197 protein-coding genes, 2 tRNA genes and 2 pseudogenes (1 of these 201 cut by a window edge) are annotated in these 226,757 nt (G+C 64.0%); 131 read left to right on the top strand and 70 right to left on the bottom strand.

All coding sequences use genetic code 11. The features are described 5' to 3' along the window. Positions 1-125: 125 nt before the first annotated feature. From AC2CQI_RS11340 to rssC, 3 genes are all read left to right on the top strand, one after another. A complete protein-coding gene (locus AC2CQI_RS11340) occupies positions 126-830 on the top strand; it encodes an MlaA family lipoprotein (RefSeq protein ID WP_075803089.1) in 705 nt (234 codons plus the stop codon). A gap of 468 nt (positions 831-1,298) precedes the next feature. Next, a complete protein-coding gene (gene rssB / locus AC2CQI_RS11335) occupies positions 1,299-2,483 on the top strand; it encodes a two-component system response regulator RssB (protein ID WP_484580215.1) in 1,185 nt (394 codons plus the stop codon). Then, the gene (gene rssC / locus AC2CQI_RS11330) at positions 2,480-2,962 is read left to right on the top strand and encodes an anti-sigma factor antagonist RssC (RefSeq protein WP_075803091.1); all 483 of its coding nucleotides are present in this window, start codon (positions 2,480-2,482) and stop codon (positions 2,960-2,962) included. The genes rssB and rssC overlap by 4 nt, the downstream gene beginning before the upstream one ends. Positions 2,963-3,064: 102 nt before the next feature. Here rssC and AC2CQI_RS11325 read toward each other — a convergent pair whose 3' ends face one another. The 3 genes from AC2CQI_RS11325 to dusA form a co-directional block, all read right to left on the bottom strand. Then, positions 3,065-4,960 carry an alkaline phosphatase D family protein gene (locus AC2CQI_RS11325; RefSeq protein WP_484580214.1) on the bottom strand — a complete coding sequence of 632 codons (1,896 nt, stop codon included), beginning with the start codon at positions 4,958-4,960 and terminating at the stop codon, positions 3,065-3,067. Between the two features lie 84 nt (positions 4,961-5,044). Then, a complete protein-coding gene (gene tal, locus AC2CQI_RS11320; protein ID WP_484580213.1) occupies positions 5,045-5,971 on the bottom strand; it encodes a transaldolase in 927 nt (308 codons plus the stop codon). 118 nt (positions 5,972-6,089) lie between these two features. Then, a complete protein-coding gene (gene dusA / locus AC2CQI_RS11315) occupies positions 6,090-7,064 on the bottom strand; it encodes a tRNA dihydrouridine(20/20a) synthase DusA (RefSeq protein WP_484580212.1) in 975 nt (324 codons plus the stop codon). A 136-nt stretch (positions 7,065-7,200) separates the two neighbouring features. Between dusA and AC2CQI_RS11310 the strand changes: the two genes are divergently transcribed. Next, positions 7,201-8,349 carry a site-specific integrase gene (locus AC2CQI_RS11310; RefSeq protein ID WP_484580211.1) on the top strand — a complete coding sequence of 383 codons (1,149 nt, stop codon included), beginning with the start codon at positions 7,201-7,203 and terminating at the stop codon, positions 8,347-8,349. Here the strand turns inward: AC2CQI_RS11310 and AC2CQI_RS11305 are convergent. Beyond that, positions 8,318-8,599 (bottom strand): pyocin activator PrtN family protein, encoded by a 282-nt coding sequence (locus AC2CQI_RS11305; protein ID WP_484580210.1) that lies wholly within the window; start codon positions 8,597-8,599, stop codon positions 8,318-8,320. The genes AC2CQI_RS11310 and AC2CQI_RS11305 overlap by 32 nt on opposite strands. Before the next feature lie 192 nt (positions 8,600-8,791). On the opposite strand from AC2CQI_RS11305, the gene AC2CQI_RS11300 reads away from it, so the two are divergent. Continuing rightward, positions 8,792-9,007: a hypothetical protein gene (locus AC2CQI_RS11300; protein ID WP_484580209.1), complete on the top strand. Its 216-nt coding sequence runs from the start codon at positions 8,792-8,794 to the stop codon at positions 9,005-9,007. A gap of 13 nt (positions 9,008-9,020) precedes the next feature. Here AC2CQI_RS11300 and AC2CQI_RS11295 read toward each other — a convergent pair whose 3' ends face one another. The 3 genes from AC2CQI_RS11295 to AC2CQI_RS11285 form a co-directional block, all read right to left on the bottom strand. Further along, positions 9,021-9,359: a DUF3077 domain-containing protein gene (locus AC2CQI_RS11295; protein WP_484580208.1), complete on the bottom strand. Its 339-nt coding sequence runs from the start codon at positions 9,357-9,359 to the stop codon at positions 9,021-9,023. A 164-nt stretch (positions 9,360-9,523) separates the two neighbouring features. Next, a complete protein-coding gene (locus AC2CQI_RS11290) occupies positions 9,524-9,805 on the bottom strand; it encodes a hypothetical protein (RefSeq protein WP_484580207.1) in 282 nt (93 codons plus the stop codon). 35 nt (positions 9,806-9,840) lie between these two features. After that, complete coding sequence (locus tag AC2CQI_RS11285; RefSeq protein WP_484580206.1) at positions 9,841-10,410, bottom strand: hypothetical protein; 570 nt, start codon at positions 10,408-10,410, stop codon at positions 9,841-9,843. A 133-nt stretch (positions 10,411-10,543) separates the two neighbouring features. Here AC2CQI_RS11285 and AC2CQI_RS11280 point away from each other — a divergent pair, with 133 nt between their 5' ends. Further along, positions 10,544-10,948 (top strand): hypothetical protein, encoded by a 405-nt coding sequence (locus tag AC2CQI_RS11280; protein WP_484580205.1) that lies wholly within the window; start codon positions 10,544-10,546, stop codon positions 10,946-10,948. Positions 10,949-11,272: 324 nt separating this feature from the next. Here AC2CQI_RS11280 and AC2CQI_RS11275 read toward each other — a convergent pair whose 3' ends face one another. Next, positions 11,273-11,899 (bottom strand): helix-turn-helix domain-containing protein, encoded by a 627-nt coding sequence (locus AC2CQI_RS11275; protein WP_484580204.1) that lies wholly within the window; start codon positions 11,897-11,899, stop codon positions 11,273-11,275. Positions 11,900-12,003: 104 nt separating this feature from the next. On the opposite strand from AC2CQI_RS11275, the gene AC2CQI_RS11270 reads away from it, so the two are divergent. The 39 genes and pseudogenes from AC2CQI_RS11270 to AC2CQI_RS11080 all read left to right on the top strand — a co-directional run bounded on the left by AC2CQI_RS11270 (position 12,004) and on the right by AC2CQI_RS11080 (position 47,822). Continuing rightward, on the top strand, positions 12,004-12,216 hold the full coding sequence (locus AC2CQI_RS11270) for a Cro/CI family transcriptional regulator (protein WP_484580203.1): 213 nt from the start codon (positions 12,004-12,006) through the stop codon (positions 12,214-12,216). Positions 12,217-12,218: 2 nt separating this feature from the next. Next, complete coding sequence (locus tag AC2CQI_RS11265) at positions 12,219-12,530, top strand: transposase family protein (RefSeq protein ID WP_484580202.1); 312 nt, start codon at positions 12,219-12,221, stop codon at positions 12,528-12,530. A gap of 2 nt (positions 12,531-12,532) precedes the next feature. Continuing rightward, a complete protein-coding gene (locus AC2CQI_RS11260) occupies positions 12,533-12,775 on the top strand; it encodes a hypothetical protein (protein ID WP_484580201.1) in 243 nt (80 codons plus the stop codon). Next, complete coding sequence (locus AC2CQI_RS11255; RefSeq protein ID WP_484580200.1) at positions 12,762-13,775, top strand: DUF1376 domain-containing protein; 1,014 nt, start codon at positions 12,762-12,764, stop codon at positions 13,773-13,775. The genes AC2CQI_RS11260 and AC2CQI_RS11255 overlap by 14 nt, the downstream gene beginning before the upstream one ends. Continuing rightward, complete coding sequence (locus AC2CQI_RS11250) at positions 13,768-15,198, top strand: replicative DNA helicase (protein WP_484580199.1); 1,431 nt, start codon at positions 13,768-13,770, stop codon at positions 15,196-15,198. Before AC2CQI_RS11255 ends, AC2CQI_RS11250 begins: the two co-directional genes overlap by 8 nt. Next, positions 15,195-15,638 carry a RusA family crossover junction endodeoxyribonuclease gene (locus tag AC2CQI_RS11245; RefSeq protein WP_484580198.1) on the top strand — a complete coding sequence of 148 codons (444 nt, stop codon included), beginning with the start codon at positions 15,195-15,197 and terminating at the stop codon, positions 15,636-15,638. The genes AC2CQI_RS11250 and AC2CQI_RS11245 overlap by 4 nt, the downstream gene beginning before the upstream one ends. 198 nt (positions 15,639-15,836) lie before the next feature. After that, positions 15,837-16,220, top strand: a complete 384-nt coding sequence (locus tag AC2CQI_RS11240; protein WP_484580197.1) for a hypothetical protein — start codon at positions 15,837-15,839, stop codon at positions 16,218-16,220. A 125-nt stretch (positions 16,221-16,345) separates the two neighbouring features. After that, entirely contained in the window at positions 16,346-16,594 is a 249-nt protein-coding gene (locus AC2CQI_RS11235; protein WP_484580196.1) for a holin, read from the top strand. Next, positions 16,591-17,061, top strand: coding sequence for a lysozyme (locus AC2CQI_RS11230; RefSeq protein ID WP_484580195.1), 471 nt, complete (start codon positions 16,591-16,593; stop codon positions 17,059-17,061). The genes AC2CQI_RS11235 and AC2CQI_RS11230 overlap by 4 nt, the downstream gene beginning before the upstream one ends. Next, positions 17,058-17,510 (top strand): lysis system i-spanin subunit Rz, encoded by a 453-nt coding sequence (locus AC2CQI_RS11225; protein ID WP_484580194.1) that lies wholly within the window; start codon positions 17,058-17,060, stop codon positions 17,508-17,510. Before AC2CQI_RS11230 ends, AC2CQI_RS11225 begins: the two co-directional genes overlap by 4 nt. 68 nt (positions 17,511-17,578) lie before the next feature. Further along, positions 17,579-17,989: a hypothetical protein gene (locus tag AC2CQI_RS11220; protein ID WP_484580193.1), complete on the top strand. Its 411-nt coding sequence runs from the start codon at positions 17,579-17,581 to the stop codon at positions 17,987-17,989. Between the two features lie 5 nt (positions 17,990-17,994). Then, positions 17,995-18,198, top strand: a complete 204-nt coding sequence (locus tag AC2CQI_RS11215; RefSeq protein WP_484580192.1) for a hypothetical protein — start codon at positions 17,995-17,997, stop codon at positions 18,196-18,198. Continuing rightward, positions 18,195-19,811, top strand: coding sequence for a portal protein (locus AC2CQI_RS11210; protein WP_484580191.1), 1,617 nt, complete (start codon positions 18,195-18,197; stop codon positions 19,809-19,811). Before AC2CQI_RS11215 ends, AC2CQI_RS11210 begins: the two co-directional genes overlap by 4 nt. Further along, positions 19,808-20,050: a Bbp19 family protein gene (locus tag AC2CQI_RS11205; RefSeq protein WP_484580190.1), complete on the top strand. Its 243-nt coding sequence runs from the start codon at positions 19,808-19,810 to the stop codon at positions 20,048-20,050. Before AC2CQI_RS11210 ends, AC2CQI_RS11205 begins: the two co-directional genes overlap by 4 nt. Before the next feature lie 2 nt (positions 20,051-20,052). Further along, positions 20,053-20,415 carry a crAss001_48 related protein gene (locus tag AC2CQI_RS11200; protein WP_484580189.1) on the top strand — a complete coding sequence of 121 codons (363 nt, stop codon included), beginning with the start codon at positions 20,053-20,055 and terminating at the stop codon, positions 20,413-20,415. After that, positions 20,412-21,254 (top strand): hypothetical protein, encoded by an 843-nt coding sequence (locus AC2CQI_RS11195; protein ID WP_484580188.1) that lies wholly within the window; start codon positions 20,412-20,414, stop codon positions 21,252-21,254. The genes AC2CQI_RS11200 and AC2CQI_RS11195 overlap by 4 nt, the downstream gene beginning before the upstream one ends. A 200-nt stretch (positions 21,255-21,454) precedes the next feature. After that, the gene (locus AC2CQI_RS11190) at positions 21,455-22,324 is read left to right on the top strand and encodes a phage capsid protein (protein ID WP_484580187.1); all 870 of its coding nucleotides are present in this window, start codon (positions 21,455-21,457) and stop codon (positions 22,322-22,324) included. A 45-nt stretch (positions 22,325-22,369) separates the two neighbouring features. After that, positions 22,370-22,834: a hypothetical protein gene (locus tag AC2CQI_RS11185; protein WP_484580186.1), complete on the top strand. Its 465-nt coding sequence runs from the start codon at positions 22,370-22,372 to the stop codon at positions 22,832-22,834. Between the two features lie 75 nt (positions 22,835-22,909). Next, entirely contained in the window at positions 22,910-23,506 is a 597-nt protein-coding gene (locus AC2CQI_RS11180; protein ID WP_484580185.1) for a phage connector family protein, read from the top strand. Further along, complete coding sequence (locus AC2CQI_RS11175; protein ID WP_484580184.1) at positions 23,506-25,656, top strand: phage tail protein; 2,151 nt, start codon at positions 23,506-23,508, stop codon at positions 25,654-25,656. The genes AC2CQI_RS11180 and AC2CQI_RS11175 overlap by 1 nt, the downstream gene beginning before the upstream one ends. Positions 25,657-25,666: 10 nt before the next feature. Further along, entirely contained in the window at positions 25,667-26,110 is a 444-nt protein-coding gene (locus AC2CQI_RS11170; protein WP_484580183.1) for a GNAT family N-acetyltransferase, read from the top strand. A gap of 2 nt (positions 26,111-26,112) precedes the next feature. Further along, positions 26,113-26,562 (top strand): GNAT family N-acetyltransferase, encoded by a 450-nt coding sequence (locus tag AC2CQI_RS11165; RefSeq protein WP_484580182.1) that lies wholly within the window; start codon positions 26,113-26,115, stop codon positions 26,560-26,562. Continuing rightward, positions 26,559-26,996, top strand: coding sequence for a hypothetical protein (locus AC2CQI_RS11160; RefSeq protein ID WP_484580181.1), 438 nt, complete (start codon positions 26,559-26,561; stop codon positions 26,994-26,996). Before AC2CQI_RS11165 ends, AC2CQI_RS11160 begins: the two co-directional genes overlap by 4 nt. 2 nt (positions 26,997-26,998) lie before the next feature. Further along, complete coding sequence (locus AC2CQI_RS11155; RefSeq protein WP_484580180.1) at positions 26,999-27,511, top strand: hypothetical protein; 513 nt, start codon at positions 26,999-27,001, stop codon at positions 27,509-27,511. Continuing rightward, positions 27,511-29,589 carry a transglycosylase SLT domain-containing protein gene (locus AC2CQI_RS11150; RefSeq protein ID WP_484580179.1) on the top strand — a complete coding sequence of 693 codons (2,079 nt, stop codon included), beginning with the start codon at positions 27,511-27,513 and terminating at the stop codon, positions 29,587-29,589. Before AC2CQI_RS11155 ends, AC2CQI_RS11150 begins: the two co-directional genes overlap by 1 nt. After that, positions 29,586-35,723, top strand: coding sequence for a hypothetical protein (locus AC2CQI_RS11145; protein ID WP_484580178.1), 6,138 nt, complete (start codon positions 29,586-29,588; stop codon positions 35,721-35,723). Before AC2CQI_RS11150 ends, AC2CQI_RS11145 begins: the two co-directional genes overlap by 4 nt. Before the next feature lie 5 nt (positions 35,724-35,728). After that, the gene (locus AC2CQI_RS11140; protein WP_484580177.1) at positions 35,729-35,983 is read left to right on the top strand and encodes a hypothetical protein; all 255 of its coding nucleotides are present in this window, start codon (positions 35,729-35,731) and stop codon (positions 35,981-35,983) included. A gap of 459 nt (positions 35,984-36,442) precedes the next feature. Continuing rightward, positions 36,443-36,820: a hypothetical protein gene (locus AC2CQI_RS11135; RefSeq protein ID WP_484580176.1), complete on the top strand. Its 378-nt coding sequence runs from the start codon at positions 36,443-36,445 to the stop codon at positions 36,818-36,820. Further along, complete coding sequence (locus AC2CQI_RS11130) at positions 36,817-37,584, top strand: type II toxin-antitoxin system MqsA family antitoxin (protein ID WP_484580175.1); 768 nt, start codon at positions 36,817-36,819, stop codon at positions 37,582-37,584. The genes AC2CQI_RS11135 and AC2CQI_RS11130 overlap by 4 nt, the downstream gene beginning before the upstream one ends. Continuing rightward, entirely contained in the window at positions 37,577-38,071 is a 495-nt protein-coding gene (locus tag AC2CQI_RS11125) for a hypothetical protein (RefSeq protein ID WP_484580689.1), read from the top strand. Before AC2CQI_RS11130 ends, AC2CQI_RS11125 begins: the two co-directional genes overlap by 8 nt. 208 nt (positions 38,072-38,279) lie before the next feature. After that, on the top strand, positions 38,280-38,768 hold the full coding sequence (locus AC2CQI_RS11120; RefSeq protein WP_484580174.1) for an HNH endonuclease: 489 nt from the start codon (positions 38,280-38,282) through the stop codon (positions 38,766-38,768). A 9-nt stretch (positions 38,769-38,777) separates the two neighbouring features. Beyond that, a complete protein-coding gene (locus AC2CQI_RS11115) occupies positions 38,778-39,107 on the top strand; it encodes a hypothetical protein (protein ID WP_484580173.1) in 330 nt (109 codons plus the stop codon). Further along, positions 39,034-40,725 (top strand): phage terminase large subunit, encoded by a 1,692-nt coding sequence (terL, locus tag AC2CQI_RS11110; protein WP_484580172.1) that lies wholly within the window; start codon positions 39,034-39,036, stop codon positions 40,723-40,725. The genes AC2CQI_RS11115 and terL overlap by 74 nt, the downstream gene beginning before the upstream one ends. A 23-nt stretch (positions 40,726-40,748) precedes the next feature. After that, complete coding sequence (locus AC2CQI_RS11105) at positions 40,749-43,508, top strand: hypothetical protein (protein WP_484580171.1); 2,760 nt, start codon at positions 40,749-40,751, stop codon at positions 43,506-43,508. A 12-nt stretch (positions 43,509-43,520) separates the two neighbouring features. After that, a complete protein-coding gene (locus AC2CQI_RS11100; RefSeq protein WP_484580170.1) occupies positions 43,521-43,784 on the top strand; it encodes a hypothetical protein in 264 nt (87 codons plus the stop codon). Next, positions 43,781-44,152: a hypothetical protein gene (locus tag AC2CQI_RS11095; RefSeq protein WP_484580169.1), complete on the top strand. Its 372-nt coding sequence runs from the start codon at positions 43,781-43,783 to the stop codon at positions 44,150-44,152. The genes AC2CQI_RS11100 and AC2CQI_RS11095 overlap by 4 nt, the downstream gene beginning before the upstream one ends. A 270-nt stretch (positions 44,153-44,422) precedes the next feature. Next, positions 44,423-44,614: pseudogene (locus AC2CQI_RS11090) on the top strand (site-specific integrase); the annotation flags it as partial. 118 nt (positions 44,615-44,732) lie between these two features. Continuing rightward, the gene (locus AC2CQI_RS11085; protein ID WP_484580168.1) at positions 44,733-45,887 is read left to right on the top strand and encodes an acyltransferase family protein; all 1,155 of its coding nucleotides are present in this window, start codon (positions 44,733-44,735) and stop codon (positions 45,885-45,887) included. A 246-nt stretch (positions 45,888-46,133) separates the two neighbouring features. After that, positions 46,134-47,822, top strand: coding sequence for a diguanylate cyclase (locus AC2CQI_RS11080; RefSeq protein WP_484580167.1), 1,689 nt, complete (start codon positions 46,134-46,136; stop codon positions 47,820-47,822). On the opposite strand, the gene AC2CQI_RS11075 is transcribed toward AC2CQI_RS11080, so the two are convergent. After that, on the bottom strand, positions 47,808-48,695 hold the full coding sequence (locus AC2CQI_RS11075) for a LysR substrate-binding domain-containing protein (RefSeq protein WP_075806749.1): 888 nt from the start codon (positions 48,693-48,695) through the stop codon (positions 47,808-47,810). The genes AC2CQI_RS11080 and AC2CQI_RS11075 overlap by 15 nt on opposite strands. Positions 48,696-48,802: 107 nt before the next feature. Between AC2CQI_RS11075 and AC2CQI_RS11070 the strand changes: the two genes are divergently transcribed. After that, on the top strand, positions 48,803-49,759 hold the full coding sequence (locus AC2CQI_RS11070) for a DMT family transporter (protein ID WP_484580166.1): 957 nt from the start codon (positions 48,803-48,805) through the stop codon (positions 49,757-49,759). A 103-nt stretch (positions 49,760-49,862) separates the two neighbouring features. Here AC2CQI_RS11070 and AC2CQI_RS11065 read toward each other — a convergent pair whose 3' ends face one another. Then, the gene (locus AC2CQI_RS11065) at positions 49,863-51,452 is read right to left on the bottom strand and encodes a sensor domain-containing diguanylate cyclase (protein ID WP_484580165.1); all 1,590 of its coding nucleotides are present in this window, start codon (positions 51,450-51,452) and stop codon (positions 49,863-49,865) included. A gap of 240 nt (positions 51,453-51,692) precedes the next feature. Between AC2CQI_RS11065 and AC2CQI_RS11060 the strand changes: the two genes are divergently transcribed. Then, positions 51,693-54,284, top strand: coding sequence for a sensor domain-containing protein (locus tag AC2CQI_RS11060; RefSeq protein ID WP_484580164.1), 2,592 nt, complete (start codon positions 51,693-51,695; stop codon positions 54,282-54,284). Positions 54,285-54,381: 97 nt separating this feature from the next. Here AC2CQI_RS11060 and AC2CQI_RS11055 read toward each other — a convergent pair whose 3' ends face one another. From AC2CQI_RS11055 to AC2CQI_RS11040, 4 genes are all read right to left on the bottom strand, one after another. Continuing rightward, positions 54,382-55,626 carry an OprD family porin gene (locus AC2CQI_RS11055; protein WP_484580163.1) on the bottom strand — a complete coding sequence of 415 codons (1,245 nt, stop codon included), beginning with the start codon at positions 55,624-55,626 and terminating at the stop codon, positions 54,382-54,384. A gap of 29 nt (positions 55,627-55,655) precedes the next feature. Next, on the bottom strand, positions 55,656-57,314 hold the full coding sequence (locus AC2CQI_RS11050; RefSeq protein WP_075806754.1) for a cation acetate symporter: 1,659 nt from the start codon (positions 57,312-57,314) through the stop codon (positions 55,656-55,658). Then, positions 57,311-57,637, bottom strand: a complete 327-nt coding sequence (locus AC2CQI_RS11045) for a DUF485 domain-containing protein (RefSeq protein ID WP_075806755.1) — start codon at positions 57,635-57,637, stop codon at positions 57,311-57,313. Before AC2CQI_RS11045 ends, AC2CQI_RS11050 begins: the two co-directional genes overlap by 4 nt. 405 nt (positions 57,638-58,042) lie before the next feature. Further along, on the bottom strand, positions 58,043-58,957 hold the full coding sequence (locus AC2CQI_RS11040; RefSeq protein WP_064303161.1) for a LysR family transcriptional regulator: 915 nt from the start codon (positions 58,955-58,957) through the stop codon (positions 58,043-58,045). Between the two features lie 130 nt (positions 58,958-59,087). Between AC2CQI_RS11040 and lysA the strand changes: the two genes are divergently transcribed. Next, entirely contained in the window at positions 59,088-60,305 is a 1,218-nt protein-coding gene (lysA, locus tag AC2CQI_RS11035; RefSeq protein ID WP_484580162.1) for a diaminopimelate decarboxylase, read from the top strand. Between the two features lie 142 nt (positions 60,306-60,447). Here the strand turns inward: lysA and AC2CQI_RS11030 are convergent, their stop codons facing one another. Beyond that, complete coding sequence (locus AC2CQI_RS11030; RefSeq protein WP_484580161.1) at positions 60,448-60,966, bottom strand: cysteine hydrolase family protein; 519 nt, start codon at positions 60,964-60,966, stop codon at positions 60,448-60,450. A 213-nt stretch (positions 60,967-61,179) separates the two neighbouring features. Then, positions 61,180-61,611: an MAPEG family protein gene (locus AC2CQI_RS11025; protein WP_484580160.1), complete on the bottom strand. Its 432-nt coding sequence runs from the start codon at positions 61,609-61,611 to the stop codon at positions 61,180-61,182. Positions 61,612-61,840: 229 nt separating this feature from the next. Here AC2CQI_RS11025 and AC2CQI_RS11020 point away from each other — a divergent pair, with 229 nt between their 5' ends. Then, the gene (locus AC2CQI_RS11020) at positions 61,841-62,506 is read left to right on the top strand and encodes a hypothetical protein (RefSeq protein ID WP_484580159.1); all 666 of its coding nucleotides are present in this window, start codon (positions 61,841-61,843) and stop codon (positions 62,504-62,506) included. A gap of 227 nt (positions 62,507-62,733) precedes the next feature. Here AC2CQI_RS11020 and AC2CQI_RS11015 read toward each other — a convergent pair whose 3' ends face one another. Beyond that, positions 62,734-63,450 carry a hypothetical protein gene (locus AC2CQI_RS11015; RefSeq protein ID WP_484580158.1) on the bottom strand — a complete coding sequence of 239 codons (717 nt, stop codon included), beginning with the start codon at positions 63,448-63,450 and terminating at the stop codon, positions 62,734-62,736. Positions 63,451-63,837: 387 nt separating this feature from the next. Here AC2CQI_RS11015 and AC2CQI_RS11010 point away from each other — a divergent pair, with 387 nt between their 5' ends. Beyond that, complete coding sequence (locus AC2CQI_RS11010) at positions 63,838-64,614, top strand: hypothetical protein (RefSeq protein ID WP_484580157.1); 777 nt, start codon at positions 63,838-63,840, stop codon at positions 64,612-64,614. 267 nt (positions 64,615-64,881) lie between these two features. Here AC2CQI_RS11010 and AC2CQI_RS11005 read toward each other — a convergent pair whose 3' ends face one another. After that, the gene (locus AC2CQI_RS11005; protein WP_484580156.1) at positions 64,882-65,760 is read right to left on the bottom strand and encodes a LysR substrate-binding domain-containing protein; all 879 of its coding nucleotides are present in this window, start codon (positions 65,758-65,760) and stop codon (positions 64,882-64,884) included. Positions 65,761-65,891: 131 nt separating this feature from the next. Between AC2CQI_RS11005 and AC2CQI_RS11000 the strand changes: the two genes are divergently transcribed. The 7 genes from AC2CQI_RS11000 (at position 65,892) to AC2CQI_RS10970 (ending at position 71,716) form a co-directional block, all read left to right on the top strand. Beyond that, positions 65,892-66,506, top strand: coding sequence for a DUF998 domain-containing protein (locus tag AC2CQI_RS11000; protein ID WP_484580155.1), 615 nt, complete (start codon positions 65,892-65,894; stop codon positions 66,504-66,506). 78 nt (positions 66,507-66,584) lie between these two features. Then, positions 66,585-67,733, top strand: coding sequence for an acetyltransferase domain-containing protein (locus tag AC2CQI_RS10995; protein ID WP_484580154.1), 1,149 nt, complete (start codon positions 66,585-66,587; stop codon positions 67,731-67,733). A gap of 466 nt (positions 67,734-68,199) precedes the next feature. Further along, positions 68,200-68,490 (top strand): hypothetical protein, encoded by a 291-nt coding sequence (locus tag AC2CQI_RS10990; protein ID WP_484580153.1) that lies wholly within the window; start codon positions 68,200-68,202, stop codon positions 68,488-68,490. Between the two features lie 65 nt (positions 68,491-68,555). Then, positions 68,556-68,753, top strand: coding sequence for a hypothetical protein (locus AC2CQI_RS10985; protein ID WP_484580152.1), 198 nt, complete (start codon positions 68,556-68,558; stop codon positions 68,751-68,753). Positions 68,754-69,302: 549 nt separating this feature from the next. Next, entirely contained in the window at positions 69,303-69,587 is a 285-nt protein-coding gene (locus AC2CQI_RS10980; RefSeq protein ID WP_484580151.1) for a hypothetical protein, read from the top strand. A gap of 292 nt (positions 69,588-69,879) precedes the next feature. Continuing rightward, the gene (locus tag AC2CQI_RS10975) at positions 69,880-71,319 is read left to right on the top strand and encodes a PAAR domain-containing protein (RefSeq protein ID WP_484580150.1); all 1,440 of its coding nucleotides are present in this window, start codon (positions 69,880-69,882) and stop codon (positions 71,317-71,319) included. Further along, positions 71,312-71,716: a hypothetical protein gene (locus AC2CQI_RS10970; RefSeq protein WP_484580149.1), complete on the top strand. Its 405-nt coding sequence runs from the start codon at positions 71,312-71,314 to the stop codon at positions 71,714-71,716. The genes AC2CQI_RS10975 and AC2CQI_RS10970 overlap by 8 nt, the downstream gene beginning before the upstream one ends. A 730-nt stretch (positions 71,717-72,446) precedes the next feature. Here AC2CQI_RS10970 and AC2CQI_RS10965 read toward each other — a convergent pair. Further along, positions 72,447-73,232, bottom strand: a complete 786-nt coding sequence (locus AC2CQI_RS10965) for a sulfite exporter TauE/SafE family protein (RefSeq protein WP_484580148.1) — start codon at positions 73,230-73,232, stop codon at positions 72,447-72,449. A 377-nt stretch (positions 73,233-73,609) separates the two neighbouring features. Between AC2CQI_RS10965 and kdpF the strand changes: the two genes are divergently transcribed. Genes kdpF through AC2CQI_RS10935 form a run of 6 tightly spaced genes read left to right on the top strand, consistent with a single transcriptional unit; the run spans position 73,610 to position 81,411 of the window. Then, positions 73,610-73,699, top strand: a complete 90-nt coding sequence (kdpF, locus tag AC2CQI_RS10960) for a K(+)-transporting ATPase subunit F (RefSeq protein ID WP_075806771.1) — start codon at positions 73,610-73,612, stop codon at positions 73,697-73,699. Positions 73,700-73,708: 9 nt separating this feature from the next. Beyond that, positions 73,709-75,418 carry a potassium-transporting ATPase subunit KdpA gene (gene kdpA, locus AC2CQI_RS10955; protein ID WP_484580147.1) on the top strand — a complete coding sequence of 570 codons (1,710 nt, stop codon included), beginning with the start codon at positions 73,709-73,711 and terminating at the stop codon, positions 75,416-75,418. After that, entirely contained in the window at positions 75,415-77,469 is a 2,055-nt protein-coding gene (gene kdpB / locus AC2CQI_RS10950; protein ID WP_484580146.1) for a potassium-transporting ATPase subunit KdpB, read from the top strand. Before kdpA ends, kdpB begins: the two co-directional genes overlap by 4 nt. A gap of 16 nt (positions 77,470-77,485) precedes the next feature. Further along, the gene (kdpC, locus tag AC2CQI_RS10945; RefSeq protein ID WP_484580145.1) at positions 77,486-78,046 is read left to right on the top strand and encodes a potassium-transporting ATPase subunit KdpC; all 561 of its coding nucleotides are present in this window, start codon (positions 77,486-77,488) and stop codon (positions 78,044-78,046) included. Between the two features lie 15 nt (positions 78,047-78,061). Continuing rightward, the gene (locus AC2CQI_RS10940) at positions 78,062-80,716 is read left to right on the top strand and encodes a DUF4118 domain-containing protein (protein ID WP_484580144.1); all 2,655 of its coding nucleotides are present in this window, start codon (positions 78,062-78,064) and stop codon (positions 80,714-80,716) included. Beyond that, the gene (locus tag AC2CQI_RS10935) at positions 80,713-81,411 is read left to right on the top strand and encodes a response regulator (protein WP_075806776.1); all 699 of its coding nucleotides are present in this window, start codon (positions 80,713-80,715) and stop codon (positions 81,409-81,411) included. The genes AC2CQI_RS10940 and AC2CQI_RS10935 overlap by 4 nt, the downstream gene beginning before the upstream one ends. 118 nt (positions 81,412-81,529) lie before the next feature. Here AC2CQI_RS10935 and AC2CQI_RS10930 read toward each other — a convergent pair whose 3' ends face one another. Beyond that, a complete protein-coding gene (locus AC2CQI_RS10930; protein WP_075806777.1) occupies positions 81,530-82,582 on the bottom strand; it encodes a patatin-like phospholipase family protein in 1,053 nt (350 codons plus the stop codon). A gap of 155 nt (positions 82,583-82,737) precedes the next feature. Here AC2CQI_RS10930 and AC2CQI_RS10925 point away from each other — a divergent pair, with 155 nt between their 5' ends. The 3 genes from AC2CQI_RS10925 to AC2CQI_RS10915 all read left to right on the top strand — a co-directional run bounded on the left by AC2CQI_RS10925 (position 82,738) and on the right by AC2CQI_RS10915 (position 84,686). Continuing rightward, positions 82,738-83,016 carry a hypothetical protein gene (locus tag AC2CQI_RS10925; protein WP_075806778.1) on the top strand — a complete coding sequence of 93 codons (279 nt, stop codon included), beginning with the start codon at positions 82,738-82,740 and terminating at the stop codon, positions 83,014-83,016. Between the two features lie 19 nt (positions 83,017-83,035). Next, positions 83,036-83,803, top strand: a complete 768-nt coding sequence (locus tag AC2CQI_RS10920; RefSeq protein WP_484580143.1) for a CHAD domain-containing protein — start codon at positions 83,036-83,038, stop codon at positions 83,801-83,803. Positions 83,804-83,888: 85 nt separating this feature from the next. Then, the gene (locus AC2CQI_RS10915) at positions 83,889-84,686 is read left to right on the top strand and encodes an acyl-CoA thioesterase (protein ID WP_075806780.1); all 798 of its coding nucleotides are present in this window, start codon (positions 83,889-83,891) and stop codon (positions 84,684-84,686) included. A 12-nt stretch (positions 84,687-84,698) separates the two neighbouring features. On the opposite strand, the pseudogene AC2CQI_RS10910 reads toward AC2CQI_RS10915, so the two are convergent. From AC2CQI_RS10910 to AC2CQI_RS10900, 3 genes and pseudogenes are all read right to left on the bottom strand, one after another. Continuing rightward, positions 84,699-84,869 (bottom strand): annotated as a pseudogene (locus AC2CQI_RS10910) (terminase); the annotation flags it as partial. Between the two features lie 223 nt (positions 84,870-85,092). Continuing rightward, entirely contained in the window at positions 85,093-86,571 is a 1,479-nt protein-coding gene (locus AC2CQI_RS10905) for a methyl-accepting chemotaxis protein (RefSeq protein ID WP_075806781.1), read from the bottom strand. Positions 86,572-86,666: 95 nt separating this feature from the next. Continuing rightward, entirely contained in the window at positions 86,667-87,473 is an 807-nt protein-coding gene (locus AC2CQI_RS10900) for a TatD family hydrolase (RefSeq protein ID WP_075806782.1), read from the bottom strand. Positions 87,474-87,638: 165 nt separating this feature from the next. Between AC2CQI_RS10900 and AC2CQI_RS10895 the strand changes: the two genes are divergently transcribed. From AC2CQI_RS10895 to AC2CQI_RS10885, 3 genes are all read left to right on the top strand, one after another. Next, the gene (locus tag AC2CQI_RS10895; RefSeq protein ID WP_075806783.1) at positions 87,639-89,066 is read left to right on the top strand and encodes an MltF family protein; all 1,428 of its coding nucleotides are present in this window, start codon (positions 87,639-87,641) and stop codon (positions 89,064-89,066) included. 105 nt (positions 89,067-89,171) lie between these two features. Beyond that, positions 89,172-89,606, top strand: coding sequence for a DoxX family protein (locus tag AC2CQI_RS10890; protein ID WP_075806784.1), 435 nt, complete (start codon positions 89,172-89,174; stop codon positions 89,604-89,606). A 215-nt stretch (positions 89,607-89,821) separates the two neighbouring features. Beyond that, positions 89,822-90,130, top strand: coding sequence for a hypothetical protein (locus tag AC2CQI_RS10885; protein WP_009394472.1), 309 nt, complete (start codon positions 89,822-89,824; stop codon positions 90,128-90,130). 109 nt (positions 90,131-90,239) lie between these two features. Here the strand turns inward: AC2CQI_RS10885 and greB are convergent, their stop codons facing one another. The 3 genes from greB to AC2CQI_RS10870 form a co-directional block, all read right to left on the bottom strand. After that, positions 90,240-90,713 carry a transcription elongation factor GreB gene (gene greB, locus AC2CQI_RS10880; RefSeq protein WP_075806785.1) on the bottom strand — a complete coding sequence of 158 codons (474 nt, stop codon included), beginning with the start codon at positions 90,711-90,713 and terminating at the stop codon, positions 90,240-90,242. A gap of 84 nt (positions 90,714-90,797) precedes the next feature. Continuing rightward, a complete protein-coding gene (locus AC2CQI_RS10875) occupies positions 90,798-93,305 on the bottom strand; it encodes an ABC transporter permease (protein ID WP_484580142.1) in 2,508 nt (835 codons plus the stop codon). Continuing rightward, complete coding sequence (locus tag AC2CQI_RS10870; RefSeq protein ID WP_484580141.1) at positions 93,306-93,989, bottom strand: ABC transporter ATP-binding protein; 684 nt, start codon at positions 93,987-93,989, stop codon at positions 93,306-93,308. A 10-nt stretch (positions 93,990-93,999) separates the two neighbouring features. Here AC2CQI_RS10870 and AC2CQI_RS10865 point away from each other — a divergent pair, with 10 nt between their 5' ends. The 3 genes from AC2CQI_RS10865 (at position 94,000) to AC2CQI_RS10855 (ending at position 96,017) form a co-directional block, all read left to right on the top strand. Beyond that, positions 94,000-94,605: an arylesterase gene (locus AC2CQI_RS10865; protein ID WP_484580140.1), complete on the top strand. Its 606-nt coding sequence runs from the start codon at positions 94,000-94,002 to the stop codon at positions 94,603-94,605. Between the two features lie 56 nt (positions 94,606-94,661). Continuing rightward, entirely contained in the window at positions 94,662-94,943 is a 282-nt protein-coding gene (locus tag AC2CQI_RS10860) for a hypothetical protein (protein WP_484580139.1), read from the top strand. Positions 94,944-95,039: 96 nt separating this feature from the next. Next, a complete protein-coding gene (locus tag AC2CQI_RS10855) occupies positions 95,040-96,017 on the top strand; it encodes a L,D-transpeptidase family protein (RefSeq protein ID WP_075806790.1) in 978 nt (325 codons plus the stop codon). Between the two features lie 224 nt (positions 96,018-96,241). On the opposite strand, the gene oprI is transcribed toward AC2CQI_RS10855, so the two are convergent. Next, positions 96,242-96,493, bottom strand: a complete 252-nt coding sequence (oprI, locus tag AC2CQI_RS10850) for an outer membrane lipoprotei OprI (RefSeq protein WP_037058464.1) — start codon at positions 96,491-96,493, stop codon at positions 96,242-96,244. 511 nt (positions 96,494-97,004) lie between these two features. On the opposite strand from oprI, the gene AC2CQI_RS10845 reads away from it, so the two are divergent. Continuing rightward, on the top strand, positions 97,005-97,286 hold the full coding sequence (locus tag AC2CQI_RS10845) for a GNAT family N-acetyltransferase (protein WP_075806791.1): 282 nt from the start codon (positions 97,005-97,007) through the stop codon (positions 97,284-97,286). A gap of 66 nt (positions 97,287-97,352) precedes the next feature. Here AC2CQI_RS10845 and AC2CQI_RS10840 read toward each other — a convergent pair whose 3' ends face one another. Next, a complete protein-coding gene (locus AC2CQI_RS10840) occupies positions 97,353-98,426 on the bottom strand; it encodes a 3-deoxy-7-phosphoheptulonate synthase (RefSeq protein WP_075806899.1) in 1,074 nt (357 codons plus the stop codon). 315 nt (positions 98,427-98,741) lie between these two features. Between AC2CQI_RS10840 and AC2CQI_RS10835 the strand changes: the two genes are divergently transcribed. The 3 genes from AC2CQI_RS10835 to cysB all read left to right on the top strand — a co-directional run bounded on the left by AC2CQI_RS10835 (position 98,742) and on the right by cysB (position 101,328). Further along, positions 98,742-99,650, top strand: a complete 909-nt coding sequence (locus tag AC2CQI_RS10835) for a 5'-nucleotidase (RefSeq protein WP_484580138.1) — start codon at positions 98,742-98,744, stop codon at positions 99,648-99,650. 83 nt (positions 99,651-99,733) lie between these two features. Next, positions 99,734-100,231: a universal stress protein gene (locus tag AC2CQI_RS10830; RefSeq protein WP_075806793.1), complete on the top strand. Its 498-nt coding sequence runs from the start codon at positions 99,734-99,736 to the stop codon at positions 100,229-100,231. Between the two features lie 122 nt (positions 100,232-100,353). Then, entirely contained in the window at positions 100,354-101,328 is a 975-nt protein-coding gene (gene cysB / locus AC2CQI_RS10825; protein WP_009394496.1) for an HTH-type transcriptional regulator CysB, read from the top strand. Between the two features lie 187 nt (positions 101,329-101,515). Here the strand turns inward: cysB and AC2CQI_RS10820 are convergent, their stop codons facing one another. Beyond that, entirely contained in the window at positions 101,516-102,250 is a 735-nt protein-coding gene (locus AC2CQI_RS10820) for a phosphoadenylyl-sulfate reductase (protein WP_484580137.1), read from the bottom strand. A gap of 136 nt (positions 102,251-102,386) precedes the next feature. Here AC2CQI_RS10820 and thrH point away from each other — a divergent pair, with 136 nt between their 5' ends. Further along, entirely contained in the window at positions 102,387-103,004 is a 618-nt protein-coding gene (thrH, locus tag AC2CQI_RS10815) for a bifunctional phosphoserine phosphatase/homoserine phosphotransferase ThrH (protein ID WP_484580136.1), read from the top strand. 104 nt (positions 103,005-103,108) lie between these two features. Here the strand turns inward: thrH and pabB are convergent, their stop codons facing one another. The 4 genes from pabB to rloA all read right to left on the bottom strand — a co-directional run bounded on the left by pabB (position 103,109) and on the right by rloA (position 107,613). Continuing rightward, positions 103,109-104,455: an aminodeoxychorismate synthase component I gene (gene pabB / locus AC2CQI_RS10810; RefSeq protein WP_484580135.1), complete on the bottom strand. Its 1,347-nt coding sequence runs from the start codon at positions 104,453-104,455 to the stop codon at positions 103,109-103,111. A gap of 100 nt (positions 104,456-104,555) precedes the next feature. Further along, on the bottom strand, positions 104,556-105,539 hold the full coding sequence (locus AC2CQI_RS10805; protein WP_484580134.1) for an alpha-L-glutamate ligase-like protein: 984 nt from the start codon (positions 105,537-105,539) through the stop codon (positions 104,556-104,558). Continuing rightward, on the bottom strand, positions 105,539-107,071 hold the full coding sequence (rloB, locus tag AC2CQI_RS10800; protein ID WP_075806798.1) for an osmotic stress tolerance membrane protein RloB: 1,533 nt from the start codon (positions 107,069-107,071) through the stop codon (positions 105,539-105,541). Before rloB ends, AC2CQI_RS10805 begins: the two co-directional genes overlap by 1 nt. A gap of 5 nt (positions 107,072-107,076) precedes the next feature. Next, positions 107,077-107,613, bottom strand: coding sequence for a retropepsin-like aspartic peptidase RloA (gene rloA, locus AC2CQI_RS10795; protein WP_484580133.1), 537 nt, complete (start codon positions 107,611-107,613; stop codon positions 107,077-107,079). A gap of 290 nt (positions 107,614-107,903) precedes the next feature. Here rloA and AC2CQI_RS10790 point away from each other — a divergent pair, with 290 nt between their 5' ends. The 5 genes from AC2CQI_RS10790 to prpF all read left to right on the top strand — a co-directional run bounded on the left by AC2CQI_RS10790 (position 107,904) and on the right by prpF (position 114,770). Continuing rightward, entirely contained in the window at positions 107,904-108,614 is a 711-nt protein-coding gene (locus tag AC2CQI_RS10790) for a GntR family transcriptional regulator (protein ID WP_075806800.1), read from the top strand. After that, the gene (gene prpB, locus AC2CQI_RS10785; protein WP_075806801.1) at positions 108,611-109,501 is read left to right on the top strand and encodes a methylisocitrate lyase; all 891 of its coding nucleotides are present in this window, start codon (positions 108,611-108,613) and stop codon (positions 109,499-109,501) included. The genes AC2CQI_RS10790 and prpB overlap by 4 nt, the downstream gene beginning before the upstream one ends. Positions 109,502-109,561: 60 nt before the next feature. After that, positions 109,562-110,689 (top strand): bifunctional 2-methylcitrate synthase/citrate synthase, encoded by a 1,128-nt coding sequence (prpC, locus tag AC2CQI_RS10780; protein ID WP_484580132.1) that lies wholly within the window; start codon positions 109,562-109,564, stop codon positions 110,687-110,689. A 182-nt stretch (positions 110,690-110,871) separates the two neighbouring features. Next, entirely contained in the window at positions 110,872-113,457 is a 2,586-nt protein-coding gene (gene acnD / locus AC2CQI_RS10775; RefSeq protein ID WP_484580131.1) for a Fe/S-dependent 2-methylisocitrate dehydratase AcnD, read from the top strand. 122 nt (positions 113,458-113,579) lie between these two features. After that, positions 113,580-114,770 carry a 2-methylaconitate cis-trans isomerase PrpF gene (gene prpF / locus AC2CQI_RS10770; RefSeq protein ID WP_484580130.1) on the top strand — a complete coding sequence of 397 codons (1,191 nt, stop codon included), beginning with the start codon at positions 113,580-113,582 and terminating at the stop codon, positions 114,768-114,770. A 221-nt stretch (positions 114,771-114,991) separates the two neighbouring features. Here the strand turns inward: prpF and acnB are convergent, their stop codons facing one another. Beyond that, complete coding sequence (acnB, locus tag AC2CQI_RS10765; RefSeq protein WP_075806805.1) at positions 114,992-117,592, bottom strand: bifunctional aconitate hydratase 2/2-methylisocitrate dehydratase; 2,601 nt, start codon at positions 117,590-117,592, stop codon at positions 114,992-114,994. A 404-nt stretch (positions 117,593-117,996) separates the two neighbouring features. Here acnB and AC2CQI_RS10760 point away from each other — a divergent pair, with 404 nt between their 5' ends. Beyond that, complete coding sequence (locus tag AC2CQI_RS10760; RefSeq protein WP_484580129.1) at positions 117,997-118,464, top strand: DUF1289 domain-containing protein; 468 nt, start codon at positions 117,997-117,999, stop codon at positions 118,462-118,464. A gap of 120 nt (positions 118,465-118,584) precedes the next feature. Here the strand turns inward: AC2CQI_RS10760 and AC2CQI_RS10755 are convergent, their stop codons facing one another. After that, positions 118,585-119,448, bottom strand: coding sequence for a universal stress protein (locus AC2CQI_RS10755; RefSeq protein WP_075806807.1), 864 nt, complete (start codon positions 119,446-119,448; stop codon positions 118,585-118,587). Positions 119,449-119,602: 154 nt separating this feature from the next. Here AC2CQI_RS10755 and AC2CQI_RS10750 point away from each other — a divergent pair, with 154 nt between their 5' ends. The 5 genes from AC2CQI_RS10750 (at position 119,603) to AC2CQI_RS10730 (ending at position 125,143) form a co-directional block, all read left to right on the top strand. Beyond that, positions 119,603-120,208, top strand: a complete 606-nt coding sequence (locus tag AC2CQI_RS10750; protein WP_075806808.1) for a MiaE family protein — start codon at positions 119,603-119,605, stop codon at positions 120,206-120,208. A gap of 268 nt (positions 120,209-120,476) precedes the next feature. Further along, positions 120,477-120,950, top strand: coding sequence for a MarR family winged helix-turn-helix transcriptional regulator (locus tag AC2CQI_RS10745; RefSeq protein WP_075806809.1), 474 nt, complete (start codon positions 120,477-120,479; stop codon positions 120,948-120,950). Next, on the top strand, positions 120,947-122,413 hold the full coding sequence (locus tag AC2CQI_RS10740; protein WP_484580128.1) for an efflux transporter outer membrane subunit: 1,467 nt from the start codon (positions 120,947-120,949) through the stop codon (positions 122,411-122,413). Before AC2CQI_RS10745 ends, AC2CQI_RS10740 begins: the two co-directional genes overlap by 4 nt. Positions 122,414-122,423: 10 nt before the next feature. Continuing rightward, positions 122,424-123,617, top strand: coding sequence for an EmrA/EmrK family multidrug efflux transporter periplasmic adaptor subunit (locus tag AC2CQI_RS10735; protein ID WP_484580127.1), 1,194 nt, complete (start codon positions 122,424-122,426; stop codon positions 123,615-123,617). Next, the gene (locus AC2CQI_RS10730; RefSeq protein WP_484580126.1) at positions 123,614-125,143 is read left to right on the top strand and encodes a DHA2 family efflux MFS transporter permease subunit; all 1,530 of its coding nucleotides are present in this window, start codon (positions 123,614-123,616) and stop codon (positions 125,141-125,143) included. Before AC2CQI_RS10735 ends, AC2CQI_RS10730 begins: the two co-directional genes overlap by 4 nt. 54 nt (positions 125,144-125,197) lie before the next feature. Here the strand turns inward: AC2CQI_RS10730 and AC2CQI_RS10725 are convergent, their stop codons facing one another. The 3 genes from AC2CQI_RS10725 to AC2CQI_RS10715 form a co-directional block, all read right to left on the bottom strand. Then, the gene (locus AC2CQI_RS10725; protein WP_075806813.1) at positions 125,198-125,470 is read right to left on the bottom strand and encodes a hypothetical protein; all 273 of its coding nucleotides are present in this window, start codon (positions 125,468-125,470) and stop codon (positions 125,198-125,200) included. Between the two features lie 422 nt (positions 125,471-125,892). Further along, the gene (locus tag AC2CQI_RS10720) at positions 125,893-126,618 is read right to left on the bottom strand and encodes a UDP-2,3-diacylglucosamine diphosphatase (protein ID WP_484580125.1); all 726 of its coding nucleotides are present in this window, start codon (positions 126,616-126,618) and stop codon (positions 125,893-125,895) included. Continuing rightward, the gene (locus AC2CQI_RS10715; RefSeq protein WP_075806815.1) at positions 126,615-127,115 is read right to left on the bottom strand and encodes a peptidylprolyl isomerase; all 501 of its coding nucleotides are present in this window, start codon (positions 127,113-127,115) and stop codon (positions 126,615-126,617) included. The genes AC2CQI_RS10720 and AC2CQI_RS10715 overlap by 4 nt, the downstream gene beginning before the upstream one ends. 236 nt (positions 127,116-127,351) lie before the next feature. Here AC2CQI_RS10715 and AC2CQI_RS10710 point away from each other — a divergent pair, with 236 nt between their 5' ends. Both AC2CQI_RS10710 and cysS read left to right on the top strand, forming a co-directional pair. Next, entirely contained in the window at positions 127,352-129,049 is a 1,698-nt protein-coding gene (locus AC2CQI_RS10710; protein ID WP_484580124.1) for a glutamine--tRNA ligase/YqeY domain fusion protein, read from the top strand. A 9-nt stretch (positions 129,050-129,058) separates the two neighbouring features. Then, positions 129,059-130,441, top strand: coding sequence for a cysteine--tRNA ligase (cysS, locus tag AC2CQI_RS10705; protein WP_484580123.1), 1,383 nt, complete (start codon positions 129,059-129,061; stop codon positions 130,439-130,441). A gap of 123 nt (positions 130,442-130,564) precedes the next feature. On the opposite strand, the gene AC2CQI_RS10700 is transcribed toward cysS, so the two are convergent. The 3 genes from AC2CQI_RS10700 to AC2CQI_RS10690 form a co-directional block, all read right to left on the bottom strand. Further along, on the bottom strand, positions 130,565-131,947 hold the full coding sequence (locus tag AC2CQI_RS10700; RefSeq protein WP_075806818.1) for a sensor histidine kinase: 1,383 nt from the start codon (positions 131,945-131,947) through the stop codon (positions 130,565-130,567). After that, on the bottom strand, positions 131,925-132,605 hold the full coding sequence (locus AC2CQI_RS10695) for a response regulator transcription factor (RefSeq protein ID WP_075806819.1): 681 nt from the start codon (positions 132,603-132,605) through the stop codon (positions 131,925-131,927). The genes AC2CQI_RS10700 and AC2CQI_RS10695 overlap by 23 nt, the downstream gene beginning before the upstream one ends. A 174-nt stretch (positions 132,606-132,779) precedes the next feature. Beyond that, positions 132,780-133,802 carry a branched-chain amino acid aminotransferase gene (locus tag AC2CQI_RS10690; RefSeq protein ID WP_075806900.1) on the bottom strand — a complete coding sequence of 341 codons (1,023 nt, stop codon included), beginning with the start codon at positions 133,800-133,802 and terminating at the stop codon, positions 132,780-132,782. A 301-nt stretch (positions 133,803-134,103) separates the two neighbouring features. Here AC2CQI_RS10690 and AC2CQI_RS10685 point away from each other — a divergent pair, with 301 nt between their 5' ends. From AC2CQI_RS10685 to AC2CQI_RS10670, 4 genes are all read left to right on the top strand, one after another. After that, entirely contained in the window at positions 134,104-139,509 is a 5,406-nt protein-coding gene (locus tag AC2CQI_RS10685; protein WP_484580122.1) for an NEL-type E3 ubiquitin ligase domain-containing protein, read from the top strand. 195 nt (positions 139,510-139,704) lie between these two features. Beyond that, positions 139,705-145,086, top strand: coding sequence for a dermonecrotic toxin domain-containing protein (locus AC2CQI_RS10680; protein ID WP_484580121.1), 5,382 nt, complete (start codon positions 139,705-139,707; stop codon positions 145,084-145,086). 137 nt (positions 145,087-145,223) lie between these two features. Continuing rightward, a complete protein-coding gene (locus AC2CQI_RS10675) occupies positions 145,224-150,632 on the top strand; it encodes an NEL-type E3 ubiquitin ligase domain-containing protein (protein WP_484580120.1) in 5,409 nt (1,802 codons plus the stop codon). A gap of 178 nt (positions 150,633-150,810) precedes the next feature. Beyond that, positions 150,811-156,327 (top strand): NEL-type E3 ubiquitin ligase domain-containing protein, encoded by a 5,517-nt coding sequence (locus AC2CQI_RS10670; protein WP_484580119.1) that lies wholly within the window; start codon positions 150,811-150,813, stop codon positions 156,325-156,327. 18 nt (positions 156,328-156,345) lie between these two features. On the opposite strand, the gene AC2CQI_RS10665 is transcribed toward AC2CQI_RS10670, so the two are convergent. Next, entirely contained in the window at positions 156,346-157,350 is a 1,005-nt protein-coding gene (locus AC2CQI_RS10665; protein WP_484580118.1) for an ABC transporter substrate-binding protein, read from the bottom strand. Between the two features lie 204 nt (positions 157,351-157,554). Between AC2CQI_RS10665 and AC2CQI_RS10660 the strand changes: the two genes are divergently transcribed. The 5 genes from AC2CQI_RS10660 to AC2CQI_RS10640 all read left to right on the top strand — a co-directional run bounded on the left by AC2CQI_RS10660 (position 157,555) and on the right by AC2CQI_RS10640 (position 162,992). Then, on the top strand, positions 157,555-158,418 hold the full coding sequence (locus AC2CQI_RS10660; protein WP_484580117.1) for a hypothetical protein: 864 nt from the start codon (positions 157,555-157,557) through the stop codon (positions 158,416-158,418). 17 nt (positions 158,419-158,435) lie between these two features. Continuing rightward, positions 158,436-159,767, top strand: coding sequence for an endonuclease/exonuclease/phosphatase family protein (locus tag AC2CQI_RS10655; protein WP_484580116.1), 1,332 nt, complete (start codon positions 158,436-158,438; stop codon positions 159,765-159,767). A gap of 155 nt (positions 159,768-159,922) precedes the next feature. Beyond that, entirely contained in the window at positions 159,923-161,224 is a 1,302-nt protein-coding gene (locus AC2CQI_RS10650) for a transposase (protein WP_484578524.1), read from the top strand. Between the two features lie 134 nt (positions 161,225-161,358). Then, positions 161,359-161,910 carry a hydrolase gene (locus AC2CQI_RS10645; protein WP_484580115.1) on the top strand — a complete coding sequence of 184 codons (552 nt, stop codon included), beginning with the start codon at positions 161,359-161,361 and terminating at the stop codon, positions 161,908-161,910. Further along, entirely contained in the window at positions 161,907-162,992 is a 1,086-nt protein-coding gene (locus AC2CQI_RS10640; protein ID WP_484580605.1) for a DUF1615 domain-containing protein, read from the top strand. Before AC2CQI_RS10645 ends, AC2CQI_RS10640 begins: the two co-directional genes overlap by 4 nt. Before the next feature lie 136 nt (positions 162,993-163,128). On the opposite strand, the gene AC2CQI_RS10635 is transcribed toward AC2CQI_RS10640, so the two are convergent. From AC2CQI_RS10635 to pvdM, 11 genes are all read right to left on the bottom strand, one after another. Then, positions 163,129-164,049 (bottom strand): metal ABC transporter solute-binding protein, Zn/Mn family, encoded by a 921-nt coding sequence (locus tag AC2CQI_RS10635; protein ID WP_075806829.1) that lies wholly within the window; start codon positions 164,047-164,049, stop codon positions 163,129-163,131. Next, on the bottom strand, positions 164,046-164,945 hold the full coding sequence (locus tag AC2CQI_RS10630; protein WP_484580114.1) for a metal ABC transporter permease: 900 nt from the start codon (positions 164,943-164,945) through the stop codon (positions 164,046-164,048). The genes AC2CQI_RS10635 and AC2CQI_RS10630 overlap by 4 nt, the downstream gene beginning before the upstream one ends. After that, a complete protein-coding gene (locus AC2CQI_RS10625; protein WP_484580113.1) occupies positions 164,945-165,694 on the bottom strand; it encodes a metal ABC transporter ATP-binding protein in 750 nt (249 codons plus the stop codon). Before AC2CQI_RS10625 ends, AC2CQI_RS10630 begins: the two co-directional genes overlap by 1 nt. Continuing rightward, complete coding sequence (locus tag AC2CQI_RS10620; protein WP_484580112.1) at positions 165,691-166,611, bottom strand: metal ABC transporter solute-binding protein, Zn/Mn family; 921 nt, start codon at positions 166,609-166,611, stop codon at positions 165,691-165,693. Before AC2CQI_RS10620 ends, AC2CQI_RS10625 begins: the two co-directional genes overlap by 4 nt. 10 nt (positions 166,612-166,621) lie before the next feature. Further along, positions 166,622-167,188: a DUF6162 family protein gene (locus AC2CQI_RS10615; protein ID WP_484580111.1), complete on the bottom strand. Its 567-nt coding sequence runs from the start codon at positions 167,186-167,188 to the stop codon at positions 166,622-166,624. Beyond that, the gene (locus AC2CQI_RS10610) at positions 167,185-167,508 is read right to left on the bottom strand and encodes a hypothetical protein (RefSeq protein ID WP_075806834.1); all 324 of its coding nucleotides are present in this window, start codon (positions 167,506-167,508) and stop codon (positions 167,185-167,187) included. Before AC2CQI_RS10610 ends, AC2CQI_RS10615 begins: the two co-directional genes overlap by 4 nt. Beyond that, positions 167,505-168,050 (bottom strand): thiamine pyrophosphate-binding protein, encoded by a 546-nt coding sequence (locus AC2CQI_RS10605; RefSeq protein ID WP_484580110.1) that lies wholly within the window; start codon positions 168,048-168,050, stop codon positions 167,505-167,507. The genes AC2CQI_RS10610 and AC2CQI_RS10605 overlap by 4 nt, the downstream gene beginning before the upstream one ends. After that, positions 168,047-169,249 carry a PepSY-associated TM helix domain-containing protein gene (locus tag AC2CQI_RS10600; RefSeq protein ID WP_484580109.1) on the bottom strand — a complete coding sequence of 401 codons (1,203 nt, stop codon included), beginning with the start codon at positions 169,247-169,249 and terminating at the stop codon, positions 168,047-168,049. Before AC2CQI_RS10600 ends, AC2CQI_RS10605 begins: the two co-directional genes overlap by 4 nt. Before the next feature lie 297 nt (positions 169,250-169,546). Then, positions 169,547-170,407 carry a dihydropyoverdine dehydrogenase gene (gene pvdO, locus AC2CQI_RS10595; protein WP_075806837.1) on the bottom strand — a complete coding sequence of 287 codons (861 nt, stop codon included), beginning with the start codon at positions 170,405-170,407 and terminating at the stop codon, positions 169,547-169,549. 14 nt (positions 170,408-170,421) lie between these two features. Beyond that, positions 170,422-171,708, bottom strand: a complete 1,287-nt coding sequence (pvdN, locus tag AC2CQI_RS10590; protein ID WP_484580108.1) for a pyoverdine-tailoring periplasmic protein PvdN — start codon at positions 171,706-171,708, stop codon at positions 170,422-170,424. A 16-nt stretch (positions 171,709-171,724) separates the two neighbouring features. After that, positions 171,725-173,077 carry a pyoverdine-tailoring dipeptidase-like protein PvdM gene (pvdM, locus tag AC2CQI_RS10585; protein ID WP_484580107.1) on the bottom strand — a complete coding sequence of 451 codons (1,353 nt, stop codon included), beginning with the start codon at positions 173,075-173,077 and terminating at the stop codon, positions 171,725-171,727. Positions 173,078-173,216: 139 nt separating this feature from the next. Here pvdM and AC2CQI_RS10580 point away from each other — a divergent pair, with 139 nt between their 5' ends. Further along, positions 173,217-173,666 carry a hypothetical protein gene (locus AC2CQI_RS10580; protein ID WP_075806840.1) on the top strand — a complete coding sequence of 150 codons (450 nt, stop codon included), beginning with the start codon at positions 173,217-173,219 and terminating at the stop codon, positions 173,664-173,666. Positions 173,667-173,753: 87 nt separating this feature from the next. Here AC2CQI_RS10580 and pbpG read toward each other — a convergent pair whose 3' ends face one another. Continuing rightward, positions 173,754-174,680, bottom strand: coding sequence for a D-alanyl-D-alanine endopeptidase (pbpG, locus tag AC2CQI_RS10575; protein WP_484580106.1), 927 nt, complete (start codon positions 174,678-174,680; stop codon positions 173,754-173,756). Positions 174,681-174,956: 276 nt separating this feature from the next. On the opposite strand from pbpG, the gene AC2CQI_RS10570 reads away from it, so the two are divergent. Genes AC2CQI_RS10570 through AC2CQI_RS10560 form a run of 3 tightly spaced genes read left to right on the top strand, consistent with a single transcriptional unit; the run spans position 174,957 to position 178,328 of the window. Then, positions 174,957-176,279 carry an iron-containing redox enzyme family protein gene (locus AC2CQI_RS10570; protein ID WP_484580604.1) on the top strand — a complete coding sequence of 441 codons (1,323 nt, stop codon included), beginning with the start codon at positions 174,957-174,959 and terminating at the stop codon, positions 176,277-176,279. Continuing rightward, complete coding sequence (locus AC2CQI_RS10565) at positions 176,263-177,216, top strand: methyltransferase (RefSeq protein ID WP_484580105.1); 954 nt, start codon at positions 176,263-176,265, stop codon at positions 177,214-177,216. Before AC2CQI_RS10570 ends, AC2CQI_RS10565 begins: the two co-directional genes overlap by 17 nt. Before the next feature lie 2 nt (positions 177,217-177,218). Continuing rightward, a complete protein-coding gene (locus AC2CQI_RS10560) occupies positions 177,219-178,328 on the top strand; it encodes a carboxylate-amine ligase (RefSeq protein ID WP_484580104.1) in 1,110 nt (369 codons plus the stop codon). Between the two features lie 84 nt (positions 178,329-178,412). Here the strand turns inward: AC2CQI_RS10560 and AC2CQI_RS10555 are convergent, their stop codons facing one another. After that, a complete protein-coding gene (locus AC2CQI_RS10555) occupies positions 178,413-178,595 on the bottom strand; it encodes a hypothetical protein (RefSeq protein WP_075806844.1) in 183 nt (60 codons plus the stop codon). Positions 178,596-178,691: 96 nt separating this feature from the next. Beyond that, a complete protein-coding gene (locus AC2CQI_RS10550) occupies positions 178,692-179,045 on the bottom strand; it encodes a hypothetical protein (protein ID WP_075806845.1) in 354 nt (117 codons plus the stop codon). A gap of 163 nt (positions 179,046-179,208) precedes the next feature. Between AC2CQI_RS10550 and AC2CQI_RS10545 the strand changes: the two genes are divergently transcribed. Next, entirely contained in the window at positions 179,209-180,021 is an 813-nt protein-coding gene (locus AC2CQI_RS10545; RefSeq protein ID WP_484580103.1) for a shikimate 5-dehydrogenase, read from the top strand. 112 nt (positions 180,022-180,133) lie between these two features. Here AC2CQI_RS10545 and AC2CQI_RS10540 read toward each other — a convergent pair whose 3' ends face one another. Both AC2CQI_RS10540 and sstT read right to left on the bottom strand, forming a co-directional pair. Then, the gene (locus AC2CQI_RS10540) at positions 180,134-180,775 is read right to left on the bottom strand and encodes a YceH family protein (protein ID WP_075806847.1); all 642 of its coding nucleotides are present in this window, start codon (positions 180,773-180,775) and stop codon (positions 180,134-180,136) included. Positions 180,776-180,872: 97 nt separating this feature from the next. After that, a complete protein-coding gene (sstT, locus tag AC2CQI_RS10535; protein ID WP_075806848.1) occupies positions 180,873-182,081 on the bottom strand; it encodes a serine/threonine transporter SstT in 1,209 nt (402 codons plus the stop codon). 172 nt (positions 182,082-182,253) lie between these two features. On the opposite strand from sstT, the gene AC2CQI_RS10530 reads away from it, so the two are divergent. After that, complete coding sequence (locus AC2CQI_RS10530; protein ID WP_484580102.1) at positions 182,254-183,402, top strand: MFS transporter; 1,149 nt, start codon at positions 182,254-182,256, stop codon at positions 183,400-183,402. On the opposite strand, the gene nhaR is transcribed toward AC2CQI_RS10530, so the two are convergent. Beyond that, entirely contained in the window at positions 183,383-184,288 is a 906-nt protein-coding gene (nhaR, locus tag AC2CQI_RS10525) for a transcriptional activator NhaR (RefSeq protein ID WP_075806902.1), read from the bottom strand. The genes AC2CQI_RS10530 and nhaR overlap by 20 nt on opposite strands. Positions 184,289-184,423: 135 nt before the next feature. Here nhaR and AC2CQI_RS10520 point away from each other — a divergent pair, with 135 nt between their 5' ends. After that, positions 184,424-184,660 (top strand): hypothetical protein, encoded by a 237-nt coding sequence (locus tag AC2CQI_RS10520; protein WP_075806850.1) that lies wholly within the window; start codon positions 184,424-184,426, stop codon positions 184,658-184,660. Between the two features lie 38 nt (positions 184,661-184,698). Continuing rightward, the gene (locus AC2CQI_RS10515; protein WP_075806851.1) at positions 184,699-185,448 is read left to right on the top strand and encodes a TerC family protein; all 750 of its coding nucleotides are present in this window, start codon (positions 184,699-184,701) and stop codon (positions 185,446-185,448) included. A 63-nt stretch (positions 185,449-185,511) separates the two neighbouring features. Here AC2CQI_RS10515 and AC2CQI_RS10510 read toward each other — a convergent pair whose 3' ends face one another. Beyond that, complete coding sequence (locus tag AC2CQI_RS10510) at positions 185,512-185,697, bottom strand: hypothetical protein (RefSeq protein ID WP_075806852.1); 186 nt, start codon at positions 185,695-185,697, stop codon at positions 185,512-185,514. A gap of 189 nt (positions 185,698-185,886) precedes the next feature. Between AC2CQI_RS10510 and AC2CQI_RS10505 the strand changes: the two genes are divergently transcribed. Then, positions 185,887-186,546 carry a peptidase C39 family protein gene (locus AC2CQI_RS10505; RefSeq protein ID WP_484580101.1) on the top strand — a complete coding sequence of 220 codons (660 nt, stop codon included), beginning with the start codon at positions 185,887-185,889 and terminating at the stop codon, positions 186,544-186,546. 131 nt (positions 186,547-186,677) lie between these two features. On the opposite strand, the gene AC2CQI_RS10500 is transcribed toward AC2CQI_RS10505, so the two are convergent. Further along, complete coding sequence (locus AC2CQI_RS10500) at positions 186,678-187,961, bottom strand: NAD(P)/FAD-dependent oxidoreductase (RefSeq protein ID WP_484580100.1); 1,284 nt, start codon at positions 187,959-187,961, stop codon at positions 186,678-186,680. 224 nt (positions 187,962-188,185) lie between these two features. On the opposite strand from AC2CQI_RS10500, the gene AC2CQI_RS10495 reads away from it, so the two are divergent. Then, positions 188,186-188,262 (top strand) — tRNA-Val (locus tag AC2CQI_RS10495). Between the two features lie 511 nt (positions 188,263-188,773). Here AC2CQI_RS10495 and AC2CQI_RS10490 read toward each other — a convergent pair. Continuing rightward, a complete protein-coding gene (locus tag AC2CQI_RS10490) occupies positions 188,774-189,283 on the bottom strand; it encodes a hypothetical protein (protein WP_484580099.1) in 510 nt (169 codons plus the stop codon). Between the two features lie 358 nt (positions 189,284-189,641). Beyond that, entirely contained in the window at positions 189,642-190,400 is a 759-nt protein-coding gene (locus tag AC2CQI_RS10485; RefSeq protein WP_484580098.1) for a hypothetical protein, read from the bottom strand. A 43-nt stretch (positions 190,401-190,443) separates the two neighbouring features. Between AC2CQI_RS10485 and AC2CQI_RS10480 the strand changes: the two genes are divergently transcribed. Continuing rightward, complete coding sequence (locus AC2CQI_RS10480) at positions 190,444-191,085, top strand: DUF4224 domain-containing protein (RefSeq protein ID WP_484580603.1); 642 nt, start codon at positions 190,444-190,446, stop codon at positions 191,083-191,085. A 357-nt stretch (positions 191,086-191,442) separates the two neighbouring features. Here AC2CQI_RS10480 and AC2CQI_RS10475 read toward each other — a convergent pair whose 3' ends face one another. The 3 genes from AC2CQI_RS10475 to AC2CQI_RS10465 form a co-directional block, all read right to left on the bottom strand. Then, a complete protein-coding gene (locus AC2CQI_RS10475; protein ID WP_484580097.1) occupies positions 191,443-191,733 on the bottom strand; it encodes a hypothetical protein in 291 nt (96 codons plus the stop codon). Beyond that, positions 191,730-192,230, bottom strand: a complete 501-nt coding sequence (locus tag AC2CQI_RS10470) for a hypothetical protein (RefSeq protein WP_484580096.1) — start codon at positions 192,228-192,230, stop codon at positions 191,730-191,732. Before AC2CQI_RS10470 ends, AC2CQI_RS10475 begins: the two co-directional genes overlap by 4 nt. A gap of 147 nt (positions 192,231-192,377) precedes the next feature. Beyond that, the gene (locus tag AC2CQI_RS10465) at positions 192,378-192,806 is read right to left on the bottom strand and encodes a helix-turn-helix domain-containing protein (RefSeq protein ID WP_484580095.1); all 429 of its coding nucleotides are present in this window, start codon (positions 192,804-192,806) and stop codon (positions 192,378-192,380) included. A 299-nt stretch (positions 192,807-193,105) separates the two neighbouring features. Here AC2CQI_RS10465 and AC2CQI_RS10460 point away from each other — a divergent pair. The 5 genes from AC2CQI_RS10460 (at position 193,106) to AC2CQI_RS10440 (ending at position 198,200) form a co-directional block, all read left to right on the top strand. Continuing rightward, positions 193,106-193,182, top strand: a tRNA-Val gene (locus AC2CQI_RS10460). 259 nt (positions 193,183-193,441) lie between these two features. Beyond that, positions 193,442-194,833, top strand: a complete 1,392-nt coding sequence (locus AC2CQI_RS10455) for an amino acid permease (RefSeq protein ID WP_484580094.1) — start codon at positions 193,442-193,444, stop codon at positions 194,831-194,833. Positions 194,834-194,890: 57 nt separating this feature from the next. Then, complete coding sequence (locus tag AC2CQI_RS10450; protein ID WP_484580093.1) at positions 194,891-196,273, top strand: NAD(P)/FAD-dependent oxidoreductase; 1,383 nt, start codon at positions 194,891-194,893, stop codon at positions 196,271-196,273. Between the two features lie 12 nt (positions 196,274-196,285). Then, positions 196,286-196,636: a cupin domain-containing protein gene (locus AC2CQI_RS10445; RefSeq protein WP_484580092.1), complete on the top strand. Its 351-nt coding sequence runs from the start codon at positions 196,286-196,288 to the stop codon at positions 196,634-196,636. A gap of 52 nt (positions 196,637-196,688) precedes the next feature. Then, positions 196,689-198,200: a CoA-acylating methylmalonate-semialdehyde dehydrogenase gene (locus tag AC2CQI_RS10440; protein WP_075806860.1), complete on the top strand. Its 1,512-nt coding sequence runs from the start codon at positions 196,689-196,691 to the stop codon at positions 198,198-198,200. 157 nt (positions 198,201-198,357) lie between these two features. On the opposite strand, the gene AC2CQI_RS10435 is transcribed toward AC2CQI_RS10440, so the two are convergent. Both AC2CQI_RS10435 and AC2CQI_RS10430 read right to left on the bottom strand, forming a co-directional pair. Continuing rightward, positions 198,358-199,791 carry a PucR family transcriptional regulator gene (locus AC2CQI_RS10435; protein ID WP_484580091.1) on the bottom strand — a complete coding sequence of 478 codons (1,434 nt, stop codon included), beginning with the start codon at positions 199,789-199,791 and terminating at the stop codon, positions 198,358-198,360. A gap of 133 nt (positions 199,792-199,924) precedes the next feature. Beyond that, positions 199,925-200,143 (bottom strand): hypothetical protein, encoded by a 219-nt coding sequence (locus AC2CQI_RS10430; protein WP_075806862.1) that lies wholly within the window; start codon positions 200,141-200,143, stop codon positions 199,925-199,927. 150 nt (positions 200,144-200,293) lie between these two features. Here AC2CQI_RS10430 and AC2CQI_RS10425 point away from each other — a divergent pair, with 150 nt between their 5' ends. Further along, positions 200,294-200,848, top strand: a complete 555-nt coding sequence (locus AC2CQI_RS10425; RefSeq protein ID WP_075806863.1) for an NADPH-dependent FMN reductase — start codon at positions 200,294-200,296, stop codon at positions 200,846-200,848. Between the two features lie 134 nt (positions 200,849-200,982). On the opposite strand, the gene phnX is transcribed toward AC2CQI_RS10425, so the two are convergent. Both phnX and AC2CQI_RS10415 read right to left on the bottom strand, forming a co-directional pair. Further along, positions 200,983-201,810, bottom strand: coding sequence for a phosphonoacetaldehyde hydrolase (phnX, locus tag AC2CQI_RS10420; RefSeq protein WP_484580090.1), 828 nt, complete (start codon positions 201,808-201,810; stop codon positions 200,983-200,985). A 34-nt stretch (positions 201,811-201,844) separates the two neighbouring features. Further along, positions 201,845-202,951: a 2-aminoethylphosphonate--pyruvate transaminase gene (locus AC2CQI_RS10415; RefSeq protein WP_484580089.1), complete on the bottom strand. Its 1,107-nt coding sequence runs from the start codon at positions 202,949-202,951 to the stop codon at positions 201,845-201,847. 112 nt (positions 202,952-203,063) lie between these two features. On the opposite strand from AC2CQI_RS10415, the gene AC2CQI_RS10410 reads away from it, so the two are divergent. The 15 genes from AC2CQI_RS10410 to AC2CQI_RS10340 form a co-directional block, all read left to right on the top strand. After that, complete coding sequence (locus AC2CQI_RS10410) at positions 203,064-203,927, top strand: LysR substrate-binding domain-containing protein (RefSeq protein ID WP_484580088.1); 864 nt, start codon at positions 203,064-203,066, stop codon at positions 203,925-203,927. Between the two features lie 74 nt (positions 203,928-204,001). Beyond that, a complete protein-coding gene (locus AC2CQI_RS10405; RefSeq protein WP_075806867.1) occupies positions 204,002-204,991 on the top strand; it encodes an AraC family transcriptional regulator in 990 nt (329 codons plus the stop codon). A gap of 83 nt (positions 204,992-205,074) precedes the next feature. Beyond that, a complete protein-coding gene (locus AC2CQI_RS10400) occupies positions 205,075-209,520 on the top strand; it encodes an NEL-type E3 ubiquitin ligase domain-containing protein (protein ID WP_484580087.1) in 4,446 nt (1,481 codons plus the stop codon). 141 nt (positions 209,521-209,661) lie between these two features. Further along, positions 209,662-211,317 carry an AMP-binding protein gene (locus AC2CQI_RS10395; protein ID WP_484580086.1) on the top strand — a complete coding sequence of 552 codons (1,656 nt, stop codon included), beginning with the start codon at positions 209,662-209,664 and terminating at the stop codon, positions 211,315-211,317. A 12-nt stretch (positions 211,318-211,329) separates the two neighbouring features. Further along, positions 211,330-212,097, top strand: a complete 768-nt coding sequence (locus AC2CQI_RS10390; RefSeq protein WP_075806870.1) for an SDR family NAD(P)-dependent oxidoreductase — start codon at positions 211,330-211,332, stop codon at positions 212,095-212,097. Positions 212,098-212,107: 10 nt separating this feature from the next. After that, positions 212,108-213,295 carry an acetyl-CoA C-acyltransferase gene (locus AC2CQI_RS10385; protein ID WP_484580085.1) on the top strand — a complete coding sequence of 396 codons (1,188 nt, stop codon included), beginning with the start codon at positions 212,108-212,110 and terminating at the stop codon, positions 213,293-213,295. Positions 213,296-213,303: 8 nt separating this feature from the next. Then, positions 213,304-214,431 (top strand): acyl-CoA dehydrogenase, encoded by a 1,128-nt coding sequence (locus tag AC2CQI_RS10380; RefSeq protein WP_075806872.1) that lies wholly within the window; start codon positions 213,304-213,306, stop codon positions 214,429-214,431. A 12-nt stretch (positions 214,432-214,443) separates the two neighbouring features. Continuing rightward, complete coding sequence (locus tag AC2CQI_RS10375) at positions 214,444-215,217, top strand: enoyl-CoA hydratase (protein WP_075806873.1); 774 nt, start codon at positions 214,444-214,446, stop codon at positions 215,215-215,217. 178 nt (positions 215,218-215,395) lie between these two features. Continuing rightward, a complete protein-coding gene (locus AC2CQI_RS10370; protein ID WP_484580084.1) occupies positions 215,396-219,949 on the top strand; it encodes a dermonecrotic toxin domain-containing protein in 4,554 nt (1,517 codons plus the stop codon). 168 nt (positions 219,950-220,117) lie between these two features. Beyond that, a complete protein-coding gene (gene exaC, locus AC2CQI_RS10365; RefSeq protein WP_075806875.1) occupies positions 220,118-221,638 on the top strand; it encodes an acetaldehyde dehydrogenase ExaC in 1,521 nt (506 codons plus the stop codon). 108 nt (positions 221,639-221,746) lie between these two features. Then, entirely contained in the window at positions 221,747-221,818 is a 72-nt protein-coding gene (gene pqqA, locus AC2CQI_RS10360; RefSeq protein WP_009394664.1) for a pyrroloquinoline quinone precursor peptide PqqA, read from the top strand. Positions 221,819-221,921: 103 nt separating this feature from the next. Beyond that, positions 221,922-223,085 carry an alcohol dehydrogenase-like regulatory protein ErcA gene (ercA, locus tag AC2CQI_RS10355; RefSeq protein WP_484580083.1) on the top strand — a complete coding sequence of 388 codons (1,164 nt, stop codon included), beginning with the start codon at positions 221,922-221,924 and terminating at the stop codon, positions 223,083-223,085. Continuing rightward, complete coding sequence (locus AC2CQI_RS10350; protein WP_484580082.1) at positions 223,069-224,736, top strand: PAS domain-containing hybrid sensor histidine kinase/response regulator; 1,668 nt, start codon at positions 223,069-223,071, stop codon at positions 224,734-224,736. The genes ercA and AC2CQI_RS10350 overlap by 17 nt, the downstream gene beginning before the upstream one ends. A 255-nt stretch (positions 224,737-224,991) precedes the next feature. Next, entirely contained in the window at positions 224,992-225,396 is a 405-nt protein-coding gene (locus tag AC2CQI_RS10345) for a TraR/DksA family transcriptional regulator (RefSeq protein WP_075806878.1), read from the top strand. A 180-nt stretch (positions 225,397-225,576) separates the two neighbouring features. Continuing rightward, positions 225,577-226,757, top strand: the 5' portion of a protein-coding gene (locus AC2CQI_RS10340) for a methyl-accepting chemotaxis protein (RefSeq protein WP_484580081.1). It continues 424 nt past the right edge of the window; 1,181 of the gene's 1,605 nt are visible here — the first part of the coding sequence; its start codon is at positions 225,577-225,579; its stop codon lies beyond the right edge, outside the window.

Here is a 226,757-nt window from a genome sequence, read left to right as displayed (position 1 = left end):
TTGTGACGAACGGGTGAAGGCGGGCGCGTCAACTATTTGCGACGCGGGCTTCGCCAGGCTTTATACTTGCTCACTTTGGCGAGGAGCTTCACCGCTCCGTTCAGTGTTCATCCAGGAGAATTGCTATGCGTGGGATCGGTACGGGAGTGCTCGATCGTTTGTTCCGGGCCAGTGTCTGCGCCACCGCGCTGCTGGCGCCGCTTGCGGCCCAGGCGGCCACCGAGGAGGATCCTTGGGAAAGCATCAACCGGCCTATCTTCCGCTTCAACGACACGGTCGACACCTACGCGCTGAAACCCATCGCCCAGGGCTACCAGTACGTGACGCCGCAGTTCCTCCAGGACGGCGTGCACAACATCTTCCAGAACCTGGGTGACGTGACCAACCTCGCCAACAACATCCTCCAGCTCAAGCCCTACGCGGCGGGCGTGGACACGGCGCGGCTGATCGTCAACACCACCTTCGGTATCGGCGGCTTCTTCGACGTGGGTACCAGGATGGGCCTGCAACGCAACGACGAAGACTTCGGCCAGACCCTCGGCTACTGGGGCGTGGGCAGCGGTCCGTACGTGATGCTGCCGCTGCTCGGCCCGAGCACCGTGCGCGATGCCGTGGCCAAGTACCCGGACACCTACACCGAACCCTACCAGTACATCGACCACGTGCCGACCCGCAACACCATTCGTGCGGTCGACATCGTGGACATGCGTGCCAGCCTGCTGCAGGCGGAAAAGATGATCCGTGGCGACAAGTACACGTTCATTCGCAACGCCTACCTGCAGAACCGCGAGTTCAAGGTCAAGGATGGTCAGGTCGAAGACGACTTCTGATTATTGTTGCGAAATGCGTTGAACCAGGCTTCAAGCTCCAAGCCACAAGCTGCAAGAGAGTCCGCGGCGCTGCCACTGACTCGCTTTGCAGGTTGTGGCTTTTTTCTTTTGGATTTGCGGATTTTGCTGCGTACTTAAGGGCTGTGCGGGCTGCTTTTTCTTATGGCTTGGAGCTTGGAGCTTGAAGCGGGATCTCCCTCGAACCTTCCATTGAGTTGCGAGAAATGGGGTTTTTATAACTCCCGGTGATTTGCGTTGTGAAGAGCGCTGCGAGAGCGTCGCCACATGCTTGAAACGCCTGACGGATGGGAGTACCGTCTGCGCCTTACAGGGCACCTCTGTCTGTTGTCGGTCGGTTCTTTCCTACCCGCAACCCGGAAAAGCAGAGTGGCTAGAAGAGAATCCAGTACGTGAGCTCCAGCCTGTCGAGCCACCTACGCCAACCTATTTCTGGCGCCGTTTGCCCACATGCAGAAAACCAGTGCAACGCTGCTGATAATCGATGACGACGACGTGGTGCGCGAGAGTCTCGCCGCCTATCTGGAAGACAGCGGTTTCAGTGTCCTGCAGGCAAGCAATGGCCAGCAGGGTCTCGAAGTGTTCGAACAGGATCGGCCCGACCTTGTGATCTGCGATTTGCGCATGCCGCAAATGGGCGGGCTGGAGCTGATTCGCCAGGTCACCGAGCGCGCGCCCGACCTGCCGGTGATCGTGGTCTCCGGTGCCGGGGTGATGAACGATGCCGTCGAAGCCCTGCGCCTTGGTGCCGCCGATTACCTGATCAAGCCCCTGGAAGACCTCGCCGTTCTCGAGCATTCGGTTCATCGGGCCCTCGACCGTGCGCGCCTGATCCTGGAAAACCAGCGCTACCGGGAAAAGCTCGAAGCCGCCAACCGCGAACTCGAAGCCAGCCTGCACCTGCTGCAGGAAGACCAGACCGCCGGCCGCCAGGTGCAGATGAACATGCTCCCGGAAAGCCCATGGCACTGTGGCGGGTTCGCCTTCGAGCACCAGATCATTCCATCGCTGTACCTGTCCGGTGACTTCGCCGACTACTTCCGGGTCGACGAGCGGCGTATCGCGTTCTACCTGGCGGACGTTTCCGGCCATGGCGCGTCGTCGGCGTTCGTCACGGTGCTGCTGAAGTTCATGACCACCCGCTTGCTCTTCGAATTCAAGCGCGCCGGTTCGCTGCGTGATTTCAAGCCTTCGGAAGTGCTCGGCCACATCAACCGCGGCCTGATCAACTGCAAGCTGGGCAAGCACGTGACCATGGTTGGTGGTGTCATCGACGAAGACACGGGCCTGCTGACCTACTCCATCGGTGGCCACCTGCCGTTGCCGGTGCTGTTCACCCCGGGGCAGGGCCGTTACCTTGAAGGCCGTGGCCTGCCGGTCGGGCTGTTCGACGAGGCGACCTACCAGGACCACGTTCTGGAATTGCCGGAAACCTTCAGCCTGACCCTGCTCTCCGACGGCATTCTTGACCTTTTGCCCGGTGAGACACTCAAAGATAAAGAAGCGGCCCTGCCTGAGATCATCAGGGACGCGGGTGGCAGCCTGGATGGCCTGCGCCGACGATTCGAATTGGCTACGCTTGGGGAGATGCCGGATGATATCGCCCTATTGGTGTTGAGCAGGAACCTTCAATGAGTACCGGTAGAATCCAGTTCGCCGAACAGAGCGGCACCTTTGTTCTGAAATTTGTCGGTGAAGTGCGCCTGACCCTGTGTTCGGCGCTGGATGCAACTATTGAAAAGATCTTCACCGCGCTGAATTTCTCGGCGATCGTCATCGATCTGACGGAAACCCAGAGCATCGACAGCACCACCCTCGGCCTGCTGGCCAAGCTGTCGATCCTGTCGCGGCAGAAGGTTGGCCTGCTGCCGACTGTGGTCACCACCCACGCCGACATCACCCGCCTGCTGCAATCGATGGGCTTCGACCAGGTGTTCAACATCGTCGACCGGCCGATCCCGTGTCCCGAGTGCCTGACCGACCTGCCGTCCCAGGACCAGGACGAAGAAGTGGTGCGCTCCAAGGTGCTGGAGGCGCACAAGATCCTGATGGGGTTGAACGACTCCAACCGGGAAGCCTTCCATGACCTGGTGAATGCGCTGGAGCGCAGCTAGATCTCCATTGCTCTTTAGTGCCTCATCGCTGGCAAGCCAGCTCCCACAGGTCCAGCGGTGCACGCGGTCACTGTGGGAGCTGGCTTGCCAGCGATGAGGCCCTCAGTCTCTCTTCAAAAACTCGGTAGCCTCCGCCCCCTCCGCATTCAGCTGATAAATCCTCTCCGGCTGCCCTGCCTCATTGAAAAACACCCGCCCCAGCCCCGCGCTGTTCCACAGCCGCTCCCCGGCCTCGCTATGACTGGGCACCCGCGGCACCACCTCCATCGAGCGTCGCCGGGTAAACCAGTTCAGCGGCGAGCGCGGTGAATACAGCCAGCGGTTCAACCGGTCGAACACCTCCAGCAAGCGCGCCGGAAAGCGGTTCTTGATCCCGCTGCTGGTGATCTGCCACAGATGCGGGCTGCTCTGGCGATGGCGAATCAGCACCTCGTAGACGAACGAATAGTGCACATCGCCCGAAAGGATCACGTAGTGCCCCGGGGTACGCGAGTGGCGGAAGATATTCAGGATTACCTGCGCCGCCCCGCGATGGGCCATCCAGTTTTCCGCGTCCACCAGCAGCGGATAGCCGCACCAGCTGAAGATCTTCTGCACCGTCTCGATCAGCTTCACCCCGAAGATCGGCGCGGGCGAGACGATGATCGCCGAGGGATGGTCGAGCAAGGCCTGTTGCAACTCGCTCAAGGCTTCCCAGTCGAGCAGCCCCGAGGGCCTGGCCAGGTTGCTTTCGCTGCGCCAGCGCCGGGTGCGGGTGTCCAGCACCAGCAAGGCGGGGCGGGTGGGCAGGACGAAATGCCATTGCTGGAAACGCAACAGGTCGTTGATCAATTCATCCTGCACCGGGCTGTCCAGATGGCCGTCGCCCCCGGCACTGGCGAACAGTCCCTGGCACTTGTGCAGCAGATCGGCAAACACCTCCGGGTTGTTGCCCCAGCCCTGGCACAGCAGGTAGGCGAGCAGGGCATTGCCGATGATCCGCCGCGAGAAGGGATGACCGTAGGCGGTTTCCTCCCATTGCGCCGAGAGGTTCCAGTCGTCGGTGACATCGTGGTCGTCGAAGATCATCAGGCTCGGCAGGTGCGCCAGGACCCGGGCGACATCGCCCAAGCCCTCGACGAAGCCTTGCAGGCACGCTTCCTCGGCCCGGTAGCGCGCCTGGTGCTCGGCACTGAGGGCCGGCATCTGCGGCGCGATCAGCGTCCACGGCAGCGGCGACCAGACCAGCAGGTACATCGCCAGGGTCTCGGCGAAGGTCACCAGGTGGTTGTCCGCGTTGCTGCTGGTGAAGATCGGCTTGCGCACGCCGCCGAAGAAGCGTTCGCGCAGGGTTTCGTTGCTTTTCAGTGCCGGCAGCAGGTCGCCACGCTGGTAGTAGCTGGCGGGATGGTCGTACAGCTCGACACTGTCGCGGATCACCGCGCCTTCCAGGCATTCCTCGAACAGCCCGAGGCGCTGGATCAGGGCGTGGATGGCGCGCAGCATCGGCCCGGCGACATCGTCGGCGTAGATCTGGTCGCCGCTCATCATCAGCAGGGCCGGGCGCTCGATAGCCTCGTGGGGCTCGGCCAGCAGACGGTCGGCGCAGAGCAGGCCGTCGGCGGCAGGGTGATGGGGCTTGCGGCAGGAGCCGTGGAGCAACTGGTCCAGGCGCGAACGCACGACGAAGTCCGGGCGCGTTGCACCGGCATACAGCAGATGCGGCGCCCATTCGGCGATGCCCTGGCCGTCCAGCAGCAGGTCATAGCTGATCCGCGTATCGCACGGCAGCGGCGTATCCAGCGACACATCGATCAGATGGATAAACGCCTCGCGGCCCACCGGCAGGACCTGGCAACCCGTATCGTCCAGCGCCAGCCTCAGCGGCTCGGGCGTATCGAGGTGCAGTTCGGCGCTCAGCGGCCGCGAAGCGACCAGCCAGAGCACCACGCGACGGTCTTCCAGGCGGCGCAGCAGCGGCCCGGCGAGTACCAGCGGCAAGGAAGGGGAATCGGACATCAGGACGGGAAATCGTCTGCCAGTAGTTGCGGAAGAGGCGGGACTTTCCGCGCTGTCGCGACTACTGGCAAACCGATATTTGTATCAAGCTTTTGCGGAGAGCAGGGCTTCGAGCTTTTCCTGGTCACGGGCGAACTGGCGAATGCCCTCGGCCAGCTTCTCGGTGGCCATGGCATCTTCGTTGGATGCCCAGCGGAACTGGCTCTCGTTCAGGCTCAGGCGCGGCTCACCGGTGGCGCCCGGCTTCAGCTTGCGTTCCAGGCTGCCCTGGTCGTCGCTCAGCTGTTGCAGCAGCTCGGGGCTGATGGTCAGGCGGTCGCAGCCGGCCAGTTGCTCGATCTGCCCGATATTGCGGAAGCTGGCGCCCATGACCACGGTGTCGTAGCCATTGGCCTTGTAGTAATTGTAGATGCGGGTCACCGACTGCACGCCCGGATCTTCGGCGCCGACGTATTCCTTGCCGGTGGACTTCTTGTACCAGTCGTAGATCCGGCCCACGAACGGCGAGATCAGGAACACCCCGGCATCGGCGCAGGCGGCAGCCTGGGCGAAGGAGAACAGCAGGGTCAGGTTGGTCTGGATACCTTCCTTCTCCAGCACCTCGGCGGCGCGGATGCCTTCCCAGGTCGAGGCCAGCTTGATCAGCACGCGGTCACGGCCGACGCCGGCCTGGTCGTACAGCTCGATCAGCTTGCGCGCCTTGGCCAGCAGGGCCGGCTGGTCAAAGGACAGGCGGGCGTCCACCTCGGTGGAGATACGTCCCGGAATGACTTTCAGGATGCCGCTGCCCACGGACACGGCGAAGGCATCGCAGGCCAGGTCGACATCGCCCTTGCTGCTGCGGATCGCCTGATCCAGCAGATCGGCGTAGCCGGGCATGGCGGCGGCCTTGAGCAGCAGGGAAGGGTTGGTGGTGGCATCGACCGGCTTGAGGCGGCTGATCGCGTCGATATCGCCGGTATCGGCAACGACCGTGGTGAACTGCTTGAGTTGTTCCAGCTTGGAAGTCATGAGCGTGCTCTGTCCTGTGCGGTGCGATGACATTACCCGAGCGCCGCCAGCGGCTCAAGGGCCGGGCCGGCGGGGTTTCGGAAGGTAAGTCTTCGAGTGCGGACGCGCCCGTGGGTTCCTAGTGGCCTTTTAGCAACTCGGCGGCCTGGTCGAGCAAGCCAAGTGGATCGTTGGTCTTGTGTACATCCACCGAAAGCAGCTGGCGGAAGCGCCGGGCACCCTTGAAACCCTGGGCCAGGCCGAGGACATGACGGGTCACATGGTGCATCGCCCCGCCGGCGGCCAGGTGCGCGGCGATGTAAGGCTTGAGTTGCTCCAGCGCCTCGGCGCGGGTGATCACCGGGGCGCTGCTGCCGAACAGCTGCTGGTCGACTTCGGCCAGCAGGTAGGGATTGTGATACGCCTCGCGGCCGAGCATCACGCCGTCGAAGGTCTTCAGGTGCTCGTGGCACTCGTCGAGGGTCTTGATGCCGCCGTTGAGGATGATCTCCAGATCCGGGAAATCCTGCTTCAACTGGGCAGCGATGTCATAGCGCAGCGGCGGGATCTCGCGGTTTTCCTTGGGCGACAGGCCTTCGAGGATGGCGATCCGCGCATGTACGGTGAAGCTGCGGCAGCCGGCATCGCGCACCTGGCCGACGAAATCGCATAGCTCGGCGTAGCTGTCGCGGCCGTTGATGCCGATGCGGTGCTTGACCGTCACCGGAATCTCCACGGCGTCGATCATCGCCTTCACGCAATCGGCCACCAGCGCCGGATGGCCCATCAGGCAGGCGCCGATCATATTGTTCTGCACCCGGTCGCTGGGGCAGCCGACGTTCAGGTTCACCTCGTTGTAGCCGGCCACCTCGGCCAGCCTGGCGCAGGCCGCCAGGTCCGCCGGCACGCTGCCACCCAGTTGCAGGGCCAGCGGGTATTCGGCGGCGTCATGGCCGAGGAAGCGCGCGGCATCGCCGTGGAGCAGGGCGCCGGTGGTGACCATCTCGGTGTAGAGCAGGGCATGGCGGGAGAGCAGGCGCAGGAAGAACCTGCAGCGGCGATCGGTCCAGTCCATCATCGGAGCAACGGAAAACCTCCTAGATACCGTATTCATTGGGGTTGCTGGGGTTTCCGCCTGAATCTGTTGCATTTTGGTGTCTCTCATTTGATGCCGTTTGCTACCGTTTAAGCTTGTTTCTGAATGGCTGTTGCTACAATGTAGCAACCCGGACCAGTCATGTAGCAAATCAATGGGCACTATCACGCAACGCAAGCGCAAGGACGGCTCATCGGGCTTCACCGCCCAGATCCGCATCATGAAGGAAGGGCGCGCAGTCTATCAGGAAAGCCAGACGTTCGATCGCAAGGCGACGGCCCAAGCCTGGATCAGGAAGCGCGAAGCCGAGCTGCATGAGCCAGGAGGGCTGGAGAGGGCGAATCGCAAGAGCGGCACCGTCGCCGAGATGATCGATCGCTACCTGGACCAGTACGAGAAGCTGCGACCGATTGGCAGAACGAAGCGCTTTACCCTGGAGGCTATCAAGGAAACATGGCTGGGTAGCCTGATCGACGTCGAAATCAGCAGTCAGAAGCTGATCGAGTACGCGATGGAGCGGATCGAGAAGTGCGGCGCCCAGCCACAGACCGTTGGCAACGACTTGGCCCACCTGGGCGCGGTGCTGTCGGTGGCCAGGCCGGCATGGGGGTTCCAGGTTGACCCGATGGCTATGCCCGACGCTCGTAAGGTTCTGCGCAAGATGGGTGCAGTGACCAAGAGCAAGGAGCGTCGGCGTCGGCCTACGCGGGATGAGATCGAGAAGATAATCCGCTACTACCAGCAGATGGCAGAGCGCCGGAAGCAAGAAATCGACATGGTCCGGGTTGTTGCCTTTGCGATGTTGTCGACTCGGCGGCAGGAAGAAATCACCAGGATTCGCTGGAGCCTGATGAACGAGCAGGATCAAACCGTTCTGATCAAGGATATGAAAAGCCCTGGGTCCAAGCATGGGAATGACGTCTGGTGCCACATCCCTGATGATGCATGGAGAATCCTGCGATCGATGCAGCGCATCGATGGGTTGGACGAAGTCTTCCCGTTCGAATCCAGATCGATTGGGGCATCGTTCACGAAGGCGTGCAAGTACTTGGGTATTGAGGACCTACATTTCCACGACCTTCGCCATGAGGGCGTCAGCCGGTTATTCGAAAAGGGGTGGGATATCCCGAAAGTGGCCACTGTATCCGGTCACCGGGATTGGAACTCGATGCGGCGCTATACGCACCTGCGGGGGAATGGCGACCCCTGGGACGGGTGGGCCATGCTGGAGGAGGTTGTAGCGGGCCCCACTGTGGAGGCCCGGAGATTGCTCAACAAGCGCGCCCTAGTCCGCGCCCCATGAGCTTTTCGTGTTCCGCCTTGGCCTGGGCGTGTTGCGCGTCCAGGTAGGCGACCAGATCGTTGAGGTGGACGCCGCGGGCGGCCTTCTGGCTCGCCTCCATGCGCACCAGCGGCAGGTTGATTTCTCCCCGGGCCACCTTGGCCTTGAGCTTGTCGGGAGTGAGGTGAGCGAAGTAGTCCGCGCATACGCGCTCAAGCGGGATGATGGCCTGGCCGTCGTACTGGGCCATCAGCAGGAAAGCGGTTTTCATGTGGTGACCCTCAGAAAATGAATCGGTCTGGCCCGGTACTGGCGCCAGGCATGCGCACCAGCACCGGACCTTCGTCGAACTGGTCGCCGGCGGGCGGCCTAGGTTCTCGGTCGTTGGCTTCAGGGGTAGCGTCAATCGGGTAAGTGGGGTATTGATGTGCCGCCCGGCATGGAGCCGGTTTAGGAGAAGTTAATGTCGACCGAGCTGGAACAATTCCAAGAGCAGACCATTGTTGCGTTGCTGGCTGCGGCTAAGGAGCAAGGTGTTGATTTGGAGGTGCTTTATAAGCGTGCTCACGCCCTTGTCGCAGAGCCTGAAAGTAAGATCCGCTTTATCGATGACCGTCGCGTTGACGAAGTCGCGTTGATCATTTCCATGGCGGAACACAAGCTGCTCGCCAAGGGTTGATATCTTGAGCCGCTCACTGAGCGGCTTTTTGATTGTGGGGTGCCTGGGCGCTTCGCCTTGCGGAGTCATGCAGAGAGTCCACGATGGCTTGGGCGGCCTGCAGCATAAAGTTCACGAGGAATGCCTCGTTCCCTTCCAGCGGGTCGCCCATGGCGGCGTTGTGGATTGGAGTGCGCGCTTGATCGAGCATGTCCGACAGGCTTTCCAACGCGTCGATGAGCTCGACCCCAGCATTAACCTGGAACAGTGCCTGTTTCTTCTTGATGTCACCGCTATTACAGAAGGCTGTTCCGGCTTCCGTCTTGATCCCTTGCGCGGTCTGGATGATTTGAAGTTTTGCTTGTGCGTTCACTGATAGTCTCCTCGTGAGCAAGCCGGTGTCCGGCCGCGCTGTTGGCAATCGCAATGAAGGGTGCGGGCTGAGTTGATGCCACCGGATAGAGGCTGTATCGCGATGGCGGGATATGTGGAGAGAAACAGCTGAAGCGCAGAGGTCTGTCAAATTAGCCCCAGCTGTTACGTCACACTTTCTAGATCCAGGGTGTCGGTGTCGCTGAGGGCGTCAACCATTCGATGCAGAAGCACTTCAAAGTGATGGTCGAAGCTCATGCCGTTACCGTTCGATTTCTTCATTTCTTCGAACTGCTCGAGCAGTCGTTCGCAGAACTCTGGATCCGCGAACTTAATTGATGCGAGGAGGAAAAGCATCAAGTCGTTCGATACCCTGAGGCGTTCGTCCAAGTCTTTGACTGTCGTCGTGAGCTCGAGGATTTCCCGGCTAACTTGTTGGTCAGTCATCTACTGTTTCCTCTGTATTGTTGATGGCGATAATTTCAGTGGGTTGCTTTAGGGGCGCCCAAACGAAGCCTGATATTCGCCGCTTTAGAGTCGAATCCGGCATTGGCCGCATCCAGCAGCTTCTGGTGATCAAGCGAGTTTAGATTGTGATCCAGGTGTTTTACTGCTGCTGTTAACCAGCCTTCAATTCGACTGAAAAAGCCAACCACCTGACCGCGAAGAGAATCATTTTCTTCCTCGGTCTGTGGGGTTCGAGCCATGAGCTCGGAGACCATCCATCCTAATATCCCGTGGTGCTCGGGGTCTTTCCGCATCAGGCTGTCGAGATACATGATACCGATGGCAGAGCCTGTTTCTTGCCCGCCCCAGTACCCGCCAGCCAATGGAACATCCCAGAAGCAAATGGTGCCGTCCTCTTTTTTGACGTGGTCTTTGCCAACAAATGGCAGTTTGTGCACGTCGATTTTGGCGTGAGGCTTGGCTCGAAGCTTTGCCCGGACCTTGACTGGCTTTTTGACTCCGCTGACCAGCCGGAGAGTTTTGCTCGTGCGCTTTTTCTCGCTGTCGAGCAGAGCGTTGTCGGTGATTTTCTTCGCGGTGGCCATTTCTGTGCTCCTGAGGTGTTAATCGTTGGGTGCTTGGGGTTGGCGCGCGAGGCGCGTAATGCGGGCTCATCGGTCTGATAAAGGCCTCTACAATTCGGACTTCCTGTCCAGGCGCCGGTTGAGGAGGTACGCATTGGAAAAGCTGAAGATCATTGCCAACAAGGTGATGAAGTCGATTAACCGCATTACCAGTCTCCCGGTGGTGCTGGTGATCAGGGCGCTTTCTGCCGCCGGTATCACCAGGGCAATCACCAGGGCTGCTACGAGGGCGATCCGCAAAGACCGGCTGATGCGAGCCTCGATGCTCCTGGTGTCATTGGAGGTGGGCTTTCTGCTCATGGTGCTCATCCTGATGTCGATGGGGTTCAGTCGAACCAAGACCGGGATGGAGGCTCTGTCGCTGGCCCTTCGGATGGTGCTGATCGCACTGACAGCGGGGTCCATGGTGCTCTTCAAGCACTCGAAGGTGTCTCGAAAGCACCGCTATGGCGCCGAGACCCGTCGACTGGCCAGGTCCCGGAAGGGCGTTGATATTTAGGTGATTCCTTCTCTCCAGCCGCGACCCTGTCCGCCGGAAAACTGCTTATGGCGCTTTACGCTGCGCGCCCGGGTGAGTTGCCAACCCTCTGAACCATTAGGCTGGTCCATCGCTGCCATCCGAGTGCTGGAGGCTCCCGGACGAAAAAATTATTGCCGCAGGAATTTATTTTGTCAATTCCTGCGGAAATAATTATGGCAAGCCTCCTTGTGCCTCTTGGTTGAAAGGGGTGCGGCGGGTCACTTGCAAATTGCGGCAGCCGGCGGACGCGGAGTCAGCCACCTATGCGGTGGGCATAAGTGGCTATTGTCCATGGGGGAGGGGTCACACTTGGTGTGGGAATTTTTTCGCGATCGAAGCGGTGAGGTAGCTTAGGACGTTTATATCTTGGTCAGAAAGAAGACCGTCAATTTCGGCGGAAGCAATAACATAGAATATGTCCAGTAACGCGTCCTTTCTATCCCGGCTAGACGTTTCACCTCTTTCAATCTTATCTCCAATGAGGTGGACGCTGAATGCTCTGTTCTCTCGTGGGGAGCGAGAGCACATGTCGAGGAATTCGTCGAACGAATTTCGGAACTCTGCTTCGGCTTGTCTACGCTCGATTGCTGATGACTCAAGTAGTTCGACGAGTTGCCTCTGCCTTTTTGGCTCCTGTCTTTCGAGCTCGATAATTCGCTCTTGCAACTCATTCGCGAGTCTTTCGCTATATTCATCCATCTGGATTCCAAATAGCGAGCCGATTTTTAGGGCGAACTCGAAGTTCAGAGCTATTCGCCCATTCAAATAATTGCTGAAGGATCCTTGATTCATGCCCAGGGCTTCTGCAGCCTGCTCTTGGGTGAGGCGGTCTTTTTTGGGGCGGGCTCGATTCCACGCTGCGATTGCCTCTTTCAAGGCTGCACATTCGTCTTTTTCCCACTGTTCGAGTTCACGTTTTTTCTGGGTCATTGGCGCAGATTATTCCCGCAGGGCATGGTCGGCAAATTCCGCCGGCATTGACATGTATAATTCCGCAGGAAATACTTTCATGGTCACTCAAGCGAGGTTTCACCATGGAACGTATCCCTTTGGCTGTTTTCTGCGAGGCCCATGGCCAGACCGCGGCGGCCAAGAAGCTCAACATCACCCAGGGCGCGCTGAGCAAGGCTCTCCGGATCGGCCGCAAGGTTGAGGTAATCGCTAATAGCGACGGCTCGTTCTCGGCAGAGGAAGTGAAGCCATTTCCCTCCCAGCCTCAGGGCAAGCGCGATTCTGAGGTTGCTTAATCATGGCGACCAACGAATTAAGCCAAGACCGGGCTGACATAGCCCGCGAGATCGAGACCCTGATCTTGCAGCGCCTTGCGCGCACCAGTCAGAAGGCCGTCGCTTTGGAAACCGGTTGCAGCGAGTCGACCGTATCGCGCTGGAATGACGGGGAGTACCAGCGCTGGGCCCAGGTCCTGTCGCTGCTGGGCCTGCGCGTTGTTCCCGATACCGCCGTGGTGGTAACCGCCGACTACCTGTCCGCCCTGGAGACCATGGCGCGGATCGGGCTGAAGGCCGAGAAGAAGCGGCCTGGTCCGCTGGGGTGGGATTGATCATGTCCGTCGAGCACGTCAGTGTCGGCCTGGCCCGGGTCCTGGACCAGCTCGAAAGGTCTCCTTGCATATTGGCTGGTGACTGCGATTTCCATAAAGAAATGGCGATGCGCTCCGCACGGCAGGTATCCCGCGCTTTCAGCGAACCAACTCGCCGCCGCGCCGCGGCCAACTGCGCGGCTTATCTATTCGCCTCCCTTAGCGTCCATATCCCGCGCTCCGGAGGCATCAATGCCCATTTCTGATCCTCTTGTTCCTCTGGATGTTGATTTGCGCGGATTGCCTTTCATGCCGCTCGATGTGGGGCGTTTGCGTGACAGCAATCTGGCGATCGAGGCCAGTGGAGACGAATTTCGTGCGGCAGTTCTGCTCTGGTGCGCATCCTGGAACCAGGTTCCTGCTGGTTCATTGCCCGACAACGACACTGCTCTTGCTACGTACGCAGGCTATGGCCGTGGTGATTTGAGGGGGTGGAGGAAGGTGAAACAGGGCGCAATGCGAGGGTTTGTAGTCTGCTCCGATGGCCGGTTGTATCACCCAGTCGTATGTGAAAAGGCCTTGGAAGCCTGGGCAGAACGCACCGAGTACCGCGAGAGCAAAGAGAACGAGAAAGCCCGGAAACAGAAGGAGCGAGACGACCGAAAGCGCATGTTCAGCGACCTGCGCGAGGCCGGAATCATGCTGCCTTGGAACGCCTCGACAGCAGAGGTTCGAGCCAGGCATGAGGCCCTGGGGAAGAAGGAGCCTGTCACCCCACCTGTCACTGTGACAGGTCCGTCACAGGTCACGGCTAAGACAGGGACAGGGACAGGGACAGGGATTAAAGATCAAGAGCATTGTCCTGCTGACGCAGGACTCGTTGACGCTTCGCGCCAACCCGCGGAGTCGGCCGAGGACAGTTTGTTCAAAGGCACGAGCGAGCTCGACGATCCTCGGGCGCGCGTCCCAGCTTGCCCCTACCAGAAAATCGTCGATCTCTACCACCTTGCTCTTCCAGAGCTGCCGGCGGTCGTGCTGCTCAACGATGACCGGCGCCAGCAGCTCAAGGCCAGGTGGCAGCAGAGTCCTGTGCACCAGGACCTGCAGTTCTGGGCCGAGTACTTCGCCGAGGTCAAGAAATCCAGATTCCTGACTGGCCAGGTCGTTCCGCGCGACGGCAGCAAGGCGTTCCGCGCCACGTTCGACTGGCTGATCAAGTCCCGAAACTTCGTGAAAGTCATCGAGGGGAATTACCAAAATGCGTGAGCCCTACAGCCTCGAAGCCGAGCACGCCGTGCTGGGCGCAATGCTGATCAAGCCCGAGCTGATCGACGTCCTGTCCGCCGACCTGAAGACCGCCGATTTCTTCTTCGCCGACAACCGCGCCGTGTTCGACGCGATCCAGGTGCTGCGTGCGAAGGGCACCCCGATTGACTTCCTGACCGTGGCCGAGCACATCGGCACGCTGTACGGCGGTGAATCGGCACTGGCCTACTGCGCCGACCTGCACCGCAACACGCCGAGTGCGTCGAACGCCCGGGCCTACGCCAACACCGTGCTCGAGCGCAGCACCGTCCGCGCCCTGATGACCGCGGCACGCGCCATCCACGAAATCGCCGAGGGTGATTCCGGGACCGAGGACAAAATCACCCAGGCCCAGGCCGAGATCAACGCGATCAGCACCACGTCGGCCGTGCAGGACACCGTCACCGCCGGTGAAGCAATCCGCAAACACGTCGAGGAGCTGGAGCGCCGTGAAGCCCTTGGCGGCGCCATGGACGGTCTGTCCACCGGCATCCCGGCGCTCGACAAGAAACTCCGCGGGCTCAAGGCCGGCCAACTGATCATCGTGGCCGGACGCCCGAAGATGGGTAAAACCACGCTGACCATGAACATCGTCGATCACAACGCCATCCGCGACGGTAAGCGCGTCCTGGTGTTCAGCCAGGAAATGTCCCACGGCCAGCTCATGGACAAATCCCTGGCATCCCTGGGGCACATCCCGCTGGGCGCTCTGCAGGATGGTTCGGCGCTGCGTACCCACTCCGCGCAGATGCTCGAAGCCTCGAGCCTGATCAACGGCGCGCAGATCGAGCTGTACAACCGCAGCGGCATCACGATCAACCGCCTGCGCTCCGTCGCCCGCCGGCAGAAGATGAACTTCGGCGTGGACCTGATCGTGGTGGACCACATCGGCCTGGTCGATGTTGATGACTCCCGCGCCAACTCGGTTCAGCGCGTCAGCGAGGTCACCCGCCAGCTCAAGATGCTCGCCGGTGAACTGGGCTGCCCCGTCATCGCCCTGTCGCAGCTCAATCGCCAGCTCGAGCAGCGCCCGAACAAGCGCCCAGTCCCATCCGACCTGCGCGACTCCGGGTCCATCGAGCAGGACGCCGACACGATCCTGTTCGTGTACCGCGACGAGGTCTACGACCCGCACACCCAGCAACGTGGTACCGCCGAGATCATCATCGGCGCCGCCCGCGAAGTGCAGCCAGGCACTGTCCGCGTCCGGTACCAGGGCGGGTACAGCCTGTTCTCCGAGCTGGCGGCCAACTCCAGCGCCGACGCAGCACCACCGGACCTGTTCGACGACAACGCGGACTACGCGCCCAAGCCAGAAAGCCCTGTAGCCAAGGTCACCAGCATGGCCGAGCGCTACCAGAACTACGGGAAGCACAAGCAATGACCGCCATAGAATCCGTGAAATTCTTCGTCCCAGGCGACCCGGTCGGCAAGGGCCGGCCACGCGTCAGCACCATCGGTGGCCATGCCCGCATGTTCACGCCAGCCAAGACCGCCAGCTACGAGGGCCTGATCGCCCTGGCGGGTACCGAGGCCATGGCCGGCCGCCAGCTGATCGAGGGCGCCGTGATGGTCGAGATGCGCATCATCCAGGTCATCCCCAAGTCGGCGACCAAGAAGTTCAAGGCCCAGGCCCTGGCGGGTGAAGTCTTCCCGGCCAAGAAGCCCGACATGGACAACGTCGTGAAGGCGATCTTCGACGGGCTCAACGGCGTTGTGTGGAAGGACGACGTACAGGTCGTGGATGCCATCGTGCGCAAGCGCTATGGCGAAACGCCGGGTGTGCATGTGCTCATCGTCGAGCGGGAAGGGGGTGCAGCGTGAACAGGCCTGTGTGGTTTTGCCGCGAAATTGGTACCAGCGGTTGGCTGATGCTGGCTGCCGACCAGGACCTGGCTGGCCCGGACGAGCCAGAGAGCATGCTCGGCCACCGCCGGTCCTTCCATCCGTTCGAGCTCGACGAAGACCCTGAAGCGCTTGCAAGGATCATTGGGGAGATGAGCGAAGTGATGGGGCGTGTGAGTGCTCAACCTGTCCCGACGTCGCGCGCGTGCGCGTTTGGCGACCACCGTGAAGCCCGTGGCTGACCAGCTGCCACTGTTCGCCGAGCTGGCGCCGCGGGTGTTCGTGCCCGTGGCGCCGCCGGTGATTGCGGCTGCGCGCCCTGGTCCGAAGCGGATCGACTGGTTCCGGGTGATTACAGCTGTGCTGCGTGGCGGGTACTCGCTGCAAAGCGCGGCGGACGAGATCGGTGTGGCGCGTACCACGCTGATCGGCTGGCGCCAGGGTGCTGAGCCCCGGTACAGCGAAGGGGAGCGGCTGGTGCTGCTCTGGTGCAGGATCACCGGGGAAGGGCGGGAGAAGCTGCCCATGTGCACAGCGCTCGACTACCACTTCAAGCCCTGAAATCGTCGGGAACCCGACAGCGCACCACCACCATCCTCCGTGTCATCGATGCCCCGCCACCGTGCGGGGTTTTCTTTGTCACCACTCTGGAGGCGCCCATGAAAGCCCCAGTCAGGAGCACAAGCATGGCGAACAACCCGGAAGGGATCGTGGAGGCGGTCAGCGTGTCGGTTGCCAGCAAGGGAATGCTGGCGGGCGCAGGTGCTGGCGTGGTGGGCTTCCTGTCCCAGGCCAACTGGATTGGCATCATCGGGGTGGCGCTTGCTGCCCTGGGCTTTGTGGTCAACACCTGGTTCCAGATCCGCAAGGACCGCCGGGAGGCGCGGGAGAGCGAGGCCAGGATCGCGGCGCTCAAGGATCAGTGCCGGATATGAGCATCATCAAGCAGCGCGTGCTGCCCCTGGCCCTGGGCGGATCGATCGCCATGGCCACCAGCCTGGTGGGTTACTTCGAGGGGCGCTCGCTGCTGGCGTACCTGGACCCGGTGGGCATCCCGACCATCTGCTACGGCAGCACCGCGGGCGTGAAGCTGGGGCAGCGCCTCACCGCCGCTGAGTGTGATGCGCTGCTGGCGGCGGAGCTGGGCCAGGCCTGCGCCGCCGTTGACCGCGCTGTGCGTGTCCCACTGCCGCCCACGCGCCGGGCCGCCCTGTGCTCGTTCGTGTACAACGCCGGGGCCACGGCCTTCGCCACCAGCACGCTGCTGCGCAAGCTGAACGCCGGCGACACCAGGGGCGCATGTGCGGAGCTGAGCCGCTGGGTGTACGCCAAGGGCCAGAAGCTGGCCGGCCTGGTCAACCGTCGAGCTGCCGAAAGGGAGCTGTGCGAGGTGGGGTTGTGACCAAGTACCTGCTCGCAGCCATCGCTACGCTGTCTCTGCTCTTGATTGGGGCGTTTGGGCGCATCGACCATATCGGCACCAGCCTTGATGCGTCATCGCGGCGTGTGAGCGAGCTGGAGGCCTCGGAGCAATCCCGCAAGAACACCATCAGATTGCTGGGCGAACTTGATGCCCAGCACACCCAGGAGAGAGAGCATGCGAACCAGGTCAATGCCAGCCTTCGTGCTGATGTCGCTGCTGGCAAGCACCGGCTGTCAATCAAGGCCACCAGCTGCACTGTGCGAGCCGCCACCGCCACCCCCGGCGTGGGCAATGCAGAAGCGCGAGCCGACTTTGACCCAGCGTCTGCTGAACGAATTGTCCGAACCGGAAACGACGGCGACGACTCCATCCGAGCCCTGAACACGCTGATCGACTACATCAACAACGCTTGTCGCGCTCCTCGATAGTCGGGAAACCGACGCTATCCCGCCTTGATGCTGGGCCTCGTTGATCAACCATCGCCGAGGCCCTTCGCATGCCAGCCCCCGACAACCTCCAGACCCAGACCCCTGGGCAAGCGCTCACCCAGCCCACCGCCGAGCAGCAGTCCACCACCAGCACCAATGCCAAAGAGCCTGAGTACACCGCCAAGCACAACGGCGGTGGGCGCTGGCGCATCTGGGCCGCCACCACCGACGACTGGTTCAGCGACTTCGTGGCTGCCGGCGAGGGCGCCAAGGACTCCGCCCAGGCCGAGGCCGAGCGCCTGAACGCTGGCGGTGAGCCGTTCGTGAAGGCCGTCGAGGCAGAGCCAGCGACCACCACCACGGCAGTACAAGCCACCGCCCAGCCCACCGCCGAGCAGGCACAGCGCCGCACCCAAGCCGTGCTCACCGACGAAGGCTGGCTGGTACCTGACCTGCCCTTCGCCTACACCCGGGAGTAACAGCCATGGGATCGAAGCCAAGCAAGCCGAAGGTCGTTGCGACCGAAGATCCGGCGGTCACCGCGCAGAAGGCCGCTGACGCAGCCGCGCAGAAGGCCAACGAGGAAACCGCCGCAGCCAAGGCCCGCAAGCAGCGCAGCAGCCTGCTGTCGCAAGCGGGCGCCGCTGGCACCGTCATTGAGCAAGGGAAAAGGACACTCGGGGCATGAATGCTGACCAGATCTGCAAGACCTTGAGCGTGCTCAAGTCATTGCGCAGCCCGCATGAGCAGGTCTGGCGCGATTGCTTCGATCACACGTACCCGCAGCGGGGGAACGGCTTCTACTGCGAGATGATGAGCGCTCAGGAGGCCCTGAACCGCAAAGCCAGGATCTTCGACGGCACCACCACTGATGGGGCGCGCACGCTGTCCTCGTCCGTCCAGGCCGGCATGACGCCAGCTAACAGCCTGTGGTTCGGCATGGATGTGGCGCAGTCCACGGAAGAGGAGCGCCGCTGGCTGGGCGAGTCCGCCGAAATCATCTGGGAGAACATCCATGCCTCCAACTTCGACGCCGCTGCATTCGAGGGCATGCTCGACGTGGTGTGCGCCGGCTGGTTCGCCCTGTACATCGACAGCGACCGGGAGAAGGGCGGGTATGTCTTCGACCTCTGGCCCATCGCTGGCGTGTACTGCTCGGCGTCCAAGCCAGGCGGGCGCATCGACAGCGTCTATCGCTCGTACAAGCTGACCGCCGAGCAGGCCGTCAACGAGTTCGGCGAAGGCAACGTCAGCGAGAACACCCGCAAGCTGGCCAAGGACAAGCCTCAGGAACTGATTGAGTTCGTGCACGCCATCTACCCGCGCAGCACGTACATGGTCGGCGCCAAGATGGCCAAGAACATGCCGATCGCCAGCTGCAAGGTCGAGGTGGCGGCGAAGAAGACCGTCAGCGAGTCCGGCTACCACGAGATGCCTGTGGTGGTGCCGCGCTGGATGATGATCCCCGACAGCGTCTACGCCACTGGCCCGGTGTTCGAGGCCCTGCCAGACGCTCGCACGCTCAACGAGATGGTGCGCATGGACCTGGCCGCGGCCGACCTGGCCATCGCAGGCATGTGGATCGCCGAGGACGACGGGGTGCTCAACCCCAAGACGGTCAAGGTGGGTCCCCGCAAGATCATCGTGGCCAACTCCGTGGACAGCATGAAGCCGCTCCAGAGCGGTTCGAACTTCCAGTACACCGACTCCCGCATCGAGCGGCTGCAGCGTGCCATTCGCAAGATCCTGATGGCCGACCAGCTCCAGGCCCAAGACGGCCCGGCCATGACCGCCACTGAGGTGCACGTCCGCGTCAACCTGATCCGTCAGCTGCTGGGTCCGGTCTACGGACGGCTACAGAGCGAGTACCTGCAACCCCTGATCGAGCGTTGTTTCGGCATCGCCGTGCGTGCCGGGATCCTCGGGCAGCCGCCTGATTCTCTGTCAAACAGGCCGTACACCGTCCGCTACCTGTCGCCGCTGGCCCGGGCGCAGAAGCTGGAGGAGGTCAGTGCGATCGATCAGTACGTCGCGGGCTGCGCAGCGGCAGCACAGGCGCAGGCCGCAGCAGGCCAGCAGCCAGACGCCATGGACAACGTGGACATGGACGCTGCCGCCCGGTACCGGGGCGAAGCCCTGGGCGTCCCTGCCGAGGTCATGCGCACCAAGGCCGACGTCGAGCAGGTCCGTGAGCAGCGTGCCCAGGCACAGCAGGCGGCGGTCGAACAACAACAGCAGGCCGCCATGCAACAGGCCGTCACCGAATCCGCCCTCAAGCAGCAGCCAGGAGCCGCCGCATGACCCAGTACACCTCCGAGCAACTGGACGACATGTTCAAGCGCGTGTTCGAGCAGCACGCAGAGGGCGTGATCGTCCTTGAGGCGCTGATCCAGCGCTTCAGCAAGAGCACCGTCACCAAGGGCGGCATCGACGCCATCCTTGAAACCTACAGCAGGCTGGGAGCGCGAGAAGTGCTCGACCACATCCTGCGACGCATCAACCGCGCCAATGGCGTGCATGACCAACCCGAAGAGGAATGAACATGACTCAGCACTACGTGGGTACCAAGATCGTCACTGCCTGGGAGCAGGAGAAAGATGGACTTCCGGGCTACTCGGTGCAGTACAGCGACGGCTATATCAGTTGGTGCCCCAAGGACAAATTCGAGGAAGCGAACATTGCACTGGGGCACATCGGTCATTTGGCGCCACACCAGCAGCGCGTGATTGCCGAGTGCGAGCAGTTGGCGGACCGCGTCACCAAGCTGGAAACCTTCATGCATACCGATCTCTATGCTGGTCTTCCCGAGAAAGAGCGCGAGCTGCTGAAGATGCAGGCCGACGCAATGGTTCTGTACCTGGGCATCATCAACACCCGCATTGAAACCTTCGGGGGTGCCGCATGAACTGGTTCATCCACACCCACCTGGGCCACTTCCTGTGCAACGAGACGGGCGAGAACGGCGACCCGAGCGGTACCACCACTACGACCCAGGCCCAAACGACCACCACTGTCCTAGGCAACGCAGTCCCCAACGACTGGATCCCCGAGAAGTACCGCACGAACAAAGAGGACGGCAGCCTTGATCTTGAAGCATCGTCGAGGAAGGTTGCCGAGGCCTACAAGCACCTGGAAACCCGTATGGGCTCCGGCGATGCGCCGCCCAAGAGCGCCGACGAGTACGCGCTCAAGCTTGAAGTCGAGGGCTTCAACTGGGACGAGTTCAAAGCTGACCCGAACTCCCAGGCATTTCTGAAGGCTGCACATGCCAAGGGCATGACCAACGCCCAGGTGGAGTTCGCGGTCGGTGAGTACCTGAAAGCGGCACCAGGCCTGATCGCCGGCAATGCCCAGCTCAGCCAGGAAGACTGCGTGGCCCAGCTCAAGGGCGTCTGGGCCGATGATAAGGCGTACACCGCCAACCTCCAGTCCTCCCACCGTGCGGCCGAGGGCTTCGCGAACAAGGAAGGCCTGGGCAGCATGGCCAACCTGATGGCCAAGTTCGGCAACGACCCGGACTTCATCGCCTTCACCGCCAACATCGGCAAGGAAATGGCCGAAGACACGCTGATCAGCAATGGCGTGGCCAATGAACAGGACTTCGCCGTGAAGACCGCCGAGCTGCGCCAGCAGTTGCAGGACCTGGCCCCGCACGATCCGAAGCGCGTCCAGATCCAGCAGCAACTGAACGAGCTCTACGCCGCCAAGTACAACAAGCCAGCATCCCGCACCTTCACGGCCTGACCCCTCCGAAAACGTCGGGAAACCGACGCCCCTCCAAACCGACCATCACAGGCATCCCGACAGCAATGTCGGGCCGGCCTGCGGTGGCGCGCAGATACCCGGCCAGCCCCAGGCGCAGCAATGCCGATGCACGCCAGGAATCCCGGCCCGCAAGACGGACACCCGGTAGGCACACCTGAATCCGCATTGGAGTGCATCGTATGTCCCAGCAAATTACCGAAGCGTTCGTGCAGCAGTTCGCTGATAACTTCAAGCACGTCGCCCAACAGAAAATGTCCCGCTTCGAAGGGGCGGTGACCATCGAGCCCAATATCGTGGGCATGTCCAAGTCGGTGAACCGTCTCGGCCAGCGCGTTGCGCAGCGCCGCACCCAGCGCCACGGCGACACCCCGATCAACGACCAACCGCACAGCACCCGGTTCGTGGACCTCTACGACTGGGAAGACGGCGACATGGTCGATGACCAGGACAAGATCCGCATGCTGGTCGATCCGACCTCGGACTATGTGCAGGCCATGGTGGCCGGCATGAACCGGGCGAAGGACGACGTGATCATCCAGGCTTTCGGTGGCGGCTCGCGCAGCACCCAGGGCGGGGTCCTGGTACCGCTGCCAGCTAGCCAGAAGATCGCCGTGGGCGGCACCGGCCTGACCAAGGCCAAGATCATCCAGGCCAAGAAGATCTTCCGCCTCAACGAGGCTGACGAGGAGGCTGGCGAAGAGCTGTACATGGGCTACCACGCCAACGCCCTGGTCGACATTCTCGCCGACACCACCCTGACCAGCGCCGACTTCATGAGCGTGAAGATGCTCCAGGAAGGCACCCTGAAAGGGACCTGGATGGGCTTCCGCTGGATCCCGTCCGAGCGCCTGCCGAAGACCGGCAACACCCGCCTCTGCTACGCCTGGGCCAAGTCCGGCGTGGTGCTGGGCAAAGGCCAGGACATCACCACCAAGGTGGGCGAGGACCCAGGCAAGGGCTTCAACGTCCGGATCTACGCCAAGCAGTCGCTGGGCTCGGTCCGCGTCGAAGAAGAGAAGGTCGTCGAGATCGCCGCGAACGACCCGTAAGGGTCTTCGCTGTTCTCGCCCTCAACCCTATTCAGGAGAAACACCATGGCAAACGGCAACGGCTCTCTGGCGGCGGCGCGCACCGCGTATCCGCAAACGCTGGTCAAGCCCAACCTCCAAGGCGGCGACATTCAAGTCTTCGTCAGCACCTACACCGTCCCGGCGTCCGGCGGCCCGGGCATCGGCGAGTACATCTCGTGGGGCTTCCTGCCCTTCGGTGCTCGCCTGATGCCCACCACCAAGCTGTATTTCGCAGCCGGCGCGGCATCCTCCACCCTCAACCTGGGCGATCCGGTAACCCCGGCGCGCTACCTGGCTGCAACCGCAGTGACCACTGCCGGCAGCGCCACCGCAGAGGCGGTCTTCGCCAACGGTGCGTTGTTCGATGTGCTGGTCACGCTGCCCGGCCAGGCCACCGACACCAGCGAACTGCGCTCCGTGGTCGCCGGTGCTGCCCTGCAGGCGGGCCAGGTCATCACCCTGGTTGCGCAGTACGCCCAGCAGAACTGAGTTCGGCGGTAGCCATGGAAGGCGTTTCAGTTGCCGGGGCCTAGTGCCCCGGTCTTTTTTTGGGAGGCACAAGGCATGGCAATGGCAACCGGTGTTTCGATCTGCTCCAACGCGCTGCTGATGCTCGGCGCCCAGACCATAAACGACTTCCAGGACTCGCAGAACATCGACCGGGCCAAGCTCTGCGCGAACCTGTACCCATCCCAGCGTGACAGCATCCTTCGCGCCCACCCCTGGAACTGCTGCATCAAGCGCGTGGTGCTGGCACCCCTGGCCGAAGCCCCAGCATTCGAATGGCAACAGGCCTTCGAGCTTCCAGCTGACTGCCTGCGTGTGCTGGAGGTTGGGTCAGGCGGGTGCCAAATCGATTACCTGGTCGAGTCGCGCAGGATCCTGGCTAACACCATGGCGCTGGAGCTGCGTTATGTGTTTGCCAACGAGGTCGAGGCAACTTGGGATGCCCACCTGGTGGACCTGATGACCGCCGCCATGGCTGCCGTGCTGGCCTATCCGGTTACCCAATCGACGTCTGAACGCGATAGCCGTGAAGCCAAGCTGGTCCAGCTCATCAAGCAGGCCAAGGCAGTGGATGGCCAGGAGGATCCGCCCCAGACACTTGGCGATGAACGCCTGCTGGGCTCCCGCTTCGGCTCCTGGGCGGGGTGGCGATAATGGCCAGGTTCACGCTGATACAGACCAACTTCACCGCCGGGGAGATATCCCCGCGCATGCTGGGTCGGGTTGACCTGGCTCGCTACCAGAACGCCGCGCAGGTGATGGAGAACTGCTGGCCGGTCGTGCATGGTGGCGCCATGCGGCGCTATGGAACGCTGCACTCGTCGCCCTGCAAGTACCCTGACCGCAAGGCGATCCTGATTCCCTACGTGTTCAACACCAGCCAGTCGTACATGTGCGAGTTCGGCGATCTGTACGTTCGCATTCACTTTCCGGACGGCAGTTATTCGGGTGTTGAGCTGGCAAGCCCATACGCGCAGACCATCCTCTCCCAGCTGGAGTACGTCCAGGGCGCAGACACCATGTTCATCTTCCACAACACCGTGGAGATCAACCGGCTGCGCCGCATCACAAACACCGAGTGGAGCCTGGCGCCGGCCCCCTTCGTGACCAGGCCGTTCGATGAGCGCGGCATCGAGTTCGCGACTGGGCTTACCCTCAGCGATCCATCAGTTGGCACCGGGCGCACGGCGACATCGGCTACCACTGCGTTCTTGGCCTCTGACGTGGGTCGGGAGATTTGGTCGGGTGCCGGTGTCGCCAAGATCACCGCCTTCACCAGCACCTCTGTGGTCACGGTTGAAGTCCTGAACGCGTTTCCATCCGCGGTGCGCCCGGCATGGTCTTTGAAGGGAAGCCCTCAGACCGCCAACAAGCTGAGCGCATTCAGCCCCGTGGGCGCCATCGTCACCATGACCCTGACCGATAGCGGCTGGCGATCCGGGGATGTTGGGAAGTTCGTCAAGATCAACAGTGGGCTGCTTGAGATCACGGCATTCACCGACGACAAGGTTGTGTCCGCAGTCATCCGTACGGCGCCTACATCCGATGTTGCTTCGCCAGCAAACGCATGGTCGCTTGAATCCAGCGTCTGGAATGCCATTGATGGTTATCCAGGTGCTGGAACGCTGCACTCCCAGCGCCTGATTGCCGCGGGCACGCCGGCCAACCCTCAGACCGTATGGGGCTCGCGCATCAACGAGTACCTGAACTTCGAGCTGGGCACAAAGGACGATGATGCTTATGCCTTCCCGCTGTCGTCCGACCAGATCAACCCGATCCTGCACATGGGGCAGATCAACGCCCTGATCGCGCTGACCTATGGCGGGGAGTTCACCATGGTGGGCGGCGTCGAGAAGCCGATCACGCCCACTAACATCCAAGCCAAGAACCCCACGGTGTACGGCTGCAACCGCGTGCGTCCCATTCGGATCGGTAACGAGCTGTATTTCGTCCAACGCGCAGGCCGCAAGCTGCGGGCCATGGCCTACAAGTACGACTCCGACAGCTATGGCTCTCCGGACATGTCTGTGCTGTCCGAGCACATCACCAAGTCCGGCGTGGTCTCCATGGCCTACCAGCAGGAGCCAGAAAGCATCCTGTTTGCCGCAAGGTCGGATGGCCAGATGGCGACCATGACCGTAGACCGGGACCAAGACGTGATCGGCTGGGCCCGGCAGATCACCGATGGCGCTTTTGAGTCCCTGGCCGCGATCCCGGTGGAAGGCGGTGATCAGGCCTGGGCTGTTGTGCGCCGCACCGTTGGCGGCCAGAACGTGCGCTACATCGAGCGCTTCGTCGAGGGCTGCCAGGTCGATGGCGGCGTTTTCGATACGTCCGATACGCCCAAGGCTGACTGGGATGGGCTTGATCACCTGGAAGGCCGGGAAGTTGACATCGTTGCGGATGGCGTCGTGATGCAGCGCCAGGTCGTCACCGGTGGAAAGATCACGTTGCCGCGCAATGCTTCCAGCGTTCAGGCCGGGCTGCCATTCACCACCAGGATCAAAACCCTGACGCCGGAAGTGCAGGGCGGAACCGGCAGCGCCCAGGGCAACAGCATGCGGGTTGGCGAGATCACCCTGCGCTTCCTGGAGACCACGGGCTGCAAGCTCAACGGGCAGACGATTGCCTTCCGCAATCTCGGCGAAAACATTCTCGATGCGCCGCCACCCCTGTTCACGGGAGACCACCGACTTGAGGCGCTCAACTGGGAGAGGGGGCAAGCCTCGATCGAGATCACCCAGGACCAGCCGCTGCCATTCCACCTGCTCTGTGTCATCAAGAAGATGACCGTCAACGACTGAGGGCGACTCCATGATCCGTCCCGCAACGCATGAAGACATTCCGCGCCTGGTAGAGCTTGGCGCGGTCATGCATGCCACCACCAACTACAGCCACCTGGTGTACCTGCCGGAGAAGACTGGCGCCTTCCTGGTCTCGCTGATTGAGGGCGACGGCGTGATGTTCGTGGCCGAGGTAGGCGGCCTGGTGGTGGGCGGCCTGGCTGGAGGCCTGACCGAGCAGTGGTTCAACAACGACCTGATCGCCTTCGACTACTGCCTGTTCGTCGAGCCCGGCCGGCGGCAGGGCCTGATCGCCATGAAGCTGGTGCTCGCCTTCCAGGAGTGGGGCCGCCTCAAGGGCGCTAATCAGGTCCACATGGGCGTCACCACCGGCGTCCACGTCAGCAGTACCGCCCGCCTGTACGCCCGCCTGGGCTTCAAGTACGACGGACCGCTCATGAAGATGGAGATGTGATCATGGTGATTCGACCCACGACCATCGCCGAGATCCATGCTGCCGGCATTCTGCCTGAGCTGCTGGGAGCCTACGCGGCCGAGTCGAGCATTCCTGAGCTGGGCCAGGTATGCCCAGCCTTCGACACCTACTACGCCATGGAGGAGGCCGGGGCCCTGCACCTGCTCGGCGCCTTCGGCGGCGAACTGGTAGGCCTGGTCTCGATGCTGGTCTACGGGCTACCGCACTACGCCAACCGCCGGATCTGCACCCTGGAGTCGTTCTTCGTGATGCCCGGGTCTCGGCAGGGCGGTACCGGCCTCAAGCTGTTGCAAGCCGCCGAAGCCAAGGCGATCGAGCTTGGCGCCGCAGCCCTGATGGTGAGCGCCCCAGCCGGCGGCAGGCTGGCCAAGATCCTGCCGCGATCCGGGTATCGCAAGACCAATGAGGTGTTCTTGAGGGCGCTTCCATGAGCCAGCTTCCGGCAATGACCAGCGAGGAGGTGGCCAAGGTCCAGGCGCTGGAGTCGCACATGCTGCAGCTGCCACAGGTCCAGATCATCACCCATCACCACTTCCACGCTGGGCTGTACGCCAGAACCGTCTGCATCCCTGCCGGCGTGATGCTTACCGGCGCCTTGATCCAGATCCCCACCCTGCTGATCGTCTCTGGCCACGTCACGGTGTTCATCGGTGGCGAGACCCGCGAGCTGGCCGGCTACCACGTACTGCCGGGCCAGGCCGGACGCAAGCAAGCGTTCCTGGCCCATGCCGACACTCACCTCACCATGACCTTCGCCACTCAGGCCACGACCGTGGAGCAGGCCGAAGAAGAGTTCACCGCCGAAGCCGACCTGCTGATGTCTCGCAAGCAGAGCGGCGATTTCATTTCCATCCCGGGAGAGTAGCCATGTCCGGAGCAACATCCGCCGTAGCGATCGGCGCCATGATCGCCGCCACTGCCTATTCCGCCTACTCGTCAGTGCAGGCCGGCAAACAAGCTCAACTCAACGCTGACGCCCAGGCAGAGCAAAGCCAGCTCGACGCCGACAACGCAGCCAGTGCGGCCAAGGTCCAGGCCGAGCGCATCCGCAAGGTTGCTCGCGCTCAGGCCGGGTCGGCCAATGCTGCCCTGGCCGCTTCGGGTGTCGAGGTGGGCGAGGGTAGCGCCGTCAACATCAACGAAGAGATCTACGGCAACGCCGAGGAAGATGCGGTGATGACCATTCTCAACGGCGAGAACGCCAAGAAGCGCGGCTACGTCGATGCCAGCAATACGTCCCTCTACGGCAACCAGCAGCGCGCCGCAGCCAACTCGCAGGCCGTTGGCAGCGTCTTGCAGGCCGGAGCTTCCTACGGCATGTGGAAGGCCAGTGCCGCGGGTAAGAACGGCACTACACCACAAGTTGGAGGTAACGGCTGATGGCTGTCATCCCAACCGGCCCGGGCGTCCGTGTCGCCCCCGAGGTCGTGCAGAACCGCGTCATCACGCCCGACCCAAGCATGCAATCCCGTGGCGCGCAGCAGATCGCTGGAACTGTGCAGCAGGCTGCGATGGGATTTCTTGAGCAGCAGCGCCGGGAGGATCAGGCCTTGGCGCGAGTGAAAGCCAGCAACTCGTTGCTCGACTATGAATCGAAACTGGATTTCGGCATCACAGATCTAGGAATGAAGCTGAAGACCCTGGAGCTACAGCCTGAGGAGGCCGGCAAAGCTTATGAGGAGTTCGTCAGCAAGCTGGACCCGATCAAGGTGCCAGGGCTCGATAACGCCGCCCAGGAAGAGGTCGGCATATCGATGAAAAAGCTCCAGATGCAGAAGCTGCAGCAGTTCCAAGGGCAGATCCAAGAGGCTCGTGTTGGTGTTGCAAAGTCCGAGCTCCGATCCCGATTCGATTCCCTTGAGAATGCTTCCGCCATGCCGGGCGCCGACCTCGCTAAGATCTTCAGTCGAGCGCAGGATGAGGGAATTCAGCAGGTTGGCCGGGCGGCCTGGGGTGTTGACGGCTGGGACAAAGAGATGCGGGCGTTCGAGCAATCGGCATATACCGCCAACGCCTTGGGGCGCATCCATCAAGCCGGCAACGACGTTGGCCAGCTGAAGCAGGTCCGCGCCGACATTGTGAACTGGCAGGGCGGCCCATACCAAGGCCTCACCGCCAAAGGGCGGGAGAAGTTGCTCGATACCATCAACCCGCTTCTGGATCGCAGTATTGGCGTTGCCGCCGGTCAGCAGGCCGTTGCCCAGGGCGAAGGGGGGAGTGGCGGGCTGTTCGCCTCAATGATCCAGGCTGAAAGCTCGGGCCAGCAGTTCGACGCGAGCGGAGCGCCGCTGACATCCAGCAAGGGCGCCGTGGGCGTAGCCCAGATCATGCCGGCCACCGGCCCCGAGGCAGCGCAGGCTGCCGGGCTGCCATGGGACGAAAAGCGTTTCCGTACCGATGCTGGCTACAACCGAGCCTTGGGAGAGGCCTACTTCAACAAGCTGGTGCAGTCGTTTGACGGCAACCAGACTTTGGCGGTGGCCGCCTACAACGCTGGGCCGGCGCGGGTCCAGGAGTGGATTGGGCGCTTCGGGGATCCGCGCAAAGGCGAGGTCACCGACGAGGAGTTCGCCCAGCGCATTCCGTTCCAGGAGACTCGCGACTACACCCGCAAGGTGATCGACCAGGCGGCGAAGCAGCAGGCCAAGCCAGAGTTCGGGCCAATCGCCCAAGCGATCGATGCTCGCACCGACCTCACCCCGGAGCAGAAGAAGATCGCAATCAGCGACGCCCGGCAGCGGTTTGACTGGCAGCAGGATCAGGAGAAGCAGAACTATGCAGCGCTCCAGAACGGGGCGTGGAGTACGGTGCTGGGCGGCGGCCAGTGGCAGGACATCGATTCAACCACCTGGGCCGGGCTCAAACCGAAGGACCGCAAAGAGCTGATGAACTACCGCCCGAACCAGCAGACCGATCCAGAGGCCTACATTCTCGCCCGCGACCTCGTCCTGAGCGGGAAGGAGGTGAACCTGCTGGATATGCGGGGCAAGTTCAGCAACTCGGATTTCACGCGCCTGGTTGATCTGCAGTTGAAGCGCCAGACCGGCAGCGAGGCGGCAACCGCCAGCATCAGCACTGGGCGCTCCATGTTCAACGACGCACTCAGGCTGGCCGGTATCGCGACCTCTCCCAGGCCCGGCAGTGATGACGCCAAGAAGAAAGCGGCGGCGGCCATGTTTGTGGACGATCAGATTCGAACGCTCGAGCAAGAGCAGGGGAAAAAGGCCACCCATGCGCAGGTGCAGCAGATCGTTGATGACGCCTTCATCAAGGGAGAGATCCTGGGCACCGGCAAGCTCTTCAACGACAAAGGTTATCGATTCGAGCTCAAGCCTGGGCAGCAGATGAAAATTCCCGATGGCGATCGTGCGCAGATAACTGCAGCCCTGAAGAAGGCGGGTATGCAAGTCAACGAAGCCAGCATTCGAGATCTCTACGAGAGAAGGTTCCAGCCATGAATCAGTACGACGAGATTCTTGCCGGAGAGAGCGCCGGCGGCGCATCACCAGCCAACCCATACGACAAATTGCTCCAGCGCGACAGCCAGGCGCCAAGCCCAAGGCTGGCGCTGAGCGTAACCGCCGACCGCAACCCGGACGAGCAGGCCAAGGTCCAACGCCTGGCCAGGATCACCGGACTGCCGGCGGACATGGTTTTGCGCAACCAGCATCAGGTTGAGCGCAAGGCCAAGCTTGACGCTGTCGACTATGACGCGCTGCTGGAGCAGGCTCCGGTGACGAGCCGATTCCTTGCCGACCCGGACAATGCCAGCGTGGCCCATGACGACATCGACGAGATGTCCAACGTGGAGACCGCATTCAACTCTTTCGTTCGGCAGTCCGGGGCGGACCAGTCGGCCAGTCCGCTGGACGCGATCAAGCGCGGCGCTTCCGGATTGGAGATTGCTGCGAAGGGTAGTCAGCTCCTGGCCGATCGTGCCCTGTCCTCCATTGGCAGCTTCCTGCTGAGCATCAACCCGCTGGTGCCTGACGCGCTGCCCGGCGCCGTTGATCGCGCCCTCGACGAGATTGACCAGGACAAGCAGCGTGAGCTGGTGTCCGCTGTCCAGGCATACAACGCCATGCCTCGCGATCAGCGCCTGGGGTTCGCAGCGCAGCTATACGACCAGGCCCGAGGCGAAGGCGAGGCAATGTTCAGCGCTACCGGGGAGGCCGGCATGTACGCGCTTCGCAACCCTGGGGCCCTCGGCAACGCCTTGGTCGAGATGATCCCCGGCCTGGTGGTTGGTGGTGGGCTCGGCGGCCTGGCAGCCGCCCCTGTGCGCGGCGCGGTCACTTCCCGGCTGACCGGTGCATTTGCCCAGCGCTGGGCGGAGAAAGCCATCACCGTGGGCGGTGTCAACCTGGGGGCGAGCGTGGCGGGTGGCGCCGGGCAGAATCTGGCTGAGGGCTACCGCAAGACTGGAGACCTCGACCAGAGCTATGCCTACAGCCTCAAGCGCACGCTTGCTGAGGGCGTGGTGAACGCATTGGGCGGAATGGCGCCCCTGCCTTTCGCCGGCCGTGGCCTTGCAGGCCGCTTCGGTAACTTCGCGACCGAAGGCGTGGCCCAAGGCGTTGGTGGTGCTGGCGGGGTGGCTGCTGGTGCTGCAGCAGTCGGCGAGGAGGCCTCTGGCGGCGAAATGCTGCTGAACGGTGTGATGGGGTTCGGTACCGCCCCAATTGATCTTGCTATCGCTGGTGTGAGTTCTGGTCGGCGCTTCTGGCAAGTCCAGGAGGACTTGGCCTCGATCCAGGCCCTTGGCGATATGGCCGAGGGCTCCAAGCTGTTCAAGCGCGCACCAGAGCGTGCCGAAGAGCTGATCAAGAGGCTGAAGGAACAGGCCGGAGGGTCGGTAAGCGAGATCCTGGTGCCGGCTGAGCAGTTCCAGCGTTACTTCCAAGACCAGAACCTTGACCCGGAACAGTTCGCGACCGCTGCGACCGGTAACGCTGACGCGCTGGGCGAGGCCCTGACGCTCGGAGGGGACATTTCGATCCCGCTGGAGAAGTGGGCGACCGTAATTGCTCGGGACGGGCACCACCGCGGACTGGAGCAGGACATCCGGGCTACCCCGGACGCCATGACTCTGCGCGAATTGGCAGAGTTTGAGAAGCGTGCGCCCGAGGCTCTGGAGCAGTTGCGCGAACGTGCCGAGCAGGATGCCGTCCAGGCAGGCGATCGCCAGGTGTTTGATGATGTTCGGGGGCAGTTGCTGGCCATCGGTCGAGATGCCCCTACCGCTGACCGCGAAGCGGCCTTGTACCAGTCGGCGTTCCGCAGCCTTGGCCAGCGGGCTGGCGTCGATCCGTTCGAGCTTTACAGCGGGTACGGCTTGCGCATTGGGCGAGATCTCCCGGCGGTGCTGCGCAGTGCCGCCAGCGCCGATGAACTGGACCTGCTGCTGGATAGGCTGCGTACCGGCGATATCCCCAGCGATACCCAGGCTTACGGTCCGTCGCTGATCGACTTCATTCTGGAGCGTGGCGGCATCAAGGATGATGGTGGCGAGCTCAAGGCCCGAGACGTGGACGTTGGCCGTCGGGGCAATCGTCGTCTCGGTCGCAAGAACGGACGCAGCCTGGACGATATGGCGCAGCAGGCGGCCGAGGCTGGCTACTTCGATCCCGCCAGCGTGGCTACACCTGAAATGCTGCTGGCGGGGCTGGACCGCGAACTGCGCGGGGATCGCCTGTCATCCTTCGCGAATCACGACGAAGCGCAAATCAACGCCCGGGGAATTCTCGACGAGCTGCAGCGCACCCTCGACCAGGCCGGCCTGGATATCCGAGAGCTGGACAATGCCGCCGCCCGCCGGGCTCTACTGGGGGAGGGTGGCGTGCGCTTTGATCAGGATCAGCCAGGGCCGCGTGGCTTTATCCAGTTCGGCGATGATCGCCGCTTCCAAATCAAGCTGACCGAGCGTTCGAACCTGTCCACGCTGCTGCATGAGTCGGGGCACTTCTATCTGGAGGTGCTTGGCGACCTGGCCGACCGCGTCGATGCGCCGGACCAGATCAGGCAGGACTACCAGACCCTGCTGGAGTGGTTCGGGGTAGGTGACCGTAAAGCAATTGGCACTGATCAGCATGAGCAGTTCGCGCGAGGGTTCGAGGCCTATCTGCGTGAGGGGAAGGCTCCAAGCGCCGCCTTGCAGTCGGCCTTCTCCCGCTTCCGGGCCTGGCTGGTGCACCTTTACCGCGATGCCTCTCGGCTGAATGTTCGCCTGAACGACGACGTGCGCCGTGTCTTCGACCGCCTACTGGCGACGGATGACGAGATCGCCCTGGCCGAGGCCCCTTACCGCACCCTGTTCGCCGACGCCAAAGCGGCCGGCATGAGCGATCGCGAATTTGAGGCTTATCGGTCGACCGCCGAAAAAGCCAACCAGACCGCCCAGGAGCGCTTGGCGGGCGAGATGCTGAGCGAACTGAGTCGCGAGCAAAAGAAGTGGTGGAAGGACGCCAAGGAAACAGTCCGCGAGCAAGTGGCTGCTGAGGTTGCGGCGCAGCCCGTGTACCGCGTTCAGGACTACCTGCGCAAAGGCGTGCAGACCGATGGGACCAAGGGTGACGCGGTGAAGCTGTCCCGCGATGACCTGGTGGAGCGATATGGCCAGCCCGTAGTTTCGCGCCTGCGCGGCATGACCGCAAAGGACGGGGTCAACCCAGACCTGGTGGCCGAGCAATTCGGTTTCGGCTCTGGCGAGGAAATGGTCCAGGCGCTGGTCGGTGCCCGTGACCGGCGGGACTTGATCAGTGCCGAGACCGATGCGCGCATGCGTGCGGAGTACGGTGACCTGCTGAACGACGGCAGCCTTGCCGACCGCGCCCTGGAGGCGGTCCACAACGAGGAGCGCGCCCAGGTACTTCGGGAAGAACTACGCGCTATCGACCGGTTGCGCCGGCAGGTCGATCGCGTGCAGCGAGCCAAAGCCAGCGAACAACGGGATGCCCGCGCCGAGGCCTCTGCCTCCATCCCCCCGCTGGAGACCGTTCGAAGCGTTGCCCGCCAGGTGATCGCCGACAAGGTGGTGCGCGAGATCCAGCCCCACCTGTACCTGAACGCTGAACGCAAGGCCAATCGGGAGTCCTTCGACCTGGCTGCTGCTGGTCGCTGGCAGGAGGCCGCCGAGGCCAAGCAGCGCGAACTGCTCAACCACTACCTCTACCGCGAGGCCAACGCCGCCCGGAAGGAAGAGGAGCGGATCTACGCCTACATGCGGCGATTCGAAAAGCCCAGCACCCGCGAGCGCCTGGGTAAGGCGGGCGCAGACTACCTAGAGCAGGTTGAGGCGCTGCTCGATCAGTACGAGTTTCGCCGAGTGTCTGGTCCGCAGATCCAGCGCCGCCGCAGTCTGGCGCAGTTCGTTGCCCAGCAGGAGGCCGCCGGCAATATCGTGGCGGTCCCACAGAAGCTCATCGACCAGGCTGCCCAGATCAACTATCGCGACCTCACCTTCGAGGAGCTTTCCGGCCTGCGCGATGCAGTGTCCAACATCGAGCATTGGGCGCGCCTCAAGAACAAGCTGCTCAACCGCAAGGACAAGCGGGACTACGAACAGGCCCGTGCCGATCTGATCGCCGCTGCCAAGGCCAATGTCCCCAAGGGAGCCCGCCAGGCTCCGGTATCGGAAAGCAGCGCAACCCGGATTGATACCGCGCTGAATGCCCTGTCGGGCATTGATGCCTCGCTCACCCGAATGGAGAACGTCATCAACAGGCTGGACGGTCGCAACACCAGCGGCCCCTGGCACCAGCTGGTGTGGAACCCGCTGGCCGAGGCCCAGGCGAACGAGCGCAATCTGTTCAACTCCGGGGTCCGGAGCATCATCGAAACGTTCGCCAACATGAAGGCTGAGCGGCTGAATGATCGCTTCCACATTCAAGCCCTGGGCAAGTCCTTTAATCGCCGGGAACTGCTGATGTATGCCCTGAACACCGGCAACGCATCGAACCGCGAGAAGCTGCTCAAGGGCATGTTCATGGGCAAGCCAGAGGCCAACGAGGCGGCCCTGGCGGAAATGCTCGGCAAGCTGGATCGCCAGGACTGGGAGCTGGTGCAGTCGGTATGGGATTCCTTCGATAACCTCTGGCCGGATATCGCGGCGATGTACAAGCGGCTGTCGGGTGTCGAGCCTCCGCGCATCGAGGCCACGCCGATCAAGACCGCGTCTGGCGATTTCCGTGGCGGCTACTTCCCGATCATCTACGACCGCAAGCGCCCAGGCGCTCCACCAGCAGCGGTCGGGGGCGAGCTGTTCAACGAGGGATTCGAGGGCGCTCTGCCGTCGAACGGCTTCACCAACCAGCGCGACCAGGGTGTGTCCGGCCCGCTCCTGCTCGATCTCAGCGCGGTACCGCAACGGCTGGCGCAGCACATCCACGACCTGACGCACCGTGAGGCGCTACAAGATGCTCACCGCCTGACGAAGGACCCTCAAATCAGGGCGGTGCTGATCAGGCGCCTGGGTGCGCGGGGGGCGGACGCCTTCCTGCCATGGCTCAAGGCGATCGCCAATGATCGCAACCCGCCAGAGACCGGCAACTTCAACCAGTTCCTGGATGCCGCCAGGACCAACACCTCGATTGTTGGTCTTGGCCTGTCGCTGTCGTCGCTGATGGCGCAGATGGGAGGTCTGATTCCCGGGATGCTGTACGTTCGCCCAAAAGCCATCGCGGGCGCTTTGCTGGAGGGGTTGCGGTCCCCAACTGAAACCTACCGAATGATCACCGATGCGTCGCCGGCCATGCGCCTGCGCTGGGATACCGAGGATGGCCGCCTGCAGTCGCGCGTCAACGAACTAGTTGGGCGCAGCGTCTACTATCGCAAGCGGCAGGATGTGGTCCGCTTCGCCTTCAACCTGTTCGGCTACATTGACCGGGGGATCTCCGGGGCAATCTGGCTGGGCGCCTACCGCGAGGCATTGGCCGCAGGGAAGGCCGCCGACCAGGCAGTTCTGGATGGTGATAAGGCGGTGAGGCAATCCCAGGGCGCGACCGGAGCGATGGATATCGCCGCAATCCAGCGCAAGGACCAGGGTGCCGCCATGCGGCTGCTGACGATGTTCTACACCCCTTTCAGTGCCTACTACAACCAGAACCGGGATCTCGCCTTTGAGGCAAAGCAGGGCGCCCGCACGGTAGCTGGTGCTGCCGCATCCATGCTGGCGCTGGCGTTCTTCCAGGGCGTGGTCGGAGACCTGCTCACTGGCAGGGGGGCTGACGAGGATGAAAGTACCGCGGCCTGGATGGCCAAGAGCACTCTGGGCTTCTCCGTTTCCGCGTTCCCGGTGTTGCGGGACACCATCGGCGCGGCGCTGAGCGGGCATCCCGGCTCGATGTCGCCGGCTTGGCAAGCCATCAACTCCGGACGGCAACTAGCGTCGGCGGTATCTGGAGCTGCAACTGGTGACAAAGAGCCTGGCGCGGTGTTGAAATCGGCGATCAATGCGGCTGGGTATCTGCTTGGGATTCCGATTAAGCCGATCACAAAGCAGGGGGCGTATTTGTGGAACCTGGCCGAGGGCGAGGAAGATCCAGAGAGCGCTGCCGAACTGTGGAAGGGGCTACTCACTGGCAAAGGGAAATGATGACCATGCAAAAAATCACCATATTGTTGAATCTGGGCCAGTTGGCTTTCTTGGGGTTTATGCTGCTGGAGAAGGGTATGCCGTCTGCGGATGACGGGGATTTCTGGATATTTATCCTACTTACGGCGGTCCCAGCGGTATCAATCATCGCACTCATCAGGGGGCGTTACCGGGAGGGGGCGCCGAAAAGCTTGCTGGCACTCTATTTTTTGCGCCGCCGGCTTGAGGAAGAGCGGCGGATTGCCGAATTGAAGAGCTGACGCCTGTACTACCCTGGCCAACGTGATCAGTGCCGTGTGAGCGGCTGGTGACCAAGCGCATACAGCTGGTAATTAGTCACCGCCTGGAGCGCTGACTCGGCCAGCTGGCGCAGGCGCTCCACCTCTTCGGTCGGGGCGCAAGCGTCTTTGGCCTCATGGTAAAGCCGCATCGCGCTGACTGCCTCCTGCAAAAGAGGTTCGCACTCGGAAAAAGTGACACTGGGTACCTGCTTCGTCATGCGTCAGGGACTCTAAAAATAGGATCCAATTGTCTTGCGCCAGATCCTACGGTAGCATCGCGCACCCCTAAGCGATAGCAGTTTGACACCCCGTCTATGCCCGCCTTGGCGGAAGTCATGAAATTTTTGTGCAAATTCGCCTAGGAGTGGACTTACCATTATGGTAAACACTAGAATCCTCAGCCGCCACCAGGGTGCGCTACCCAGCGGTGAGGGCCGCTTGATCCAGCGCGAGCCATTATATGACGCAATGGAGGTCATTAAGCTTGCGCAGAGCGCCGAATCGGATGATGTCCTACTCTGGACCAAAAAATGCGTTGCGGACGCAGAGAAGCTTGGCCTCAAACCGCTGTCCGTTGCAGCCCTGATCAAGGAAGCGGTTATCCATGGAAAGTACCTGCAGTCCGAGTGGTGTCAAGGCCGATCAGAGGGCCCTTGGGCGGCCTGCGACGCGTACACCATTACCAGAATGGAGACGATTGAGGCGCTTCATCAGGAACTGTCGGTCACCTACTACGTCAAATTCTGTATCGGCGTTACTGGAAAACTCATGATTGTCGCCTCTTGCCACCTAGAACAACCCCGGAGAAATCGATGACTCAGCACCTTTGCTTATGCCCTTTGTGTGGCGAAGGTTCGGTTCATGAAAAGAGATTTAATGAACCTTTCGAGTACAAAGGTAAAACTATTACAGTCTCCCTGCATTGCAAGGAATGCGATGTTTGTGGGTCCGAGTTTGCAGACTCCGCGATTTCCAAAAAAAACCATCGTGTCGTCAATTCCGCGAAAAAACGAGTCGACGAACTGCTGAGCGGAGACTCTGTTGAAAGACTCCGGAAAAAGTGGCGTATAACGCAGGCAGAGGCAGGTAATATTTTTGGTGGCGGACCAATAGCATTCAGCAAATATGAGTCGGATGATGTGGTGCAGTCCGAAGCAATGGATAAACTTCTGAGAGTTGCCGATGCAGTCCCTGAGGCGAGAGATTGGCTCTTTAGTTACGCGGGAGTAGGGTGCGCTACGCCGCATGTCACTGCGCAGATATCTACGCATATGCTCTCGGGTGGGAGCTTAATAAGCCCTGATAGAGCGCCTCATAAAGCAGTATTGGTTGCTTGTTCTAAAGGGACTTACTCGGGTCCGGATTTTTTAGAGTATGTTGCCAGCTTGCCGGAAGTTGAAATGTTTATACCTAAGGGTATGGTGCATCGATTTGACGAACAATCAAATCAAAATAATTTGCATTTAGGCAAGGCTGTGTTGGTCGAGCCAACCGTCCGTCGATATAAAGACGAAGAAAATCAACATTATTTGCACAAGCCAACGTACAGCGAGCAAGACTATGAGCTCTACAGTGTCTGAGAAAGCACCAAGTATCGAGTTTCATGATATATACATGGCCAGCGGTATGGCTCAGGTTTCTGAGGGCTTTAACCCGAAATTTACCGAGAGGCTATCTGACCTTCATGTCGAGTCCTTGGAGTTTATTGACCGCTCTGAAAGATATCGAGATGAGGAAGATAGTGCTGGGTTGTTCCGGGTTTTTGTCAGTTTTGGTGCTCGCTGGGCTTCCGAGGAAGCGCCAGGAGAGGACGGAGACGCCATTGACGAATCTGAAGAGGATGATGGGCGGATACTTGCCAAAGTCGAGGGTTGTTTTGTTGTTGAGTACTTTGTTTCTGATGGTGTGAGTCAGGAATTTCTTGATGATTACGCTCTTCAATATTCAATTTCCCATGCATTCCCTTACTGGCGTGATTATCTTTTTCAACAGTGCGTTAAGATTCGCTTGAGTTCAGTTAGGATGCCCAAGCGAACCTTCTTGCCAAACATCATATTCAAGGAATGATTTTTTGTGGGCTACTTCTACATTTTTTGAGTGCCCATTGTTTCAGTAAGTTTAAGTTGTCGGGAAACCGACACCCCCTCCCAGCAAAACTCTGTCCATCGCTGCCTGAAGGGCGGCGGTGGCAGGCTAGGGTCGCTCCCAAAAGCGAACGCGCACCGTGCTCCCAGCGTTCGGCCTGCCTTCCCTCCGCCGGGAGCAGGTGCACGAAATGCCCAAGATCACTGCAGAGCGCTTACGCGAACTCCTACATTACGATCCCGAGACGGGGGCCTTCACCAACATCGCGCCGCGCAAAAAGGTGGTCGTCGGCACCTTGGCCGGCTCCCTCGACGCCGGCACCGGCTACTGGATGATCGGCGTTGACCGTTGCCATTACTACGCCCACCGTTTGGCCTGGCTGTACATGACTGGCGAGTGGCCGGCGCAACTGATCGACCATCTGGACGGCAACAGGACGAACAATGCGTTCTCCAATCTGCGCGATGCTGAGCGCGCTATCAACCAGCAGAACATGCGCCGGGCCATGCCGGGCACCGCCAGCGGGCTGCTTGGGGCCTTCAAAAAGCGTAACCGATGGGAATCCAGGGTGCGCGCTTTCGGCCAGGTGATCCGCCTGGGAACTTTCGATACGCCAGAAGAAGCGCATGCCGCGTACCTCCAGGCCAAACGCAAATACCAGCCCGGCTGCACCATCTAGGAGATCGCCATGACGCCTGGACAGAAGCAGCGCCTGGAGACACTGCGCAACGACCTGCTGGACGCTGCTGTGATCGATGCCGACCCGCGTCGTTGGGTCGGCGCTGGCAAGGCCCCGGTCGACATGACACAGAAAGAGAGGGGTGACGCTTACTGGTGCCGCAAGATGGCGGCAGCCACGGTCTCCCTGCTGACCAGGGTGAATAACATCGTGAGCACCCACAGCGTGCCGAGCGCCGGGACCCCAAAAGACGAAGGCGAACTGGATGGCGAGCTGGCGGCCGCCGAGCGCGAGGCGGCGGCGATCATCGAGCGGATGCAGCGCAGCAATGCCCAATGACCAGGAGAAGAAGGTAAGCCTGCTGGTCTTCTTCCTGATATGGGCGAGGCGGATGCGGTGGGAGGTGCCGGATATCCATGTCCGGGCACTGATCTGGCTGGAGGGCAAGGGCTCTCTGGCCGTTTTGCGTTGCTTCCGGGGCTTCGGGAAGTCCACCATTTTGGCTATTTACAACGCCTGGCGGTATTACCGCGACCCAAGGTTCCGGATCCTGCACCAGTCCGAGGCTGACAACACAGCCTACAAGACCAGCCGCGACACGCAGAACGTCATCCGCAACCATCCTCTTACGCGGCACCTGCTGCCACCCAACCAGGGCACGGTAGAGCAGTGGTGGGTGGAGGGCGCTGCCGACTTCCGGAACGCATCGATGTTCGCCAAGGGCATCCTCTCCAACGTCACCTCGGCCCGCGCCGACGAATGCCAGAACGATGACGTCGAGGTGCCCAGGAACATTGCCACCCCTGAGGCCCGGGAGAAGCTTCGCTACCGCCTTGGGGAGCAGACCCACATCCTGGTGCCCGGCGGCAGCAAGCTGTACGTCGGCACCCCTCACACCCACGACAGCCTGTATGACGAGGTGGAAGCCATGGGCGCCGACTGCCTGACCATCCGCATGTTCGCCAAAGAGTATCGGGTCGAGCACGCCACCAGCCTTTCCTACCAAGTGCCGTTCAAGCCCGACGTGGTGTTCTCCGGCATCGGTAAGCATGCCCGCGTGCTGGCGGAGGGTAAGGACTACCGCATCACCTACGGCGGCGTCGAGTTCACTGAGGCGCCCGGAACGCTGATCGACTTCTATGCCGAGAGCGCATGGCCGAATCGGTTTGATATGGCCGAACTGGAGCGCCGCCGCCGGGAAACCCGCACCATCAACGAATGGGACAGCCAGTACCAGCTGCACAGCAAGCCGGTCACCGAGGTGCGTCTCGACCCGGCCCGCATGATCCCGTACGACGCCGAGCCCGAAATCCGCTACGCCAACGGCGCCTGTGCCATGTTCCTGGGCGGCGTGCAGATCGTGGGCGCCGCGGCGTACTGGGACTGCTCCCTGGGCAAGGTGAAGTCGGACGCTTCGGCCTTCTCGCTGATCCTCACCGACGAGCGCGGCCAGCTGTATTGGCAGGTGTGCGAAGGATTGGAAGGCGAGCTGGCCACCTTCGACGAGCGCACAAGCAAGATCACCGGCGGCCAAGTGCAGCGGGTGCGTGACCTGGTCATCAAGTACCAGATCCCCAGGGTGGTGGTGGAAACCAACGGCCCGGGTGGGTTCGTGCCGACGATCTTGCGCCAGGCATTGAAGGGTACCGGCTGCGGGGTAGGGGAGGAGCACAGCAGCACCAACAAGAACAAGCGAATCCTGGATGGCTTGGAGTCGCCGCTGTCGGCCAGATTCCTGTGGGCCCACGTCAACGTGCTGCGCGGTCCTCTGTGGGACCAGATGCGCGACTTCAACCCGGCGGTCAAGGACCAGGAAGACGACTACCTCGACTCCGGTGCCGGCGCCGTCGCCCAAACCCCCGTGCGCATTGGCCGGATAGTCGGGAAACCGACAGAGGCCCGGCAGGACCATTGGCGCACCAATGCGGGCGTGCACGACGTGGAAGTCGACTACTAGCCCGCTAGCACAAGGGGGCGACCATGGCAGTTCCGGCAGGACCAACAGAGCAGCGCTATATCGGGAACGGAGTGACGACGCTGTTCACTGTTCCTTTCCTTGTGATCCAGGCGACTGATCTTGCTGTTTACGTGAATGGGGTGCGCCTGACTTCCGGGTACACCCAGTCCGGCGTCGGCAACCCCAATAGCTCGGTCATCTTCGGTGCGGCCCCAGCAGCGTTGTCCAGCATAATTTTCCAGCTCGACGTTCCATTTGAGCGGCTGAACGACTACCAAGAGAACGGCGACTTTCTCGCTGCGACAGTCAACCGTGACTTCGACAGGATCTGGTTGGCGCTCAAGCAACTGATGCGGTACGCGGGGCGAGCGCTAACGCTCGGACAGTTCGACACGGACGGCCAGGGTTGGTATCGCGCAAAGGGTAACGGGATCCGCGACCTGCGCGACCCTGTCGAGGACCAGGACGCAACCCCCAAGCTGTGGACGCAACAGTATGTCGGAAGCGTGCTTGGCCCCATTCAAGGCCCAATCAACAACTCCGCGAATGTCCTCTATATCACGCCTGGGGGCGTACCCAAGGTTGTGCAAGACGCATCCGACGCCACCGACCCGATGGAGGGCGGCGCCCTGGTCGCACGCGCGATTCGCTACATCAGCAGCAAGGCCGAGCTGAAATCGATCACCCCCCAGTACGATGGGGAGCGGGTGTATCTCGTCGATCCGCATACCGATTTGCTGTCCCTCGGCGCTGGGGGGCATGGTGTATTCAGGTGGCGCGCCGGCGTCATGGTTACCCAGGTTGCGGGTGATCCCTTGGGCGGCCTGTATATTGCCCGGGCATCCGATCCCACAGGCTCTACCGGCGCATGGGTGCGCGAGTGGGATGGCGAGCGCTGGGACCCGAAATGGTGGGGATTTGACTCTGCACCGCGCGGCGTGAACTCCACAAACCTCCCCGTCAGCGTGCAGAAGAACCGCGTTGGCGGCACCCAAGACTGCTGGGTCTTGCTCTTCGGAGATTCTCATGGCTGGGGGCAGGGCGCCCCCGACTCGCAGCTGTTCACGACCGCGACCTTGTACTCTGTGCACAGCGCGAACCTCTATAACAAGGGTTTCATGCACCGAATCGAGGCCGACATCAACCAGCGCCGCGGATTCTATCCGGCGACTTACGGGGCGTGGGTCTCGTCGCAGCCGGCCTATATCCGGCCTGGATTTTATGGGAGTGACGCGATCGAGCGCTCCAAGCGAGATCCTGCGCAGGTGTTTCCCATCATCCCCATCTGCGGAACCATCACTGGCTCCAACCAAGCCATCACTTCCGGGGCGTCCACGAACTTACGCTTCTACTCGCCCATCGCTCGCGGCGCCGTTGATTACCAGAGCCAGTTCCGCGAGAAATTGGAGGTTGGCTTGTTCGGGTTTCGGCGAATGATCCTCGGGACCGAGCAGGTCAATGACTTCAAGGATGCAGGGAAGACCGAGTTCTTCCAGATATCGGTAAACCCAAATAGAGCTCCGTCCGGCGCCGGCTTCACGACGTTGAGCAACCCCTCGGCTGGGGTTTATGCAGAGATCACAACTGCGACAAACCAGCTTGTTGTGCACACATCGCACTTCTTCACGAACATCCCTGTCTGGATGCAGGTCGGCGGTACCGCGTTCGTGCCCGGCTACGGAATCGTGAAGATCTTGAACCTGGTCAGCTCGGCAGGCGGCACAGATATCGCGCTTGTCTCCGAGGCCGGCGCCGTTCTGGGTAACACTGTTTTCACCCGGTGCCTGCGGGACGGTATGCGCTTCTATCATCCCGCTTACGCGCAGCGCGCAGTGTACCGAGTGCCGATGCAAGCCCCGGCCCGGGTGGCGTATGTCTCCGTGCTTCACAAAGCTGGCGGCGGACTGCTGGACCTGTTCTTCGTGGACAACCTGAACTCGGGAGGCGGCGCAGACCCTGTGTTCGGCAGCGGAGCGAAGAGCCTCACCTCGACGGGTTGGAGCTGGGCGGCAGCGCCGGGCAGTGCCGGCCTGATCTCTGGCCCAGGCCCCAACCTGCTTCCTGCGCCGAAAACTGGCATCACGACGAACAGCTTCCGCATCGACACATCTGAAATCACTGTCGGGGTCACGGAGGAAGTCGTTTACCGGATCGATTTCGGCGCGACGCAGTACGGGGATCTTTACATCGAGGCGTCTGGCGGTAGCGTGGAGTTCCGCGGGCTCACCCTCGATAACAACAAAGTTGTGAACGTCAGCATGGGTGGCCACACGGTAGGGGCGTGGCTTGGCTTGGAGCCGAGCTTCTCCGACCCCGCCCAGGACCACGTAACCCAGATTCTGAACCATGTCCCTGTGCAGCCGTCGCACATCATCACGCAGATCCCGTTCGTGAACGAGTTCCTGTATCAGACGCCGATCGCAACCTTCAAGGCGCGCCTGCAGGCGTTTGTTGATCGGTTCAAGAATCACCTGCCGAACAGCAACAACTTCAACGCGAAGGGCGTGGACTTCCTGTTCTTCACCACCCTTGCCAACCGCGAGATCCTGTTCGGCGTGGCGACAGAGCCTGGCGTGAAGTACAGCGACTACGTACAGGCCACAAAGGAGTTCTGCGCCGCTAACGGGCACGCTTTCGTGGACTGCGAGTCGGCCCTAGTTGGAAAAGTCAGGTCGGGGCAAGTAGATGTTGAGCGCCTGTACAGCGACTCGAATCATCCGAGCGATTATGCGAACGAACTGATCTACGAAGAAATCCGCAAGACTCTTCCGGCAATAATCTAGAAAGGGGTGGGTATGGACATTCAAGCCAGCAGCACAGATTGGGTAAACGTATACAGCGGTAGCGGTATCGCGGTAGGGACCGGACTGGAGATCCAGAACAAGAACTCAAATCTGCTGACAGTCCAGGAGGGCGCGACGAAGCCGCTGGACACCGACTTCTCGGGCCGGCTGCTGCGCTACTGCGACGTGGTCGAGGTGTGGGCCGGATCTCCAGGGGTATGGGTGCGCGGAGCGATGAACACCATCCAGATCAACGTACAGGCGGTGCCGTCATGATCTCCACTCCGAACAGGCTGGCGCGCCAGGCGCTGGTCAGGGCCGGACAGAGCCCGACCGTCGCGCAGATGAACACGGCCATGGCGGCCGCCGGCGTCACGGCCGTCAAGCTGCAGGCCACCCTGGGTGCTGGTGGCGCAGTGACGCTGACGTTCCCGGCGCCGTATGCTTCCCCGCCGCTGGTGGTTAACAGCAGCCGGTTCGTTGCGAACCGTGGGTACTTCGCCGTGCCAGGTACTGTGACGACCACAACGGTTGAGCTGACCGGCAAGCGCAACAAGGGCACGCTGCTGCTGAGCGATGGGCCGAATGAGGCGGCGGCAAGCGGGGATGTGGTTGAGGTTTTGGTGATCGGCAGGCTGGCGTAGAGCGTTCATTGCTTAATTTTTGCTACAGCAAAACTTCTATATCTCTCAAGGCCCTGATTTTACAGGGCCTTTTTTTATTTCTCGTTCCGATCCATCATCGGAGCAACGGAAAACCTCCTGGATACCGTACTCATTGGGGTTGCTGGGTTTTCCGCCTGAATCTGTTGCATTTTGGTGTCTCTCATTTGATGCCGCTTGCTACAGCTTTTGCTTATTCGCTGAATGGCTTTGCTGAGAGCTAGCAAGCGAAAGCAGCCGTATAGCAAATCGATGGGAACAATCACGCAGCGCGAGCGCAAGGATGGGTCTGCGGCGTTCACCGCCCAGATCCGGATCATGAAGAATGGCGAGGAAGTCTATCAGGAAAGCCAGACCTTCGACCGCAAGCCCGCAGCACTGGCCTGGTTGCGCAAGCACGAGGCCGAGCTCTACGAGCCAGGCGGCCTGGAAAGGGCGACCAGGGATGAGGCGGGCAGTTGGCAACTGGGCGGAGGACTGAATGGGTCATGCATTGGGTCTGCATTGTCGTTCACGTTCGATATCTCGTACATCTGAGTGAATCATCAGGGAGGTCATTTGCGTGCGCTTCTGGCCCTCCTGCTATAGACTGCTGGCCTTTTACAACCGAGTGAGGCGGGCAAGGAAGATGAGCACAAAGTCTTCGGGAAGAATAGATTTTCTCGACTATATGCGAATTTTCGCTTTTGCGAGTGTTCTTATAGGGCACTTGTTCAATGGTCATTTCGCCGTTGCAGCGAATGATCCAACTTTGCATATGGTTTTCCGACAGCTTGCGCAAGTGATTTATGATGTTTGCTATGCCGGCGCGGCTGGGGTGATAGTGTTTTTCCTTGTGTCTGGGTACATCATCACTCACGTTGTCCGGATTGAGCCTTCTGTTGACTTCATAATCAGGCGTGTCTTCAGAATATACCCGCTTTTTATTTTTGCTCTTGTCATGGAAATGATAATGGCAAAAGTGATTGTGGGGGTTCCATTCCCGCCGATGTCGGAAGTTATTCCGAGAATGTTGCTTCTTGGCGACTTTTTTGGAGTTCAATATGCCCTTGGCGGCGTTGAGTGGACCCTTAGGATCGAAATACTTTTTTATGCGTTCATGGTTCTCCTGAAGGCAACCGGGGTCCTGCGAATGACCCGAGTCATTCCCTGGCTGTTCGTCGGTATTACGGTACTGCTTGCCAAGTCCCCTCCATTCCCATCGTTCGCCGGATGGACGAATGGTTATTTCACCATGTTTTTCCCGTTCTTGCTCAGCGGCGTTTTGTTCTATCTGTATGAGCACAAGCTCGCGAGCAGGCTGGCCTGTGTAGTGTCTGTTGGCTTGATGCTTATCATATCGTTGTGGCAGATACCTGCTCTCAAGCCGATGCTGGCTGACAGTAGTTTCGAGATAGTTGCGGTCGGGCTGTTCTTCTTTTCATGGTATTTCAAGGATAAGATCGTCGGCAATAAAATCACCGAGGGTCTCTCTGAGATGACCTACGCCATTTATCTAACCCACTTGTGGACATGGTCGTATCTTGATCAGTTCGTGAACGCTTATGGTATTCCTTACGTCCATAACTATATCCAGAGGCTGGTTATTCTCTTTGCTGTCTGCTACATCATGACGAAGACCGTTGAAAAGTACGGCGTTAAAGTTGGCAGGGTCGTAGCGAAGAGGGTTGGCCTCGCCATTGGTCGCAGTAATCGAGCTGTCCCTCAAGTCTCATGATTTGAAGTTTTATGTTTAAGAAAGGCCCGCTGAAAGCGGGCTTTTTTCTTGCTGCGTGTGATTCGAGAACCACAGGATGCTTACTACGAGGCTTTGGCACTTTTGGATAAGCCTGCCGAGGCGACGCCTTTCGTGTTAAACCCGGACTCTCCCCGCAGCCCCGCGCAAAAGTACCGTCGAACTCCCAGGTCATAAATCGGCAGCAGCCTATACTCACCGCTCCCCAGCCCCTCACCCGGAGCCCTCATGGAGCAGAGAAAATCCGGTTCGTTCGCCATCCTCCGCCTTGTCCAGGCCCGCGCCCGGGGCAACCCGCGACGTACGGTGCTGCTGTGCTTCAGCGTGCTGTTCCTGATTACCCTGGTCCTGGCCTGCCGGCAGTACTGGCTGGTGCAGGAGCGCGAGCTGGATCATCGCCAGTACAGCCTGCATCTGCAGGCGATCGTGATGGAGACGGCGCTGGCCACCGAGCGGCGCGAGATGCACTTTCTGCGTGCCACGGCCGAACGGACATTGCTGGCTGCCCGCGAACTGTCCGGCGCATCCTCAGCACCGTTGTCGACCGGCGCGACAACGGGCATCGAGGTGGCAGCGGGAGACGCGCCGGTGCGCATCATCAGCGACGAGCAGGTGCGCGCGATCCCGGGGCTCAGCCGCAGCCCCGGACAATTGGCCGAGGATCTGCGCCTGGCACGGTGGATGAGCAGGGTGCTGGCGGTGCTGTTCCAGGGCAGCAATCAGCAGGACCACCTGTTCTATGTCTCCAGCTCCGGGGTGATGGTGGCCTATCCGCCGATCGACGATCAGCATGTCGAGCCAATCCTGCGCCAGTTCGCAGCCTCGCGTCTGTTCCATGACGAAAGCAGCGGCGAGTTCGAGGTGCGTTTCAAGGCGGTGCAAGGGCAGGTCTTCAGCAGCGATCCGCGCCTGTTGCTGGGGACGCCGCTGCGGATCGACGGGGTATTGCGCGGGGCGCTGGTGTTCGATGCGCCGCAGCAGCGGGTCCAGGAGTATCTGTATCGCACCACGCCAGTGGATGAGGCCCATGTCCTGCTGGACGGCGAGGGCGCATTGATCGCCTCCAGCGAACGCCACTTCAACGCAGAACAGGGCCTGGACGGGGTGTTCGGCGCCGCCGCCGATCCACGCAGCGACCTGCGTGGTGCGGGCCTGGTCGATTATGGCCAGGGCCCGGTGCTCTATCGCGAACTGGAAGGCTCGCGGGCGCTGCTGTTGGCCCATATTCCTGCGGCCAGCCTGCGCTGGGCGGTGATTTCCCAGTTCAGCACCTTGTTCGTCTGCCTGTGGGTATCCCTCGCGGCACTGATGGTCATTACCCTGCTGATCGTCGATCGCCTGTTCCGCGGCCAGCTCGCCCTCAACGAACGCATGCGCGATCTCGGCCTGGTCGACCCGCTGACCCGCCTGGCCAACCGTCGCCGCCTGCAGACCGACTTCGACGGCCTGGCCCGGCGCCTCAAGCGCGAGCAGCCGATGGCCCTCCTGATGCTGGATATCGACAAGTTCAAGGTAATCAACGACAACTGGGGCCATTCCACCGGCGACGAGGTGCTCAAGCACCTGGCGACCCTCTGTTCCGCGCTGGTGCGCCCGCAGGACCTGATGGCGCGCTATGGCGGCGAGGAGTTCTGCGTGCTGATGCCCGGTGTCGCCATCGAGCAGGCCAGTGCCATGGCCGAGACCTTGCGCGCGGCAGTGGCGCAGTCGGTGTGCCTGCCCAACCCGCAGACCATGCTCAGTACCGCGCCCTCGCCGGAAGTGCGCCTGACCATCTCCGTCGGGGTGGCCGAGGTGCTGCTGGACGACTGCCATTCGCTGGAGGAACTGGTCGCCCGGGCCGACCGGCGCTTGTATGCAGCCAAGCAGAACGGACGCAACCAGGTGGTGGCGGACGACGCCCTACGGGTGGTCTGAGAGGAAAGTCACCAACTGCCGGCCGTGGGAACCGAGGGTTTCCCACTGCCGGAAGCAAATGCGCAGTTCCAGGGTCGCCCAGCGCTCGCCAAGCGCGACCCAGCGCACCGGCAACTCCTGCTCCAGCCGCCGTGCCAGGGTTTCCGGGAGCATGGCGATCCCGGCACCCTGGGCCACCAGTTGCGCGATGGCCTCGAAGCCGGGGGCGCGGACGCGGATCTTCAGGGGCATGGACAGGCTCATGGCCTTTTCCTCGACGAAGCGCTGCATGGCCCGTTCCGGTGGCAGGCAGACGAACGGATACCCGAGTGCATCGTGCAAATAGAGTTGCGCGTGCTCTGCCAGCGCATGCTCCGCCGGCACCAGCAGGACCAGGCGCTCGGTGCGGAAGGGCAGCGACACCACGCCCTCGTTGACCAGGTTGCCGTCATACACCCCGATCTCGCATTCCCCCGCCCGCACCCTGCGCAGGATATCCGCGCTCGAGTGCTCGACCAGATGCAGGTCGATCTCCGGATAGTCGAACAGGAACGGCCCGAGCACCGTGGGCAGGATGGTGCTGTTGGTCACGGTGGACGCCGCCAGGTGCAGGGTGATGCGCTTCTGCCCGGCCAGCTCCTTGAGTGTGTCTTCCAGCTTGCGCGCTTCGCCGAGCACCGCGCGCGCCGACTCCAGGACCAGGCGCCCGGCCGGGGTGAGCTGCATGCCGTCGGCGCGACGACTGAACAGGGCAACGCCGCTACGCTCCTCGAACTGGCGCAGGCGGGTGCTGGCGGCCGACACCGCCACCGGAAAGCTCGCGGCGGCCTTGCTCAGGCTGCCGCTTTCGGCGATAGCAGCGATCAGGCGCAGGTCGGGCAGGTCGAAGTGCATCCTTGGTTTCTCCAATTCAGAACGCCCTGTTCGGAAAAAAGCGATTCTGGCGGATCGGCGTTCTGTTCAGAATAAGCCTGTCATATTTTGGTGCAGAGCTCTACGAAATGGCTTTCTCTCCCCGGATTCAGCGCTACATCGATAACGGCAGCCTGTTCGCAGTGCTGGCGGCCCTGGGTTTCAGCCTCAAGGCGATCTTCGTCAAGCTGGCCTACGCCGCCGGCACGGTGGACGCGATCACCTTGCTGGCCTTGCGCATGGCGCTGTCCCTGCCGCTGTTCCTCTGGCTGGTGTGGTCCAGCCGGCATCACGCCAATGCGCCGCTGACCTGGAGCAGCGCGGGCCGGGTGATGTTGCTGGGGCTGTTCGGTTACTACCTGGCGAGCCTGTTCGATTTCTACGGCCTGCAATACATCAGTGCCGGGCTGGAGCGGCTGATTCTCTTCACCTATCCGACCCTGGTGCTGATCTTCCAGGCCGTGGCCCTGCGCGAGAAGCCGACGTTGCGGGTGCTGGCGGCGATGGGGCTGTGCTACTTCGGGTTGGGCATCGCCTTCGTGCACGATGTCAGTGTGTCCGGGGTCGGCAACCAGGTGATCATCGGTTCGCTGTGGGTGTTCGCCAGCGCCGTGACCTACGCGCTGTATTACTCCGGCACCGGGATGATGCTCAAGAGCATGAGTTCGATGCGCCTGGCCGGGCTGGCGGGAACGGCGTCGTCGTTGATGGTGCTGGGGCACTATGCGTTGACCGGGGACTTCTCCCTGCTCGGCCATCTGCCGGCGGCGGTGTGGCTCAACGCCCTGGCGATGGCGGTGTTCTCCACGGTGCTGCCGATCTACTGGGTGTCCCTGGCGATCCAGCGCATGGGCGCGACGCAGACGGCGGCGGTGGGCAACCTTGGGCCGGTGCTGACGGTGTTCGCCTCGTGGGCGGTGTTGAGCGAGGAGATCTCGTTGTACCAGATCGTCGGGTTGGGGCTGGTGCTGTTCGGGGTGTCGCGGTTGAAGCCGGGGAAACCCAAGGTGGAGGCGGTGGTGGTTGGCAAGGCTGAGGCTCTCTAGTGTTTTCAAGGGCCTCATCGCTGGCAAGCCAGCTCCCACAATAGCGTGCACCGCCGAACCTGTGGGAGCTGGCTTGCCAGCGATGAGGCCATCAGCAACACCATCAAGCTGAAGATTTGACCCCCTCTCCCAAAACCACACAAATCCGGTTCCTGCCCTCCTGCTTGGCCCGGTACAACTGCTCATCCGCCACCTCGAACACCCTGGCTGCGTTCTCCGAATACAACGGCCAGGCCGCCACGCCCATGGACACGGTCATGTGCCCGATGGTCTCGAACGTCGTCTCCTCCACCACGCTGCGCAAGCGCTCCGCCACCCGTACCGCCGCCTCCGGCGTGGCCCCCGGCAACAGCATGAAGAACTCCTCGCCCCCGGAACGGCAGATCACATCGTTGTCCCGCGAGCAGCCGCGCATCAGTTCGGCCAGGGCCTGCAGGACTTCATCTCCCACCGCGTGCCCGAAGGTGTCGTTGACCTGCTTGAAATGATCGATATCGATCGCCACCACCGCGAACGGCCGCTTCTCCGCTTGCCACAGGGTCACCGCCAGGTCCAGGCCGCGGCGGTTGCGCAGGCCGGTCAGCGGGTCGGTCTGGATATCGTGGTTGAGCTTGCCGAGGCGCTCATGCAGCAGGCTGAGGCCAATCAGCAGCGCACGCTTGAGCTCGGAAGATTCGAAGTACCAGGAGCGCACGCGCTGGATCTGCCCGCTGGTGTCCGGCTCGCTGAGTTTGTGCGCGCCTGCGGCCAGTTGCTTGAGCGGCTGGGCGATGATCCGCGAGAACCACCAGATCAGGATGAAGCTGATGATCGCCAGCGGAAGGGTCTTGGCGAACATGCTCAGGAGCAGGTCATTGAGCCCGTCGAGGGTCGCTTCGGTGGAGCGCTGGGCGACGATGCCCCAGTGCGCCGAGTGCACCGTGGCGAAACCGGCGAGCATGTCCACGCCCTGGCTATTGACCACCCGTTGGGTTCCGCTGTCGCGGTCTGCAAGGCTGTCGATCAGGCTGTTGGCCCCGACGATGCTGCCGACCCGCTCGGCGTCCGGGTGATAGAGCAGCCGCCGGTTGGCATCGATCACGTAGAGGTAGGAACCATTCTTGTAATAGTGCTCGCCGAGCAGTTCGTTGAGGATGCTCTTGTGCTTGAGGTAGATGCTCCCGCCCACCAGCCCGAGGTAGTTGCCGCCACGGTCGAAGACCGGGTGGGAGATGAAGATGATCAGGTTGTTGGTCGAGGAAATATAGGGGCTGGAGATCATCGGCTTGCGTTCGCGCAGGGCCGCCAGCGCGCCCTCGGTCTGCAGCTTGCGTCCGACGATTTGCAGGGTGTCCGGCGAGGTGGACAGCACCAGGCCTTCGGCATTGGTGACGATGATCGAGTTGAAGGTGTTGGTCTGCAGGCGCAGGCGCGCGGCCTCGGCGTCGAGGAAGGCGTTGTCGTCGAAATTGCGGGTCAGCAGATTGGCCGCGTAAGCCAGTTGCTGCTGCGACGCCTGCAGGTAGGTTTCGGTACTGGACGCCAGTTTCGAGGCGTAGGCGTGGTTGGCTTCCAGGGCATTGTCGATGAGCAACTGGTATTGCACGCGGTAGCTGGCATGGAAGCTGTTGAGCAGGGTGACCAGGGCCGTGATCAGCGTCAGCAGGAGAATCAGGCTGCGCAGGTCCCAGCGAAAGAACGTCTTGAACGGCACCGAAGCCCCCTTGCTTCTGATCCGGTAGAGTGCCGACAAGGGTAAGCCAATGGCCACAAGGAAGGTAGGCCAATGCGCGCGATCAGGTCTGGTGATGGACCGGCCACCGGCAGCAGTAATATCATGGAGCTATCAAATCCTCTGCCATGAAGGCGATGGACCCGTGCTCCCGGATCATCGCCCGGCACCGGCTTTTTCAAGGACCCACCGGCCGCAGGGCCGGCATCTTTTGAGTAGAACATGACGTCTCAGGACAACCGTTCCATCGAATTGTCGCTGGCTCAACTGGCCGCCCTCGACCGGGTGATGGCAATCGCCGAGTTCAGCCCGGACGGCACCCTGCTGCGGGCCAATGAAAACTTCCTGACCCTGATGGGTTACAGCCTGGAGCAGGTGCGTGGCCGGCATCACCGCACCTTCTGCTCGGCCAAGCAGGTGCAGAGCCCGGACTACGCCGACTTCTGGCCGCGCCTGCGCAACGGCGGTGGCAGCTCCGGCATCGTCGAGCGCATTCGCAGCGACGGCCGCAGTTGCTGGCTGGAGGCGACCTACACCCCGGTGTTCGACGAGCAGGGCGAGCTGGCCCAGATCCTCAAGATCGCCACCGACATCACCCCGCGCCTGGCCCAGGAACGCACGCAGCAGGAGCGCCTGCGCATGCTCTCGCTGGTGGCCGATGCCAGCGACACGGCGGTGATGATCAGCGACAGCCAGCGCCGTATCGCCTACACCAACGCTGGCTTCGGGCGCATGTTCGGCTGGCGTGCCGACGAGATCAAGGGCCGCAGCCCGATGGCCCTGCTGGTCCCGGAAAGGGACGAGCAGAGCATCGCCGAGTACTACGCCGAGATGTACGCCGCCGGCTCCATGCAGCGCGAAGAGATCGTCGTCGGCAAGCAGGGCCAGCGGTATTGGGCCAAGGTGGTGAGCAACCCGGTGTTCGACGCCGGCGGCAACCTGCAGCACACCGTGACCCTGTTCACCGACATCACCCAGGCCAAGATGCACGAGGCCCTGCAACACCGGGTGCTGGAGTCCATGGCCCGGGAGCAGCCGCTGACCGAGGTGCTGGAACTGATCTGCCAGGAGGTGGAGCGCATCGCCCCGGAACTGGCGGCCTCGATCCTGCGGGTCGACGAGGAAGGGCAGTTGCACTCCCTGGCCGCGCCCAGCCTGCCGGCGGAGTACAGCCGCCAGCTCAACGGCGTGCGCATCGGCCCGACGGTCGGCTCCTGCGGGACGTCGGCCTGGCGCAATGAGTCGGTGCTGGTCGATGACATTCTCAGCGATCCGCTGTGGGCCGATTACCAGGGGCTGGCCAGCCAGCTGGGCTTTCGCAGTTGCTGGTCGACGCCGATCCGCAACAGCCAGGGCGCGGCCATCGGCACCTTTGCCTTCTATTTCCGCCAGCCGCGCAATGTCGCCTCGGCGCTGTTCCACCAGCGTCTGGTGGATGCCTGCGCGCACCTCTGCGCCCTGGCCCTGGAACGGGAAAACTCGCGCCAGCGGATCCGCCAGCTGGCCTACTACGACGCCCTGACTGGCCTGCCCAACCGCAGCCTGCTGCAGGCCAAGGCCGACCAGGCGATCGCCAGCGCCGACCGCAACAACGAGCAGGTCGCGGTGCTGTTCATCGACCTCGACCGCTTCAAGCAGGTCAACGATTCCCTCGGGCATCCGGCCGGTGACGAGCTGCTGCGCCAGGTCGCCGCGCGCATGCGCAGTGAACTGCGTGCCTCGGATATCGCCGGGCGCCTGTCCGGCGACGAGTTCGTGGTGATCCTGCCGCAGTGCGATGCTGACCATGCGGCTGATGCGGTGGAGCGTATCCAGGTGCTGCTCAGCGAACCCCTGACCATCGCCGACACCCACCTGGCGATTTCCGCCAGTGTCGGCGTGGCCATGTACCCGTCCGACGGCTGCGATGTGGACACGCTGTTGCACCGTGCCGACATGGCCATGTACCAGGCCAAAAGCAGCGGTCGCGGCTGCTTCAGCTTCTTCAGCAGCGAGTTGAACAAGCTCGCCCAGGAGCGCCTGGCCCTGGAAAACGCCCTGCGCGAAGCCTTGCAGAAAGGCCAGTTGCGCCTGCATTACCAGCCGCAGGTGGAGATGGCCACCGGACGCCTGTACGGGGTCGAAGCCCTGGCGCGCTGGACGCATCCGCAGTTGGGCGAGATCTCCCCGGCGCGCTTCATTCCGTTGGCGGAGGAGTGCGGCCTGGTCGCCGAACTGGGGCGCTGGGCATTGCGTGAGGCCTGCCGGCAGTTGTCCGAATGGCGGGCCAGTGGCCTGGCGGTGCCGGCGGTGGCGGTGAACCTCTCGCCGACCAGTTTCCATAACCTCGACCTGCCGCGGATGATCGCCGACACCCTGCGCACCCATGACCTGGCGCCGGCGGACCTGACACTGGAGCTGACCGAGAACATCCTGCTGGACACCAACCCGAGCACCATGAAGACCATCGACGAAGTGCATGCCCAGGGCGTGCGCCTGTCGATGGACGATTTCGGCACCGGCTATTCCAGCCTGAGTTACCTGCGGCGCTTGCCGGTGTCGGAGTTGAAGCTGGACCGCAGCTTCGTTGCCGACATCGAGACCGACGAAGCGGCGCGGGCCTTGAGCAATGCGATCCTGGGGATTGGCCGCAGCCTGCACCTGACGGTGGTGGCGGAGGGCATCGAGACCGAATCGCAGAGCGTCTGGCTGGAAGAGCAGGGGTACCCGGTGGCCCAGGGCTATCTGTTCTCGCCGCCGCTGGCGCCGGATGCCCTGGCCCGCTGGCTGGAGGAGCGGGTGGTGGTGTTGGGGGAGGCTGAGGTTTTGGGGTGACCTTGAGGGCCCTATCGCTGGCAAGCCAGCTCCCACAGGTTCAGCGGTGCACGCGATACCTGTGGGAGCTGGCTTGCCAGCGATGAGGCCCTGAGGATCACCAGAGCGCCAGGGTGTAACTCACGATCAAGCGGTTCTCATCCAGATCATTGCCGAAGTGGCTGGAACGCGCCGTCGCATTCCTCCACTTCACCCCCAGGTTCTTCAGCGGCCCGCTCTGGACCACATAGCCGATATCCATATCCCGTTCCCACTCCTTGCCCTCCGGGCGTCCGGCCCCCAGATCGATTTCGTCGCCGCTCAGATAGCGGGTCATGAAGGTCAGCCCCGGGATCCCCACGCTGGCGAAGTTGAAGTCATAGCGCGCCTGCCAGGAGCGTTCGTCCTTGTTGGCGAAGTCGCCGATCTGCACGAAGTTCACCAGGTACGCATCGGCGCCATTGATGTAGGCGAAGCCGGTATCGCCGCTCATGCGCTGGTAACCCAGGCCGAAGGCATGCCCGCCGACGCCGTAGGTGAACATCGCCCCCAGTGCCTTGTTGTCGACATTGCTGCCGCCGTCATCCAGCGAGCGGGCGAAGCGCAGGTCGCTTTTCAGCGTCTGCCCGCCGCCCAGCGCCCAGGTGTGGCCGAGACCGAGCAGGTGCTGGCGGTACAGGTGCTCGAGTTCGCCGTAGCTGTAGCTGCTGCTCAGGCTGTCGGTCCACTTGTAGTTGAGATGGCCGAAGTTGAAACGGTCGCTGGCGTTGCTGCGGGTGACGATGCCTTTCGCCGCCCCGGTGGTGAGGCTGATGTCCTCGTAGTCCTGGGAGTCGCGCTGGTTGACCTGGCGCAACTGGCCGAGGTCGAGGCTCAGGTTGTTGATTTCCTGCACCGTGACCTGCCCGCCTTGGAAGACCTGGGGCAGCAGGCGTGAATCGTTGGGCATCAATACCGGCAACTTGGGCATCAGCGTACCGAGCTTGAGCACGCTGTGGGAGGCGCGGACCTTGGCCGTCAGGCCGAGGTCGCCGTAGCTGTCCCGGGCCCGCTTGGGCGCTTCGCGGTCACGCTGCAGCAGGCCGCTGCCGGCGCGGTCCGGGCTGGAGTCGAGCTTGAGCCCGAGCAGGCCGATGGCATCCACGCCGAAACCCAGGGTGCCTTCGGTGAAGCCGGATTCGTAGCGCAGCAGGAAGCCCTGGGCCCATTCATCGATCTTCGACTGGGCCGCGCCGTCCTGGCGGAAGTCGCGGTTGAAGTAGAAGTTGCGCAGTTCCAGGCTGGCCTTGCTGTCGTCGAGGAAGGCGGCCTGGACCTGGCCGCAGAGGAGGGCGAGGGCCAGCGGGGTAAGGGTGCGGTACATGGGTGGGATCTCTTGTTGTTGTTTTGGGATCAGTGACTGGAAGCGGCAGCGGCGCCAAGGCCGGTCTGGGCGCGGACGAACTGGTCGTCGAAGGCCTCGCGTTCACGGGCGGCGCGGGCGCTGTGGTCGAGCAGCGAGACCACCACCGTGACCAGGAACGCCAGGGGCATGGAGAACAGCGCCGGATGGTCGTAGGGGTAGATGGCCTGGGCGTTGCCCAGCACCGCGACCCACACCGCCGGCGACAGGATTACCAGCACCAGGGCGCTGACCAGCCCGGCGAAACCGCCGGCCAGGGCGCCGCGGGTGGTCAGGCCTTTCCAGTACATGGCCATGATCAGCACGGGGAAGTTGGTCGAGGCGGCGATGCCGAAGGTCAGGCCGACGAGGAAGGCGATGTTCTGGTTTTCGAACAGCAAGCCCAGGCAGATCGCGACCAGGCCCAGGCCCACGGTGGCGAAGCGGGTCACGCGCATTTCCTGTTGTTCGCTGGCCGTGCCTTTCTTCAGCACCGTGGCGTACAGGTCATGGGAAATCGCCGAGGCCCCGGCCAGGGCCAGTCCGGACACCACTGCCAGGATGGTGGCGAAGGCCACCGCCGAGAGGAAACCGAGGAACAGGTTGCCGCCCACCGCCTTGGCCAGGTGCATGGCGACCATGTTGCCGCCGCCGATCAGCCCCGCTTTCAGGTCACCGCCGACGAAGAACTGCGGATCGGTGCCGACGATCACGATGGCGGCATAGCCGAGGATCATGACCACCAGGAAGAAGAAGCCGATGAAACCGGTGGCGTAGAACACCGATTTGCGGGCTTCCTTGGCGTTGGGCACGGTGAAGAAGCGCATCAGGATATGCGGCAGGCCGGCGATGCCGAATACCAGGCCGAGGGACAGCGACGCCGCGTTGATCGGGTCGGCCAGCATCGCGCCGGGGCCCATGATGTTCCAGCCCGTGGCATGGGCCTCGACGGCGCGGGCGGCGAGGGTTTCGAAGCTGAAACCGAACTCGGCCATGGCCAACAGGGCCAGGGTGCTGCCGCCGACGAGCAGCAGTACCGCCTTGATGATCTGCACCCAGGTGGTGGCGATCATCCCGCCGAAGATCACATAGACCAGCATCAGTGCGCCGACCACCATCACCGCGGTGCGGTAGTCGAGGCCGAACAGCAGCTTGATCAGTTGCCCGGCACCGACCATCTGCACCACCAGGTAGCAGCACACCACGGTCAGCGAGCCGAAGGCGGCGAAGGTGCGGATGCGGGTCTGGTCGAGGCGGTAGGAGACGATATCGGCGAAGGTGAAGCGCCCCAGGTTGCGCAGGCGCTCGGCCATCAGGAAGGTGATGATCGGCCAGCCGACGAAGAACGCCACGGTGTAGATGAAGCCGTCGTAGCCCTTGGCGAAGACCAGGCTGGACAAGCCCAGCAGGGTGGCAGCGGACATGTAGTCGCCGGCGATCGCCAGGCCGTTCTGGAAACCGCTGATACCGCCGCCGGCGGTGTAGAAGTCCGAGGTCGACTGGGTCTGACGGGCGGCCCACCAGGTGATTGCCAGGGTGCCGAGGACGAAGACGAAGAACATGCCGATGGCATGCAGGTTGACCGGCTGTTTTTCCGCGACGATCGGCGCGGCGAGGGCGAGTGTCGGGGCCAGCAGCAGGGCGCCGAGGCAGAGCAGGTGACGGCTCATTTCAGTTCCTCCAGCAGTTCGCTGCTCATGGCGTCGAAGCGGGTATTGGCGCTGCGTACGTACCAGCCGGTGAGCAGCCAGGACAGCACGATCAGCGCCGCTGCCACGGGAATGCCCAGGGTCAGTTGGCGCCCCTCGGCCAGTGGTGCATGCAGCCAGTGCGGCTGGAAGGCCACCACCGCCATGAACAGGTAATAGGCGCCCAGCACGGCGGCGCTGAGGGACCAGGACAGGCGCGAGCGATTGCGTACCAGTTGCTGGAATTTCGGATTGGCGCGGATCCGCGCACAACGTTGGGCATGGGACAGGTCGGTGCTGCTCATGGGGTGGGGCTCCTTGGTTTTTCTTATGGTTTTTTGTCCGGCACTTTTTTCAGGGTGCAGGTGGTCGTGGCGGCGGGCCTGGGCCCGTCACCGGATGCGGAGGTGAAATGCGGCTGGCGCGTTTACGCGCCGGGGATCGGTGTTCGGAAGACGAAGAGGTGACGGCAGAGAACAGGACTGAATATCGACATGTGTGGCACCCGGCGGCTGATTGTTAGCTCTTGATGTTTGCCGCTTCCCTGTCGAAGAGAGGCGGCGCAGATGGCTCGGGGGGAGTTATATAACAGTCCTGAGTTTATATGGAAGTAATACCTGTAATATATAGTATTTATACTATATTAAGCTTGGTTTTTATTGAGGTTTCTGGCTGAAGCGAGGCTGCTTAATGGATTAGTTACCAGATGGTCAGCGAATCTCTTCAAGACTCTCCATCAATTCCCCGGCCTCAGCCCTCAACGCCCCGCAAAACGCTTCGACGAACCCCGAAGACGGCCGAAACTCCGGCTGCACCAGCATCACCCGATACGGAATCGACACCTCCAGCCGCCGCACCTGCAACCCTCGCCCGGCCTCGCGCAGCGCGCTCAGTGGATTGATGATTGCTACCCCCAGCCCTTCACGCACCATGGCGCACACCGACGCCGCGTTGGTGGTCTCGATCACCGTATGCCGCTCGACACCGGCCTGGCGGAACTGCTCGTCGAGTTGCTGGCGATAGATATCCCGCCCGGCCAGGTTGATAAAGGCCACGCCCTGGAAGTCCGCCACCGCCAGGCGCTCGCGTTGTAGCAACGCATGTCCGTCGGGCAGCACGCAGAGCATGTCGGCGCTGAACAGCAACTCGCCCCGCGTGCCCCGTGGCACCTGTTCACCCTCGGTCAGCCCCAGGTCATGCCGCTGGGCACTGAGGGATTCCTCCAGCAACGGCGATTCCTGGGCACTGATGCACAGCCCGACCCCGGCATGCTGGCGCTGGAACTGCTTGCACACCCGAGGCAGCAGGGTCTGGGAAAACAGCGGCAGGCAGGTCAGGTCCAACTGGCCGTGCTCGAAACGGCGGATCGACTCCACCAGGCTGTTGATCCGTTCCAGTCCTACATAGGAGCGCTCCACTTCCTCCAGCAGCATCAGTGCCTGGGCGGTGGGCAGCAGGCGTCCGCCCTGGCGATCGAACAACGTCAAGCCGCTGAGGCTTTCCAGGCGCGCCAGCTCCCGGCTCACGGTCGGCTGCGAGGTAAACAGCAAACGTGCTGCACCGGTGACGCTGCCGGCCAGCATGATGGCGCGGAAGACTTCGATATGGCGGACGGACAGGGACATGGCGGCAGGCCTGTTGCTGGAGAGGATGCATATCAGAACTGAATGATCTGACAAAGAATAGATATTTTTCTGAATGGCTGCCGTTCGGCATCATGGCGATCTTCCCAATCCCCGCAGGACGTTTCCCGCAATGACCACGCCTTCCGCCCTGGCCGCCGCCGCGCTGCAATTCCCCACGCCGTTCTGGACCTACGATGCTGCGGTGATCCGCGAGCGCATCGCGCGGCTGGACTGCTTCGACGTGGTCCGCTTCGCCCAGAAGGCCTGCTCCAACCTGCATATCCTGCGCCTGATGCGCGAGCACGGCGTGCGCGTCGATGCGGTGTCCCTCGGTGAACTGGAGCGCGCCCTGCTGGCCGGCTACAGCCCGGAAGGCGATCCGGCCGGCGTGGTCCTGACCTGCGACCTGCTGGACAAGCCGACCCTGGCCCGCGTGGTCGAGCTCAAGGTCGAGGTCAACTGCGGCTCCATCGACATGCTGCGCCAACTGGGTGAACACTCCCCGGGCCATCGCGTCTGGCTGCGCATCAACCCGGGCTTTGGCTACGGCCACAGCCGCAAGACCAACACCGGCGGCGAGAACAGCAAGCACGGCATCTGGCATGACGAAGTCGGCGATGCCCTGGCGGTGATCCGTCAGTACGGCCTGCACCTTGTGGGCATCCACATGCATATCGGTTCGGGTGTGGACTACGGCCACCTGGCTCAGGTCGGCGGGGCGATGGTCGCCACCATCAAATCGCTGGACCACGATATCGAGGCGTTTTCCATTGGTGGTGGTCTGTCCACGCCGTACCGCGAAGGCGACGTGGCGGTGGATGTGCAGCGCTACGCCAGCACCTGGCAGCAGGCCCGGGAAGAGATCGAGGCGTTCCTTGCCCACCCGGTGCGCATGGAGATCGAGCCGGGGCGTTTCCTGGTGGCCGAGTCGGGTCGCCTGGTGACTGAAGTGCGTGCGGTCAAGCGTGCGGGCAGCCGTCAGTTCGTGCTGGTGGATGCCGGTTTCAACGACCTGATGCGTCCGGCCATGTACGGCGCCTATCACCATATGAGCGTGCTCGACGCGGCGGACCGTGCCGAAGTGGAATGCGTGGTGGGCGGGCCGCTGTGCGAGTCCGGCGATGTTTTCACCCAGGACGACCAGGGCCTGGTCCCGCGCTTGCTGCCGCAGCCGCAGGTCGGTGATCTGCTGGTGATGCATGACACCGGGGCCTATGGCGCATCGATGTCGTCGAACTACAACAGCCGGCCGCTGCTGGCCGAGGTATTGCTGGACGGGGCCGAGGTGAGGCTGATCCGTCGGGCGCAGCCGCTGGCTGATCTGCTGGCGCTGGAGCAGGGGCTGTAATTCAGGATCTTCATTGCTGCTGATGGCCTCATCGCTGGCAAGCCAGCTCCCACAGGTTCACCTCTGCCCTTGAGACCGGTGCAATCCCTGTGGGAGCTGGCTTGCCAGCGATAGGGCCATCAGCAGCACCACAAGGTCAGGATCAGAACTCGAACTCCTGAGCCATCACCACCCGACAAAACGCCCCCGCCAACGTCCCGTTGTGATGCGCCACGATCGCCTGCGCGCTCAACCCCGGCGTATCCGAACAGCTGTGCCCATCCGCCACCAGCACCGCCGGAAATCCCAGGTCCCCCGCCGCACGACAGGTGCTGTCCACGCAGTACTGCGTCTTCATGCCTGCAATCACCACGCCCGTAGCGCCACAGTCCCTGAGCATTTCCACCAACCCGGTGCCGACGAACGCATTCGGCCGGCGCTTCTCGAACACCTGCTCGCTGCCGTCCAGGCGCAGCTCGGGGATCAACCGGGTCAGCGCACTGTCCGGCGCCAACGGCGAGCCTTCCGGCCCCACATGCCGGGCCAGAAACACCGGCGCACCAGCGGCATGGGCCTTGTCCAGCAGGCTATTGACCACTTCGATCATCGCCTCGCCGCGCCACGGTTTATCCGGGCCATGAACCAGGCCGACCTGCAGATCAAGAATCAAGAGTGCATCCATGGGTATCGCTCCTTGTGATAAGCCAGCGATACCGGAACCCCAACGAAAAAGGCCCCGTCCATCGCTGGCGGGGCCTTTCGGGTCTGGCTGTCAGCAGCTCAGGAACACCCGTGCACCCCGCCGTTGGCGGTGGTGGTCGTGGTGGTGGCCGAGGTGCTGTGGAAAAGGTTCATGAGGCCGACAGTAGCGTTGATGGCGGGTTGATTGCAACCCTCACAGCAGTGCCAGCGCCCGGCTCACCACCATCCCGGCCAAGCCCAGGAGGCAGGCGAGGGCGATGGCATAGGCGAGGGTTCGCCACGGTTGCCATTGCCGCAGGTAGCACAGGGTATGGGCGATGCGCGCGGCCGTGAATACGCAGAATAGCGCCAGGCTGGCGCCGGCGGCAGTGTCCAGCGCCACGCACAGGCCGCCGAGCACGAAGAACAGCGGGATATTTTCCAGATCGTTGGCCCAGGCCCTGGCTGCCCGCGTGACCTGGGGCAACTCCTCGGCGCTCGCCTGGCGACCGACGAAGCGGGCGTCTTCGGCATTCTGGAAGGTCAGGCGACTGATGCGGTAGTAGCCCTGATAGCAGGAGATGCCCAGCATCTTCAGGAACAGGATCACGACACACAAGGCATACACGGACAGCAGGGCGCTCATAGTCATTCCTTTGCAAGCGATGGCGGTGACGCAGGCTAGCAGGTGGCCAGGCGGGGTACCTGATATTTCTGTCAGGTGTGGGAAATGTCTGCCGGTCATAGACTGGCACTGCGCAGTTCGGCGACTTCGCCGATGAAGGCCGGCTATGCCGCTGCCACGTGCCGATCTTCTTCGAACCCCGCAGGAACGAAGCATCCCAACGATTGCAGCGTTATCAGGAGAGGACATCATGGATGTCAGAATTCTTGCCCAGTTGCACGGTGTCAAAGCGCAAAGCGTGGTGGATCATCAGGAAGTCGAAGGTGCGGACATCCTGCGTATCGACCTGAAAAACGAACCTGAACTGCGCCGTGCAATCGAAACGCGCGCGCGCGACCAGGATATTTTCGACACGGACCGGACGGTGGATGGCACGGCAGTGCGGTTCACGCCTGATCACCTTCTCAAGGCGCGGCAGCTCAATTTCGTCGATCCCGGTTTGCCCGGTGAGCCGCGTATCCCGGGCTGGCGCCTGGTAGCCGAAGTCTATGGGCCACGTGCCCTTCATGGTGCGGTCGTCGAACGTCTTGGGTTCTATACGTTCGACCGGCACAGTGGCAGCACGACCTATGATTTTTCCCAGCCCAACGAGCACCTCACCCGGCCTTGGGCGAGATACAGCCTGGGGTATCTGGACGAAGGTGACAAACTGGTGATGCTGGGGGTCAACCCCAGCAAGGGCAATATCGAGGTCAACCATATCGACACCGGCGAGAATGCCCAGGAGCTGAGCGGCACATTCGCCCGGGTGCAGTTCGACATGCCCAATCTCCATGAGCACTTCCCGCAAGCGCCTGACCGCGGATTCCTGGTGTACCTGCCGTCCGGTTTCTATCGGTTGAACGGCACCTGGTAACGGCGCAGCGACCTGATATTTCTGTCAGGTGTGCAGGGAAGGCCATCGCCATGGACTGGCCTTGCGCATTTCGGCGACCTCGCCAATGAAGGCCGGGCGTGCCGCTGCCACGTGCCGGTCTTCTTCGAACCCCGCCGGGACGAAGCGTTATGCAAATGCCAGCGCACTCGAGGCCAACGGTAGTCCGGATGGGGTATTGTCCGGGCTACAGTCTGGCGAGGAGCGGCTCAGGGCTGCGGCGTTGGTTGCTGCGCTGGGTCGATACGAGCCAGTTGCACGGCCAGGACGTGGGGGGTGAGCTTGGTGCTCTCGTCGTACATCCTGTTCTGAATGGCGCCGACCACCTGGATGGCAGATTGAATCGAGCTCTCGCTGATTTCCGCAAAGTTTGGCATCGAACCCAGCTTTGGCGAGTTGATCCCTATCTTGGTGATTTCCATGGTGCCGGTCAGGTTGCCGGCCTTGGCCGCGAAGCCGATGGCAATGAGGCTTCCAAGGTCGAGGTTGGCCTTCTTGGTAGTGATCGACGCTTTGATCCGGATCCCGACTCCCACCAGGCAGGGCAGGTTTCCATTGTCGGTGAGCTCGTCTCGGTACTTGGAGTAATCGAAGATCACCGTGTAGTTACCGGCATTGCCGGAAAACTTCGCTCCCATGTAGCCGACGCCCACTTCGTGGTCGGTCTTCAGGATCGATACAAAGTTCTTTTCCAGCGGCAGCAGGTCATTGATTTCCTGGTTGTTCAGTTCCGCCCAGTATTGCCGCTTGATCCCGTTGCCCGTTTGCCTTTCTACCCAGTCCGAGTTGCCCGGATGCACCGAAACGAACTCGTTCGTGGTGGGTGTCAGCTGATGATTGTCGACGTTTTTGTAGGGCACGGCACAGCCCGCCAGCGCACTGCACATGGCCAGGCTTGCCGACAGGGCTTTAAGTGTTGTTGTCATGCGCGTACTTCCTTCCTGGAACTTGATGGGTGGCAGAATGATGGCCGGTTGCCGGGAGGAGCATAGATGATCCCGTGTGGGCCGGATGAGGGTATGGTCCAGGCCAGGGAAGAAAATGTCAGTGCGCAAATATTTTGTGTATCTGTCTGGTCATGAACGGCTTCCCCGCCGGTTGACCTGTACATTGCGTTCACCCATCGCCGCCGCCTCGGGTCATGGCGCGCGAAGCTCGCCGTTGCGCAGATCCTCTCGACATGGAGCCGCGGCACCAGGGCCATGCGCGGGATCAGCTAACGCATGGCCGGGCGGGGTACCTGGTATTTCTGTCAGGTGTGGGAAACCTCTGCCGGTCATAGACTGGCCTCGCGCAGTTCGGCGACCTCGCCGATGAACACCGCACGTGTCGCTGCCGCGCGCGGTTTTCTTCGAACCCCGTCGGGACGAAGCATCCTGTTCATTGCAGCGCTACGAGGAGACGACATCATGGATGTCAAACAACTTGCTTTGCAGGCGGGCCTGAGACCGGAGAGCGTGGTGGAACACAAGCACGTCAAGGGCGCGGATATCTTCCGTATCGATCTGAGCAAGGCGCCTGAGCTGCGTCGTGCTGCGCAGCGGCGTTCCGCTGGCGGTATCCAGTTGCCCGATGACGATATCTTCACGACCGGGTTCCTGCTCGATGGGGTGGAGCGCAATCCCGAGTTTGTCGCTCAACATATGGAGAAGGAGCGCAACTACAACTTTTCTGGCCCGGACCACAGACCACGCCCCGCCTGGTTCTTGAGAGCGGAAAATTACTCGCCCAACAGCCTGTATGGCGCGCTCGTGGAATTCGTCGGTTTCTGGGTCTTCGATGAACACAGCGGCTCCACTTCCCACGACCTCTCCTTGCCGAACGAAGGGCTTACCCGGCCCTGGATGCGTTATGGCCTGGGCTATTTGCCGAACCCTGACGTCGACATGTATTACATCTCGGTCGCGCCGACTTCGGGCTTCATGGAAGTTCACCATGACGCGGCCGGCGAGAACCGCATGGAACTGAGTGGTACGTTCGGCCAGGTGCATTTCACCATGCCCAACTGCCGCGATGTGTTCCCGCAGGCGCCGGACCGTGAGTTCACCGTGGAGCTGGGTGGCCATTACCAGCTTGTCGGCACCTGGTAACGCTGCGTGGCTGGCAGCCAGGCCCTGGGGGCTGGCCGCCGGCTTTGCAGGCGCATCGCACTCTTCAGGAGGCACCCCCATGAATCCCGATTTTCTCGCCAGGCAATCCGGCGTCAGCGTACACAGCGTGATCGATTACCAGCACTTGGGCAGGACGCACATCCTGCGTATCGACCGGGACAAGGAGGCCAGGCGGCGTCAGGCGCTCAAGGCGCGCGCCGAGGCGGGATCTTGTGAGGCCATCTTCACCAGCGGTCCGGGTGAGGTTCATCCGGACGGCTGGCCTTTCTCGATTTCCCCGAACAGCCATTCCCGGAATACCTCCAGCGCCACCGGCGCTTCTCCCGGCCGGCTGACCAGCACATAGCGTTCGCTCAGTTGTGCCACTTCCGGCCAGGGTGCACGCAGCCGATCCTGCGCCAGATCCTCCTCGACATACAGGCGCGGCACCAGCGCCATGCCCATGCCGGCACGGGCGGCGTCGATCAGCAGGGAGAAACGGTCATAACGTGGGCCGCTTTCATGCTGGGGAAGCGCGATGCCGCTGTGCCGTGCATAGGCTGCCCATTGTTCGCCATCCTCGTGCTTGTGCAGCAACGGCAGCTCAGCGGGCTCACGCTCGGCCAGACCCGGATGGCACACCGCAAGCAGCGGCGCCTGGAACAACGCCTGCACCTGCATCCCGCTCCAGGCCGGGTGCTCGATATTGATCGCCGCATGCAGCCCGCTGTCGGCCAGGTTGAACGGCTCGGTGCGTTCACGAAGATTGATCCGCACCTGCGGGTGGCGCTGGTGAAAATCGGCCATGCGCGGAATCAGCCAGCGGCTGGCCAGGGTCGGGATCACGCCGATTTCCAGCGGCGCATCGACCCGGGCATCGGCCTGCAACTGGCGGGTGCGGCGTTCGATCAGCTCCAGCGCCTCGCGCATCTCGGCGGCGTAGCGTGCACCCAGGTCGGACAGTTCGACGCGATTACCGACCCTGTGGAAAAGACGTACGCCGACCTGGTCTTCCAGCTTGGCGATCTGTCGGCTGATGGCGCCTTCGGTGAGGGACAGTTCCTGCGCGGCGCGGGCAAAACTCTGATGGCGGGCAGCGGCTTCGAGCGCGAGCAGGGCGGTGGTACCGGGGAGACGTCGTGTCACGGGAGATGCAGTCCTTGCAAGGGGGCGACAGGATGACGCATGGGCAAGCTGCCTTGCAAAAAATTCGGTAACGATTTCGTCGTCGGGATCACTAGCATTCCTCATCCAACAACAACGGAGCCATGAGGGCTATGAGGACGATCGATCGGGTATTGCTGGGCGCCGGGCTGCTGGTGCCGTTCTGGCTGTTTTTCGGGGTGCTGATCACGGCCAGCCAGTTCCCGGGGTACAGCCATGTGGAGTTGGCCATGAGTCAGTTGGGCGCGGTGGGGGCGCCGACCCATGAGCTTTCGCCCTGGGTGAACAACCTGCCGCTGGGGCTGTTGTTCGTGTTGTGCGGGGTGGGCTTGTTCCGGCGTTTCGAAGGATCGCGGCTGGCCTGGCTCGGCGCGCTGCTGGTGATGGTGCATGGGCTGGCCAGCATGAGTGCCGGGTATTTCCCCTGCGACCAGGGCTGTGTGCCGGCGGAGCCCTCGTTCTCCCAACGCATGCACAACCTGTCGGGGCTGGTGATGTTCCTCACCCTGACCCTGGCCAGCACGCTGTGGATCTTCCTGGGCAAACGCCTGCTCGGCTCGGTGGCCTTTTCCCGGTTCTCGCTGCTGTGCACGGTGCTGGCGCTGGTCACCGTCGGCTTGATGGCCGGGGCGATGGAAAACGGACATGGCTTTGGCCTGTACCAACGCCTCAACTACGGAACTGCGGTGATCTGGCTGGCCGTACTGGCGTGGATGAGCCAGCGCTGAGGTGAGGGCTGGCAAAGACGATGGGCTACGTGACATCATGTAATAACATTACGTTATTTCAGTGAGTACCGACTGCGCATGTCTGCCCCGCCTTCCACCCGTCTTCACTCGATCGATGCCCTGCGTGGCTTGGTCATTCTCTTCATGTTGCTGGATCACGTCCGCGAGACTTTTTACCTGCATATGCAGGTCAGCGATCCCATGGACGTGGGCCAGACTGATCCGACGCTGTTCTTCAGCCGCACCCTGGCGCACCTGTGTGCGCCGGTGTTCATTCTGCTGACCGGTCTTTCCGCATTTCTCTATGGCGAGAAGCAGCAGGGCAAGGCGGCGGTGTCGGGCTTCCTGTTCAAGCGTGGTTTGTTCCTGGTGGTGCTGGAATTCACCCTGGTCAACTTCGCCTGGACCTTCCAGTTGCCGCCGAGCGTGATCTATCTCCAGGTGATCTGGGCCATCGGCCTGAGCATGCTGGCCTTGAGTGCGCTGATCTGGCTGCCGCGGGCGGTGCTGATCGGGCTGGGTGTGGTGCTGGTGACGGGGCATAACCTGCTGGATGGCGTGCACTTCCCGGTGGAGTCGGCGATGCACGTGCCGTGGGCGGTGCTGCATGACCGGGGCTGGATCGAGGTGTCCGAGGGGCTGCGTTTGCGCACGTCTTATCCGTTGCTGCCGTGGATCGGGGTCATTGCACTTGGGTATGCGATGGGGCCGTGGTTTGCCCGGGGCAGCGAGGCGCTGGTGCGGAGTCGGCGGTTGTTGCTGGCGGCGGGTTCGGCGTTGGGGGTGTTCTTCGTGCTGCGCTTGCTCAATGGGTATGGCGAGAAACCGTGGGCAGGTGGCGAGACCGCGGTGCAGACGGTCATGAGCTTTTTCAATATCACCAAGTATCCGCCTTCGCTGCTGTTCCTGGCGTTGACCCTGGGAATCGGGCTGTTGCTGCTGGTGGCGTTCGAGCGGCGGAACGAGGGCAGGGTGGTCCGTTGGCTGGCGGTGTTCGGGGCGGCGCCGATGTTCTTCTACCTGCTGCACCTGTATGTGTTGAAGGTGCTGTATGTGCTGGCGGTGCGGCTGTTCGGGACCAATCATGGGCAGTATTTCGGGTTTGATTCGATGGCCGCGGTGTGGGCCGGGGCGGTGGTGCTGGCGCTGGCGTTGTATCTGCCGGTGCGCTGGTTTGCCCGGTTGAAGGCGCGGCGGCGGGATATTGCCTGGTTGAAGTACTTGTAGGCTGACAACACGGACCCTGTGGGAGCTGGCTTGCCAGCGATTGCAATAGTGAATTCACCATCGCTATCGCTGGCAAGCCAGCTCCCACAGGGTTAGCGGTGCTCGTGAGGTCTGTAAAGGTGTCGCATATAGCTACGAAATTCCCGCTATGTCCGACTTTTCTGTAGGCAATTTCCCAATCATACTTCCGCGCCTCGTTTGACGTTGCACTCCTGGAAATGGCTGCCTAGTCTTCGCCGGTCGCTGCGGTTTGGCGATCAGGTTTGGTCACCTGTCGACTTTTTTGGAGTCGCTCATCTTCAACGTTGAGCGCGTTGGCTGCTGTCATGGCGGCTGTGCGCGGAGCACCCTCGGGTGCGCCGGATAATGCTCCTGAAGTCCCGGTTGACCAATCCGCGTACAGTCGCCACCCAATCGTTTGGTCACGTTATGGATGGCGATTCTCTCAGACTTCCGGAGTGCCACCATGATCAAACCCGTACCCGATCCACCCCGCACCGCCCACACTCACTTCGCCACCTGCAACGGCACCCATCCGCCGCTGTTCAGCGTCTGCGAAGGCGCCAGCATGGAAGATGTCCTCGTGCACCTGACCATGTCTCTGTCCTCGGCCTACGAAACCAACTATCAGGTCTGCGAATCGGCGAGCAAGCCGATGCAGAGCCTTGCCTGGGCGACCCAGCATTCGCTGGAGATCTGTCAGGCGTTGGTGGAGTCGTTGCTTAAGACGGCAGAGGGGAAGCAGAGAAAAGAATGATCCTTCCGAGGCCATCTCATATTGATGGCCTTCTCTGATCTGTAATCGTATCTCTAGAAAACGCTGTGCCGGAGGTGGCTCATGCCCATTACGACTTCCACACAAGAACCTTCGGCAGTTCTGAAGGCAGACAGCTATTGGAGCCAGTTCTGGGAGGCTGGGGTCATAAGCCTGGAAGAAGCGGAAAGACGAGCGCTGGGGTCACTGCGTTTAAGAGATGCATACTGCTCCGATCCCTTGTATGCGAGGAAAGCTGCGCGTGATCCTTTCTTCTGGAGCAAGTTCTATGCGACTCGTGTCAATTGGTAGACCGCAGCGAACTGATGAAGGCTTAGCGGCGGGGACTGACGACGCGGACCCTGTGGGAGCTGGCTTGCCAGCGATAGCGATGGTGAATTCACTACCGCAATCGCTGGCAAGCCAGCTCCCACAGGGTCCGCGGTGCTCGTGAGGCTTGTAAAGGTGTCGCATCATATAGCTACGAAATTCCCGCTGTGTCCGACTTTTCTGTAGGCGATTTCCCAATCATACTTCCGCGCCTCGTTTGACGTTGCACTCCTGGAAATGGCTGCCTAGTCTTCGCCGGTCGCTGCGGTTTGGCGATCAGGTTTGGTCACCTGCTCATTTTTGGAACGCTCGTCTTGACGGACGCTTGCGTCGGCTGCTGCTGTCATGGCGGCTGTGCGCGGAGCACCTTCGGGTGCGCCGGAGTGTGTTCCAGAATGCCGGTTGACCAATCCGCGTACAGTCGTCACCCAATCGTTTGGTCACGTCCTGGGTGATGGTTTCCGTCACTTTTCTGGAACGCCAACATGAACAAACCGGTACCCGACCCACCCCGCACCGCCCACACCCACTTCGCCACCTGCAACGGCACCCATCCGCCGCTGTTCAGCGTCTGCGAAGGCGCGAGCATGGAAGATGTCCTCGTGCACCTGACCATGTCCCTGTCCTCGGCTTATGAAACCAACTACCAGGTCTGCGAATCGGCGAGCAAGCCGATGCAGAGCCTGGCCTGGGCGACCCAGCATTCGCTGGAGATCTGTCAGGCGTTGGTGGAGTCGCTGATGAAAGCGGGTCAGAAGTCCATCTGTTGAGTTGAGCGCTGAACGTAAGGCTGCCGGGTCTGCACGGCAGTCTTTCCAAGCAACTTCAAAAAAGTCCTACAAATCCGTCAGAAACGTCTGATTTATCCAGTCTCTCCGAACCTTCACGGTTGCAGCCTCCCAACCGACACGCACCGCTGTCCTTTCATCTCGAAGACAAGGCCGGGGCTCACAAGCAAGGAGCAATGCCATGGATATCAGCACCTCACGTTGTACCAATGAAGTTTCGCCTGTGTTGTCCGTCACCCAGGAGCTGTCCTGCTTCGAGAAGGACGTTTGAATCATGGCCCGCTCAATACTCTTCGGCCTGGGTCAAGGTCTCCATGGTGACCAGACTACTACGGGCGCGGTCTGCTTCAGCAGCTTGCCCAACATGGCGCAGGATGGACGCGGTGTCCTGCGGCTGGGCGACAAGACCACGCGATGTCCTCGATGTGGTGAAGTCGGCACCATCGCTGAAGGCCTGGATGCCTTCAAATGGATGGGGCAGCCTACAGCAGTAGACGGGGCGCGTATTCAGTGTGGTTGCCCAGCAGGCAGCAATCGACTCATAGCGAAGGATGGAATGCCTACGCGGGTAGCAGAGCCGGCTACCGGGGCGGCAGCTAGCTCAAGCCCGGCTCAGCCACAACCCTATTCTCAACCTGCTGCTGCCACGCGGGCTGCTCCGCCAGTGCCTGCTGCTCGGTCTTCGACACCAACTGAAGACAACGAACTGGCCGAGCCCGGCTTCTACATCGTTCCGAAATCCATTGGTCGCCGCTCACTGGAAGCCGAACTGTTCGGGGGGGGGCCTTCTCCCGAGGTGATGCGCAAGTTCAACGCAATGAACGGCAGTCTTGGTCAGGACATCGTCAAGGCTGGGCAGTTGGTTGTGCTCAGCGATCCCCGCAACTACATGTGCATGCAGCAAGAGGCGCATTTGATGGAGGCGGCGGAGGAGGTGGCTGAGGCGCTGAAGGACCTGTCGCCGGAAGATGCTGATTTCATGATCAAGTATCAAGGGCAGATCTCTTCTTTCCTGGCGGATACCTCGCTCTGGGCGGGTGTCAGTGCTGCGGTGATGGAGCGGTATTTCAAGGAGCTCCAAGAAAATATGGAGGCGTTCCAGAAGCTCCATCAAGATAGCTACCGTCGAGATGGGCACTTGGGTAGCAAGCGGTTTATAGAGGAACGTCGACGACTCATCAGTGAACTTGACGCTAAGCTATTAAATTCGCGATGGCTTCGCAGTAAAACCTCTTTGGGTGATCATCCGAAACTCAAGAAAGCGTTGAAGGTTTCCACCAGAAGCCTGGTGCATCACTGGAACAAGGCCGGTGGGCCGGGGCCGATTCCTGGTTACGCAAAGCATATCCAAGGTATGAGCAATGCAACCAAGTACATGAAGACCGGTGGGTACATTGCAATCGCGATTGGTGGGGCGGCATCTGGGCCTATTATTTATGAGGCTTGCACTAGTGGTTCGGATGAAGAGTGCCAGAAGGCCTGGATGGTGGAGGGTGGAAAGTTCACTGGGGCGACAGCTTCCGGACTGGCTGCCGGTGCCTTGGGCGGATTCGCCGGGAAAAAGGTATGTGCGTTGTTGGGAATCCACAGGGTTGGTGGTTTTTTGTGTTCCGCAATAGGAGTCGGCAGTGGAGCAGCGCTTGGAACCATCCACGGGGAAAACGCAGGTGGGGCATTGGGGGAAGTCATATATGACGCCTTTCTCTATGATTGATATCGACACCTGGCCGATCAAGGTGACAGCTACGGTTTTAGGTGGCGCCTTTTTGGCAGCTTGGTCTTTCCTGCTGGGAAGCATTTACATTACCAGGAAGTACCTTGGGCGGCTATTGGGGGCGTTTTCGAGAAGTCCAGAAGTTGGAGAGTGGGGGGCGAGATATAGTCGAGGTCTAGTCAATCGTCTGGCGTTGATGGCGATCTTGGCTGACTTTGTCCTGTTCTCACGCTTTTATATCAAGAAGGGTGAGGTTTTTGCTCAGGATATTCATGAGTTTCCTAATGAGTTGAAGTGCATACTTTTAATATACAGTATTTTTATGTGCTTCTCGGGAGTTATTCTAGCGACCATATGTGTGTTGGTGGCGATTAGAAGTGGTACCTCGGCAATGTAGTAGTTGCCGATCATGACAATCCGCCATAGGACTCGCGTCGCATTGTAATTGCTGGTTTTGGAACAGTGGCAGCCGCCCGGATCACCTGGCGGCATTTCTCGTAGAGCTTGCTCCGAACGACAGCATTTTAAAAATCAGAAATCCAATTTTTCAGCGCTGCTGCGCGACTCAGAAATGGTGTGGTTGCGGTGCAGGCTGGAGAGGCTGGTGATGAGCTTAATCTATACGGTTGATTGGTATGTCTGGTCATCCATACTAATGTTTATCTCTATTTTAGGGGTGCCGGTTACCTTCGCGGTTTCGTTTTCCTATAGGGTGTACATAACAAGAAAGTATCTGGACGAAATGATGATGGAGATAAAAAGCAGTCCTGATCTGAGCTCTACGATGAAAGTGTATGCTTCATTGGGGTTTTTCAAGAAAATGCTCATTCCAGGACTTCTGCATGGTGCAGTATCAGAGCCTAGGTTTCTTTCGATCGGGTTTATTTCGAATGGTGATGTTAAGTCATTTCCGAGGCACTTTAGACGCATCCTGTCCAGGGACAGCATTTTTCAGAAGGTTAGTATTTTCTGGTTTCTGATCGTTGTGCTGCTTTCGTATCTTTATCTAAATGGCTAGCGTCAGATCTATACCACGCGGCTCCTGTGTGAGCATCGCACGTTAGACACTGAAATAAAAAAGGCCGCTGGATCCCTCCAGCGGCCTTTCTCATCCAGCCAGCGCCCAATCAAAACGCCAACTTATACCCAATCAACAACAACATCCCCGCCAGACATGGCCGCAGCACCGAGTCCGAAATCTTCCCGGTCAGATGGCTGCCGATATAGATCCCCGGCAGCGAGCCCAGCAGCAGATACCCCAGCAGCGACCAGTCCATATTGCCCATGCTCGCATGCCCCAACCCGGCGACCAGGGTCAGCGGCACGGCGTGGGCGATCTCGGTGCCGACCAGGCGGCGGGTGACCAGGTACGGATAGAGCAGGAACAACGCCACGGTGCCCAGTGCGCCAGCGCCGATGGAAGTGAGCGAAACCATCACCCCCAGCACCACACCAGTGATCACGGTCAGGATGTTGAGGCTGCGCCCGCTCAGGTGATAGCGATCACCGGCATGCTTGCTGGCGAAGGCCTGGAGCCTGGATTTGAACAGGATCGCCAGCGCCGTGAGGATCAGCACCACCGCCAGGCCCTGCTTGATGACGGCGTTCAGCGCCGCCGTGTCGGTGTGCAGGGTGCTGAGGAACCACAGGGTCGCCGCTGCCGCCGGGACGCTGCCCAGGGCCAGCCAGCCGGTGATGGCCCAGTCGATATTCTTCTGCTTGCCATGGACCCAGACGCCACTGGCCTTGGTGATGGCCGCGTAGAGCAGGTCGGTGCCGACCGCCGTGGCCGGGTTGATGCCGAACCAGAGCAGGATCGGGGTCATCAGCGAACCGCCGCCGACGCCGGTCATGCCGACGATGAAACCTACTACCAGACCTGCAATGGTGAAACCAAACGAACCTACATCCATACGCTACCTGACACGCTCTTGATCGACGGGGCCGGCGCAGCATAACGGATGTTTTTATGCCCAAATATATTTGTATCGAATTAGCTTATAACCGATATCGATTCGGTCTATGCACTGAAGCTGGCCTGGATATGTGTAAGGTGCATTTTTGTTGACTTTGAGGGCCTCATCGCTGGCAAGCCAGCTCCCACAGGTATCGCGTGCACCGCTGGACCTGTGGGAGCTGGCTTGCCAGCGATGAGGCCCTGAAGAACACCGCGAATCCCAGGCTTTTTACGCAATCTTTATGCCCCAAGCCCTACACCTGTCTCGCCCCTTTACGCCCCTAAGCCAGAGAATTTTCCTACGCGGCACCCGCCGCCGAACGGAGATTTCTCATGAGCATTCTGGACGGGGTGTCACTGCTGCTGGCAGTGGCGTTGTTGGTGTACCTGATGGCCGCGCTGCTGCGCGCCGATCGCGGCTAGGGAGCGGCCATGCACAGTTACGATTACGCATTGCTCCTGGCCTTCTTCGCCCTGGTGCTGCTGCCGGCACCCTGGCTCGGGCGCTTCTACTACAAGGTGATGGAAGGCCAGCGCACCTGGCTGAGCCCGGTGCTCGGGCCGGTCGAGCGCGGTTGCTACCGCATCGCCGGCGTCGACAGCCAACAGGAACAGAACTGGAAGCAGTACGCCCTGGCCCTGCTGGTGTTCAACCTCGCTGGTTTCCTGTTCCTGTTCGCCGTGCTGCGCCTGCAGGCCTACCTGCCGCTGAACCCGCAACAGTTGCCCGGCCAGGAATGGTCGCTGGCGTTCAACACCGCCATCAGCTTCATGACCAACACCAACTGGCAGTCCTATAGCGGCGAGGCCTCCCTCAGCTACCTGAGCCAGATGATCGGCCTGACCGTGCAGAACTTCGTCAGCGCCGCCACCGGCCTGGCCGTGCTGGTCGCACTGTGCCGTGGCATCGCCCGCCGTAGTGCCGGCACCCTGGGCAATTTCTGGGTCGACATGACCCGCGCCACCCTCTACGGCCTGCTGCCGCTGTGCCTGGTGCTGGCGCTGATCCTGGTGTGGCAGGGCGTGCCGCAGACCTTTACCGACTACGTCCATGCCGTGACCCTGCAAGGCGCCGACCAGGTCATCCCTCTCGGCCCGGCCGCCAGCCAGATTGCGATCAAGCAACTGGGCACCAACGGCGGCGGCTTTTTCGGGGTGAACTCGGCCCATCCGTTCGAGAACCCGACGGCCTGGTCGAACCTGTTCGAAGTGGTGTCGATCATCCTGATCCCGGTGGCCCTGGTCTTCACCTTCGGCCATTACGTCAAGGACATGCGCCAGAGCCGGGCGATCATCGCCGGCATGCTCGCCCTGTTCCTGGTCGGCGGCGCCACCGCGCTGTGGGCCGAGCACCAGCCCAACCCGGCGCTGAGCAATCCGCAGGTGGAACGGAGCGCGCCGCTGGAAGGCAAGGAAAGCCGCTTCGGCACCACCGGCAGCGTGCTCTGGACGGTGACCACCACAGCCGCCTCCAACGGCTCGGTCAACGCCATGCACGACAGCCTCAACCCGCTCACCGGGATGGTCGCGCTGGTCAACATGATGGTCGGCGAGGTGATCTTCGGCGGCGTCGGTGCCGGGCTCTACGGCATGCTCCTGAACGTATTGATCGCGGTGTTCCTCGCCGGCCTGATGATCGGCCGCACCCCGGAATACCTCGGCAAGAAGCTCCAGGCGCGGGAGGTGCAACTGCTGGTGGCGACCCTGCTGGTGATGCCGGTCGGCGTGCTGATCCTCGGCGCCCTGGCCACCGCCTTGCCGGGCCCGGCGGCGAGCATCAGCAACCCCGGCCCCCACGGTTTCAGCCAGTTGCTCTACGCCTACACCTCGGCGGCGGCGAACAACGGCTCGGCCTTCGCCGGCCTGGGCGCCAACACCACCTTCCATAACCTGATGATCGGCCTCGGCATGTTGATCGGGCGCTTCGGCTACATCCTCCCGGTGCTCGCCCTGGCCGGCAGCCTGGCGCTGAAGAAGACCGCACCGGTAGGGCAAGCCAGCTTCCCGACCCACGGCCCGCTGTTCGTCACCCTGCTGGTGGTCACCATCCTGCTGGTTGGCGGCCTGACCTTCCTCCCGGCCCTGGCCCTTGGCCCGGTCGCCGAACACCTGAGCCTGGCCCTGCAAGGAGTCACCCCATGAACATGCCGATTCGCGATGTGAAAACGGCACCAACCACCCGCGCGCAAACCTCGTTCGCCGCCCTGTGGCGGCCAGCGCTGGTGCAAGCCTTCGTCAAGCTCGACCCGCGTCAGCTCAAGCGCGCCCCGGTAATGCTGGTGGTGGAACTGACGGCGATCTTCACCACGCTGCTGTGCCTGCTGCCCGATGAGCAGGTGCCCACCGCTGTGGCGGTGCAGATCGCCCTGTGGCTGTGGTTCACCGTGCTCTTCGCCAACTTCGCCGAGGCCCTGGCCGAGGGCCGTGGCAAGGCCCGCGCCGACAGCCTCAAGGCCGGTAACCAGGGCCTGACCGCACGGCGTCGCACTGCCGCCGGCAGCTTCGAAGTGGTCGCCGCCACCGCGCTGCGCAAGGGCGATGTGGTACGGGTCGAGGCCGGCGAAATGATCCCCGGCGACGGCGAGGTGATCGAAGGCATCGCCGCGGTCAACGAGGCGGCGATTACCGGTGAATCCGCGCCGGTGATCCGCGAGTCCGGCGGCGATCGCTCGGCGGTCACCGGCAGCACGCGGCTGGTGTCGGACTGGCTGCTGGTGCGCATCAGCACCAACCCCGGCGAGTCGACCCTGGACCGCATGATCGCCCTGGTGGAGGGCGCCAAACGGCAGAAAACCCCCAACGAGATTGCCCTGGATATCCTGCTGATCGGCCTGACCCTGATCTTCCTGATCGTGGTCGTGACCCTGCAGCCGTTCGCCCACTTTGCTGGTGGCGCGATCCCCACGGTGTTCCTCGTCGCGCTGCTGGTGACCCTGATCCCCACCACCATCGGCGGCCTGCTCTCGGCCATTGGCATCGCCGGCATGGACCGCCTGGTGCGCCTCAATGTGATCGCCCGTTCCGGCCGCGCCGTGGAAGCGGCCGGTGATGTGCACGTGCTGATGCTCGACAAGACCGGCACCATCACCTTCGGCAACCGCCGTTGCAGCGCAGTATTCGCCGCGCCAGGCGTGACCGCTAGGGAACTGGGGGAGGGCGCCTTGCTGGCGTCGCTGGCCGACGACACCGCCGAAGGCAAGTCCATCGTCGAGTTCCTGCGCCAGTTGCATGACTTCGTCGAACCGGTTGCCGGGCAGTTCGAGCCGGTGGCCTTCAGCGCCGAGACCCGCCTTTCGGGTGTCGACTTCGGCCCCCGTCGCTACCGCAAGGGCGCGGTGGATTCGGTGCTGGCCTTCGTTGGCATGCAGCGCCTCGACCTGCCGCCGGCCCTGGCCCGGGAAGTGGACAAGATCGCCCAGAGTGGCGGCACCCCGCTGCTGGTCTGCGTCGACAAGCGCCTGCTTGGCGTGATCCACCTCAAGGACGTGGTCAAGCCCGGGATCCGCGAGCGTTTCGCCGAGCTGCGCAAGCTGGGCATCCGCACCGTGATGGTCACCGGCGACAACCCGCTGACCGCCGCCGCCATCGCCGCCGAAGCCGGCGTGGATGATGTGCTCGCCGAAGCCACCCCGGAGAAGAAACTGGCGCGCATCCGCCAGGAGCAGGACGAAGGCCGCCTGGTCGCCATGTGCGGCGACGGCGCCAACGACGCCCCGGCCCTGGCCCAGGCCGATGTCGGCATGGCCATGAACGACGGCACCCAGGCGGCCCGCGAGGCGGCCAACATGGTCGATCTCGACAGCGATCCGACCAAGCTGCTGGACGTGGTCCAGGTCGGCAAGGAACTGCTGGTGACCCGTGGCGCCCTGACCACCTTCTCCATCGCCAACGACGTGGCCAAGTACTTCGCCATCCTGCCGGCGCTGTTCGCGGCGATCTATCCGCAGCTCGGCGTGCTCAACCTGATGCAACTGGCCAGCCCGCAGAGCGCCATCGTCTCGGCGATCGTGTTCAACGCACTGATCATCGTCGTGCTGATTCCCCTGGCCCTGCGCGGGGTGCGGGTCAAGGCGGCCAGCGCTGCCCACCTGCTGCGGCGCAACCTGCTGATCTACGGCCTGGGCGGCCTGCTGGTGCCCTTCGCCGGGATCAAGCTGATCGACCTGCTGCTCAACGCCCTGCAACTGGTGTGAATTCGAGGACATGAACATGACCACCCATTTTCGTCCGGCCCTGAGCCTGCTGTTGCTGATGACCCTGGTGACCGGCGTGGTCTACCCGCTGGCGGTCACCGGCATCGCCCAGGTGGCCTTCCCCGATCAGGCCAATGGCAGCCTGCTGCGCGATGACCAGGGCCAGGTGCGCGGTTCGCGCCTGCTGGCCCAGCCGTTCAGCGGCGAGGCCTGGTTCCAGGCGCGGCCCTCGGCAGCGGACTACGCCACCGTGTCCAGCGGCGCAAGCAACCTGGCACCGAGCAACCCGGCCCTGGCCAAGCGTATCGGCGACAGCGCCGGTACGCTGTTCAGCCCAGCCCAGGGCCCGGTGCCCCAGGCGCTGCTGACCACCTCCGGCAGCGGGCTCGACCCCCATCTGCCGCCAGCGGCCGTGGCCTATCAACTGCCTCGGGTAGCCGCAGCCCGACAAATCCCGCAACAGACGTTGCAAGGACTGGTGGAGCAAGCCACCCTGCAACCTCTGGTCGGCCCGCCGGTGGTGAATATCCTCGCCCTCAACGCCGCCCTCGACCACCTTGCGCCACTGCCGAAATAAGGACCTGACCCGACCATGAGTGATTCCCAGCGCGCCGATGCGTTGTTGGCCGAGCTGCCGCGCCAGGGGCGCGGCCGGCTCAAGGTGTTTCTCGGCGCGGCGCCGGGGGTGGGCAAGACCTACGCCATGCTCCAGGCCGCCCACACCCGCCTGCGCCATGGCGTGCGGGTGCTGGCCGGGGTGGTGGAGACCCATGGGCGCAGCGAGACCGAGGCCTTGCTCGGCGGTATCCCGCAGCAGCCGTTGCTGCGCTCGGAATACCGTGGGGTGATGCTGGAGGAAATGGACCTCGACGGCCTGCTCAAGACCGCGCCGGAACTGGCGCTGGTGGACGAACTGGCCCACAGCAACGCCCCCGGCAGTCGCCATGCCAAGCGCTGGCAGGATGTTCAGGAACTGCTGGCGGCGGGCATCGATGTCTACACCACGGTCAACGTCCAGCATCTGGAAAGCCTCAACGATCATGTGCGTGGCATCACCGGCGTGCAGGTCCGCGAGACCCTGCCGGACTGGGTCTTGCAGGAAGCCTTCGAGCTGGTGCTGATCGACCTGCCGCCGCGGGAGCTGCTGGAGCGCCTGCGTGACGGCAAGGTCTATGTGCCGGAGCAGGCCCGGGCGGCCATCGATGCCTTCTTCACCCAGACCAATCTCACCGCCTTGCGCGAGCTGGCGATGCAGACGGCGGCGGCCCAGGTGGATGCCGATCTGGCCCACGGTTACCGCCGCCTCGGCCAGGACGCCCCGGCCTTGCGCGGGCGCTTGCTGGTCGGGGTGGATGGCGATGCCCAGGCCGAACGGCTGGTGCGGCATGCCAGCCGGGTCGCGCAGCGTCGTCATCTGCCGTGGAGCCTGGTGCATGTGGACAACGGCAAGCTGCGCGACGAAACCGCCCGCCAGCGCCTGCAGGCAGCCCAGCAACTGGCCGAGCGGCTCGGTGGCGAAGTGGTGGTGCTGCGGGCCGGGGAAGTGGCGCGCACGCTGATCCAGCATGCTGCCGAGCGCCGGGCCAGTCTGGTGCTGGTCGGGCAATCGCGGGATCGCCTGCGCCGTCGCGTGTTCGGCGCCGGGGTTGCCACGCGCTTGCTGCGCGAAGCCCACGGTCTGGAAATCAACGTGCTCGACCGCGACGGGCAGCCGGAGCCGGCCCGTGCCGTGCGCAGCGGCGAGTGGGTCTGGCGGCATTACGCCCTGGCCCTGGCCGCCACCTTGCTGGCCACCGGGCTGGCCTCGGCGGTGGCGCAGGTGATGGACCTGCCGAATATCTCCCTGGTGTTCCTCGCCGCCGTATTGCTGGTGGCGGTACGCAGCAGCATCGGGCCGGCGCTGGCCTGTGCGGTGCTGTCGTTCCTGGCTTATGACTTCCTCTTCATCCCGCCGAACTTCTCCCTGGCCATCCAGCGCGAGGAAGACGTGCTGACGTCGCTGTTCTTCCTGCTGATGGCGGTGCTCACCGGCAATCTCGCCGCGCGCCAGCGCCGCCAGTTGAAGGTGCTGCGCGAAACCCAGGAGCAGACCGGGCAACTGCTCGAACTGACCCGCCGGCTCACCGCCGCCACCGACCGCCAGGCGGTGTTCAGCGCTGCCGGCCAGCATCTGGAAAACTGGCCGGACGTGCAGGCGTGCCTGCTGGAGCGTGATAGCGAAGGGCGCCTGCAGGTGGCCTTCGGCGGCGAGCTGCAATTTAGCGACAACGAGCGCGCCGCCGCCGAGTGGGCCTGGCAGCATGAACAGGAAGCCGGGCAGGGCAGCGACACCCTGCCCAACGGGCGCTGGTGGTGGTGGCCGTTGTCGGTGGATGAAGGTCCGCTGGCCTTGCTCGGTGTACGCGCCCGTGATGACGAGCGTCTGCCGACCCAGCGCCGGCGTCTGCTCAAGTCCCTCAGCCAGCCGCTGGCCCAGGCCCTGGCCCGGGCGAAGCTGGCCGAACAACTGGAAGCGGCGCGCCTGCATGGCGAGACCGAACAGCTGCGCAGCGCCTTGCTCGCCTCGGTCTCCCATGACTTGCGCACGCCGCTGACCGCCATGCGCGGCAGCATCGACAGCCTGCTGGCCCTGGGCGATGCGATCCCCGCCGAGGACCGTCGCGAACTGCTCGAAGGCACCCGCGACGAAGCCGAGCGCCTCGACCGCTATATCCAGAACCTGCTGGACATGACCCGTCTCGGCCACGGCGGCCTCAAGCTGGCGCGGGACTGGGTGGCGCCGGCGGATATCGTCGGCAGCGCCCTGAACCGCCTGCGGGTGGTGCTGGCGCCCCTGCAACTGCACACCGAAGTACCGGCCGAATTGCCTCTGCTGTACGTGCATGCGGCGCTGATCGAGCAGGCGCTGATCAATGTGCTGGAGAACGCGGCGCGTTTCTCGCCGGTCCAGGGGCATCTGGAACTGCGCGTCACGGTCGAGGACGAGTTGCTGTGCTTCGCCGTGGCGGACGAGGGGCCGGGCATCGCCGAGGCGGACCGCGAGCGGATCTTCGACATGTTCTACACCGCTGCCCGGGGTGACCGGGGCGGGCAGGGCACCGGGCTCGGCCTGGCGATCTGTCGCGGCATGATCGGCGCCCATGGCGGGCATATCCGCGTCGAGGACGGCCTGGCTGGCCGCGGTACCTGCATCACACTATGCTTGCCGCTTCCGGCCCAACCCCCACTGGACAGCGAGACCCCATGAGCCAGACCGCGACCCTGCTGGTCATCGACGACGAACCGCAGATCCGCAAGTTCCTGCGTATCAGCCTGGTGTCCCAGGGCTACAAGGTGCTGGAGGCGGGGACCGGCGCCGAGGGGCTGCGCCATGCCGCCTTGTCGCGGCCGGACCTCGTTGTACTCGACCTCGGCCTGCCGGATATGGACGGGCAGCAGGTGTTGCGCGAAATGCGTGAATGGAGTGCGGTGCCGGTGATGGTGTTGTCGGTACGCGCCAGCGAGGCGCAGAAGGTCCAGGCGCTGGATGGCGGGGCCAATGACTATGTGACCAAGCCGTTCGGCATCCAGGAATTTCTCGCCCGGGTGCGTGCGTTGCTGCGCCAGGTGCCGCAGGCCAGTGCGCCGGAAGCGGCCTTGAGCTTCGGGCCGTTGACCGTGGACCTGGCGTACCGGCGGGTGACCCTGGACGGCGAAGAGGTGGCGCTGACCCGCAAGGAGTATGCGCTGCTGGCACAGTTGGCCCGGCATCCGGGGCGGGTGATCACCCAGCAGCAGTTGCTCAAGGACATCTGGGGGCCGACCCATGTGGAGGACAGCCACTACCTGCGGATCGTGGTGGCGCATGTGCGGCAGAAGCTGGGGGATGATCCGACGGCGCCGCGGTTTATCGTCACTGAGCCGGGAGTGGGGTATCGGTTGATCGGGCAGGATTCGATGTGACCTTCAGGGCCCTATCGCTGGCAAGCCAGCTCCCACAGGGTCCGCGGTGCACGCGATACCTGTGGGAGCTGGCTTGCCAGCGATAGGGCCAGTACTGACAGCGGAAAATCCGGATCAGTCAGCGTTTTTCAGCCTCATAGTTATCCAGCGTATCCCGCGCAATCTCCCGCCCCAGCGCGATCAGCTCCGGCGCCTTGTAGAACTCGAAGAACCGGCACACCCGCTTCGGCACGTTGACCAGCACATCCGGCGGATAGCCGGCGATCTTGTACTGCGCCAACGACGTCTGCATCACCTCGAAGCTCTGGTTGATCAGGTCCAGCAACGACGCCGGCCCAACGTTATCGACGATGAACGACCCGGTCGCCGACTTCGGTGCCCCATCACTTTCCGGCGCCGCCGACGGCTGCTGGGCCTTGGGGCTGGCCGCGTCGGCCAGCCACGGGTTGGGCATCTGCGCCGCCTCCGCCGCCATTTCCTGCTCCAGCTCCTTTTCCAGCCCCAGCAACGCCTCCGCCTGCTTGCGCCGGAACGGCAGATGCGAGCCCAGCGAACTGATCAAACTGTCGAAACGCAACTTGAACGCCGCCGGCCGTTCGATCACCGGCAACACATACTGCTTCTGGTTGGTGGAGTTGAGGTTGACCGCGATGATCAGGTCGCAGTGGCTGGACACCACCGGGATGATCGGCAGCGGATTGAGAATCCCGCCGTCCACCAGCGTGCGATTGCCCTGGACCACCGGGGTGAACAGGCTGGGAATCGCCGCCGACGCGCGCATGGCCTGGTGCAGGCAGCCTTCCTGGAACCAGATTTCCTGCTGGTTGGTCAGGTCGGTTGCCACCGCCGTGTAGGGAATGCGCAACTGCTCGATATTCATCTCGCCGACAATCTTGCGGATCTGCCCGAAGACCTTGTCGCCACGGATCGCCCCCAGGCGAAAACTCACGTCGACCAGACGCAGCACATCCAGGTAGTCAAGGCTTTCGATCCAGTTGCGGTACTCCTCCAGCTTGCCGGCGGCGTAGATCCCGCCCACCACCGCACCCATGGAACAGCCGGCGATACAGGCGATCTCGTAGCCACGGCGCTCGATTTCCTCGATCACGCCGATATGCGCATACCCCCGGGCACCACCCGAGCCCAACACCAGTGCCACGCGCTTTTTCATGGTCCGATCCCCTGTCATATGACGTAACAATGCGCCTGTTCAGCGCTGCGCTTCAATCACTGGCAACGCTGGGCTACGCTGGTGATGGCACTTTTTGCCGGCGCTGCCGTCGAACAGGCCAACCTGATTGATTATTTCCCTCGAGGTAACACCCCATGAAAGCCTGGATAACCCTGCCCCTGATCGTTCTGGCCCTGGCTGGCTGCGCGGGCAAGACGGCCTATCGTGACAGTTGCGGCTCCCAGCTCGACGCCGCCTGGAAAGAGCTCGACCTGGCCAAGGCCGAAGGTTTCGCCGGCACCGTCAGCTATTCCAAGGCCCTGTCGCTGCTGACCGGCGCCAAGACCCAGCAGCAATTCGAAGCCTTCGAGGGGTGCTCGAAAAAAGCCGAGAAAGCCCGTTTCTACATTCGCGAGTCCCGCGCCGGACGCTAACCAGTCGTGAGGTTTTGGCATGTCGAAGATGTTCGATCACGTTGTCGCAGAGATTCTGGGACTGCAGGTGCGTCTGATGGCTTGCCAGGCGCGCCTGGCCGAGAACACCGACAGCGAGGCGCTGCATGACCTGCGCACCACGGTACGCCGGTTGCGCAGCCTGTTGCGGCCCCTGCGCGGCTTGCCCGGGGTGGATCACCTGGAAACCGCGGCCAAGGCCATCGGTGACCTGACCACGCCGCTGCGTGACCGCGAGGTGCTGGCCGAACAGCTCTTCGAACGTGACATGGGCGCGGCGGCGCAACGCCGCCTCGCCGGGGAGGGCGTGATCTTCGCCTCGGTGGCGTCCAGCACGCAGATGCACCGGCTGCTGACGGTGATCGACGCTTTTCCCAATTTCCTCCGCGCCATCGAACAGCAGGAACTGGTCCCGGACCTGGGCAAGCGCATCGAAAAGCGCCTGGACAAACAGTGGAAGAAAATCGTCGAGGCCATGCATGACCCGGCCCACGATCGACATCGCCTGCGCTTGTTGATCAAGCGCTCGCGCTACGGCGCCGAGGCCTATCCGAAGCTCAGCCGTATCGGCAAGTCGATGCGCGCCGAATTGAAGAACGCCCAGGACGATCTCGGCCATTGGCACGACCTCCTGCAATGGCTGACACAGGCCGAAAAACAGGCCGACCTGGCGACCCTGGTCCCGCAATGGCGCGAGGAGCTGGTGGCGGCCGAGCGCAAGGCGGACAAGACCCTGGCCCGTCTGCTCAAGCATATCGACGAGCGATAGGCCGCTTATTTGGCAGTTATGCGGCCTGCCTGCTGTCCGGTTCTGCTCTTAAGATCGTAGGACTTTTCCGCAGGACGAGGTCCGAATGAATTTTTCCCAACTGCTCACCGCCGTTCGCCAGCGCCCGCAAGAAGTGGTGATCCCCGCTGAATGGGCCCAGGGCCGTGCCTGTTTTGGCGGCCTGATGGCGGCGCTGGTGTACGAGGCCATGCATGCCCGGGTCTCGCCGGAGCGTCCGGTGCGCTCGCTGGCGATCACCTTTGTCGGGCCCGCCGAACCCAATGTGCCGATCAGCTTCGAGGTCGAGGTGCTGCGCGAGGGCAAGGCGGTCAGTTCGCTGCTGGGTAGGGCGATCCAGAACGGCCAGACCGTGACCCTGGTGCAGGGCAGCTTCGGCGCCGGGCGCAGCTCGGTGATCGATATCCCGGCAGTGCCGGCGGTCGAGATGAAGAGCCTGGCCGATTCCAGTCCGGAGATGCCTTACATCCCCGGCGTGACTCCGGAATACATCCGCTTCCTGGCCATGCGCTGGGGCATCGGCAATCTGCCGTTCAGCAACAAGCCGTGTCGCCAGATGGGCGGCTGGGTGCGTTTGCGCGATGCGGTGGAAGAGCCGGTGACCGAGGCCCATCTGCTGGCCCTGTGCGATGCCTGGCCGCCGGCGACCTTGCCGTACCTGAGCAAGCCGGCGGCGGGCAGCACCCTGACCTGGACCATCGAATTCGTCCAGCCGGTGGCCAGCCTGAGTACCCTGGACTGGTGCCAGTATTGCGCCGATATCGAGCATTCCCGGGATGGCTACGGGCACACCTCGGCGGCGATGTGGAATGCGGCGGGGGAGTTGCTGGCGATCAGCCGGCAGACGGTGACGGTGTTCGCCTGATGTTCAGTGATGGCGGTGGCTGAACGGTTTCGACTGTCCGGCCTCCAGGCGATGGCCCTGGCGATACAGGGCCAGGCCTGCCAGCAACATGATCACACCGACGGCGATCTGGCCCAGATCCAGACTGAACACCCCGGACAGCACCAGCAGCGCGCCGATGATGAACAGCGGCGCGGCGATCAGGTCGTGGGGCAGGTGGGTGTTCATGGGGGGACTCCTCTGACTTTTCGGTGGGGCTTGTCAGAAGAGTAGTTGCCGGTTGTAGGTGGGGCCAATTGAGGGGATTGATCGGGGGGATAGCTGTGCTCTTGAGGGCCTCATCGCTGGCAAGCCAGCTCCCACAGGTCCAGCGGTGCACGCGATCCCTGTGGGAGCTGGCTTGCCAGCGATGGGGCCCTTGAATTCCCTACAACTTCAACTGCCCGATCACCTTGTTCAGCTCCCCGGCCAAGGTCGCCAACTCACTGCTGGTCGTCGCCGAAGACACCGTCTGCTGCACCGTATCCTCGGTCACATCACGAATGCTCACCACCGCCCGGTTCATCTCTTCCGCCACCTGGCTCTGCTGCTCCGCGGCCACGGCGATCTGCGTGTTGCTCTCGCGCATCTGCGCCACCGCAGCAGTGATTTCCGCCAGCGCTTCGCCCGCTTCCTGAGCCTGTTTCACGCAGTCGTCGGCCTTGAACGAACTCTCGGTCATGAACTCCACCGCATCCTTGGTCCCGGCCTGCAAAGCAGAGACCATCTCGGTGATTTCGTCGGTGGAGGTCTGCACCCGCTTGGCCAGGTTGCGCACTTCATCGGCAACCACGGCGAAACCACGTCCCAGGTCACCGGCCCGGGCCGCTTCGATGGCGGCGTTCAGGGCGAGGAGGTTGGTCTGCTCGGCAATGCTGTGGATCACATTGACCACGCCGTTGATCTTCTGGCTGTCCTCGGCCAGTTGGCGAATCATCTCGGCAGTCTGCTGCACGCCGCTGGACAGCCCGGCGATGGAAGTCTGTACCCGGTTGACCACGTCCTTGCCGCTGCCGGCGAGGGTGTCGGCGGTCTGCGACAGGTCGCGGGTGGCGCCGGCGTGCTGGGCGATGTGGTAGACGGTGGCGGTCATTTCGTTGATCGCCGTCGCCGCCTGATCGGTCTCGCTCTGCTGGCCGAGCATGCCGTGGCGCACGTCGCTCATGCTCGAGGCCAGGCGCGCGGCGCCGGAGTCCAGTTGCGCGGCCGTCACGGCCACGGTGTTGACCACCCGGTGATAGGTGGTCTGCATGGCGTTGAAGGCACTGGCCATCTGCCCGACCTCGTCACCGCAGGACAGCGGTACCCGGGCCGACAGGTCGCCGGTCTTCTCGACATGCAGGATCACGTCCTTGAGGGTGTTGAGCTGGGCCAGCAGGAAGCGGATCAGCAACTGCGAGGCACAGAGCATCGCCAGCATCAGGATCAGCACGCACACCGCATAATTGCCGAAGCGATCGCTGTAGACCTGCATCAGGCTCGGCGACGGCGCCAGCACGGCGACCCGCTGGCCGTCACGGCTGATCACCTGGGCGCCGGCCAGCGGCGCTTCGCCGAACAGCGCGTAAGGCTCGAGGCTGACCCAGCCGCTGGCATTGGCCAGGGCGGCGACGGGCTGGCCCTGGTAGCTGGGCGTCTGCCCGGGGGCGAAGGCGAGGATATGCGGCGCCTGGGGCAGGGCCTGCCCGGCCGGCCAGGCGGCGAGCAACCGGGCTTCGGCCACGGCGCGCTCATGGGCTTCGTCGACCCGGGCCTGCTGTTCGAGGAACACCGCGTACAGCACCAGGAACAGGGTGGTGACGAAGGCGACCGCGTTGACAGCCCAGAACTTGTACTTCAGGGAGATGTTGCTAAGCCAGGCACCCATGGTAGGTCTTCTCTGAGTTAAGCGTTTGAGCGGAAAGTTTTTTGGCAAGGTGCCAGCATTCTGGTCGAGTAATCAGCAATAAATCTTGATATGTGTCAAGCCAGCTCCGGGAGGCTGAAGAAGCGTCGGGCACACAGGGTTGTATGTGCCGCCAGATGGGCCTCGGACTCGCCGCGATGCCGGGCCACTTCGCGCAATACCTCCGGCAAGTATGCCGGCTCATTGCGACCGTTCTTCGGTTTTGGCCGCAGGCTGCGTGGCAGCAGGTAGGGGGCGTCGCTTTCCAGCATCAGCCGGCCTTCGGGAATGTTGCCGACCAGGCCGTGCAGGTGGGTGCCGCGGCGCTCGTCGCAGATCCAGCCGGTGATGCCGATATGCAGGTCCAGGTCGAGGTAGGCGAACAGCGCCTCGCGCTCGCCGGTGAAGCAGTGCACCACGGCGGCGCTGAGGTGGTCGCGGTAGTCCTTGAGGATATGCAGCAGGCGCTCGCTGGCGTCGCGCTCGTGGAGGAACACCGGCATCTGCAGTTCCACGGCCAGGGCCAGTTGGTCTTCCAGGGCCTTTTCCTGCTGCGGGCGCGGGGAGAAGTCGCGGTTGAAGTCCAGGCCGCATTCGCCGACCGCCTGCACCCGTGGCTGCTCCAGCAGGTGGCGCAACTGGCGCGGGCTTTCGGCGGTCCAGTGGCTGGCGTCATGCGGGTGTACACCCGCAGTAGAGAACAGGCGCTGGCCGCGTTCGTCGAGGCGCTGGCACAGCTCCAGGGCCTCTTCGCTGCCCGCCAGGCTGGTGCCGGTCAGGAGCATCTGCCGCACCCCGGCGGCCTCGGCGCGGTCCAGTACTTCCTGATGGATGCCGGCAAAACTGGCGTTGGTCAGATTGACGCCGATGTCGATGAGTTGCATGGTGCTACCTCGAATTTCGCGGCTGATACCCGCGCAAAAGCTCGAAAAATAACAATAAACACAAGAACTTCAATGAGTTGTCGTGGTCTTTTGCGGTCAATTGTCATAAGGCCGCTGCATAGTATGCCGCCACGCACGCCATCACGGCCTGTTCCTGGAGTCCGGATGTCCCGAGCTTTGCTGATGATCCTGCTGTTCGCCGGGCTGCTGTTGGCAGGGCCGGCGCACGCGCGGGTGGCCGGTCCGCCCCAGGTGGCCAGCAGCGGCAACAAGGACCGCGACCTGGCGCAGATCCGCGCCAGCCGCGAGCTGCGGGTATTGGTCAACCAGAGCCGCAACAGTTCCGGGGAAGTGAAGGGCCAGCCGTACGGCGTCGAGTATTACCGCTTGCGCGCCTTCGAGCACTACCTCAATGCCCGCGCCCGGGACGGCCAGGAAATCCGCTTGAAGCTGATCCCCAAGGCCAAGGAGCAGCTGGTCCCGGCCCTGCAGCGCGGCGAGGGCGACCTGGTGGCGCCCGGCGAGCTGCTCGACCCGGTCTCCACCCGCGGCGTCAGCGCCAGCGATCCGGTGCTGGCCCATGTGCCGCTGGTGCTGGTGGGGCGCCGGGGCGAGCGCAGCTACAGCCGCATCGAGCAGTTGTCCGGGCGCACCCTGGTACTGCCGGCCGGCAGCGCGGCCGGCGATACCCTCCACGAAATCAACCAGCGCCTGGCCCTGCGCAAGCATGCGCCGATCAGGATCGAGTGGGTCGACCCGAGCCTGGCGACCGAAGACGTGCTGGAGATGGTCCAGGGCGGGATCCTGCCGCTGACCGTGGTCGAGCAGCCGATCGCCGAGCGCTGGAGCAAGGTCATGCCCAAGCTGAATATCCAGCGCAAGGTCAGCCTGACCGCGCCGGAGTCGACCCACTGGTTCATGCGCCGCGACGCGGTGATGCTGCATGCCAGTGTCGATCGCTTCCTCAAGGACTATCGCCCGCCCGCCGACCAGGATGCGAACTTCGAGCGCATCTACCGGCGCCTGTACAAGGTGCATTACCCGCTGGCCAAGGCCAATCGCCAGCGCCTGAACAACTTGCGCCCGGTCCTGCAGAAGCACGCCGAGGCGCAGAACCTCGACTGGCTCAACCTGGCCGCCGTGGCTTTCAAGGAGTCTTCGCTCAACCCCGGGGCCCGCGGTGCCGGCGGTGCCCACGGGTTGATGCAGATCACCCCGAGCGCGGCGCAGCGGGTCGGCGTCAGCGATATCAGCAGCGTCGAGGGCAATGTCCAGGCCAGTGCCCGCTACATGTCGCTGATCCGCCGCAAGTTCTTCTCCAGCAACCAGCTCAACGAGCGCGAGCGCATGGCCTTCGTCCTGGCGGCCTACAACCTCGGGCCGGAGCGGGTCCAGGCGATGCGCGCCGAGGCCCGGCGCCGCGGGCTGAACCAGAACCAATGGTTCTTCCAGGTCGAGCGCGTGGCCCTGGAGCAGGTGGGAATGGGGCCGGTCAGCTATGTTAATAGCGTCAACAAGTATTTCCTGGCCTTCGACCGGGAGCGGGAGACCCTGGAGTCCTCCCGGAATGACAAGGTGAAGGGTCGCAAATAATCTATTTGTTCGATCTTTATCATGGATTAATTGCGATTTTCATATTGAATAATATGATTATTATGGCGGCATCCAAACACAAACACCTTGCTAAGGAACACCGCAATGAACGCCATCCACTCCGTAATGACTACCCGCGCTGGCTGGGGCATGACCGTCCTGCGCATCATCGTCGGCATCATCTTCATGGCCCACGGTTCGCAGAAGCTCTTCGGCCTGTTCGGCGGCGGCGGCCTGGCGGGTACCGCGCAATTCATGGAAAGCCTTGGCCTGACCCCGGCCATGCCGATGGCGCTGCTCTCCGGCGGTGCGGAATTCTTCGGCGGCCTGGCCCTGGTCATCGGCCTGCTGGCACGGCCGGCGGCGGTAGCGTTGATCGGCCTGCTGGTGGTGGCGATCCTCTCGGTGCACATCAACAACGGCCTGTTCATGTCCAACAACGGCTATGAGTTCGCCCTGGCCCTGCTGGGCGGTGCAGTGGCGGTGTTGTTCGAGGGCGCTGGCCGCGCCTCGCTGGACGCGGCGATTTCGAAAAGTTGAAGACGGCAAAAGGGCCTGCGATGCAGGCCCTTTGTCATTGCTCGTGTTGACAGTCCGTTGGCAGCCCCTCTAGGATGCCCACCTGCGCCGATTTAAACAGCTACTTGCGGGGCGCGGGAGAGCCCTTCAGGTGATCCGAATACCGCTAAAGCGCTGGTTCGGTGATGCCTCCCACCGCAGCCCAGCGGGATCTGCGAGGCGGAGAATATGACTCCATGAGTTGCCCACGTTCCAGTGTCTGTCTGACCCCCCTTTCTTCCAGCCAGTCGGCGCGTACCCCACGGGTATTGCTGAGTGGTCCGCACCAACCGACCCTGGTTCGCTTCCTCGATGGCTGGCCGCGCCGCAAGGGCCGCGCTACAGCCCTGTTGATTCAATTCGTCGATCTTGAAATGTCGCTGGCCGAGTTTGCCGATGACCGCTTTGACCTGGCTGTCGTACAGGCGCCGAGCAAGGAGCGGGCGGCGGAGGTGATCGGGCAACTGACCCGGATTGCGCGGCAGGGGTTGATTACCCGGGGCTGAAATCTTCTTTGCTCTTCAGGGTCTCATCGCTGGCAAGCCAGCTCCCACAGGTCTGGCGGTGCACGCGGTCACTGTGGGAGCTGGCTTGCCAGCGATAGGGCCCGAAAGATCACCGCGGATAACTGATGCTGTTCACATACCACACCGCCTCACCCCCAGGCGTCTGCACCGTCACCTCGTCATCCTTCTCCTTCTTCAGCAGCGCCCGGGCCATGGGCGAGTCCACCGAGATGTAGTCGTTGCGCCCGTAGATCTCGTCATAGCCGACGATGCGAAACTTCATGATCTCGCCATCCTCGTTCTCGATCTCCACCCAGGCGCCGAAGAACACCCGGCCTTCCTGCTCGGCACCGTAGTCCACCACCTTCACGTCTTCCAGACGCTTGCGCAGGTAGCGCACGCGGCGGTCGATCTCGCGCAGGAGCTTCTTGTTGTACTGGTAGTCGGCGTTTTCGCTGCGGTCGCCGAGGGAGGCGGCCCAGGCGACTTTCTGGGTGATTTCCGGGCGGTACACGCGCCACAGGTGATCCAGCTCGGCCTTGAGGGCTTCGTGACCTTCGCGGGTGATGATGTTGGTAGCCAATGCCGTCTCCTGGGCGGGCGTTACGTCAGGGGCGAAGAGTAACCGGCGAGCCGGCGACGGTACAGGTCGCCGGCTCGCGGTTGTTCAGCCTTCGCGCAGCACGGTCAGCGGGCTGGCATTCAGCGCGCGTCGGGTGCCGACCACGCCGGCGCCCCCCACCAGCACCGCGCCCACCAGCGGCAACAGCAGCAGCGACGGATGCGGGCTCCAGTGCAGGTCGAAGGCGTAGCGGTAGAGCACCCAGGTGATCATCTCGCAGCCGATGGCGGCGAGCAGCCCGCTGGCGGCGCCAAGCAGGCCGAACTCGATGCGCCGCGCCTTGACCAGCAGCGCCCGCCCGGCGCCGAGGGCACGGAGCAGGGCGCCCTGGCGGATGCGTTCGTCGAGGGTCGCCTGCAGCCCGGCGAACAGCACCGCCAGGCCCGCCGCGAGGACGAACAGCAACACGTACTGCACCGCCAGGGTGACCTGGGCGAGGATGCTGCGCAGCTGTTCCAGCAGGGCATCGACCTGCAGGATGGTCGCCGCCGGGAAGGCCCGGGACAGGGCGACGATCTGCTGGTCGTTGCCCGGCGCCAGGTAGAAGCTGGTCAGGTAGGTGGCCGGCAGGCCCTGCAGGGTGCCGGGCTGGAAGATCATGTAGAAGTTCGGCTGGAAGGTGTCCCAGTTGACTTCACGCAGGCTGCTGACCACGGCTTCGCGGGTTTCCCCGCCAATGACGAAGGTCAGGTGGTCGCCCAGCTTGAGCTTGAGGCTTTCCGCCAGCTTGGCTTCCACCGAGACGCCGGGAACGGCATCCGCTTGCGGTTGACCCTGCCACCACTGGCCGGCGCTCAGGGTGTTGTCGTCCGGCAGCTCGGCGGCCCAGGTCAGGCTCAGGTCGCGCTGCACGGCACGGTCGCCGGCGGAGTCCTTGCTGACGATCTGCTGCACCGCCTTGCCGTTGATCTGGGTGAGACGCCCGGGCACCACGGGATACAGCGGCGCGGCATGGCTGGAGAAACCGGCCAGCTCCTTGCTGAAGGCCGCCTTGTCGTCTTCGAGGATGTTCAGCGCGAAATAGTTGGGCGCATCGGCCGGCAACTGGTTATGCCAGGTATCCAGCAATTCCACGCGCAGCAGGGTGATCAGCCCCATGGCCAGGAGGATCAGGCCGAAGGCCAGGGATTGCCCGGCCGCCGCCAGCGGATGACGCAACAGCTGACCCAGGCCCAGACGCCACGGCAGTGGCGCACCGGCCAGCATCCGGCGCAGGCTGCGCAGCCCGAGCAGCAGCAGGCCGCCGAGCAGCAAGGCGGCGATCAGGCCGCCGCCGAGCAGGGCGAAGGTCAGCAGCAGGTCGAGGCTCAGGCGCCACATGATCAGGCCGAGGGCAAGGATCGCCGCGCCGTACACCAGCCAGCTGCTCGGTGGCACCGGCAGCAGGTCGCGGCGCAGTACCCGCAATGGCGGTACCCGGCCCAGCGCGGCCAGTGGCGGCAGGGCGAAGCCGGCCAGGGCCACCAGCCCGGTGGCGATCCCGGCCAGCGCCGGGGCCACGCCGCCATCGGGAATTTCCGCCGGCAGCAGGCCGTCGAGCAGGGCGAACAGGCCGAGCTGCGCCAGCCAGCCGAGCAGGGCGCCGGCCAGTGCGGCAAGGCTGCCGAGAATCGCCAGTTGCAGGCAGAACAGGGTCAGCGCCTGGCGCCGTGACAGCCCCAGGCAACGCAGCAGGGCGCTGGCATCGAAGCGGCGCACGGCAAAGCGGCTGGCCGAGAGTGCCACCGCCACGCCGGCCAGCAGCACCGCCACCAGGCTGGCCATGTTCAGGTAGCGCTCGGCCTTGCCCAGGGCGCCGCCGATCTGCTGGTTGCCGTCGCGGGCATCGCGGATACGCTGGTTCGGTGCGAGGCTGGCGTCGAGGAACTGGCGGTAGTCGGCGAGGACCAGGGTGTCGCCGCGCCATAGTTCGCGGTAGGTCACCCGGCTGCCGGGCTGGACCACGCCGGTGGCGTCGAGGTCGGCGAGGTTGATCATGACCCGCGGGATGAGGCTGTAGAAGTTGCCGGCGCGGTCCGGCTCGTAGGTCAGTACCCGGCTCAGGCGCAGGGTCTTCATGCCGACGTCGACGCTGTCGCCGATCTTCAGGTTGAGCGCGGCCAACAGGCGCGGTTCGACCCAGGCTTCACCAGGCGCCGGGCCGCCGCCGCTGGTTTCCGCACCATAGGGCTCCGGCGCGCTGCGCAGTTCGCCGCGCAGCGGATAGGCCTCGTTGGCGGCCTTGACGCTGGAGAGCTGGATGCCATTGTCGGTGGCGATCACGCTGGAGAACTCGACCACCCTGGCGTGGGCCAGGCCAAGGCCGGTACCGCGCTCGATCTGCTCGGCACTGGCCGGCGAACTGCCCTGCAGGACCAGGTCGGCGCCGAGGAACTCGGTGGCACGCAAGAGCATGGCGCCGTTCAGGCGGGCGCCGAAATAACCGATGGCGGTACTCGCCGCCACGGCGATCAGCAGGCCGAAGAACAGTACCCGCAACTCACCGGCACGGGCATCGCGAAGCAACTGGCGCACGGCCAGGGCGAACAGGCGAAACAGGGACAGGTGTGCCATCTAGGGCTCCATCGGGCTGACCATGTGGCCGGCATCCAGGCGGATCTGCCGGTGGCAGCGGCGGGCCAGGCGTTCGTCGTGGGTGACCAGGACCAGGGTGGTGCCGCGTTCCTTGTTCAGCTCGAACAGCAGGTCGCTGATGCGCTCGCCGGTGTGGCTGTCGAGGTTGCCGGTGGGTTCGTCGGCGAACAGCACGTCCGGCTCGGCAGCAAAGGCGCGGGCGATGGCGACGCGTTGCTGCTCGCCACCGGACAACTGGCGTGGCGAATGGCTCAGGCGCTGGCCCAGGCCGACCCGTTCGAGCAGGGTGCGTGCGTGCTCACGGGCGTCGCGGCGGCCATCCAGCTCCAGCGGCAGCATGACGTTCTCAAGGGCATTGAGGCTGTCGAGCAACTGGAACGACTGGAAGACGAAGCCGACATGCTCGGCGCGCACCTTGGCGCGCTGGTCTTCATCCAGTGGGCCGAGGTCGTGGCCGGCCAGGGTCACCGAGCCGGCGCTGGGCTGGTCGAGCCCGGCGAGCAGGCCGAGGAGGGTGGATTTGCCGGAACCCGAGGCGCCGATAATGGCCAAACTATCGCCTTCCGTCAGTTCCAGGGACAGTTCGTGGAGGATGGTGAGGTTGCCTTCCGCGCTGGGAACCACTTTGCTAAGGTTCCGCGCAATGAGAATGCTGGGGCCCATGGAGAATCCGATGCGAGTGTGGTTATTGAGTGCTGGTCTGGCCTTGCTGTGCATGGCGCAGAACGCAGCGGCAGGTACGGTGTTGATCGTTGGCGATAGTATCAGCGCCGCTTTTGGCCTGGATACCCGTCAGGGCTGGGTCGCCTTGCTGGAACAGCGGCTCAAGACCGAGGGTTTCGACGACAAGGTGGTCAATGCCTCGGTCAGTGGCGACACCAGCGCAGGCGGCCAGGCGCGGCTGCCGGCGCTGCTTTCCGAGCACAAGCCGAGCCTGGTGGTGCTGGAGCTGGGTGGCAATGATGGGCTGCGGGGGCAGCTTCCTACGCAATTGCAACAAAATCTTGCCTCGATGATCGACAAGTCGCGGGCGGCCGGGGCCAAGGTGCTGTTGCTCGGCATGCAACTGCCGCCGAACTACGGCGCGCGCTATACCAAAGCCTTCGCTCAGGTCTATTCCGATCTCGCCACGCAGAGGAACGTTCCCCTGGTGCCGTTCTTTCTCGAAGGCATCGGTGGTCATCCGGAGCTGATGCAGGCCGATGGCATCCATCCGGCCCAGGGCGCCCAGGGCCAGTTGCTGGAAAATGCCTGGCCGGCAATAAAACCGCTGCTTTGACGCTTTTATAGTGACCGGCTTTCGGCTAATGTTGCGCCCCCGATTTGGAGCCCCCGATGCCGCGTCCCGCCTGGTCCCTGTATGCCTATCAATTGATCGAGCCTGACGAACAGCTTGACCTGTTCGCCTGCCAGGAGATCCGCGTGCACCTGGTGGCCCGTCAACTGGAGCTGGGCGGCTCGGCCGACCGCACGCTGTGCGGCAACTTGCTGCCGGCGCAGCCGCGCTGGTCCGCAGTGCCCACTACGGTGTACCGCGACCGCCGCCTGTGCCCGTTGTGCCGGGCCATCCTCGACGCCCAGCGTAAAGGCACAAGGCCAGTCTGGCCGGAGCTCTGACGGCGCTTTTCCATCCAGCGGGCCTGGATGCCGAAAATTCCTACAGCGGTGTACAATCGCTTCCTTGACTCCCGAATTTTTCGAAGGATTTCCCGGATGTTGCCGCGCTTTCCCGCCGTCACCCGTTGCCTGTCCCTGGCCGCCTTGCTGGCGGCCGGTCCCGTTTCCGCGCTGGAGTTTCCCCTGCCACCGCCAGGCGAAGACATCATCGGTCAGGTCCAGGTGATCAAGGCCAAGTACGAAGACACCTTCGCCGACATCGGCACCGCCGGTGACCTCGGCTACCTGGAAATGGTCGCGGCCAACCCGGGCGTCGACCCCTGGCTGCCGGGCGCCGGCACCGAGATTATCCTGCCAACCCGCTTCATCCTGCCGCCGGGTCCGCGCGAGGGCATCGTCATCAACCTCGCCGAGTACCGCATGTACTACTTCCCGAAAGGCGAGAACGTGGTGCACACCTACCCGCTGGGTATTGGTCGTGAAGGTTGGGGTTCGCCGATTGCCCAGACCAAGGTTACCGCCAAGACGCCGAACCCGACCTGGACCCCGCCGGCCTCGATCAAGGCCGAGCACGCCGCCGATGGCGATCCGCTGCCGAACGTGGTGCCGGCCGGTCCCGACAACCCGCTGGGCCCGTTCAAGTTCACCCTGGGCGTGCCGGGCTACCTGATCCACGGCTCCAACAAGAAGTTCGGGATCGGCATGCGCACCAGCCATGGCTGCTTCCGCATGTTCAACAACAACGTGCTGGAGCTGGCGAAGATGGCGCCGGTCGGCACGCCGGTACGGATCATCAACGAGCCGTACAAGTTCGGCATGAGTGGCGGCAAGGTCTACCTCGAGGCGCACACCCCGCTGGACGACAAGGGCGATCCGTCGGTAGTGGACAAGCACACCGCAGTGATCAACGCGCTGCTCAAGCGTGAAGACCTGGCGAAGAACGTGCAGATGAACTGGGACATGGTCCGCGATGTGGTTGCGGCCGAAGATGGCATGCCGGTGGAGATCGCGGTGCCGACCGCGCCAGATGGCAATGTGCCAATCATCTCGAGCAATCCGTATCAGCAGCAATAAGCTTCAAGCTTCAAGCTTTAAGCTTCAAGCTGTAAGAAAGAGCAGTCCGAGTAGGGCTGCTCTTTTTGTTTGAGTTGGCGAAAAAGCGTCCGGGGCGACCGGGCCGCTTTTTCTTATGGCTTGCAGCTTGCAGCTTGCAGCTTGCGGCTTGTAGCTGAGAAAGCGGGCAATAAAAAAGCCGACCCACAAGTGGGTCGGCTTCGAATAACAATCCCGAGGGATTATTACTTGCGGCTGGCTTTTTCCAGCATACGCAGAGCGCGCTCGTTAGCTTCGTCAGCGGTTTGCTGAGCTTTCTGAGCGGCTGCCAGAGCGTCGTCGGCTTTGCGATACGCTTCGTCAGCACGAGCTTGTGCACGAGCTGCTGCGTCTTCGGTAGCAGTCAGACGAGCTTCGGTTTCTTTGGATACGCTGCTGCAACCGGTAGCCAGAACTGCGGCCAGAGCCAGAGCAGAGAATTTCAGAACGTTGTTCATCGTGTTCCCCTTCAAGGACTTTCTATTAAATAGCCATCTCTCAACAAAGAGAAACTGGCCGGCGTACATAGTACCCATTACTTGTAGTAAGTAAACTGACTGAGCGCAAGAATTGGAAAAAAATTGTCTCGCCAGGGGGCTTGACGCCGGGAGTGTACGAAAACCGTGCATTTCCCGGCTCTGCTAGTGTAAGGCGTTCTTGTAAAAGTACTTTTTCTTGAACTAATGGTGACTTTTAGTGTCATCTTGCGTCATAACATGCGGATCATCCGGTTTGCAGTTGAGGACGTTACCGGGCGCGGGATTCCCGCGTTGCGCGACGTGGAATTTTTTCCGACCAGTACCTTGAGCATCCGGTCAGGGGCCGCCTACTATTCAAAGGGTGCCCGTGGCCTGGAGAACGAGCAGGCCGCTCCCGCTGTCGAACGGGCACGGGGTGGCGTAGAGGTTCCTTCGCCGGACAAACATCGGTTAAGGTTGGGTTTTATTACAAGACCCGCGAGGAGTAGTGATGAGCGAGGCGTTGACCATCCACCATGACCAGGCCGGTCATCAATTCGAGACCAATGTGGACGGTCATCGTGCCTACCTGACCTACATGGACCTGGGCAAGCAGACGCTGGACATCTACCGCACCTTCGTGCCCAACGCCCTGCGCGGTCGCGGCATTGCTGCGGCACTGACCGAACGGGCCCTGGCCTTCGCCGAAGAGCGTGGCTACACGGTGATCCCGTCCTGCTCCTATGTCGAGCGCTACATGGAGCGGCACCAGAAGCATTCGTCCAAGGTCTGACGGCTTCTTCTTCATATTCCACACACGAAAACGCCGGGCATTGCCCGGCGTTTTCGTTCATGCCGTTCAGGCGCGGCGTTTCGGCAGCACGTCCTTGAGCTTGGTGCGCATATTGCGCAGGGTGGTGGCGGTGGCGTCCCAGTCGATGCAGGCATCGGTGATCGACACGCCGTACTGCAGCTGGTCGAGGTCCTTGGGAATCGCCTGGGCGCCCCAGTTCAGATGGCTTTCGACCATCAGGCCGATGATCGACTGGTTGCCTTCGAGGATCTGGTTGGCGACGTTCTCCATGACCAGCGGCTGCAGGGCCGGGTCCTTGTTGGAGTTGGCGTGGCTGCAGTCGACCATGATGTTCGGCTTGATCTTGGCCTTGTTCAGGGCCTGCTCGCACAGGGCAACGCTGACCGAGTCATAGTTCGGCTTGCCGTTGCCGCCGCGCAGGACCACGTGACCGTAGGCGTTGCCCTTGGTGGTGACGATGGACACGCCACCTTCCTGGTTGATGCCGAGGAAGCGGTGCGGGCTGGAGACCGATTGCAGGGCGTTGATCGCCACGGTCAGGCCGCCGTCGGTGCCGTTCTTGAAGCCGACCGCCGAGGACAGGCCGGACGCCATTTCGCGGTGGGTCTGGGATTCGGTGGTACGGGCGCCGATGGCCGACCAGCTGATCAGGTCCTGCAGGTATTGCGGGGAGATCGGGTCGAGGGCTTCGGTGGCGGTGGGCAGGCCCATTTCCGCGAGGTCCAGCAGCAGCTTGCGGCCGATGTGCAGGCCGTCCTGGATCTTGAACGAGTCATCCAGGTACGGGTCGTTGATCAGGCCTTTCCAGCCGACGGTGGTACGCGGTTTCTCGAAGTAGACGCGCATCACCAGATAAAGGGTGTCGGAGACTTCCGCAGCCAGCACCTTCAGGCGCTCGGCGTATTCATGGGCGGCCTTGACGTCATGGATGGAGCAGGGGCCGACCACGACGAACAGGCGGTGATCCTTGCCGTCGAGGATATTGCGCACCACTTCACGGCCGGCGGTGACGGTCTGAAGCGCGGAGGCGCTGAGTGGGAGCTCCTTCTTGAGCTGATCGGGGGTGATCAGGGTCTCGTTGGAGGCAACGTTAAGGTCGTCGATCGGTAAATCAGCCATCGTGTTACTCGTCAGGTCACGGATGCCGGCCGCCAGCCCCGTGCGGCGGAGCAGCATGATTGAGCTCAGCGGGGAGCGGAACCTTAGCGCGTAATCCCTTGCCACGACAATGGGCAAGTACCTGATAACGGTGCGGTTCGGGGCCTGGATACCGGGTTTTTGCAACTAAAGTAGCTGGGGTGACCTGGCCGGGATAGATTTGATGCTTTTGAGGGCCTCATCGCTGGCAAGCCAGCTCCCACAATGTCCGAGGCGACACAGGGCCCTGGGAGCTGGCTTGCCAGCGATGGGAGCGACATGGAAATGGAGTGAACAATGAGCAAAGGCCTGAACGACAAACTGGTAGTGGCGATCTCTTCCCGGGCCCTGTTCGACCTGGGCGAAAGCCATCGGCTGTTCCTCGCCGAAGGCGTCGAGGCCTATCGCCAGTACCAGATCGAGCATGAAGATGAACCGCTGCAACCCGGCGACGCCTTCCTTCTGGTGCAGAAGCTGCTGGGCCTCAACACCCTGCTCGGCCAGCAGCGGGTCGAGGTGGTGCTGGTCTCGCGCAACAGTGCCGACACTGGCCTGCGCGCGTTCAATTCCATCGAGCACTATGGCTTGAACATCTCCCGCGCCGCCTTCGTCGGTGGCCGCAGCCCCTATCCTTATCTGGCCGCGTTCGGCTGCCACCTGTTCCTTTCCACCGACGCCGATGACGTGCGCAGCGCCCTGGATGCCGGTTTCGCTGCCGCGACCATTCTCTCCGGCGGCATCCACCGCGAGGCCACCGAGGAGCTGCGCATCGCCTTCGACGGTGACGCCGTGCTGTTTTCCGACGAGTCCGAACGGGTCTACCAGATGGGCGGGCTGGAAGCCTTCCAGGCCAACGAGCGCCAGTCCGCTCGCCAGGCCCTGCGTGGCGGGCCGTTCAAACCCTTCCTCGCCGCGCTCAATCAGTTGCAGGGCGAATTCCCCAGTACCGCCTGCCCGATCCGCACGGCGCTGGTCACCGCCCGTTCGGCACCGGCCCATGAGCGGGTAATCCGTACCCTGCGCGAGTGGGATATCCGCCTCGACGAATCGCTGTTCCTCGGCGGCCTGGACAAGTCGGCGTTCCTCGAAGCCTTCGCCGCCGACGTGTTTTTCGACGACCAGACCGGCCACTGCGAACGGGCGGGCAGGGTGGTCGCCACCGGCCATGTGCCGCATGGCATCAGCAACCAGTCGGACCCGGTCTGAGCCCCGCCGGACGGGGCCTGCGCATCCGTTTGGCGCTGCTAAGCTGAACCTTGCCCTGCCGCTTTGGCAGTCGAGGAGGTCAAATGATCCGTTCGATGTTGTACGCCACGGACCTCGGTGTTTACTCGCCTTATGTCATGCAACATGCGCTGGCCCTGGCGCGCAATTTCAACGCGGAGCTCTACGTGATCCACGCCGTCGAGCCCATGGGGCAATTCGCTGAATCGCTGCTGCAGAGTTACCTGGATGCACAGACCCTGGACCAGTTGCACAGCCAGGGCGTGAACACCGTGTTGTCGAATATCGAACAGCGGGTGCTGGAGAGCTTTCGCGATGAGCTGGGGGACCAGGAGGACCTGGCGCTGATTCGTGCGGTACGGGTGCGCCAGGGGGATCCGGCGGAGGTGATTCTCGAGCAGGCCCAGCGCCTGAATGTCGATCTGCTGATCGTCGGCAGCCACAGCCAGGGCGCCGGGGCGGAGATTCCGATCGGTCGCACTGCCGTGCGCATCCTGCAACTGGCAGCGGTGCCGGTGTACATGGTGCCCCTCGCGCAACAACTGGGGCGGCGGAAAACCTGAAGGACTTTTCCGTGCCACACGTAAGAAAACTGGTGAAATTGTTCTAGATTTATTCTCCTGACCGCTAATATAGTTATAACTCGTCGCTGTTGCCGGTGACGCCCAGCCTCTGAGGGATACCTATGAAGCTTCAACAATTGCGCTACATCTGGGAAGTGGCGCACCACGACCTCAACGTTTCCGCGACAGCGCAGAGCCTGTACACGTCCCAGCCCGGGATCAGCAAGCAGATCCGCCTGTTGGAAGACGAGCTGGGCGTGGAAGTGTTTGCCCGCAGCGGCAAGCACCTGACCCGCGTCACCCCGGCGGGTGAGCGGATCATCAACACCGCAGGCGAGATCCTGCGCAAGGTCGAGAGCATCAAGCAGATTGCCCAGGAATTCTCCAACGAGAAGAAGGGCACCCTGTCCATCGCCACCACCCACACCCAGGCGCGCTATGCGCTGCCGCCGGTGATCAGCTCGTTCATCAAGCAGTACCCGGAAGTGGCCTTGCACATGCACCAGGGCTCGCCGATGCAGATCGCCGAGATGGCCGCCGACGGCACCGTCGACTTCGCCATCGCCACCGAGGCCCTGGAGCTGTTCGGTGACCTGGTGATGATGCCGTGCTACCGCTGGAACCGTTGCGTGGTCGTGCCCCAGGGCCACCCGCTGACCAAGCTGCCGAAGCTGACCCTGGAAGTGCTGGCCGAATACCCGATCGTTACCTACGTGTTCGGTTTCACCGGCCGTTCCAAGCTGGACGAAGCCTTCAGCCACCGCGGCCTGACCCCGAAAGTGGTGTTCACCGCGGCCGACGCCGACGTGATCAAGACTTACGTACGCCTCGGCCTGGGCGTCGGCATCGTCGCCAAGATGGCGGTGGACCCGAAGCTCGACAGCGACCTGGTGGTCCTCGATGCCAGCGAGCTGTTCGAGTCCAGCATCACCAAGATCGGCTTCCGTCGCGGTACCTTCCTGCGTGGCTTCATGTGCGACTTCATCGAGAAGTTTGCCCCACACCTGACCCGCGAAGTGATGGCCAAGGCGATCCAGTGCCACAACAAGCAGGAACTGGAAGAGCTGTTCGAAGGTGTCGAGCTGCCAGTGCATTAACCCCGGCTTCAAGCTCCAAGCTTCAAGTCATAAGAAAAAGCGGTCCGCGTCAGGGCCGCTTTTTCTTTGGGGCGACATGGAGTGGTGAGGTGAAGAAAAAAGCAGCTCCGACTCGGGCTGCTTTTTCTTATGGCTTGAAGCTTAAAGCTTGAGGCTTGAAGTTGGGAGTTTGCGGCTGAGAAAGCCGTCAGGCTTTCGTAATCAGGTTGCCAGCATGCAGCCCGCATTCCTTCTGGGTCGACTCTTCCCACCACCAGCGGCCTTCGCGTTCGTGCTGGTTCGGCAGTACCGGACGGGTGCACGGCTCGCAGCCGATGCTGATGAAGCCGCGTTCGTGCAGGCTGTTGTACGGCAGCTCGAGCATGCGGATATAGCCCCAGACTTCCTCGCTGCTCATCTGCGCCAGCGGGTTGAACTTGTACAGGGTGCGCTCCGGGGTGGAGAAGGCGCTGTCGATTTCCAGCGCGGCCACCTGGCTGCGGGTGCCCGGGCTCTGGTCGCGGCGCTGGCCGGTGGCCCAGGCGCTGACGGTGCTCAGTTTGCGGCGCAGCGGTTCGATCTTGCGCACGCCGCAGCATTCGCCGTGGCCGTCCTTGTAGAAGCTGAACAGGCCCTTTTCCTTGACGAAGGGGTCGAGCTTGTCGCGGTCCGGCGAAAGGATCTCGATCGGCAGCTTGTACTGCTCGCGCACCTGGTCGATGAACCGGTAGGTCTCCGGATGCAGGCGACCGGTGTCGAGGCTGAACACCTTGACCTGCTTGTTCAGCTTCCAGGCCATGTCCACCAGCACCACGTCTTCGGCGCCGCTGAAGGAAATCCACAGGTCGTCGCCGAAATGCTCGAAGGCAAGCTTGAGGATGTCCTGCGGGGATTTGTTGGCGTAGGTCGCGGCGAGGGCGGCGACGTCGAAGGGTTGGCTCATCAGGCGGCTTCCGGTCATTGAATGGCGCTGGGCGCTCGTAGTCGGCAGATGTTACCAAAAAATGCCGGGTAGACGGGTCGCATTGCTGGCCGTAGAGTGCGGCTTCCCAATTTTGGCATTGTTCGAGGAGTGAGCTGTGGAAATTGCCTGTCTCGATCTGGAAGGCGTACTGGTCCCGGAAATCTGGATCGCCTTCGCGGAAAAAACCGGAATCGAATCGCTGCGGGCCACCACCCGTGACATTCCGGACTACGACGTACTGATGAAGCAGCGCCTGCGCATCCTCGACGAGCATGGCCTGAAGCTGGCCGATATCCAGGAGGTCATCGCCACCCTCAAGCCGCTGGATGGCGCCATCGATTTCGTCAACTGGCTGCGCGAGCGCTTCCAGGTGGTGATTCTCTCCGACACCTTCTATGAATTCTCCCAGCCGCTGATGCGCCAACTGGGTTTCCCGACCCTGCTGTGCCATCGCCTGATCACCGACGAGAATGATCGGGTGGTGAGCTATCAGTTGCGCCAGAAGGATCCGAAGCGTCAGTCGGTGCTGGCCTTCAAGAGCCTGTACTACCGGGTGATCGCGGCGGGGGATTCGTACAACGACACCACCATGCTCGGTGAGGCGGATGCGGGGATCCTGTTCCATGCGCCGGAGAATGTGATCCGCGAATTCCCGCAGTTCCCGGCGGTGCATGATTTCGAGGCGTTGAAGAAGGAATTCATCAAGGCTTCGAACCGGGTGTTGAGCCTGTAAGTCATGCAGGGCCTGTGAGGGCCCTATCGCTGGCAAGCCAGCTCCCACAGTGACCGCGTGCGCCGCCGAACCTGTGGGAGCCGGCGTTGCCGGCGATGAGGCCCTCAAAGACCCTGAAGAGTCTCCAGAAGCACCCGCACCTTGGTAATCGACTCCTGATACTCGGCCTCCCACTCCGAGTCCGCCACTACGGCGCCGCCGCCCCAGCAGCACACCTGCCCATCCTTCACCAGCAGGCTGCGGATGGCGATGGAACTGTCCATCTCCCCGCGCACGTCCAGGTACAGCAACGATCCGCAATACAGCGCCCGCCGACTCGGCTCCAGCTCGTCGATGATCGCCATCGCGCGGATCTTCGGTGCGCCAGTGATCGACCCGCCCGGGAAACTTCCGGCAATCAGGTCCAGCGCATCCTTGTCGGCCGCCAGGCGCCCGGTCACGCTGCTGACCATATGGTGGACGTTGGGATAACTCTCCAGGCTGAACAGCTCCGGCACCCGCACCGAACCGATCTCGCAGGTACGACCCAGGTCGTTGCGCAGCAGGTCGACGATCATCAGGTTCTCGGAGCGGTCCTTGCTGCTGGCCAGCAGTTCTTCGCCATTGGCGCGGTCCTGCTCGGGATCGGCACTGCGCGGCCGGGTGCCCTTGATCGGACGGGTTTCCACCTGACCCTTGCTGACCTGGATAAAGCGCTCTGGCGACAGGCTGAGCAGCGCGCTGCCGTCCTCCAGCACCTGGAACCCGGAAAACGGCGTCGGGCAGGCCGCGCGCAGCGCCTGGTAGGCGCTCCACGGATCGCCCTGGCACGGCGCACGGAAGCGCTGGGTCAGGTTGATCTGGTAGCAGTCGCCCGCCTGGATGTACTGCTGCACCCGGTCGAACGCCTGGCGATAGTCCTCGGCGCTGAGGTCGCCGCGCATCGGCGCATCGAGGCGGAAACCGCTGCCCTGGTCCGCTTCGGCTGGCTGGCTGAACAGCTCGATCAGGCGCTGGCGTTCCTCGGCAGGCAGGGCAGGGTGGAACAGCAAATGACTGGTCATCAGCCGGTGATCGCTGATCACCGCCCAGCCATACAGCCCGAGGGTGGCATCGGGCAGGCCGAGATCGTCCCGGGCCAGCTCCGGCAATAGTTCCAGACGCCGGCCAAAGTCGTAGCTCAGGTAACCGATCAGGCCGCCGGCAAACGGCAGTTCCACGCCATCAGGCAACTGCGCCTCGCCCAGCTCGGCAAGGCTGTCCCGCAGCCGCTGCAGGTACGCCGTGCCGCGTTCACCATCCTCCGCCACCAGGCTGCGCAGCGGCCAGGCGCTGAGCAGGTCGAAGCGGCCGCGCTCGGCACCAGGGCGGGCGCTGTCCAGCAGCACGGCGCCGGGCGCATGGCGCACACGGGCGAAATAAAGGGCCGGGTCGGGCTGATAGGGCAGGGGAACCAGGGTGCAGGTCGGCATTCGTCTGAACGGTTGGCGAGGCGGGGCAGGCATTGTAGACCCCCAAAGGAATTGCTCCTAGGGGTTTGAGCGACCGCCCCGTGTCCGGGGCGGACGTCTTTTACTGCTGCGAAGGAACGTGCCCGAACAGTTGCTGGGCGAAGCGCACGCGCTCCTCGGCGGTTTCCTGCCTGCCGTCCTTCGCCAGTTCTTCGAGATGGGCCTCGATGGCGTGGGTGCGCTGGGTCAGGCCGCAGTCGTTGGCGATCTGGATATTCAGGCCGGGGCGGGCGTTGAGTTCGAGGATCAACGGACCCTTTTCCTGGTCCAGCACCATGTCCACACCGATGTAGCCCAGGCCACACAGCTCGTAGCAGCCGGCGGCAAGCTTCATGAAGCCGTCCCAGTTCGGCAGTTGCACGCCGTCCACCGCGTTGGTGGTGTCCGGGTGCTTGCTGATGATGTTGTTCAGCCAGGTGCCGCGCAGGGTCACGCCGGTGGCGAGGTCTACACCGACGCCGATGGCGCCCTGGTGCAGGTTGGCCTTGCCCCCGGACTGGCGGGTCGGCAGGCGCAGCATGGCCATCACCGGGTAGCCCATCAGCACGATGATGCGGATGTCCGGCACGCCTTCGTAGCTGATGCTCTTGAAGATCTGGTCCGGGGTCACCCGGTACTCGATCAGCGCGCGGTCGCGGTGCCCGCCGAGGGAGTAGAGGCCGGTGAGGATGCTGGAAATCTGGTGCTCGATTTCCTCGTGGCTGATGATCTTGCCCGAGACCGTGCGGTAGCGGTTCTCGAAGCGGTCGGCGATGACCAGGATGCCGTCACCGCCGGCACCCTGGGCCGGCTTGATGACGAAGTCGCTGCGCCCGCCGATGATCTCGTCGAGCTTCTCGATCTCTTTCTCGGTGGAGATGATCCCGTACATCTCCGGCACATGGATGCCGGCCTGGATCGCCCGTTCCTTGGTGATGATCTTGTCGTCGACGATGGGGTACAGATGGCGCTTGTTGTACTTCAGGACATAGTCCGCGTTGCGCCGGTTGATCCCCATGATGCCCCGGGCTTCCAGGGCCTTCCAGGTTTTCCAGAGTCCGAACATCAAGCGTCAGCCTTTACGAAAGCCTTGAAGCGAACCAGCTCCGTCAGGCGATAGCCGCGGTAGCGACCCATCGCCAGCATGAAGCCCACCAGGATCAACAGTACCGCCGGGAAGGTGAAGACGAAGTACACCAGCTCCGGCACGCTCATCAGCAGGTGCGCGATGGACGCAGCGAACAGGGTGCCGATGGCGACTTTCATGGCGTGGCCGCCGCCGCGCTCTTCCCAGGTGATGGACAGGCGTTCGATGGTCATGGTCAGGATCACCATCGGGAACAGCGCCACCGACAGGCCGCGTTCCAGGCCCAGCTTGTGGCTGAACAGGCTGATCGCGGCGATCAGCACCACGACGAAGGTCAGTACCACCGACAGGCGCGGCAGCATCTGCAGCTTCAGGTGTTCCAGGTACGAACGCAGCGACAGGCCGAGGGCGGTGATCACCGTGAACAGCACGATGCCGAAGCCCAGCTGGGTCTCGCGGAAGGCCAGGGCGATCAGCACCGGGGTGAAGGTACCCAGGGTCTGCAGGCCGATCAGGTTGCGCAGGATCAGGATCACCAGCACGCCGATCGGGATCATCACCATGATCATGAAGGTCTGCTGGGTCTGCAGCGGCAGGCCGTAGAGCGAGTATTCGAGGAAGTCGGCGTCGGTGTTCTCGTCGGTCAGCTTGGCCAGGCGGATGGCGTTCATCTCGCTGTTGTTCAGGCTGAAGCTGACGTTGACCTTCTTGCCGCCGTCGACGGTGACCAGGTTGTCGTCGCCGGTCCACCACAGCAGGCGGTCGCTGGGCAGGCCCTGCTCACCGTTGTCCGGGTTGAAGTACAGCCAGTCGTTGCCGTTGAAGCTGCGCAGCCACAGTTCAGGGGTTTGTGGCTGGTCGGCCACCAGGCGGATGGTCTGCACGCGCTCCAGCGGCACATGGGCGATGGACAGCAGCAGGTCGATGACCTTGGCCTTCTTCTGCACCGAGGTGTCGCCGGCCAGCAGCAGCTTGACGTTGTCGTCGTTGAGATTGTTGACACGCTTGATGGTCTCGCTGACGAAGGTCTCGACGTCGGCGGAGTGCTGGCGGATCGGCGCCAGCAGGGCTTCGGCGGCGATCTTCTCGGGGCCGTCCACCGGCAGGCTGTCGCGGAAGGTCGGGCCCTTGATCTTGGGCTTCTCGCTGCTGTAGCGCTTGGTCAGCACCAGGCGGTAATACAGGGTCTGGTTGCCGCTGGCGCGGCGCGCCGACCAGGTCACCTTGCGGTTGCCGTCGACGCGGTTGACGCTGACCCCGTAGTTATTGGAGATGAAACTCTCGTTGAGGCTGACGTAGTCCTGGTTCAGCGGTGGCACGAACATCTGCACCTTGACCGGGTCCTTCGGGGTGGCGACGAACTCGACCTTGGCGTCGATGTTCCACAGGTCGTCGGTCTCGTCCTCGGTCACCGGGATGCCGAGGAAGAAGATCTGATAGGCCGTGATCAGCACGCCCAGCAGCACCAGGACGGTGATCAGGACTTTCAGATGAAGGGTAAGAGAGCGCATCGGAATTACTCTGCGGTGTGAGCTTCAGTGGCGCAGGCAGGTTTGCCGGCCGCGTATTTTAGGCTGGGGTCGACCAGCGCGTCGAAGTGCTTGAGCGCCTCGGAACCGATCAGCAGCGGGTACTGGAAGGCGCTGCGGTCGGTCAGGTTCACTTCGATTTCGCGCAGGGCCGTGCCCATGCAAATGTTCAGGGCGATCACCGGGCGGGCGGTGTAGGCCTTGCCTTCCTCGGGGTCGTAATCGCCGGCGCGGCGCTTGATCTTGCTGACCCGCGCCAGCGGGCGTTCGATGGGATGGCTGTGGGCGGCGTCGATGGCCAGGTAGAAGCGCACCCAGGACTCGCCGTTGCGCTTGAAGCGCTTGATATCGCGGGCACTGAGGGAGGCGGTCTTGGCGCCGGTGTCGAGCTTGGCCGCGACTTCCAGGTCGATGTCGCCGAGCCGGGCGTATTCGTTGAGGCCGTACACGGTCTTGCCGGTTGCCTGGGCGATGAGCGGCAACCAACAAAGGCCGAGCAACAATAGAAGTGGCGAAAGTCTCATAGATCCTGGCGCAATGCTGTGGGGTATTCGGGTCAAGGCCACTGGCAATTCTGCGCAAGCTCCTCGTTCGTCTGACACAAGAAGATGACAGACACACTATCCATGCCACAAAAAACGGGGCGGCGGCATTCTATCACGGGGATGGTGGCACGCCAGCAGCGCGAATGAGACAACGCTGGCGGCGCCTAAGTTCGTTCTTAGACGATTGTCGACAATATTGATTTTGTCTTTGACTGCGATGGCTGGATTGGCTAGTTTTGGCGCATTGATCTTTCAAGGTGTCGACAATCATGCTGGACGCAGCCCAAGCACCCGGAATCGTCCAGGACGAGTCGGAAACCCTTTCCGAGAATGTCTTCCGGCGTATCCAGGCCGCCATCGTCAAGGGCGAGATCGCCCCGGGCAGCAAGATCTCCGAGCCTGAGCTGGCGCGCACCTACGGCATCAGCCGCGGTCCGCTGCGCGAGGCCATCCACCGCCTGGAAGGCCAGCGCCTGCTGGTGCGGGTGCCGCATGTCGGGGCACGGGTGGTGTCGTTGTCCCATGCCGAGCTGATCGAACTCTACGAAATCCGCGAATCCCTCGAAGGCATGGCCTGCCGCCTGGCTGCCGAGCGTATGAGCGTAGCCGAGATCGACGAGCTGCGCCGGGTGCTGGACACCCATGAGCGGGATGCCGCGTTCCAGGCCGGCCTCGGCTACTACCAGCAGGAAGGCGACTACGACTTCCACTACCGGATCCTCCAGGGCAGCGGCAACAAGACCCTGGTCAAGATGCTCTGCGACGATCTCTATCAACTGGTGCGCATGTACCGCATCCAGTTCTCGGCCACGCCCAACCGGCCGCGCCAGGCCTTTGCCGAACACCACCGGATTCTCGATGCCATCGCCGACCGTGACGGCGAACTGGCGGAACTCCTGATGCGCCGTCACATCGGCGCATCCAAACGCAACATCGAGCGTCACTACCTGGACGCCACTAGCCCACGAGGTGAGTCATGAGTCAGAAAAGCAGTCCCGGCCAGCGCTTCCGCGATGCGGTCGCTGCCGAGCACCCGCTGCAGGTCGTCGGTACCATCAATGCCAACCACGCCCTGCTGGCCAAGCGCGCCGGGTTCAAGGCCATCTACCTCTCCGGTGGCGGTGTCGCCGCCGGCTCCCTCGGCCTGCCGGACCTGGGCATCACCGGCCTGGACGACGTGCTCACCGACGTGCGCCGCATCACCGACGTCTGCGACCTGCCGCTGCTGGTGGATGTCGACACCGGTTTCGGTTCCTCGGCGTTCAACGTGGCGCGTACCGTCAAGTCGATGATCAAGTTCGGCGCTGCGGCCATCCATATCGAGGACCAGGTCGGCGCCAAGCGTTGCGGCCACCGTCCGAACAAGGAAATCGTCTCCCAGCAGGAGATGGTCGACCGCATCAAGGCCGCCGTCGATGCCCGTACCGATGACAGCTTCGTGATCATGGCGCGCACCGACGCCCTGGCCGTCGAAGGCCTGGAAGCCGCGCTGGACCGCGCTGCCGCCTGCATCGAGGCCGGCGCCGACATGATCTTCCCGGAAGCCATCACCGAACTGTCGATGTACAAGACCTTCGCCGAGCGCGTGCGCGCGCCGATCCTGGCCAACATCACCGAATTCGGCGCCACGCCGCTGTACACCACCGAGGAACTGGCCTCGGCCGACGTGTCCCTGGCCCTGTACCCGCTGTCGGCCTTCCGTGCCATGAACAAGGCCGCAGAAAACGTCTACACCGCCCTGCGCCGCGACGGCACCCAGAAGAACGTGATCGACACCATGCAGACCCGCATGGAGCTGTACGACGCCATCAACTACCACGCGTTCGAGCAGAGCCTCGACGCCCTGTTCGCGCAGAAAAAGGCCTGAGCCAAAGGCCCCTGATTAGCCAAATAGCTTCCATAACAAGTTCAAGAAAGGAGAGATCCCATGGCCGAAGCAAAAGTACTCAGCGGAGCCGGCCTGCGTGGCCAGGTGGCCGGGCAGACCGCACTGTCGACAGTCGGTCAGGCCGGTGCCGGGCTGACCTACCGCGGCTATGACGTGCGCGACCTGGCGGCCAACGCCCTGTTCGAGGAAGTCGCCTACCTGCTGCTCTACGGAGAACTGCCGAACCAGGCGCAACTGGCCGAGTACCAGGCCCGCCTGAAGACCCTGCGCGACCTGCCGCAAGCCTTGAAGGAAGTGCTCGAGCGCATCCCGGCCAACGCCCACCCGATGGATGTCATGCGCACCGGCTGCTCGGTGCTCGGCACCCTGGAGCAGGAGCTGAACTTCGACCAGCAGCGCGACAAGACCGACCGCCTGCTCGCCCTGTTCCCGGCGGTGATGTGCTACTGGTACCGCTTCAGCCACCACGGCGTGCGCATCGAGTGCACCAGCGACGAAGACACCATCGGTGGTCACTTCCTCTACCTGCTGCACGGCAAGAAGCCGAGCGAGCTGCACGTCAAGGTGATGAACGTCTCGCTGATCCTGTATGCGGAGCACGAATTCAACGCCTCGACCTTCACCGCCCGGGTCTGTGCCTCGACCCTGTCCGACCTGTATTCCTGCGTCACCGCCGCCATCGGCTCGCTGCGCGGCCCGCTGCACGGCGGTGCCAACGAAGCGGCGATGGAACTGATCGAGCGCTTCCAGAGCCCGCAGGAAGCGGTGACCGAGCTGCTGAAGATGCTCGAGCGCAAGGACAAGATCATGGGCTTTGGCCATGCCATCTACAAAGAGTCCGACCCGCGCAACGAAGTGATCAAGGGCTGGGCGAAGCAGCTGGCTGACGAGGTGGGCGACAAGGTCCTGTACCCGGTGTCGGAAGCCATCGACAAGACCATGTGGGAACAGAAGAAGCTGTTCCCCAACGCCGACTTCTACCATGCCTCGGCGTACCACTTCATGGGCATCCCGACCAAGCTGTTCACCCCGATCTTCGTCTGCTCGCGCCTGACCGGCTGGGCGGCGCACGTCTTCGAGCAGCGCGCCAACAACCGCATCATCCGCCCGAGCGCCGAGTACACCGGCGTCGAGCAGCGTGCGTACGTGCCGATCGAGAAGCGCTGACACAGATCTGCAGAGCACCACCAAACCCTGTGGGAGCTGGCTTGCCAGCGATGAGGCCAGCAGGAGCACCCTCATTGCCAGCTCTGGCCCTATCGCTGGCAAGCCAGCTCCCACAGGGGGCAGTGGGGCTCTTGAGAATAATGATCGACACAAAACCGAACCCGTGACCGAGCCGACCTGAAATGAACACCGAATTCCGCAAGTCCCTGCCAGGCACCGGCCTGGACTATTTCGATGCCCGCGCGGCGGTCGATGCGATCGCCCCGGGCGCCTACGACCGCCTGCCGTACACCTCCCGCGTCCTCGCCGAGAACCTGGTGCGGCGCTGCGATCCGGCGACCTTGAAAGCCTCCCTGGGCCAGCTGATCGAGCGCAAGCGCGACCTCGACTTCCCCTGGTTCCCGGCCCGCGTGGTCTGCCACGACATCCTCGGCCAGACCGCCCTGGTCGACCTCGCCGGCCTGCGTGATGCCATCGCCGACAAGGGCGGTGACCCGGCCCAGGTCAACCCGGTGGTGCCGGTCCAACTGATCGTCGACCACTCCCTGGCCGTGGAATGCGGCGGCTACGACCCGCAGGCGTTCGAGAAGAACCGCGCCATCGAGGACCGCCGCAACGAAGACCGTTTCCATTTCATCAACTGGACCAAGAAGGCGTTCAAGAACGTCGATGTGATCCAGCCGGGCAACGGCATCATGCACCAGATCAACCTGGAGAAGATGTCGCCGGTGATCCATGCCGAGCGCGGCGTGGCCTATCCCGACACCTGCGTCGGCACCGACAGCCACACCCCGCACGTCGATGCCCTGGGCGTGATCGCCATCGGCGTCGGCGGCCTGGAAGCCGAAAACGTCATGCTCGGCCGCGCCTCCTGGATGCGTCTGCCGGAAATCGTCGGTGTCGAGTTGTCCGGCAAGCCGCAGCCGGGCATCACCGCCACCGACGTGGTGCTGGCCCTGACCGAATTTCTGCGCAAGCAGAAAGTGGTCGGCGCCTACCTGGAATTCCACGGTGAAGGTGCCCGCGCCCTGACCCTCGGCGACCGCGCCACCATCTCCAACATGGCCCCGGAATACGGTGCCACCGCCGCGATGTTCGCCATCGACGGCCAGACCATCGACTACCTGCGCCTGACCGGTCGCGACGAGCAGCAGGTCAAGCTGGTGGAAACCTACGCCAGGGAAGCCGGCCTGTGGGCCGACAGCCTGGTCAATGCCGAATACGAGCGCGTGCTGCGCTTCGACCTGTTCAGCGTCGTGCGCAACATGGCCGGCCCGTCCAACCCGCACGCCCGTGTCGCCACCAGCGACCTGGCCGCCAAGGGTATCGCCGGTGCCTGGGAAGAAGTCCCGGGGCAGATGCCGGATGGCGCGGTGATCATCGCCGCCATCACCAGCTGTACCAACACCAGCAACCCGCGCAACGTGATCGCCGCCGGCCTGCTGGCGCGCAATGCCAACAAGGCTGGCCTGGTGCGCAAACCGTGGGTCAAGTCGTCCCTGGCGCCGGGTTCGAAAACCGTGGCCCTGTACCTCGATGAAGCCGGCCTGACCGACGAACTGGAGCAACTGGGCTTCGGTATCGTCGCGTTCGCCTGCACCACCTGCAACGGCATGTCCGGTGCGCTGGATCCGCAGATCCAGCAGGAAATCATCGACCGTGACCTGTACGCCACCGCCGTGCTCTCGGGCAACCGCAACTTCGACGGGCGCATCCATCCCTACGCCAAGCAGGCGTTCCTGGCTTCGCCGCCGCTGGTGGTGGCCTATGCCATCGCCGGGACCATCCGCTTCGATATCGAGAAGGATGTGCTGGGCGTGGTCGATGGCAAGGAAATCCGCCTCAAGGACATCTGGCCGAGCGACGAGGAAATCGACGCGGTGGTGCGGGCTTCGGTCAAGCCGGAGCAGTTCCGCCAGGTCTATATCCCGATGTTCGCCATCGAGGAGGACAAGGGGCCGAAAGTCGCGCCGCTGTACGAATGGCGCCCGATGAGCACCTATATCCGCCGTCCGCCGTACTGGGAAGGCGCCCTGGCCGGCGAGCGCACGCTCAAGGGCATGCGTCCGCTGGCGGTGCTGCCGGACAACATCACCACCGACCACCTGTCGCCGTCCAACGCCATCATGCTCGACAGTGCCGCCGGTGAGTACCTGGCGAAAATGGGCCTGCCGGAAGAGGACTTCAACTCCTACGCGACCCACCGCGGCGACCACCTCACCGCCCAGCGTGCCACCTTCGCCAACCCGAAACTGTTCAACGAAATGGTCCAGGAAAACGGCAAGGTCAAGCAGGGTTCGCTGGCGCGGATCGAGCCGGAAGGCAAGGTCACCCGCATGTGGGAAGCCATCGAGACCTACATGGAGCGCAAGCAGCCGCTGATCATCGTCGCCGGTGCCGACTACGGCCAGGGCTCGTCGCGGGACTGGGCGGCCAAGGGCGTGCGTCTGGCGGGTGTTGAAGCGATCGTCGCCGAGGGCTTCGAGCGTATCCACCGCACCAACCTGGTGGGCATGGGCGTGTTGCCGCTGGAGTTCAAGGCGGGCGTGAACCGCAACACCCTGGAACTGGATGGCAGCGAGCTGTACGACGTGGTCGGCCAGCGCACACCGCGGGCGACCTTGACCCTGGTGGTCACCCGGCGCAATGGCGAGCGTGTCGAAGTGCCGGTGACCTGCCGCCTGGATACTGCGGAAGAGGTGTCGATCTACGAGGCGGGCGGGGTGCTGCAGCGCTTTGCCCAGGACTTCCTGGAAGGCACTGCCTGATATCGGCGAGGCCCATCAGGGCCTCATCGCTGGCAAGCCAGCTCCCACAGGTCACGCGATCCCTGTGGGAGCTGGCTTGCCAGCGATTGGGGTTTTACCAATTGAACTGACAGGACCTATTCATGCCGCACATACCGCAAATCAAGATCCCCGCCACCTACATCCGCGGCGGCACCAGCAAGGGTGTGTTCTTCAACCTCAAGGACCTGCCCGAAGCCGCGCAGCTCCCCGGCGCCGCGCGCGATGCCCTGCTGCTGCGGGTGATCGGCAGCCCCGATCCCTACGGCAAGCAGATCGACGGCATGGGCGGAGCCACGTCCAGCACCAGCAAGACGGTGATCCTGTCGCGCAGCATCAAGCCGGAACACGACGTCGACTACCTGTTCGGCCAGGTCTCCATCGACAAGGCCTTCGTCGACTGGAGCGGCAACTGCGGCAACCTCTCGGCGGCGGTGGGTTCCTTCGCCATCAGCGCCGGGCTGGTCGATGCCGGCCGTATCCCGCAGAACGGTATCGCCACGGTGCGTATCTGGCAGGCCAATATCGGCAAGACCATCATCGCCCATGTACCGATCACCAACGGCGAGGTCCAGGAAACCGGCGATTTCGAGCTGGACGGGGTGACCTTCCCGGCGGCCGAGGTGCAACTGGAATTCCTCGATCCGGCTGCCGATGAAGATGGCGCTGGTGGCTCGATGTTCCCCACTGGCAACCTAGTGGATCAGCTCGAAGTACCGGGCGTCGGCACCCTCGAAGTGACCATGATCAACGCCGGGATCCCGACCATCTTCGTCAAGGCCGAGGCCATCGGCTACACCGGGACCGAGCTGCAGGACGCGATCAATGGCGATGTCGAGGCACTGGCGCGTTTTGAAACCATCCGCGCCCATGGTGCGGTACGCATGGGGCTGATCAAGCACATCGACGAAGCGGCGGGGCGCCAGCATACGCCGAAGGTAGCCTTCGTTGCGGCGCCGGCGGATTACCTGTCGTCCAGCGGCAAGGCGGTCAAGGCGGGTGAGATCGACCTGCTGGTGCGCGCGCTGTCCATGGGCAAGCTGCACCACGCGATGATGGGCACGGCGGCGGTGGCGATCGGCACGGCGGCGGCGATTCCGGGGACCCTGGTGAACCTGGCAGCTGGTGGTGGCGAGCGCGAGGCCGTGCGTTTCGGGCATCCGTCCGGGACCCTGCGGGTCGGGGCGCAGGCGCAGCAGGTGAACGGTGAATGGACCGTGACCAAGGCGATCATGAGCCGTAGTGCGCGGGTGTTGATGGAAGGGTGGGTGAGGGTGCCGGGGGATTCGTTCTAGCGCGCTTTCTTCTGCTGGAGAGGCGGTGGTCGTCATGAGGCGGGCACCGCTTTTTTGTTTCTGATCTTTTGGTGTTCTCCCGGGCCTCATCGCTGGCAAGCCAGCTCCCACAGGGTCCGCGGTGCATGCGATCCCTGTGGGAGCTTGCCAGCGATGAGGCCCTCAGAAACGAAAAAGCCCCGTCAGACTGACGGGGCTTTTTCATTCACACGGGTCTAGCTTCAGACCTGAACAGCCGGGATCTTGGCGTTCGCAGCCGCCTCACGGAACTCGGCGATCTGGTCGAAGCTCAGGTAGCGGTAAACGTCGGCCGCCATGGCGTCGATGTTCTTCGCGTACTCCATGTACTCCTCGACGGTCGGCAGCTTGCCGATGATCGAAGCGACCGCAGCCAGCTCGGCCGAAGCCAGGTACACGTTGGTGGCGTCGCCCAGACGGTTCGGGAAGTTACGGGTCGAAGTGGAGACCACGGTCGAACCGGTCTGCACACGTGCCTGGTTACCCATGCACAGCGAGCAGCCTGGCATTTCCATGCGCGCGCCAGCCTTGCCGTAGATGCCGTAGTAGCCTTCTTCGGTCAGCTGGTGGGCGTCCATCTTGGTCGGCGGAGCCAGCCACAGACGGGTCGGAATGCCACCCTTGACCTTGTCCAGCAGCTTGCCGGCAGCGCGGAAGTGACCGATGTTGGTCATGCACGAACCGATGAACACTTCGTCGATCTTCTCGCCCTGTACCGAAGACAGCAGGCGGGCATCGTCCGGGTCGTTCGGCGCGCAGAGCACAGGTTCCTTGACGTCGGCCAGGTCGATTTCGATGATTTCGGCGTACTCGGCGTCAGCGTCGGCCGACAGCAGCTCAGGGTTGGCCAGCCAGGCTTCCATCGCTTGTGCACGGCGCTCCAGGGTGCGCGGATCACCGTAGCCTTCGCCGATCATCCAGCGCAGCAGGGTGATGTTGGACTGCAGGTACTCGGCGATCGCCTTCTCCGGCAGCTTGATGGTGCAACCGGCAGCGGAACGCTCGGCCGAGGCGTCGGACAGTTCGAACGCTTGCTCGACGGTCAGGTCGTTCAGGCCTTCGATCTCCAGGATGCGGCCGGAGAAGGCGTTTTTCTTGCCTTTCTTCTCGACGGTCAGCAGGCCTTTCTGGATCGCGTAGTAAGGGATGGCATGCACCAGGTCACGCAGGGTGATGCCAGGTTGCAGCTTGCCCTTGAAGCGAACCAGGATCGACTCTGGCATGTCCAGCGGCATGACGCCGGTGGCGGCGGCGAAGGCCACCAGGCCGGAACCGGCCGGGAACGAGATGCCGATCGGGAAGCGGGTGTGCGAGTCGCCACCGGTGCCGACGGTGTCAGGCATCAGCATGCGGTTCAGCCAGCTGTGGATGATGCCGTCGCCAGGACGCAGCGACACGCCGCCACGGGTGCGGATGAAATCCGGCAGGGTGTGGTGGGTGGTGACGTCGATCGGCTTCGGATAGGCCGCGGTGTGGCAGAACGACTGCATGACCAGGTCGGCGGAGAAGCCCAGGCACGCCAGGTCCTTCAGCTCGTCGCGGGTCATCGGGCCAGTGGTGTCCTGGGAGCCGACGGTGGTCATCTTCGGCTCGCAGTAGGTGCCCGGGCGAACGCCGGTCACGCCGCAGGCCTTGCCGACCATCTTCTGTGCCAGGGTGTAGCCCTTGCCGGTGTCGGCAGGCTGCTCTGGCTTCTTGAACAGGTCGGAGGCGCCCAGGCCCAGTTCGGCGCGGGCTTTTTCGGTCAGGCCGCGGCCGACGATCAGCGGGATACGGCCGCCAGCGCGAACTTCGTCCAGCAGCACTTCGGTCTTCAGCTCGAAGCTGGTGACCAGCTCGTCGCTGCCGTGACGACGGACTTCACCCTTGAACGGGTAGACGTCGATGACGTCGCCCATGGCCAGGTTGGTGCAGTCGAATTCGATCGGCAGGGCGCCGGCGTCTTCCATGGTGTTGTAGAAGATCGGGGCGATCTTGGTGCCGAAGCAGAAACCACCGGCGCGCTTGTTCGGCACGTACGGGATGTCGTCGCCGAAGAACCACAGGACGGAGTTGGTAGCGGATTTACGGGAAGAACCGGTACCGACCACGTCACCGACGTAGGCAACCGGGAAGCCCTTGGCTTTCACGGCTTCGATCTGGGCCAGCGGGCCGACCGAACCTGGCTGCGAAGGCTCGATGCCGTCGCGGGCCATTTTCAGCATGGCCAGGGCGTGCAGCGGGATGTCAGGGCGCGACCAGGCGTCCGGGGCAGGGGACAGGTCGTCGGTGTTGGTTTCGCCAGGCACCTTGAACACGGTCAGGGTGTATTTCTCGGCGATGGCCGGACGCGAGGTGAACCACTCGCCGGCAGCCCAGGATTCCAGCACGGCCTTGGCGTGGACGTTGCCCGCCTTGGCTTTTTCGGCCACGTCGTGGAAGGCATCGAACATCAGCAGGGTGCCTTTCAGCTGTTCGGCAGCGACGGCGCCCAGCTCGGCGTCGTCCAGCAGCTCGACCAGGGTGGCGATGTTGTAGCCGCCCTGCATGGTGCCCAGCAGTTCTGCGGCACGCTTGCGGTCGATCAAGGGGGATTTGGCTTCGCCTTTGGCGATGGCGGAGAGGAAAGCGGCCTTGACGTAGGCGGCTTCGTCGACTCCTGGCGGGACGCGATTGGTGATCAGGTCAACGAGGAAGGCTTCTTCGCCGGCCGGCGGGTTTTTCAGCAGCTCGACCAGGCCTGCGGTTTGTTCGGCGTTAAGCGGCTGGGGAACGATACCCAGAGCTGCGCGCTCTTCGATATGTTTGCGGTAGGCTTCAAGCACAGTTATTACCCTCATCAGTGGTCCCAAATGGGTGTCCGGGACGCTCATCCAGAAAATCCGCACTCATGCGCACATACGGCTTTTTGAGCCACGTAGCCAGAGTTGCAGGAAATCCTTACAGAAGCTGCTTTCAAAGTTTTACGCCTGTAGAACGGAAGGCTGATGAGGGCTGATCCGGAACATTCACTGGTGAATCTTCCGAACCAACGCCGTTCTACCGGATGACTGTGCTCGTGACGCTTTGAAAACAGCTTCTAACGGACATTGGTGCCTAAAAAGGCGGTGTGATTCTACGGCAATTTCCGGATAAAGGTAAGGCGACGACGAAGACTTTAACGAGTGACCCCCGTTAGACAAAGGGCTAACATGGCCGCCTGTTTCACTGCCATGCCGTCGATCCGCCCATGTCCAATCAGTCCATCAAGACGCCTTGCGTCGGCCTCTGCTCCACGGTTTACGGGGATACGGTGTGCCGCGGCTGCAAGCGTTTCCACCACGAAGTGATCCACTGGAACGGCTACAACGACGACGAGAAACGCGCCGTCTGGCTGCGCCTGGAGCAGCTGCTGGTGCAGGTGATGACCGCCAAGCTGGAAGTGTTCGACGTCGATCGCCTGCGCCAGCAGCTGGAGCAGCGCAAGATCCGCTATGTGGCCCACCAGTCGGAATATTGCTGGGCCTACCAGTTGATCGCCCGTGGCGCGCGGGTGATCCGTGAGCTTGAGGCCTACGGGCTGGTGCTGTTGCCGGAGTTTCGTGACTGGGAGTTGCCGCAACTGCGCGATGCCATCGATACCGAGTTCTTCCTGCTCTCCGAGGCCCATTACCAGCGTTATATCGCGCCGGGGTTTCTCAAGGATGCCCTGGGTTAATGTGCTGTTCCTGAGGGCCTCATCGCCGGCAACGCCGGCTCCCACAGGTACTGCGCGCGGCGCGGAGCCTTGTGGGAGCCGGCGTTGCCGGCGATGAGGCCCTCGAGCGCTCTGGAAAAGTCAGCCCTGCGCCAGCTCGTTCAAATGCGCCACCACCTCGGCCGTCTTCAGCACCAGCACGTCGCTCTCCAGCGAGTCCAGCACCACCTCCGCCGTATTGCCGATCAGTGCCCCGGTGATCCCGGTCCGGGCCACGGTGCCAATCACCGTCACCACCGCATCCAGTTTGTGCGCGGTATGGGGGATGAGCACATCCGCCGGCCCTTCGGCGACATGCAGGCGCTCGTCGGCAATGTCGAATTCAGCCTGGAACGCCGCGCACTCCTCGCGATAGCGCTGCTCGATGGTTTCCTTCAACTGGTACACCGGGTCCGCCGCCGAGAGCATCGGCGACGGATGGGCGGCGATCACGTGCAGTTCGCCCTTGGCCAGCCCGGCGATGGCGTAGCCGTGGTCGATGATGTCGCCGTGCAGGACGCGGTGGTCCTGGTCATGGTTGCCGACATCCACTGCCGCCAGGATCACCCCGCCGGTCCACGGCCGCTCGGTCTTGACCATCAGCACCGCCGCCGGGCACAGGCGCAGCAGTTTCCAGTCCGACGGGGTGAGCAGGGCCTTCTTCAGCGGGTTGTCCGGGCGATGTTCCTTGATCACCAGTTCGCAGCCCTCGGCCTGCTGCACATCGATGATCGACTCGTGCAGGGTGTCGTGCCAGGCCTGCTCGAAGGTGACGTTGTCATAACCATCGTCATGCAACTGGCTGCACAGCAGGCTGAGCAGGGCGCTGTGATCGTGCTTGCGGTCGCACATCAGCAGGTGCAGGCGGGCGCCGGTGGCCGTGGCGATGAGTTTGGCCCGGGTCAGGGCGCGGCTATGGGCGTGCTCGGGGTCGAGGACTACCAGAATGCTGCGAACGGCTTGCATGAGCGGGAACTCCCAGGGAAATGACAACCAATGCCTGACTATAGTCGGCGTTCGCAGCGGCGCAGCTTGATGCATATCAACCCCGGGTCACTGGTGATCGCTGACGGCGCCGGTATAATCGCCGGCCCTGTCGTCCACCTGCCGTTCGTGAATCATGGAACCTATCCCCGAAATCGAAGCCTTCCTCGGTTGCCGCACCCCTGATGCCTGGGTCCAAGCGGCGCTGGCCGACCAGGAAACGATGCTGATCGACCACAAGAACTGCGAGTTCAAGGCCGCCAGCACCGCCCTGAGCCTGATTGCCAAGTACAACGCGCATATCGACCTGATCAACATGATGTCGCGTCTGGCCCGGGAGGAGCTGGTGCATCACGAGCAGGTGCTGCGCCTGATGAAGCGCCGCAAGATTGCCCTGCGCCCGGTGTCCGCCGGGCGCTACGCCTCGGGCCTGCGCCGCGTGGCCCGGGCGCATGAGCCGGCCAAGCTGGTGGACACGCTGGTGATCGGTGCCTTTATCGAGGCCCGCAGTTGCGAGCGCTTCGCCGCGCTGGTGCCGCACCTGGACGAGGAACTGGGCAAGTTCTACCACGGCCTGCTCAAGAGCGAGGCGCGGCACTATCAGGGGTATTTGAAGCTGGCCCTGCAATACGGTGATGCCGAGGATATCCAGCGCACCGTGGACAAGGTGCGCGAGGTGGAAATGGAACTGATCCTCTCGCCGGACGAGGAATTCCGCTTCCATAGCGGCGTGCCCGCTTGATTTGAGCTGACGCGGACCCTGTGGGAGCTGGCTTGCCAGCGATTTGGCCCTGTCTGGCAACTGCCTTCTCAGCGCCGGCCTCATCGCTGGCAAGCCAGCTCCCACAGGGTCCGCGCGGCTTTCCTGATGTCTATTCTCCTGCCTAATCCTGACTAATCCAGTCAACCTTTTATCGGCAAAATACCAAGCAAGCTAATAAATGCCTGGACAATGATTGCCTAAGCAGACATATTTGCTTACATCACTGCCTAAGCAGGGTTCTCCCCACATGCAGCATTTCACCCCGGAAAATTTCCAGACCTGCACCATCGGCTTGCTCCTCGGCCGCGCCGCGCTGGTCAAGGACCGCATTCTCGACACCCATCTGCAGGACCACGACGTTACCGCCGCGCAGTTCAAGGTGCTGATCATCATTGCCCAGTTCGCCGTGGATACCCCGGCCGACCTGTGCCGTTACCTCGGCCTCGACAGTGGTGCCATGACCCGCATGCTCGACCGCCTCGAACAGAAGGCCCTGATCGCCCGTAGCCGTTGCCCGGAAGACCGCCGCCAGGTCCGCGTCGGCCTGACCGACGAGGGCCGCAAGCTGGCCGACCGCCTGCCGCACATCGGCGCCGCAGCGATGAACGAGCTGGTCGGCACCCTCGACCCGGACGAACTGGCGACCCTGACTGCGATCCTGACCAAGGTCCTGGTCAATGCCGGCGACGCCCTGACCTTGCTGCGGGTGGGCCATAAATGAAGACCTCCACCTTGCGTACCGGCCTGAGCCTGTTGGTGCTTGCCCTGAGCCTGGCCGGTTGCGCCAGTTATGAAGGCCTGTCGACCTCCGGCAAGCGCCTGTCCGCTGCCGAGCTGAAAGCCGGCAAGACCCTCGAAGGCGTGACCCTGTCGCCGGCCGCCTGGCCGAAAAGCGACTGGTGGCGCGACCTCGGCGATCCACAACTGAACGGTCTGATCGGCGAAGCCCTGCGCGACAGCCCGGACATGCAGATCGCCAGCGCCCGCGCCCACCAGGCCAGCGCTGCAGCCCTGGCTGCCGATGCCGAACGCATGCCGACCCTGGATGCCAATGCCAGCGTCAGCCGCTCGCGGCTGGCCCGTGACCAGGACCCGGCCGGGCAGGGCGGGCGCTATTCGACCCTGCGCAGCCTCAGCCTCGATTTCAACTACAGCTTCGACCTCTGGGGCGGGCAGCGTGACGCCTGGGAAGCCGCCCTCGGCCAGGCCCGTGCCGCCGAAGTGGACCGCCAGGCCGCCAGCCTGACCCTGGCCGCCGACGTGGCCCGGGCCTACAGCCAACTGGGCCAGGCCTATATCGTCAACGACCTGACCCAGGAAGACCTCAAGCGCACCCGGCAGATGCTCGACCTGGGCAAACGCCGCCTGAGCGCCGGGATCGACAGCGACTACCAGTTGCAGCAGACCGAAAGCCTTGCCGCCAGTTCGGAAGAGCAGGCGATCAACGCCGCCAAGCAACTGCGCAGCGCGCAGGTCGCCCTGGCCGTGTTGCTCGGCAAGGGCCCGGACCGCGCCCGCGAAATCGCCCGCCCGGCGGTGCTCAAGCCCGGTGCCGTGGCGCTGCCATCGGTGCTCCCGGCCGAACTGCTGGGCCGCCGCCCTGACCTGGTGGCCGCGCGCTGGCGGGTGGAGGCGGCGAGCAAGTCCATCGATGCCGGCAAGACCCGCTTCTACCCCAACCTCAACCTGAGCGCCGCCGCCGGTACCCAGGCCCTGCTGGGGGACGCGATCTTCGGCGCGCCGAGCCGCTTCTTCAATATCGCCCCGACGATCTCGCTGCCGATCTTCGACGGCGGCCGCCTGCGCGCCGACCTCGATGCCCGCGACGCCGATTACGACCTCGCGGTGGCGCAGTACAACAAAAGCCTGGTCAACGCCCTCGGCGAAGTCAGCGACAGCATCGACCAGTTGCACGCCCTCGGCGAACAGGTCGCGGCCAAGCAGCGTGCCGCCGATATCGCCCGGCAGTCCTACGACACGGTGATGCAGCGCTACGGCTCGGGCATCGGCAACTTCCTCGATGTGCTGAGCATCGAACAGCAACTGCTCCAGGCCCAGCGCCAACTGGCCGAACTCAACGCCGAGCGCATCGACCGCTCGGTCCTGCTGATGCAGGCCCTCGGCGGTGGCTTCCAGAACCCACCGCAGCAACAGGCGGCGAGCACATCGCCGGCTCATCCATAAGGTATTCGTCATGGCTAATCAAACGGACACTGCCGTCAACGAGCAGGACGTCAACAACCAGCGCAAGCGCAAGACCTGGCTGATCGGCCTGGCGCTTGTCGTCGTCGCCCTCGGCGCCGGCACCTGGGCCTGGCACGAGCTGTACGGGCGCTGGAGCGAAAGCACCGACGACGCCTACGTCAACGGCAACGTGGTGGAAATCACCCCGCTGGTCTCCGGCACCGTGGTCAGCATCGGCGCTGACGATGGCGACCTGGTGCATGCTGGCCAGGAACTGATCCGCTTCGACCCGAGCGATGCCGAGGTTGGCCTGCAGGCTGCCGAGGCCAAGCTGGCCCGGGCGGTGCGCCAGGTGCGCGGGCTGTACAGCAATGTCGACGGGCAGAAGGCCCAGGTTGCGGCGCGCAAGGCCGAATTGCAGAAAGCCCAGGAAAACTACAACCGACGCAAGACCCTTGCCGCCGGCGGGGCGATCTCCCAGGAAGAGCTGTCCCACGCCCGTGACGACCTGGCCTCGGCGCAGAGCGCCCTGAGCAATGCCCAGCAGCAACTCAACACCACCACTGCCCTGGTGGACGACACCGTGGTCTCCTCCCATCCGGAAGTCCAGGCTGCCGCTGCCGAGCTGCGCCAGGCCTACCTGAGCAATGCCCGCACCACCCTGGTGGCGCCGGTGACCGGCTACGTCGCCAAGCGTACCGTGCAACTCGGCCAGCGTCTGGAGCCGGGCACCGCGACCATGGCGGTGATCCCCCTCGACCAGTTGTGGATCGATGCCAATTTCAAGGAAACCCAACTGCGCAACATGCGCATCGGCCAGCCGGTGGATATCACCACCGACCTGTACGGCAGCGAGGTGAAGTACAGCGGCACCATCGACAGCCTCGGCGCCGGGACCGGCAGCGCCTTCGCCCTGCTGCCGGCGCAGAACGCCACCGGCAACTGGATCAAGATCGTCCAGCGCGTGCCGGTGCGGGTGCATATCAACCCCGAGCAACTGGCCCAGCATCCGCTGCGCATCGGTTTGTCGACCATGGTCGATGTCGACCTGCACGATCAGAGCGGCCCGGTCCTGGCCCAGCAGCCGCCACAGAAGGCCAGCTTCGCCACCCAGGTCTATGACCGTCAGCTGGCCGAGGCCGACACCCTGATCGCCCGGCTGATCCACGACAACAGCGCCAGCGACAAGACGGCCCAGCGATGAGCAACCAGGCCTCGTTCACCCCGCCGAGCCTGCTGCTGTCCACCATCGGCCTGTCCCTGGCGACCTTCATGCAGGTGCTCGACACCACCATCGCCAACGTGGCGCTGCCGACCATCTCCGGCAACCTCGGGGTGAGTTCGGAGCAGGGCACCTGGGTGATCACCTCGTTTGCGGTGAGCAACGCCATCGCCTTGCCGCTGACCGGCTGGCTGAGCCGGCGCTTCGGTGAGGTCAAGCTGTTCATCTGGGCGACCCTGCTGTTCGTGCTGGCTTCGTTCCTCTGCGGGATCTCCCAGTCGATGCCGGAGCTGGTGGGCTTCCGGGTCTTGCAGGGCGTGGTCGCCGGGCCGCTGTACCCGATGACCCAGACCCTGCTGATCGCGGTTTATCCGCCAGCGAAACGGGGGATGGCCCTGGCGCTATTGGCCATGGTCACGGTAGTGGCGCCGATTGCCGGGCCGATCCTCGGTGGCTGGATCACCGACAGCTACAGTTGGCCGTGGATCTTCTTCATCAATATCCCCATCGGCCTGTTCGCTGCCGCCGTGGTCCGCCAGCAGATGCGCGCGCGGCCGGTGCAGACCAGCCGCCAGCCGATGGACTATATCGGCCTGCTGAGCCTGATCATCGGCGTCGGCGCCTTGCAGATCGTCCTCGACAAGGGCAACGACCTGGACTGGTTCGAATCGAACTTCATCGTGGTCGGCAGCCTGATCTCGGTGGTGTTCATCGCCGTGTTCATCATCTGGGAGCTGACCGACAAGCATCCGGTGGTCAACTTGCGGCTGTTCGTCCACCGCAACTTCCGCATCGGCACCATCGTGCTGGTGGGTGGTTACGCCGGGTTCTTCGGCATCAACCTGATCCTGCCGCAATGGTTGCAGACGCAGATGGGCTATACCGCGACCTGGGCCGGGCTGGCGGTGGCGCCGATCGGCTTGCTGCCGGTACTGATGTCGCCCTTCGTGGGCAAATATGCGCACCGCTTCGACCTGCGCCTGCTGGCCGGGCTGGCGTTCCTGGCGATCGGCCTGAGCTGCTTCATGCGCGCTGAATTCACCCACGAGGTGGACTTCCAGCATGTCGCCCTGGTGCAGTTGTTCATGGGTATCGGCGTGGCGCTGTTCTTCATGCCGACCCTGAGCATCCTGCTCTCGGACCTGCCGCCGCACCAGATCGCCGACGGCTCGGGCCTGGCGACCTTCCTGCGCACCCTGGGCGGCAGCTTCGCGGCGTCGCTGACCACCTGGATCTGGATTCGCCGGGCGGACCAGCACCATGCCTACCTCAGCGAAAGCATCAGCACCTACGACCCGGCGACCCGGGATGCCTTGCACCAACTGGGCGGGGCAGGGGGCACGGCGTATCGCCAGCTGGAGCAGATGCTCAGCAGTCAGGCGTACATGATGTCGACGGTGGATTACTTCACGTTGATGGGCTGGGTGTTCGCGGGGTTGATTCTGCTGGTGTGGCTGGCGAAACCGCCGTTTGCGGCGAAGGCGGGGCCGGCGTCGGGCGGGCATTGAGGGGCGTCATGAAACCCTCGGGCACGCGATCCATGCGCCCGAGGGTTCTCTCACTTAGCCCAGCAGCGGCTTGATCGCAGTGATGGTCGGTTCGCCACCGATCGGCACATAGATTTCCACAGCCACATGGCGATGGCCGTTTTGGCCAGGAATGGTCTGGTCGGCTGCGTACTGATAGTTGACGCCGTTGACTTGCTGGGAACGGACTTGCAGCGGTTGGTATTCCGCGCCAATCAGTCGCGAGGTGGCTTCGGCGAAGATTTCCTTCTCCTGGGCAGTCGGCGTGTGAAGAGGGGTCCAGCCACCAACGATGCTTTGCTCGGTCATGCGTTTTATCTCCATATAAAGTTCCTACTCGTCTGGCTTTTCGGACTACGCCCCGTCTATTTCAATGGTTTCCGGCATCCATGTTCGCGGTGTCAAAGATGTGAACTGGTTCACATAGTCGCTATACGATATCACTCGCAAAAGCCGCGTCTGTCGGTCAGAAACCATTTGATCTGTAAGTGATTGGCTATTCACGGAAGTGTCATGAAGGAGGGCGCGGTCGGTGTAGGAGCTGGCTTGCCTGCGATGGACCGCAGCGCGGTCCCAAAACCGGACACGCCAGAATGTCTGGACAAGTGCGATTGCATAGGCACTGTGAATCCTGGCGGTCACAGGGCACAGGCTCGTGCTGGATGGTTTTGGGACCGCTCCGCGGTCCATCGCAGGCAAGCCAGCTCCTACAGGGGAGCGGCGTGATGGGATCAGGCGAAGTCGAACGGGCTCAGTTGGAAACCCTGTTCATCCACCTGCAGCGCCCAGCCTTGCCTGTCCCAGTCGCCCAGCACGATGCGCCGTCCGGCACTGCCATCGTCGAGGGTGAGCTTGTGGATGGCCGGCCGGTGGGTGTGGCCGTGGATCAGGGTGTGCACGCCATGGCGTTGCATCAGGCGTGGTATGTCCTCGGCGGTGACATCGACGATGTCGTTGGCCTTCATCCGCGTCTGCGCCTTGCTTTCGCTGCGCAGCTTGCGCGCCAGCTTGTGCCGGGTCGACAGCGGAAGATGACGGAGGATCCACAGGCTCAGCGGGTTGCGCAGGTAGCGGCGCAGCTTCATGTAGGCTTGGTCGCGGGTGCACAGGCTGTCGCCATGCATCAGCAGCACCGGCTCGCCGCCCATCTCGACCACGCTGGGGTCCTTGAGCAGGGTGCAGCCAGCCGCCTTGCAGAAGGCCTGGCCGATCAGGAAATCGCGGTTGCCGTGCATCAGGAACACCCGGGTGCCGGCATCGCTCAGTTCACGCAGGGCCTGGCAGATCGACTGCTGGAACGGCGTCATGCCGTCGTCGCCGATCCAGGCCTCGAAAAAGTCGCCAAGGATGTACAGGGCCTGTGCATCCCGGGCGCGGGTCGTCAGCAGATCAAGAAACGCCCGGGTAATGTCCGGGCGTTCTTCTTGCAGATGCAGATCGGAGATCAGCAGTATCACTCAATGATCTCGGCTTTCTCGATGATCACGTCTTCCTTCGGGACGTCCTGGTGGCCAGCCTTGGAACCGGTGGCGACCTTCTCGATGGCGTCGACGATTTCCTGGCCTTCGGTCACTGCACCGAATACCGCGTAGCCCCAGCCCTGCACGTTCTTGCCGCTGTGGTTGAGGAAGTCGTTGTTGCTGGCGTTGATGAAGAACTGCGCCGAAGCCGAATGCGGCTCCATGGTACGGGCCATGGCGATGGTGTACTTGTCGTTCTTCAGGCCGTTGTCAGCTTCGTTCTGGATGCTGGCGCGGGTTTTCTTTTGGCCCATGCTCGCATCGAAACCGCCGCCCTGGATCATGAAGCCCTTGATCACGCGGTGGAAGATGGTGCCGTCGTAGTGGCCGTCTTGCACGTACTGGACGAAGTTTTCCACGGTTTTCGGGGCTTTTTCGCTGTCCAGTTGCAGGACGATGACGCCGTGGTTGGTGCTCAGTTTGACTTTGGCCATGCTGAAATTCGCTCTCTCAAGGCAGGTGTGAAGAAGAGTGTGCCGTGCACGTTTATGACCCTGACGCCCGCTTAGACAACGGCGATACGTTTATTGCAGGGATTTTTTCCGCGCAGCGTGCATATTCGCGCCGGTTTGTCGGCGTGGTGCTGTCGGCGGCGCGACGGCTTCGGCTATGATACGGGCTTTGTTTCACGCGGCCTACCCGCGCCGCAGACCGGACTTCGAAGGATCCTATGAGCAAGCCCACCGACACCGCTCCCAATGCCGCCAAAGGCGCGCCCGCCGTTCCCGTGAATTTCCTGCGCCCGATCGTGCAGGCCGACCTGGATTCGGGCAAGCACAGCAGCATCGTCACCCGTTTCCCCCCAGAGCCCAACGGTTACCTGCATATCGGCCATGCCAAGTCGATCTGCGTGAACTTCGGCCTGGCCAAGGAATTCGGCGGTGCCTGCCACCTGCGCTTCGATGACACCAACCCGGCCAAGGAAGACCAGGAGTACATCGACGCCATCCAGGAAGACGTCAAGTGGCTGGGCTTCGAGTGGACCGGTCCGGTGCGCTACGCCTCGGAATACTTCGACCAGTTGCACGACTGGGCCGTGGACCTGATCAAGTCGGGCAACGCCTACGTCTGCGACCTGACCCCCGAGCAGGCCAAGGAATACCGTGGCAACCTGACCGAGCCGGGCAAGAACAGCCCGTTCCGCGAGCGCAGCGTCGAAGAGAACCTCGACCTGTTCGCGCGCATGAAGGCCGGCGAGTTCAAGGACGGCGAGCGCGTGCTGCGGGCGAAGATCGACATGGCTTCGCCGAACATGAACCTGCGCGACCCGATCCTCTACCGCATCCGCCATGCCCACCACCACCAGACCGGTGACAAGTGGTGCATCTACCCGAACTATGACTTCACCCATGGTCAGTCGGACGCCATCGAAGGCATCACCCACTCCATCTGCACCCTGGAGTTCGAAGGCCATCGCCCGCTGTACGAGTGGTTCCTCGACAACCTGCCGGTGCCGGCCAAGCCACGCCAGTACGAGTTCAGCCGTCTCAACCTGAACTACACCATCACCAGCAAGCGCAAGCTCAAGCAGCTCGTCGACGAGAAGCACGTCAACGGCTGGGACGACCCGCGCATGTCGACCCTGTCCGGCTTCCGCCGCCGCGGCTACACCCCAGCGTCGATCCGCAATTTCTGCGAGATGATCGGCACCAACCGCTCCGACGGCGTGGTCGACATGTCGATGCTCGAGTTCAGCATCCGTGACGACCTCGACCGCAACGCACCGCGCGCCATGTGCGTGCTGCGTCCGCTGAAGGTGGTGATCACCAACTACCCGGAAGGCCAGGTCGAGCAACTGGAACTGCCGCGCCATCCGAAGGAAGACATGGGCGTGCGCGTCCTGCCGTTCGCCCGCGAGTTGTACATCGACCGCGACGACTTCATGGAAGAGCCGCCGAAGGGCTACAAGCGCCTGGAGCCGGCCGGTGAAGTGCGCTTGCGCGGCAGCTACGTGATCCGCGCCGACGAGGCGATCAAGGATGCCGACGGCACTATCGTCGAGCTGCGCTGCTCCTACGATCCGGACACCCTGGGCAAGAACCCCGAGGGCCGCAAGGTCAAGGGCGTGATCCACTGGGTTCCGGGCGAGGCCAGCGTCGAGTGCGAAGTGCGTCTGTACGATCGCCTGTTCCGCGCGGCGAACCCGGAGAAGGCCGAAGAGGGCGGCACCTTCCTCGACAACATCAACCCGGATTCGCTGCAGGTGCTGCGTGGTTGTCGTGCCGAGCCATCGCTGGGTAACGCCCAGCCAGAGGACCGCTTCCAGTTCGAGCGCGAAGGCTACTTCTGCGCCGACCTGAAAGACTCCCGTCCAGGCCAACCGGTATTCAACCGCACCGTGTCCCTGCGTGACTCCTGGGGCAGCTGAGGAAATTTCGTGCTTACCATCTACAACACCCTGAGCAAGACCAAGGAAGTATTCAAACCGCTGGAAGGCAACAAGGTGCGGATGTACGTCTGCGGCATGACCGTGTACGACTTCTGCCACCTGGGCCACGGCCGCAGCATGGTTGCCTTCGACCTGGTCACCCGCTGGTTGCGCTACAGTGGCTACGACCTGACCTACGTGCGCAACATCACCGACATCGATGACAAGATCATCAACCGCGCCAACGAGAACGGCGAGTCGTTCGACGCCCTGACCGCGCGCATGATCGATGCGATGCACGAGGACGAGCGCCGCCTGAACATCCTCAAGCCGGACCTGGAGCCGCGTGCCACCGACCATATCCCCGGCATGCACGCGATGATCCAGACCCTGATCGACAAGGGCTACGCCTACGCCCCGGGCAACGGCGACGTGTACTACCGGGTCGGCAAGTTCGTCGGCTACGGCAAGCTGTCGCGCAAGAAGATCGAAGACCTGCGCATCGGTGCGCGGATCGAGGTGGACGAGGCCAAGCAGGACCCGCTGGACTTCGTCCTGTGGAAAGGCGTCAAGCCGGGCGAGCCGAGCTGGGAATCGCCATGGGGCCCGGGTCGTCCGGGCTGGCACATCGAATGCTCGGTGATGTCCACCTGCTGCCTGGGCGACAGCTTCGACATCCACGGTGGCGGCAGCGACCTGGAGTTCCCGCACCACGAGAACGAGATCGCCCAGAGCGAAGCGGCCACCGGCAAGCCGTACGCTGCGTCGTGGATGCACTGCGGGATGATCCGGATCAACGGCGAGAAGATGTCGAAGTCGCTGAACAACTTCTTCACTATCCGCGACGTGCTCGACAAGTATCACCCGGAGGTGGTGCGCTACCTGCTGGTGTCCAGTCACTACCGCAGCGCGATCAACTACTCCGAGGACAGCCTGCGCGACTCGAAGGGCGCCCTGGAGCGCTTCTACCACGCGCTGCGCGGTCTGCCGCTGGTGGCGCCGCAGGGTGGCGAGGCGTTCGTCGAGCGCTTTGCCGCGGCGATGAACGACGACTTCGGGACTCCGGAAGCGTGCGCCGTGTTGTTCGACCTGGTGCGCGAGATCAACCGTCTGCGTGAGAGCGATGCGCAGGCGGCGGCCGGTCTGGCGGCGCGTCTGCGTGAGCTGGGCGGGTTGCTGGGTGTGTTGCAGCTGGATGCCGACGAGTTCCTGCGTGCGGGGGCGGAAGGCAAGGTCGATGCGGCTGAGGTCGAGGCACTGATCCAGGCCCGTCTGCAGGCCCGTGCCGACAAGAACTGGGCAGAGTCCGACCGGATCCGCGACCAGATCACCGCCATGGGTGTGGTGCTGGAAGATGGCAAGGGTGGGACTACCTGGCGTCTGGCTGACTGAAGCCTTGTGTTACCAGTGATGGCCTCATCGCCGGCAAGCCAGCTCCCACAGGTACTGCACAGACCTCAAGAACTGTGCTGACCCTGTGGGAGCTGGCTTGCCAGCGATGGGGCCATCAGCCTTTCACACCTGCCCCCTGCAATGCATCACCAGCCGGGCCCCGCCGAGGTCGCTTTCCCCCACCTCCAGCCCGAACCCATGCAGGTCGACGATCGCCGCGACGATCGACAATCCCAGCCCGAACCCCGTGTGCTTGTGGCCTTCTTCACTGCGATAGAAGCGTTTCAACACCGTCTCGCGCTCCTCCGCCGGAATCCCCGGCCCACTGTCTTCCACCGCGATATGCACGCCATCCTCGTCACCCAGGGCGCTGATCCGCACCTGGCCGCCGGCCGGGGTGAACTTGATCGCATTGCCCATCAGGTTGGCCAGGGCCTCGAACAGCAGCTCATGATCACCGAACAACGCGGGCAAGGGCTCACGCATCTCCAGGCTCAGGCTGATCTCGCCATCCTCGGCCAGCGGCAGGTAGAAATCGTGCAACTCAACCAGCAGTGCCTCGGGCTTCAGCTCGACGAAGCCGGCACGCCGCTGTCGGTCCTCCAGCTCGCTGATCCGCAACAGCCCGCGAAAGCGCGCCATCAAGGTGTCGGTCTCGGCAATCGCCTGCTCCATCGCCTCGGCCTGGGGCGCATCGTCCCCGGCCTGCTGGCGAATCCGGTAAAGCTGGGCGCGCAGGCGGGTCAGCGGGGTGCGCAGGTCATGGGCGATGTTGTCGCAGACGCCCTTGACCTCGTGCATCAGCCGTTCGATACGGTCGAGCATGGCATTGACGATGGCTGCCAGCATGTCCAGCTCGTCACGCCGTTGCGACAGCGGCAGGCGCCGGGTCAGGTCGCCGGCGACGATCTGCTCGGCGGTGGCCTGGATCGCCCGGATGCGCTTCAGCGGCCGCCGGCGCAGCCAGTACCAGCCGGCGATTCCGGGAATGATGGTCAGCGACAGGCCCCAGAGCAGGGCATGCAGGATGATCCGGGTGACCACGAACAGCGAACCGTTGTCGCGCACCAGCACCAGCCAGCGCCCGTCCGGCACCTTCAGCGCCACGCCGTCGCAACTGTCCGCCGGCAGGCGCGGATCGTCGGCGTCCAGGCAGCGCTTGAGTTCGTGGATGCGTCCGTCCAGGCCAAGCCCGGCGGGCATCTGGCGGATCTGGCCGCCGAGGGCATTGAACTGCGGGTCGAACAGGCCGTAGGCGTCGAAGCTGCGCTCCTCGAAGGCCTGGCTGGCGATCAGCGCATCGTCCAGCTGCTTGCCGCTCATATGGGCGAACAGGTGCTGGCGCTGGGTCAGGGAGTGCCGGGTCAGCTTGTTCAGGTAGCTGGACACCTCAAGGTACAGCACCCCCATCAGGATGCTGCTCCAGGCCACGAACAGGAAACTGTACAGCGCCAGCAAACGGCTGGTGGACGAGCTCCAGCCCTTATGCGGGTTCGGCAATGGCATAGCCGGAGCCCCGCACGGTGCGAATCAGCGGGGTCTGGCCGGGCGCGTCGATCTTCTTGCGCAGGCGACCGATATGCACATCGATCAGGTTGGTGCCCGGATCGAAGTGATACCCCCAGACCTCCTCGAAGATCATCATCCGGGTGATCACCTGGCCGGAATGGCGCATCAGGAATTCCAGCAGCTTGTACTCGGTGGGCAGCAGGTTCAGGGCCTGCTCGCCGCGCCGCGCCTCGTGGCTGATCAGGTCCAGCTCCAGGTCGGCGACCTGCAGGCGGGTCTGGGTCATGGGCACGCTGTTGCGCCGCAGCAGAACCTCGACCCGGGCCGCCATCTCGTCGGAGGCGAAGGGCTTGGTCAGGTAGTCGTCGCCGCCGGCGCGCAGGCCGCGGACCCGCTCGTCGACATCGGAGAGGGCACTGATCATCAGGATCGGCGTGGTGATCTTCAGGTTGCGCAGGGTGGTGACGATGGTCAGGCCGTCGACTTCCGGCAGCATGCGGTCGACGGTGATCAGGTCGTAGCCCCCGGCGATGGCGCGGGCCAGGCCTTCGCGGCCGTTGTCGATCCAGTCGACGTCGAGGCCATGGCTGGAAAGTTCGGCGACGATTTCCTGGCCGGTGACGGCATCGTCTTCGATTGTCAGTACGCGGGGCATGCTTTTACCTGGGCGAAGGTTGGAAATTCGATTGTGCCAAAGAATAGGCAAGGCCCGGGTTAAAGGAAATTTATGTTTGGGGGAGCTTCAAGCTTCAAGCTCCAAGTTGTAAGAGAAAAGCGGGACGCGGGGAACCGGCTTTTTCTTGCAGCTTGGAGCTTGTGGCTTGCCGCTTTAGAGAGCGACCTTGACGATCCAGCCAGCCGGCGCTTCCACGTCACCGCTCTGGATGCCGGTCAGTTCGGCATACAGCTTCTTGGTCACCGGACCGACTTCGGTCTCGCTGTGGAATACATGCAGCTTGCCGTTGTACTGGATGCCGCCGATCGGGGTGATCACCGCAGCGGTACCGCAGGCGCCGGCTTCCTTGAACTTGCCGATCTCGTCGATCAGCACGTCGCCTTCGACCACGGTCAGGCCCAGGCGCGAGGCGGCCAGTTCCATCAGCGACAGGCGGGTGATGCCCGGCAGCACGGAGGCGGATTTCGGGGTGATGAACTGGTTGTCGGCGGTGATGCCGAAGAAGTTGGCCGAACCCACTTCCTCGATCTTGCTGTGGGTCAGCGGGTCGAGGTAGATGGCGTCGGCGAAGCCTTGCTTCTTGGCTTCGGCGCCCGGCATCAGGCTGGCAGCGTAGTTGCCGCCGACCTTGGCCGCGCCGGTGCCTTGTGGCGCGGCACGGTCGAAGCCGGAGATGACGAAGTTGTGCGGGGTCATGCCGCCCTTGAAGTACGAGCCGACCGGGATGGCGAAGACCGAGAAGATGAACTGCGGCGCGGTGCGCACGCCGATGTTGTCACCCACGCCGATCACGAACGGACGCAGGTACAGGGCGCCCTTGCCGTACGGCGGGACGAAGCGCTCGTTGGCCTTGACCACTTGCTTGCAGGCCTCGATGAAGGCTTCGGTCGGCACTTGCGGCATCAGCAGGCGGGCACAGCTGCGGGCCATGCGCGCGGCGTTCTGGTCAGGGCGGAACAGGTTGATCGAACCGTCCTGGCAACGGTAGGCCTTCAGGCCCTCGAAGCATTGCTGGCCGTAGTGCAGGGCAGTGGAGCCTTCGCTGATGTGCAGGACGTTGTCTTCGGTCAGGGTGCCCGCGTCCCACGCGCCGTCGCGCCATACGGAGAGGTAGCGCTTGTCGGTCTTGATGTAGTCGAAGCCCAGCTTGTCCCAGTTAATGCTTTCGTTGCTCATGGCACCCTCGATCTGTTTGGCAATCGCCTGTAGGTCAGGCGGCGCTTCGCGCGCAAGGCGGTCACGATAATACATCCCGTGCAGATCGGAAACGCCTGTCGGCAGATTCGCCGGGACAATTCGTCGTCCATTCGCAGGCGCCGACCTGCGGTCGGATTTTCCTGCCGGGGTGGTAGCCAGGCATTTTTCAGGTTCGAAGTTCCGATCGGAGTCGCCTGCTTTCCATAAGGAATTTGCCGTTTTTAAAAGCCGAGGCCGGCTTTAGCCTGAATGCCCCATTCAAGGACGAGAGGGCTTCATCATGGACGATATTCACTATCAGACGGTCAGCAACCGCGTGCCGCAGTACCTGCTCGACAGCAGCGCGGAGGAACGCAAGGCCCTGCGCGCGAGGTCGCCGCAGCCGCTGCCGTGGCTGGCCCATGCCAGCGCCACCCGGGCCGACGTGCTGCAGACCCTGCGCGAGGAACACCGCCGCCATCGGCGCCTGGCCGGCAAGGTCGACGGCTTTCTCAAGGACCTGCCCGAGGTCGCGGCCTTCGCCGAGCCGCTGCTGCGCACGGCGCTGAAAAATACCTTGGGTATGGATCTGGATGTGCGCCATACCTTTCTCTTCAATGCCGCCCGGGCGCGGCTTGCCGAGGAGCATCTGGGCGGCAGCGATCCGGTGGTCAAGGCCTTCCAGGCGGTCAAGGCCGCGACCGGCTCGTTGCTGACGGCGGCCTTGCAGAATTTCGAAGCGTTCGAAGCGCAGGCGGGGGGCATGCACGACGAGCGCCGGCCTTCGAGTGTCTTTGCCAGCGCCAGCGGTCAGGCACTGGAGCCCGGCACCCCTGTGGACCTGGCGCCCGAACGCTTCGCGGCGCTGTGCCGCACGCTCGACCTGGGCGGGCAATACCAGCGCCTGATCGAGCGCACATTCGCCCCGCCGCCGACTGGCCAGGAAGCCGCCGAAGCGGCAACGCTCAGGCGCCGGGCCACGTTCAAGGCCTTCGAACAATCCAGCTTTCGCCTCGAACTGCATCTGGCGTACCTGCGGTCGTGGATCGGCCAGGGCCAGTACGAGCAGTTGCTGGAGGTGGCCAACAACACCCGGGCCAGCGCCACGCTCAGCCGCGCCATGCTGAAATTGTGGGATGTGGAACTCAACGGCGTGGTGGTGTTCTTCCGTCCGCAGCCGGAGGAACAGCCGGTGCGTGACGTGCTGCTGTACATGCCCGACGAGCCCGAGCAGCCGTTTCGCCCGTTCCGCTCGCTGCCGGCGCTGAACCGCTGGATGTGCAAGCGCCTGGGCGATGCCGAGTGGCGCAGGTATTTCCTGCGCTTCATCCCGGCTCGCCAGCGTGACCCGTTGCTGCAGAAGATCCACCGCACGCTCAACCCGAGGGTGTGGAACCCGGGTGGCTGGTATGAAGAGGTGCCCGCCGACAAGCCGGTGCTGCACCTGGGCAGGCGCGAGTTCTCCGCGCGCCTGTTCGACACCCTGCTGCAACGCAAGATCGCCGTGCTCAAGGACGACGGGCTGTTTCACGCGGTGCCGACGGCAGCCGAGGACCACAAGTCGGCGCAGGACAAGATCGACCACGCCCTGGCGCTGGGCTTCAACGTGCTCAACGTCGCCGCCTTCGTGGTGCCCGGCCTCGGCGAGCTGATGCTGGTGGTCAATACCGCCATGCTCGGCTACGAGGTCTACGAGGGCATCGACAGCCTGGCCAAGGGCGAGCGCGAGCAGGCCTGGGCCTATTTCATGGATGTCGCGGAGAACCTGGTGCTGATGGCTGCCATGAGTGCGGCAGCGGCGGCGGCCCACCGTTTTACCGGCAACCTGCCGCTGGCGGTGCGCGGCATGCGTCCGGTGACCCTGGCCGATGGCAGCGTGCGCCTGTGGAAGCCGGACCTGGCCCCCTTCGCCTACGAGATCAGGCTGCCGGCGGATCTCAAGCCCGGCGAAAACGGTCTTTACAGCTACCAGGGCCGTGATTGGCTGGCCCTCGACGGGCGCTATTACTCAGTGCGCACCCTGCTTGGCAGCGAGCCGGGCTACAGCCTGGAACATCCCGAACGGCCCTGGGCCTACGAACCGCCGCTGCGCCACAACGGCAACGGCGGCTGGCTGCATGAGCTGGATACTCCGCAGCAATGGCGCGGGCAGGAACTGTTCGGCCGCCAGGGGCATCGCGAGGCAGTGGTCAGCGAGGCCATGGCCCAGCGCGCACTGCGCATCAGCGGCATCGCCGAAAGCCAGTTGCGTCATACCCTGGTCAACAGCCATCGGCCGCCGGCACTGTTGACCGACACCCTGCGCCGCCTGGCCCTCGCCGAACGCCACGGCGAAGCCTTTGCCGCGGTCGATGCTGCGCAGCAGCCGCCACTGTCCGCCCAGGGCCAGCTGTTGCAGCGCCAGTTCAGCGGCCTGCCCAATCGGGTCGTCGAGGAGATCATCGGCCACGCGGACGGCCATGAACTCAGCGAAATGGCCAGCGCCGAACGCGTGCCCCTGCGCCTGGCCGAAGAAGCGCGGCTCTACCAGCAGCAGGTGCGCATGGCCCGGGCCTGCGAGGGGTTGTACCTGGACGGCGTGGTCAATCTCGACAGCGCGCGCCTGGCCCTGCACCAACTGAGCACGCTGCCGGGCTGGCCGCAGTCGCTGCGCATCGCCCTGCACGATGCTGCCGGGCAAACCCTGGACAGCGTGGGCACGGGCGACGCGGCGCCGAGCGTCCTGGTCTGGCGCGCACAGTCGCCAGCGGTGTTCAACAGCGTCCTGTTCGACGTCCTGCCCGAAAGCGCCCGCAGCCAACTCGGCGTGCCGGACGCCGCCAGCCTGCGCCAGACCCTGCAGGCGCAAGCCTTGCCGCCGCGTCAGCAACTGCGCCGCTGGTTGGGCATGCAGGCGCTGCGGCCGGGCTTCCGCTCGCCGATGCGCCTGGCCGACGGGCGTATCGGCTACCCGCTCAGCGGCGATGCGCCGCCGTTCTTCACCGAGGACGAACTGCTCGACAAGCTGCGCCTGCTGGAACTGGACGACCTGTATCCCGAAGACGCGCTCTTCGCCCTCTACCGCAGCGGCCTGGACCGCACGGCGATCAACCAGCGGTTGAACCGCGCCCTCGACGAAATGCTCGCGCTGCGCCAGCACCTGGACCGCTGGGTGCTGGACTCCGCCCATGAAGTGCTCAGCCCGTCCCGCCAGCGCAGCCGCGAGCGGATCGGCAATGGCCTGTGGGACCACTGGCGCCGCAACACCCTGCCGGAACTGGGCCGGCCGGTGGCGCCGCTGGTGTTGTGGCAAGTGCAACTGGCGGACCTGCCGATCGGCTTGCCGGCGTTCTTCACCGAGCGGGTGCGCGCGCTGCTGCTGGACGAGGTGATCCTGCGCGAGGGTCAAGGTTTCCAGCAGACCATCGGCGAAGCGCCGCTGCTGGCCTTTGCCGAGGAATTCCCCAATCTGCGCACCCTGGATATCCGCGCCGGGCAATGGGAGCCGGGGCTGGCGCAGACCGCGGTGCGGGCCTGGCCGCAGTTGAACGCCGTGGCCCTGCGTGAACTCGGCCACCTGCTCAGCGCCCAGGACTTCAGGGCCCTGGCCAGCCTGCCGCGCCTGCGCTGGCTGGAGCTGCGCGGCAGCCGCGTGCTCGACCTGCCGGCCTCCGCGCTGAACGGCATGACCCTGGATTACCTCGGGCTCGACTGGCTCGACCTGCGGGTCTGGCCGAATTGGCTGGACGCCCTGGCGCTGGAACGGATCGCCTCGCTGTCACTGGTCGGCAACCAACTGACCGAGGTCCCGCGATTGATCCTCGAGGACCCCGAGCCGGCCGTCCGGACCTTGCGCATCGCCGCGCGCGGCAACCAGTTCGGTTACCAGGCCTGTTTCGACATGGTCATGGCCGAGCGTTTTCATGGCCGCTACAGCTTCGACCTGGACCTCTCGCCGGCCATGGCCGACGAGTTGAACCGCCGGGTTAACGAGCGGGTGCAGTTGCAGGAAACGCTGGACGCCTGGGTCAATCCCGTCTCTGCCGACGAGGCGTTGACGCCGCTGCACCAGGCCTACCGGCATCGTATCGCGGCGGTGTTGATGGAGTACTGGCGTGACACCTTGCGCGGTCTCGGCGCGGCGCGCCTGAACCTGGTGGATGCGGTGCTGGCGGACTTTCCGGAGGCGCTGCCGGACTTTCTCACGGCGCGGGTCGACCGTCTCGACCTGACCCGCTTCGACGCCGAGCCGGCGGTGTTGCAGCGCTTCGTCAGCCAGTTCCCGAACCTCATCGAACTGTCGCTGGTCGGTGGCCTGCCGGCCATGCAGGCGGTGCCGGAATTCCTCACGACGTTCCCCAACCTGCGCGAACTGGGCCTGGTCCGCATGGGCATGACCATCGACCAGGCGGCGATGGAAGTCTTTGCCCGCATGCCGATGCTGTCGTCGCTGCAACTGGACGGCAACCGCCTGGGCGAGATCAACGATGTGTCGATGTTCGACCAGCGTTTCCTCGGTTTCCTCGGCCTGGCGCAGATGGACATCGCGGTCTGGCCGGCCTGGCTGAACAACCTGCTGCCCCATGGCATCGAACTGCTGGGCCTGGACGACAACCTGCTCACCGAACTGCCGGCGCAGATCCTCGAAAACCGCCGCACCGAGGCCGGTGTGGTGGAAATCTCGCTGCACAACAATCCGCTGACCCGGGCGACCATGATCGCGGCGCATACCTCGCAGCACTTCAACCGGCCGTACAACTTCACCATGACCTTGCCGGAGGATATCGAGGCGATGCCGCGGGAGGTGCACGAGTCCGACTCCGAAGACGACAGCGGTTCGCCGGGCACCGAGCAGACCTGGATGTCGGACGAGGACCCCGCCGCCACCTGGGAGACCGGCGACGTCGCCGAGGATGCCCGGCACGAGACGCTGTGGACCACGCTCGCGGCGCGGGGCGACGCGACGTCGTTGCTGGCGCTGGTCTCGCGCCTGCGTTTCAGCGCCGACTACCGCACCGGCAATACCCGCGAGGAGCTGGTGGAGCGGGTGTGGAGCGTGCTGGAGGCCGCCGGCGCCGACGATGAGCTGCGGGCCACCCTGAACGGCATGGCCCAGGAGCCGGTGGAGCAGGTGCACAACCACGACACCTGCCCTGACGGCATCCGCATGGAGTTCAACCAGATGGAACTGCTGGTACATACCCGCCAGGCCCTGCGCGAGATCCCCGAGGACAATCGCGGGCCGGCGCTGTTCCGCCTGATGCGCGGGATCTTCCGTGCCCAGCGTCTGGACCAGATCGCCCGGCTCCGGGCTGGCGGGCGCGACGAAGCCGAAGTGCGCCTGGCCTATCGCCTGCGCTGGGCCGAGCAGTTGGAGCTGCCATTGCCGCCGCGGGGCATGCTGTACCGGCGGGTGGCGGATATCGCGCCGGGCGAGCTGGACCAGGCCCTGATCCAGCTGCAGATGGAGGAAGCCGGGGCCGGCCTGCAGGCCTTTGCCGCGGACTGCGATTTCTGGGTGGCCTGGCTGCGCGAGACCTATGCCGAGCGGTTCAAGGTCCTCAAGGATGGCTACGAGGCCGCGGTGCTCGGCACCATCGACGTCTATCCGAATGACACGGCGGAACAGTCGGCGGCGCGGATCCGTGCGCTGGAGGACAAATTCAAGCGCGATGAGCGGGAACTGCTGGAGCGCTTGACGCTGGAGCAGGCGCTGGCCGGGAACTGAGTCGTTGTTTCGAGCCTCATCGCTGGCAAGCCAGCTCCCACAGGGACCGCGTGCACCGCTGAACCTGTGGGAGCTGGCTTGCCAGCGATGAGGCCCGAAAGGGCAACCAGTCCCTCCGGGAACCCCGACCCTTTTTAAAACCTGTCAGCCTCTCTTTAGCCTGAACGCCCCATTCACGGACGAAAAGGTTTCACCATGGACGATATCCACTACCAGACTGTCAGCCAGCGCGTGCCCCAGCGCCTGGTCGACAGTTCCGCCGAACAGCGCCAGGCCCTGCGCAACAAGGTTCCGCCAGCGATGCCCTGGCTGGAAGAGGCCAGCGGCAACCTGCCCCAGGTGATTGCCGCGCTGGACGAGGAGTACCCGCGCCACCAACGGCACGCCCAGGCCGTGGCTACGGTGCTGGAACAGTTGCCCAATGCCGAGGCGTTCGCCGAACCCTTGCTGCGCGAAGCCTTGAAAAATACCTTCGGCCTCGACCTCGATGTCCACCGCACCTTCCTGTTCAATGCTGGCCGTGCGCGCATCGCCGAGTCCCACCTGAGCACTGCCGACCCGGTGGTACGGGCCTTCCAGGCGGTGAAAGCGGCAACCCAGTCGCTGCTGCGCAGCGCGCTGCAGAACTTCGAGGCCTTCGAAGCGGAGGAGGGTGGTATGCAGGCCGATCGCCGGCCCGCGAGGATTTTCTTCAGCGACAACGGACTGGCTGCCGAGCCGAGCCGGGATGTCGATCTGGTTCCCGAACGCTTCGCCGCGCTGTGTCGCAGCCTGGACCTGGGCGCGCGCTATCAACGCCTGATCGACCAGGCATTCAGTCCCGAACCGGTCGGGGACAAAAGCGCCGAGGCCGCCGCCAGCAATCGCCAGGCCCGCTTCAAGCTGCTGGAGCAGTCGAGCCTGCGCCTGGAGCTGCATCTGGCGCGCCTGCGCGGGCACATCGACCAGGCCTGCTACGAAGAACTGCTGGAGGTGGCGAAGAACGGCAAGGCCGAGGGCGATCTGGAGCGCAGCGTCCTGCGCCTGTGGGACGTGGAGTTGACCGGCATCGTCCTGTTCTTCCGCCCGGGACGCCTGGTGGTGTACATGCCCGACGAGCCGCAGCAGCCGCTGCAAACCTTCCCTCACCTGCAGGCATTCCATGCCTCGTTGCGCGAGCGCCTGAAGGACCCTGCCTGGCGCAACTATTTCCTGCGCTTCATCCCCGCCCGCCAGCGCGACCCGCTGCTCGCCAGGATCCAGCGCACCCTGTTTCCCAAGGTGTGGAATGCCGGTGGCTGGTACGAGGAACGCTTCGATCCCGAGGCCGTGCTGGGGTTGGACAAGCAGGCGTTCAGCGCGCCGCTGTTCAACGTCCTGCTGCAACGCAAGATGCTCGCCCTGCGCGACGATGGCCTGTTCCACGCCGTGCCCACGGCGGTGGAGGACCACAAGTCGACCCAGGACAAGATCGACTACTACCTCAGCGTCGGCTTCAACGTGCTCAATGTGGCGGCCTTTGTCGTGCCGGGGCTGGGTGAGGTGATGCTCGCAGTCAATGCGGCGCTGCTCGGCTACGAGGTCTACGAGGGCTTCGACAGCCTGGCCAGGGGCGACCGCGAGGCGGCCTGGGGCTATTTCATGGATGTCGGGGAGAACCTCGCGATCATCGCCGCCCTCGGTGCCGCCGGAGCAGCGGCCCATCGCTTCAAGGGCAACCTGCCGCTGGCCGTGCGCAGCATGCGCCCGGTGACCCTGGCCGACGGCAGCGTGCGCCTGTGGCAGCCCGACCTGTCGCCCTTTGCCTACGAGATCCGCCTGCCGGCCGGGCTGAAGGCCGATGCCGACGGGCTGTACAGCTTCCAGGGGCGCCAGTGGCTGAACCTCGACGGCCAGTATTACTCGGTACGTGCGTTGCTGGGCGAGGAGGGCCATGGCCTGGAGCACCCGCGCCGCGCCGGGGCCTACGCGCCCAGGGTGCAGCACAACGGCAACGGCGGCTGGCTGAGCGAGCTGGATACCCCGGAGCAATGGCGCGGGATGGAGCTGTTCCGCCGCCAGGGCCCGCTGGAAGCCAGGGTCTCCGAGGAAATGGCCGGCAATGCCCTGCGCATCAGCGGCGTGACCGAATCGGAACTGCGCCAGACCCTGGTGGACCGCCATCGCCCGCCGGCGCTGCTCACCGACACCCTGCGCCGCCTGGCTTTGGCGGAAACCTCCGGCGCCGACACCTTCGCCGCCGACTACAAGGCCGCGCAAGCCCCGCTGTCATTGCCGGCAATGGCCTTGCAACGGCAATTCCGCAGCCTGCCCCATGTCATCCTCGAAGAAATCGCCGGCGCCGCGAGCGCCGCCGAAACCGGCGAAATGACCACCTCCGGGCGCGTGCCCCTGCGCCTTGCCGATGAAGCACGGATCTACCAGCAACAGGTGCGCATCGCCCGGGCCTGCGAGGGCCTGTACCTGGACCGGGAAATCAGCCTGGACAGCGCGCGCCTGATGCTTCACTCACTGCAAAGCCTGCCGCACTGGCCGGCGAAACTGCGCATCGGCCTCTACGACGGCTGGATCGAAGGACCACGGCTGGCAGGCATCGGCGAGGGCGATGAGCCGGAACTGGGGGTGATCTGGAACCGCCAGTTGCCGGGAGATTTCTGCCGTGCGCTGTTCGACAACATCCCCGGCGTCTACCGCGAGCGCCTCGGCCTGGCCGATGCCGGCACGCTGTGGCGCAAGTTGCGTGAGCTGCGTCCGTCGCGCCAGCGGCTGCGCCAGTGGCTGGGCCTGGCTGAAATCAAGCCGGCGTTCCGCTCGCCGATGCGCCTGGCCGACGGCCGCCTCGGCCATCCGCTGAGCGGTCGCGGCCAGGCCTTCTTCACCGAGGACGAACTGCTCGACAAGCTGCGCATGCTGGAACTGGAAGACGTGCATGTCGAGGATGCCCTGCAGGCGCTGTACCGCAGTGGCATGGACCGTGTGGCGATCAATACGCGCCTGAACGGCCTGCTCGGCGAGTTGCTGGAGTTGCGCGACGCCCTGGACCGCTGGGCCCTGGCGTCGGCCAGCGAACACATGACCCTGCGCCGCCAGCGCGGCCGCGAGCGCATTGGCCTGGCGGTGTGGGAGCACTGGCGTCGCAGCATCCTGCCCGAGCTCGGCCAGCCGGCCTCGCGCCTGATCCTGTTCCAGGTCTCGCTGGCGGACTTCCCGACCGACCTGCCGGCGTTCTTCCGCCAGCGGGTGCGCTCGATGCTGCTGGACGAGGTGATCCATACCGACGGCCTGTCCCACGAGCAAATGATCGGCGAAAGCCAGTTGCAAGCCTTCGCCGCCCACTTCCCCGAGCTGACCGCCCTGGATATCCGCCGTGGTCACTGGAACATGGGCCTGCCGCAGATGCTCACCCGGGCCTGGCCAGGACTCTCGGCCCTGGGCCTGCGCGAGATTTTCATTTTCCTCGGCGAGCAGGACTTCAAGGCCCTGTCTGCCCTGAAGCAACTGCGCTGGCTCGACCTGCGCGGCATGCAACTGGTCGATATGCCCGACACGGCCCTCGATGGCCTGACCCTGGATTACCTGGGCCTCGACTGGATGGGCCTGCAGACCTGGCCGCGCTGGCTGCACAACGGGGCCCTGGCGCGGATCGGCGAGCTGTCGCTGCTGGGCAATCACCTTAGCGAACTGCCCTCGGCGATCCTGCGCAACGCCGAGGCGGTGGAGCACCCTACGCGGGTGATCCTGTTGGGCAACCGCTTCGCCTTCCAGGCCCTGCTAGACCTGCGCCTGGCCCAGCGCTTCCTGCAACGCTTCACCTTCGAACTGGGCCTGACCATGACCATGGAATACGAGCTGAACCGGCGTATCCAGGAGCGCACGCAATTGTGCGATGTGCTGGAGGCCTGGGTCGATGCGCCGGCCGAAGGCGATACGGTGGTGGCGCCCGAACGCCTGGCCTATCGCAACCGGATCAGCATGGCGTTGCTCGAATACTGGCGCGACAGCCTGCGCGGCGAAGGTGTTGCCCTGTTGTCCCTGGAAGACGTGGCCCTGGACCACTTCCCCGAAGCGCTGCCGGCGTATTTCTACGACCGCGTGCGGCGCCTCGACCTGACCCGTTTCACCGCCCTGGAAACGGTGCTCGAGCGCTTTATCCGGCAGTTCCCGCAATTGGCGGAGCTGTCGTTGATCACCGGCGAACCGGCCTTGCGGCGGGTGCCGGAAAGCCTGGAAGGGTTCACCAACCTGCGCGAGCTGGCCTTGGTGCGCATGGGCCTGACGGTCGATCAGGCGGCCATGGAGCGCTTCGCCCGCATGCCGGTGCTGTCCTCGCTGCAACTGGATGGCAACCGCCTTGGCGAAATCACCGATGTGTCGATGTTCAACCAGCGCTACCTGACCTTCCTCGGCCTTGGGCAGATGCAGATCGCCGCCTGGCCGGAGTGGCTCAACGAAATGCTGCCCCATGGCATCGAACAACTGAACCTGGATGACAACCTGCTGACCGAACTGCCGGCGCAACTGCTGGACAACCACCGCATGGTGGACGGCGCCACGGAAATCGTCCTGCACAACAACCCGCTGAGCCGCGACACCATGATCCGCGCCCACACCTCGCAGCGCTATAACCGTCCCTATTCCTTCACCATGGACCTGCCGGCGGACATCGCCGAGATGGGGCCGGATATGCACTCCTCGGACTCCGAAGGGGCCTTTTCCCCGGAGGATGCCGATCCGGTGCAGGACAATCCGGCCGAGGTCTGGCGCACCGATGATGCCGGGCAGGACGAACGCAACCAGGCGATCTGGGAAGGCCTGCGTGGCGGCGAAGACGCCGGATCCTTGCTCGGCCTGATCATGCGCCTGCGCCACAGCGCCGATTACCGGACCCTCAACACCCGCACGGAGCTGGTGGAGCGGGTGTGGAAGGTGCTGGCGGCGGCGCAGGCCGATACGGAACTGCGCCTGGCCCTCAATGGCATGGCCGAGGAGCCGCTGCGCCAGGTGCAACGCCACGACACCTGTCCCGACGGGATTCGCCTGGAGTTCAACCAGATGGAACTGCAGGTCTACACCCACCAGGCCCTGCGCGACATTCCCGAGGCCAACCGCGGGTCGGTGCTGTTCCGCCTGATGCGCAGTGTGTTCCGTGCGCAGACCCTCGACCGCCTGGCGCGGGAGCGCGCCGCCGGCCGGGACGAAGCCGAGGTGCGCCTGGCCTATCGCTTGCGCTGGGCCGAGCAGCTTGAACTTCCCCTGCCGCCGCGGGGCATGCTGTACCGCAGCGATGCCGATATCGCCCCGGGCGAATTGAACCTGGTACTGGCCTGGATGCAGGCGGAAGAGGCCGGGCCGGGTTTCCTGCAGTTCGCTGCGCAGTGCGATTTCTGGGCCGCCTACCTGCGCGAAGCCTTCCCCGAGCGCTTCAAGGCGCTCAAGGACACCTTCGAGGCGGCGGTGCTGGAGGTGACCGATACGGGCGTGGATGAATCGGCCGAGCACTCGGCGGCGCGGATCAGGGTGCTCGAAGACAAGTACAAGGCCGATGAAAAGGCCTTGCTGGAGAGCCTGACCTTCGAGCAGTCGCTGGCGCAGCATTGATCCATCCGATGTCCGGCGTGGGCTCTGTGGCAGAGTCCACGTCGTTCGCACTTCCTCCGGGAACCCTGGCCCTTTTCAAAACCCGCGCCCCGGTCATTAGCCTGAACGCCCGATTTCAAGGACGAGAGGGCTTCACCATGGCCGATACAGCCACACCCGATATCCATTACCAGACCGTCAGCCGGCGCGTTCCGCAGCACCTGGTGGACAGCCCGGCGCAGTACCGCCTGGCCCTGCGCGCCAGCGTGCCGAAACCCCTGCCCTGGCTGCACGGGCAACCCGAGGTGCTCGCCGCCCTGCAGGACGAACAGCAACGTCACCAGGCCCTGGCCGCTTCGGTAGACGGCTTCCTCGCCCAACTGCCCGACGCCCGGGCCTTCGCCGAACCGCTGCTGCGGGACGCCTTGAACAGTACCTTCGGCCTCGACCTGGATGTGCGCCATACCTTTCTCTTCAATGCCGCGCGGGCGCGGGTCGACGAGGCGCGCCTGAGCGGCAGCGACCCGGTGGTCCGCGCCTTCCAGGTGGTGAAGGCGGCGACCCAGCCCCTGTTACTGGCGGCCCTGCAGAATTTCGAAGCCTTCGAGGCCGAACCGGACGGGATGCGCGACGACCGTCGGCCGTCGAGCATCTTTGCCAGCGACAGCGGCGAGGTGCTGGCGCCGAGCCGGGATATCGACCTGCTGCCGGAGCGCTTCGCCGGCCTGTGTCGCCGCCTGGACTTGGGCGAGCGCTACCAGCGCCTGATCGAGGCGGTGTTCCAGCCGCGGCCCGTGGAAGGGCAGACCGTGGAAAGCGCAACCCGCGAGCGCCGCGAGGTGTTCCGCCGGTTCGAGCAATCCAGCCTGCGCCTGACCCTGCACCTGGCCCGCCTGCGTTCGTGGATCGACCAGGCGCTGTACCAGGACCTGCTGGCCGCGGTCAAGGACGAAGCGCCGGCCAGCGCCCTGTTTCTCTGGGAAGTGCAGCTCAATGGCGTGGTCCTGTTCCGCCGTGGCGAGTCCTTGGTGGTCTATATGCCGGACGAGCCGCAGCAACCGCTGCAGGTCTTCCAGTCCCTGGACGCCTTCCATGCCTCGTTGCGCGAGCGCCTGAAGGACAGCGCTTGGCGCGATTACTTCCTGCGTTTCGTCCCGGCCCGGGCGCGGACCCATCTGTTGCAACGCATCCACAGCCACCTGTATCCCAAGGTATGGAATGCCGGCGGCTGGTACGAGGAGCAGTTCGACGCCAGGGCGTCCCTCGGCCTGGGCAGCAAGGCCATGGACAGCCCGCTGTTCGACGTTCTTCTGCAGCGCAAGATCGCCGCGCTCAAGGACGACGGGCTGTTCCATGCGGTGCCCACGGCCGCCGAGGACCACAAGTCGCTGGAAGACAAGGTCAGCTACTTCCTGGGCGTCGGCCTGAACGTGCTCAATGTCGCGGCCTTCGTGGTCCCGGGCCTGGGGCTGGTGATGCTCGGGGTCAATGCCGCGCTGCTCGGCTACGAGGTCTACGAAGGCTTCGACAGCCTCGCCAAGGGCGAGCGCGAGGAGGCCTGGGGCTATTTCATGGATGTCGCGGAAAACCTTGCGGTCATGGCCGCCCTGGGTGCGGCGGGGGCCATCGCCCATCGTTTCGAGGGCAACCTGCCGCTGGCGGTACGCAGCATGCGCCCGGTCACCCTGGCTGACGGCAGCGTGCGCCTGTGGAAGCCCGACCTGCGGCCGTTCGCCTACGACGTCGAATTGCCGGCCGGCCTGCAGCCCGGCGACAACGGCCTGTACCCGTGGGAAGGGCGCCAGTGGTTGCAACTGAACGGGCGCTATTACTCGGTGCGCAGCCTGCTCGGCAGCGAAACGGGTTATGTGCTCGAGCACCCGACACGACCCGACGCCTGGCGGTTGCCGTTGCGGCATAACGGCAATGGCGGCTGGCTGCACGAGCTGGATACCCCGCAGCACTGGCGCGGCGAAGAGCTGTTCCGCCGGGCCGGGGTGCTGGAGGCGGAGGTCACCGCGCAGATGGCGCAACGCGCCTTGCGTGTCAGCGGGGTCAGCGAAGCCGAGCTGCGCCGCAGCCTGATGGATAGCCGCAGTCCGCCTGCGCTGCTCAGTGACAGTCTGCTGCGCCTGGCCATGGCCGATGCCCTGGGCAAGTTCGGCCTGGGGGATATCGCCAGCCTGCCCGATACCCTGGACGGCGAATTGTTCGCCCATGCCTATCGCAGCCGCCTGCCTGAGCTGTCGCCTGCGGGCAAGGTGGTGCAGCAGCAGTTCGAACGCTTGCCGCCGCGGGTCATCGAGGAAATCATCGGTGCCGCGACCGCGCCGCAGATCCAGGAAATCGCCAGTACCGGCCGCCTGCCCTTGCCCGTTGCGGAGGAAGCGCGCCTGTACCAGCAACAGGTGCGCATGGCCCGGGCCTGCGAAGCGCTGTACATGGATATCGAGGCCAATCCTGATGGCGCCAGGCTGCTGTTGCATGCCTTGGCGCAACTGCCGGGCTGGCCCGCCGACCTGCGCATGAGTGTCCACGAAGACGCCCTCGAAGGCCGGTGCCTGGCCCGGATCGGCAGCGGTGAGGCCGCTGAAATCGCCGTGCCCTGGCGTCAGCAGGTCCCTCGCGATTTCTGCCGTACGCTGTTCGACGCCATCCCCCAGGCAACCCGTGAGCAGCTTGGCCTGACCGACGCCGCGACCCTGCGCGGCAAGTTGCAGGAACAACCGCTGCCGCCGCGCCAGCGCCTGCGCCAGTGGCTGGAGATGCAGGCGGCCAAGCCGGGCTTTCGCTCGCCATTGCGCCTGGCCGACGGGCGCATCGGTTATCCCCTCAGCGGGCGCGGCGAGCCGTTCTTCACCGAGGACGAATTGCTCGACAAGCTGCGCCTCCTGGAGCTGGACGATCTGTATCCCGAGGATGCCCTGCAAGCTCTTTATCGCGCCGGTCTGCAGCGCCCGGCCATCGCCGCGCGGCTGCACCAGGTGCTGGACGAGAGGCAGGCCCTGGGCGAATTCCTCGACCGCTGGGCCCTGGAGTCCGCCCAGCAGACGTTGGGCGAAGGGCGCCAGCGCAGCCGCGCGCGCATCGGCGAGGCGCTGTGGGCGCACTGGCGCGGCAACCTGCTGCCGGAGCTGGGGCGTCCGCCCGTGGCGCTGATCCTGCATCAGGTCCAGTTGGCGGATCTGCCGGCGCAACTGCCGTTGTTCATCCGCCAGCGGGTCTCGGCGCTGTTGCTCAGCGAAGTCATGCAGCAGGAGGGCAACAGCCACGAGCGGCTCATCGGCGAGCGGACCCTGCAAGGCCTGGCCCGGCAGTTCCCGGCGCTGACCACCCTGGACATCCGCGGCGGGATCTGGGGCCCGAGCATGGTCCAGAACGTCGCGCGGGTCTGGCCGAACCTGGTGTCCCTGGGCTTGCGCGAGCTCATGGCGAACCTGGGCTACACCGACCTGCGCACGCTGTCGCGCCTGCCGCGCCTGCGCTGGCTGGAACTGCGCGGCAGCCGTTTGCTCGACATGTCGTTGCCGGTCATGGACGGGGTCAACCTGGAATACCTGGGCATGGACTGGATGGACCTGCGCGAATGGCCGCGCTGGCTGGACAGCGCCACCCTGTCGCGGATCGGCAATCTGTCGATGGCCGGCAACCAGCTCACTGAAGTCCCTGCCGCCATCCTCGATGAGGTGGGTTCAGCGTCCGGGCGCCTGACCCGCATCGTGCTGCGCGACAACCCCTTCTGTTGCCAGGCGCTGCTCGACCTGCGGGTGGCCGAGTATTTCCGCAGTCGCTTCGCCTTCGATCTGGGTTTGCCGCGCGCGCTGATGGCCGAACTGAACCAGCGCATCAGCGAGCGCGCTCAATTGCAGATGGCGCTGCAGACCTGGAGCGATAATCCCGCGCCGAGCACGGTAGCGGGCTATCGCTCGCGGATCGCCCGGTTGCTGATCGGCTACTGGCGGGAAAACCTGTATTCGCCGAGTGCGGCGCTGCTCTATCTGGAGGATGTGGTCCTCGCCGACTTTCCCGACAACCTGCCGGCGTTCCTCGTGGAGCGTGTACGGCGCATCGAGCTGACCCGCTTCGATGCGCGAGGCGGCAGCCTTGAAGCGTTCCTCCGGCCGTTCGCCAACCTTACCGAAGTGTCGCTGGTGGGCGGACAGCCCGCCCTGGCCGCCGTTCCCGAATTCCTGGTGAACCTGCCGGGGCTGAGCGAGCTGGCCCTGGTGCGCATGGGCATGACCATCGACCAGGCGGCGATGGATGCCTTCTCCCGCATGCCTCGCCTGACCTCGTTGCAGCTTGATGGCAACCGCCTGGGTGATATCCATGATGTGTCGATGTTCCAGGCGCGGTTTTTCGACTACCTCGGCCTGGCCAACATGGGCATAGCCGTCTGGCCGGCGTGGCTCAACGGGTTGCTGCCGCGCCATATCGAACTGCTCGGCCTGGACGACAACCAGCTCACCGAACTGCCGATCCAGCTGACCGAGAACCGCTACGTCGCCGACGGCTCGGTGGACATCTCCCTGCGCAACAACCCGCTGAGTCGGCAGACCCTGATCGACGCCTACACCTCGCAGCATGCCAACCGGCCTTACTCCCTGACCATGGACGTGCCCGAGGATATCGCCGCCATGGATGCGCGGATTCACTCCTCGGATTCCGAGGTGTCCGACCTGCCATCGGACGAGACCAACCTGTCGGACGACGACCCGGCGCTGGCCTGGTTGACCGGCGATGCTGAAATCGACGCGCCCAACCAACTGACCTGGATCAGCCTCGCCACCCAGGCCGATGCCGAGGCCCTGCTGCGCCTGGTCACGCGCTTGCGGCGCAGCGCCGACTACCGCGCGCCGAACACCCGGGGCGAACTGATCGGCCGGGTCTGGACGGTGCTGGCGGCGGCCGAGCAGGATGCCGAGTTGCGCCTGACCCTCAACGGCATGGCCGAAGAACCGCTGCAGCAGCTGCACAACCAGGACACCTGCTCCGATGGCATTCGCCTGGAGTTCAACCAGATGGAACTGCTGGTGCATACCCGCCAGGCCTTGCGCGATATCCCCGCGACCAACCGCGGCCCGGCGCTGTTCCGCCTGATGCGCGGGATCTACCGGGCGCAGACCCTTGACCGCATCGCCCGCGAGCGCGCCCACGGCCGCGATGAAGCGGAGGTGCGCCTGGCCTACCGGCTGCGCTGGGGCGAGCACCTGGACCTGCCATTGCCGCCGCGGGCCATGCTCTATCGCAGCGAGGCGGATATCGCTCCGGGTGAACTGGAGCAGGCCCTGAACCAGTTGCTCCAGGAAGAGCGCGGGCCGGGCCTCACGGCCTTCGCCGCCGACTGCGACTTCTGGGCTGCCTATTTGCGGGAGGTGTTCGCCGATCGCTTCCGGCTGCTCAAGGACCAGTACGAACAGGCGGTGCTGGAGGTTACCGACCTGTATCCGGATGACGACCCCGAGCAGATCGCGACAAGGATTCGCGCGTTGGAGGACAGGTTCAAGCGTGATGAACGGGCGTTGCTGGAACGGCTGACCCTGGAGCAGGCGATGCTTGGCAACTGAGGTGCCCTTGCGGGCCTCATCGCTGGCAAGCCAGCTCCCACAGTGTCCGCGTCGACCACAGATCTTGTGGACCGCCGTACTGCAGCGATGAGGCCCGACAGGTGTTATCTATATGCCCCGAACCCCACCCCCATGCTGGCTAGGCTGGAGCGCCCAATCAGGAAGGAAGGTGGTTCATATGTCCCCATCGGAACACTCCCGGCAACAGCAAGCCTACGCCGTCATCGAGCAGCAGACCCCGCCGTGGCTGCTGTCGGCCGAGGCGCGCCAGGTCGGGCGCACGCAAGGCCTGGCGGCCATCCCCTGGTACACCCGCGCGCTCGCCGATATGCCCGACGTGGTCGCCCGCCTGCAGGACGATTACCGCGAGCACAGCGCCCTGGCCACACAGGTCGGGCAGTGGCTGGGCAGCCTCGACGACCCCGAGGCCTTCGCCGAGCCCTTGCTCAGGTCCGCCCTGCACGGCGCCTTCGGCCTCGACCTGGATGTGCGCAATACCTGGCTGTTCCACCCCCGGCGCATGCAGCACGACGATTCCTTCATCACCGCGTCGCGCGACTGGGCAGTGGAGAATTTCAAGGCCTATCGCCTGGCCTGTCGGCCGCTGCTCAGCGTTGCCCTGCAGAATTTCGAAGCCTGGGAGTGCGAACCCGGCGGCATGGACCTGCCGGTGACCAAGGCGCGGATCTTCAGCGTCACTCCCGGCCAGGCGCTGTGGGAAGGCCAGACCCTGGACATCGCCCCGCAACGCTTCGCCCAGGTGTGCCGTGAACTGGACCTGGGCAGCCTGTTCCAGACCCATATCGCCCAGGCCTTCGATCCGCGCCTGCCCGGCGCAGACGACCCCGCCGCCCGGGTCCGGCGCCAGGAAGCCTTCAAGCGTCATGAACAGTCCGGCCTGCTGCTGCACCTGCATCTGGCGCGGATGCGCGACCGTCTCGACCCGGCGCTGTATCGCGCGGCGGTGCGGGTCCTGCACAACCGCGAAGCGAGCATCGACGGCGTGGCGGTGACTTGCTCCTGCCTGAGCCTGTGGCAGGTCGAACTCAATGGCATCCTGCTGTTCGGCGCGGACCGCAGCCGCCGCGATGGGCCGGACCGGATCATCGTGCATATCCCCGACGACCCCGTCGAGCCGCTGCGCCAGTACGAGTCCTTTCTCGACTTCGCCAGTCACCTGCGTGATCGCCTGCTGCAGCCGGATTACCAGCAGTTCTTCCAGCGCTTCATCCCGCTGCGGCATCGCGCCTCGGTCCTGGAAAAACTGCGCCAGGCCTTCCACCCCAAGGTCTGGAACCCGGGTGGCTGGTACGAGGAAAGCCTGGATCCCCAGGCCCGGCTGCCGTTTCGTGAAACCACCCTCGACGGCCTGCTGATGCCGACCCTGCTGCGCCGCCGTATCGCTGCGCTCAAGGCCGACGGCCTGTACCTGGCGGTGCCGACGGCGGTGGAGAACCACAAGAGCCTCGAGGAAAAACTGCGCTATTTCGCCGACGCCGGGCTGACCGCCCTGAACGCCCTGGCCTTCGCGGTGCCGGTGGTGGGCGCGGCGATGATGCTGTTCAGCACGGTGCAACTGGCCCATGAGGTCTACGAAGGCATCGGTGAATGGAGCCGCGACGAGCGCGAGCAGGCCTGGGCCTACCTGTTCGATGTGCTGGAGAACGTCGCGCTGGTCGCCGCCCTGGCCGGCAGCGGTGCGCCCCGGCCCGGCACCGCCGCCCGCGAGTTGCCGGTGTTGCCCGAGGGCCTGCATCCGGTGCGCCTGGCCGACGGCGGGACGCGCCTGTGGAACCGTGACCTCAAACCGTTCGCCCACGACATCATCCTGCCCGCTGACCTGCTTCCCAACGCCCGCGGGCTGTACGAGTATCAGGGCAAACAGTGGCTGGCCCTCGGTGGCCAGCATTATTCGGTGTTGTTTCGCCAGGACGGCACCTCGTTCATCGAGCATCCGTCGCGTGTCGATGCCTGTCAGCCGGCGCTGTTCCAGCATCCTGGTGGCGGCTGGCTGCACGAGGTGGACCAGCCGCAGCAATGGTCGGGGCTGGCGCTGTTCGAGCGCCTTGGGCCGGCAGCACGGGGGCTGGACGCCACCCGGGCCGGGGAGTCGCTGCTGATCAGTGGCTGCCACGAGTCCGAGCTGCGCCGCGCGCTGATGGACGGCCAGCCGGCACCGGCGCTGCTGACCGAAACGCTGGAGCGGCAGAGGATCCATCGTGAGGTGGAGGAGAGCGGTGAGGCGCAGGAACGGAACACATTCTCGCGCCTGTTCGACAGGCGCTATCAGGCCTCCTTCGCTCCGGCCAACCCGGCGCAGAGCGTGATCCTGCGCGACTTCGGTGGCCTGCCGCGACGGCTGGTGGACGAGTTGCTGGCGCATGCCAGCCACGCAGAGCTGACCCTGATCGAAGCGCAGCAACGGGTGCCGCCGCGCCTGGCCGACGAGGCCCGTTTCCATCTGCAGAACGTGCGCCTGGCACGGGCCTATGAAGGGCTGGTTCTGCCCGTGCTGGAGAACAATGACTGCACCCGCCTGGTCCTGCACAGCCTGGCTGGCCTGCCGGGCTGGCCCGAGGAGTTCCGCCTGGAGATCCGCGCCCTGCGCGACAACGGGCCGTTGCTCGACGGGATCGGACCGTCGCCTGCGGTGCACCGGCGGGTGCTGGTGAAGACCGCCGAGGGCTACCGGACCGCCGAAGAGCCGGAAGTGGCAGCCGCGGACCTGTTCGCCGTGGTCCTGCGCACCCTGACCTCGGTGCAGCGCCAAGCCTTGGGACTAACTGCCTCCGACACCGCGTCGGCCTTGCGCGCCAGGGTCTTGCAGCGTCCCTTGCAACGCCCGGCGTTGCGCAAGGTCCTGCAGATGCAGCCGATCCGCCCGGGCATGCGCTCGCCCATGCGCCTGGCCAACGGCCGCCCTGGCTATCCCCTGAGCGGGCATCCGCAACTGCCCGCGGTGGTCAGCGAAAACACCCTGCTGGACCGTATTCGCCTGCTGGAACTGCCGGATATCTTCGCCCATGACCTGTTGCAGCAACTGCGCGGCATCGGCCTGGACGACGCGGTGATTGATGCGCGCCTGGTCGCCCTGCTCGAAGAGCGCGAGCAGATGCGCCAGTTGCTGCCGGCGGGGGAGGCGCCGCACCAGGCCGGCGACAGCGAGCCGGCCCTGAGCGACCGCCAGTTGATCGAACTGGCGCTGTGGCAGCATTGGCGGGACAACCTGCTGCCGGAGATCGGCCGCAGCAACGTGCCGCTGCGTCTGTTCGCGGTCTCGCTGGAATCCTTTCCCGAGCAGTTGCCGGCGTTCTTTCGCGATCGGGTACAGGCGCTGGAGCTGTCCCGCGTAGCAGTGCCGCCGGCGATCATGACCCCGGGCGCGGATGGCGTGCTGCGTTTCGAAGACCGCCTGCAACAGTTGCTGCGCGGCTTTCCCCGGGTCACCCGGCTGGAGATCGACGGCGGCGAAGGGCGCTCGCTGTACGACCTGCCGCGCACCATCGTCGGCGCCTATCCGCGCCTGAGCGAATTGCGCCTGCTCAACCTGCACCTGCCCCTCGGTCAGGAACTGCTGGACGAACTCTGCCGCCTCGGCGAGTTGCGCCACCTGGATCTCAGCGGTAACCGCCCGAGCCACCTGCCGGTGCACCTGAGCAACGGGCCGCAGCTGGAATTCCTTGGCCTCGATCGCCTCGGCCTGGAAGACTGGCCGGAATGGCTGGACAGCGACCTGCTCGACGGTATCGAACGGATTTCCCTGCGCGACAACCGCCTGACCGGCCTGCCGCCGCACCTGCGCGACAATCCGCCGCAAGCCGCGCGCTCCACCTGGATCTCCCTGCGCGGCAACCTGTTTTCCCTGCAGACCTTGATCGCTATCCGCAGCAGTGCCTGGAGCGGCCGGCGGTTTCACTTCGACCTGCATTACCCGCAGAGCGTGGAAAACATCGTCGCCAACCGCATGTTCGAGCGCGAGCAACTGTCCACCGCCATCGAGCGCTGGCTAGATATCTCGCGGCGCGACGCCACGCTGGAGGGCACGCGGATCATCGCCCGGCGTTCGTTTGGCGACGCCTTGCTGGCCGACTGGTCGGCCCAGGCCGAGGGCTCGGTACTGCGCTCGCTGGCGCTGGAGGATGTGCGCCTGGATGACTTTCCCGATCCGTTGCCGGCGTTCTACCTGGAGCGGATCAATCGCCTGGAACTGGTGCGCCCACTGGGTGGCGCGCAGCCACTCGACGCACTGTTGCGGCGTTTCCCCAATCTCCAGCACCTGGTGATTGGCGGCGTCGCGCTGGATGGGTTGCCCGAGGCCCTCGGCGATCTGGCGCAGTTGCATCATCTGGCACTGACCGACGCAGGCCTGCAGGTCGACCAGGCGCTGCTCGACCGCCTGGCCCGGCTGCCCGGATTGACTTCACTGGAGTTGAGCGGCAACCGCCTGGGCGAGGTCAGCGATGTATCCGGGTTCGCCCGCCTGTCGTTCAGCCTGCTGGCCCTCGAACGCATGGACATCAGCCGCTGGCCGGCCTGGCTCGACAGCCTGCTGCCGGAGCGCGTGCAGTGGCTGAACCTGAACAATAACCGCCTGGGCAGCTTGCCGGCCTACCTGCTGGAAAACCGTGAGACCGCCAGCGGCAGCACCGAGATTTCCCTGGAAGGCAATCCGCTGAGGGAGGAAACCATGCACTCGGCCCACCTCTCCGAAGGCCTGACCCGGCCCTACACCTTCCGCATGGACCTGCCCGAGCATATCCGCCGGCTGGACGGCAGTTGGCGCGGTTCGAGCTCGGGCGGTGGCAGTTCCGGCGGCACCTCGCAAATGGACCTGATCAGCGTGGATGTCTGGCTGGACCGCGCCGACGCCAACAGCGACGTCCGTCGCCAGCTGTGGCGGCAACTGGAAACCGGCGACGATGCCGAAGACCTGTTGCACCTGGTGGGCCGTTTGCGTCACACCGCCGAGTACCGCAACACCACGACCCGCCCCGACCTGATCGAGCGGGTCTGGCAGGTGCTGACCATCTGCGCTCAGGACACCGAACTGCGCCTGACCCTCAACGGCATGGCCGAGGAGCCGCTGCGCCAGTTGCGCGAATACGATACCTGTCCGGACGGTATCCGCCTGGAGTTCAACCAGATGGAAATTCTGGTCTACACCGCCCTGGCGCTGCGCTCGGTCAGTGCCGCCCAGCGCGGGCCGGCGCTGTACCGGTTGATGCGGCGCCTGTACCGCCTGCACGAACTGGACGGCATTGCCCGCAGCGAGGCCGGCAGCCGCGACGAGGCGGAAGTGCGCCTGGCCTATCGCCTCAACCTGGCCAACCAGCTCGACCTGCCGCTGGCCCCGGAGCAGATGCTCTACGCCGGCTCCGCCAACCTGCATCCCGGTGAGCTGGAGCGGGTGGCGGCGCGGGTCCGCCAGGGCGAGAGCGGCCAGGGCCTGCTCGACTATGCGGCGCAGCGGGATTTCTGGCTGGGCTATCTGCAGGAGGTGTATGCCGCGCGCTTCACTGCCATTCGCGAGGACTTCGAGGACCACGTGCTAACGCTCGACGACCTGTATCCCGACGATACCCCGGTGCAGACCAGCGCGCGCATCCAGCAACTGATCGACCAGCGCAAGCTGGACGAGGCGGCGCTGGTCGGCGAGCTGACCCACCGTGAAGGGCTGGAGGCCGGGCCGGTGTAGCGCCGGCCGCGGACCGGTTCAGTGGCTGGCGAGCCAGGCTTCGACCTTGCTGCGTTGTTCCTCCGGCAGCCACTGCCGCCAGATCTGCGGGTTGTCTTTGAGGAAGGTCCGGGCCGCCACGGCCGGGTCCTGGCGCTCCTCGCTCATGCGCGCGAGCACGGCGTTGAGGGTGTCGATGGGCAGATCGACCTTGCTGAACAGGGCCACCAGGTCCGGGTATTGCTCGTGGAAGGTCTTTGACACGCCGATGGACAGTTTGGCCGGCAACGAACGACTGCCTATCGGCGCCTTGTTGCCGGCATCGGTGAGGGTCGCCCAGGCCGCTGGGTCGAACGGCGGTTCCTCAAGGCGCACCAGCTTGAAACGGCCCATCAGCGGGGTCGGTGACCAGTAGTAGAACAGCACCGGCTTGCCGCGGCGGATCGACGAGGTGACCTCCGCATCCAGCGCCGCGCCGGAGCCACTGCGGAAATTGCTGTACAGGCCGTCCAGGCCATAGGCCTTGAGTTTCTGGCTGTTGACCGTTTCCGAGGTCCAGCCGGCCGGGCTGTTGAGGAAGCGCCCCTTGCCCGGCGCTTCCGGGTCGGCGAAGACCTTGGCGTAGCGTTGCAGGTCGGTGACCGAGCGCAGGTCCGGCGCCATGGGCTCGATGCCCTTGGCCGGGTCGCCCTTGATCACGAACTCCGGCACGTACCAGCCTTCGTCGGCGTGCTTCACCGTGTCGCCTAGGGCGAACACCTGGCCGGCCTGTTCGGCCTTGACCCAGGCCGGGCTGCGGCCGGCCCATTCTTCGCCGATCACCTGGATATCGTTGCGTGCCAGAGCCACCTCCATGCTCACCGTACTGCCGGGCAGGGTATCGGTGGGGTAGCCGTAGCCGTGCTCGACGATCAGGCGCAGCACCTCGGTGGTGAAGCTACCGCTTTCCCAGGTGATCTCGCCGAAATGGATCGGCGCGCGTGGTGCGGCCAGGGCGCCAAGGGAGAGCAGGGCGGAGCAGAACAGCAGGGCCAGGCGTTTCATGGGCGGGTGCTCGTCTCGAAGGTGGGCTGAGTGTAGACAGCGCCGCGCACGCGACGACTCAGTCGGAATGCCGGGGCCGGCAGCGGGCGCTTGTCGGCGTGGCGCGGAGCCTTTTCCCGTGGGCCGGCGGGCGTGCTGCCGACTGACCGGGGCGGGGGCAACTGCTGCAATGGCGGCTCCTTCATCCATCCAAGGATTCGCGCCATGCACAAGCTCTGGGCCAGCGTCAGCCCCCACGGGATTCTCGACAACACCTATGCCACCTCGGCGGTCACCGACGGCTCGTGCCGGATGGTCAGTCACCAGGGCACCCTGTACTGCGTCTATGTCGACGGGCCGGGCAATCCCGGGCCGATCAAGTGCATCACCCGCACGTCCATCGCGGACTGGGGCGAGCCGAAGACCATCGGCGAGGTGCACAGCAAGTTCCCTCCCTCGATCTTCGTGTTCAACGAGCGCCTTCATCTGTTGATCGCCGGGGTATTCGGCAAAACCCTGCTGATGACCCTGAACCCGGCCAGCGGGCAATTCGAGCTGGACCACTGGACCGACATGAACATCTCTGAGACCGCGTCGGCGGCGGTGCTTTCCGGGCGCCTGCACCTGTTTTACCAGACACCGGACGGCAGCAACCTGCTGCACCGCTCGACCACCGACCTGAAAGTGTGGACCAAGCCCGTCTACGTGAAGAGCGACGGCAAGAACACCGCGCGCAGCTGGATCAGCCCGTTGGCGATTACCTATCAGGGGTTGATCCATCTGGTCTACAAGGAGGTCGACGGCGACTTCCGTTTGATCCGCTTCGACGGCGATAGCCACTGGACCCGGGGCAGCCGCCTGCTTGCGGACAACTTCCACCATTCGCCGGCAGGAGTAGTGCACAACGGCCTGCTCAAGCTGCTGTTCAGTGACAAGGTCGGCTACCCCACCTATGACATCCACCAGTACGCCTACGACGGCAACGTCCTCGGCCCGGCGACCATCAGCACCGAACTGGGCGCGGCGAAAAGCGTCGGCGCGGCGGTGCTCGACGGGGTCCTGCATGTGCTCTATCGCGGCCAGCCCTGAGTGCGGAGGTGTGTTCCATGCCGGTTGATAATTCGATCCGCAGTTATATCGACAGCCATCTGATCGTCGGCCTTGCCGACGACCTTTTCTTCAACGAGCTCGAAGTGATTCTTGGCGATATCTTCGAGCTGCTGCCCACGGCGCCGGGTAACGCCCGGGACAGCGCGTCCTACCTGGCCTACGTGATTTCCCGGCAGTACATGCGCAGCGGCAATCATGGCCAGCAGAGCCGTTTTGCCCAGCGCATGGGCGAGCTGTTACGGCGCCTGTACCACGAGCCGGCCTTTATCGCGCCGCTGGGCCGGGCCCCGGCGCGGGACGGTTTCGCCCTGTTGCTGGTGCTGTACCGGGTGCACTACGTGCTGACCATGAACGGCCTGCTGGCGGAGGGCGCGCCGTTGCTGCTGGATGCCGGCGAGCCGTTGCGCGTGCTGCAGATCATCGTCGGTTCGGTCTATGGCCCGTGGCACGCGCATATCCGCCTGCAGGGCGGGCTGCGCGACTACTACCACTGCCGGATCCGCGAGCAAGCCGGTTCGCCGCAGATGGAGATCGGCCGCTTCCGCGGAGCGCTGGCGGGGCTGGAATTGCGCCTGGCCACCTGGAACATGCAGGGCACCTCGGCCACGTCCGAGAGCAAATGGCGCACGCGCCTGCTGCAACTGGCCCGGGTCAACGACCTGGTCGCGGTGCAGGAGGCCGGCACGCCTCCGGCCTCGGCGCAACTGGTGACGCGCCTGGATGTGCCGGACCAATTCGGCACCGTGCAGGTGGTCGAGCAGTACCTGTGGCAGGCCGGCACCCTGGCGCGGCCGGAGGCGTACCAGGTGTATTTCCTCGATGTACAGCGTTTGCGGGTCAACCTCGCGCTGGTGCTGCGTGCCGACGTGCGTGTGGATGTCCGCGAGGTGCTGGTCATCGCTGACGGCGTGGTCGAATCCGGCAGCCTGCCGGTGGCCCGCCCGGCCCTGGGCGTGCGCCTGCGCCGGCGGGCGGCGGGGGCGACGACGGCGGCCAGCGAGGAGGTCACGGTGTACAACTTCCATGCCCTGTCCGGCGGAGGATCGAATGCCCCGCGGATGCTCCGTGAAGTCAGCTGGCACACCGATACGCCGTATGTGCTGCTGGGCGACTTCAACCGCGATCCGGCGCAGGGCAACTGGATCTCGCCGCAGGACCTGGCGCGGCTGCAGCCGGCTGGCGACAACACCCACCCGAGCACCGGGGCGGTGACCATGCTCGATTACGCGGTGGTCAACGGCAGCACCGAACCGATCGCGCCCGGGGTGGTGGATGTGCCGGGGCCTTCGGATCATTTGCCGGTGAGTTATGTGATTCGCTTCAGTTAAGAGTCTCTGTGTTGCTACTGGCCTCATCGCTGGCAAGCCAGCTCCCACAGGGTTCTGCAGCGCCGCTGACCCTGTGGGAGCTGGCTTGCCAGCGATGAGCATAGGTATCTACACAACTCCCATCATGGTCTATAAAAGAACCGCATGGATTCGAAATGACCGGGCTCGATGCCCGACTGATCAAGCGGTACGACGAGTTAGTGATGGGACATACCAACGCACTGGCGGGCTTGGCCGCCGGAATGAAGGCCCTGCCGCGTAGCGACAGGGCCTTTTCGCAAACACAGGCCATGTGGCGGTTTCTGGGAAACGACCGGGTTAAACCCAGTGATCTGGTGAAACCCTTGCTGGCATTGGCTCATGAGGGATGCAGCGAGGATTGCGATGAGTACGCACTGGTCATGCATGACTGGTCGCGTATCAATTTCATGCACCACCACAGCAAGACTGATCGCCTGCAGATGACCCATAAGGGCGATGTCGGTTACGAACTGCAAAGCAGCCTGCTGGTGAGTGATCGTGATGGATCACCCATCTGCACACCCGCTCAAAACCTGTCGTTCAAGGATGGAATACTCAGCACCCGGACTGATGAACTCATTGCTCATGGCAAGCACATGGACGAGTTGGTGGACCGTGCTGCATGGCTTGAACAGCAAGGCTTTGCCAAACCTTTGGTGCATATCGTCGATCGAGAAGCAGACTCGGTGGGGCATCTGAGGCAACTGCAAGCTGGCAACCATCTTTGGCTGGTGCGAGCCAGGATGAACTCCACGGCTAAGTACCAGGATCGATCGCGCTCAGTGAAGCTCATCGCTGAAGACCTGTCCTTTAGAGCCGCTCGGGACGTCGTTTTCAAGGGAAAGCCGGCGATACAGTGGGTCGCAGAAACAGACGTAGTGCTGACCCGAAAAGCCCAACCAACTGCCAAAAGCAGGGCAGAACGATTCAAGCTCCGCCAGCCAGGAGATCCTCTTCCTGCGCGCCTGGTTGTCAGCCGGGTCATGAGCGAATCGGGAGAACTCTTAGCCACTTGGTATCTGCTGAGCAATGTGGGCGGGAAAGCCAGTGCTGAGCAGATTGCGCTTTGGTACTACTGGCGGTGGCGAATCGAGTCCTACTTCAAACTGCTCAAGGAAGGTGGGCAACAGCTGGAAAGCTGGCAGCAGGAAAGTGGTGAGGCTGTGTTCAAACGACTGCTTATCGCAAGTCAGGCCTGTGCAGTGGCTTGGCGATTGATGCGTGCCGAGGGTCAGTTTGCCGAGCAAACCCGAACATTCCTGGTGCGATTATCTGGCCGCCAGATGAAACGATCCCAGCCTGTGACTGCTTCAGCGTTATTGGCAGGGCTGTACATGCTGTTAGCCATGACAGAAACGCTGGAGCAGTACAGTCCTCAGGAGCTTGCCGCGTTTGCAAATGAAGCTGTTGGCTGGCTACCGAGGCAAAGGCGTTAGAGATGTGTAGATACCCATGCAGCGATGAGGCCAGTAGCAACTACATCAATCCCCGAGCAATCCGCCTGCGGTTGCCATAACCCACCCGCCGTCGCATAGTCGAACCCATCTCCCCCTGCAAGGAACCCCGTACCATGCTGATCGACGCTTCCCGGGCCACGCTGCTGGTCATCGATGTCCAGGAGAAACTCATCGGCGCGGTCAGCGACCCCGCCGGGACCCTGGCGCGGACCCGCTGGCTGCTCGCGGCCACGGCCGAGCTGGGCCTGCCGACGGTGATCTCCGAGCAGTACCCGAAAGGCCTCGGCCCGACCGTGGCCAGCCTGCTGGAGGCTGCACCGGCTGCGCAGGTGGTGGAAAAACTGCATTTCTCCTGTGTCGCCGGCGAGTGCCTGCCGGCCACGCTGCTGGCCCGCGAACAGGTGATCGTCTGCGGCATGGAAACCCATGTCTGCGTGCTGCAGACGGTGATCGAGCTGCTGGACAGCGGCAAGCAGGTGTTCGTCGTCGCCGATGCCTGCGACAGCCGCACCGTTGAAAGCAAGGCCGCAGGCCTGGAGCGCATGCGCGGGGCCGGGGCGCAGATCGTCACCCGCGAGATGGTCTTGTTCGAGCTGATGCGCAGTTCCAGCCACGAGAAATTCCGCATCCTCAGCAAGACCTTCCTGGTCGGGGAGCAACCCTGAAAGGCCCGGCGCGCTGGCTGCCGTTCGCCCTCCTGGCACTGCTGGCCGGTTGCGTCGGTACGCGCACCAGCCAGGAGCCCAGGCTGTCGGACGCACAGGTTCGCGACAAGGTCGCCGCGCTGCTGCCGGCCAATGTCAGTGACCGCCAGGGCTGGGCGCGGGATATCCAGGTCGCCTTGACCAGCCAGAAGCTCGATCCCAGCCAGTCGAATATCTGTGCCGTTCTGGCCGTGACCGAACAGGAGTCCACCTTCAGCGCCGATCCGCAGGTGCCCTACCTCGGCCGTATCGCCCGCGAGGAAATCGATCGTCGTGCGGCCAAGGCATTCGTTCCGAAGGCATTGGTCAATGCCGCGCTGGATACCCGTTCGCCCAACGGCAAGACCTGGAACCAGCGCCTTGCCGCCGTGCGCAGCGAGCGTGAACTGAGCGGTTTGTACGACGAACTGACCGGCTCGCTGCCACTGGGTCGGACCCTGCTTGGCGGTTTCAACCCGGTGCGTACCGGCGGGCCGATGCAGGTCAGCATCGATTTCGCCGAGCGGCAGGCCCGTGGCTATCCTTACCGCCACGACGGCAGCGTGCGCCAGGAAGTCTTCACCCGGCGCGGCGGCATGTATTTCGGCACTGCCCATTTGCTCGGCTACCCGGCCAACTACCCGCGGCCGCTGTACCGCTTCGCCGACTTCAACGCGGGCTGGTACGCGAGCCGCAATGCGGCGTTCCAGGCGGCGCTGAGCCGGGTGACCGGGGTAAAGCTGGCGCTCGATGGTGACCTGATCGCCCACGGCGCGCTGCTGCCGGGCAGTACCGAGAAGGCCGCGCGCACGCTGGGCGAGCGCTTCGGCATGCGCAATCCGACGATTCGCCAGCAACTGGAGAAGGGCGATAGCCAGGACTTCGAGGAAACCCGTCTGTACCAGCAGGTGTTCGCTCTGGCGGACAAGGCTGCCGGCAAGCGCGTGGCCCGGGAAGTGCTGCCGGGGATCCGGCTGGAAAGCCCGAAGATCACCCGGCAACTGACCACGGCGTGGTTTGCGGGGCGGGTGGATGAGCGGTATCAGCGCTGCATGAAACGTTAGCGTTGCGGCCATGCCCTTGTAGGAGCGTGGCTTGCCCGCGAAGGACCGCGCAGCGGTCCCAAATTCTCACTGACCACACCCGTTTGGGACCGCTGCGCGGTCCTTCGCGGGCAAGCCACGCTCCTACCTGATTGCGTTAGGCTCCCGGGGTAGCCAAAGCCCCCACCACCTGCTCTACCCCGGCCTTCAACCCGGCCACGCTATCGGCGCTATCGGTCTCCACCACCACCAGCTTCGCCCCCGACGCCGCGATCACCTCCACCACGGCCTGCACCGGCTGCTTGTGATGCAGCACCAGCGCCACATCCTGCCCCTTCAGTTCCTCACCCAGCTGCTTGAGCTGCTCCGGCGTCCACTGCTCATCTGCCACCTGGGGATGATCGATCAGGTCCAGGTTCAGGCCGCCCACCAGATACCCCAGCCGATCCGACAGGTTGACCACGCTCAGGTTGTCCGCCTCGGCCAGCTTCGCCTCGCTGCTGGCGCTGAGGTCGAGCAACTGGCGCTTGAGCCCGGCCAGGTTGGCCTGGATCTTCTCGTGGTCGGCCGGCGACAGGCGCCCGAGGTCATTGGCCAGCACGTCGGCCATGCGCCCCATATTGGTCGGGCTCAGCCAGGGATAAGCGGCAAGGACGTTGTCGCCCTGCACCGCGATACCCGGCAGGGCCCCGTCCACTGGCCGCGCCGCGTCGATCTCGACGATACGGATATTGCTGCGGCGGGCTACCGGGTACAGCGGATCGTCGCTCCAGATCGAGCGCAGGCCGATCACCGCATCAGCCTTGCCTGCGGCTTTGTGCAGGCTGGCGCCGCCACGGCCGCTGAAGTACGACGGCTGGCGCGTGGCCGGGATGTTCTCCGGTGCGGCGCGCACCAGCTTCACCGAGGTGCCGTCCAGCAGCAGGGCGCCAAGGCCGTAGGTCACCGGTAGCGAGGCGAGCACGGTGACGCCCGCCTGTTGTTGCGCGGCAGGTTTCGCCGGGCTCTGCGCCTGGACGGCGAGGGGCAGGCCAGCCAGCAGCAGGGCCAGGCTCAGGTGCTTGAGGGTAGGAGTCATGCCGGGTTTCCTTGCAGGCGTGGAACCAGGCCGCGGGCCAGCGCGGCGAGGGCGAAGAAGCTGCCGGCGACCAGGATGATCGCTGCGCCCGAAGGCACCGGCAGGTCGAAGACGATGGGCAACAGGATGCCGATCAGCGTACTGAACGTGGCGATCAGCACCGAGGTGAAGAAGAAGCCCTTGAGCGACTGGCTGACCAGCCGCGCCGCCGCCGCCGGGATCACCAGCAGGGCACCGACCAGGATCGCGCCGATCACCTTCACCGCCGCCACCGTGACCAGGGTCACCAGGACCACGAACAGGTAGTCCAGGCTCTTCACCGCCACCCCGCGCACCGCCGCCAACTGCGGGTTGAAGCTGGCCAGCATGATGCGGTTGTACAGCGGCAGGGCCAGGGCCAGGACCAGGCTGCCGACGATGCCCAGGACCACCAGGTCATGCCCGCTGACCGTCAGCACCGAGCCGAACAGGACGTTCTCGAGGATATGCACGTTGATCTTGCCCGCGAGCATCAGCAGCAGGCTCGCGCCCAGGGCCAGGGACACCGAGAGGAACACGCCGATCAGGGTGTCCGGCGACAGGCCGGTGCGGTTGCGCAGGTAGTTGAGCAGGATGCCGAACAGCAGGCAGTAGCCGAACAGGCTGCCATAGGGCCCGGTGTAGGGTTCGCCGAGGAGGATGCCGATGGCCACGCCGGTCAGCGCCGCGTGGCCCACGGCTTCGGAGAAGAAGGCGAAGCGCTTGACCACCACCAGGGTGCCGAGGCCGCCCAGCACCGGACCGATCATCAGGCCGGCGAGCAGGGCATTGACCACGAAGCCGTAGGCCAGGGCCTCGGGCAGATAGCCGGAACTGGCCCAGCCCTGGATCAGCAGGCGGAATTCTTCGTAGTTCATCAGACGCTGCCCTCGCTGCGCGGGTGGATGGAGAACAGGCCGAGCAGGCGCTCTGGCGTGAGGGCTTCCTTGGGCGGCGCATCGAACAGCACCCGACGGCTCAGGCCGGTCACGCGGTCGGCGAGGCGGGTCACGGCTTGCAGGTCGTGCTCGATCCACAACACCGTGGTTCCGGCCTGGCGCCATTCGCCGAGCAGGCGCTCGAACACCTGGATCCCGGCTTCGTCCAGCGCTGACATGGGCTCGTCGAGCACCAGCAGTTGCGGCGCCGGAATCAGGCCCTGGGCCAGCAGCACGCGCTGGCGCTCGCCACCGGACAGGGCGCCCATGCGCCGCTTGCGCTTGTCTTGCATGCCGACCCGGGCCAGCGCGGCGTCGATGGCCGGCGCAACCCGTTTCGACAGGCCGAGGAAGGCCGGCGTGCGCTGGCACATGGCGGCCATGAAATCGTCCACGGTCATCGGCAGGCCGCGGTCGAATTCCAGGGTTTGTGGGACGTAGCCGATCACCTGGGCGTCATCCGGCCAGGTCAGGGCCAGGCGGCCCTGGTGCGGCATCTGGCCGAGCAGGGTCTTGATCAGCGAGCTCTTGCCGCCGCCATTCGGGCCGACGATGGCATGCACGCTGCCGGCCGCGACCTGGAAACGCACCTGGTCGAGGATGTGCGTGCGGCCGAGAGTCAGGTCGATGCCGTCGAACGCGATGGACGGCCCGCACGGCGCGGCGACGACGGGTTCGGCCACGGTCATGCCTGGTTCTCCTTGATCGCCCGGACCACGGTGTCGAGGTTGCGCTTCATCTCCACCTCGTATTTCTCCTTGGTGTACTCGCCGTAGGAGATATGGGTCAGCGGGTACAGCTTGACCCCGGCTTCACGCTGGATGGTCTCGACATAGGCGGACGGGAAATCCATCTCGGAGAAGATCACCTTGACGTCCAGGGCATGCAACTGGTCGATGGTCTTCTTCAGTTGCGCCGGGCTCGGCTCGATACCGTGGGCCGGTTCCACCACGGCGGTGACCTCCAGGCCGAACTCGCGCACCAGGTAGTCGTAGGCGGCATGGATGGTCGCCACGCGGAACGACGGGTTCGGCGCCTCGGTCAGCTGAGCCAGGGCGTCGGCGCGCAGCTTGCGCAGGCGCTTGGCGTAGTCGCGGGCGTTCTGGCTGTAGAACTTCGCGTTGTCCGGGTCCAGCTTGCCCAGCTCGCGGGCGATGTTGTTGACCTGGGCGATGCTGGCGCTGATCGACAGGAAGGTGTGCGGGTTAACCACCTTGCCGGCACCCCGGGCGGCGATGCCGGTGGCAGCCAGCAGCGGCACGTTGGCATTGGATTCGATGGTGGCGATGCCGGGCTTTTCGCTGGCGGCGATCATGCGGTCGGCGAAGTCGTCGTGGCCGACCCCGTTGAGCACGATCACATCGAGGCTGCCGATGCGCTTGATGTCATCGGCCCGTGGCTCGTAGGCGTGGGGGTTGAAGCCGGCCGGAATCAGCGGCACCACCTCGGCGCGGTCGCCGACGATATTGCTGACGTAGCTGTAGTACGGATGCAGGGTGATGCCGATCCGCAGCGGCTTGCCATTTTCGGCGAGGGCCAGGGCGGGCAGGGCCAGGGCGACGAACAGGCTGAGGACTCGGAGAACAACGGAACGGAGCATGGGCATTCCTTGCGGGTCAGTGCTGATGCTGGCGGGTGACACCGGCGTCGTAGTGGGTGGCGATCTGTTTCCAGCCGGCGGCCTGCAGGGTGCTGGCGCTCAGGTCGGCGGGCAGGGTGGGGGCGGCGTCGCGGCTGAGCCAGACATCGGCGGCGCCGTCCTGGGTCTCGGGCACCAGCAGGACGAAGCTGCCGGCGGTGTCCGGCTTCGGGCTCAGGCCGACATAGGCGGCGCTGACCTGGCGCCACTGGTGCGTGCCTCGGGTGACGCTGCTGGCATCGGCGACGAAGGGCGCGAAGCCTTCCTCGGCCAGCAGTTCGACACTGACCAGGCCGGGCTCTTCCGCGCGGCGTGCCTGGATCTCGTCGAAGGCCACCCGCAGGTCGGTGTAGATGCCCTGTTCGGCGGCATTCAGGTCGAGCCGCGCATCCAGTTGGTGGGCCTCGACCCGGGTCTGCTCCTCGCGCTCGCCGCGCAGGCCGACCACCGTGGCGGCCAGCACCAGGATCAGCAGGGCGACCAGCGCCACGTACAGGGTTTCATGCCCGGCGCCGGCCGGGCGCACCACCTGGACCCGGCTCATGGCTCACCGATGTCGGCGTAGTCGATTTCCACCACGTGCCCGGGACCTGCGTCGAACAGTACATAGAACTCGCCGGTCGGGCGCTTGAAGGTCAGGGTCGAGTCTTCGCCGAGCTTGCCCGGGACCAGCACCGTCTCGTCGTAGCCGATCACATCGAGGGTCACCCCCGGCGCGCCGCTGCCGTCGGAAAAACCGCCGGTGCATTTGATCTGCTCGCCGGCGACCGGCTCGCATTGGCACATCGGGTTGTGCGCCAGGGCGGGGCCGGCGCAGGCCAGCAGCAACAAGGGCAGGGCGAGCCTGCCGGCGTTGAGAATCATGGTTTGCCTCCTTGTTTGTTCAGCCAGGCGAGGGTGGCGGGGGATGCCTTGGCCAGGGGGACCGAGGCCTGGTGCATGCTGCCGTCCCAGCCTTCGAGGGTGATCCACAGTTCGGCGTCGGCGCGGGTGCGCTCCGGCACCGGCAGGCTGGTGCTCATGCGGTGCGGGTTGCCGAAGAAGATGGTGCCGGCGGCGCGCAGGCTGCGGGGTTTGCCGATACGCAAGTAGCTGGCCTTGACCTCGCTGCCGCAGGTGCTGCACAGGGAGGCGTTGAAGGCCTTGAAGTAGCCGGCCGGGCCGTCGGGGCGCGGGGCTTCGTCACGCAGTTCGGCGAGGCTGATGCTCCACGGGCCGACCGCGATGTTCTCGATCGGGTTGGCGCCCAGACCGCTGTCGCCGCGGAACAGCTTCACGTCGGCGAAGTACTTGGGCATGAAGCCCAGGGGCACGAGCAGCAGCAGGATGTTCAGGTGGAAACGCCATTTCAGCCACCACTGTTTCAGGGGGCCTGGCGTGGCGATGGCGTGGCTGGCCTGGCTCATGGTTGTACCTCCGTAGTGGTTTGCGCAGCGGCCTTGCGGGCGCGCGGTTGCTTGTCCGCGCGCTTGAGGGCGGCGGCGGTGGCCTGGGCGGTGCGCTTGGTCCAGATCAGCAGGCCGCTGAGCACCATCATCGACAGCAGCAGGCCGAAGAAGGCCCAGATCAGCTTGATCGCCAGGCCGCCGAAGTCACCGGTGTGTAATGGGCGCATGGACTCGGTGACGAACTCCAGGGCCGAGCGGTCGCTTACCAGGAACGAGGCATCGACGTTGCGCGTATAGGGGTTGACGTTGGCGGTCTGGAACATCAGCGGGTACCAGCCGCGCCCGCCCAGATAGATGTGCCCGTAGGCGTTGGACGGCAACTGGGCGAAGCTCACGTCCAGGCCGGGGATCTGGCTGGTGGCGATGCGTGTGGCTTCGTCCAGGTCGATGCGCGGCACTGGCGCCCTGCTGTCCGAGAGCGGCACGTCCTCGCGGGCAATCACCGGGGTGATTGGCTCGGTGGAGATAGTGATGTGGTTGTCGGCGAGGATCGCCTGGATCAGGAACCAGGTACCGGTGATGGAGATCACCGCGATGAACCAGATCGACCAGATGCCACTCAGGCGATGGAAATCGCCCCAGAAGATCCGTGCGCCGTGGTTGAAACGCAGGGTCGGTTTGAAAAAGCCCTTCCAGAAACGCTTGTAGACCACCAGCCCGGTGACCAGCGAGGCGAGCATCGGCAGACCCAGCAGCGACACCAGGTACCAGCCCCAGCTGTAGCCGTTGGTGAAGGGCACCAGCCACCAACCGTGCAGGGCGCGGGTGAAACCCTCGAAGTTGAAGTCCGGGCTCTTGCCCTGGATCGCCCCGGTGTAGGGGTTCACGTACAGGGTGGGTGCCGTGCCGTCGGGGAAGGTCACCGCGGCGTTGAGGGCGAAGTGCGAGCCGTCCGGCTGGCTGATGAAGCGCACCGCCATGTCCGGCTCGGCCTTCTGCAGGGCGTCGAGGACCTGCTGGAAGCTCAGGCGCTCGGCATCGTCATTCGGCTTGCTGGCGCGTACATCCGGGTTGGCCAGCCAGACGATTTCCTGGCTGACCACGGCCAGCGTGCCGGTGACACAGACGATCAGCACGAAGAACCAGATCGGCAGGGCAAGCCAGCTGTGAACCAGGAACCACAACCTGGATTTGGACTTTTTCGATTGTTGGGCCATTGCATCAGTCTTTTTTGTAAAAAGTGAGGTCGAGCTGATGCTCAACCGAGGGGCTGCATTAGTAAGGACGGATGAGAATCGGAAACCCGTCAGGGAATATGTAAGTAAATAATTCATAGACGGATTTCCGGGCAGCTCCCGGGGGACTGATGTGCTGACTGCAAGCCTCCTGATCGGATGGGCTACGCGGGCCCTGTGGGAGCGGGTTCATCGGACCGCCGAACCGCCGCGATTGCGGCGGTGAATTCACCATCGTAATCGCGGGTGAACCCGCTCCCACAGGGGACGGTGGAAACCTTAGAGTTCGCGGATCACCCGGAACCCGATCCAGTCCCCGCGCGTGGTGATGTACACATTGTTGCGATTGCCCGAGCGCGAGAAGATCGGCGCTTCGCCCCAGTCGTTGCCACGGATCTGCACCAGCTTGCAGCCAGGCTCCTTCCACGCGCTGCCGTCGCTCGGCGCGCCGACATAGCTGTCGTGGTAGCAGTCGGCAACCAGCTCGTAGACATTGCCGTGCATGTCGTACATGCCGAAAGCATTGGGCGGGTAGCTGCCCACCGGCGAGGTGTAACTGTAGCCGTCCTTGGGCCCGTAGACGTTGGCATGCCGGCTGATCTCGTATTCCGCATCCGGATCCAGCGGGAACGGGAAGGGCCCGGTGCTACCGCCGCGGGCGGCGTATTCGCGCTCGGCTTCGCTGACCATGCGGTAGTGCTTGCCGGTCTTCTTCGACAGCCAGGCCACATAGGCCTCGATATCGTGGTAGTCCATGCACACCGCCGGCTGCCGCGGCCCCTGCTTGTAGCGCGGTTTGCTGGCCTTGCACTCGCGGCCCGGGCGGGTGTCGCCATCGGCGATCTTTACCCCGGACTCACGGATATAGGCATCCCATTCCCCGGCCGTGACCTGGAAACGGCTGATGGCGAACGGCTTGGCGAAGGTCACCTCATGCAGCGGGCCTTCATCCGGCTGGCGCCCCAGTTCCTCCTCCGGGGTGCCCATGGTGAAAGTGCCGGCAGGCAGCACGACCATTTCCGGGCAACTGGTCTTGCAGTCACGGAACACCGTGCCGGGTTTGTCGCCCGCCGCCAGGGCGGGCAGGCTGGCGGCGCCGAGCAGGGCGGCGAGGGTCAGGCGGGTAAGGTTGAACGTCATCGCAAGGCCTTCTTTCAGAGTTTCTTGATCAGCAGGGCCATGGCCCGATCGATTTCCTGCTCGTTGTTGAGCAGGCCCGGGGCCAGGCGGATCACCGGGCCGACATCGCGGTACACCGCGTCGGACATCACCTTGTTGTCCGCGAGGTAGGCGGCGATGGCATCCGGGTCGCGATCCTTGATGCGGAAGAAGGTGAACCCGGCGGAGAATTCGTTGCTGCGCGGGGTCACCAGCTGGATCTGCTTGTGCTCGAGCAGGCGTTCCTTGAGGCGGTCGTTGAGCTGGTGGATGCGCGCCTGCACGTCGGCCTTGCCCAGTTGCAGGTGCAGTTCGAAGGCCTTGCCCATGGCCCAGCGGTGCTCGAAGGCGTGGTAGCCGCCCGGGGTCATGATGGTGGCGAAGTCTTCTTCCTGGGAGAAGGTGGCAAAGGTCGGGGTCAGCGCGTCCATCTTCTCCGAGGCGGCGCAGATCAGCCCGGTACCCCGTGGGCCGAACATCCATTTGTGCACGCCGGAGATGAAGTAGTCGCAGTTGAAGTCGGCGAAGCGCTGGTTGTCCACGCCGAAGCCGTGCACGCCGTCCACCACGTAGATGATCCGCCGGCTTTCGTCGCGGTCGCGGTTGTGCCGGCGGACAATCTCGCCGATCTCGCCCACCGGCAGCTTCACGCCGCTGCCGGAGTGTACCCAGGTCATGCCGAGCACGCGGGTTTCCGGGCGGATGGCCTGGTCGATGGTAGTCAGCACCTGGTCTTTGGAGATCTCCCACGGGTCCTTGAACAGGCGCAGCTTGCGCACCTTGGTGCCCTGGCGCTGGGTACGGAAGGCCAGGCTTTTGTGGGTGGAGTAGTGCTCGTGTTCGGTGGTGAGGATTTCCTGGTCGGCGCCCACCTGCAGGCCGCCGTAGATCATGCCCAGGCCCTCGGTGGTGCTGCCGGTCAGGGCAATCTGCCGCGGTCGCACTTCCAGGTAGCGCGCGGCCCAGTCGCGGACCTCGCCTTCGCGCTTCCATTCGTACTGGCTTTCCCAGTCCATCAGGGCAGCGGGATTGCGGTCGATTTCGCGGCGGTAGTAGTCGATGGCCTCCTGCACCGGACGCGGATGGGCGGTGATCAGGAAGTTGGCGAAGTGCGCGGTGTCCGGGTCGAGGGGGAACAGGGCGCGCAACTGGCGCCATTTGTCCGGCCCCTGGAGCAGCGGCGTGCTGGCAGGTTTTTCGGCAGCATTGACCAGCGAGCTGGCCAGCGGCAGGCCGGCACCGAGGATGGCGGCCTGCTTGAGAAAGGTACGGCGGTCGGTCATGTCGGGGCAGTCCGGTTCAAGGCGCAAGGGCGGCGACGGGGCGGGCGCTTTTCTGCACCTGTTCCCACACCCGCAGGAAGTTGCCGCCCCACAGCTTGGCGATATCCGCCTCGCTGTAGCCGCGGGTCAGCAGCTCGGCGGTGATGTTGCGGATCTCGCTGACATCCTTCCAGCCGGCCAGGCCGCCGCCGTCGTTGAAGTCCGAGGCGATGCCGACGTGGTCGATACCGATCTTCTTCACCGCGTAGTCGATGGCGTCGCCGAACTCCTTGAGCCCGGCCTTGGGTTCCTTGTCGACGATGCCATAGAGGTTGCTGGCGTAGTCGCCGAAGCGCGCCTCGGGCCAGATGGCGATCACCGCGTCGCCGGGCATCAGCGCGTTGGCCAGGCCTTGCAGGGGTTGCAGGTCGAAGCGCGCGCGCAGCGCCTCGAGCTTGTCCAGGGTCGGCTTGCTCAGTGGCTTGATATAGGTCGGAAAACCGACGATCTGCACCACGCCGCCGCTGTCCTTGATCAGTTGCAGTTCCTTGTCGCTCAGGTTGCGCGGGATATCCACCAGCGCCCGCGGCGCCGAGTGCGAGGCCACCAGCGGGGCGCGGCTGAGCTGGGCGACCTGCTCCAGGGCCAGGGTCGACATCTGCGACACGTCGATGATCACCCCGAGGTCGTTGAGCCGGGTCACCGCCTGCTTGCCGATCGGTGCCAGGCCGCCAAGGGCATCGGCAGTATCGTTGAAGAACGGCAGCGGCCGCGACGAGTCGGACCAGTCGTTGTTGCCCACGTAGTTGAAGCCGAACATGCGCATGCCGCGGGCGGTCCACAGGTCCAGCTGGCTCAGGTCGTTGCCCAGCGGGTAGGCGTTGAGCATGCTGATGAAGATGGCGAACTTGCCTTCGCCGTGCAGGCGGCGGAAGTCGTCGGGGGTGTAGGCGATGCCGACCTGGTTGGGGAAGTCGCGGACCATGCCGGTGATGATCTTGTAACGCACTTCCTGCTCATTGCGGGCCGCGTCGACGAAGCCGGGGTTCGGCCGGTGTGGGGCGTTGGGGCCGTTCCACAGTTCGGGCCAGCCGAAGATCGTCAGCGCCGCACCGGAGAGCCGCCCGCGCCCGGCCTTGACCAGGTCGAACTGGCCCGGGCCGTCCTTGTCCGCCTCGCGCCCGGCACTGCCGAAGTCCAGGGGCACGGTGATATGGCTGTCGAAGGAAATCATGTGCTCATGCAGGGCGTTGGCCTGCTCGACGATCTTGCGCGGGTAACCGGCGTCGTTTTTCAAGTACAGCCAGCCGGCGGCAGCGGCGCCGAGGCCGAGCGCCAGGGCCAGCGGCAGGCCGATGAACAGGGCTTTGCGGGAGCGGGGTTTGGTCATTGCCTTCTCGGTCGCGATTCAGGTGTCAGGGGAAGGACGAAGAAGGGGCGGGGAAATTTACGCGGGGAGAAGGGGCTAAAGGTTTATTTGTAACGGCCGATGTCCTGTCCAGATCCCTTATTTCAGGACGTTATTTCTCATGGCCGATTACCTCAACGCCTTGGCATCGAACCTGTCGATCAACGGCACTCTCAGCAACGTGACCAACAAGACCAATGTCGCCTCCGACCCGTCGGCGGTGCCTGAAGGGACGGTGCGTGGCGATCTGTCCAGCGTGCGTGCGGGTGGTGCCGCGGCGCCGACCGCGTCGGAAACGGCAGCGGACAGCTCCAGCGAGTCGGCTGAAGTCAAGATGCTCCGTGAGCAGGTGAAGGAGTTGCAGAAGCAACTGGCCCAGCAGCAGAAAGAACTGCAGGAAGCCATGGCCAGCGACCAGGAAGACACCATCAAGCAGACCCGCATCGCCGCAGCCCAGGCGGCGGTAGCGGCGACTACCGGTCAGCTGTTGCAGGCCAATGCCGCGCTGCTGGCGGCGTTGACCGATTCGGGGGACAGCACGGCGGGGAATAGTGTCAATACCACTGCCTGACGCCAGCACTCACGGTTGACACAAAAAACCTGTGGGAGCTGGCAAGCCAGCTCCCACAGGGGACGTGCCGGCCCCGGATTCAGAGGTTCAATCCACCTGCGGCCGATTCTGGCTGCGCTCGGCCTTGTAGCGCACCGCCACCGCCGGCGCCGGCTTGGTCGCGCCGGTTTCCAGCCACTGGCGCATGCGGCTGGCATCGGCGAAGTGAGTGTATTTGCCGAAGGCATCGAGAATCACCATCGCCACCGGACGGTTGTCCATCTTCGTCAGCAGCACCAGGCAGTGGCCGGCATCGTTGGTAAAGCCGGTCTTGGTCAGCTTGATATCCCAGTTCGATTTGTTCACCAGATGATCGGTATTGCGGAAGCCCAGGGTGTAGTTGGGCTTGCGGAAGGCAACGGTCTTCTCGCGGGTGGTGCTCAGCTCGCTCAGCAGCGGGTAGTTGCGCGCAGCCAGCAGCAGCTTGGTCAGGTCGCGGGCGGTAGAGACGTTGCTCGGCGACAGGCCGGTCGGCTCGACATAGCGGGTGCTGCTCATGCCCAGGGCCTTGGCCTTGGCGTTCATCGCCTTGATGAACGCGCCATAACCACCCGGGTAGTGGTGCGCCAGGGTCGCCGCCGCGCGGTTTTCCGAGGACATCAGGGTAATCAGCAGGGTTTCGCGGCGGCTCAGTTCGCTGCCCAGCCGCACCCGGGAATAAATCCCCTTCATCTCCTTGGTCTGGGCAATGGTCATGGTCAGCATCTCGTCCATCGGCTGCTTGGCGTCGAGCACCACCATGGCGGTCATCAGCTTGGTCACCGAGGCAATCGGCCGGACCATGTCGGGATGGCTGGAATAGAGCACCTTGTTGGTCTGCAGGTCGACCAGCATGGCGCTGCCGGAGGCCAGGTGCAGCTTGGACGGGTCACGCTGCGCTTCGGCGGCAGCGGGTTGGGCGACGGCGTTGGCGGTGACGCCGACGGTACCAGTGAGCAACAGCAGCAGACTGAGAATCGAAAGGGAGGTTTTCACGTAGGTGCTCACTAAAAGAAGGTATGTCGTTGGCTATGCAAGGTTTTTTATTTTTCTAAGCGTGACATTGTGGAGTATGGCTTAGAGGCTGTCGATTGCCGTCCGTGGCTTAGTCCGAATATGAATAAACTTTAATCGCCGCCGGCCTCGCCACGCCTAAAAAGCGCTAAACCTCCTATCCTGCGGCGGTGCAATCATTCTGAACTTGTCCTGCGTGTTACTCCTCCCTTGCATAACCAGCCAACAGCTTGTGCAGGGGAATATCTCATGGTTCGAATGCCAGAACTGAGCGGAGTCGAGGTCCGTCCCGCAGTACAGGGGGAGACTGTTGAATCACGCTATTTTGCGTTGTTGCGCGGAGACGTTGCAGGTAGCGAGCAGTGGCTGGCGCAGCAACTGCGTCGTACCGAAACCCTCGGCGATGATCTGCCGGCCACTCCCGACCAGCTCGGCCCCTGGATTGCAGAGCGCAATGCGCAGGTTGCCCGGCTTTACGCCGAGTACTTGCAGCAACGCCGTGCCGGTGCGCCCCGGCAGATGTTCGCCAACCGCGCCCAGGCCTTGTATTTCCTTCAGCAGGTGAGCCCGACCAAGGCGGTCGATGGCGCCTGGCTGCATGGGGTACTGCAGCACTGGGGTGACCCGCGTTACCACGGGCTGATCCGCATCTACCTGGAGGAACTGGGCGATGGCGATCCGGCCTGCAATCATGTGGTGATCTATCGTCGCCTGCTCACCGAACAGGGCTGTCACGAACCCGTACCCCTGGCCGACGACCGCTACCTGCAAGGCGCCCTGCAACTGGCGCTGGGGGCGAACAGCGAAGCCTTCCTGCCGGAAGTGCTGGGTTACAACCTCGGCTATGAACAACTGCCCCTGCACTTGCTGATCAGCAGTCATGAACTGCAAGAGTTGGGTATCGACCCGCATTATTTCCGCCTGCACGTGACCATCGACAATGCCAGCACCGGCCACGCCAACAAGGCGCTGGAAGCAGTACAGCAGTTCTGGCCCGAGCAGGGGGGCGAGACCTTCTACAAGCGCCTCGCCCGAGGTTATCGCCTCAATGACCTTGGGGCGGGCTCGATGGACGTGGCCGCCGGCTTCGATCTGGAAAGCGAACTGCTGGCGGCGCTGGAGCGCAAGCGCAGCTTTGCCCAGCACCTGCACTCGGATCGCTGCCGTTTCGACGGGCGCACGGTGAACGAATGGCTGTCGGCAGCCGGCAGCTTTCCGGCTTTTCTCGAGGTGCTGCAACGCCAGCGCTGGATCCTGCGCGATCGCGATCCCGCCGAAAGCCGCTTCTGGCATCTGGTCGAAGGCCCGCAGGCGGCGATGTTCGGGGTCTTCAGTCCCTATGAAAAGCAGTTGCTGCACGACTGGATCGCCGGCGCCTGGACGCCGCCGAAAACCCCCTCCATCCCGGTGCTGTTCCCGGAGGTGGCGCTGCCGGAGCTCGCCGCCGACCTGCCGATCGACCGCCTGATCGAGCAGATGGCCGGCGATCGGCATGCTACGCCGCAAGGCCTCGCCGCGACCCGCCGCTATATGCAACTGACCGGCCTGAAAGGAGGACATCGCCATGCAACTGACCGATGAGCAGCGCCAGAGCGACGAGGCCCTGCTGCACCTGGGCCGGCGCCTGCATGCCGATGGCTATCGCTTTACCTGCGTCACGCCGGTGACCCAGCAGCATTATCAGCAACGCGCCGGCACGCGCGCGGCGCCGACCCTGCGCGATGTATTCGGCTGGAACCTGCCCTTCGGCGAATCGCTGCTGTCGCCGGACGAGCTCCAGCACATGCGCCAGGCCGGGATCGTCAGGCCCCATGACGGGCTGCTGCGCAGTCAGGTGCGCTGGTCCAGCGTGCATGACCTGCTGCTGGTGCATTCGAGTTTTCCTACCGATACCGCCGATGCGGTGTTCTTCGGCCCGGATAGCTATCGCTTCGCCCGGGTCATCGAGGCCTGGCTGCAACATGACCCGGCGCCGATCCAGCACGCCGTGGAGATCGGCTGCGGCACCGGGGTCGGTGCGCTGCTGATCGCCCGGGCGCGGCCTCATGCCCAGGTCAGCGCGCTGGATATTAATCCCCTGGCGCTGCGCTACTCGGCGGTGAACGTGGCCCTGGCCGAGCTGGCCAATGTCTCGGTGGAGTACAGTGACGTGCTGGAGGGCATCACTGGCCAGTTCGACCTGATCGTCGCCAACCCGCCCTATATGCTCGATGCCCGGCAGCGCACCTACCGGCATGGCGGCGGGTGCCTGGGCGAAGGACTGTCGCTGCGCATGGTCCGCGAGTCGCTGGAACGCCTGGCGCCCGGCGGCAGCCTGCTGCTGTATACCGGGGTGGCCATGGTCGACGGGCAGGACCCGTTTCTCGAGGCGCTGCGCGACCTCCTCGACTCGCCGCAATGGGCCTGGTTCTACGAGGAAGTGGACCCGGACGTGTTCGGCGAACAGTTGCAGGAGCCTGGCTACGAAGGGGTCGAGCGCATTGCCGCGGTGGCCCTGACCGTGACCCGGCGGGCCTGAACATGGGCTGCACCTTCGGTATCGAGGAAGAGTACCTGCTGCTGGACCTGGACAGCGGGCGCCTGCTGGACGAACCGTCGCCGCAGGTCCTGGCGCTGTGTCGCGAGGTGTTCGGCGAGCATTTCGCCCCGGAGATGTTTCGCAGCCAGATCGAGCTGGTGTCGCCGGTGTTCGACAGCGTGGCCCAGGCCCGGGACTTCTTTGCGGCGCGGCGCGAACAGCTGGCCTCGCAGTTGTCGGGGCTGGGCGTGGGGCTGCTGAACGCCGGCAGTCACCCGGCGGGCGGCTGGGCCCAGCAACGCCCGACCGCCGAGGCGCATTACCGCCAACTGTTCGAGGACTACCGACAGGTGGCGCGGCGCAGTGTGGTCTGCGGGCTGCATGTGCATGTCGCGGTGCCGGAAGGCGTCGACCGGATCGCCGTGAGCAACCGTATTCGCCAGTGGTTGCCGCTGTTGCTGCTGCTCAGCGCTTCATCGCCGTTCTGGGAAGGCCAGGACAGCGGCTATTGCAGTTATCGACGGGTGCTCTGCGGTGAATGGCCGCGCATGGGCCTGCCGGAGCCTTTGCCGGACTGGGCCGCGTACGAAGAATACCTGGGGTTCCTGCATGACAGCGGTTCGCTGCGCGCGGATGCCGATTGCTGGTGGGCGCTGCGGCCATCATCGCGGTTTCCGACCCTGGAACTGCGTATCAGCGATGCCTGCCCGCGGCTGGAGGACGCCTTGTGCATCGCGGCGCTGTTCCGGCAAATGGTCGAGTGGGCGGTGCGTCAGCCCGGTCCCTGCCCGGCGCCGGACCCGCGTGCGCTCTGGCGCGAGCAGGAAAATTACTGGCGGGCCATGCGCCTGGGGCGGCGCGGGCAGTACCTCGACGAAGGCGGCGGCTCGCGCACGGCGCAGCAGTGGCTGGAGGAAACCCTGAACATCCTGCAGCCGGCGTCCGACGAAGCGCGCCAGGCGTTCACCCGGGCCGCCTCGATCCTGCTGTTCGGCACCAGCGCCGATCGCCAGCTGACCACCTTCGCCCTGGCCCGGCAGAGCGGTGCCAGCCAGGCGCAGGCTTTGCGCCTGGTGGTCGAACAACTGCTGGAGGACACCGCGAGGCTGTAGGCGGCAAGCCAAATAAAAAGCCCCGCCATGGAGGCGGGGCAAGGGGAGGTGTGCGGAGCAACGCACAAGGGAAAGTCGGTGGACCTAGGCTTCGAACGATTGCTCGGCAATATCGCGGGCTTTCGCTTCGGCGTCGGGGAGCGAAAGGATCGGGCCGCCGATCTTTTCGCCGTCACGTACCAGGTACCAGCAGACCAGCAGGCCGACATCCCTCAAGGCGGGTGGAACGGCGCTGCCGACGACGGACATGATGCTGATAGTGGCCATGGTGAGTGCTCCCTCTGGGGTCATGGCTGCTACCTTACGTCGCGCCTCGGCTGCGGTGAAATCAGTGTTCTCAATAGTGTTCATTGATGAAATCCACTACCAGCGCGGCGGGCCGTAATAGACCGGCGGCGGGCCGTAGTAGCGGCGATAGTGCGGCGGCGGTGCCGGTACATAACGCTCGACCACGGGATAGGGCTGGTAATACACCACCGGGGCGGGCGGTGGCTGGTAGTACACCGGCGGCGGTGGTGGCGGTGGGTAGTAGGCCGGTTGTTCGACGACCACGGTACGGTCGCGGCCGCCGGAAACGGCAGCACCGACCACGGCACCCACAACGGCTGCGCCGATGACCGGGCCTGCACCCCAACCGCCGCCGCCATGGGCGGAGGCTTGTCCGGACAGGGCCAGGGCACCGATCAGCAGGGCGATACCGGGGATATGACGGTTCATGATGATTCCTCGCAGGGCATAACACCGCCCGTACAACGGGTCGGGGATACCACTATGACCAGTATTTCGAAAGGTTTCGCCGGGGTGCTGGGTAAAGGTTTTGTAAGGGCCGATCAGCGGTATTGGGCATACTGTCGGCTTTCGTGGTTTTCCGGAGTTCGTCATGACCCCCAGCAAAGACACCGTCCTGTGCATGTCCTTGGCCGGCCGCCCCGGCACCTTCGGCGTGCGCTTTCACAATCACCTGTATGCGCAGTTGGGGCTCGATTACTACTACAAGGCCATGAGCACGGCGGACCTGCCGGGTGCCATTGGCGGGATCCGCTCCCTGGGGATTCGCGGCTGCGGGGTGTCGATGCCGTACAAGGAAGCCAGTATCGCCCTGGTGGACGAGCTGGATCCGTCGGTGGCGGCCATCGATTCGTTGAATACCATCGTCAACGACGGCGGGCATCTGAAGGCCTATAACACCGACTACATCGCGGTGCGCCAGCTGATTGACGAGCACGGGCTGGATCCGCGGCTTGCGCTGGTGTTGCGCGGTAGCGGCGGCATGGCCAAGGCGGTGGCCTGTGCGTTTCGCGATGCCGGGTTCACTGACGGGGTCATCGTTGCTCGCAATGAAGAGGCGGGGCGGCGCCTGGCGGCGAACTGTGGCTATGAATGGCGGGCCGAGGTCGGGGATCTGCGGGCGGCGCTGCTGGTGAATGTCACGCCCATCGGCATGGCCGGTGGGGTGGAGGCGCAGCAGTTGTCGTTCGCCGAGGCGTTGATCGATGCGGCGCAGGTGGTCTTCGATGTGGTGGCGATGCCGGCGCGAACGCCGCTGATCCTCGCTGCCGAAGCGCGGGGCAAGCGGGTGATTACCGGGCTGGAAGTGATTGCGTTGCAGGCGCTGGAGCAGTTCGTTCTATATACCGGGGTGCGGCCGACGCGGGAGCAGGTGGAATTGGCGGTGGCTTACGCCCGGGGTTAGAGGCTGATCTTTCGGGCCTCATCGCTGGCAAGCCAGCTCCCACAGTGACCGCGTGCGCCGCCGAACCTGTGGGAGCTGGCTTGCCAGCGATAGGGCCCTCAAGTTCAACTCATCACTCAAGCCGCGCCAATCGTTCTTCCAGCGCCGCAATCCGCGCCTCCAGCGCCTCGATCCGCTCCGCCGACACCCCACTGGCCACCCGTTCCGGCCCTTGCTGCCGCGCCGCCAGAATCGCCTCGATCTCCTCCGGATCCCCCAGCGCATGGGTATAGCGGTCCTCCCGTTGCCCCGCCTGCTTCGGCAGGTGCAAGGCCAGATCCCGGGCGATCAGGCGCTCCAGCTGGTGCTGGACTTCCTCGGTATCGCCGAACTCATGCAGGCGCTGGCTGCGGCTCAGCAGCTCGTTCAAGGTCTGCGGCCCACGCAGGAACATCAGGCCCATCAGGATCAACTGCGCCGGCACCAGCTCCAGCGCCTTGTCCACCCGCTGCTCCCAGCGGTCGGCGCGGCTGCCCATCTGCAGGCGCACCAGGCCCTGGCCTTCGAGGTTGCGCAGGCTCTGGCCGACCTGGCCCTGGGTCAGGTTCATCACCGGTTCGCGGCTGGTCTTCTGGTTGCAGGCCAGCATCAGCGCGTTTAGGGTCAGGGGATAGGTTTCCGGATTGCTCGCCTGTTTCTCGATCAGCGAGCCGAGGATGCGCACTTCGGCGGGAGTGAAGCGGGCAGTGGCGGAAGTATCGTGCTCGTCGGACATGGCCCTGTCTCTTTGCGGGAAAAGGGTCCTAGCCTAGGGGCGCAGGCGGGTAAAACACAAGCGACCGATGGCGCGGGGCCATCGGTCTTGACGGGGATCAGCCGCGCCGGGCTTCGGCTTCGCAGGCCGCCGCAGTGAACAGCACGTCGGTGGACGAGTTCAGCGCGGTTTCCGCCGAGTCCTGGAGCACGCCGATGATAAAGCCCACCGCCACCACCTGCATCGCCACCTCGTTGGGAATGCCGAACAGGCTGCAGGCCAGCGGGATCAGCAGCAGCGAGCCGCCGGCCACGCCCGAGGCGCCACAGGCGCAGACCGCCGCGACCACGCTGAGCAGGATGGCGGTCGGCAGGTCGATGCTGATGCCCAGGGTATGCACGGCGGCCAGGGTCAGCACGGTGATGGTGATCGCCGCGCCGGCCATGTTGATGGTGGCGCCGAGGGGGATCGAGACCGAGTAGGTGTCTTCATGCAGGCCGAGCTTTTCGCTGAGGGCCAGGTTGACCGGGATGTTCGCCGCCGAGCTGCGGGTGAAGAACGCGGTGATGCCGCTCTCGCGCAGACACAGCAGGGTCAGCGGGAACGGGTTGCGGCGTATCTTCCACCAGACGATCAGCGGGTTCATCACCAGGGCCACGAACAGCATGCAGCCGATCAGCACCGCCAGCAGGTGCAGGTAGCCAAGCAGGGCGTCGAGGCCGGACTGGGCCAGGGTCGAGGCGACCAGGCCGAAGATGCCCAGCGGGGCGAAGCGGATGACCACGCGCACGATCATCGTCACGCCGTTGGACAGGTCATCCAGCACGGTGCGGGTGGTGTCGCCGGAATGCCGCACGGCGATGCCCAGGCCGATGGCCCAGACCAGGATGCCGATGAAGTTGCCGGTGACCAGGGCATTGACCGGGTTGTCCACGGCACTGAGCAGCAGGCCCTGGAGCACCTCGGTGATGCCGCCGGGCGCGCTCATCTGCGCTTCGCCGGTATTCAGCACCAGGGTCGAGGGGAACAGCATGCTCGCCGCCACCGCGACCACCGCCGCGCCGAAGGTGCCCCACAGATAGAGCGCGAGAATCGGGCGGATATGGGTTTGCTGGCCCTGCTTGTGGTTGGCGATCGAGGCCATCACCAGGACGAATACCAGGATCGGCGCCACTGCTTTCAGGGCGCTGACGAAGACCTTGCCGATAAACGCCAGGTTGGCAGCCAGCTCCGGGGCGAGCAGGGCCAGGGCGATACCGGCGACCAGGCCGATGATGATTTGCAGCACCAGGCTGGTGCGGTTGATCAGGTTCAGAACGGGCAGCATAAAAGTGCTTCTCGGGCGTGTGCAGGCCGCAGACCGGCCGGAAAAAAGGGCGGAACTCTAGCACAGAGTGCTTGCCGCAACCCAAGGTGCCGTCCGCCGGTAGGTCCGCGGGCGGCACCACTGTTACCATGCGCGGCCGTTTCGAGCCGACGCGCTCACTGTTGGAGTCTGGATGTTCCTGCCCATTCTGTTGCTGGCTGCGGCCGGCTTCACCGTACTGACCACCGAGTTCCTGATCGTCGGCCTGCTGCCGGGGATCGCCCGTGACCTTGACGTGAGCATCCCCCAGGCGGGGCTGCTGGTGACCCTGTTCGCCTTTACCGTGGCCGCCTTCGGGCCGTTTCTCACCGCCTGGTGCGCGCGGTTCGAGCGCAAGCGGCTGTTTGTCGGGGTCTTGCTGCTCTTTGCCGCCTCCAACCTGCTGGCCGCGCTGGCACCGAACTACTGGGTGATGGCGCTGGCGCGGCTGATCCCCGCCCTTGGCCTGCCGGTGTTCTGGTCCTTGGCCAGTGAAACGGCGGTGGATATCGTCGGGCCGGCCTATGCCGGGCGGGCGATCAGCAAGATCAGCTTTGGCGTGGTCTGCGCCATGGTCTTCGGCATTCCCTTGGGCACGCTGCTGGGCGATGCCTGGGGCTGGCGCGTGGCATTCGGCCTGCTGGCGCTGCTGGCCCTGGCCAAGGCCCTGTTGCTGTGGGGCTTTCTGCCGCATACGCCGCGCAAGAGCGAATCGACCTCGCTGCGCAGCCAGTTCAGCGTACTGCGCGGGCGCCTGCTGCAAGGCCATGTGCTGTTGTCGGTGCTGGTGTTCAGCGGCATGTTCTCCGCCTACACCTACCTGGCAGACCTGCTGGAGCGCCTTGCCGGTTTCGACGGCAAGCTGGTCGGCTGGTACCTGATGGGCTTCGGTGCGGTGGGGCTGATCGGCAACAGCCTCGGCGGCCGGGCGGTGGATCGTCATCCGCTGCTGGCGTCGGCGGGGTTCAGCGCGCTGCTGGTGATCGCCTTGCTGGTGGTGGTGCCGGCGATCCAGTCGCCGCTCGGGTTGATCCTTGCCCTGGCCCTGTGGGGCCTGAGCCAGGCGGCGCTGTTCCTGGTCAGCCATGTGCGGGTGATCAAGGCCGCGCCCTCGGCGGCGGCCTTCGGCGCCTCGCTGAACATCGCCGGGGGCAACCTGGGCATCGGCCTGGGCGCGGTGATCGGCGGCCAGGTGATCGACCATCTGGGGCTGGGCAGCGTCGGTTATGTCGCGGCACTGCTGATCGGCCTGGCGGTGGCCCTGGCCCTGTGGCTGAGCCGCTTCAAGCCAGTGGCCAGTTGAACAGCTCGCGGCGCGCGCCCTCGGTGATGGCGACGATGCCAGGGTGCTTGACCTTGCGCTCCACCGAAATGGCGTAGAACGACTCGGTGACCGCGTCGGTCTGGCCGATCAGCTCGACGTCATACTGCCGGCAGACCTCTTCGGCGATCACGCTGGGGGCGATGAAGATGCCGCTGCCGGATTTGCCGAAAGCCTGCATCAAGGCGCTGTCATCGAATTCGCCGACGATCCGCGGCTGCAATTGCTGCTCGGCGAACCAGCGCAGCAGGCGGTTGCGCACCATGGTTTCCTGACCGGGGATCAGCAGCGGCGCGTGGTGCAGGCAGGCGGGGAAGGGCAGGGCCTGGCGCGCTGCCAGTTCTGGCGTGGCGAGGAAGCTGATACCGCATTCGCCGAGCTTCTGGCTGTAGCCCTTGATATCCAGGTGGCCGGGCATGGGGCTGTCGGAGATCACCAGGTCCAGGCGCTGGATCGCCAGGTCGGCGAGCAGGCGCTCCAGCTTGTCCTCGCGGCAGCTGATGCGCAGCGGTTCGGCCAGTTCCATGGTCGGCGCGATCAGGCGGTAGACGATGGACTTGGGCACCACATCCGCGACCCCGACCCGGAACAGCACCTGCTGCTCGTTGGGCTGCGCCCGCAGCATGGCTTCCAGCTCGCCGCCGATCTGGAACATCGGCTCGGCGTAGGACAGCGCCTGGCGCCCGGTTTCGGTCAGTTCCAGCTGGCGGCCGACCCGCTTGAACAGCTCGATACCATAGGTTTGTTCCAGCAGGCTGATCTGCCCGCTGATGGTTTGCGGGGTCAGGTTCAGTTGCTCGCAGGCGCGGACGATGCTGCCGGTCTTGGCCACGACCCAGAAGTAGTGCAGTTGCCGGTAATTGAGCATGGCAAGCCCCGATTCGGAAAAACCGAAGTATAACCGCTGAAAATACGAATTTTCCTGATGTTTCAGCATCCATAGAATGCCTCTCCATTGCGGCGTCACTTTTTCCGGCGCTGACGTATTTCCAGTGAGGACGACATGCTCTATCTCAAATCCATAGGTACACCGCTGGTGCTGGTCATGGCCCTGTTCGCCATGAGCGGTTGCGACCAGGTCGAGAAATCCGCCCAGCAGGCGCTCAACCAGGCCGCCGAGTCGGCCAAGGAAGCGATCGACAAGACCAACGAAGCGGCCCAGCAGGCGCTGAGCGAAGCCACCGGCACGGAGAAAGCGGAGAAAGAAGAGAGCAAGGACGCTGACGGTCAGAAAATCTGATCTATTTTTTCCAATAACCCCCTATCAGGACCTGATTCATGGAATACCTGCTGGAACTCGCTGCAAGCCCGACCGCCTGGGTCGCCCTGGCCACCCTGGTGGCCATGGAGATCGTCCTCGGTATCGACAACCTGATCTTCATCTCGATCCTGACCAACAAGCTGCCCGAGCAATTCCGCTCCAAAGCCCGTCGCATCGGTATCTCCATGGCCCTGGTAATGCGCCTGGCGCTGCTCAGCACCGTCGCCTGGATCGTCCAGCTCACGGAACCGGTGATCGATATCCTCGGTCACAGCTTCTCGTGGAAGGACATGATCCTGATCGCCGGTGGTCTGTTCCTGCTTTGGAAAGCCACCAAGGAAATCCATGAAAGCGTGGACCCACGGGCCAAGGAAGAATCCGCAGCGTCGTCTACCATTACCCTGGGCTTCGCGGCGGCCATTGGCCAGATCCTGATCCTCGACATCGTCTTCTCGGTGGACAGCATCATCACCGCCGTGGGCATGACCGAACACCTGCCGATCATGATCATCGCCGTGATCAGTGCCGTGATCGTGATGCTGGTCGCCGCCGACCCGCTGGCGAAGTTCATCAACGACAACCCGACCGTGGTGATGCTGGCCCTGGGCTTCCTCATCATGATCGGCATGACCCTGATCGCCGAAGGCTTCGGCGCCCACGTACCGAAAGGCTACGTCTACGCGGCAATGGCCTTCTCCACTGCGATCGAGGTGCTGAACATCATGTCGCGCAGGGCTCGCCAGCGCCGTGAGGCCAGCGAGGCCTGATCAACCGGATCTGTTGCGTGCTGTAGTTTGGGGGCTCCTTGTGGAGCCCCTTTTTTATTGGGATCAGTGCGCGTTGGCGTGGCGACGCGGGGCCCGGTGATGCGTCAGGGCAGCAGGTTTGGCCGGCGCTTGCGGGGCCTGGTGGTGCAGGTGATGGCGACGGGCGATGCGCAGCACGCCCCACAGCATGGCAACGGCGATGCTCAGCCAGGCTGCGATCATCATGAAGATAGCCATGGTCAGGCTCATGGGTGCCTCCTTCTTCAATACAGGCGATACCTGTAGTTCAGACACCCCTTTAGTCTAGACGGTCAGTTATTTCAGGCTATTGACCGATGGTCCAAGTGCTAGACCGCTTTGTTCCAAGCCCGGCGCGGGCTATACCGATGCCGTCCGTCGGCCTATGATCGGGCCTTTGCCCCCTTCGAGCGAGGACTCATGCCGAGCCTTCCCATCACCCCGCGCCGCCTGTTGGTGGCCTGTCTTCTCGCCGCCGGCCTGGCCGGTTGTGCCAGCCAGCCGTCTGGCGATCTCAAGCAATTGCCGCAACGGGTCGAGCTCACGGCCGTGCCGTTTTACCGGGGCAATGCCGACCAGAGCGCGCCGATGGCGCTGGCGGCCTTGCTGTCGCAGCAGGGCGTGCGGGTAACGCCGGGGATGCTGGGGTTGCCCAGGCAGCCGGAGAAACTGCAGGCCGCGGTGGAAAACTCGGCGCGGCAGTACGGGATGGTGGTGTACCCGCTCGATCACAGCCTGGCGGCATTGCTGACCCAGGTGTCGGCGGGGAACCCGGTGCTGGTGCGTTTCCAGGAAGGTTCGGCATTCTGGAGCGAGCCGCGTTACGGGCTGCTGGTGGGCTTTGATCGTTATAAGCAACGGGTGCTGCTGCGGGCGGGGAACAGTCGGCGGATGCTGATGGACTTCGACTCGTTCGAATCGGCCTGGGGCAAGGAAGGGAATTGGGCGGTGCTGGTGCAGAAGCCGAAGCAGTTGCCGGCCGGAGTGGATCGGCAGCGCTGGTTGAAGGCGGCCAATGATCTGGCGCAGGCGGGGCAGGAGCAGGCGGCGCGGCAGGCGGTGGAGGCGATCGGGCGCTGAGCCTTGTGTTGCTTTCGAGGGCCTCATCGCCGGCAAGCCAGCTCCCACAGGTTTAGTGGTGTACACCATACCTGTGGGAGCTGGCTTGCCAGCGATAGGGCCGGGTCAGGCTGCAGAGATGAACCTGCTGCTTAAACCCCCAGACGATCCCGCAGGCTGTAGTACCAGGCCCCGATCGCACTGAACGGCACACGGAACATCTGCCCACCCGGGAATGGGTAGTGCGGCAGTTCGGCGAAGGCGTCGAAGCGTTCGGCCTGGCCACGCAGGGCCTCGGCCAGGACCTTGCCCGCCAGGTGGGTGTAGGTCACGCCATGGCCGCTGCAGCCTTGCGAGTAATAGATGTTGTCGCCGATCCGGCCGACCTGCGGCAGGCGCGACAGGGTCAGGAGGAAGTTGCCGGTCCAGGCGAAGTCGATCTTCACGTCCTTCAGTTGCGGGAAGGCCTTGAGCATCTTCGGCCGGATGATCGCTTCGATGTTCGCCGGGTCACGGGCACCGTAGACCACGCCGCCGCCAAAGATCAGGCGCTTGTCGCTGGTCAGGCGGTAGTAGTCGAGCAGGTAGTTGCAGTCCTCGACGCAGTAGTCCTGAGGCAGCAGGGTGCGCGCCATTTCATCGCTCAGCGGTTCGGTGGTGATCACCTGGGTACCGCACGGCATGGACTTGGCCGCCAGCTCCGGGACCAGGCCGCCGAGGTAGGCGTTGCCGGCAACGATGATGAACTTGGCCCGCACGCGACCGTTCGGAGTATGCACCACCGGGTTGGCACCGCGCTCGATACGCACGGCCGGGGACTGTTCGTAGATCTTGCCACCCAGGGACTCCACGGCGGCGGCTTCGCCCAGCGCCAGGTTCAGCGGGTGGATATGGCCGCCGCTCATGTCGAGCATGCCGCCGATGTAGTTGTCGCAGGCCACCACTTCACGGATGCGCTTGGCGTCCATCAGCTCCAGTTGCTTATGGCCGAAGCGTTCCCACAGGCGTTTCTGCGATTCCAGGTGACCCATCTGCTTGCTGGTCAGGGCGGCGAACACGCCACCGTCCTTCAGGTCGCACTGGATGTTGTACTTGGCCACGCGATCGCGAATGATGCGTCCACCCTCGAAGGCCATTTCGCCCAGCAACTGCGCCTGGCGCGGGCCGACGGTGCGTTCGATGACATCGATGTCGCGGCTGTAGCTGTTGACGATCTGCCCGCCGTTACGGCCCGAAGCGCCGAAGCCGACCTTGGCGGCTTCCAGGACGGTGACGCTAAAACCGTTCTCCAGCAGGAACAGGGCGCTGGACAGGCCGGTATAGCCGGCGCCGATCACGCACACGTCGGTCTGGACTTCTTCCTGCAAGGCGGGGCGCTGGGGTACCGGATTGGCCGAGGCGGCGTAGTACGATTGTGGGTAGGCGATGGTGGCCATGCGCGGTGAACCTCTAATCTGTGACTTTGTAGTTGTGTGTTTTGTATTTTTTACGGATGCGTCAATCCTATCAACAATAATGAACACTCGCCAGCCGGGCTGACGAAATCCCTCCTTGGCAGGGACGAAAGCCGGGGGCGCGTAAAAAAATTCTATTATTCAGTGGTTTAGATGAAAAAGGCGTTGACACGTTCTATCGAAAGCGTAGAATGCCGCCTCACAGCAGGCACATAGCTCAGTTGGTTAGAGCACCACCTTGACATGGTGGGGGTCGTTGGTTCGAGTCCAATTGTGCCTACCAAACATCACCGCTCCTGTTGGCGGTCAAGCAAGAAGGGCGATCCGAGAGGGTCGCCCTTTTTGTTGTGCGCCAGGCATGGCGCGTTGCGCGCAAGCGCAACCCGCTTGGCTGTGGTGGCACCGTGCGGCCGTTCGTGAGAGAGTTCCCGATCGGTATACAGGGTGTTGGATTTTACCGATATGAGCTAGACGATTGGGCTGATCAGTACATTGTCACGCATGCTATCGACAAATCCGCTGATCGGACTGGCGGCACTGCCGGCGGCTTGATACGCGCCGAAGAGCGGCGAACGAGGCAGGTAAAGTTGGAATTCCAGCAGGCAAGGCTCCGAGACGGAATCGGTAGGTGCTATCGCCAAGCCTCGCGTTCGTGCATCGAGCGCGTCAAATTAAATTGGGAGGCCTGATGATGGCTTACTCAAAAGATAGCTTGCTTTCACCCTCTCGGCCCTTAGCTATCATCTAGGCAAAGAAAAGCCCGCGGGGAGGCGGGCTTGGGGCAATAAATCCTCTCAAGCGATCTGTAGTAAGCGCTCTGCTGCTTCGGCAGCGCTTTGCACCTGCGTCACCCTGATCCGGCTTTCATCGCACGCCTCTTCAAGAGTGGCAATTGATCGTTTCAGGGAGTCAATTTGTTTGATGCTATACGTGGGATCCTCAAAACCAGGCCGAAACACAATCAGTTCGAAGTGATTTCTTGCAAAGAGATGCTGCTTCTCTTTTGCCATGCGGAGATCGAGCATTCTCGCCTTATTGTGCTCGAGATAAGCGGATAGACCGCGCCCAGGTATCATGCGCCCGGTGTTTAATGCAACATGATCGCTCAGAAAGAACATGTTCAGCGGTTTTGACGGCTCAGAAACGAAGAACTTCTGCATGAAAAAGCGCTCGAGACGCGGGTCGCGCTTGAGCACTTCAGCTTGAAACAGCTTTGGCCATCTATCGTCGCTGGTTGCGGTAATAGATTCAGAGTCCTTCTCCTCAGGGTCAGCCAGATCAAGTGCGGCCAAGCTTGCGGTCATAGCTACGGCGTGTCGGAGCAGGCCTGTCACATCAGTTGATCTAGTCTCCCTAACGGATCCTATGGTGACCCCAGAAAAGGGCGGCTTCCACCCAGACAAGGACCCAGTAGAGATTGCATGTGCCTCTAAGCTCTTTGAGATCACGTCGATGATGTTGCTTAGTCCTGTAGCTTTGATCCCGAACATGGCTTCCAGCACATGAGGCCTTATAGCGGCATGTACTCGCACCTCGCCAGTATCCCCCATAGCCGCGACTGCAACAGTTAGCCGTTCTCCGGAGCCCATCATTGGCTCCAAGTAAATGGCAGCCCAAGAGCCACTGTAAGTGGGGTTGGGCGGCATCCTTCCAGAGAGAAATTCAGGACTTATCATTTGCGAAATCCAACCTCCCTTGGTTCGGATTCACCTTGTCATTGAGAAGATCGGCTAGGGCATGTAGCCGGTCCCTGAGGAACGATACTAGCTGACTTTGAATCGTCACAGTGCAAACCCCAGATAGGGCGGAGCCTGCGCTATCAATCATGCTGTCATCCAAGCTAGAAAGCCACGCATTCGCGTCTTTCAGCATTCGTCTTTTCGACAAGTCATCATTTGGCAACCCATCAATAGCTAGGTTCAGTAATACGTTTGCATCGTCTGGCTTGAAGGCATCTTTGGGGCTCATGCCATAAGGAAGGCACAAGTCATGATCAATCAAGGTAAAGGATCGGCCGTCGTAAAGCAGATTTCCATCATGCCGATCGGGATTGACGATTAACTCGTCAAAACAAGCAGCAGGAAGCAGCCCCGGCCAGTCGATGAGATAGGGGTGGGTGGATTCGTCGGACACGCTCATGAACTGGAAGAGGCTCGGGTGCTCAAGGTCAAGACTTCCGAAATGCATTGCGCCTGCGTCATCAATTAGGACGAGAGGTTCCGGGATTTGCAGCCCGGCTGCTCTACCATATGCAGCGCACACAAGCTCAACGCCTAGGACTCGCGAGGACACCTTTTTAGCAATGACCTTGACTTCGCCGTCATCGGTCGATGCGATCCCCCTCACGGGTGCGTTAACCCCTTCTGTTAATTCGACAAATCCAGGCAGCAGGCGCCCAATCCTTGCAATACCGCCATCCATTCATGGGTTCCTTAGCAGTGAGGTTTGCGGTGGCTTGACCGCGATGGTCTTAAATAGAGAATTTCAACCGCTTCTTAGCGGTTCATTAGAAGCTGCGACAGATCCCTTCCTATGCACCTCATTCCTACGCTTCTTCACCAGGGTGGTGATGGCGGTCTGTGCGGCTGCTTGTGCCGCAGCCATCGGCGAAATGAATACGCTGGATGAAGTCCAGCCTTGGAGTGGCGCAATGCTATCGGAGGGGGCTATTCACCACAATGGTACAGGTCGTTCAATTATGAGCACGTCGTCGGAACCCATGTTCGTAAGTTCGAGCGACATCGAGGAGCTAACCGGGCGCGCGCGGGCGTCTATTCAGATGAGATGGCTGCGGTCTAGAGCGATCCCCTTTATTCTTGGGGGTGACGGCCGTCCCAAGGTCGCGCGGCAAAACCTCGTGGACATAATCAGCCCCTCAGAGTGCGATGCCCAGGAGACTGATCCAGTAATGATCAATCTCGCTGAGATCACAGACAACTGGGACAAAGTCACCGAAGAGTTGATGGCTAAGATGATGGGAGTGAGCGCAAGGGTGCTTCAAGGTCGACGTGCCCGGGGCGTCATCCCCGACTCGGTATGGCAAGAGGTAGACGGGCGCATCATGTATAGCATGAGGCGCTATGAGGCGTGGCTGGATGCGCGATGACCTCCATTTGAACCACCTACGGAATCAAACCCTGGCAAGCGAGCTAAGCCGATGAAAAAATAAAGGTAAGGGGCCCATTCGCTGGATCGTGTGACGTTTTGCAAAACCACTCCCTAACTTCTTGATAGATAAGGAGTGTTTTCTACAGAAATGAGCTTGGCTAATCCGAGTTTAAATCGCTATGAATCAAACAGTTGCCGTGGTTTTCGTGTCCGCCTTGACATGGTGGGGCGTTGGTTCGAGTCCAATTGTGCCTACCAAACATCACTGCTCCTGTTGGTAAAACAAAAAGGGCGATCCGAGAGGATCGCCCTTTTTGTTTTCGCTGTTTGTAATTCCTGCTGCTTAGCAGGCTGGTTACGGCGTGCGGTCTATCTCTTTGTGAGTCCCGATTCGACGAAGCTCGGCCACTGTACCGACCAGCTCGAAGCTGAGTTTATGGCTGTGATTGGGCGTGATGTGAATGGTGTAGATTCCAGGATTCTTATGCCCTGAAAGCTTTTCCAGTCGAAGCTTCTTGGGCTGTGGATCCCTGAGTAGTTCGACGTAGGCAACCTTGAAGGCAGCCTTGATCTCGTCGTTGAGGGCGCGATAGGAGTTCTGGAATGACGTCCGACCGAGGTCAAGTGCGGTGATCTTGAGTCTCACAGGCTATCGAGGAAGCTATCGATGTCTTCCGGGCGGCTCATGACACGAGGTTCATGAGGCTTCTCGTTGTCGGCATTGCTCTCCAGAATGCTCCAGCGCAGTTTTTCTGCCGAGGTGTTCAGCGAGTCAAGGGTCGCGACAAGCGTGCGATAGGCATCAACCACGCCGTCGTCGTCTTGCAGTCGCGGGTCGAGGAGCGCGGAGCGCAGTTTTTCCTGCGACTCGGCATGACTTTTCACCAGGCTATCCTGCAGTTGCTCAAGGACAGGAACGATATCGCCTTCCGGGATCTCCCTTGTCGCCTCTCCGGCCAAAATGCTGCTGGCAACGGTCTCGAAGGCAACTTGCGCTCCGCTGAACAGACGGCAGTAGTGGGAGATTGCATCGAGGGTGCCATCGATGTCGCGAAGAAGGTCCAGCGATCGAACGGCACCCACACCCATAAGCTCGGCGGCGGAAAGCGCGTCGGCAAGGAGGAAGTGGTTGGTTGGATTCATCGTGAAATCCCTCTTGAGGTGAGCCGACAGTGGTCTGTCGGATCGCGATTATCTTCCCGGTGAGTTCAGTGTCAATTCGTATCGGCTGTACGAAACTGCAGCTTACGAAGTCGTTATGAGCTCAATCACTATAGGTGAGACCCACATTCAGGCGACCCGCTCAACCCATTCGTGATCGCGCCACTCGAAGACCGCAGTTTTGTCAGTCTTGGCGCTTGGCCTGACAGCCACAGGCCCGAAGCGCTCCTGAACATAGGCGCAGTAACACGCGCGCATCGCCAGATCCGCCGGCTTCGGAACCGCCTCCAGGCCTTTCTTCTCCCAGTTCGCGACCGTCTGCACATCGACGCGCAGCAGGGCGGCCAGCTGGCTCTGGGCCAGGTCCTGCTCATGCCTCAGAAACCTGAACTGATGCCCGGACATCGGGGTTGTCTGACTGAGGATGTCCTTCGCGATTACCCGATGCAGGCCGTCAATTTCTTTAATGGCCAAACCATCTCCATACGAGCTCTCCACATTCGTGTAGCCGTTCATCAAGAAGATCCCGTTCAGACCACAGCATTTGTATTCGTACATTTCAAGTCTCCCGCCTGGAAGAGGGCTGGTTTTCAACCTTTTTTGTTTTCAAGGCAAAGGTGTCTGATCCAGGTTGTTTAGGTTTAGTACGGAACGTATTCATGGAGGGAAGATTCGTTCGAAATGCCGGCTGCTAGCAAGCGAACCAGTGCATCAAAAAGTAACCGCACCATTCCCAAGCCTCACGCACTTCCTCAGGACTGTCGTACGTCGTTTTGAAGTCGCTGATTCTTTTGCAGATTTTCTTCAACCAAGCTGTTGACAGCCCCAGCCAAATGCGTAGAATGCCGCCCCACAGCAGGCACATAGCTCAGTTGGTTAGAGCACCACCTTGACATGGTGGGGGTCGTTGGTTCGAGTCCAATTGTGCCTACCAAACATCACCGCTCCTGTTGGCGGTACAGCAAAAAGGGCGATCCGAAAGGATCGCCCTTTTTGTTTGGGCCTTTCAAAGCCCCTCCGCAAAGGCGCCTTCCAGGGCGCCTTTTTCGTTTGCGCATTTCCCCTTTCCCTTCTTCATACATTTGTACAACCAGGCCGCCCCGCGCCCGGATTTTGTCGATGTTCACCCTCCTTGCATCTGCCTAACCTCCCGCCCAGGCAGCGTTGATTCAATAACAACAAGGAGACAACCAATGCCTGTACAAACCGAGCATGACCCGCGTCTCAAGCGTGCACTCAAGACGCGACACATCAGCATGTTGGCCCTCGGCGGCGTGATCGGCGCCGGGCTGTTCGTCGGCTCCAGTGCGGTAATCGCCTCCACCGGCCCCGGTGCCTTCATTACCTACGCCATTACCGGCCTGATCGTTGCGCTGGTGATGCGCATGCTCGGCGAGATGGCTGCGGCGCATCCGACCCGGGGCTCCTTCGTCGACTATGCGCGCATGGCCTTCGGCCGGCCCGCCGGCTACATGACCGGCTGGCTCTACTGGTATTTCTGGGTGATCGTCGTCGGCTTCGAAGCCGTGGTCGGCGGGCAGATCATCAACGGCTGGTTCCCCGACCTGCCGGTCTGGGCCATCGCCCTCGGCCTGATGGTCGGCATGACCCTGCTGAACCTGATGTCGGTGCATTCCTTCGGCGAGGCCGAGTACTGGTTCGCCGGGATCAAGGTGGTGGCCATCGTGGTCTTCCTCGCCGTCGCCGGGGCCTGGGCCTTCAAGCTGTGGCCGGGTTCCACCGCCAGCTTCGCCAACCTCACCGACCACGGCGGCTTCCTGCCCCATGGCATCGGTTCGTTGTTCACCGGCGTGGTGGTGGTGATCTTCTCCATGACCGGGGTGGAAGTGGCGACCCTGGCCGCCGCCGAGTCCGAAGACCCGTCGCGCAACATCCGCAAGGCGGTCAACACGGTGATGATGCGCATCCTGGTGTTCTTCGTCCTGGCCACCTTCTTCATCGTCGTCGCCCAGCCCTGGACCGACATCGTCCCCGGCAAGTCGCCGTTCGTCACCACCCTGGAGCGCATCGGCATCCCTGGCGCCGGCGACATGCTGACCCTGGTGATCCTGGTCGCGGTGCTCTCGGTGCTCAACGCCGGCCTCTACACCTCGTCCCGCCTGCTGTACGTCCTGGCCTCCAACGGCGAAGCGCCACGCTGGATCGCGGCTACCAGCCGCAAGGGCGTGCCGGTGCGCGGGGTGATCGCTTCGACCCTGGTCGGCTACGGCTGCGTGGTCATCGCGGCGGTCTGGCCGGACACCGTGTTCCAGTTCCTGATCAACTCCTCGGGCACCGTGTTCCTCTTCGTCTACCTGGTGATCTGCCTGTCCCAGCTCAAGCTGCGCCGCCGCTGGGTCGCCGAAGGCTCGCTGAAGTTCGCCATGTGGGCGCACCCGGTGCTGCCGCTGTTGGTCACCGGTTCGATCATCGCGGTGCTGGTGAGCATGGCCTTCGACCCTTCGACCCAGATCAGCCTGCTGCAGTGCGTGATCGCGATCATTGCCATCGCCGCCTCGTACCTGGTGTTCCGGGTCTCTGCAGGCGATCCCGTGGCGACCGCGCACCCTGCGAAAAACGTTTAACCACGCCGTATCGGACAGTGCCCCGCTGCGCGGGGCCGTCAATGGGAAGACCACAGCATGTCAGCGAAACTTGATTTGACCCACCTGCCCAACAAACCGCTCTGGTTCGAAGCAGCACCGGCCCGCGAACGCCTCGGCGCTGCGCTGGAAGCCGATGTCGCCATTGTCGGCGCCGGCTACACCGGGCTCTGGACCGCCTACTACCTGCTCAAGAGCGATCCGTCGCTGCGCGTGGTGCTGGTGGAAAAGCGCGAAGTCGGCTTCGGCGCCTCGGGCCGCAATGGCGGCTGGGCTTCGGCGATCTTCCCGATTTCCCTGACCCGCGTGGCCGAAATGTACTCCCATGCTGCGGCCCTGGAACTGCAAGGGGCAATGAACGAGACGGTCGACGAGATCGGCCGCGTGCTGGCCCTCGAAGGCGTCGAAGCCGACTACGCCAAGCAGGGCTTCCTGTCCCTGGCCCGCAGCCAGCCACAGATGAACCGGGCACGGGCGGCGGTGGACGCTTCGGCACGCTTCGGCCTGCCGCAGCAGTGGCGCACCCTGGAGGCCGGCGAAGCCTTCACCCGGGTCGGCGCCCGTGATGTGCTCGGCGGCCTGTACACCGAGCATTGCGCGCTGATCCATCCCGGCAAGCTGGTGCGTGGCCTGGCGAAACTCGTTGAAAGCATGGGCGCGAAGATCTACGAAGGCTCCGAGGTCACCGAGCTGACCCCGGGCCTGCTGCGCACCGCCCACGGTTCGGTCAAGGCCGACATCACCGTGCGCGCCACCGAGGCGTTCACCTCGCAACAGCCGGGCCATTCGCGCTTCGTGATTCCGCTGTACTCCCTGGTCCTGGCTACCGAGCCACTGCCGCTGGAGCTGCGCCAGCGTCTCAACCTCGACCAGCGCCTGGCCTTCAACGACATGCGCCACCTGCGGGTCTACGGCCAGGTCACTGCCGAGGGCCGCCTGGTCTTCGGCGGGCGGGGCGCTCCGTACAAGTGGGGTTCGGGCATGTCCGAGCAGGCCGACCTGGTGGACAGCACCCACGCCAAGATTCACGAAACCATGCTGGAGTTCTTCCCGGCCCTGGCCGACACCCGCGTCACCCATCGTTGGGGCGGCGCCCTCGGGGTGTCCCGCGACTGGTGCCCGACCGTCAGCATCGACCGCAAAAGCCGCATGGCCTGGGCCGGCAACTATGTGGGCGACGGCGTCGCCACCAGCAACCTGGCGGGACGGATCCTGCGCAACCTGATCCTCGAACGCGACGAGAAGATCAACCATCTGCCCTTCGTCAACCACCGTTCCCCGCTGTGGGAGCGCGAGCCGCTGCGCTGGCTGGGTGTCAACAGCGGGCTGGCCGCAGCCTCGCTGAGCGATATCGAAGAGCGCGTAACCCATCGACCATCCCGCACCGCGATGCTGCTGGAAAAGCTCACCGGCGCGCACTAAGAGGAGAATCCCGTGACTGCTTTCACGATCATCAAAGGCACCACCCTGCAGGCCATGCCGCTCAACCCCGCCGGCCAGCGTGCCGGCGCCGACCACGGCGACCCGCAGATCGCCACCCAGCGCCTGGCCCCGGACGCCGTGGGCAGCCTCGGCGTCTGGGAGTGCCAGCCGGGCGGCTGGCCGGTGGTCAACCGTCCTGACACCGAGTTCACCTACATCCTGTCCGGCCGCGCCAACCTGACCGACGACGCCAGCGGCGTGGTGGTCGAGGTCAGCGGTGGCGACCTGATCATCCTGCCGCCGGGCTGGACCGGGCGTTGGGACGTGCTGGAAACCGTGCGCAAGGTCTACGCGATCTACTGATCTCACCGGCAGCCGCGTGCTGCTGCCGTCACCCTTCGATGCGAGAAGAACAATGACCCAAACCATCAGCAACTGGATTTCCGGCGCCGTCGCCGACACCACCAGCGGCCAGCAACTGCCTGTGTTCAACCCGGCCACTGGCGTCGTTACTGCCCAGGTGCAACTGTCCGCCCGGAAGGACGTGGACGCCGCCGTCGCTTCGGCCAAGGCCGCGTTCCCGGCCTGGAGCAACCTGCCGCCGCTGCGCCGTTCGCGGATCCTCAACAGATTCCTCGCCCTGCTCAACGAGCACCGCGACGACCTGGCCCGGCTGATCACCGCCGAGCACGGCAAGGTCTTCACCGACGCCCAGGGTGAAGTGACCCGCGGCATCGAGATCGTCGAATTCGCCTGTGGTGCGCCGCAGTTGCTCAAGACCGACTTCACCGACCAGGTCAGCACCAATATCGACAACTGGACCCTGCGCCAGCCCCTGGGCGTGGTTACCGGCATCACCCCGTTCAACTTCCCGGTGATGGTGCCGATGTGGATGTTCCCGGTGGCCCTGGCCACCGGCAACACCTTCATCCTCAAGCCGAGCCCGATCGACCCGAGCCCGAGCCTGTTCATCGCCGAGCTGCTCAAGCAGGCCGGCCTGCCGGACGGCGTGTTCAACGTGGTGCAGGGTGACAAGGACGCAGTCAACGCGTTGATCGAGCACCCGGATGTGCAGGCGATCTCCTTCGTCGGCTCGACCCCGATCGCCAACTACATCTATGAAACCGGTGCCCGCCACGGCAAGCGCGTGCAAGCCCTGGGCGGCGCGAAGAACCATCTGGTGGTGATGCCCGATGCCGATATCGACCAGGTGGTCGATGCGCTGATCGGGGCGGCCTATGGTTCGGCTGGCGAGCGTTGCATGGCGATCAGTGTGGCGGTGTTCGTTGGCGAGGAAACCGCCGGGAAAGTCATGCCGAAGCTGATCCAGCGCACCCGGGAACTGAAAGTCCTGAACGGCACCAACCTCGACGCCGAGATGGGCCCGATCGTGACCCGCGCGGCCCACGAGCGCATCACTGGTTATATCGAGCAAGGCGTGAAAGAAGGCGCGACCCTGCTGGTGGACGGCCGTGGCTTCAACGGCGAAGTGGCCGGCGAAGGCTGTGGCGATGGCTTCTGGCTGGGTGGCACGCTGTTCGACAACGTCACCACCGACATGCGGATTTACAAGGAAGAGATCTTCGGCCCGGTACTGGCCTGCCTGCGGGTCAAGGATTTCGCCGAGGCGGTGGAGCTGATCAACGCCCACGAGTTCGGCAATGGTGTCAGCCTGTACACCCGTGACGGCCACATCGCCCGCGAGTTTGGCCGCCGCATTCAGGTGGGCATGGTCGGCATCAACGTGCCGATCCCGGTGCCGATGGCCTGGCATGGTTTCGGTGGCTGGAAGAAGAGCCTGTTCGGCGATATGCATGCCTATGGTGAAGAGGGCGTGCGTTTCTACACCAAGCAGAAGAGCATCATGCAGCGCTGGCCGCAGGGCACGGAGAAGGGCGCCGAGTTCGCCATGCCGACCAGCAAGTAACGAGCGGTTTGCTGCCTGACGGCAGGGGGCCCCGCAGTTCGCTGCGGGGCCTTTTTCATTAGGCTGCACACCACCCTGTGGGAGCTGGCTTGCCAGCGATAGCGGTAGTGAATTCACCGACGCCATCGCTGGCAAGCCAGCTCCCACAGGTTTCGCGTTAACCAATGAGCTCGGTGTTGCGTCCGGCCTGGATGGCGATCCAGAAGCGGGCGATCCCTTGGGTCGTGGTGGGTTTGATTCCCGTCAGTTGTTCCACCAGCTTCAGCCGGTACACCAGCGTCTGCCGGTGAATCCCCAGGTCCAGCGCCGTGGCCTTCCAGTTGCCATCGTTATCCAGAAAAGTAATCAAGGTCCCCAGTAGCGCCGCGCCCTGCGTACGGTCATGCTCGATCAGCGGCCCGAGATAACGCCCCACCAGCGCCCGCGCTTCGGCCAGTGACTTGGGCGCCATGATCAACCCGGTTTCCGCCTCGCCATAACGCAATACACCTGCATCCATTTCCCTTGCCTGGGTCAGGCTCAGCCGGGCCTGGCGCACGCTTTCGCGAAAGCCGGTGGCGGCGGCAATGACACCGCTGACCCCGATGATGCTGCCGCTGCCAAGATGACGGCGCAGGGTGTCGAACAGCTCGCCATCATCCGGACAGATCGCCAGCAGCAAGCCCTTGTCCTCCAGCAACAAGGGGCAGGCCTGGTGCAGGGCAGGGGCGTGATGCAGTTCCTCGGCCGGCCACGGGGCGTTTTCACCGGGCTGGATCGCCAGGGTCACCAAGCTGCCGCCCAGCCCCCGCCGTTCCAGGATCGGCCGCGCCAGACTGAACTCCGTCTCGTTCTCCAGCAGGCTGCGCAATAGCGCCGCGCCTTCCTCGCGCTGCTGGTCGCGGTGGATCATCAGGCGTTCCAGCTCGACTCCGAGCAGGCCCACCAGCGAGCGCACCAGGATCGAATCATCGGCAGTGCGCTGGGTCTTGCGCGCCATCAGCAGATCGGCCCGGGCGCGGCCGGGAATGGGGATGCGTTCGATATGCCGGGCCGCCCCGGTGCTGCTGGTGGCGACGAGGGTGTCGCCGCCGACCGCATCCTCGATGCCCAGGTCCAGCCCCAGCGCCTCGCCGAGGATCGCCAGGCGCCCGGCCATTTCCGGCGCTTGGCGCAGGGCCTCGGCGTAGGTCTGGAACAGTCGCTCGCTGGCGTTGAAACGCTCGCGCTGGGCCTGCAGCACGCTTTCGATCACATGGTGCGAAAGCTTGACGAACTCCAGCTCGAAGCTGGCGTGCAGGACCGGGAACAGCAGGCGGTCGGCCGCGGCCAGCAAGGCCTGGCTCAGGGCCGGTGCGTCGGGGCGGGGTGCCATCACCAAGGCACTGGGATTGCTCTGCACCAGTTGTTCCAGCCAGGCCACCTGGTCTTCTTCGCCAGCGGGCAGGCCGAGGCCGGTGGTCATCACCAGGTCGCCGGGGGACACCCAGCGCCACGGGTCGGGCAGGTCGACGGTATGCGCCCAGGTGATCAGCCTGCCGGTACCGCCCAGGCCGGCGACGGCCTGCAGCTTGAGCAGTTCGATATCGATCAGGTCTTGTACCGTGAGCATGTTCTGTCATCCGCTGGCTCGAAAAGCCCGGGCATGATCTCAGATGCTTCGGCGGATGGCGCGCTGTGGCGTGGGATTTTTTACTGCGGGGAAAAACAGGAACGGCCCGTGAAGGGCCGTTCGCAAAGGGAAATCACGGAACCCGGATCAGCTCGACGCCACTCTGGACCAGTTCGAAACGATCTTCGCCGATATGGTTGACCCGATCGCCAATAGCCAGGCGATAGGTGGTAATCGGCATCGAGGCGGCGCTTCCATCGGCCTGCAGGGTGGCTTCCTGAAACTCATGCACGGGATAGATGCGTCCTTCGGCGTCCCTGGCATGAAATTGCCCGACCAGTACTGCTGTCATTTCGGTTATGACCTCTGAAAAAAATGATCTGCGTGGTTCATAGACCGTCTCGCCGGGTAGGAAGTTTTGTAGGACCAGGAAAAAAACCTTTCGGCCGTCGCCCATCATCTATAACTGTCTATTCCCTATTTCACGCAGGTGGTGGTGGTCATGAGCCAGGTTTATACGGTCGCGGTGCTGGTCGGCAGTCTGCGCAAGGCGTCCTTGAATCGCAAGGTGGCCCAGGCGCTTGCCGAGCTGGCGCCGTCGAGTCTCAAGCTGAAGATCGTCGAGATCGGCGAACTGCCGTTGTACAACGAAGATATCGATGTGGATCCACCGGCGGCGTACAAGACCTTCCGCGAGCAGATCAAGGGCACCCAGGGTTTGCTGTTCGTCACCCCTGAGTACAACCGCTCGGTGCCGGGAGCATTGAAGAACGCCATCGACGTGGGCTCGCGGCCTTATGGGCAAAGCGTGTTCAGCGGCAAGCCGGGGGCGGTGGTCAGCGTATCGCCGGGCGCGGTAGGTGGCTTTGGTGCCAACCATCATCTGCGCCAGTCCCTGGTGTTCCTCGATGTGCCGTGCATGCAGCAGCCGGAGGCCTATGTGGGCGGGGCGGGGAGCCTGTTCGACGAGCAGGGGAAACTGTCGGAGAAGGCGCGGCCGTTCCTGCAGGGGTTTATCGATAGCTATGCCAAGTGGGTGGCCAGGCACCAAGGCTAACCAGGGAACAACACAAAACCCTGTGGGAGCTGGCTTGCCAGCGATGAGGCCGGCACTGACATCGATGTTGTCAGGTCCGGCCCTATCGCTGGCAAGCCAGCTCCCACAGGGGCCAATTTGTGCCAGGGATTGTCTTATACGGACTGTGGCATCTCACCGGCCGCCAGGCGCCGGTTGATATCCGCCACCACCTCCGGCAGCTCGTTGATCGTATCGATCAGGTAATGCGGCCGCGAGCCTTCGAACATGCCGTGAATCCGCTTGCGCTCACGCTCCAGCGTCCCGGCATCCAGCGCTTTGTAACCTTCATGGGTCAGCCCCAGGGCATTCCCCGAACACACCAGCGCCACCGTCCACATCCCGGCGCGACGGCCTTCGAGAATCCCCGGCACGGTGTCGTCCACCTTCACGCAGGCCGCCACGTCGTCGATACCCAGGGCGATCACGTTGGCCAGCGCCTGGGCCGGCCATGGGCGACCATTCGGGGTTTCGTCGGTGGCCACCACATGGTCGGCGACGTAGCCGTTCTTCTCGGCCAGTTCCACCACCTTTTCCATCACTACCTTCGGATAGCCCGAGCACGAGCCGATCTTCAGGCCGTCGCCCCGCAACCGGGTGATGGTCTCCAGCGCCCCGGGAATCAGCGCCGAGTGGGTGGCGATCTTCTCGATCTGCAGCGGCATGAAGCGGTTGTAGAGGGCGGTCACATCGTCATCGCTCGGTACCCGGCCAAACACCTTGCGATAGCGCTCGGCGATCTGCGGCTCGTCGCACAGGGTGCGGATATGGTCCCACTTGCCCATGCCCATCGGCCCGCGGGCTTCGTCGATCGAGACCTGCACGTCGAACTCGGCGAACGCCTCGACGAAGATCTGCGTCGGGGCGAAGGAGCCGAAGTCGACGACGGTGCCGGCCCAGTCGAGAATCGCGGCTTGCAGCTGTTTCGGGTTGCTGTAATTCATTGCAATGTGTCCTGTGCGAATTCGATGAAGGGCTTCAGATTTCAGTGACGTTCATTTCGTGCAGTACCTGGGCGACCGCCTCCACTGCGGCGCGCATGCCGCCTGCGCCGACACAGCCGATACAGCCGACGCGGAAGGTTTCCACCTGGGTCAGCTTGCCCGGGTAGAGGATGTAGCCCTTGGCCTTGACCCGTTCGTAGAAGTCCTTGAACTGGTAGTGGCTGTCCCGCGGGGCATGGAAGGTGACGATGATCGGCGCCTGGATTTCTGCCGGCAGGAAGCTCTTGAAGCCCAGTCCGGCCATGGCCTCCAGCAGAGCCTTGCAGTTGTCGGCGTAGCGCTGGTGCCGGGCGGGCAGGCCGCCTTCCTCGTTGTACTGCTGCAGGGCTTCGTGCAGGGCGGCGACCACATGGGGCGGCGGGGTGAAGCGCCATTGCCCGGTCCTGGCCATGTACTGGTGCTGGTCATGCAGGTCCATGGCCAGGGAGTGGCTGTTGCCGGCGGCGCCAGCCAGGGCGGCATTCTCGGCGAAGACGAAACCCATCCCCGGCACGCCTTCCAGGCACTTGCCGGAGGCGGCGACCAGCGCGGTGAAGGGGACTTGCGCGGCATCGATCGGCAGGGCGCCGAAGGAGCTCATGGCATCGATGATCAGGCGCTTGCCATGGCGGGCCACGACCTGCGCGATCTCCGCCAGCGGGTTGAGGATGCCGGTGCTGGTTTCGCAGTGGATCAGGGCGACGTGGGTCACGCTCGGGTCGGCGGTCAGCAGGGCGTCGACGTCGGCGGCGGTGGTCGGCTGGTCCTCGGCGGTCTGGAAGGTGCTGAACTCGCGGCCCAGGACCTGGCAGATCTGCGCCAGGCGCTGGCCGTAGGCGCCGTTGATCAGCACCAGGACCTTGCCGTCGCGGGGCACCAGGGTGCCGATCGCCGCTTCCACGGCGAAGGTGCCGCTGCCTTGCAGGGGCACGCATTGGTGGGTGGCGCTGCCGTTGACGATACCCAGCAAGTGCTCGCACAGGCTGGCGGTCAGCTGGTTGAAGTCGCGGTCCCAGGAGCCCCAGTCGGTGAGCATCGCCTGGCGGGTGCGCTCGGAGGTGGTCAGGGGGCCCGGGGTCAGCAGGAGCGGGGCGTTGCTCATTGGGTATTCCTCGCAGCGGATGGCAGCAATCTGATGGGCGCTAGGTTGCAATTCCTCGATTCATCAATCAAATTGCTTGTTGTTATGCCAGCTATAAGTCAGACCGATAGAAATGAACCTGTTCCAGCTCCGCGCTTTCGATGCCGTTGCCCGTGAAGGCAGCTTCACCCGCGCCGCCGCGCGCCTGTTCATCAGCCAGCCGGCAGTGACCGGGCACGTCAAGGCACTGGAGGAGCACTACCAGATCACCCTGCTGCGGCGCACCGCCCGTCGGGTCGAGCTGACCGAGGAGGGCACCCGCCTGGCGGCCATCACCCGGGCGCTGTTCGGCCTGGCCGAGGAAGCCCAGGCCATGCTTGAAGCCAACCGGCAGTTGCTGACCGGCCGCCTGGAAGTGGCGGCGGACGGGCCGCACCGGGTCATGCCGATGCTGGCGCAGTTGCGCGAGCGCTACCCGGGGATCACCGTCAACCTGCGCCTGGGCAATGCCCAGGAAACCCTGGCCGCGTTGCTCTCCGAGCATGCCGACGTGGCCGTGCTGACCGAGGTCGAGCCGCGCAAGGGCCTGTACCTGCAAGGTCTTGAGCCCTCGCGGATCTGCGCCTTGCTCCCGGCCGGGCATGCCTGGGCAGGCAGCGCGGAAGAACTGCCGCTGGCCGGGCTGGACCGGCAGATCATGGTCCTGCGCGAGCCCAGCTCCATCACTCGCCGCACCTTCGACCAGGCCTGTGCCGATGCCGGGGTGCAGCCGCGGGTGGTGCTGGAACTGGACAGCCGCGAGGCGGTGACCGAGGCCGTGGCGGCGGAGTTGGGCATCGGCATCGTCTCCTCTGCGGAGCTGGGCCACGACCCGCGGGTGGTGGCGCGACCGATTGCCGGCGGCGGGCTGGTCAACCAGCATATGCTCGGCTGTCTCGAGCGGCGCCGTGAACTGCGTCTGATCCAGGCGTTTCTCGGCCTGGCGCCGCAACCCTGAATCTGGCTTAAGATGCGCGCACCCGGCACTACCAAGGCGAACCCCTGTTGAATACGGCGAAAGACACCATCTCCATGCAACTGGTGCGCGAGGCGCTCCTGCAAAGCTGCCCGCCGGGCGCGGCGACCGCCGAGGTGCTCAAGCGCGTGGGTATCGATGCGTCCCGGCTCGAACTGCCGCAAGCACGGGTTCCGGCCAGCGCCTATGCGCGGCTCTGGCGCCTGCTGGCGCGGCGTTGCAATGATGAATTCTTCTGCATGGACCCGCGCGGCCTGCGCAGCGGCAGCCTGGCGTATCTGTGCCGCTCGTCCATGGCCCAGCCGACGGTCGGCGCGGCCCTGGCCTCGGGGCTGGAGTTCCTCACCCTGATGTTCGAGCACCTGCACCCGGTGCTGGTGCGCCAGCAGAGCCTGGCCGAGATCGTCATCGGCGAGCCCCGGCAGGAGGCGCGGCGGCCCTTCACCTACTTCACCTTCTGGATGATCGTGCATGGCGTCGCCTGCTGGCTGGCGGGGCGGCGGATTCCGATCCTGGCCATCGAGCTGCGCTGCGCCGAGCCGGATTTTTGCGATGACTACCGGGTGATGTTCTCGCAGAACCTGCAATTCTCGCGGCCGCGCACGCGGATGATCTTCGCCGCCGATTGCCTCGACCTGCCGGTCAGGCGCAGCGCCGAGGAATTGCAGCGGTTCCTGGCCCAGGCACCGGGCAATATCCTGGTCAAGTACCGTGATCCCGAGAGCCTCGCGTGGCGGATCAAGGATGACCTGCGCCAGCGGCCTGCCGGCCAATGGCCGGAAACCGAGGCCCTGGCCCAGAGCCTGTGCATCTCCGCCTCCACCCTGCGCCGCCGCCTGGCGGACGAGGGGCAGAGCTACCAGGCGCTCAAGGACAGTCTGCGCAAGGAGCTGGCGATCGGCTGGCTGGCCCAGCCGGAGCTGAGCTTTGCCGAGATCGCCGAGCGCCTGGGGTTTGCCGATGTGAGTTCGTTCCACAAGGCATTTCGCAAATGGTCGGGGAGCAACCCGGGGCACTACCGGACGCTGGTGCTGGCCAGCTCCTGAGGTGTCCTTGCGGCAGCCTTTCCGACTGCCAGCCAGCGATCCCTCGTCCCTAGGCTTCCGGCTCCCAACCCAAGGAGCCACCCATGACCGATCCCGTCCCGCTCACCGACGCGCAGGCGCTCGACCGCTTTATCGCCGGCAACATCCCCGACTGGTTAAGCAAAGCCTCCCCCGAGCAGCTCAAGCAGCTGCACGAGAGCCTGTCCAGGCACCACCGTCACCAGGCCCAGGTCGGCGAGCTGCTGGCGCGCATCCAGGCGCCGGAAGACTTTGCCATGCCGCGCGTGCTCGATGTACTGCGCGAACTCGGCTGCACGCCGCAACCCGCCCAGGCGCTGTGGCGCGATATCCGCCTGCGCGTGGAAATGCCGGTGTTCCGCATTACCGATGTCGATCTGCCAAGCTTCCATCACTACCCTGTGGACAGCGACCTGCTGGGCCGGCTGCTGCGCAACTTCAACGAGGACGAGGCCCGGGACGGCGCCCATTACCCGGGCTCCGGCATCGTCGAGGGCGGCCGCCTGCTGGCTTGCGCGCCGGCCGAGGTGGCGGCGCGTTGCCGCACGCTGGACCTGGGCGGCCAGTACCAAAGGCACCTGCGCGAGGTGCTGACCCCGGACGACCTTGACCGCCGCCAGGAGGTCATCGAATGTCTGCGCGACGACAAGCGTGCGGCACTCGCCGCCCATGCCCGCTGCGCCTGCCTCAAGGGCGAGATCGACGGGGACGCCGAACGCCTGCTGCTGGACCTGGCCGACGGTCGTGCGGTATCCCGTGATGTCAGCCCTGGTCATCTGCAACTGCTGGGTTTCGACGTGCAGGGTGCGTTGCTGCTGGAAATGGCCGCGACCCATCCGCGCCTGCCAGGCCAGGTGCTGCTCTACCTGCCCAACGACCCCAACCGTACGTTGCACCAGTGCGAATCCCTGGCGCTGCTTGACGATGAACTGGCGTCCCAGCTGCGCCATCCCCCCTACGCCGAGTTCTTCACCCGGCAACTGCAACCGGACGACCGCCTGAGCTTCCTTGGCAAGCTGCAGTCCTGCCTGCAAGCCCCTTCGCCGGCGCTGCAGGCGCAAGGCGTGGCGATCGGCTCAAGACCGTTCGAATGGCAGGCGCAGCGGCAGATCGCCCGGATCAAGTCCGATGCGGCGCAGTTGCTGGTGCCCACCGCAGCGGTCGACCAGGCCCTGTTTCGCCAGCGGATCGAGGCCCTGAAGTCCGCCGGCCTCGCCGTGGGTGGCCTGCTTGCCTCGTTCATCCCCGGCGTCGGGGAATTCATGCTGGTCGGGTTGGTCAAGGATGTCCTGAGCGAAGTCTATGAGGGCGTGGTCGACTGGAGCCACGGCCAATGCCAGGAAGCCCTTGATCATCTGCTCGGGGTGGTCGGCAACCTGGCGATCACCGCGTTGATCGGTGCCGGTGTCGGTGTGGTCGTGCGCGAGTTGCAGCGCAGCAGCTTCGTCGATGGCCTGCTGCCGGTGCTGCATGGCGATGGCCGGCAGCGGCTGTGGTCGGCGGAGCGCGCCCGTCACCAGGTGCCGCTGGCGCTGACGCGGCCGGCGGATGCCGATGGCCTGGTGCGGGTCCAGGGCCGGCATTGGTGGCGTCGTGGTGAACAGGTGTTCGAAGTGCAGCAGGCGGCGCCGCAGGCCCGCTGGCGCATCGTCCATCCGTCGCGCCCGGGCGCCTGGACGCCAGAGCTCACCGGCAACGGCGACGGCGCCTGGTGGCATGCCGGCGAGGATCCGCTGCAATGGCAGGGCAGCGCCGCGTTGCTTCGGCGTTTCGGGCCGCGCACCGACGGCTTGACGGCGGCGGCCTGCGAACAGGTGGCGGCGATCTGCGGCCACGACGAGGCGAGCTTGCGTGGCCTGTTGGTGGAGCGTCGGCCCATGCCGGTGGAACTGGTCCAGGTGGTTGCGGATTTCAGCCTGGATGCGCGTATCGCCGACTTCTTCGAACAACTGGCCGAGGGCGCAGCGCTCGAACGCCTGGATCCCGAACTCTGTGCCGCCCTGCGTGCACTGCGCCCGGGCAGCGCTGAAGAGTGGGTGACCTGGAATGCCGAGGCGCCGACCTTGCAGCCGCTGTTGTTCGAACACCTGGCGCAGCGCTTGGCCCCGGTGCTCGACGCCGACGGGCTGCGTGTCCAGCGACTGTTCCCCGGCCTGCCCGAACGTTTCGTCGAGGCCCTGCTGGACGAGGCCGGGGTGCTGGACGGCGAGCGGCGCCTGCCCCTGGAACTCCAGGAAAAGGCCCGCCGTGCACTGCACGAGGTGCGCGTCCTGCAGGCCGTGGAAGGTCTCTACCTCGACAGCCGCTGTACCAGCGATACCGTGCGCATGGCGTTTTCGCTGTTTCGCAGTCTCTCGCAATGGCCCCGCGGCCTGAGTTTCGAACTGCGCGAAAACACCGTCGACGGGCCGGTGCTGGAGCGCATACTGCCGCTGGCCGAAGCCCGCGAAGTACGGGTGCTGGTGGGTGCCCACGGGCATTTCCGCGCGTATGAAACCAATGGCACGGCCCTGGGCGAGGCGGGCGGCAGCCTGTTCCAGGCCCTGGTGGACGGACTCGACGCGCGGCAGCGGGCGGCACTGGGCTGCAACGATGCGACCGCCATGCTGATCCTCCTGCGCCAGCAGGCCGACATCGATCGCCAGCGTCTGCCCGGCCTGCTCGGCATCAGCCGGGCGCCCGCGTACTTCCGTTCGCCCCAACGGCTGGCCGACGGACGCCGCGGCTACCCCCTCAGTGGTCGCGGGCGACCTGGCAGCAGCACGCTGACCAGCATGGTGCGCACGCTCTATCCGGGTTTCAGTGAGCTGGAAGCGAGTATCTGGCTGGACGAAATCCAGCAGCTGCATGGCGATCCCATGGGCGTCCTGTTGCGTGGCCAGGAAAGCCTGCGCAGTCTCGACCAAGCGTTGTCCCGTTGGGTGCAGGACACCCCGTTGCTGGGCCGCGGTGCACGGCGCCGCGTGGCTGACGAGATCCGCCGTTGCTGGTGCCGGCAGACTGCCGCAGTGCTGGATGTGGAGGGGCGCGTCATGGGCTACCGCCTGCGCCTGTCGCGCTCCCTCGCTGGCGACTTGCCGGAGCTGCCGGAAGCCGTGGACTTTTCCCATGTGCTGGAGCTGAACCTGTCCGCAGCCAACCAGGGCAACCGGGTCAATGGCTTCCTGCAACGCTTTACCCGCCTGCGCTGCCTCGATCTCGGCACGAACGCCTGCGACGAGATTCCGCCGGCCCTGGCCAGCATGCCCGGGCTGCAGGAGCTGTACCTGGATGGCAACCAGATCCGCTTCACCGATAGCGCTCAGGCCACCCTGTCGGCGCTGCCGCGCCTGGAAGTGCTGACCCTGGACCGTAACCCGCTCGGCCGGGTGCCGGACATTCGTCCGCTGTTGCGTTTGCGCCGCCTGAGCCTGCGCGGTACGGGCATCGCGGCCTTGCCCGAGGGCCTGGTCAGCCGGTCGTTCCTCGAACTGGCCGATCTGCGTGGCAATGAGCTGGAAGCGCTGCCGGAGACGTTCTTCGCCGCCCCCGCGCGGATTCGCAGCGCCACCGTGCTGTTTGGCAACCCCTTGCGGCGGGAGGTGCGCGAGCGTTTGTGGACGGCGGGCGAGCAAGACGGCATGCGTGCCGACCAGGACGAGAGCGATGGCCTGCGCGAGCAATGGCTGGCCGGCATGCATGACGACCTGCTGCGCGAGCGGGACGAGCAATGGCAAAGCCTGCGCGATGAACCGGGTTCGGCGGCGTTCTTCAGCCTGGTGGGCAACCTCCTGGAGACCGCCGAGTACCGCCTGGCGCCGGAGCATCTGCGCGAGCGGGTCTGGCAGATGATCGGCGCGGCGGTGGAGAACACCGCGTTGCGCCAGTCGCTGTTCGAACTGGCCAGTGCGCCGACCACCTGTGTGGACAGCGTGTCAGCCAGCTTCAGCGTGCTCGATGTGCGTCTGCAGGTCAGCCAGGCGGCCGCCCGCGCGCCCGAGGGCGAGCAGGACAAGGCGCTGCTGGCGTTCGCCCGCCGGCTGTTCCGCCTCGACCGGGTGGAAAAGCATGCCTTGCAGGTGATCAGCCGGCGGCGCCTGACGGGCGAGCTGGTGGACGAGGTTGAAGTCAGCCTGGCCTTCCGGGTGCGCCTGGCCGAGGCCTTGCAGTTGCCCGGACAGCCTCGGCATATGCAGTTCGGTGATATTGCCGGGGTCTCCGAAGCCGACCTGGAGGCGGCCCGGGCAGCGGTCGAATCCGCCGAAGCCGGGCCGGAACTGGCCGACTTCATCGCCCGCCAGGACTTCTGGATCGAGCATTTGCGCGAGCGTCACGCCGCGGATTTCCGGCGTATCGAAGCGCGTTTCTGGGAGCGCCTCGAACGTCTGTGCGAGGCCCAGACGCAGGTGCCGGTGCCAGAGGGCGACTACCTCGAGCGCATGAACCAGCTCGGCACGGAGCGTGAGCAGGCCCTCCACGAGCAAGCCCGGATCTTCACCGGGCAGGCCCTGGAGGCCGGCGAACAGCGCTGATCCGCAGGCCGCCGGCGCACCGGCAATGGCCAAACCGGTCAGCCAGATTGACAGCTTTGACCATTGCCGCGACGCAGCACCGGGGCGACTATTTCCAGACCTTCGAATTCCTTCCAAAAATAACAACGGGGAGTCTGGCGAATGCGTGAGTACAGCGCGGCGGCACGTTCTTTCAACTACCAGCAGGCGGCCGGGGCAGCCCTGGCCGGCGACCTCGACCGGCTCAACGCCTGTGTCGAGTGCTGCGACCGGCATGCCGACGGCGAGGCCATCGCCCTGTACTGCGAAGGCCGTGACGGCCAGGGCGCCAGCTACCGTTTCAGTGACCTGCGCGAGCGTGCTGCGCGTTTTGCCAATGTTCTCAAGGCACAAGGGGTCAGCCCCGGTGACCGGGTCGCCGGCCTGCTGCCGCGGACCGTCGAGCTGCTGGTCACGGTGTTCGCCACCTGGCGTCTTGGCGCGGTCTACCAGCCACTGTTTACCGCCTTCGGGCCCAAGGCCATCGAGCATCGCCTGCATGCCTCGGGGGCCAAGGTGGTGGTCACCGAGCCAAACAACCGGGCCAAGCTGGACGAGGTCGAGCAGTGTCCGACCATCGTCTGCGTGAATGCCGGGGCAGGCAGCGGTGACCTGGATTTCCACCGTGAATCGGGTCTTGCCGCCGCCGTCTGCGAGCCGCTGCTGTTGCCCGGCGATGCGCCCTTCCTGCTGATGTTCACCTCCGGCACCACCGGCCCGGCCAAGCCGCTGGAAGTGCCGCTGCGCGCCATCGTCGCCTTCCAGGGCTATATGCGCGACGCCATCGACCTGCGCCCGGACGATGCTTTCTGGAACCTCGCCGACCCGGGCTGGGCCTACGGCCTGTACTACGCCGTGACCGGGCCGCTGTCCCTGGGCCATGCCACGACCTTTTTCGACGGGCCGTTCAGTGTCGAAAGCACCTGCCGGGTGATCGACAAGTACCGCATCACCAACCTGGCCGGATCGCCCACCGCCTATCGCATGCTGATCGCTGCCGGGCAGGCATTCTCCGCACCGATCAAGGGCCGCCTGCGGGTGGTCAGCAGCGCCGGCGAGCCGCTCAACCCGGAAGTGATCCGCTGGTTCCGCGATGAGCTGGACGTGACCATCCACGACCATTACGGCCAGACCGAACTGGGCATGGTCCTGTGCAACCACCATGGTCTGGAGCACCCGGTGCACCTGGGTTCCGCAGGTTACGCCATTCCCGGCCATCGCATCGTCGTGCTGGGCGAGCAGCACGAGGAGCTGCCTGCCGGCCAGCCGGGCATCCTCGCCGTGGACCGCGAGCAATCGCCGCTGTGCTGGTTCGGTGGCTATCACGGGCTGCCGACCAGATCCTTCGTCGGCAAGTACTACCTCAGTGGCGACACCGTCGAGCTGAACCCGGACGGCAGCATCAGCTTCGTCGGGCGCAGCGACGATGTGATCACCACCTCCGGCTACCGGGTCGGGCCCTTCGATGTGGAAAGCGCACTGATCGAGCACCCGGCGGTGATCGAGGCGGCGGTGATCGGCAAGCCCGATCCGGAGCGCACCGAGCTGATCAAGGCCTTCGTGGTCCTCGGCGCCGGCCAGCAGGGCAGTGAAGAGCTGGCGGAAACCCTGCGCCAGCACGTGCGCAAGCGCCTGTATGCCCACGCCTACCCCCGTGAAATCGAATTCGTCAGCGAGCTGCCCAAGACCCCGAGCGGCAAGCTGCAGCGTTTCATCCTGCGCAACCAGGAAATCGCCCTTCAACAAGCGGCGCAAGAAGCCCACAAGGCCAGCGCCTGAGGAAAACCAAGCATGCACATCGCCAATCACAACTTCATCGTCACCGGCGCCGCCTCCGGGCTGGGTGCTGCCACCGCAGAAATGCTCATCCAGGCCGGTGCCCGGGTGATGCTGGTGGATCTCAATGCCGAGGCCGTCGCGGCCAAGGCCGCCAGCCTCGGCGAGCAGGCCCGCCATGCCGTCGCCGATATCAGCCAGGAAGCAGCGGCCAAGGCCGCAGTGGACGCGGCCGTCGCCGCCTTCGGCAGCCTGCACGGCCTGGTCAACTGCGCCGGGATCGTCGGCGCCGAGAAAGTCCTGGGGCGTAACGGTCCCCACGGCCTGGACAGCTTCGCCCGGGTGATCAACGTCAACCTGATCGGCAGCTTCAACATGCTGCGCCTGGCGGCTGCGGCAATGGCCGAAGGGGCGGCCTCGGAGGAGGGCGAGCGCGGGGTGATCATCAATACCGCGTCCATCGCCGCCTTCGACGGCCAGATCGGCCAGGCCGCCTATGCCGCGTCCAAGGGCGCGATTGCCAGCCTGACCCTGCCCGCCGCCCGTGAACTGGCGCGCTTCGGCATCCGCGTGATGACCATCGCCCCGGGCATTTTCGAAACCCCGATGATGGCCGGCATGACCGAGGAGGTCCGCGCTTCGCTGTCCGCCGGAGTGCCGTTCCCGCCACGCCTGGGCCGCCCGAGCGAATACGCCGCGCTGGCCCGCCACATCATCGAGAACAGCATGCTCAACGGCGAGACCATCCGTCTCGACGGCGCGCTGCGCATGGCTGCGAAATAAGGAGACGACCATGAACCACGATCCGATCGTTATCGTCAGCGCCGTGCGCACCCCGATGGGCGGCCTGCAGGGCGACCTCAAGAGCCTGACCGCGCCACAACTGGGCGCTGCGGCGATCCGCGCTGCCGTCGAGCGCGCTGGCATCCAGCCCGGCAGTGTCGAGCAGGTGCTGTTCGGTTGCGTGCTGCCTGCCGGCCTCGGCCAGGCGCCGGCGCGCCAGGCAGCACTGGGCGCCGGCCTGGACAAAGGCACGACCTGCACGACCCTGAACAAGATGTGCGGCTCCGGCATGCAGGCGGCGATCATGGCCCATGACCTGCTGCTGGCCGGCAGTGCCGAGGTGGTCGTCGCGGGCGGCATGGAAAGCATGTCCAACGCCCCGTACCTGCTGGACAAGGCCCGTAGCGGCTACCGCATGGGGCATGGAAAGATCATTGACCACATGTTCTTCGACGGTCTTGAAGACGCCTACGACAAGGGCCGCCTGATGGGCACCTTCGCCGAGGACTGCGCCCAGGCCAACGACTTCAGCCGCCAGGCCCAGGACGACTTCGCCATCGCTTCCCTGACCCGCGCCCAGCAGGCGATCAAGGACGGCAGCTTCGCCGCCGAGATCGTTCCGGTCGAGGTGATGGTCGGCAAGGACAAGGTGCTGGTCCGCGACGACGAGCAACCGCCCAAGGCACGCCTGGACAAGATCCCGCAGCTCAAGCCGGCCTTCCGCGACGGCGGCACGGTGACCGCCGCCAACTCCAGCTCGATATCCGATGGCGCCGCAGCGCTGGTGCTGATGCGCCGCTCCCGTGCCGAGCAGCAGGGCCTCAAGCCACTGGCGGTGATCCACGGTCACGCCGCCTTCGCCGATACCCCGGCGCTGTTCCCCACCGCGCCGATCGGTGCCATCAAGCAACTGCTGGAGCGTACCGGCTGGAGCCTCGGCGAGGTCGATCTGTTCGAAATCAACGAAGCCTTCGCCGTGGTGACCCTGGCGGCAATGAAGAAGCTGGAACTGCCCCACGACAAGGTCAACGTGCATGGCGGCGCCTGCGCCCTCGGCCACCCGATCGGCGCTTCTGGTGCGCGGATCCTGGTCACCCTGCTGTCCGCCCTGCGCCAGAAGAAGCTGCGCCGTGGCGTGGCGGCGATCTGCATTGGCGGTGGCGAGGCCACGGCCATGGCTGTCGAAATTCTGGACTGAGGTGCAGCATGCTGGTTAACGACGAGCAACAACAGATCGCCGATGCCGCCCGGCAGTTCGCCCAGGAGCGCCTGCGGCCGTTCGCCGAGGCCTGGAGCCGCGAGCATCGCTTCCCCAGGGAGGCCATGGCCGAGATGGCCGACATGGGCTTCTTCGGCATGCTGGTGCCAGAGCAGTGGGGCGGTTGCGACACCGGCTACCTGGCCTATGCCATGGCCCTGGAGGAAGTGGCCGCCGGTGACGGCGCCTGTTCCACCATCATGAGCGTGCACAACTCGGTGGGCTGCGTGCCGATCCTCAAGTTCGGCAACGAGCAGCAGAAGGAGCAGTTCCTCACCCCGCTGGCGTCGGGCGCGATGCTCGGCGCCTTCGCCCTCACCGAACCCCAGGCCGGCTCCGACGCCAGCAGCCTGAAGACCCGCGCCCGCCGCGACGGCGAGCACTATGTGCTCAACGGCTGCAAGCAGTTCATCACCTCCGGCAGCAATGCCGGGCTGGTGATCGTGTTTGCCGTCACCGACCCGGCGGCGGGCAAGCGCGGTATCACCGCCTTCCTGGTGCCCACCGACAGTCCTGGCTACCAGGTGGCGCGGGTTGAGGACAAGCTTGGCCAGCACGCTTCGGACACCTGCCAGATCGTCTTCGATGAGGTGCGCGTGCCGCTGGCCAACCGCCTGGGCGAGGAGGGCGAGGGTTACAAGATCGCCCTGGCCAATCTGGAAGGCGGGCGCATCGGCATCGCTGCGCAATCGGTGGGCATGGCCCGTGCCGCGTTCGAGGTGGCCCGGGACTATGCCCGCGAGCGCGAGAGCTTCGGCAAGCCGTTGATCGAGCACCAGGCCGTGGCGTTCCGCCTGGCCGACATGGCCACCCGGATTGCCGTGGCGCGGCAGATGGTCCATCACGCGGCGGCCCTGCGTGATGCCGGCCGGCCTGCCTTGGTCGAGGCGTCCATGGCCAAGCTTTTCGCCTCGGAAATGGCCGAAAAGGTCTGTTCGGATGCCTTGCAGACCCTCGGCGGATATGGCTATCTGAGCGACTTTCCGCTGGAGCGGATCTACCGCGATGTGCGGGTCTGCCAGATCTACGAAGGCACCAGCGACATTCAGCGCATGGTGATTGCGCGCAATCTTTGAAGGGAGCAGCTCATGACATTCGAAACCATCCTCGTCGAAACCCGTGGCAAGGTCGGCCTGATCACCCTGAACCGGCCCCAGGCGCTGAACGCCCTGAACCGCCAGATCATCGGCGAACTGAACCAGGCGCTGGACGCCTATGAGGCCGATATCAATATCGGCTGCATCGTCCTCACCGGTTCGGCCAAGGCCTTTGCTGCTGGCGCGGACATCAAGGAAATGGCCGAGCTGAGCTACCCGCAGATCTATATCGACGACCTGTTCAGCGACAGTGACCGCGTGGCCAACCGGCGCAAGCCGATCATCGCCGCGGTGTCCGGTTTTGCCCTGGGTGGCGGTTGCGAGCTGGCGCTGATGTGCGACTTCATCCTTGCGGCGGACAACGCCAAGTTTGGCCAGCCCGAGATCAACCTCGGCGTATTGCCGGGCATGGGCGGCACCCAGCGCCTGACCCGTGCGGTGGGCAAGGCCAAGGCCATGGAACTGTGCCTGACCGGCCGTTTGATGGGCGCCGAGGAAGCCGAGCGTGCCGGCGTGGTGGCGCGGATCGTGCCCCAGGCCGAGCTGCTCGATGAAGCGCTGAAGGTGGCGGCGGTGATCGCCAGCAAGTCGGTGCCGGTGTCGATGATGGTCAAGGAATCGGTGAACCGCGCGTTTGAAGTCAGCCTCTCGGAAGGCGTGCGCTTCGAGCGCCGGGTGTTCCACGCGGCGTTCGCTACCGAAGACCAGAAGGAAGGCATGGCGGCGTTCATTGCCAAGCGTGAGGCGCAGTTCAAGGACCGTTGACAGCCGACCCACCGCGGTCCTTGTTGGAGCTGGTTTACCTGCGATGGACAGCTTCGCGGTCCATCGCAGGTAAACCAGCTCCAACAGGGTTTCGTGACGCTCTTGAGAAAGATGTACCGCCAGCCTCTGACCTGCGGGGATTGAAATCTCGCTTCCATCATTTCAAGGAAGCGCACACATGACCCCAACCCCTTCACCTCTCGGCCAACTGGCCCTGAACTCTCCCCTTTGCGGCCCCATCGCCCAGCGTTTCGCCCGGCGTCCCTCATTGCGTGACGTGGCCTGGTGCCTGATCTTCGAGCAATCCTACCTGCGTGGCCTCAGCGAGCCTGACCCCTCGGCGCTCCTGCTGTACCGCACCGATGCCCGGGGCCAGCAGCATGTCGAGGACCTGGCGGACGTGCTGATCGAGTGCTACTGCAGCGGCGACGGGCTCAGCCTCGACGCCGACAGCGATTACCTGAGCTTCTACAAGGGCGCGGAGACCCCGTTCCGCAGCAAGGTCGAGGTCGCCGATATCCAGGCGCTGATCAACGAAAGCGCGCGCTACCTGCTGTCTACCTACCAGCAGGCGCTGTACGAGTACTGGAACTTCAGCCGCGACGGTGAGGGCAGCCCGTTGTTGTGGATGGCCGGCCATCTGCAGCAGCAATGCCGCGAAGTGGTCGACGAACTGTTCCGCAACGGTGGCCTGGACAGCCTGGAAGCGGCGACCGCGCGGACCATCATCAACTTCCCGCGGGCCCAGGACCGGGCGCTGCTGCATAACCTGGTCGAGGTCAAGGTCAGCCTGCTGGCCCAGGCCCTGTGCGTCGAGCAGGGTCTGGATCCGGAGCTGGCCAGCGCGATCCTGCTGGAACGCGAGGTGGGCCAGTTGCAACGCAAGATGGCCCTGGTCTTCAGCCTGAGCGGGGCGATCTATCGCTTCGAATCGCGCACGGCCCTGCGCGGGTCACTGGTCAATCGTTGCCCGGACAGAAACGGACCGCAGGTCTTGCACCAGTACACCGCGCCGGGTTCGGTGTTCGTTTCCCAGGCCATGCTGTTGCGCGAGCAGCAGCAGGACCTGGTCGCGGCCTTGGCACGCCTGCCGCTGTTGCCGGGGATGAGCGCCGGCCAGAGCCTGCAACTGCGCCTGGACGAGGCCAGCGCGCTGCTGGGCATTTGCCAGGCCAACCAGCGCGAGATGCGCCAGCGCTTCCGGCTGCAGTTGCCGGACTGGCTGAGCAAGGCCAGCGAGGAGCAGCGTCGTGATTACGCCGGTCGCCTGTTGCGCATGGCGCAGTTGCAGCGGGAGGGCGAGGCGCGGTCTTTCCTCGATGGCGTGCCCGATGCCTTCGATTTCGCCCGTCAGCAACTGCACAGTGCCATGCGCAGCGACCATCCCCATGACCCGTTGCCGGACCTGGACGACCTGGAACTGATCAACAGGCAGGTGACCGGCGTCGCGGGTGGCAGCGGCGGCAGCGTGGTGCCCCAGGGTGAGGAGAAGATCGTGCGCCTGACGCCGATGCAATTCGCCCTGGCCAACCTGGCGGTGCTGCAGGCCGGCACCGTGAGCCTGCGCAGCCTCAGCGGTGCGCAGTTGCCGGACTGGCTGACGGTGGACTACCTCAAGGCCCTGGTTACGCGCCTGGACGTGGGCGCTCACTATCCGGCGTTGCTGCAGCGCATGCTGCTGGACGATGCCACTGAGCGCGGCCCGCGCCAGCAGCGCTTCATCCAGCAGATCTGCGAGCAGATGCCGTTGCTGGCCCTGGAAACCCGCCTGCGTGCCCCGGCGTCCTTCAGTGCACAGAGCGTGTTGCGGGTGGACAGCCTGTTTCGCCCGGAACTGCAGTCCGGGGTGGCGGTGGCCCTGCGGCCGCTGGCGTTCATCGCCCGTTCCGGTGCCGCGCCGGATGTTGCCGGCAACGCCTGGTTGATCGAAGCACCGACGATCGGCGAGGGCCCCTGCCTGCTGTATCGCCCCTTGCACCGCGAGCCGCTGCACGAGTACGCCAGCCGCGCGGCATTCTTCAAGGCCCTGTGCGCCCCGGGAGCCTTGCAGGACGACATCCTCGAGCGCCTGCCGGCGGCGCGCCAGTCGATCTACGCCCATGGCGGCTTCGCCGAGCCGCATATCGTGCGTTTCTTCCCCGGCGACGAATTCTCCATGATCAGCGTCCCGGCGCTGGCCAAGCTGGGCGAGGCGACGCTGCAAGGCAATGTGCCGGAACAGCTGTACCAGTCCTGTGCCCAGGAGCTGATCGCCCGGGCCCGACGGGAAACCCTGTCCACCAGCGAGAGCCGCTGGCTGGGTTACCAGGAACTGGGCTGGCTGATGCTCAACACCATCCTCCCGTTCTTCAATGGCCCGCTGGTCAAGGCGGCCTGGATGCTGCCGCTGTTTTCCAGCTTGCGCGCAGTGCTGGCCGAGGACAAGGGTGCCGGCCAGCCCGGTGACCTGCAGCAATTGCTGCTGAGCCTGGCCCTGTTGCTGCTGCCGGAAAGCGAACCCAGCCTGCCCCGGGACAGCACGGCAACGCCGGAAGGCGACAGCGAGGCGGTGCGCATCGAACCGAGCAAGACCGACCTGCCGCAAGCGCCCCGCTGGTCGCGCTTCGGCTGGGGCAGCACCGACCTCACCGTGGCCCAGCGCGAGGCCCTGGGCGGTTTTCGCAGTGAGATCAGCGTGGATGAACTCGGCACGCCGATGGGGCCGGGGCTTTATTACGGGCTGTACCAATACCAGAAACAGTGGCTGGGGCTGATCGATGGGGTGATCTACCCCGTGTCCTTCACCGACGATGGCCCGCGCCTGATCGATGCCGCTGGCAAGCTCGGGCCCTGGGTGCGCAGCGATGCCGGTGGCCACTGGCGTCTGGATTTCGGCCTGCGCCTGCGCGGCGGCATGCCGGCCAACCGGCGTATTGCGCAACTGCGCGAGATCAACCGCCTGCGCGTTGTCCAGTTGGAGGCCAGCCACGAACGCCTGCTCGGGCAACGGGTCAGCCTGTCGGAGCAGGTCCAGGCGGACCTGGACGAAGCGGCGCGCCAGCAGTATCCGACCAAGGAGCACCTGCAGACCTATCACGAGCACCTCGGGCAACTGGACGCCGTGCTGGTGGCCTTCGACGACAACCTGTGCCAGTTGCAGCAGCTCAAGCCCCATCCCGAGTTCAAGCGCATGCACGCGCGCAACCTCTATGACCGCGCCGGTACCCAGGCGCAACTGGCCTATGTCCTGCACGCCCGGTTCAGCGACAACCACGCGATCATGCGCGAGATGCGCCCGGCCAGTTCGCCCCAGGAAGAGCAATCGCCGGAACATGTGGCCAAGCTCCAGCGCATGATGGAGGCGTGCCGCAAGTCCCAGGAAGAAGTCGATGGCATCATCGCCTGCCATGGTGTGATCGCCGATATGCGCAAGCAATTGCGTGACATCCTCCCCGGCGGGCCGCTACTGGCGGACAAGACCCTCGAGCTGCTGACCACCGAACCGAGCCTGCTGGCCTGGCGGTCGGTGGACCTGAGCCTGCGCGCCGCGACCATTCTCGATATCGAGAAGAGCAGCGATTACAAGGTGCTCTACCGTGCGTTGCTGGCGGCGCGGACCGGCCTGAGCATGCGTGATGCCCTGGATGTGAAGGGCTCCTTCAGCGAGGCCGAGGAAGTGGAAGTGCTCGACAGCGTGGTCAGCCGCCTTCGTCATGCCCTCGATACCGCGCGGCTGTACCAGGCCCTGCCGCGCGGCCCGGGTGGTGCGGACCTGCTCCAGGTGTTCATCGACAGCCTGGAAAGCCTGCACCGCGAGGCCCAGGAGGAACTGGCCGCGCGCCTGCAACTGCTGCCGGGGCGCAGCGATGCGGCGCCCCGGCCGACGCAGGGCAAGCGCAAGCAGGTGCTGATCCGCACCCGCAACCGCGGCGTGGTGGTCGGCTCGCGGCGCAAGGCCGAGGGCGGTCGCCCGGAATCCGTGGTGGTGGTCGATCCCATCGACAACAGTGAACTGGACCGCTACGAGGAGACGTCCGAGCCTGGGGTCTGGCAGCCGGTCAGCGAAGCCCGCGGCGACGCGCTGGCGCCGACCCCGGCCAGCCTGGTCACGCTGATCAAGCGTTCGACGCCGTTGCTGAACAATGCCGAGCGCAGGATTGCCAAGGTCCGCAGCCAGGCGAAGACGGCCACGGTGGGGGCCGATATCGAGGACATCCTGATCCAGGAAGCCCGGCCCCTGGATGCACTGGTCCAGCAAATCCAGGAAGCGCTGACCCGGGAAAACGCCACCGATGACTCGGTCGACGGGGTCGATGCGGCCCGCCAGTCGGCGGCGCTGACCGCCAAGGCGCAACTGATGCGTGACGAGGGCCGGCGCTTGCGGATCGAGATCCTCAAGAAGCAGGCGCCGACGGTGGGGCAGGTGGCCTGGTTGCTGGAACAGAAGGAAATCGGCATTGCCCGGGAGGGCGAGCGTGTCGCGCTGGCCAGGCGCAAGGGCTTGCCCCAGGACTACCTGCAGGAGTTCGTGATCAGCGACAAGGACGGCGCGCCGCTGTGGTACGCGCATTTCCACTATGCCAGTGCCGATGCCCAGGTCGCCGACTTCACCGCCGCGCACCTGAAGACCCGCGAGCAGCGTTATGACCGGGGGCCGCAGGTGGTGGCGTCGGCGAGCAACCAGGCGATCATCGAGGTGTATCGCAGCCGGATCGACAAGACCAGTGCGCAGAAGCTGTTCCTGAGCCTGTAGTGCTGGCGCGACGCGGTCCCACAGGGACCGCGTCGCGCCTTCTTTTCCTACGACCAAATAACTAGCCCATCCCTGCCAAGGGCTGATTCGTTGCCTCGCCGCGGCTGACTAAGATCCAGTCACTGCCCGTCAACCACGGCGGGCGCCGCTCAGCAGAGGCCCTGAACCATGATCTACGCAGCTCCCGGCAGCCCGGATGCCATCGTTTCCTTCAAACCGCGCTACGGCAACTACATCGGCGGCGAGTTCGTCCAGCCGCTGAGCGGCCAGTACTTCAGCAACACCTCGCCGGTCAACGGCCAGCCCATCGCCGAATTCCCCCGCTCCAATGCCCAGGACGTCGACAAGGCCCTGGACGCCGCCCATGCCGCCGCCGATGCCTGGGGCCGCACCTCGGTCCAGGACCGCTCCAACATCCTGCTGAAAATCGCCGACCGCATCGAACAGAACCTGGAAGTGCTGGCCCTGGCCGAGACCTGGGACAACGGCAAGGCGATCCGCGAAACCCTCAACGCCGACGTGCCGCTCGCCGCCGACCATTTCCGCTATTTCGCCGGCTGCATCCGCGCCCAGGAAGGCAGCGCCGCCGAGATCAACGACAACACCGCCGCCTATCACTTCCACGAGCCGCTGGGCGTGGTCGGGCAGATCATCCCGTGGAACTTCCCGCTGCTGATGGCCGCCTGGAAACTCGCTCCGGCCCTGGCTGCCGGCAACTGCATCGTGCTCAAGCCGGCCGAGCAGACCCCGCTGTCGATCACCGTGTTCATCGAGCTGGTCGGCGACCTGCTGCCGCCAGGCGTGCTGAACATCGTCCAGGGCTTCGGCCGGGAAGCCGGCGAGGCCCTGGCCACCAGCAAGCGCATCGCCAAGATCGCCTTCACCGGCTCGACCCCGGTGGGCTCGCACATCATGAAATGCGCCGCGGAGAACATCATTCCGTCCACCGTGGAGCTGGGCGGCAAGTCGCCGAACATCTTCTTTGAAGACATCATGCAGGCCGAGCCGTCGTTCATCGAGAAGGCCGCCGAAGGCCTGGTCCTGGCCTTCTTCAACCAGGGCGAAGTGTGCACCTGCCCGTCCCGCGCCCTGGTCCAGGAATCCATCTACCCGCAGTTCATGCAGGAGGTGCTGAAGAAGGTCCGGCAGATCAAGCGCGGCAACCCGCTGGACACCGAAACCATGGTCGGCGCCCAGGCGTCCGAGCAGCAGTACGACAAGATCCTTTCCTACCTGCAGATCGCCCGCGACGAAGGTGCCGAGATCCTCACCGGTGGCAACGCCGAGCAACTGGCCGGCGACCTGTCCAGCGGCTATTACATCCAGCCGACCCTGCTCAAGGGCCACAACGGCATGCGCGTGTTCCAGGAAGAGATCTTCGGCCCGGTGGTCGGCGTCACCACCTTCAAGGACGAAGCCGAAGCCCTGGCCATCGCCAACGACACCGAGTTCGGCCTGGGGGCCGGCGTGTGGACCCGCGACATCAACCGCGCCTACCGCATGGGCCGCGGGATCAAGGCCGGTCGCGTGTGGACCAACTGCTACCACCTGTACCCGGCCCATGCCGCGTTCGGTGGCTACAAGAAATCCGGTGTCGGTCGCGAGACCCACAAGATGATGCTCGACCACTACCAGCAGACCAAGAACCTGCTGGTCAGCTACGACATCAACCCGCTGGGCTTCTTCTGATTGCCCGGATGACGCTGGAAAACGCTGCCAAAGTAGTATTCGACCCGCACCGGAAACGGTGTATCACTAACGCACCGCCAACCCGCGGTGCCAGAAGAGGATGGACCTATGTGGAAAAAGCCTGCGTTCACTGATCTGCGTATCGGTTTCGAAGTGACCATGTACTTCGCCAACCGTTGATCCTCCTGGCGCCGGCCGGTTGTTCCGACGGCTGGCGCCGCCTTTGCCTTACCCCCTGTTTGCTTTAGGCTGGCGCTAACTTAAAACAACAAGAAGGCGTTGCATGAGCCCGAATCTGAGCCAGTTGCGCAAGTTCGTCTCCCCCGAAATCATCTTTGGTGCCGGCTGCCGCCATCACGTCGCCAACTACGCCCGTACCTTCGGTGCACGCAAGGTCCTGCTGGTCAGTGACCCGGGCGTCATCGCCGCCGGCTGGGTCGCCGACGTGGAAGCCAGCCTGCAGGCCCAGGGCATCGACTACGTGCTGTACAGCCAGGTCTCGCCCAACCCGCGGGTCGAAGAGGTGATGGACGGTGCCGAGCGCTATCGGGCCGAGCAGTGCGATGTGATCGTCGCCGTCGGCGGCGGCAGCCCGATGGACTGCGCCAAGGGCATCGGCATCGTCGTCGCCCATGGCCGGCACATCCTCGAATTCGAAGGGGTCGACACCATCCGCGTGCCGAGCCCGCCGCTGATCCTGATCCCGACCACCGCCGGCACCTCGGCGGATGTCTCGCAGTTCGTGATCATTTCCAACCAGCAGGAACGGATGAAGTTCTCCATCGTCAGCAAGGCGGTGGTGCCCGACGTGTCGCTGATCGACCCGGAAACCACCCTGAGCATGGACCCGTTCCTCTCCGCCTGTACCGGCATCGATGCGCTGGTGCACGCCATCGAGGCGTTCGTCTCCACCGGCCACGGCCCGCTGACCGATACCCACGCCCTGGAAGCCATGCGCCTGATCAATGGCAACCTGGTGCAGATGATCGCCAATCCGTCGAATATCGCCCTGCGCGAGTCGATCATGCTCGGCAGCATGCAGGCCGGGCTGGCGTTCTCCAATGCGATCCTGGGTGCGGTGCATGCCATGTCCCACAGCCTCGGCGGCTTCCTCGACCTGCCCCACGGCCTGTGCAATGCGGTGCTGGTCGAGCATGTGGTGGCGTTCAACTACAGTGCCGCGCCGGAGCGCTTCAAGGTGATCGCCGAGACCTTTGGCATCGATTGCCGCGGCCTCAGCCACAACCAGATCCGCCAGCGCCTGGTCGAGCACCTGATCGCCTTCAAGCATGCCGTGGGCTTCCACGAGACCCTTGGCCTGCACGGGGTCAGCGGCAGCGATATCCCGTTCCTTTCGCAACATGCCATGGACGACCCGTGCATCCTCACCAACCCCCGTGCCTCGAGCCAGCGTGATGTCGAGGTGGTCTATGGCGAGGCCCTCTGACCCGGGCAACGATGCCCTGGCCGGGCTGCTCGGGCTGAGCAACCACACGGTTCGCAAGAGTCACTATCCGGAACTGGCGGCACGCCTGGACGAGCTGGAAACCGAGCGCAACCGCTACACCTGGCTGTTCGAGCATGCGGTGCACGGGATTTTCCAGGCCAGCCTGGAAGACGGCCTGCGCGCCGCGAACCCGGCCATGGCGCGGATGCTCGGTTATGCCGATCCGCAGCAGTTGCTGCTGGCCCGCACCGACCTGGCCGGGCACCTGTTCATCGGTGGCGAAGCCGAGTTGATGAGCATCGCCGAGGAACTGCAGCGCGAGCGCGCCTTGCTCGGCTACGAGACCCAATTGCAGCGCAAGGACGGCACGGCCATCGATGTGCTGATGAACCTGCTGCTGCGTCCGGACGAGGAGGGCGTGGTCGAGGGCTTCGTCGCCGATATCACCGAGCGCAAGCTCAGCCAGGAACGCCTGCAGCAGATGAACGACGAGCTGGAGCAGCGCGTCGCCGAACGCACCAACCAGCTGATCGAGGCCCGCGACGCGGCCCAGGCCGCCAACCGCAGCAAGGACAAGTACCTGGCCGCCGCCAGTCATGACCTGCTGCAACCGCTGAACGCCGCGCGCCTGCTGATCTCGACCCTGCGCGAGCGCAGTCTGCCGGCTGCCGAGCAGTTGCTGGTGGAGCGGGCGCACCAGGCGCTGGAGGGCGCCGAGGACCTGCTCACCGATCTGCTGGATATCTCTCGCCTCGACCAGGCGGCAATCAAGCCGGACCTCGACCTTTATCACCTCGACGAACTGCTCGGCCCGCTGGCTTCGGAGTTCCAGCCGGTGGCCGAGGCGGCCGGGCTGAACCTGCGGGTGCGCAGCGGCGCGTTGATGATTCGCAGCGACATCCGCCTGCTGACGCGGATCCTGCGCAACTTCATCAGCAACGCCTGCCGCTACACCGAGCGCGGCGGCATCCTGCTCGGTGCGCGGCGGCGCGGGCAGATGCTGCGCCTGGAAGTCTGGGACAGCGGCCGGGGCATCGCCGCCGACCGGCTGGAATCGATCTTTCTCGAATTCAATCAGCTGGATGTCGGCCGCGCCGCCGATCGCAAGGGCGTTGGCCTGGGGCTGGCGATCGTCGAACGGATCGCGCGGATTCTCGAATGCCAGGTGCGCGTGCGTTCCTGGCCGGGGCGCGGCTCGGTGTTCAGCATCGATGTACCGCTGTCACGGGAGGCGCCGCGTCCGGTGGTCGCACCCGGGGTGCCGCTGCCGGCCCTGGGCGATCCGTTGCCGGGTCGGCGCCTGTTGGTACTGGACAACGAGACGGCGATTCTCGACAGCATGGCCGCTCTGCTCGGCCAGTGGGGCTGCGAAGTGCTGACCGCCACCGACCGTGACGCGGCGCTCCAGGTTCTGCAGGGCAGGGCGCCGGAGCTGGTCCTGGCGGACTTCCACCTCGACCATGGTGTAACCGGATGTGAAGTGGTGCGCGACCTGCGCAAGCATTTCGGCGTGGCCATTCCGGCGGTGATGATCACCGCCGACCGCAGTGACCAGAGCCGCCGGGCCATGCAGCGCCTGGGTGCGCCCTTGCTCAACAAGCCGGTAAAACCGGGCAAGTTGCGCGCGGTGCTCAGTCAATTGCTCGGATGAGCGGGCGTTGCCGTGCTTCACGCCCGCAATGGTTTTTTGCTATAAACGCTGCCCTCGCACCATGCTTGCCGGGGATAAGGAGCTTTTCGGACAAAACCGCAGTCATTTCTGTTGCCCGTCCCGAGGCTCGGCCTTAGACTGCCGCCCCCCGTAAATTGAGTACCGGCTGGTGCTTGAAGAATTCCGCTGCTGGCGAGCTGTTCGCCGCGGCACTCGATTCGTCTAAATGCACGTACATTTTTATTAGAGATATCAATGACAAAGGAAAAGTTGCTGGCCATGCCGGCCGATGACTACATGAACGCCGAGCAACAGGCTTTCTTCTCCGATCTGCTCAAGCAGATGAAGGTGGAAACCCAGGAGCGCATCGAGCAGAGCCGTGTAACCATCGAAAGCCTGGACTCGCCTGCCGATCCTGCCGATGCCGCCTCGGTCGAAGAAGAGCGCCACTGGCTGGTCAACGCCATCGAGCGTGACCAGCGCCTGCTGCCGCAACTGGAAATGGCCCTGGGCCGTATCGCCGACGACAGCTTCGGCTGGTGCGACGACAGCGGCGAGCCGATCGGCCTCAAGCGTCTGCTGATCAGCCCGACCACCAAGTACTGCATCGAAGCGCAGGAGCGTCACGAGCAGCTGGACAAGCATCTGCGCCAGGTCTGATCGACTGCTGCAACACGAAAGCCCCGGGCCCTGTGCCCGGGGCTTTCGTTTTCGCGCGCGCGAAAAACGGCTCACTGTTGTCCTGTATCAAGGCTGGAACGGCTTACGCCGAAGGAAGCATGGCTAATGGCGTTGTAGTGGCGTTTAATGACGCAACAATAACAACGGGGAGCCACAGTCATGATGCGAGAAGGATCTCTGCCAGCCGGGCTGGCACAAGCGGACCCGTCGCCCAGGGTCGCCCGCGCCAGGTCCGGCGTGGTGCTGCAGAGCCTGGTGCTGGTGGTCGTGCTGGCGGCCATGGCCTTCGCCGGCCTGTCGTTCTGGTTCTGCCTGCCGCTGGTGTTGCTGGTGCTCTGGCTGCCCCATGTGCTGAGCCGGCCACGGCCTGAGCCGGTGGCCGTGCACGACCCGCTGACCGAACTGACCCGCGACCTGGCCCAGGTCACCAGTCATAATGCCCTGTCGGCCGCCGGCGTGGCCTATTCGGTCAAGCAACTGGCGGACAAGCTGCAATCCCAGTTGTCCTCGGCGGCGCAGATCGTCAGCAGCGCCGAAGTCATGATCGGCACCGAGAAAGTCACCTCCCAGCTCAGCCGCGAGGCTCTGGTCGCTGCCCAGCAGGCCCACGAAAGCAGCGCGGCCGGCCGTTCGGTGCTGGCCGACTCGATCCAGCTCATGCACCAGCTCAGCTCCCGGGCCAATCAAAGCCGCGAGCTGATCGAGGCGCTGCACCAGCGCAGCGAGGACATCGCCCGGGTCACCCTGGTGATCCAGGCCATCGCCAGCCAGACCAACCTGCTGGCGCTCAATGCCGCCATCGAAGCGGCCCGGGCTGGCGAGCACGGACGTGGCTTTGCCGTGGTCGCCGATGAAGTGCGGGGTCTGGCCGGGCGGACTGCCAGCGCTACCGAGGAAGTCGGTGTGATGGTCGCCGACATCCAGCAGCGCACTGCCCAAGTGGTGGAGCAGATTCGCGCGCTCTCGGATGACCTGCACAGCGGTGTCGGCCAGGTCGAGCACACCGGTGAGCAACTGGACAGCATCGCCGGGCTCGCGGCAGAGGTAGAGCAGCAGATCACCGAGATCGCCGGCGGTACCGAAACCACCCGGACCCAGCTCGACAGCCTGTTCCAGGCGGTGGAGCAGATGCGTGGCGACCTGGCCATCAGCGACCAGCAGACCCAGCGCCTGGCCCAGGCGGCGGTGCAGATGGAAGGGCAGGCGGAGAACATCAGCGAGCGCCTGGCCGAGGTCGGGCTGGACGAGTATCACCAGCGCGTCTTCGACCTGGCCCTGCTGGGTGCGCAACAGATTGCCGAGCGCTTCGAAGCCGACATCCGCGACGGGCGGATCAGCCA

Source organism: Pseudomonas sp. P2S-1, from assembly GCF_057197725.1.
Note: the sequence above shows the minus strand (reverse complement) of the source record. Positions and strands in the feature narration are given on the sequence as shown.

Bases quoted from the DNA above. Each gene is read 5' to 3' on its own strand.
- AC2CQI_RS10440 (WP_075806860.1), top strand. From the start codon at position 196,689: ATGACCCAAACCATCAGCAACTGGATTTCCGGCGCCGTCGCCGACACC.
- AC2CQI_RS11185 (WP_484580186.1), top strand. From the start codon at position 22,370: ATGGCAAACGGCAACGGCTCTCTGGCGGCGGCGCGCACCGCGTATCCG.
- AC2CQI_RS10600 (WP_484580109.1), bottom strand. From the start codon at position 169,249: ATGGCCCAACAATCGAAAAAGTCCAAATCCAGGTTGTGGTTCCTGGTT.
- AC2CQI_RS10430 (WP_075806862.1), bottom strand. From the start codon at position 200,143: ATGACAGCAGTACTGGTCGGGCAATTTCATGCCAGGGACGCCGAAGGA.
- AC2CQI_RS10975 (WP_484580150.1), top strand. From the start codon at position 69,880: ATGGCCCGCTCAATACTCTTCGGCCTGGGTCAAGGTCTCCATGGTGAC.
- AC2CQI_RS10820 (WP_484580137.1), bottom strand. From the start codon at position 102,250: ATGAGCCAACCCTTCGACGTCGCCGCCCTCGCCGCGACCTACGCCAAC.
- pvdM (WP_484580107.1), bottom strand. From the start codon at position 173,077: ATGACCAAACCCCGCTCCCGCAAAGCCCTGTTCATCGGCCTGCCGCTG.
- AC2CQI_RS10790 (WP_075806800.1), top strand. From the start codon at position 107,904: ATGCTGGACGCAGCCCAAGCACCCGGAATCGTCCAGGACGAGTCGGAA.
- terL (WP_484580172.1), top strand. From the start codon at position 39,034: ATGGCGAGCTGGCGGCCGCCGAGCGCGAGGCGGCGGCGATCATCGAGC.
- AC2CQI_RS10570 (WP_484580604.1), top strand. From the start codon at position 174,957: ATGCCAGAACTGAGCGGAGTCGAGGTCCGTCCCGCAGTACAGGGGGAG.
- AC2CQI_RS10380 (WP_075806872.1), top strand. From the start codon at position 213,304: ATGCTGGTTAACGACGAGCAACAACAGATCGCCGATGCCGCCCGGCAG.
- dusA (WP_484580212.1), bottom strand. From the start codon at position 7,064: ATGAATACGGTATCTAGGAGGTTTTCCGTTGCTCCGATGATGGACTGG.
- AC2CQI_RS10400 (WP_484580087.1), top strand. From the start codon at position 205,075: ATGACCGATCCCGTCCCGCTCACCGACGCGCAGGCGCTCGACCGCTTT.
- AC2CQI_RS11080 (WP_484580167.1), top strand. From the start codon at position 46,134: ATGGAGCAGAGAAAATCCGGTTCGTTCGCCATCCTCCGCCTTGTCCAG.
- AC2CQI_RS10965 (WP_484580148.1), bottom strand. From the start codon at position 73,232: ATGGATGTAGGTTCGTTTGGTTTCACCATTGCAGGTCTGGTAGTAGGT.
- AC2CQI_RS10540 (WP_075806847.1), bottom strand. From the start codon at position 180,775: ATGTCCGACGAGCACGATACTTCCGCCACTGCCCGCTTCACTCCCGCC.
- prpB (WP_075806801.1), top strand. From the start codon at position 108,611: ATGAGTCAGAAAAGCAGTCCCGGCCAGCGCTTCCGCGATGCGGTCGCT.
- AC2CQI_RS10485 (WP_484580098.1), bottom strand. From the start codon at position 190,400: ATGGATGGCGGTATTGCAAGGATTGGGCGCCTGCTGCCTGGATTTGTC.
- AC2CQI_RS11230 (WP_484580195.1), top strand. From the start codon at position 16,591: ATGAGCATCATCAAGCAGCGCGTGCTGCCCCTGGCCCTGGGCGGATCG.
- AC2CQI_RS10755 (WP_075806807.1), bottom strand. From the start codon at position 119,448: ATGCAAGCCGTTCGCAGCATTCTGGTAGTCCTCGACCCCGAGCACGCC.
- phnX (WP_484580090.1), bottom strand. From the start codon at position 201,810: ATGAATTACAGCAACCCGAAACAGCTGCAAGCCGCGATTCTCGACTGG.
- AC2CQI_RS11195 (WP_484580188.1), top strand. From the start codon at position 20,412: ATGAACTGGTTCATCCACACCCACCTGGGCCACTTCCTGTGCAACGAG.
- rloB (WP_075806798.1), bottom strand. From the start codon at position 107,071: ATGCGCTCTCTTACCCTTCATCTGAAAGTCCTGATCACCGTCCTGGTG.
- AC2CQI_RS11170 (WP_484580183.1), top strand. From the start codon at position 25,667: ATGATCCGTCCCGCAACGCATGAAGACATTCCGCGCCTGGTAGAGCTT.
- AC2CQI_RS10415 (WP_484580089.1), bottom strand. From the start codon at position 202,951: ATGAGCAACGCCCCGCTCCTGCTGACCCCGGGCCCCCTGACCACCTCC.
- AC2CQI_RS10680 (WP_484580121.1), top strand. From the start codon at position 139,705: ATGGACGATATCCACTACCAGACTGTCAGCCAGCGCGTGCCCCAGCGC.
- rloA (WP_484580133.1), bottom strand. From the start codon at position 107,613: ATGAGACTTTCGCCACTTCTATTGTTGCTCGGCCTTTGTTGGTTGCCG.
- AC2CQI_RS11210 (WP_484580191.1), top strand. From the start codon at position 18,195: ATGAATGCTGACCAGATCTGCAAGACCTTGAGCGTGCTCAAGTCATTG.
- AC2CQI_RS10760 (WP_484580129.1), top strand. From the start codon at position 117,997: ATGTCCAATCAGTCCATCAAGACGCCTTGCGTCGGCCTCTGCTCCACG.
- AC2CQI_RS11235 (WP_484580196.1), top strand. From the start codon at position 16,346: ATGGCGAACAACCCGGAAGGGATCGTGGAGGCGGTCAGCGTGTCGGTT.
- AC2CQI_RS10865 (WP_484580140.1), top strand. From the start codon at position 94,000: ATGCGAGTGTGGTTATTGAGTGCTGGTCTGGCCTTGCTGTGCATGGCG.
- AC2CQI_RS10620 (WP_484580112.1), bottom strand. From the start codon at position 166,611: ATGCCCATGCTCCGTTCCGTTGTTCTCCGAGTCCTCAGCCTGTTCGTC.
- AC2CQI_RS11130 (WP_484580175.1), top strand. From the start codon at position 36,817: ATGACTCAGCACCTTTGCTTATGCCCTTTGTGTGGCGAAGGTTCGGTT.
- AC2CQI_RS10425 (WP_075806863.1), top strand. From the start codon at position 200,294: ATGAGCCAGGTTTATACGGTCGCGGTGCTGGTCGGCAGTCTGCGCAAG.
- AC2CQI_RS10830 (WP_075806793.1), top strand. From the start codon at position 99,734: ATGATCCGTTCGATGTTGTACGCCACGGACCTCGGTGTTTACTCGCCT.
- AC2CQI_RS10700 (WP_075806818.1), bottom strand. From the start codon at position 131,947: ATGCCATTGCCGAACCCGCATAAGGGCTGGAGCTCGTCCACCAGCCGT.
- pvdN (WP_484580108.1), bottom strand. From the start codon at position 171,708: ATGACCGACCGCCGTACCTTTCTCAAGCAGGCCGCCATCCTCGGTGCC.
- AC2CQI_RS10345 (WP_075806878.1), top strand. From the start codon at position 224,992: ATGACAAAGGAAAAGTTGCTGGCCATGCCGGCCGATGACTACATGAAC.
- AC2CQI_RS10995 (WP_484580154.1), top strand. From the start codon at position 66,585: ATGTCTGCCCCGCCTTCCACCCGTCTTCACTCGATCGATGCCCTGCGT.
- AC2CQI_RS10395 (WP_484580086.1), top strand. From the start codon at position 209,662: ATGCGTGAGTACAGCGCGGCGGCACGTTCTTTCAACTACCAGCAGGCG.
- AC2CQI_RS10555 (WP_075806844.1), bottom strand. From the start codon at position 178,595: ATGGCCACTATCAGCATCATGTCCGTCGTCGGCAGCGCCGTTCCACCC.
- AC2CQI_RS11060 (WP_484580164.1), top strand. From the start codon at position 51,693: ATGACGTCTCAGGACAACCGTTCCATCGAATTGTCGCTGGCTCAACTG.
- AC2CQI_RS10510 (WP_075806852.1), bottom strand. From the start codon at position 185,697: ATGAGCCTGACCATGGCTATCTTCATGATGATCGCAGCCTGGCTGAGC.
- AC2CQI_RS11015 (WP_484580158.1), bottom strand. From the start codon at position 63,450: ATGACAACAACACTTAAAGCCCTGTCGGCAAGCCTGGCCATGTGCAGT.
- ercA (WP_484580083.1), top strand. From the start codon at position 221,922: ATGAGCCCGAATCTGAGCCAGTTGCGCAAGTTCGTCTCCCCCGAAATC.
- AC2CQI_RS10410 (WP_484580088.1), top strand. From the start codon at position 203,064: ATGAACCTGTTCCAGCTCCGCGCTTTCGATGCCGTTGCCCGTGAAGGC.
- AC2CQI_RS11165 (WP_484580182.1), top strand. From the start codon at position 26,113: ATGGTGATTCGACCCACGACCATCGCCGAGATCCATGCTGCCGGCATT.
- AC2CQI_RS11175 (WP_484580184.1), top strand. From the start codon at position 23,506: ATGGCCAGGTTCACGCTGATACAGACCAACTTCACCGCCGGGGAGATA.
- AC2CQI_RS11160 (WP_484580181.1), top strand. From the start codon at position 26,559: ATGAGCCAGCTTCCGGCAATGACCAGCGAGGAGGTGGCCAAGGTCCAG.
- AC2CQI_RS11270 (WP_484580203.1), top strand. From the start codon at position 12,004: ATGGAACGTATCCCTTTGGCTGTTTTCTGCGAGGCCCATGGCCAGACC.
- AC2CQI_RS10715 (WP_075806815.1), bottom strand. From the start codon at position 127,115: ATGGCCAAAGTCAAACTGAGCACCAACCACGGCGTCATCGTCCTGCAA.
- cysB (WP_009394496.1), top strand. From the start codon at position 100,354: ATGAAGCTTCAACAATTGCGCTACATCTGGGAAGTGGCGCACCACGAC.
- AC2CQI_RS10730 (WP_484580126.1), top strand. From the start codon at position 123,614: ATGAGCAACCAGGCCTCGTTCACCCCGCCGAGCCTGCTGCTGTCCACC.
- prpC (WP_484580132.1), top strand. From the start codon at position 109,562: ATGGCCGAAGCAAAAGTACTCAGCGGAGCCGGCCTGCGTGGCCAGGTG.
- AC2CQI_RS10840 (WP_075806899.1), bottom strand. From the start codon at position 98,426: ATGGCTGATTTACCGATCGACGACCTTAACGTTGCCTCCAACGAGACC.
- AC2CQI_RS11025 (WP_484580160.1), bottom strand. From the start codon at position 61,611: ATGAGCGCCCTGCTGTCCGTGTATGCCTTGTGTGTCGTGATCCTGTTC.
- AC2CQI_RS11150 (WP_484580179.1), top strand. From the start codon at position 27,511: ATGGCTGTCATCCCAACCGGCCCGGGCGTCCGTGTCGCCCCCGAGGTC.
- rssB (WP_484580215.1), top strand. From the start codon at position 1,299: ATGCAGAAAACCAGTGCAACGCTGCTGATAATCGATGACGACGACGTG.
- AC2CQI_RS11285 (WP_484580206.1), bottom strand. From the start codon at position 10,410: ATGGCCACCGCGAAGAAAATCACCGACAACGCTCTGCTCGACAGCGAG.
- AC2CQI_RS10845 (WP_075806791.1), top strand. From the start codon at position 97,005: ATGAGCGAGGCGTTGACCATCCACCATGACCAGGCCGGTCATCAATTC.
- AC2CQI_RS10455 (WP_484580094.1), top strand. From the start codon at position 193,442: ATGCCTGTACAAACCGAGCATGACCCGCGTCTCAAGCGTGCACTCAAG.
- AC2CQI_RS11180 (WP_484580185.1), top strand. From the start codon at position 22,910: ATGGCAATGGCAACCGGTGTTTCGATCTGCTCCAACGCGCTGCTGATG.
- AC2CQI_RS10465 (WP_484580095.1), bottom strand. From the start codon at position 192,806: ATGTACGAATACAAATGCTGTGGTCTGAACGGGATCTTCTTGATGAAC.
- tal (WP_484580213.1), bottom strand. From the start codon at position 5,971: ATGACTTCCAAGCTGGAACAACTCAAGCAGTTCACCACGGTCGTTGCC.
- rssC (WP_075803091.1), top strand. From the start codon at position 2,480: ATGAGTACCGGTAGAATCCAGTTCGCCGAACAGAGCGGCACCTTTGTT.
- AC2CQI_RS10895 (WP_075806783.1), top strand. From the start codon at position 87,639: ATGTCCCGAGCTTTGCTGATGATCCTGCTGTTCGCCGGGCTGCTGTTG.
- AC2CQI_RS11045 (WP_075806755.1), bottom strand. From the start codon at position 57,637: ATGAGCAGCACCGACCTGTCCCATGCCCAACGTTGTGCGCGGATCCGC.
- AC2CQI_RS11010 (WP_484580157.1), top strand. From the start codon at position 63,838: ATGAACACCGCACGTGTCGCTGCCGCGCGCGGTTTTCTTCGAACCCCG.
- AC2CQI_RS10750 (WP_075806808.1), top strand. From the start codon at position 119,603: ATGGAACCTATCCCCGAAATCGAAGCCTTCCTCGGTTGCCGCACCCCT.
- AC2CQI_RS10500 (WP_484580100.1), bottom strand. From the start codon at position 187,961: ATGGCCACCATCGCCTACCCACAATCGTACTACGCCGCCTCGGCCAAT.
- pabB (WP_484580135.1), bottom strand. From the start codon at position 104,455: ATGCCGACCTGCACCCTGGTTCCCCTGCCCTATCAGCCCGACCCGGCC.
- AC2CQI_RS10550 (WP_075806845.1), bottom strand. From the start codon at position 179,045: ATGAACCGTCATATCCCCGGTATCGCCCTGCTGATCGGTGCCCTGGCC.
- AC2CQI_RS10940 (WP_484580144.1), top strand. From the start codon at position 78,062: ATGAGTGATTCCCAGCGCGCCGATGCGTTGTTGGCCGAGCTGCCGCGC.
- AC2CQI_RS10905 (WP_075806781.1), bottom strand. From the start codon at position 86,571: ATGGGTGCCTGGCTTAGCAACATCTCCCTGAAGTACAAGTTCTGGGCT.
- AC2CQI_RS10605 (WP_484580110.1), bottom strand. From the start codon at position 168,050: ATGAGCCAGGCCAGCCACGCCATCGCCACGCCAGGCCCCCTGAAACAG.
- AC2CQI_RS10645 (WP_484580115.1), top strand. From the start codon at position 161,359: ATGCTGATCGACGCTTCCCGGGCCACGCTGCTGGTCATCGATGTCCAG.
- AC2CQI_RS11275 (WP_484580204.1), bottom strand. From the start codon at position 11,899: ATGACCCAGAAAAAACGTGAACTCGAACAGTGGGAAAAAGACGAATGT.
- AC2CQI_RS10665 (WP_484580118.1), bottom strand. From the start codon at position 157,350: ATGAAACGCCTGGCCCTGCTGTTCTGCTCCGCCCTGCTCTCCCTTGGC.
- AC2CQI_RS11255 (WP_484580200.1), top strand. From the start codon at position 12,762: ATGCCCATTTCTGATCCTCTTGTTCCTCTGGATGTTGATTTGCGCGGA.
- AC2CQI_RS10470 (WP_484580096.1), bottom strand. From the start codon at position 192,230: ATGAATCCAACCAACCACTTCCTCCTTGCCGACGCGCTTTCCGCCGCC.
- AC2CQI_RS11325 (WP_484580214.1), bottom strand. From the start codon at position 4,960: ATGTCCGATTCCCCTTCCTTGCCGCTGGTACTCGCCGGGCCGCTGCTG.
- AC2CQI_RS10670 (WP_484580119.1), top strand. From the start codon at position 150,811: ATGTCCCCATCGGAACACTCCCGGCAACAGCAAGCCTACGCCGTCATC.
- AC2CQI_RS10625 (WP_484580113.1), bottom strand. From the start codon at position 165,694: ATGACCGTGGCCGAACCCGTCGTCGCCGCGCCGTGCGGGCCGTCCATC.
- AC2CQI_RS10930 (WP_075806777.1), bottom strand. From the start codon at position 82,582: ATGAAAAAGCGCGTGGCACTGGTGTTGGGCTCGGGTGGTGCCCGGGGG.
- AC2CQI_RS10695 (WP_075806819.1), bottom strand. From the start codon at position 132,605: ATGCCCCGCGTACTGACAATCGAAGACGATGCCGTCACCGGCCAGGAA.
- AC2CQI_RS11040 (WP_064303161.1), bottom strand. From the start codon at position 58,957: ATGTCCCTGTCCGTCCGCCATATCGAAGTCTTCCGCGCCATCATGCTG.
- nhaR (WP_075806902.1), bottom strand. From the start codon at position 184,288: ATGCTCAATTACCGGCAACTGCACTACTTCTGGGTCGTGGCCAAGACC.
- AC2CQI_RS11095 (WP_484580169.1), top strand. From the start codon at position 43,781: ATGATCTCCACTCCGAACAGGCTGGCGCGCCAGGCGCTGGTCAGGGCC.
- AC2CQI_RS11055 (WP_484580163.1), bottom strand. From the start codon at position 55,626: ATGTACCGCACCCTTACCCCGCTGGCCCTCGCCCTCCTCTGCGGCCAG.
- AC2CQI_RS11140 (WP_484580177.1), top strand. From the start codon at position 35,729: ATGCAAAAAATCACCATATTGTTGAATCTGGGCCAGTTGGCTTTCTTG.
- AC2CQI_RS11265 (WP_484580202.1), top strand. From the start codon at position 12,219: ATGGCGACCAACGAATTAAGCCAAGACCGGGCTGACATAGCCCGCGAG.
- AC2CQI_RS11190 (WP_484580187.1), top strand. From the start codon at position 21,455: ATGTCCCAGCAAATTACCGAAGCGTTCGTGCAGCAGTTCGCTGATAAC.
- AC2CQI_RS10385 (WP_484580085.1), top strand. From the start codon at position 212,108: ATGAACCACGATCCGATCGTTATCGTCAGCGCCGTGCGCACCCCGATG.
- AC2CQI_RS10890 (WP_075806784.1), top strand. From the start codon at position 89,172: ATGAACGCCATCCACTCCGTAATGACTACCCGCGCTGGCTGGGGCATG.
- AC2CQI_RS10935 (WP_075806776.1), top strand. From the start codon at position 80,713: ATGAGCCAGACCGCGACCCTGCTGGTCATCGACGACGAACCGCAGATC.
- AC2CQI_RS10690 (WP_075806900.1), bottom strand. From the start codon at position 133,802: ATGAGCAACGAAAGCATTAACTGGGACAAGCTGGGCTTCGACTACATC.
- AC2CQI_RS10655 (WP_484580116.1), top strand. From the start codon at position 158,436: ATGCCGGTTGATAATTCGATCCGCAGTTATATCGACAGCCATCTGATC.
- exaC (WP_075806875.1), top strand. From the start codon at position 220,118: ATGATCTACGCAGCTCCCGGCAGCCCGGATGCCATCGTTTCCTTCAAA.
- AC2CQI_RS10405 (WP_075806867.1), top strand. From the start codon at position 204,002: ATGCAACTGGTGCGCGAGGCGCTCCTGCAAAGCTGCCCGCCGGGCGCG.
- AC2CQI_RS11000 (WP_484580155.1), top strand. From the start codon at position 65,892: ATGAGGACGATCGATCGGGTATTGCTGGGCGCCGGGCTGCTGGTGCCG.
- AC2CQI_RS10735 (WP_484580127.1), top strand. From the start codon at position 122,424: ATGGCTAATCAAACGGACACTGCCGTCAACGAGCAGGACGTCAACAAC.
- pvdO (WP_075806837.1), bottom strand. From the start codon at position 170,407: ATGACGTTCAACCTTACCCGCCTGACCCTCGCCGCCCTGCTCGGCGCC.
- AC2CQI_RS10505 (WP_484580101.1), top strand. From the start codon at position 185,887: ATGCCGAGCCTTCCCATCACCCCGCGCCGCCTGTTGGTGGCCTGTCTT.
- AC2CQI_RS10450 (WP_484580093.1), top strand. From the start codon at position 194,891: ATGTCAGCGAAACTTGATTTGACCCACCTGCCCAACAAACCGCTCTGG.
- AC2CQI_RS11205 (WP_484580190.1), top strand. From the start codon at position 19,808: ATGACCCAGTACACCTCCGAGCAACTGGACGACATGTTCAAGCGCGTG.
- AC2CQI_RS11245 (WP_484580198.1), top strand. From the start codon at position 15,195: ATGACCGCCATAGAATCCGTGAAATTCTTCGTCCCAGGCGACCCGGTC.
- AC2CQI_RS10530 (WP_484580102.1), top strand. From the start codon at position 182,254: ATGTTCCTGCCCATTCTGTTGCTGGCTGCGGCCGGCTTCACCGTACTG.
- kdpF (WP_075806771.1), top strand. From the start codon at position 73,610: ATGAGCATTCTGGACGGGGTGTCACTGCTGCTGGCAGTGGCGTTGTTG.
- AC2CQI_RS11305 (WP_484580210.1), bottom strand. From the start codon at position 8,599: ATGAAAACCGCTTTCCTGCTGATGGCCCAGTACGACGGCCAGGCCATC.
- AC2CQI_RS11020 (WP_484580159.1), top strand. From the start codon at position 61,841: ATGGATGTCAGAATTCTTGCCCAGTTGCACGGTGTCAAAGCGCAAAGC.
- AC2CQI_RS11260 (WP_484580201.1), top strand. From the start codon at position 12,533: ATGTCCGTCGAGCACGTCAGTGTCGGCCTGGCCCGGGTCCTGGACCAG.
- AC2CQI_RS10875 (WP_484580142.1), bottom strand. From the start codon at position 93,305: ATGGCACACCTGTCCCTGTTTCGCCTGTTCGCCCTGGCCGTGCGCCAG.
- lysA (WP_484580162.1), top strand. From the start codon at position 59,088: ATGACCACGCCTTCCGCCCTGGCCGCCGCCGCGCTGCAATTCCCCACG.
- sstT (WP_075806848.1), bottom strand. From the start codon at position 182,081: ATGCTGCCCGTTCTGAACCTGATCAACCGCACCAGCCTGGTGCTGCAA.
- AC2CQI_RS10480 (WP_484580603.1), top strand. From the start codon at position 190,444: ATGGTCTTAAATAGAGAATTTCAACCGCTTCTTAGCGGTTCATTAGAA.
- AC2CQI_RS11105 (WP_484580171.1), top strand. From the start codon at position 40,749: ATGGCAGTTCCGGCAGGACCAACAGAGCAGCGCTATATCGGGAACGGA.
- AC2CQI_RS10805 (WP_484580134.1), bottom strand. From the start codon at position 105,539: ATGTTCGGACTCTGGAAAACCTGGAAGGCCCTGGAAGCCCGGGGCATC.
- AC2CQI_RS11215 (WP_484580192.1), top strand. From the start codon at position 17,995: ATGGGATCGAAGCCAAGCAAGCCGAAGGTCGTTGCGACCGAAGATCCG.
- AC2CQI_RS10390 (WP_075806870.1), top strand. From the start codon at position 211,330: ATGCACATCGCCAATCACAACTTCATCGTCACCGGCGCCGCCTCCGGG.
- AC2CQI_RS10685 (WP_484580122.1), top strand. From the start codon at position 134,104: ATGGACGATATTCACTATCAGACGGTCAGCAACCGCGTGCCGCAGTAC.
- AC2CQI_RS10990 (WP_484580153.1), top strand. From the start codon at position 68,200: ATGATCAAACCCGTACCCGATCCACCCCGCACCGCCCACACTCACTTC.
- AC2CQI_RS10900 (WP_075806782.1), bottom strand. From the start codon at position 87,473: ATGCAACTCATCGACATCGGCGTCAATCTGACCAACGCCAGTTTTGCC.
- AC2CQI_RS10635 (WP_075806829.1), bottom strand. From the start codon at position 164,049: ATGACTCCTACCCTCAAGCACCTGAGCCTGGCCCTGCTGCTGGCTGGC.
- AC2CQI_RS10660 (WP_484580117.1), top strand. From the start codon at position 157,555: ATGCACAAGCTCTGGGCCAGCGTCAGCCCCCACGGGATTCTCGACAAC.
- AC2CQI_RS10610 (WP_075806834.1), bottom strand. From the start codon at position 167,508: ATGATTCTCAACGCCGGCAGGCTCGCCCTGCCCTTGTTGCTGCTGGCC.
- AC2CQI_RS11145 (WP_484580178.1), top strand. From the start codon at position 29,586: ATGAATCAGTACGACGAGATTCTTGCCGGAGAGAGCGCCGGCGGCGCA.
- prpF (WP_484580130.1), top strand. From the start codon at position 113,580: ATGCCGCACATACCGCAAATCAAGATCCCCGCCACCTACATCCGCGGC.
- AC2CQI_RS10835 (WP_484580138.1), top strand. From the start codon at position 98,742: ATGAGCAAAGGCCTGAACGACAAACTGGTAGTGGCGATCTCTTCCCGG.
- AC2CQI_RS10520 (WP_075806850.1), top strand. From the start codon at position 184,424: ATGCTCTATCTCAAATCCATAGGTACACCGCTGGTGCTGGTCATGGCC.
- AC2CQI_RS11070 (WP_484580166.1), top strand. From the start codon at position 48,803: ATGGCTTTCTCTCCCCGGATTCAGCGCTACATCGATAACGGCAGCCTG.
- AC2CQI_RS10920 (WP_484580143.1), top strand. From the start codon at position 83,036: ATGTCGAAGATGTTCGATCACGTTGTCGCAGAGATTCTGGGACTGCAG.
- AC2CQI_RS10915 (WP_075806780.1), top strand. From the start codon at position 83,889: ATGAATTTTTCCCAACTGCTCACCGCCGTTCGCCAGCGCCCGCAAGAA.
- AC2CQI_RS11290 (WP_484580207.1), bottom strand. From the start codon at position 9,805: ATGACTGACCAACAAGTTAGCCGGGAAATCCTCGAGCTCACGACGACA.
- AC2CQI_RS11200 (WP_484580189.1), top strand. From the start codon at position 20,053: ATGACTCAGCACTACGTGGGTACCAAGATCGTCACTGCCTGGGAGCAG.
- AC2CQI_RS11220 (WP_484580193.1), top strand. From the start codon at position 17,579: ATGCCAGCCCCCGACAACCTCCAGACCCAGACCCCTGGGCAAGCGCTC.
- AC2CQI_RS10515 (WP_075806851.1), top strand. From the start codon at position 184,699: ATGGAATACCTGCTGGAACTCGCTGCAAGCCCGACCGCCTGGGTCGCC.
- AC2CQI_RS11250 (WP_484580199.1), top strand. From the start codon at position 13,768: ATGCGTGAGCCCTACAGCCTCGAAGCCGAGCACGCCGTGCTGGGCGCA.
- AC2CQI_RS10725 (WP_075806813.1), bottom strand. From the start codon at position 125,470: ATGACCGAGCAAAGCATCGTTGGTGGCTGGACCCCTCTTCACACGCCG.
- AC2CQI_RS11075 (WP_075806749.1), bottom strand. From the start codon at position 48,695: ATGCACTTCGACCTGCCCGACCTGCGCCTGATCGCTGCTATCGCCGAA.
- AC2CQI_RS10560 (WP_484580104.1), top strand. From the start codon at position 177,219: ATGGGCTGCACCTTCGGTATCGAGGAAGAGTACCTGCTGCTGGACCTG.
- AC2CQI_RS10545 (WP_484580103.1), top strand. From the start codon at position 179,209: ATGACCCCCAGCAAAGACACCGTCCTGTGCATGTCCTTGGCCGGCCGC.
- kdpB (WP_484580146.1), top strand. From the start codon at position 75,415: ATGAACATGCCGATTCGCGATGTGAAAACGGCACCAACCACCCGCGCG.
- AC2CQI_RS11340 (WP_075803089.1), top strand. From the start codon at position 126: ATGCGTGGGATCGGTACGGGAGTGCTCGATCGTTTGTTCCGGGCCAGT.
- oprI (WP_037058464.1), bottom strand. From the start codon at position 96,493: ATGAACAACGTTCTGAAATTCTCTGCTCTGGCTCTGGCCGCAGTTCTG.
- kdpA (WP_484580147.1), top strand. From the start codon at position 73,709: ATGCACAGTTACGATTACGCATTGCTCCTGGCCTTCTTCGCCCTGGTG.
- AC2CQI_RS10435 (WP_484580091.1), bottom strand. From the start codon at position 199,791: ATGCTCACGGTACAAGACCTGATCGATATCGAACTGCTCAAGCTGCAG.
- AC2CQI_RS10970 (WP_484580149.1), top strand. From the start codon at position 71,312: ATGATTGATATCGACACCTGGCCGATCAAGGTGACAGCTACGGTTTTA.
- acnD (WP_484580131.1), top strand. From the start codon at position 110,872: ATGAACACCGAATTCCGCAAGTCCCTGCCAGGCACCGGCCTGGACTAT.
- AC2CQI_RS11050 (WP_075806754.1), bottom strand. From the start codon at position 57,314: ATGAGCCGTCACCTGCTCTGCCTCGGCGCCCTGCTGCTGGCCCCGACA.
- AC2CQI_RS11155 (WP_484580180.1), top strand. From the start codon at position 26,999: ATGTCCGGAGCAACATCCGCCGTAGCGATCGGCGCCATGATCGCCGCC.
- kdpC (WP_484580145.1), top strand. From the start codon at position 77,486: ATGACCACCCATTTTCGTCCGGCCCTGAGCCTGCTGTTGCTGATGACC.
- AC2CQI_RS10650 (WP_484578524.1), top strand. From the start codon at position 159,923: ATGACCGGGCTCGATGCCCGACTGATCAAGCGGTACGACGAGTTAGTG.
- AC2CQI_RS10675 (WP_484580120.1), top strand. From the start codon at position 145,224: ATGGCCGATACAGCCACACCCGATATCCATTACCAGACCGTCAGCCGG.
- AC2CQI_RS10925 (WP_075806778.1), top strand. From the start codon at position 82,738: ATGAAAGCCTGGATAACCCTGCCCCTGATCGTTCTGGCCCTGGCTGGC.
- AC2CQI_RS11100 (WP_484580170.1), top strand. From the start codon at position 43,521: ATGGACATTCAAGCCAGCAGCACAGATTGGGTAAACGTATACAGCGGT.
- AC2CQI_RS10870 (WP_484580141.1), bottom strand. From the start codon at position 93,989: ATGGGCCCCAGCATTCTCATTGCGCGGAACCTTAGCAAAGTGGTTCCC.
- AC2CQI_RS11030 (WP_484580161.1), bottom strand. From the start codon at position 60,966: ATGGATGCACTCTTGATTCTTGATCTGCAGGTCGGCCTGGTTCATGGC.
- AC2CQI_RS11120 (WP_484580174.1), top strand. From the start codon at position 38,280: ATGCCCAAGATCACTGCAGAGCGCTTACGCGAACTCCTACATTACGAT.
- AC2CQI_RS11310 (WP_484580211.1), top strand. From the start codon at position 7,201: ATGGGCACTATCACGCAACGCAAGCGCAAGGACGGCTCATCGGGCTTC.
- AC2CQI_RS10630 (WP_484580114.1), bottom strand. From the start codon at position 164,945: ATGAACTACGAAGAATTCCGCCTGCTGATCCAGGGCTGGGCCAGTTCC.
- AC2CQI_RS10490 (WP_484580099.1), bottom strand. From the start codon at position 189,283: ATGACCGCAAGCTTGGCCGCACTTGATCTGGCTGACCCTGAGGAGAAG.
- AC2CQI_RS10580 (WP_075806840.1), top strand. From the start codon at position 173,217: ATGGCCGATTACCTCAACGCCTTGGCATCGAACCTGTCGATCAACGGC.
- AC2CQI_RS10855 (WP_075806790.1), top strand. From the start codon at position 95,040: ATGTTGCCGCGCTTTCCCGCCGTCACCCGTTGCCTGTCCCTGGCCGCC.
- AC2CQI_RS10375 (WP_075806873.1), top strand. From the start codon at position 214,444: ATGACATTCGAAACCATCCTCGTCGAAACCCGTGGCAAGGTCGGCCTG.
- AC2CQI_RS10615 (WP_484580111.1), bottom strand. From the start codon at position 167,188: ATGAGCCGGGTCCAGGTGGTGCGCCCGGCCGGCGCCGGGCATGAAACC.
- AC2CQI_RS10710 (WP_484580124.1), top strand. From the start codon at position 127,352: ATGAGCAAGCCCACCGACACCGCTCCCAATGCCGCCAAAGGCGCGCCC.
- AC2CQI_RS10370 (WP_484580084.1), top strand. From the start codon at position 215,396: ATGACCCCAACCCCTTCACCTCTCGGCCAACTGGCCCTGAACTCTCCC.
- AC2CQI_RS10885 (WP_009394472.1), top strand. From the start codon at position 89,822: ATGAGTTGCCCACGTTCCAGTGTCTGTCTGACCCCCCTTTCTTCCAGC.
- AC2CQI_RS10350 (WP_484580082.1), top strand. From the start codon at position 223,069: ATGGCGAGGCCCTCTGACCCGGGCAACGATGCCCTGGCCGGGCTGCTC.
- AC2CQI_RS10980 (WP_484580151.1), top strand. From the start codon at position 69,303: ATGAACAAACCGGTACCCGACCCACCCCGCACCGCCCACACCCACTTC.
- AC2CQI_RS10565 (WP_484580105.1), top strand. From the start codon at position 176,263: ATGCAACTGACCGATGAGCAGCGCCAGAGCGACGAGGCCCTGCTGCAC.
- AC2CQI_RS10740 (WP_484580128.1), top strand. From the start codon at position 120,947: ATGAAGACCTCCACCTTGCGTACCGGCCTGAGCCTGTTGGTGCTTGCC.
- AC2CQI_RS11115 (WP_484580173.1), top strand. From the start codon at position 38,778: ATGACGCCTGGACAGAAGCAGCGCCTGGAGACACTGCGCAACGACCTG.
- AC2CQI_RS10860 (WP_484580139.1), top strand. From the start codon at position 94,662: ATGCCGCGTCCCGCCTGGTCCCTGTATGCCTATCAATTGATCGAGCCT.
- AC2CQI_RS11300 (WP_484580209.1), top strand. From the start codon at position 8,792: ATGTCGACCGAGCTGGAACAATTCCAAGAGCAGACCATTGTTGCGTTG.
- AC2CQI_RS10745 (WP_075806809.1), top strand. From the start codon at position 120,477: ATGCAGCATTTCACCCCGGAAAATTTCCAGACCTGCACCATCGGCTTG.